The sequence below is a fragment of the Marisediminitalea lipolytica genome (genome assembly GCF_001758465.1).
In the GTDB taxonomy this organism is placed as follows: domain Bacteria; phylum Pseudomonadota; class Gammaproteobacteria; order Enterobacterales; family Alteromonadaceae; genus Alteromonas; species Alteromonas lipolytica.
Genome location: NZ_MJIC01000014.1, coordinates 461,544 through 678,024, shown reverse-complemented (window position 1 = coordinate 678,024; position 216,481 = coordinate 461,544). Strand labels below are relative to the sequence as shown.

The following is a 216,481-nucleotide window of genomic DNA, read 5'->3' as shown; positions in this document are numbered from 1 at the left end:
GCCGCGCCGAATCTGGGTGATAACGTCAGCTTTACCCTGACCGTGTCGAACACGGGGCCGGATGCCGCCACCAATGTGGTCGTCACTGATCAGTTACCCGCGGGCTTTACCTTTGTCAGCTCAGACGGTAGTTACGATGCCACCACCGGCTTATGGACGGTAGGTTCACTGGCCAATGGTGCCAGTGCCACGTTGACGATTATCGCCACCACCACCGACAGTAGCGCGGTGACCAACACTCCCAGCGTGACCGCGGATCAAACCGAATTGGACAGTTCGGATAATACCGATTCCGCGATGGTGGATGCGCAGGCGATTGACCTGGCCATCAGCAAAGCCGTGGATAACGCGTCACCGAATCTCGGTGACAACGTGACCTTCACCCTGACCGTGTCGAACACGGGGCCGGATGCCGCCACCAATGTGGTCGTCACTGACCAACTCCCGGCGGGCTTTACCTTTGTCAGCTCAAACGGCAGTTATAACGCCACTACCGGCTTATGGACCGTAGGCAGTTTAGCCAGCGGGGCCAGCACGACCTTAACCATTGTGGCCACCACGACCGATAGCAGTGCCGTGACGAACACCGCCTCAGTCACCGCGGATCAGACCGAGCTGGATAGCAGCGACAATATCGATTCAGTAAGCGTGGATGCCCAGGCGATTGATCTAGCCTTAAGCAAAACCGTGGATAACGCGTCACCGAATCTGGGCGATAACGTGACCTTCACCCTGACGGTATCCAATACCGGACCGGATACCGCCACCAATGTGGTCGTGACCGATCAACTGCCTGCGGGCTTTACCTTTGTTAGCTCAGACGGTAGCTACGATGCCTCAACAGGTTTATGGACGGTAGGGTCACTTGCCAGTGGTGAATCAGCTACATTACAAATCGTTGTCAGAACGACTGATACTTCAAAAGTGGTAAACAGCGCCAGCGTAACAGCGGACCAAACCGACACGGACCTGACCAACAATAATGGTTCAGTTTCAGTCGATGCCGATCCTGCTTATCATGCTGCGCCATCAGATACCGGCGGAGTTGCGCCGGCCAGCGCTGCAGCCGAGAGCAATGGTGATGCCGCTTCGGGTGACGGTGATGGTGCGGATTTCACCGAATCCAATGATCAGGCTGCAAACGCTGATGCCGGCTCCCAGGTCTCGATTGAATCAGCAACACCGGAACTGGTGTTACAGCGCGATATCCCTGAGCAATCCTTTTCATCCGGACAAAGCATTTCTGTGGTAATTCCAACAGACACTTTTGCCAGTACCGATCCCAATGTGGATATTGCGCTTACTGCCCTTATGGCAAACGGTGATGAAATTCCTGAATGGTTATCCTTCGATAGCAACAAGGGAGAATTTTATGGCATACCACCAGCAGAGTTTAATGGCAGTTTAATAATTCGCGTGATTGCACGGGATGCAATGGGCAATCAGGTAGAAACTGTCATCACGATAACGGTTTCTAACGGCATGGATGTAACGGCGATGACGGATCAGATACCTGGTCAACTGAAGTTTAGCGAGCAATTACAGGCACACAACCATTTTGCCTGGAAGGCAAAACGTGATGCGCTGGTGCAACTCGCCCGCTCAGCTAAAAGCTAACCGGGCAACTTAAGGACAAAGAAATAGCGCCGCGTCTACCAGGACGCGGTGCTTAAAACCCGGCTTCCCGCTGAAAAATTGCCGCCGCGTATCGCAGATGGTCACCCAACCACGATTGCGACTTACCATAAATAACTACCCGCCCACGAAGTTCATTGTCGACGGCATTGCTGTCTGGTACCTGTGGACGCAGAACAACCTGATAAAGGGCGTCCTCGGGTACCCGTTGCGATTCTTTTTCGGTTATCCCAACATCACCGCCATGCACCGAGGCCAGTATGCCATCGGTCAGGTTTCGCGTGGTGTCGCTGTCTATTCTGACAACCGTCAAGGCTAACGGCGCTATCACGCCGGATTCAGCATAAAACACCGCCGTATCACCCACACTTACCCGCTTAACGCTTGATTGCTCAAGATAAACATGGGCAGATAATGCGCTTTCATCCAATACTTTACCAATAATCGTTCGTTCTGCCAGCCAGTCGCCCTGCCGTAAATCCAGCTCAGACGCCACGAACTTGCCATCGGTTTGCGCAGTGATCTGAAGCTGCGCTAACTGTGCCTTAATCCTGGCGCTATCTACTTTCACGTTAGCTAACTGTGATTGCAAAACCGGTAATCGCTGACGTTCACGATTAAGCAACTGACTAAGCGATATCTGCTGCTCCAACTGCTGTTGACGTTTAGTCAGAGAAGCTAACTCAAACGCTAAATCCGGCGATTCAAGCTGCATCAGCTCCTGCCCGGCACTAACCTGTTGTCCGGACATCACCGATACCCGGGCAATCATGCCCGACGCCGGCACGGTTAAAGTTTGAGCAACCGGCAGCTTTAACACGCCTTGCGCTGAAACTCTGGGATCCCAGGGCAAGATGGCAATACCAATCAACACAGCGAGCACCAATACCGTTTTCAGAGAACGCGAGCGGCTCATAATTTCCTTTCTCATTTCAAACCAGGCGTAAATTTCGGTCCATAGCGGCTTGCCAATAAACCAGTAAATCTCTACCGCTCCCAGAATCGGCCCCAATGGCTTTGGAAAATACCAGTACACCATCAGTGCAATCCCTAAAAACGTGACGAAGCGGTACAGCCAGATGACGTAAGAGAATGTAAGTAAAAACTGATACCGGGACCGGGAAAAATGTTCCGGTACCGGGTGCTTAAGGCCAAACAGCCACTCTCTTAACCGCCAGCGGCCCAGTGCAAACGCACGCTGGTGCAGGTTAGGCATTTCCAGCCAGTCCATCAGCAAAAAATAGCCGTCAAATCGCATAAAAGGAGAAACATTTATCAGTACCGTGCTTATCCAGGTGGTCGTTGCGAGCAAAAAAGCACTGTCTTTTAATACGCCAGCCGGAAGCAGCGCCCATACCAGTGTCGACCAGGCGGCAATGGTCAGTTCAGTACGGATCCCGGCCGCTCCCACCAATAACCGCTGGCGTTTATCCGCTAACTTCCACACGTCATTCACATCGGTATACGCCATGGGGAACATCACCAGAAAGGCCACGCCCATACGGGGCACGGTGCAGCCAAAATGTCTGGCTGTAAACGCATGTCCTAACTCATGCAGTACTTTAACCATCACCAGGGTAACGCCGTAGGAAAACAGCCCCGTTAAACTGAACATATCAATAAAACTGTGGGTAAAACTGTCCCACTGCCGGCTAAGCTCTATCAGCCCGACAAACAACACCAGCCATGTCAGCAGGGTAAACTGACGACTCCCCAGCCATCGCACTTTATCAAGATGCCGGTTTAGCCATTGGTCGGGATTCCACAACGGGATGCGGAAAAACAGATAGCCATGCAATAAGCGCTGCGCGAGACCTTGTTGTTGAGCCCGGTATCGCTGACACTTCTGTATTGTTTGCGCCTGATGTGTATGTAACACCAGATCATGCTTTACCAGAAATTCAGACACTTCCTGAATCTGTGCAGCAGAGACCTCTAACGTCGTCTCATCGGCAATTTGCTGCACTATCTGATTTACTTGTCTGAGTTGCCAGCGACACAGAATTTCAAAACTGACCCAACCAATCTGAAAATACAAATTACGCGCCGGATCGTAAATCGTCCAGGTAGGCGTACCCGCCCGGTTATAAGGGCCAGAATAAAGTTTGAGGTCGTCACGCATCAGCGGTAACAAAGGCCCTGTATCGGCAGCGGCTGACATGTTCATATCATAATCCCAGCCAACCACGCAGTGCCGCCCAGGGCCTGCGCAGGATCCAATAAATCAACAGGCTTCGTTCACCGTCTATTCTGGCCGTGCCCTTCTGACCGATTCGCACCGGCTCTTGCTGCCGGGAGTCCAGCGTCGCACGCATCCGGTAAGCAAATATGCCATCCGGTTGTAACTCTGCTTCGTGAGAGAGATAGGTTAAGGTCGCATCCACCGACTGCGTGGGATCAGCACTCAGAAAAACCGTTACCGGCGCACCACTTGAAAACGCAATAAGATCAGCCGGGGCAATCCAGGCTTCTACCTGCACCTTGTTTTCATCTGCCAGCTTAAAGATCTTTTCACCGGTCACCACCGGCCGGCCAATCCACTCTGATACGTCATCTATCAATACCAGACCATTCTGGCCAGCGGTTATCACACTGCGTTGGCGCAGCGCGTCGAGAAACTGAACATTGATTTCCTTTTCTTCTATCTGGCTTTTCAGCACCGCGAGCCGTGCTTTACTCTCCCGATCGAACAAGGCATTTTGTGCTTGCTGACCATACTCAGCCCGGGACGTTTCCAGCGCTTGCCTGGCCGATTCCAGCCGGCTAAGCAACTGGACCTGGTCAAAAGCAACCAACTCATCGCCGGCCTTCACATGCTGATTAGGTTGCACCAGTAATTTATCAATGATGCCGTCCATCGGCGCCCGGATTATACTGGGTGATAACGGAATAATTTCGGCGGGGGCTAACACTGATAAACGTACGGGTAAACAACACACGGCCACAGCCAGGCCAACCGCAATCAGCTTATGCTTTCTGTTGAGCAGATACTTGCGCCAGAAAGACAACTTATCGTTACCAGACAGGGCGTTTTTGTCCCGATACACAAAACGCCAGCAGTCTATCCATTCCTCCAGTAAGGTGATGTCATCGGCAGTTAGTGGTCTGTCGCGGGCGATCAACAACGTACTGCCCGAGGCCTGCTCACGAGACTCAATGGTGAACACGGTTAAAAAAGGCGGTAACCATTCCTGCCACTGCGTGTCGTGTTTAAGCTGACGTAAATCTACCGAAAAACAGGACGCTTTTTGCTGCCGTGGCAAACTGTTAAACCAGTTGTCCAGCCACTGTACAAACGGCGCCTGTTGGTCAAAATTGGTTAACGATGAAATACACTCAATGCCTCTCGCCGCAGAATAAAATGCTGCATGCCGGTAGGGTACTAACTGCTGGGTTTCATTTACCAGAATAAAGCGTAACTCCGTGGCATCATTTGCTTCACGGGCACGTTTGGACAGGGCAATTAGCGTTGCAAGCGACACTGCGGTATTGGCTTGATCAGCACTCATAAAAATGACAGAACTATTTGAAATACAAAAAGTATAGTCCATGACATCAACCAGGAAAGAAAGAATTCAGGGTTTATGTGACCGACAAAATGCCGAAGGATTTATCGTATTAGCCTGCGCCTGGTCGAATTGGCCTTTTAAATTATTGGCATGACCCAATACTACCCGGTATGCAAAATAACAGGTATTTTCATGGCTGAATCCATTCCACTTTCGATTCTTGACCTTGCCCACGTTGCCGAAGGCAGCACGGTGCGTGATGCCCTGCTGCGCAGTCAGGCCATCGCTAGAACCGCAGAACAGGCCGGCTTTACCCGTTACTGGCTGGCTGAACACCATGGTATGCGCGCTGTAGCCAGTGCGGCAACGTCTGTACTACTGGCAAGTGTTGGTGCCGTTACCGAGCGTATTCGTATTGGCTCCGGTGGTATTATGCTGCCAAATCATGCGCCGTTGGTCATTGCTGAGCAGTTTGGCACGCTGGCTGAGCTATACCCGGACCGCATCGATTTAGGATTAGGCCGGGCACCGGGTACGGATATGATGACAGCACGCGCATTGCGCCGGGATATCCACGGTGATGCTGAGCGATATCCAGAAGATGTCATAGAACTCCAGCGGCTATTAGGCGAACCGGCAGAAGGCCAAAAACCTATTGCAGTGCCGGGCGCTGGCTCCAACATCCCTATCTGGTTGCTCGGCTCAAGTTTATACTCAGCCCAGTTGGCGGCGCATCTGGGACTGCCCTTCTCTTTTGCCTCGCACTTTGCACCGGATATGCTCAGCGATGCCATTAGTATTTACCGAGCTAATTTTAAACCCTCGGCGCAATTAGCTATGCCCTATGTATCCGCTGGTGTGATGGCAGTAATTGGCGATACGGATGACCACGCAAAGCATCTGTTTACTTCCGTTCAGCAACAGTTTGCTAATCTGCGGCGTAACACCAATAAACCTATGCCACCGCCGGTTGAGGATATTCGCCTTGAATTAAACGAGATGGAAATTCGTGGTATCAACAGTACATTGCGCTACGCTATTGTTGGCGATAAGCAAAGTGCCGAGCAGCAGCTTCACCGGTTTGTCGCGGCCACTGGTGTTGACGAAGTGATATTGTCGTTTCCGATGTTCGATAAGTCACGGGTACTGTCGGCCATAGCCAGTGTTGGAGAGATGCAGGTAGCCAGGCCTATTGCTTGAGTCCGATGATGGTGTAATCCCCTTTTATCATCAGCTTTACGGTGACGTTATTGGCGCCGTTGTTTTTAAAATACCAGCCATGGGAGCCTGTAAAAGGTGTTGTGAAGCTACCTTTCATTTCATAGGTGGTGGCTTCGGCATAACTCTCGAAGTAGCCTGAGGTATCGCCCACCGGTTCACCGTGTAAATCAAAATATAACTCGCCGCCGTAACTTACCCATTCATAGGTGAGTTTGGCATACTGTTGCATGGCTAGTTTGTATTCGACGCCTTTACCCGCTGGTACCGTAAACTCAACCAGTTCGAATGCACTTTCCCTTGCTGGCTCTGGCGAGACCGGGTTAGCTGGTTGCTCCCCTGCCAGCGCAGTTAAACCTAATGATTTACCAATACCCGTTGGATCGACGTTATATTCTGCCGGTAAAATAAACAAAATCAGGGTAATAACGGCAATACAGAACGCAGAGAAAAACGCGATGATTAATTGCTTACGGCTTAACGAATGGGGAACCTGGGACATATTACCTGCCTTAACCAATAAAATAGCCGGTGAGTTGATAGCCGATTAACATCATGCCCGCACTCATCAAAAACGAATTGGTAATAGTTGAAAATTTAACGAATGAGGCCGAGTTTCGCCAGGCATTAATAATTATCAGCATCAGTAATAACGCCATGATCTGACCGATTTCCACGCCCAGATTAAATGCCAGTAAATTAAGCCAGAGGCTGTCACCGGAGAGTTCAAATACCTGTAATTTGGTCGCTAATCCAAAACCATGAAATAAACCAAAAATCAACACCGCTGCCCGCGTGTCTGGTTGCCGGCCAAAAAACCGTTTAAAACCGCCGAGGTTATCAAACCCTTTATACAACACGGAAAAGCCAATGATGGCGTCAATTATATAAGCATTCACCTGTATATCGGCCAGCACACCAGTGAGCAGCGTTATACTGTGACCCAGGGTAAACATGGAGATATACAGCAGCACTTCTCGCCCACGGTTTAAAAAGAACAGCACGCCGAACAAAAATAACAGGTGATCATAGCCGGTAAACATATGCTTAGCCCCGATATACATAAAGGGGAAAAACTGCAGGCCTTCATTTTGTTGTAAAAACGACTGGGTGCTTTCATCCACACCGTGGCCAAATGCAACGGATGGCAATAATAAAAGCGCGGCTAACAACAATTTCGACAGAATGACCATATCAGCTCTAAATGTAAATTAAGCAAATGCTATCACAGTGGCGGTAGCACTGCTAAAGCCCATAAGTACAACAACTTTGGTACTACTTAACACCCTCCCCACAAAGCACTTGGCGATTTATTGAGCAATGCGCTATATTCACTGAGTGAACTGCTGGTATTTTAACCGGCGTGTATTTTACCGACGGATTCGGAACCAGAAACAATGGATATGTTTGATACCTTTATCATCGCAGTGGGTGTGGCACTTGTGCTGGTTGGGCTTTACCTGTTTGTGTCAGGCAAACAAGGCGATGGCTCACGCAACAGTAATGTAGAAGGCTTTGGCATTAAGATTAATGTCAGTAATCCCTCAATTATTCTTATTGTGATAGGCGTGGGCCTAATCCTTTTGCCTAAATTTTTACCCAATCCTCCACCGCCAGGACCTGATCACATACCTCGTCCTGATCCAATTCCAAAACCAAATCCGGAGCCTGAGCCTGAGCAAGAACCTGACCCTAAGCAAGAACCTGACCCTGAGCCGAAAAAGCCGACCATCTACTTTCCTGAAGGCGAATGGTATTTAACGGGCTACAGCCAAAATGGCGTCGATTTTACTGCCGCGATGTCGGCAACTATCAGATTTGCCCCCGATTCTAAAGAGGCAGTGCACTGGCGAACGGACTATGTCGTCGCTGATATGTGGGGCAACATGTCACAGGTTTATTATACAGGCCGTATTAGTTACCAACATGATCAATATACTATTTCAATCACTCAGACTAACGACCCCTCCCTCAGTGGCGGAACAAGTTCTCAGTTAATCATGAATGTAGAAGATAACAATCAACTCCACCTTGAGTACACGATTGGGTTTAACACGTATATTACTCACTGGAAACAGTAACCTAACCTAATGTTTTATTTATCAAAAACAAACTGATACTGTGTAGCATTACTCTATTGTCAATAATGGTAACAACGGTGTTCAGAGTTTTTAGCTTAGTAGTGTGTTGCACTGCACTGTTGGCCTGTGCGCATCAGCCAACGGTTTACCTTTACGCAAAATACCTTACCCCGCAAGAACGGGAATCGCTGGAAGAAGCGTTAGGCAACAAAGAATTTGCCGTGCAATCCAACAACTTTGAATTCCCGACCACCATAGAGCAGAACACCATACTCTATTCATTAGTGCTGTCCAAACCAGCGCTCCTAACTCACATAGAGCAGGTCACTGAGGCCAATGGCTTTACGATTTCACGCCAGCAGGCCATGACGGAAGGCAATCACTGGTACACCAAAGATTCGGCCGCACTGTTTTTATATTCCCTTGAAGGCGCGAAAAAAGGTCTACGAAAAGCGGACGTGGCCCGCTCCTATATTGCTTCGGGTTGTGACACCGATATCACGCTGACGCTGCAAAACGACGGTTCTTACCAGTTTCTGGGGACCATTGCCGATGCCTTCCAAAAGCAGCACGCCACCGGCACCTGGTTGTTCCGCCAGCGTCCCTATGTTGAGCTACGCGCAACTGGGGCAGATTACAGCTCTCAGTACTTTGAAGTAAGCAGAGAATATACCCGGGATCAGATTAGTGCCCTGACCTTCATTAGGCTAACGCCATTGCAATCTTACCTGCTCGACTCGGACTGCGTACTGGAATTTGCTCTGCGAGAATGACGCTAGTCGTAAAAAGATACAGGACTGACGGAATTGCGTTTGCGCGGCTTCCTGCATTTCTGCTTTACTGTGCTGTACAGCAAAATAAATAGACTGCCGGACCTGGAACCGCGCAGGATCAGGAACTGCAATGACGGATAAGTCTGTTCAAAAATACACTGCTGCAGCTGGCGGCTGGGGTGCCTTAAAAAGTGTTACCAAAAGCTGGATTGCCAGTGAAAAGCCACTTAAAAACCTGCGCGCGCTGTTAAAAACCAACCAGGACCACGGCTTTGATTGCCCGGGCTGTGCCTGGGGCGAATCGCCTGAAAATGGCCTGGTCAAGTTCTGTGAGAACGGCGCGAAAGCGGTAAACTGGGAATCATCAGGCCGTCAGGTTGGGCCGGACTTTTTTGCTCGATACACGGTAACTAAGTTACTTGAACACAGCGATTACTGGCTGGAGGATCAAGGCAGGCTTTCCCATCCGATGCGCTATGATGCGCAAACCGACAAATACGTTGAAACCAGCTGGGAAGCCGCTTTTGCTCTGATAGCCAAACACCTTAATCAGCTGGACTCGCCCCATCAGGCCGAGTTTTATACTTCCGGCCGTACCAGCAACGAAGCGGCTTATTTATATCAGTTATTTGTGCGTGCATTCGGTACCAATAATTTCCCCGACTGCTCCAACATGTGCCATGAAGCCAGTGGCCACGCGATGAAGCAATCCGTGGGCGTGGGTAAAGGCACTGTGGTATTTCATGACTTTGAAAAAGCTGACGCTATTTTTGTCATTGGTCAGAACCCCGGTACCAATCATCCCCGAATGCTGGAACCGCTGCGCGAGGCAGTGGAACGCGGCGCTCAGGTAGTGTGTTTTAACCCGCTTAAAGAACGCGGCCTTGAGCGTTTCCAACACCCACAGCACCCCTTAGAAATGCTGACCAATGGCGATGCGCCTACGACTACGGCTTATTTCCGCCCGGCACTCGGTGGTGATATGGCGGTAATGCGCGGTATTGCCAAATACCTGCTGCAGTGGGAACGGGAAGCTCAGCAAAATAATACCCCAGCCGTATTTGATCATGAATTTATCACCACCCACACCAGTGGTGTGGATGATTACCTGGCCCAGGTTGATGCCACCAGTTGGGACGAAATTGTTGAACAGTCAGGGCTCAGTCAGGACGATATTCAACTGGCGGCCACCATGTACCGCAAAGCAGAACGGGTTATTATGTGCTGGGCCATGGGCGTTACCCAGCACAAGCACTCTGTAGCGATCATTCAGGAAATTATCAATGTACAGCTGCTGCGCGGCAACGTTGGTAAACCCGGCGCAGGGCTATCACCTGTGCGTGGCCACAGCAATGTGCAGGGCGACCGCACTATGGGCATTGATGAGAAGCCCCCCGAGTGGTTGCTGGATGCGCTGGATAAACGCTTTAATTTTAACGTGCCAAGAGAACCGGGGCACAATGTGGTACAAGCCATTCAGGCTATGGAACAGGGTCAGGCCAAAGTGTTTATCGGCATGGGCGGTAATTTTGCTCAGGCTACACCGGATACGCCCAGAACACATGAAGCGCTGAAACAATGTGAACTCACCGTTCATGTGAGCACTAAACTAAACCGTTCACACCTTATCACCGGCAAAGACGCGCTAATTTTGCCTTGTCTGGGCCGCACCGAAGCTGATATCCAGAATGGAAAACCCCAGGGCGTTACGGTAGAAGATACGTTTTCTATGGTTCATATTTCCTATGGCCAGCTCCCTCCTGGTTCTAAGTTGCTGCGCTCAGAGCCAGCAATTGTGGCCGGTATTGCCAAGACAACTCTGGGCGAAAATTCGCCGGTAGACTGGGATGAACTGATCAGCGATTACGGCAACATACGCGATTTAATTGCCGATACCATCCCAGGTTTTAGTGATTTTAATGTCAGGCTCAACCACCCCGGCGGTTTCCACCTGTCGAATCCGGCCACCCACAGGAACTGGAATACGGCAACACAAAAAGCCGGATTTGCGGCTAATGCCCTGCCCGGCCAGTTATTACCCGAGCAGTTGCCGGCAGGTGTAACCCCTGATCTTATCCTGCAAACCCTGCGTTCCCACGATCAGTACAACACCACTGTTTATGGCCTTGATGATCGTTACCGCGGTGTATTTGGTCAGCGCTACGTGGTGTTTGTAAATCAGACGGATATTTCGCGACTGGGCTTTAGTGATGGCGATAAGGTAGATATGATTTCACTGTGGAATGATGGCCGCGAGCGCCGCGCCAAGGGCTTCACCCTGGTGGCCTATGATATTCCAGAAGGCCAGGCAGCCGCGTATTTCCCCGAGGCCAATGGTTTGGTGCCGCTGGAAAGTTATGGCGAGCATTCCTACACACCAACCTCTAAATATATCGCAATCAGAATTGAGGCAGCTAAGGCCGACAACCGGATCCCGGTGCAGCAAAGCTGATGATTAACCCGGGATGTCACTTCGGTGATAAATCCGGGGCGCATTGTGATGCGGAACATGGATCAGGTTGAGCTGATAGCGCCTGGCCCACTCCACTGCGAGCGTGGTGGGTGCTGACAAGGTCACCAGGGTAGATATCCCCGCCCGAATCGCTTTTTGCACCAATTCCAGTCCACAGCGACTGGTGAGTACCATAAAGCCACTTTGCAGATCTGCTTTTTTACGCACCAGAGCGCCAATCAGTTTATCCATGGCGTTATGGCGACCAATGTCTTCCCGGCAATGGGTGATGGTGCCATCGTTCAGAATAAAAAACGCCGCATGCTGAGCCCCGCTTGAGTGCAGAGCATGCTGAAAATCCCGAATACGATCGCGTAACTGATTAAATGCAGTATAAGCCGGTATTGCCGTTGGTGGCAGAACGGCAAGTTCAGGCAGAGCACTTTCGAGTGCATCTACCCCACAAATACCACAGCCGGAGCTGCCTGCCATTTGGCGCTGCTGTTTGGTTAACTGAAACTGCGCACGGGCGCTTAATTCAATCTCCGCGGTTCCCTGCTGTTGTTCGAGGGTAATGGTAATACTGCGAAATTGCTCAGGTGCATCGATAATACCCTGAGTCAGGCTGAATCCGGTCACGAAGTCCTGTAAATCGTTTGGACTTACCATCATGACGGCATAGTTTATTTGGTTGTAACTGATGGCCAGCGCACACTCGGTAGGAATGGCAGCGTTGTCCTCATGCGCATCAGATTCCAGTGTCTGAAAACCATATACTGACGCCGTATCATGCCTGTCTGCCATACTATTTGTGCCCTTTTAACTGCTGAACAACCATCATAGTATAACGACAACAGCTTAAACACCGCTTAGCCATAGCCGACACAGTGCCTGCGTTTTAACGCCGAAAACCAACGGGGCTGGTGTTTTTCGGGCATAAAAAAACGATGGCATCAGCCATCGTTTTCTCTGAATTTTGAAAGTCCTTCTCAGCGTTCCATTGCAACATTAATCTTCCAGATTAAGCTCCCTTTCGCCTTTTCCGTGTTCTCACACTGTCCTGTGTGAGCTGTTCATCCTGAACAGATCCCTTTCCGTAAATCCATCATTCGCTGTACATCCTGCTACAGCAATCTCCATCCTGGAGTTGTCCTGCGGTCTCCCAGACCTGTCCTGCTTCCCTAGACTAAGCTCCTGCTCCGTCTTACTCATCCTGAGCAATCCCAAGTTCATCCGTGTGTCTTCCTGACTCGTCGTGTTTCCTTGTGACAGGTTCATAATACGCCGATAGCAGATTTATACTAATGTACAAAAACGAATTTTCTTTGATAACCTGTCATAAAACTGCAACAAACAATAACAAAAAGCTATAAATATCAAGGTTTTATAAAAACAATTGAGAAGTTAAGGGTATACACATGACTACAATTTCTCACAGATTTGTAAGATATTTCGTACAGAGGTGTGGGAGATATGTCTTATTCTTTTGGTTAAGAAGCATTCAACGGTTCTGTAAGCTAACCATCTGTCACTGTTTTACAAAATCTGGCAGAAAGCAGGCACAAGTTATTAACGGTTTTGGGGCAACCCAACTTTATGTCGCTGCACACATTTGCTTACCATTACAGCATAGACTATTTACCTTCAGTTAAGTATCGTCTGCCCCCACATTAATCGATTAAACCAGTTCAGGGATTGAATGAATGCTGAAAACCTTGTTTTTATTCGCGCTCTTGTTGCCTGTGCGGCTGGTTGCCGAACAAAAGGTCGATACAGAGTACAACCCAACGCCTTTCAGATGCGCTTATTGCCAGGCGGCAGACGCCCCGGTAGTGTCTATAGACAACGCGCATTTTAATTTCCACACCCTTGAAAATCGCTATGCCCCCTTTGCAAAAGTTTTAGCGGCCGATGGATTTAACGTTAAAAGTCACTCCGCCTTGTTTTCTGAGGAATCTCTTGAAAAGACTGGCATTCTGGTTATTGCCAATGCATTAAACGAGAAAAATGAAACAAATTGGGATCTACCCATTTATTCAGCCTTTACCCGGCAAGAAATTAACGTCCTGTACCGATGGGTAAAACAAGGCGGGGCTTTATTTCTTATCGCTGATCATATGCCCTGGCCAGCAGCCTCAGCAGACTTAGCTGAAGTGTTCGGTTTTGGCTTTTTTAACGGCTACGTTGAAGTTGAGGGACAAAGCGAACAATTTTTTACGCAATCAGCTGGCAGTATTGCAGAAAGTCCTGTTACGCCATTAAAGGGGCCGAATGCGATCAGTTCTGTTCAGGGTTTTCTTGGACAAGGATTTTCAATTCCCAACAAGGCGATTCCGGTACTGCAGTTTACTACCCCTGCGATTAGCTGGATGCCAGATAAATCCTGGCAAATTGACGACGACACACCCTTTTTCGATGCAACCCATTTATATCAGGGTGCCCTGTTAACGGTAGGCAAAGGTAAATTAGCCATATTTGGCGAGGCTGGCATGTTTACCGCACAGGTGAGCGAAGACGGTGAGGACAGTTGGAAAATGGGTATGAATGCAACATCAGCAAAGCAAAACCAACAACTACTGCTAAACATAGTCCGTTGGTTAGGAGAGTAATCGCCATGTCAAAATCTTATTTAACAGACAGAGCACTGCACTGGATATCTGCCCTGCTGTTGATACTGATGTTAATGAACCTATCAACTCAGCTGCATAACGTCGACTGGGATATTAAAGGACAACTGGAACATCGTCAGTACGCCGTCGAAATGCATGCCGTAACGGGGATTGCTCTGTTGCTCTTTACTTTGGCGCGATTGCTTTTTCCGCGTTTTTTAAGCAAACCTCTCAAGCGTATAAAACCCACATCACCGGTTCATGCCTTATTTATCAAAGCGACGCATTTTGCCTTGTTCGCAACGATTTTTCTGCTGGCTGCAACCGGGATGTTACTTGTGAGTAATTATGAAATACCGCTAACCATTCTTGGTGTTGATTTACCGCCGGACAAACAGGCTTTTTATGGCTTTTTCCCTACCATCTACGACATTCATATGCTGCTCCAACAAACAATGTGGTGGCTAATCGCTATTCACTTTGCCGGTATCCTATACGCAAAGCGCTAAGGCGTTATTTACGGGCAAAGTGACTTACTTTTATTTTCTGTACGCGGAATAAATTCATATTAGTATGCTATAGAAGGATACCGTACTGGTGATTGCACTCTGCATAACAACTGGCAAGCAAGTTACCAGTATTTTTAATCGTTACACCTATCAGCAAAAAACAAAAAGACTTTGTTTTTCTGCGACTTAAAGCACAATAAGGTTGAATTACAACTTTGGCACTGCGTTTGCTTACAGGTATATGACAAGTTCGTATTGCATACGCAGATAACGACAACAAAAATGATATACGCTGTGGCATTTAATCGGCGTAAATACAATAAAACTGTTCGACTATTCGCAGTAAGGTAATAAACACATGACACGTAAAATAAAATTAGCCAGCGGCCTGTTACTCTCATTTGCTACTGCTGCTCCAGCATTAGCTCATACTGGTCACGATACTGTTCATAATTCTTTGATGGCAGGCCTTACCCACCCGCTAATGGGCGCGGATCATCTTATTGCGATGATCGCTATGGGTTTTTGGGCTTCTACCTTTGCTGCTAAGCAATCACGTTCAATGCTTACTGCTTTCTTTGCTTTATTGCTTGGTGGTTTTACTCTGGGATTAGCCGGCATCAGCTTCTCGTTTATGGAAACGGGCATTGTGCTGACATCGGTTATGACTGGTCTGTTAATCGCTACTCGTAAAAACGTAACTCAGGGTCTGGCGGTTAGCCTGGCTGCCTGTTTTGCGATGTTTCACGGTTTTGCCCATGGTCTCGAGACCGCCGGCTCCGTCCCTTTTCTGTTTGCAACAGGTTTCCTCATGACCAGCGCCACACTGGTTATGGCGGGCTTTGCTGTGTCGAAACTGGTCTCGCACAGCATCCCTTCTGCAAGCAGATTAATTGGGCTGGTTATTGCAATGATGGGAGTATCGTTGTTTTCAATTTAGGTGACCCACACCAATTATTGAATACCATGGGCAAGAGCCGATCTTAGGATCGGCTCTTTTTTTGCGTTCGATTCATTTATTTTAAGAACATATAGCAGTGATACGCTCGGCCCGCTTACTGATTAATCCCACCATAGTAGCAACTTATTGTTTATAACATCACTTTCTGGATTAAAGGCCATGCCTTGGTTAGTAGCTTCTTGATTTACAATATTGAATATTGCCTCCCTTTCGCTTTGCGTACCAGGTAAAGATATTTCCAAAGCGTCTGCGTAAGGCCCTCCTTCTTGTTGGATTCGGTTGTTACTGTCATAGATTGCACTCTTGGGAATAGTCACTTTAACTGCTCCAATGCTATACAGGTTTTCTACGAAACTAATAGCGTCCTGAGTACTAGCAAATCTATTTCCAGCAAGAGCGTGCTTGTTGTTATTTGATATGAGCCATTCCCGGGCCTCGGGTGACTTTGGATAGATGAAATAAGCTATCGCTGCCAGAACGAAAACGAGTAAAAAAATTTTCAACACTTCAACATTCCTTTGAGAGCTAACTTCCAAATAAAGGGCAAAAACGCAGTGCTAAGCTTTCAGCGGCACAGTGTTTTTGTCCCAGCTCGCGATTTAATTTGCTTGTTAGAGTTATTTATCTTTAGCCTCAATTTCATCAACTAGTAAATTGATTTCCTTAGAAAGCTCCATCAAATCAGACTCTGAGAGAAACATTGTTGGATGGTATTTTTGATCTGTCCACTTAGCAGTAAGATCATATTGAAACTCATTAGTTTCGGGGTTATAAATTTGACAAATATCGACCACTCGATTTTTATGCTTGCTCGAAGAAAGATCGATTCTTATAAACTTTCGGCTTTCCCCACCATCATCGTAAAAACCTGATTTAATCATAAAATAATCCCTAAATTTTTTTCTCTATACAATTGAATTACACGCACAGCTTTCCAATAACGCTAAGAGCAGGTGCGAATTGGCGCACCTCGTTAGGCTATTCTGCTGGCTCAACGCGGTCTTTGTTAACAGCTTTACTAAGCATTGTATCTATATCATTACAAATATTTGTAGCTTCAATAGAAATAGGATCTAGCACCTGCTTTGTCCGATCCACTAGTGCTGAAACTTGCATCTCATCCTGATCGTCAAGGAAATCAATATTTTCTATTAAATTTTTGAATTGCCTATCTGAACTAGAAATGTCTTCTGTGATTATATCATGAAGCTCTTTGATTCTGCTCAGCTCCCATATATTTTCAAATTGAGATATAGGTATAAGAGCTTCTGCCCTACGTAAAGTCGACTCTAGTCTATCTTTAACCCCAATTAATTTACTCATATGTAAATTATAAATATTCAAAGTTTCTCTTCGCCGATGTAACTTTGCCCTCTTTGCGTCTTCCTGGTCTCTGAGCACTTGATGTAGATGTGCTCTTCGAGCTAAGTTGAAAGAAGCGAGACTTAATATTAAGGCGATTATAGAAACTAGTAACGCAGCATTGCTAGAAGTGAAATTTTGAATTATTTCCATATCTTATACCTAACGCTAAGCTAAGGGGCATAAACACGTGGGGCATAATAGCGTAGCGCCCCGCGTGTTTGTGTCCCAGCAGGCCGCCCTGCGGATTGCGTCTTAAGCGTTTTGTTATGTGCGTTCACTCATTAGCCTGCTGTGGTATGTCGTTTTTTAAGACGAGGATAGCCAAGAAAATGATGGCCAACGGTGGAACAAAAGCTGTTAAAAATCCAACGAATGCAGTGAGAGAGGGTGTTTGAGTTTTGCGTTTGCCAAGTTGGTACCCTACAACCACCATAAACAAAGCTATAAAGGCAATAACTTGGCCTGCAAGTGTTGCATTGATATTCACAAATAATTCCTTTTAGTTTTTGCTTTACGATAGCACAAAACAATTTAATATATATTTAAACGGTGTAAAAACTTACACCGTTTTGGTGAATATAATTCACTCATCATAATACTAAAACTCCTTTCATTACAAACCATTATCATTTTTCAATTGGTGCCATTTATCGCTATCGATGAGAACTACAACATAATGGGTAATTAATTACAGATGGCCTGTTTGAACAGGCGCATACTTTTTTGCTGTTCAAAAATAATTCTAAAAAGCACTTGCGCAAGTTGACTACACATGTAATCTTAACATTAAGACTACAAACGTAATCCTTTTTAATTCTATGGATTATCCAGCAAACTGATACAGGTGAACCATGAGCCAAGCGCCCAAAGCAGATATCTCTAACGCTGAGTTTGATGTACTCGATGTAATTTGGGACGACTATCCCGCTACGTCCGGTGAGATTGTCGACCGGTTGAATACCAAAAAAGACTGGCATGAGAAAACCGTTAAAACGTTATTAAGTCGGCTCGTAAAAAAAGGCGTACTGGATTTTGAAAAGCAGCAGCGTCAGTACCTGTACCGCCCGCTGATCGCCCGCGATGAGTACACAAAAAAAGAAACCACCACTTTTGTGAGCCGCTTGTTTAAAGGCAAAGTCGCTCCCCTGGTTGCCGGGTTTGCTAACCAAAATGCGTTATCCAGGCAGGATGTCGATGAGCTAAAAGCGCTGATTAAAAAATGGGAGCAAAACAATGACTGACTGGCTACTCCAACAGCAAGGGCCTTTATCTGTAGCACTGTTACTGCTGATTGCCCTTGAGCACTTTGCAACAGCCAGAATAGGCATAAAGCTAATGTACCGGTTGTGGCTCATCGTTCCCGTTACACTATTGGTGAACAATTTACCCAGCGAGGTTTTGTCTGTTTCGAGTGACAGTTTTACTCGTTATGTGGTGGGTATGTCGCCAGCCTTTGAAGTGTCGCAAAACGATCTCCTGTTCACGCTTTGGGCCACAGGTACCAGCATTATTGCCAGTTTAATTGTTTTTCAGTACTGGCAGTTGGCGCGGTCTGTCACCAGGCCCGAGCCTGGTGATGGCAATGTCTGGATTTCACAATTGGCAAGCACGCCCATGTTGTTTGGTTTTGTTGCACCTAAAATTCTGCTTCCCAGGTACTTTACCGAGCGTTTAAGCCAAGCTCAACAACAGCTGGTTATTGAGCATGAGCACACGCACATGCAGCGCTTCGACCATGTATGGAATTTAGTGGCATTAGTTATCGCCACACTTTTTTGGTTTAACCCACTGGTGTGGTTAGCCACCCGTTCTTACCGTATTAACCAGGAGTTAGCCTGCGACAGCCTGGTTTTACGAAACAAATCCGAAACCGAAAAACTGCTCTACGCAAAAGCACTGGTGACGTGCGCAGAGCACACTTCATTTCAACTCACAACCTACCCTACTTTTGGAGAGAAAAGTACCATGATAAAACGACTCAATCTTATCAGTGAGCCCCTGAAGGCGAGCAAAGTGGTTGGCGTTGCAGCCATTGCTACCTTTACGTTATTAATTGCTAACACCGCTCTTGCCAACCTGCCCGGCAACAGCGTTAAAGCAGACAAAGTTAATTTGGCGGTTCCGGTAAAACGCGTTGCCCCCTTATACCCGCCTCAGGCAGCTGAGCAAAATATTGAAGGCTCGGTAGTGTTACAGTTTGATATTACCGAAACCGGCGCTACCGACAACATCACCATTGTTGAAGCAAAACCTGAAGGTGTGTTTGGCCAAAACGCCATTAAAGCGCTGAAGCAGTGGCAATACAAACCACGCATTCAGGGTGGTAAGGCGCAAAGACAAACCGGTATTTTAGTGCAGCTGGACTTTAAACTGGATAACGATACAGCAGCAAACGACGCCGGCTACCACGACGCTGAAAAAATCAATGTAGCCAAGAGCAAATAGCTAAAACGCTTCAACCGTTGTTTAACGCTATCTGTCACCAGCAGATAGCTTTTTGCTATGTGGTGATAACACGTTTTACGCAACATTTTGTTGCATTTTCTCTCCAAATCTACCGCATAGCCTCATGCTGGCACAGACGTAACATGGTATCGTCTGTGCCAGCATTTATCACCTTATGAAGAAATTATGCTCACTCTGCGCCCGTTCTGCGAAAGTGACATTCAGCCGCTTACTACCATACTCAACCAGCCAGATGTGGTGCGCTACCTGTCGACTAAAATTCCTTATCCGTATACCACCGAAGACGCCAAATGGTGGGTAGCCGAGGGCAGTCAAAGTGGCGTTGTTCGTGCCATTGAGGTTGATGAGCAGCTAGTTGGCTGCATTGGGGTTATGCCTGGCGAATTTGAATATGAGCGCAGCGGCGAAATAGGTTATTGGCTGGCTCAATCGCACTGGCGCCGCGGTATTACTTCTCAGGCAATAAAGCTCATTGTTGAAGAAGTGTTTACCACCACGCAACTTGAGCGCATTTTTGCCACTGTGTTTAGCAGCAACCATCCATCTAAACAGCTGTTGCTACGCTGTGGGTTTACGCAGGAAGCCACGCTTAAAAAAGCAATATTTAAAAACGGGCAATTTTACGATAGCTGTGTGTTCGCCATAATCAAAGATTAAGCCTCTGCTTCGTTTCCCACAACTAACAATTACCCATCATAAGCTGACGCCTTTTTAGCGGCATTACCGGGCTAACGTAACGCTAACAAATCCGCGGAAGTTGTTCACCCACCAGCATATCCAGAATACGCTCGCCGCCGAAGTGAGTTTTCACTAATACGCGGTTGTATTTGGATTCAATCACTTCCCCGATAATTGCCGCGTCTTTACCCGCAGGATGGGCGCGCATTGCGTCCAGTACGGCATCTGCAGAATCGGCGGGTACCGACGCCACTAACTTACCTTCGTTGGCAAAATACAGCGCATCAAGGCCTAAAATCTCACAAACACCGCGTACGGTTTCGCGCACCGGGATTTGCTCTTCCTGCAACCGAATACTCACACCCGATGATTCGGCAAACTCGCATAATACTGTCGCCACGCCGCCACGGGACGCATCGCGAATAGCGTGAACCTGCGGGCACACCTTCAACATGGTTTGCACCAGTTCGTTCAGTGCCTGACAGTCGGTTTCAAGTTCAACGTCCAGCGCCAAATCACCACGGGCATTCAAAATAGCGGCACCGTGATCACCAATCAGGCCATTAACAATAATTTTGTCGCCAACCCGGCAGTTAGACGCCGAAATATCAACACCTTCGGGGATCACACCAATACCACTGGTATTAATAAATATTTTATCGCCCTTGCCCTTCGGCACGACTTTGGTATCACCGGTTACTATGGTTACACCCGCTTTATCAGCCGCTTCTTTCATAGAAGTGACAACACGGCGCAGAAGCGCTACATCCAGCCCTTCTTCTAAGATCATGCCACAGGACAGATACTTAGGAATAGCGCCAGACACGGCGATGTCGTTTACGGTTCCGTTAACGGCGAGAGAGCCAATATCACCGCCAGGAAATTCTACCGGGTCGACCACATAAGAATCGGTGGTAAAGGCCAGCCTAGCCCCGCTTTGCATCAGTTCAGCCAGGTCAAAACGCGCCTGATCCTCGAGTTGGGCCAAATCCGGGTTAGCAAAGGTGCCCACAAAGACATCTTCTATTAAGTCGCGCATGGCTTTGCCGCCAGCACCGTGTGCCATGGTAATGGTTGTGGCCCGTAAGGTCCGTTGAGGTTTGTTCATACTGCTATCTCTTAAGGTTATACGGCCTGGCGAATATCGATTTTGCCATAGCTATAATAGGCCGAGCAGGCCCCTTCGGTAGACACCATCAATGCGCCAATAGGCGTTTCAGGGTTGCATTGCTCGCCAAATAATTTGCATTCCCAGGGTTTTAAAACGCCCTTAAGCACTTCGCCACACTGGCAGGCTTTGGGATCGGCAACATGGGCAGGCTCCACGGCAAACAGTTTTTCAGCGTCAAAGCGTGCGTATTTTTCACGAATGCGAACGCCGGAGTGATCAATAGATCCCAGTCCGCGCCATTCAAAAAACTCGCGCAGTTCAAAAACTTCGCCCACCGCCTGCAAAGCGTTGCCATTGCCCCGCTCGGGCACAATACGCTTGTACTGATTTTCTACCAGCGCCTTGCCTTGTTTAATTTGTTCTACCACCATCAGCATGGATTGCAGAATATCCAGGGGCTCAAAACCGGCAATCACCAGCGGGCGTTTATACTGACTGGCGATAAATTCATAAGGTGCTTTGCCAATCACCATAGACACATGGCCCGGGCCTAAGAAGCCGTCTATCACCATATCCGGCGAGTCCAGGATGGCTTTAATAGTAGGGATAATGGTGATGTGATTACAAAACAGAGAGAAGTTACTGATACCTTCCCGGTCGGCCTGCAATAACGTCAGTGCCGTACTTGGCATAGTAGTTTCAAAACCCAAACCAAAAAACACCACGTTTTTATCCGGATTCTTTCTGGCAATATCCAGGGCATCCATTGGCGAATACACCATACGCACATCACAGCCATCAGAGTTGGCCTGTTGCAAACTCTTTTTGGACCCCGGCACACGCATGGCGTCGCCAAAAGTAGTGAAGATAACATCAGGTTGTTCGGCAATAGCCACGCAGTCATCTACGCGCCCCATGGGTAGTACACACACCGGACAACCAGGGCCGTGCACCATTTCGATTTTTTCTGGCAGTAACTCTTCCAGTCCATAACGGAAGATAGAATGAGTGTGACCGCCGCATACTTCCATAATTTGCAGCGGGCGCTCTTTCGTGGTGGGAATTTCATCTACCACGGCGTGAATTCTTTCCAGTACACGTTTCGCCATTTCCGGATCGCGAAACTCATCAACAAACTTCATTAACTATTCTCCTGGGCAGGCTTATCTGGCGCAGTTTCGGCCAGTATGCTGTGCACCAAATCCCATAAAATATGGTAGCAGGCTAAATGGCATTCCTGAATACGGTGGATACTTTCACTGGGTACCGTCAGGCAGGTATCGGCCAGTTGTCTGGCTTTAATCTCACCACCGGTTTTGCCGGTAAAGGCAATCACATTAACCCCCAGCGATCGGGCTTTTTTGCAGGCTTCAACCAAATTTGCAGAATTACCGCTGGTAGAGAACACAACCAGCGTGTCGTTTTTACCGGCTAAAGCAGAAAGTTGCCGCGTTAAAACATGCTCTACGCCCACATCGTTACTGACCGCCGTAATCATGGCAGTATCCTGGGATAAATTAACTGCAGGTAGTGCCCGACGGCCGGTCGTCACCGGATGCATAAACTCCACGGCCAGATGCGCTGCATCACAAGACGAACCGCCATTCCCCGCCGTCAGCAGTTTGCCCTGCTGGCGATAGGTTTTAGCGATGCTGTTGGCGGCGCTGAGCAGGTCTTCGCTGTGCTCGGCAAAAAACCGCTCTTTTACACTCAGACTATCTCTCGCCTTGGCTTTTATGGAATTTAATAAAGCCATCTGTAAGTTGTCCTGGCTGGCTTTTTCCGCTTTGTCGGTATTGCAGGCAAAGGGGTAAAAGGCTGCCAGTACTGACTGATTACCTGTTTCATCACTCATGGGATTACGCCCTGGCACCTTGTTGCATGGCGTCGAGTTCTTCCTGTAACTCACCAATTTCAGCCAGTATTTCCAGCGTTCGCTGAGCCTCTTCTTCGTCGATGATGCTCATGGCAAACCCAACATGAACCAGCGCCCAACAGCCTACCAGCGATTGTAAATTGCCATCGGCCGGTACCACGCAGCTTAGGTTAGCCTCGCGTTTAACGCCCGACACCTGCACGATGCCGGTTTGCAAACTTTCATCAGTGATCGCGACAATTTGTCCGGGGATCCCTAAACACATACTTATTCTCCCCGGCGTTTAATGTTGTTTACTGGTTTCAGAATCACCGGTTTTCTCCAGCTCGTAACGTTCTAATTTAGAGCGTAAACCTACTCGGGATAACCCCAATTCCAGTGATGCACTGCTTTTATTCCAGCGGTGACGGATGAGGGTTTCCCGCAAAATGCGTTTTTCCAGCAGCTCGACTTTTTCTTTCAGCGTACCTTCAAGGCCCGCCAGCATATCGATTTCTTCATCCTCAGCACCCGGCGCGGCGCGTAGCACGCGAGGATTAAGTAAATCCGCTGTTAACCAGTCGCCTTCGCACATTACTAACATGCGGCGCACTTCGTTTTGCAGCTCCCGTACATTACCCGGCCAGCTGTAGCGTTTCATGCAGGTCAGCGCTTCTTCGCTAAAGCCTTTTACCGGTTTATCAAACTGGTGCATGGCGGTTTGTAAAAAACTATTAGCCAGCACAGGAATGTCGATAGTACGGCGTGATAAAGCGGGTAATTCCAATGTGACTTCGGCCAGACGGAAGTACAAGTCCTGCCGAAAACGGCCGGCGCGTACTTCTTCTTCCAGATCGCGGTTAGTCGATGCCACTACGCGCACATTAACCTTACGGCGCTGTTGCTCGCCTAAGCGACGAATTTCCCGTTCCTGGAGTACACGTAATAACTTAACCTGAAATGCCGGGCTGATTTCACCAATCTCATCAAGGAAAATAGTCCCGCCGTCGGCTTGTTCAAATAAGCCAACGTGGTCGGTAATCGCACCGGTAAAAGAACCTTTCTTGTGACCAAACAGTTCCGAAGCTAACAGCTCATCGGGCATGGCCCCGCAGTTTTCCACTACAAAATGGCGATCAGCACGCAGGCTGTTGTAATGCAACGCGCGGGCAAACAGTTCTTTACCTGCCCCGGAAGGGCCGGTAATCAGCACAGACACATCATAAGGGGCAATTTTGCTCACCTGATCGCAGATTTTATTCAGCGGACTTTGCCCATGACGCTTAATTTCATCCAGCTGAAAACTGTTACGCAAATGCGCTTTTTTCTCACTAACCTGCTTTTCGGCCTGCTCTTCGGTCAGGCGCATTTCCATATTCAGCAGCGCATTTTCGCTTTGCAGGGCACACATTCTGCACGCACTGCGGATAATCATCAGCAGACTTTCCGGATGCCATGGCTTAGTGATGTATTGTAAAATGCCTGCTTCGTTAAGGCCTTTTATAATGTCTTCAGAATCGGTGTAGCCCGACAAAATCAGGCGGGCTACCTGGGGCCAGCGATCACGCACTTCGGTGAGCAATTCCACACCGGTACGGTCAGGCATGCGCTGATCACACAGCACGACCTGGACATCATGGTTTTCCAACAATTGCAGTGCCTCATCGGCACTGTTGGCGGTTAATACGTCAAACTCTTCATCAAGCGTACGCTCAAGGGTTTCAAGCGAACGGACTTCATCATCAACGCATAACACAATCGGACGTTGAGAGATTGTCATTATAAAATCGCCTTGAACTGCTCTATCTGTTGTTGAAGCATATTAATACGGGATTCAATAATCGCTGCCCGTTTGGTGTTGATCCAATCAATCCATTGCTGCATGCCTTCACCGCTCTTCGCTGAAAGCTGGATAATCTGAATATCCGGATTAACCCGTTTTGCGTATTCAATACAGCGTTCCACATCAAAATCCAGATACGGCAGCAAATCGGTTTTATTCAGGATCATCAGCTCTGAAGCGTGGAACATATCAGGATATTTAAGCGGCTTATCTTCCCCTTCGGTTACCGATAAGATTGATACTTTAGCGGCTTCCCCCAGGTCAAACGAGGCCGGACAAACCAAATTACCAACGTTTTCGATAAACAGCACGCCACCGGTTAAACCACTGAAGTTTTCCAGCGCATGGCCAACCATGTGGGCATCAAGATGGCACCCCTTACCGGTATTAATCTGAATTGCCTGTACACCGGTTTCACGAATACGATCAGCATCGTTCGCCGTTTGCTGGTCGCCTTCGATTACACCTACGGTGTACTGGTCCTTTATTTGATTAATCGTTTCGGTCAGCAGCGTAGTTTTGCCTGAACCCGGACTGGAAACCAGGTTGAGCACAAACATCGACTGCTGTTCAAAGCGCACCCGGTTCTGCGCAGCATACTGGTTATTTTTACCCAGAATATCCTGCTCTATTTGCACCATCCGGCTTTGGCTTAAACCGGCCACATGTGCATGGGCTGGACCTTTGCCAAAATGAATATTGTCGCCATCGCTCTCAATACCACTATGGTCATGCTGGTCGTCATGACTGTGGGCGTGAGCGTGAGAATGAGCATGGCTGTGATCACCGTGGTGATGGTGGCCATGATCATGATGATGGTGTCCGTGGGCATGGTCATGGGAGTGGTCATGGGAATGCCCATGACTATGACCGTTTTCAATGCTCACTTCACCTTCTGAACAACCGCAAACCGTACACATGTTTATGCTACCTCTAGTTCTTTTATTCTCATTTCTTCGCCCTGCGTTACCTGTAACTGGTAACTGCCACAAACAGGGCAACTATCGTAACGTTGCGTGACCGGGACGGTATCCAGACACTGCAAACAGAAGGCCTTTCCTGCTAATTTTATAATATGCAGGCTGGCGCCCTCGGCCAGGCTTCCTCTTATTACTGCATCAAAGCAAAAGGTTAATGCGTCCGCTTCGATGGTTGCCAGTGGGCCAATCTCTACCCACACGGCTTTAACTTTTTCGAACTGCTGAGTAACAGCCTGTTCTTCTAACACCTGCAGGATCCCTTCCGCAATAGACATCTCATGCATGATTTAACTCCAACTGCCAGGGTACGCAGGGGTCGAGCAGACTGATCAGCATTTCTGCCATAGGCGTAACCTCGTCCCAGGGTAATTTTGCCCCTTCTAACATCATTTTCAGACTGCCTTCAGGATGAAAATTCCACTCTGTTGGCGCAATAATCTGATAGCTCTTAACGCTGTTATCCGCGTTTAGTTCGACTTTGTGTAACAGACTGCCCCGGGCGGTTTCCACTATAGCGCAGCCCTTTGGCATAACTGGCTCTACCTTTGCGGTATTTGCCGCGCCGACGATGTCAGCAAATCCTGTTGTGGCCTGCTCCAGCTCCCGGTAAAGCGCACAAATTCGCCCTTGCAACCCGGTCAAGGTAACACTGCCCTGTTGCCTTGCCCAGCTACCTGTTTCGCGCGGTGTATGACGCACCACTGGATACTGGCAAAACAGCGGTGTCGTATCACTGGTCAACTCAGCCAGCACCGCATTTAACTCATCTGTACTTGCCAGTGCCAGTTGTGCAGCACCTGCGGCTAACTCGTAAGTACTCAAACGCTCCAGCTGTTGGTTTATCTGCTCATCGAGCAATTCGCCGGCAACACCACCAGGGGTAGTTACAAACGACTGCATTACGGCGTGTAATTGCGTTAGTAATGCCTGCATTGTGGCCTGGTTATCTTCGTTTGATGGCGCAGTCGCCCCTACAACTAAACACCAGCCAAGTTGCTTACGGCATTGCTTAAACCAGTCCACCACCGGGCTTAATTTCGCTTTATGCTGCGGCGCCCAGTGGCTGACCCAGCTAAACACCTGTTCCCGCAAGGATTCAGCATAAATTAAGGCATCTCTGGCCTGCCGGGTATGCAGTTGCTCCGTTATCCCTGCTGCACTTTCAATGGCTCTTAATGCGGCAATTAACTGCCCCATACCACAAATGTAAAACAGCGCTGGTATCATTCCTAACACTCGCTGCGTGGGTTTACCGACAAACAATCGGGTCAGTGCAAAGGGGCGTGAGTTCTGTACATCTACCTTTGTAATGTGATCACGCTGATACGTCAGCGTGACCTGAATACCACCGGTTAACGACGGTGTTTTAGCCTCGTTTTTAGCAGGCTGACTGGCAGCTAACTCAGCGGCGATATTCATATCCGGGTATCCTCATTGCCACGAAAGCTGCCGGTCAGAAAAGCGCGTCGACTTAACGCGGGCTTTTCTTCTCCCACCTCTTGTTGTACTTCAGTGGCGGCTTGTTCGGCCTGCTGTCTGGCAAAGATTTCCCGCTGTTCCCGATAGGTTTGCTCAGCCGCCTGACGCTCAGATGGAGCAATATGCTCCTCATTAAACAAGGCCTCAAGTACCTCCTGAGCGGTCTGCATAGCGCTGACCTGTTCGGTAAAATCAAACATGGGCGAAAATACCGAACAGATAGCGTAATCACCAAGCGTACTGGCGTAGGCACGAATAAATTCGTACTGGCCCGACGGTAGCGTTACAAAAAACTTTTCACCCACCTGAAATTCGTTGTGCTGACTTTCCACTTCCGGAACCAGCACAATATTCATGCACCAGGGGGTCACCACCACGCCGAGCCAGGAACCGTCTACTGGCAAAAACCCGGTAGTGCCAACTTCGAGTTTAGCGTTGTACACCGGTAGTTCAGCCATATTAGTGGCAACCGATTGGTAAAAGGCGGAAACTGCTGCACCTTTAGCCACGGTTAATCCTCAATCACCATAAACTGCTCGCGATCGCCGTCACACTCAGGACAACGCCAGTGGTCGGGCAAATCGGCAAAGGCGGTGCCGGGCGGAATTTGCCACACATCATCACCCTCTGCCGGATCGTATACATGCCAGCAAATCTTGCACTCAAGTTTGGCGTTTTTGTCGATACGACTGGCATCACCTAAATAACTACCTTCAAAACCCTGAAAACTCATCGTATGGTCCTACATCAACGCGTCGCGGATTTCTTCCAGACGCACCGCAGAATCCGCTAAATCTTCTGGCGCTGCACAGGCAACAGCCGGAATTGCGACGATTTCCAGGGTGTCCAGGATAAGTTGGTCGGTACTGTTGTAGTACTGAACACGCCACAGGCCATCAACCTGGGTAGAAGTAATCCGGCAGTTGCCATAACCGCGGGACAAAATGGTGACACTACCAGTACCGGTGGTTTCACTCAGCGCATAGTGGTCTTCCGGCGAAAATGGCAATAAGGATAAGTTAATCACGTGTGAGGCCATCGCCGTGTCTTGCTGATATTCAGCCGACGTGTCGGCAATTTCCACCAGTACCGATGGCGCGTTGAGCAATCCTTCAGGAAGCTGCTCAATACGCTCGGCTAAATTAACTTTAGTGGCAAAAGCGTTGTCTCTTACGCACTCCGGGATCTCTGCCACTTCAATAGCTTCTGATATGACATTGCCCTGCTTATCAAAAGTACGTAAGCGCCAGATACCGGCCATAACCGTTTCCTGAATGCGGGTCGGGTGCTCGCCGTCAATCAACACACTGACTTCCCCTTCACCCAGAATTTGATTCAGCAGACTCAGGTCGGCCTGAGGCAGCTCGGTGAGCGTCAGAATGCTGCCCTGACCATTTTGGTTAATCTGTGCCAGCATTTCCTGAATTTCAGCCAGAATAGCCATCGCCTGCGGGCATTGCTCAAGCTCGCTTTCTTCGGGAAACGACGGCATGTCGTAGGTATTCATTTCCGAAGGCATTTTCATGTAATCGAGAACCATGTCACCTTCTGACTGACTGCCCGGGCCAATAGGAACGTTTACGATATTGATACTGTTGTCGCGCATATGATTCCCCTATTGTCCGCAACTTTTGGATACTGGATTAAACACTACCGGAATACCAATGCCCGGATCAGGGCGTGGTGTTAAGGTTAAAATCCGGCTAATTTCATGAATATACTCATCCCAGTTACGCACCTTGGTAATAGCATCCAGATACTGGCCGTTTTTCAGAAACACCAGCGCCGGCCAGGCCATAAAGTTATAGCGGCCCCGGCAGGCAGTTTGAATATCAGCTGACACCACGGCCGGTGTCAGCTGCGGAAATTGCTTGATGAGTTCCGGCAGGATTACGGCTACATCAAGACTTTCCGGAAAACGCTTGGGATCTTCGCTTAAAAACAACACGCTGTAGGGTGTTTGTTCAATGAAGCTCTCAAAGTTATCGTCATCGAGTAAGGGATATCCCAGTTCGTCGATAAGACGATTAATTAGCGGTGAGTTCATAAAGTTCTCTTTTTATTTTCTGTTATTTTAAAAGCGGTTTTAAATGATCCGGCAGCTGTGGTTCACGCTCCACCAGATCCTTAAAGCAATCGTCCAGGTTAACGCTCTGTCCGGCCATCACCCTTTCGATGGCACCAACAGCTTCCTCGACCTGCTGCGCCCGTTCCGGGCTAAGTACTTCCCGGGCGGCGTCTAAAAAGACTAATAACCAGTCACCAGCTTCGATTTCGCCTACCAGTGAGGTGTCAATCCAGCGCTGTTCGTTACCACGCTGACACAAGGCTTTGTGCTGTTCGGTTTGCACTGCCTGAAAAGGCACACCAATGCACATTATTTGCTGCTTCCTGTGGCGCCGCCGATAACCCGGATATCTCCGGTTCGACACGCCGCGTCCTCATCCGGCCGTCCTTGTTCGTAATCACTGAGATTAAGCTGATCAGGCGACAGCGCTTGTTTTTGCCCATTAGCGGGCCTGGCCTCAACACCAAACTGCTTTAAATATTCCAGCGCAATATCGATGGCTGGCTGCACCTGGGCTTTAACTTCGGCGCGCAAACTGCCACCAAAGTCTTCCAGTTCTACAGGTTGACAGCCCACCAGCAACAAATCGGCGGGATAGTTACCGGTAAACTCAGCCATTGCGAGTACTTCCTGAAAGCCGGTCTGATGCAGACTCATCTGCTTGGCACCCATAAACTTAGGCACGTCGTCGTTGTAGATCTGCTTTAAGGTGCCTGGTTTGAGGCCGTAGTCGATGGCATCAAACACCACCAGAACATCGGCTTCCTGAACATGCTGCACCAGGTAAATGCCCTGGGTACCGCCATCCATTATTTTTACGTTGTCGCCAAACTCGTAGTTCTGGTTAAGCGCTTCTACACAGCGAACGCCAAACCCTTCGTCGGCCCACAAGACATTGCCAATGCCTAAAATTAAAATTTGTTTTTGATTCATTTGGATCTGCACTGCAAAAATCGTCTGTTCACCAGCCGCAACTGGTTACAATTAATTTACAAGATAAACTGTTAGTACAAGGACCATGCCAATATGTTCAGAATTTTGAAACCGCCGTATATCGGGGTGTAACGGGGGGCGTTACAATTAACCACAATAAAAAAGAGGAAATAGATATCGCAATACTTACCACCTAATGGAAAGTTACTTACCAGGCTCTTTACCAAATCGGCGACTGGCGTCGTAGAGTTCCCAAAGCTGTTGTTTTTCCAACCAAAACATGGGTGTTGTTTTAAAATATTGCGCCAGACGAATGGCGGTATCAGCGGAAATGGCACGTTGGCCTTTGATAATTTCGTGTACACGCCGACGGGATATGCCCAATACCCGGGCCAGTTCTGACTGGTTGATATTGAGCGGTTTGAGATAGCAACGCTCCAAAAAAATACCCGGATGTTCAGGCTTGCGACTGCTCAAACAAAAAGTATTAACCTTGAGGTTCACGATTTGGGGTTCCATCCGGATATCTTACTGAAGGTGGATGGGGGCGCAAGCGAGTGTACAGCACTGCCCGCACCCCACTGAGGAGCTTAGTCTGGCTTATCGTCTTTAAACATCCGCCAGCCGCTGATCATGGTAGAAATCAGACTTTGGCGTGACATGATGTCTTCGCGAATCGCCACGTAAACATGGACCATAATAAAGGTGATCAGGTACCACATACCCAGACGGTGCCAGGTATGTACATCCTGACTCTGACCAAACAAGGGGATCACCCAGCCGAATAACGTATCCTGCCAGCTACCCTGTCCGGCGCCTTCACTGTATAACGCGAAACCGGTAAAGATCATAAAGACCATACCCACGATAAACAGGAAAAACATACCAAGCTGAGCCAGCGGGTTGTGCCCGATGTACTTCTTCGGCGTTTTTTCCATAAACAGGTACCAGCGCACTTCGTGCCATACTTCTTTCCACCAGGCTTTAACAAAAAACTTAGGGAAAAACAGCTCGCGGGAATGGCTGTTACCAACCACAGCCCAGTACAAGCGGCCGATAAACCCGATGGTAACGATATAAGCCGCCGCAAAGTGTGCAAAGCGAATATAGCCCATCAGAAAGTTGTCACTGGCCTCACCCGGCTGCGTGGGCAGCGGCTGACCAATAAAATAACCGGTAACACACAGCGTTATGATAGAGAATACGGTTATCCAGTGCCATAAACGCACTGGCGCTTCGTATACATAAACCGCGGTTTGGCGACGGGTTATGATTTTCTCTTCACCGCTGTGATGATTATCCGTTAGCTGCTCTCTCTCAACAGCTTTGCTTTTCACTGACGTAGACATAGTTGAGTCTCCAGCGAGAGTGCCAGGCACTCTCTTAACGAATTTTCACTTTGGTCAGTTCCTGACCATCTTCACTCATAACGTGCGTGGAACAAGCCAGGCACGGGTCAAAGCTGTGTAACGTTCGTAGGATTTCAACCGGCTCGTCCGGACGCTCCATCGGCGTATTCAGCAACGAGGCTTCAAACGCACCGATATTACCGTTGCCATCACGAGGAGAACCATTCCAGGTGGTTGGTACCACCGCCTGATAGTTCTCAATCTTTCCGTCTTTAATCTTAATCCAGTGACCAAGTGCACCACGTGGCGCTTCGTTAGTACCCACACCTTTCGCCTCTTTCGGCCAGGTTTTCGGATCCCATTTTTCCACGTTAGCCGTAGAGGTATCACCGTTTTTGATGTTGTTAACCAGCTGATGCCAGTCGTCCAGCATTGAGTCAACACACAGTTCCGAATCTAATGCACGGGCCAGGGTACGACCTAATGTGGAAGGCAGGAACTGCTTAAGACCCAGGTCCATACCGGTTGCCTGATTAAAGGCAGACAATGAACGGTCAACCTGATCCTGCACATATTCTTTACCCGATGCATAGGCAATGATGTAGCGCGACAGCGGGCCCACTTCCATAGCGTGACCTTTCCAGCGTGGTGACTTGATCCAGCTGTATTTCGCACTTTCATCCAGCTCTTTGATGTTGGTTTTAGTGCCCTTAAAGTTTGGCCCCAGCTCAAATTTGGCTTCGGTTTCACCATCCCAGGGGTGCAGACCTTTGGCACCATTGGCATACTGATACCAGCTGTGATCAACAAATTCCTGAATTTCATCCGGGTTGCGCACATCAACCGGGTGCACTTCGTCCCAGTTGCCATTAATAATGGCACCTGCCGGGATAAGGTCAGTAGATTTATCGCCTGGCACCACGGTGTGGGTACCATAGCTCAGTACGTTTGAGGCTGACAGACCGCCACCGTACATCCAGTCTTTGTACAGCGTAGCAATGGCAATCACATCCGGAATGTAGACGTTTTTGATAAACGCTTCGGCTTCACGGATACGCTCGAGCACGAAGTTCAGGCTGGTCATATTAACCGGTGCACCCGACGACCCGGTACCATCTAAGTTAATCGCGCAAGGCACACCGCCTACCATAAAGTTAGGATGCGGGTTTTTACCGCCGAAGATCGTGTGGATCTTGACGATTTCTTTTTGCATATCCAGCGCTTCAAGATAGTGAGCAACGGCCATCAGATCGGCTTCAGGCGGTAATTTATACGCCGGGTTGCTCCAGTAACCGTTAGCGAATAAACCTAACTGACCGCTTTCGATAAACTTCTTGATGCGGGTTTGCACATCACGGAAATACCCCGGGCTCGACAGCGGATGTGAAGATGAAATCTTTTGCTGTAGAGCAGAAGTCGCTTTCGGATCGGCTTTTAACGCATTAACCGGGTTAACCCAGTCCAGCGCGTGCAAGTGGTAAAAATGCACAACGTGGTCGTGAATGTTCAGCGTTTTATCCATCAGGTGACGGATAAGGTGAGCATTCAACGGGATCTCGATACCCAAGGCATCTTCTACCGCGCGTACGCTGGTAAGGGCGTGACAACCGGTACAAACACCACAGATGCGCTCTACAAACGCCCAGGCATCACGCGGGTCACGACCTTTAAGGATAACTTCCAGACCGCGCCACATGGTGCCGGTTGATACCGCGTTACGAATAATATTGTTTTCATCTACGTTAACTTCGCAACGCATATGACCTTCAATCCGGGTAACCGGATCCACCACGATGCGGCGTCCGGAGCTATCCAGTAATTTTGAATTTAACGGCGTATTCATTCTTGTTATTCTCCCTTATGCTGCGCGCGTTTGATGGCGCTCACCGCAGCATGTGCAGCAATGGCTGCACCCACACCACCTGCAACGGTAGTGCCTATTTCATCAGCGTTCGATTCGATACCGAACTGGTTAATATCGGTCAGACGGTCGTAGAACGAGCCTTTATCCCAGAAGCCGTCTTCTGAACAGCCAATACAGCCGTGACCGGCCTGAATCGGGAATGAAGTGCCTTCGTTCCAGCGTACGGTAGAACAAGCGTTGTAGGTGGTTGGGCCTTTACAGCCAACTTTGTACAGGCAGTACCCTTTACGCGCGCCTTCATCATCCCACTGTTCAACAAACTGGCCGGCATCAAAGTGAGGTCGGCGATAGCACTTATCGTGAATACGCTGGCTGTAGAACATTTTTGGACGACCCTGACGGTCAAGTTCAGGCACCTTGCCAAAGGTCAGCATGTAGGTGATAACACCGGTCATAACTTCAGCGATAGGCGGACAACCCGGTACTTTAATAATCGGCTTGTCTTTTATCACTTTGTGAATAGGTACCGCCTGGGTTGGATTTGGACGTGCAGCCTGTACACAGCCCCATGAAGCACATGAGCCCCAGGCAATAATGGCTGCCGCATCTTTAGCCGCATGCTTTAACTGATCCAGGAATGGCTTACCGCCGACGATACAAAACATACCGTCTTCGTTTAATGGTGGGTTACCTTCAACGGCAAGAATGTACTTACCTTTGTACTTCTGCATGGTTTCTTCAAGAATTGCTTCCGCCTGGTGTCCCGCAGATGCCATCAGCGTATCGTCGTAGTCGAGTGAGATCATCGACAAAACAACGTCTTTCACTAACGGGTGTGCAGAACGAATAAAGGATTCTGAACAACAGGTACATTCCAGGCCGTGCAGCCACAGCACGGGTGTTCTTTCCTTGGTTTCCATTGCATGCGCGATGCGCGGTGCAAACGTTGGCCCCAGGCCAAGTGCGGCTGCAGTCAGACTGCAGTACTTTAAGAAACTGCGACGGGTAATACCCTGTCGCCGCATGACTTCGTAAAAGGTCTCTAATTGGGACATTCGGTCCTCCGGCAGTGATACCGCTGAAGTGATACTTACCTCAAATTTGCACAGCCAATCGGTCTTGGTTTAAGTTCTGATGTAAGTCGCGTTCAGCTATTATTTTTTTAGTTACGCTGCGTTTTGTTTTCTGGTACGCAGTGTTGCCAATGCAAACAATAGACCAACTATTAATATCCATTAAAATCATAAAGTTAAGCAATAGCAACGATATGGATAACGAACTTTACTTACCAGTGCAGAAGGAAAGCGGAAAGTCCGTTTACAGCTGGTTAACGAGCTTTCCGGAGTAATACCTGAAGTGTTAAAAAGGATTGAAAAAGTAATTTAAGAACATGGCGTGCCGATGGTTCGGGCCAGCGTAACCAGAGCCTGCCCGTAAGAGATACCGCCATCGTTAGCCGGAAGCTGCTGATGGGTCAGCACCTTAAAGCCCGCACCGTTTAGCGCCTGAGTAAGTTGTGCATTAAGCAGTTGATTTTGCATAACACCACCGGATAAAACCACCGTTGCAAAAGCATAACGTTCAGCGAGCCGGTGAGTCATCTCTACCAGCGCAGCCGCGAAGCCCAAATGAAACGCCAGTGCCATTTCTGCCCTGCTCCGCCCACGGCGCAGATCGGCAATAATCTGCGGCCAGAACGATGCCGGTTCGATGTGATTTTGCGTAAGAGTAAACCGATAGGGCGTGACCTCGCTGTGACATTCAGCAGCCAGGGTTTCCAGTTTTATTGCCGCCTGGCCCTCATAACTGATGTGCTCGGGAGCACAACCAAGAGCGGCTGCTACAGCATCAAATAACCGCCCTGCTGAACTGCTTAGTGGCGAATTTAGCTGCATCGAGAGCATCTTCTCAAAACTCTTGCACATGGGACTCGCCAACTGCGGGCAAATGTCTGCCAACGACGCCATCTCTGCGGCAGAGACCACGCGACGTAACTGCGCATACAGAGACCGCCAGGGCGATCTTATGGCTTGTGCGCCACCAATCAGCGCAACAGGCATCAGGGAGGCGACTCGTTGCATACCTGCATAGCCACCGATTAAAAACTCACCGCCCCACAAAGTTTCATCTTCACCATAGCCGGTACCGTCCAGACAGATCCCCAACACCGCCGGACCATCCAGCGGATAACGATTATCCCCCAGGCAAGCTGCGATATGGGCGTGATGATGCTGCACCCTCACCACCTTGTGGCCCTGCTCTTCAAGGCTGACAGCATGTTTGGTAGCGATATACTCAGGATGCGTATCACAACTGTACCGGGTCGGCGTAATAGCATAAAGCTGTTGATACAAACTCAGCGTATGCAAATATTGCTCAAAGGTACTGGCATCGTGTAGATCTCCTAAATGCTGCGTCACAATTGCCCGGTTATTGTTGATCAGACACAGCGTACTTTTTAGCTGTCCTCCCAGCGCAATCAGCGGCTCACTATCCGTAAACCCTGGCGGCAAGGGTAAGCTGGTCGGCGCGTAACCCCGTGCCCGGCGCAGCACCTGTGGCGAGTCTGGACCTGACATCACCACCGAATCATCAAGGCGGTTGTGGATTGGTCTGTCATGTAACAACATCAGATCAGCGATATCCGCTAACTGCTCACGGGCATCGTCATTGGTAATGGCCTGAGGCATGCCGGAACGGTTTCCGCTGGTCATCACCAGGGGAACATCCAGATGGTCCATTAACAAATAATGCACGGGAGAATAAGGCAACATAAAGCCCAGTAATGCAGTATCCGGAGCAATACCAGATGCGATGACGCTTTTAGCAGTTTGATGTGGGTAAAGTAAAACGACTGGCGCAGCAGGGCTGGTCAGAAGCGCTTCATCCTGCGGTGATACACTGGCGTAGCGCGCTATCATCGACATATCCTTTGCCATCAGAGCTAACGCCTTATCTGGTCGCTGCTTACGCTCACGCAATTGCGTAACCGCCTGCTCATTGGTGGCATCGCACGCTAAGTGCACTCCACCAATGCCTTTCACGGCGATAATCCCGCCGCTTTTTACAACCCTGGCCAGCTCCGCGAACGGACTATCGCTGGCGACTTTTTCTCTGCCGGGTAACTCCAACCAGCAGTGTGGCCCGCATTCAGCGCAGGCATTTGGCTGCGCATGAAAACGACGATCCGCCGGGTTAGTATATTCCGCCTGACATGCCGCACACAGGGCAAAGTCTGCCATGGTGGTACTTGCCCGGTCATAAGGGATCTGACGGATAATACTGAGACGAGGGCCGCAATTGGTGCAGTTAATAAAAGGATACTGGTAGCGTCGACCCTGCGGGTCGAGCAGCTCGGCGAGACACTCAGCGCAGGTGGCAGCATCTGGCGCACAACCGGTTGTTACGTTACCGGACCGGGAAGTGACAATGTGAAAGCCATTTACTTTGCTTACGGCAACTTTTTCTAGTGTAATTTCATCTATCCGGGCCAGCGCCGGTAAACTCTCGCTGATTTGCCGGGCAAACTGGCGCGCGGTTTCTTCACTGCACAGCAGATCAATTTTTACTCCCGCAGCATCGTTAAATACCTGGCCATTCAGGCCGCTTTCGGTAGCGATGCGCCAGATAAAAGGGCGAAAACCCACGCCCTGAACAATCCCGCTTACGCTTAATCTTACGCCGTTTTGTGGGTGGCCCATTAATGCACCGTACAGGCCATGCAGGGATCGAAAGAACGCACAATATGCTGCACCGACACCGGCGTTTTTTCACCTTCAGCCACCGGCGCCCCAACTACCGCCTGCTCCAGTGCTCCGGGTTGTTCCTGGTTATCCCGTGGCGAAAAATTCCAGCTGGTAGGGGCGATTATCTGATAGTTACTGATTTTACCGTTTTTAACTTCCAGCCAGTGCCCTAATGAACCGCGGGCGGCTTCCACCAGCCCCACGCCACGGGCCTCACCAGGCATCTCGCCGTGATGACAAAACGGCGCTTTGGGATCGATTTGTTTGATCCAGAGCTCCATCTGCTGAACCACCAGCGCCATTTCCAGCAATCGGGCGACTATCCGGGATAACACATTACCACCGCTGCGGGCTACCAGATCGCGGATGAGAGGATGACCATCAACGACCTGTCTGGCTAAGGGCCCCACTTCTACCACCTGATTAGCTAACCGCGGAGCCTTGCACCAGCTATAGCCTGCTTCGTTGTCCAGCGAAGGCTGGGTGATCCCCTGCGCGGGCGGATGCGGGCTGCCTGTATTTGTCATCCAACTGTGTGAGTGATCCTCTGCAATCTGGCTTATGGCTAATGGCTTATTGTCACCCTGGCAATAACTGCCTGACGCCCATAGCGTCTGCCCTTGCAAACCATAAGCACCAAAACTTAAAAAGTGATCGGTCCCCCGGCCAAGTGTCGATAATTCCTGCACCCGGGCAACCTGTAAAAAACGTCGAAAGTCGCTCTGCTGCCAGTCTTTTTCGTCACACCACTGCCATAACTCAGCTTCACTTTGTAACTGACTGATAGTGGCCAGGCTGTCACCAAAAAGCGTGTTTTCCAGAAAACGTTTAAACCCCGCCACTATGGCCAGCAGGCGCATACGTTCTTTAGGTTCTATTGCTTTGGCCACACCGCCGGGTTGCAGGCTGAGCGTATGAGGCCACTTGCCTGCCATGATCCCCATTAAATGCAGAAAATCGGCCCGGGCCGGCAGCATTTGCGCTGCCGCCGAACCACTGGTGGCTTTAAAGCGGCTGTGAATGTCATTAAACCAGGGCTTGTCTGCGTAGGTGTCCCGGGCAAAGTCGGGCATGAAAAACAAATAAAAGTGGGTGAGTAAATCGGTGATATTCTCGTTAGCCAGCACCAGATTTGTACACAACTCGCCGTTCACCGGCATGCTCAGGTTCATTACATCAGCCAGCGCTCTGGCGCTGGCAACAGACTGGGTTACCGAACAAATACCACAGATGCGTGGCGTATATACCAGCGCATCCATGGGTTTATGCCCCAGCAGGATCCGCTCAAAGCCCCGGTATAACGGTGAATTAACCTCGGCGCTTTGTACTTTACCGGACGCCGTTTGCAGGGTGATTTCCAAATCCCCTTCCACTCGATTAAACGGGCCCGCAACAATTCGACTCATGGTAATGCTCTTCTAATACGCACCGGCCACCTAGCCTTTGCGCTTGTGAATGGTGGGAGGGTAAATCAACTGTTCGGAAATGGCATTTTTTTTAAGCCGCTCCGGCGTAGCCGCTTTAGAAAGTTGCGCTAAAGCCACAAACCAGGCCTTTGGCATATCCGTCGGCAGCCCAACCGGAATCCCGGCCACTTTGGGCGTCTGGCAAAAACTGTGACCGGGTTCTTCAAATTCTGGCGCCGTACAATTAATACAGGGATACCCTCCGTTAGTACAGGAGCCCTGCCCGTTCCATGGCCGGGTATTACAGTCGGCATGGGCCTGAGTGCCTTTACAGCCCATGTTTTCCATCATACAGCCACGATCGCCCATATCCACGGCACTGGCTTTGTATTCGTAAAATTCGTTGCGGGAACAGCCGTGATGCACCAGGTGATCGGCGTACATGCGTGGCCGGCCAAACTTATCCAGTTGTTCATCGTTGTGTTCACCCAAAGCAATACTCATCAGGGTTTCGGTTACCCAGTCCGGATGCACCGGACAACCAGCAATATTGACCACCTGATCGCCACTTTGTGAAGTAAATTCTTTACCGAGTAATCCCCCGGCCACTTCACCATCAAATTGCAGACCGGTAGCGTCCGTATCATTTGCTCCCGCCGCTGTGATACCGCCGTAGGCCGCACAACTTCCTACCGCTACGGTATAGCGGGCGATGTCTGCCAGTTCTTTTACCCAGGTAGTCATCGGTTTACCGGTGCCGCCCATAATGTGAAACTTGCCCGTACCCATTGGTCCGGTCATCATAGAACCTTCAATACACAGGATGTCCAGTCTGAGCTGACCGTTTAAGATGTCTTCAAGCATAGTGATGCATTCGTCACCAGTGGCTTCGCTTAATGAGGGGTGCCATAACAAATTAATGCCAGCGTTTTCAAACAGCGTCAGTACATCCGGTGATTCGGCGTTGAGTAACGACATGGAACAGCCACCGCAACCGCCGGATTGCAGCCACAAGAGATTAAGCATCAGTGGACTCCCGATTGGGTAAGAACAGACTGGCGATAGCCCCACCGCCGGTATGATTATCGATGGACAACTCGCCATCGTGCTGCGACACAATACCATAACTGATTGATAAACCTAAACCTGTGCCCATGCCCACCGGTTTGGTAGTGTAGAAAGGTTCAAAGATTTGTGGCGCATCCTTAGCGGCAATTCCCGGCCCTGAATCTTTAATGGTCAGAAGTACTCCGTCTTTGTCTGATTTAGCGTTAATGATTAACGAACGTTGCTCAGAGGTTTCCATGGCATCCACCGCGTTTTCAATTAAATTGACCACCACCTGATGAATCTGACCGGCATGACCATAGGCTTTAAATGGCCGTGGAATGTTATCGATAACCTCTACCGGGTATTTACTTTCCTTCATAATCCAGTGTAACGCGGTATGCACCGTATGGCCCAAATCAAAGGGGGCTTTTTCAGACTCCTGGGATGTCGAAAACTGACGTAGATCGTTAACAATTTCTTTTACCCGATCAGCGCCTTCCATAGTGCCGTCCACCAGAGAATTGAGGTCTTTTATGGCTTTTTCCAGGCGCATTTTTTCACGCATTTCGCGCAATGCATCGCGACTTTCGCCACTGGCTACCGCGTCAAAATAGCTGCTGAGCTTGTCGGTGTAACGGCGTAGCACGTGCATATTGCCATACACAAAGCTGATAGGATTATTGAGTTCATGGGCAACACCGGCAACCAGGCGGCCAAGTGAAGCCATTTTTTCTGACTGGATAAGGCGCTGTTGGGCGAGCTGTAACTCGGCGTGAGCGATGTTCAGTTCTTTATAGGCACGCTGTAATTCTCCCAGTGGACGTCCCACCAGCACCATGCCAACGGATTTCCCCCGGTGATTCAGTCGAGCGGTACAGTTAACCGAAAGCGGTACTTTACCCGATTTCCCCTGGAGTTCTATTTCAAAATCACGCACTGGCTGGGCTTGCAGGCGCTCACGAAAGGCCTGCACCTTGCCATGTAAGGAGGGGTCAATCAGCGTGGTAATTGAGCGGCCAATAAGCGCTGATTCTGATTCGCCGGCAACCTCGGTGAGGGCACGGTTGACGCCTTCGATAATGCCATCGTTATCGCACACTATCAGCACGTCATTCATAGCGCTCTGAATACTGTCAGAGAAACTTTTTGCTTCTTCTAACTCGACATTCTTACGCTCTACCTCTACCTGTGATTGCACTAAATCGGTATAAGCTTCATCCATTTTCTGGATAACACTTACCCAGGCGTCTTCACTTTGGATGGATTGCACCGGTTCTATGTCTAACGAATCAGTCATATCTGCAGCAGATGGTTATTAATAGTAGCACTATACCTCAGGTTGTTTCAGCGGCAAAACACCGCGGGAAATTTTGCCTGAAACTAAAAGGGAGAGCCTTAACTCTCCCTAAGTCGTTCAGCCAGTAAAATTTATGGCCGGGGCCGAAACATTACCAAACCGGCTTTGTTGGCAATATCCACCTGTGCCACCTTCTGGTAAAAACCATCGGAAAAAAACGCTTCGTATTTCGGCACGGTAACAAACACTCCAACGCCTTCTGAATCGCGGTGTTCCAGCAATACACTGTCGATTGCCCGCATTAATAAATGACCCAGCCCATGGGACTGATAATCAGGATGAACCGCAATAAACGATAGCAAGTGGTACTTTTGCGCTGGCATTGCAGAGCGAATTTTTTCTTCTTTCTCCAGCATCTGGCGAGTGCCGTAGTAGCCGGTAGTGAGCAGCATTTTTAAGCGCCAGTGCCAGTATCGTCCGGCGCCAGCGGCACTGTCCGGCCCCATCAGACAAGCTACCGACAGCAGTCGCCCTTCATCAAATAATCCGATAATAGGTTGTTCTGCTTCCCAGAATGCAGTGAGTTCTTCGCGAATAGCCGACCGCAACCGGGACTCATAACCCTCTTTTTCGCTCTGAAAAATCTGCAAAAATATCGGATCGTCATGATATGCGTTGTAAATGATAGAGGCCGCAACTTTTAGATCCTCCGCTGATAGATAAGCTGCTCTGATGTTATCCAGATTTTGTTGCATTTCTGCCTGAACCATTAGCTGTCTCCCCATGTGTTGTATGGCGACTGCGCAAAAAAGCGCATTATGAGTCGCACGCTCTCACAATCCTTCAGCCAGTCTCGACCAAACCGACCAACTGAAAACAACAAGATTGCTAAAATAACTACGAAACAGACGCGTAAAAAGCGCATCCACTCCTCACTGTATCTTAAAAAAATGCAGGATGTAAATATTTTGTTAATAACAATTAGTATTAAAAACGCGCAGAAAGGCGGCAGAAAATATTGGTCATTCCGAAATGATGAGGGATAAAGCAGACAAGCCTGACATGTATCATGTCAGGCTTGTTCATGTCGTTAGATTTTACGCAAAGCCTCTTCGCCCCAACCAATCAAACGATTGTCCTTAAATACCAGCGGCGTGCATTCATCTTTGGTAGTGATGCCATCGTCTTCTGTCCGTTGGGTGCGGTAAAACAGGATCCGATAGACGTGGTCGCCTTCGCCAAGCATCTCATTAAAATCCGCTACGCCCATTTTGCGGGTAACGTCTTCGAAATGCGCATTAACTTCCAGGTTGCTGATGTGCTTGCGGTTGTTGTACTCACGCTGCTCCCAGCTGGCCTGATAGTGCTCGCCGTCGTCACCACCTACCGAAATAACACAGCCCGAGAGTAATAATGGTGCTGCCAAGGCAGTAATAAGCATAAGTTTTTTCATGATTGTTCCCTGTTACAAAGTGATAAGTTACTTATGCCGATATCACAATCAAGAATAAGGCCAATCGTAACTTACTGATTTTAATAGAAGTTAAATATTAACCACTTGGCATTCAAACTAACAATCAGTATTATCAGCGAAATTTTAGTTTATTTGACTACCCCCCTGGGGTACGTGCCAATACCAGCACTGCACCAGATCACAGAGATAATCATAATGAGCTCCAAAGAAAATCAAAAAGCCCTGGTAGAAATTTGCCACCAGCTGGCGGCTGAAGGACTGACACCCGGCGTTGGTCTGTTGCGTGGTAAAGCGCCTTTTAAAGTCAGCGTACTGGACGCCATTGACGCGATTAAAGTATTTAATCAACAATTTGAAGCGGCCAAAGCAGCGCCCGCGGCGCTGTCGGATAAGGCCCGTATTGATCAATTGGAGAAGCGGGTTGCTCAGTTAGAACAGGCTCTCGCGGTGATGGAGAGCCGTCTGGAAAAACTGCTTTAAACTGAAGGTGTTAAACCATCGAGAAACGTTGCCAGATCCGGTGCAAGACAACGACTGGGCAATTTGCCCACTTGTTCAAGTACTACTTCGCCGGAAGCGTTGTCGACCGACAGAATAAAGTCGTCCTCGTCGGTCAGGCCAAAAAACAGGGTTGGGGGTTGCTTTAACCGTTGCTTCATTAGCAAATGACCAATCAGGTTTTCCTGCAGTCGTTCAAGATCTGACTCGCTACATACTTGCAGTAGCTCGCACTTTCCCTGGGCGGCTTCCACCGTCAGGTTAAAACTCCAGAAGGTGGTAAAGTACTTACAAAATTGTTCGTTGAGCGTGATTTCCAGGGCACTCTCGATATTAGCGAAGCCTTGCTCTGTACTCATAGGCACTGGCCGCCAGCCACACATCTGCCCTTCCTCCGTGACCCCGGTGTAACAGGGGGAGTCCAGTTCACTGATAAATTCGGTTTGCAGCAGCTGAGGATGACGCTCTGCTGCCTGCTCCATCGTTGCGATTAATTTTTGCAATGATTGTTGAACTATATTGTCCATTGCTTTTCCATATCGGGTATACTTGCCGCACATAGTAAATAATTATTCAGGCATTAAACAGCCACTCGCTTATTAATTGCTTATCGCATTTTTTTATTTGTTACAGGAAAGCATGACAACAAAGCAAACAGCGACCCCGTCGCTACCCGCCAACCTCACGCTTGGTCAGAAAGTTGACTACATTGAGCAGTACAGCCCTTCTTTGCTACAGGGTGTGCCCCGCACACTCAGCCGAGACCAGATTGGTGTAAGCCATCCACTCCCCTTTGACGGTATAGACATCTGGAATGGCTACGAATTGTCCTGGCTGAACCCGAAAGGCAAACCCCAGGTTGCCATTTTGCAATGCCGGGTGCCTATTAACTCTGCCAATCTTATCGAGTCAAAATCGTTCAAGTTGTACCTTAACAGTTTTAACCAGTCTGTGTTCAGCGGCAAAGATGAAATCACAGAAGTGATTACCCGGGATTTATCTGCTTGCGCCGAAGCACCGGTTGAGGTGCAGTTATTCCCTGCAAGTGCCTTTTCGCAGTTAAACCTTGGCGAGTTGTCTGGCACGGTTATAGACGATCTGGATATCGAGATTCACGATTACCAGCCTAACCCGCAGTTGCTTAAAACCACAGGCGGTGCGGCCACCAGTGAAACACTGGTCAGCCACTTACTGAAATCAAACTGTTTGATCACCAGTCAACCCGACTGGGCCAGTGTTCAGATCCACTATGAAGGTGAGCCAATCGATCATGCCGGGTTACTCGCTTACCTGATTTCTTTTCGCCGCCATAATGAGTTTCACGAACAGTGTATCGAACGGATTTTTTGTGATGTAATGGCGCAATGTCACCCGGTAAAACTGGCTGTGTACGCTCGCTACACCAGACGCGGCGGATTGGATATCAACCCGATGCGAAGTAATTGCGACTTTAGCGTTACCAATGACAGACTGGCGAGACAATAATAAATGCTGGCAGGTTACATTATGAATAAGGAGCTTGCATAATTTATGGAAGCCAAACAATTACAATCACTGCGCGCTCACAGTGAACAAATGGCTGGCTTTGTCGTCCGCCTGTCCAATTATTACGAAGGCCTGTCTACAGAGATAGACAAAGAATTACAGGGCCTGCGCAACCATTTAAGCGGCAAGATTGACTTTACGCTGGCCACCATCAGCATGAATAAAGTTAGTCAGCTAATCATGCTCGAGCCGCACTCAGTAAAAAGTTTAACCCAGGCCTGGTTGCGCCAGTTGGATGAAGACATACAGACTTTTCAGCGTCTGGTTCACGAACCCACCGCTAAAACACAAGCGGCAAAGGTTAGTGCAGCCATTAAAAAGCCAGTTTCCGGCATCGGTGCCATTCTGCCGCTCTACCAGCAGGTATTAACTTGCTACAAAATGGACATGGGGACGGCAGAAGATGCTCAGCCGGAAAGCCCGGCTGCCGACGCCAGCGCGAGTAAAAGGACTGTTCAGCTAAAACAAAATCTGATTGATGAATTGGGTCAGCTGGTGCAAACCTATATCCGGGTTAACCCCGAAGACGAATACATTGCCTCGCTTGAGCAACGTCTGGGCGATGGCTTAACCGAGGAAGAATTACTCAACAGTTGTTTAATTCTGATCCGTGTCATGGTGCAGGAAACCCTGACCGAAGCTAACACCGCCGGCAAAATTATTCAGCGATTAAATAATGCGCTGGGCAATATGAACGGCGATGTGCAGTCCAGTATATCTAAAAGTGCCGAAAGCTTTGAAGCACGCCAGTCCCGTCAGCAAGAGCTGCGCAGCGTGCTGGAAGACATGGAAGATGCACTGGAAGGCGATCACACCGTTGATGAGCTAAAAAAACAGGCACAGCATTATCTCGGACAAATGGCTAACTCACTTACTGCTGGCGAAGAAGCTGAGCGTATGGAACAGGAAGGCCTGATGTCGCTGTTGGTGTCGATGCAGCAACAGCTATCGTCATTACAGAAACAAACTGATTCTTATCGTAAAAAGCTGGTTGAGCAGCGTATCAACATGTACACCGACCCCCTCACCCGCGTACCAAACCGCATGGCCTACAATGAACGGGCGAACAAGGAGTGGGAACGCTGTCAAGCGCAGGATACGCCGCTAAGCATTGCGGTGGTGGATGTTGACCATTTCAAACGTATCAACGATAAGTATGGCCATGCCGCCGGCGACAAAACCCTGCAGGCTATTGCTCGCCACTTAAAGAGTAACCTCAACAGCTCCGAATTTGTCGCCCGCTGGGGTGGTGAGGAATTTATTATTCTGTTGCCGGATCATTCCTCTGACAAACTACAGAAACGCCTCAATGAGTTGCGTGAGGGCCTGGCTAAGCTACCCTTTAAGTTTAAACAAGAGCGCCTGACAGTGACAGCGTCTATTGGTGGCACCCAGTGTCGCCACGGTGAGAAACTCGACTCAGCCTTTGAACGGGCCGATAAGTGTTTATATAAAGCAAAATCCTGCGGTCGAAATCAGGTGGTCATTCAGGATACCGAATGAAAAAAATTCAGCTAAACCCTGTAGGTTGGATGAGCCAGCTCTCCCAACTTGAAGTCAGCAAGCTTGAAGACACCACAAACAGTCATCTTTACCAATTGTTTCGCAATTGCTGTCTGGCGGTGCTAAACAGCGGCGTTGATGAAGACAATTACGAAATGTTGTTTGCGCCCTACGAGTCGTTTGATATTCGTTTAATCAAACGGGAACGGGGCGTCAAACTCGAACTCATCAATCCGCCTGAGGTTGGCTTTGTTGACGATCGCCTGGTGAAAGGCGTACACGAACACCTGTTTTCCGTGTTGCGTGACATGCTTTACATGGGCAACAAGTACGCTTTTGTGCATGAACACGCCCCCCGGGACAGCGGTAGCATTACCGATATGGTTTTTGACATGCTGCGTCACGCTAAGCTGGTAGAACGCAATAACGAGCTCAACACCATTGTTTGCTGGGGCGGCCACTCCATTGGTCTGAAAGAATACAAATATACCAAGGAAGTAGGATATCAGCTGGGCTTGCGGGAAATGAACATCTGTACCGGCTGCGGTCCCGGTGCTATGAAAGGCCCGATGAAAGGCGCCGCTATTGGCCACGCCAAGCAGCGTTACCGTGACGGCCGCTATATCGGAATTTCAGAGCCAAGCATTATTGCCGCCGAGCCGCCTAATGCTATCGTTAACGAATTAGTGATCATGCCAGACATTGAAAAACGTCTGGAAGCTTTTGTGCGGATTGCCCATGGCATTATTATTTTTCCGGGCGGGGTAGGAACAGCAGAAGAGCTCCTGTATCTACTGGGAATATTGATTCACGAACGTAACGCCCAACAGCCCTTCCCGCTGGTTTTAACCGGTCCGGCAGGCAGCGAATCCTACTTTGAAGCCATTCACGAGTTTGTTGGTGCCACCCTTGGCCCGCAAGCCCAGAACCGCTATCAGATTATTATTGATGATCCGGTTGAAGTAGCCAGGGTGCTGGGTCAGGGCGTTAAAAAAGTCGAGCAATTCAGACTCGCCATGGGCGATGCCTTTAGCTTTAACTGGTCTTTAAAAATCGACGATGATTTTCAGCAACCTTTTGTGCCCACGCACAAATCCATGGCCGCACTGAATTTGCATCGTAAGCAACCTTTGTCTGATTTAGCCAATAATTTGCGTAAGGCGTTTTCTGGTATCGTCACCGGCAATGTTAAGGCTGAGGGTATCCGGCAGATCCGTGACTTTGGTCCGTTTAATCTGTCGGGTGAGGCCGACCTGATGGCTCGTATCGATGCGCTGTTGAAATCTTTCGTAGCTCAGCAACGTATGAAGCTGCCAGGCACAGAATACCGTCCCTGCTATAGCATCAACCGGGATTCATAATCCGTAACATTATCAAGGCTGACAGTGTGACGGTAATTGGATAAACTAAGCTCAGATATGGCCCGGGGCGGGCCTGATAGTTAAAAAAAATAGCAGACACGAAGAAGATAAATGAACAGTAAAGCAATCCGTCTTATTTTGATCGGCGTAGCCTCATACGCGGTTCTTGCTTTTTCGCTGATCGCCTTTTATCCGGATAAGCCGGAAAACATGGATTGGCAGGATCGGGAAGAATACAACAAGGTTCAGATATCGAAGCTGGAACTGGGCATTACCCGGGCAGAGGTGATGGCACTACTGGGCACCCCGGATATTACGGAAGCAAAAATGCAGGACAGCCGCGAGATACAGGTGATGTTTTACCGAACCCAGCATGTGCGTGCTGATGGCATGACCACACAGGACGAATGTACGCCCTTGTTATTTGAAAACGAAGCCCTGATAGCCTGGGGCGATGGTGCATACCAGACTTACCTGAGCAGTTAGTCACCTTGACAGATATGCTGGCAACCTATCACTCGTTGTTGCGGGACAGTGAAGCACTCCCGGTGTTGCCAGCGAAGGATACCGCGCAACTTTCTCTTTATCTGGATATCAGTGCCCGTTGGCTGTCTTTTAGTAAAGACCATCTGCCACTGCTTACCGTACTCACCTGTCGTCCTTACCACGCCTCTGAACCAGGCTCAAATTTGTGGCTCCGTCATATTGGCGCGTATCTGTTGCTTGGCATCCGGAACCGGGTAAACCAGCATACCCTGCAACAGGGTACCGCTGCGTTGCTGGCCTATCACCGGTTAAAACAACAGTCTGTCATTACCAAACCGCGTGTTATGCGGATCATCAAACAACTCAATCACTTTGGCCAGCACTATTGGGCAGCTCACCTGTTACCCTCTGGAAAAAGCAAACAATACCAGGATTGCTTTGACGTCGCGTGGTTATGGCATCGCTATCTTAGCCGTGCCCCACTGTGCAACTTTAATGATATTCTGCAAAAGCTGGTCGCCAGCATACCGGGTTCCGGGCAGCATCTGCTGGCTGAGCTGATTGAGTATCCGGGGGTTATTCACGAGGGCATGGCTGTACAGCTTGCCGGACAACAAAGTACGGTTGTCAGTCAGTTAAAAGATAAAGTGCTGGTATACACTGCCGCCATGCAGCAATTTAGCTGGCATGAGAAAACCCATTTACAGTGCAGGCAGCGCCAGACTATTACGGTTATCGACTGGCTTAATATTAACAGTGAGTTACAAAAGCAGCCGGAAGAAGGCGAAGTTATCAGCCTTGGCGACCACCGCTGGGCGCTACCCCAAAGCTACCCTACTGCTCGCCCGCCGGCAAGTTTACAGGCATTGCTCAGAGCCCTTAATGACCCTGACATTGCAATTCAGAAAATTGTCAGTCTGGTTACTGCCGAACCCGCTTTTAGTCGCTTTTTAAATGATGCGGCGTCGAAAGATAACCGTATGCAACTTTCGGTCTCCAACGTAAAGCAAAGTATACTGACCTATGGGCTGGAAAGAGTCGGTCATATGCTGGTTCAGTACGCCCTTTATCAGCGCCTCACACAACACTGGTTTCCGCTACTTGAATGGTATTCACAACTGGCGCAGATTACTATTTTGCTGAGCAGTGAGATGGCGGTAGCGTCGGGGAAAATTACCCCACAGTACGCGAGTCTGGTGACCACGGTAGCGTTGTCTCCGTTATTTACCACTGCCAGTGAAAAAGGCAAAACCACACCAGCCCGGATTGATCAGCGCCTGTTCGATATCGACAGCCTGTTAGGCACTGCCGGCGAGCGTGATAAAAACACTACACGCCAGCGGTTAATTTCGCTGGCAACTGCCTGGGAACAGGATAAAGGCCAGGCGCGGTTAATCGCCTGCTGCGGCAAGCTGCCAGAGGAAGTGCCGGGGCTACTACGACTACCCCATTGTATAAGTGGCTTAAGTTTGATTTGGGCCCGCGAGTGGCTATTCGGCCACACCGCCTGTCAGCACACCCAGCAGTTTATTCAGCAAACCAACAAAGCCTTTCCGGCACTGGCAGGATTAAAGCCAACACTGTTGCCCAAAGTGGCGCATTTACTCAGTTGTCCCCTCCCATAAACGTTTTTTTACCCCCCGGAATAAATACCATTTATAAGCACTATGGACTAATTTACTACTCATTTAGTCTGGGTTCATATAAACTTACGAGTAAAAATAAACACCTTACAAATGACGAAAAATCAGTCAGAAACACGTTCGCTGACCGATTTTTACGCTACACTTATCACAAGCAAACGACCTAACGAACCAGTAAAAGTTATTAAGGATCTCTGATGACTCAACAACGCATTACTGTCATCCGCGGAGATGGTATCGGCCCGGATATTATTGATGCAGCGACTCAAATTCTAGATAAAGCAGGCTGTAATTTTGCCTACGACTATGCCGACGCTGGCCTGATGGCGCTGGAAAATCACGGAGAACTGCTTCCGCAGGAAACCCTTGACCTGATCGCCAAAAACAAAGTAACACTGAAAGGCCCGTTAACCACTCCGGTAGGTGAAGGTTTCACCTCGATTAATGTTAGCCTGCGTAAGCAATTCCAGCTTTACGCTAACGTCCGCCCTGTATTGTCGTTTAAAGGCACCAAAGCCCGCTACGAAGATATCGATATTATTACCGTTCGGGAAAACACCCAGGGTATGTACTCTGGCCTGGGTCAGGTTGTTTCTGAAGACGGCACAGAAGCTGAAGCGCGTAGTAAAATTACCCGCGAAGGCGCAGAAAAAATTGTTACCTTCGCCTACGAGCTGGCTCGCCGCGAAGGCCGTAAAAAAGTCACCGCAGTGCACAAGGCTAACATCCTCAAATCCACCTCAGGTTTGTTCCTTAAAGTAGCCCGCGAAATCGCCGAGAAATACCCGGATATTGAATCCACCGAAATGATTGTTGATAACGCCTGTATGCAGTTGGTAATGAACCCTCATCAGTTTGATGTGATTGTTACCACCAACCTGTTTGGCGATATCTTATCCGACCTTTGCGCAGGTCTGGTAGGCGGTTTAGGTATGGCTCCAGGCGCTAACATTGGTGGCGAATGTGCTATTTTTGAAGCTGTACACGGTTCTGCACCGGACATCGCCGGTAAAAACCTGGCAAACCCAACCAGCGTTATTCTGGCATCAGTACAAATGCTGGAATACCTGGGAATGGCGGATAAAGCCGAAGCGATTCGCACCGCGCTGAAAGACGTGATTGAAAGTGGCGACCGTACGACCCGCGATCTGGGTGGACAGCACGGCACAACTGAGTTTACTCAGGCAATGCTGGAAAGGTTGTAAGCCTCCTTTCATTACTTAGCCAATGCTAAAAGCAAGTCAGCCGACTTGCTTTTTTTTGCCGTTAAAAAAGTGAACCTTTTCTCCTGCCGATCCGAATTAATCTATGTAACCAAGGAGAAATACCATGTCTTATGACAACAGCAAAAATACCATAGGCAATATGGCAGCAATTCAAACCGCCATTGCCGATCAAAACAGCGAAGAGCTTAAGGCGCTGCTTGCTGATATACAGCTGGATACACTGCAAAAAGATTATTTACTGGAGCTGGCCGCTTTGGGTAGCGACAGTGAAATAGAAACGCTTATTCAAAAAACGCCGGAAAAAGACCTGAGCAATTCATAGCTTCACCGTGCATGTTTGTGTAATGATACGGCATTTCCGTTGTTAGGAGTGTGCCCAGTGAAAAACACCACCAACCATGAGCGCCGCAACTTCTTAGTCAAAACTGGCGCCGTCGCCAGCACGGTCGCAGTTGCCCCGGCAGCGTTAGCGACTGCCGGTTCGGCGGTTTTACCGGTCATTCGTCACAGTGTGTTTTTCTGGCTGAAGAATCCAGGCAATCAGGCCGATCGTGACGCACTTATAGCCGGGCTAAAAACCCTTGGCGCTATCGAAACCGTAAAGGGCATACAGATTGGCGTGCCAGCTTCAACCGAAAAACGAGACGTGGTGGACAACAGTTTTGATGTTTCTGAAATGCTATTGTTTGACAGTGTAGAAGGTCAGAACAGCTATCAGAGTCATCCGGTGCATCTGGCCTTTGTGAAGAACTGTGAACACCTCTGGCGCAAGGTGGTGGTCTACGATTCTATCGCTGTATAGCCTTTTTAAAGGCCGGTTCGCAGGTTCGTTACGGTTTTAGGCTCTACACCAAAATAGTGAATTTTATGCGTTGCCGCTTGCTTTAAGGGGCTTTGGGCTTCTACCCCCACTTTCACAATGGCCTGGCTTTTCATTCTGGTGAGTCGGGCCATATAAAACTGTTCTCCATTGACCGACCAGAACATCGAATACAAATCGCCTTTTCTGATCACCCGTAACCAGACTTTATCGGTGTCGGGCAATCTTACGCCATTGGCGTCATCAGACAACGATTTAGTCACCACCGACACAATACTCTTTCCTGTCGCATCTGAATATTCAAAGGCAAACTTAATCCAGTTAACCGCATCAAGCATCACCATTACCGACACCGCATTCCAGGTGGATGAAAAATCAGGTTCTACTACCGCAGTGGCAACAAAGTCTCCGTTTGCTTCGTAAAATAAAAACGGGGCGGAAGCGCTGCTACTGCCGTTTTCCGGGTCGATAAAAAAGTCGGTGCCGGGCGCAGTATTAACGCTGAGTATGCCCTTCTCGAAGGAAACCACGTCTGGCATGTTCATCCAGCGTAACCGTTCACCTTCGCTGGCGGATAATGTTGACAGGAGATTTGCTGGTATCGTATGAGTGCTTGCAGACTGAGCAGTGAGCGGCGTATGGCTGCAAGAAACCAGACTGAGAACTAAAAATGGAATAATCCAGATCAGGCGGTTCGCTAACTTCATATTAGTGTCCTTGCTGGTTATACATTACCGAGCGGATGAGACATTACAAACCGGCTCACATAAAACTCGCCAGCGCCTTTTCAACCACTAGCCTGGGCGGCGCTGCCAACAACATCAACGGGAAACGTAAATAAAAACTCTACACCTTTGCCTGATTCGGAGTGAAAATCCAGACTTCCTTTTAGCTTTTGTGTGGCAAGGGCCTGTACAATGGATAAACCTAACCCACTGCCGCCACTTCCCCGGCGTGTAGTAAAATACGGCTCAAAAACCGCCTTCTGGTTTTCAGGCGGAATACCATTGCCATTATCCTTGTAGACTAAACACAGGGTCTGTTTATCCGAGTCGAGTGAACACGACAAGCTAATGTGTTTTTCATCCACATTTTCAAAAGCATGATTAATGGAATTGAACACCAGATTGGTAATGATCTGAGATAAAGCACCGGGGAAGGAATTCATAATACATTGCGGAATTTCACCTGTCTCAAGACGGATCCCGAACCGCTTCACCTCAGGAATAAGACTGTTGGTTGTGCTTCGTAACACTTTTTGCAATTCGAACCGACTGGCACAATCAGCATTCTGATTTACCGCGCTGTCTTTAAAATCACTAATTAACTTTACTGCCCGGCCAAGGTTAAATGTCAGCAGGTCAGTAACATCGGTGGACTCTTCAACAAAGTTACTAAACAACGACTCAGTCAGAGTGCCCTGTGAAAAATGTTGGTTCAGCTCCCGCAGCGCTTCTTTAAAATGTGTTACCCCTGTTATGGCCACACCAAGCGGGTTGTTAATCTCGTGCGTTACGCTGGCAACCAGCTTGCCAAGGGTCATAAAACGTTCTTCTTCCGCCAGGTCGTCATATGATTTGGCTTGAGGCAATGGCGAAGTGGTGAACTTTCGAATAGAAAATACCGGGGCTTCAATCAGGCTTTGCAACACGCTCAAACAGCTATTAACCAGATTATTAATGTTAAGTACCTGGGTCGGCTCTGGCTCATCGCCGCCTACTTCCAGCACACCAAGGAAACCTTCGCTGTCGCCACAAATATAGTGCTGGATCCAGCTTACTGCGGGCAGTTCTCTTTGTTCCAGAGCCGGCAGGCTAAAGCCGGCATTCTCGTTAAATGCAGTTAGTATTCTGCTATCACGTAAAGAATCTGCGTAAGTTTCAGCTACACCAGGCGGGATCTGCCAGGGCTGCTCGCGAACCGGATTATTCCGGCCTAACACGATAGGCACACACTGGCCGTCCTGAGTAGGTAAGACCCACAGCGTAACGGTAAATTCTTCCGGTAAGTTTAATTGTAACGCGTCTACTGCGAATTGTAACAGGGTGACACTATCGCTATGACTACGGCTAAGCCCGGCCCATTCCTGAGCCCAGTTAACGTTTTGTGCATCCATCGGCTCAGCCTTAACTTAATCCGGGTAGCGGTTTCTGATTTCCCAAAATTCGTCAAAGTGATCGATTATCAGATCGACTAACTTTGGCTCAAAGTGTTCACCACGTTCCTTAAGCAACTCTTCCCTGACATTTTCTTTGCCCCAGGGTTCTTTGTAGCAACGTTTTGAGCCTAAAGCGTCAAACACATCAGCCAGTGCGGAAATGCGTCCGGCAATCGGTATCTCTTCGCCCTGCAATCCTAGTGGATAACCATTACCGTTCCATTTCTCATGGTGCGTCATACAAATCATCGACGCCACTTTCAGTATAGGCTTGGTTGATTTGCGCAAAATATCATGACCAACGGAGGCGTGGGTTTTCATGGTTTCCCACTCTTCTTTATCCAGCTTACCCGGCTTGTGCAGAATGCGATCCGGGATCGCCACCTTACCAAAATCATGTAACGGCGACGCCCGTTTAATCACCAGACACTCTTCTTCTGCCAGACCATAAAGCTGTGCCAGCCGGTAACTAACCAATGACACCCGTTTTACGTGCGCGCCGGTTTCCTTACTGCGCATCTCTACCGCATCGCCCAGCAAATAAACCAGCTCACGCTGCGTTTCCAGGATCTCTTCACCTTTCAACAGACTGGCGTAAGTCAGCGCTACGTTAAAACAATAAATGTCGAGCAATTCCTGTTGGGCGTTGGTGAGTTTACCGTTGGTATCAATGTACAGCAGACTCTGATAACCACTCTCAGTTTCGGTATAAAACACATAACCTTCTTCACTGTACAGTGAGCGTCGCTCATCCAGCGCTTTATCAAATAATTGTTCCACCGGAGCGGGGAGTCCGGGTGAATCATCTTCGGCAATCACGTCGGCCATAGAACCGGTCGCGGCCAGGATTCGTCGCTCGCCATGAGCGCCCTGCTCAGAAAAGGTGGTGCAATACACTGCGCTGGAGTCAATTTGCAGCAGGTTCATTATTTCCTTTAACACCGCAGTGGCAAACTCACTCATTGAGTTTGGTTTCAGCATTTTGCTGGTACTTTCTATTACCTGGCGCAGACCCTTACGATGCATATCAATGGTTTGAATATCCCGGTAAGAACGCAGTCCACTGTACATCAGGGTTTTGAGCTTCTGACTGGTGAGCTCCGTTTTCTCTTTGTAATCGTTTATATCGTAACGTTCGATAACTTCGTGCTCCGGGGCCTGACCGGGCTGCCCGGTGCGCAACACTAAACGAACCAAATGATTACCTAACTCGTTTCTGACCTTGTGTACCAAATCCAGTCCGGCATGATCGGTTTCCATCACCACATCAACCAGCGCCAGCGCTATGTCAGTGTGCTCGGTGAAAATTTGAAGCGCTTCCCTGGCAGAATATGCATGTAAGAAACGGATCCGTTTACCGTCGAAGCGAAAACGTTTAAGGGTTAAGTCAGTGACTTTGTGTACCTCAACTTCATCGTCGATAATCAAAACCGTGTAACCATAATCAGCATCATTTTCCTTTGGACTGGTCGTGTCCGCAGAAGCTGATTTCGATTGCGATGCAAAAAGTGGATTGGATATCACTGCTGACCTCACTTATTTAAGTCATGTAATTCAAAGGCCACAGCCAGGCCTTCATCGACATATAAATTCAAATCGCTGTTTAACTTACCTTTTACCAGGTTATACACCACACTTAACCCCAGCCCGGTACTGCCTGCACCCCGACGAGTTGTGAAAAACGGGTCGACAAGGCGTTTGAGGAGCGCTTTTTCCACGCCAACCCCATTATCTTTAAACAACAATACATTTTCTTTTTTCCCTGCGGTTTGAGCCGGGAAGGTAATACTGATTTCACAGTGCTGCTGGTTAGGTAAAAAAGCATGCACGATTGAGTTACTGGCAAGGTAATGAAAAATGTCCAACAACACCGAAGGATAAGTTATCACCGTTGCACTTTGATCGATTTCGGCTTTAATAGTAAAAGCCAAATTCGGGTTTTCGTTATAGAAACGCTGTATAAACACATCCACAAGCTCCGCAATCACTACAGGCTCTGGCGCTGAGGAAGACTCACAACTTTCGATATCTACCTTTTTAAAACGGGCGACCAACGACGACGCTTTGTACAAATTGTTCAGTGTCAGGCTCACCATTTCATCGCCCGTATCCAAAAACTCAACAAAGGCGTTGGGATCCAGATGCCCCTGTTCATAATCCTGGCGCAGCCCTGTCATACTCTCCTGCAAGTGAGACGCGCTGGTAATGCCAATCCCCAGTGGCGTATTAACCTCATGAGCAACCCCGGCGACGACCCCTCGCATTGCTGAGAGTTTTTCAGTTTCAATCAACTTCTGCTGAGCAAACTGCAGATCTTTAAAGGCCGCCTTTCTTTCTCTGTGCGCCACTTTTAACCTTTGCGCCTGCACGACCAGATAGACAACTAACGAACTCAAAGCCAGTGTGCCGAACGGGATAGCCTTATACGCAACCGTTCGATGCCACTGTTCATTTTGAAAAGCGGAGATCGTCCACTGACGATTAAAAAACGCTACGGTGCGAGCAAAGTCACCATCGTTCACCGTTTCGTCGCCCGACTTTGCTTTGTCATGCCGACTAAATACTCGGCGAGCCGTTGAATTTTCATACTCAAATAAAGTATAGCCCTGATTTAGCTGATTATTTAAATTTCGTTCCAACGTGACACCAACGTCTACTAAAATCCCCACAAATCCGGCTTTCGGCGCCACTTCCATTAGCACAAAAGCGAAGTAGCGAGGGTCTTTGCTAAGTTTAAATATTGGCGAGGCGACTGCCTGTTGACGTTGACTTGCCTGCGCCAGCAACACATTTATATCTGCATTAACCAATACCTCCGAGGAATTCACCGGTACGCCTTTGCTAACATCCTGCCAATAGGTTTGTGTTACGCCCGGCTCTTCGACAGATGTCTGTTCACTCAGGTAAGCCATTGCCGTAATACTGTAAAACTGCGCCATTACCAGGCTGGCGTAGCTCGCAAATTCATGAGCTTCTACATGAGTAGACGACCGAAAAAGTTGTGCGAGGGAATTAAGCGCAAAAGCGTTGTAATCGACCTCCCGACTCAGCGTATCGATAAATTCATGTATTGGGGCTTCAAAGCTGACTACCTCTTCCTGATCAAGCAAGGTCTGGCTGACTGATGCACCCACAATGGTAATCACTACTACGAAAATCCCCCCCAGAAAGTATGTGGTAAACTGATTGGGCATTGATGATTTCCTGGATTTTTAATAACTATAGTTTAGGATTTGCAAGACAGGTAACCAGCGTTGCAGTCCGCCGTACATTTATGGCCCTTCAATTGCAGTTTAATCCCCCTCGACATTTTAATATGAGTGTTCAATCACCGCAGTCGGTTGCATGCAGAGAAGCAGAAAGGCAAATTTACCTATTGATTTAAAAAGATATTCAGTATTTTCCAAGTTCAATAAAGCGCGTTTTGCCCGTTAGGGTTCTATCACGGGTCACTGGCAACATGAGTGATATTTATCTTTAGTATAAATTTTAGTTTCGCGCACTTTTTATTTACTTCTGAGCAAGATTTCAGCCCGCCTCGCTACAAAACTGGCCATTATCAGTACTCCCGCAAACCGGCATTGCTCTTTACAGTTAAGGGGATGATTTTCATCACTGACAACTTTTTTGGAGAGACAAATGAAACTGACAACTTGCAAAGTAATTATTATGACCCTGGCCATGCTGGGTGGTTTTAGTCAGGCCTCGGCCGATTCTCTAACCATGACCGATGAAGTGAAACAAGTGGCCAGCACCGAAGCCTTGCTGAATATTAATACCGCATCGTTGGAGCAACTGATGGCTTTACCTGGCATCGGGAAAAGTAAAGCAGCAGCGATTATTCAGTATCGCGAGGCTCAGGGTCCTTTTACGTCGATTGACGACCTGATTAATGTGAAAGGTATCGGGCACAAGATGCTGGCTAAGCTCACCGGCGCCATTGAAGCACGGTAAACAACAAGTATGACTTACTTGCGGTACCTTTTTTATCATCAAAAAAAAAGCCGCTGATGAATCAGCGGCTAGTTTTATTACAGACCTGTTTAAGGTAGTGCGTCGAGGTCTTCACCCTCTTTCTCAACCTGAGGCGGCATTAAATCTTCTTTGCTGATACCCAGAGCAAGCGCTACTGAGCTGGCAATGTAGATAGAAGAGTAAGTTCCGACTACCACACCAAAGAGCAATGCCGTAGCAAAACCATGAATTAACGCCCCGCCTTTGAAGAACAGCGCCAGTAATACCAGTACCGTTGTTAAGGAGGTGATGATGGTTCTGTTTAAGGTTTGCGTCAGGGAAATATTGATAATTTCCTCCGGCTCACCTTTACGGATTTTACGGAAGTTTTCACGAATACGGTCAGATACAACGATAGTATCGTTAAGTGAATAACCGATCACGGCTAACACCGCTGCCAGTACGGTTAGATCGAACTCCAACTGTAAGAATGAGAACAGACCAAGTGTTAAAAAGACATCATGCACCAGGGCCGACACCGAGCCCAGCGCAAAACGCCACTCAAAACGCGCTGCAACATAAATGAGGATACAGATAAGCGCCACCAGCATAGCCAGACCGCCCTGCTCCGTTAACTCTTCACCTACGTTAGGCCCAACAAACTCAATACGACGCTTCTCAACACTGCTATCAGCCTGCTGCAGAATGTCGATGACCTGATCACCAATGGTAACGGCTTTAACGCCTTCACGCGGGGCGATACGAATAAGCACGTCGGTACTGCTACCGAAGTTTTGCACCACCGCATCAGGAAAGTCATTGGCCGCCAGGGCTGAGCGAATCTCACTCAAATCTGCGGCTTGTTCATACCCCACTTCAATCAGTGTACCACCGGTAAAATCGAGGCCCCAGTTCAGGCTGTTAGTCGCCAGCGAGAAAATAGAGGCCAAGATCAGTGTGGTTGATAACACCATTGCCGGCATTCGCAACTTCATGAAATTGAGGGTTTCTTTTAATTTTAATAATTGCATGTCAAACGCTCCTATATCGCCAGCTTGTTAACACGGCGACCACCCCAGACGGCGTTCACGATGACACGGGTCACTAAAATCGCAGTAAACATAGAGGTAGCAATACCTATCATCAGCGTAATAGAGAAACCTTTAATCGGGCCTGTGCCTACAGCAAACAGGATCAGGCCGGCAATAAAGGTAGTGATGTTGGCATCAAGGATAGTGGAAAATGCACTGTCATAGCCCTGGTGAATCGCTTGCTGAGGACTGCGACCATCGCGGATTTCTTCACGAATACGCTCAAAAATTAACACGTTAGCATCTACCGCCATACCGACCGTTAAAACGATACCCGCCATACCAGGCAAAGTCAGCGTTGCGCCGGGGATCATCGACATGATACCCACGATCATTATCAGGTTTACCGCCAGAGCGATATCAGCCACCAGACCAAAAGCTTTGTAATATACCAGCATAAAGACCATGACCAGGGCCAGACCCCAGACAATAGCCTGCATACCTAAATCAATGTTTTCCTGACCCAGGCTTGGACCAACGGTGCGCTCTTCAACAATTTGAATCGGCGCAATCAGTGCACCTGCACGCAGCAGTAAGCTCAGGTCGCGGGCTTCTTTAGGGGAGTCCAGACCGGTGATTTGGAAATTGCTGGCAAACTGACCACGGATGGTTGCCACGTTGATGACTTCTTCGTGACGCTCAAAAATCAGCTTATCGTTGGCATCGCGCTCACCTGTGGCTTTGTATTCAATGAATACCGTTGCCATGGGTTTACCCACATTTTCACGGGTATTGCGAGACATTTTCGTGCCGCCTTCACTGTCCAGTGAAATACTGACCTGGGGCAATCCATACTCATCTACACCGCTGTTGGCATCAATAATATGGTTTCCGGTTACCACTACACGTTTGTCTAATAATACCGGACGCTCGCCTTCAAACAGCAACTGCGAACCAGGAGGTACGCGACCATCCAGTGCATCACGTACATCATTGTCCTGATCCACCATTCTGAATTCCAGGGTCGCGGTGGCGTTAAGGATTTCTTTGGCCTGGGCTGTATCCTGAATACCCGGCAGTTGCACTACGATTCGCTCTGCGCCCTGCTTCTGAACGACAGGCTCCGCAACACCCAGTTGGTTAACCCGGTTACGGATAATGGTGATGTTTTGCTTAACCGCATAATCACGAATTTCTGCCAGTTTTTGCTCAGAAAAACGGGCGCGTAATACTAAATCATCCATTTGCTGGTAAGTGAGGTCACGGTTGCGGTTTTTCAGGAAAAACTCCGCTTTGTCGAGGGTTTCCTCGTCGCGGAACTGAATATCAACAAAGCCGTCACGCACATTTACAGAACGATAACGCAGTTTTTCTTCACGTAGCGCGGTACGGAAATCGCTTTCTGCATCTTCCAGCGATTTGCCTATGGCTTCGTTCATATCGACTTCCATCAGGAAGTGCACACCACCGCGTAAGTCCAGACCGAGCTTCATAGGCGTGCCGCCCAGGCTTTCCAGCCACTCAGGGGTATCCGGAGCCAGGTTCATGGCGACCACGTAATCACTGCCCAGCTCACGATCCAGAAAATCACGCCCTTTTAACTGACTGTCCGAATCAGGTAAACGGATCAGCAACTGATCGTTGGCAAACTCGACGGCCTTGATTGGGATATTCTGTTCAGCTAATGCAGCGGTAATGCGGGTTTCAAGTGCTGCGGTTACAGTGGCATTGCGTGAACCGGAAATCTGCACGGCATTGTCTTCGCCGTACAAATTGGGCAACGCATAAAGGCCACTCATCAGTACCATAAACAGTACGATCAGCACCTTAAAAAATGAGTTTTGATTTAACACAGGAATTTCCTACGACGGGCATAAGCAGACTGCTTAGCCCGTTAAGCTGGTTACTTAGATAGACTTCATGGTGCCTTTAGGCAGCACTGCACTAACGGCAGACTTTTGCACAACGATGTTAGTTTGGTCGTTTAATGCAACTTCAATAAAGTCTTTTTCTTCCGTGACTTTGGTAACCTTACCAACCAGACCACCCTGGGTAAGGACTTCGTCGCCTTTAGTTAAAGACGAAACCAGAGCTTTATGCTCTTTTACGCGCTTTGCTTGCGGACGATAGAGTAAGAAGTAAAAGATAAGGCCAAATACGCCGAGCATAATCAGCATTTCTAAACCGCCACCCTGAGCGCCACCGCCAGCCGTTTGTGCATGTGCTTCAGAAATAAATAAACTCATAATGTTCCCCGTTTTAAATTGTTATAAAGCCGGTACCGGCATGTTTTTCTGTGCGTAAAATTCGCTGACAAATTCGTCCAGTGAGTTACTTTCAATAGCGTCACGTAACCCCTGCATAACCCGTTGATAATATCTCAGGTTATGAATAGTGTTGAGTCTGGCACCCAGTATCTCGTTACATTTATCAAGATGATGTAAATATGACCGAGAATAGTTTTTGCAAGTGTAGCAATCACATTTTTCGTCCAAAGGGCCCGTGTCATTCTTGTGTTTGGCGTTGCGGATTTTTATCACACCTTCCGTGACAAACAGATGACCATTGCGGGCATTGCGGGTTGGCATCACGCAATCAAACATATCAATGCCACGACGAACCGCTTCAACAATATCCTCTGGCTTACCCACGCCCATCAGGTAACGCGGTTTATGTTCCGGGATTTTAGGCGCGGTGTGCTCGATAATGCGGATCATGTCTTCTTTGGGTTCACCAACCGACAAACCGCCAATGGCATAGCCGTCAAAACCAATGTCTTCCAGACCCGCGAGCGAGACGTCACGCAGGTCTTCGTACATACCGCCCTGAATAATACCAAACAAGGCTGATGGATTATCGCCATGAGCGTCTTTGCTGCGCTTTGCCCAGCGTAATGAGAGCTCCATTGATATACGCGCTTCCTGCTCCGTCGCCGGATACGGCGTACATTCGTCAAAAATCATCACGATGTCAGAACCCAGATCGCGCTGGACTTCCATGGATTTTTCCGGCGTCAGCAGAATTTTTTCACCATTGATAGGTGAACGGAACGTCACACCTTCTTCAGTGATCTTACGCAGGTCACCCAGGCTAAATACCTGAAAACCACCGGAATCGGTGAGGATTGGCTTTTCCCAGTGCATGAAATCATGCAGATCACCATGTTGTTTTATGATGCCGGTTCCCGGACGCAACATAAGGTGAAAGGTATTGCCTAGGCAGATATGTGCGCCGCTGTCCTCCAGCTCTTCTGGCGTCATTCCCTTTACGGTACCGTAAGTACCTACCGGCATAAACGCCGGGGTTTCCACTACGCCGCGTTCAAACACCAGTTTTCCTCGTCTGGCGCGACCGTCGGTATGGAGCAGTTCAAATTGCATGAGAGTTAATATCCTGTCTGATCAAGAGGAAAAACAGTCCTCTGTCTGAGCTCAATTGAGGGCGGATTATACCAGCTATTAACCAGAGATCATGTGTTAATAGCCTTTTCAATAAACATGCTGTCGCCATAGCTGTAAAAGCGGTATTGCTCTTTAATTGCTTCAGCATAGGCATGCAGCACATTATCGCGGCCGGCAAAGGCACTAATCAGCATAATGAGAGTTGATTCTGGCAAGTGAAAATTGGTGAACATGGCATCCACCACTTTAAATTCAAAGCCAGGGTAAATGAAGATATCGGTATCCGCCTGAAACGGCTCGATGATAGCGTCTTTACTGGCATGTAACGCTGCAGATTCCAGCGAACGAACAGATGTAGTGCCAACCGCAATGACCCGCTTGCCTGCCGCCTTGGTGGCTCTTACCGCATCCACAACGCTATCAGGCACAATCGCAAATTCAGAGTGCATCTTATGCTCCAGCACGTTGTCCACGCGGACCGGCTGGAAAGTGCCTGCTCCCACGTGCAGTGTGACATAGGCCAGATTAACCTGCTTTTCCTGTAACGCCTGCAGTATTGCATCATCGAAGTGAAGACCCGCGGTTGGCGCTGCAACGGCGCCTGGCGCCTGGTTATACACGGTTTGATAACGTTCTTTGTCGCTGTCTTCATCGGCTCTGTCGATATACGGCGGCAGCGGCATATGGCCATAGCTCTCGAGTTGTTCAAGGACAGACTTGTCGCCCTCAAAGTGCAGCTCAAACAGCGCATCCTGACGCCCCGTTACCGTGACATTAACAGCCCCTTCCAGTAACAAAGCTGTGCCGGGTTTTGGCGCTTTGCTTGCCCGCACATGAGCCAGCGCGTTTTTATCATCAACGATACGCTCTATTAATACTTCGACCTTGCCTCCGGACGCTTTTTGTCCCAGCAAACGTGCCGGAATAACCCGGGTATTATTAAACACCAGCAGATCGCCCGGTTCGACTAACACCAGCATATCGCGAAACTGCTGGTGCGCAACCGTTCCTGTTTTACCATCGAGATGCAACAAACGACTGGCAGTACGTTCGGCGGTAGGATGTTTGGCAATTAAATGCTCGGGTAAGGTAAACGTAAAATCTGATAATTTCATGCAGCTAAAATATTTGGCAAAGTGAGTTTTGTTTCCACAGAGTACCTTTTGAAAGCGCGGTAACCTGTCATGTATATTCAGGCCTGAAGCCATATTGTTGCGGATTGTACCACAACTGATTAGCAATGCGCCGGGCACTTAACGTCGCGCGTCAAAGGTTGGTGGCATCTGTCCTGGCAACAGCTGAATCGTCCTATTCTATCGGGCCCTAATAACCCCACACTTCTTATGGCTAAAACGATTAAGCAATTCCCTTACCAACTTTAGGTATTTTTTTTTATACCAATGGATGCGACCCTATACATAGTATTTCTTTTATATTTCCGTGATAAGGCTATTATTTAATCACAAGCGATGATGTTCTCCCATCTTCCTTATTCGACCCAGTCACTTTGACTGGGTTTTGTTTATCCGGGCCTTGCTAAACGGGCTATCCAACTTAGTCAGCATCACTGGCGGCAATAATCTCAGCCATCATTTCTACCGATAAAGGCCGGGCCTTTAATACATATAAAATTTGCAGTAGCAAATCCGCACCTAAAATCCCTTTGTTAACTTTATTGCGCAGGTTATCCGCCGTCTGCGTTACCCCTATTTCTGCCAGCTTGTCACTCAGTCCCTGATATTTAACACCCCGTAGCGACATTTCTGAACGAACGATTCGCTGGACAATCATTCGCCATTGATTCTGACCTTTCAAAAAGCCCCCTTTTGTGAATTATTTTTTACATTGACACACTTTTTTACACATATAGACATAATTATTATTGACTAGGATAAGTATAATTGTCTACACTTTTCCTCGTTCAGGCCATTGGTGATGGTGACCAGTTGACCTGAACGGGTAATGAGAAAGTAACAGATATCGATTTAGTCACACTTTGTTGCACAACTTAACGCAAATACATTGCAACAGTGTAGTAAATCTGACTAGAGTTAACGGCATTAAGCTGATTCGGTAAGGAGATAATTATGGAATGGGATCTTGAACAACTTGAGGCCCTGTTTAAAGACATGGATGACCTGGTTGTCACCCGCGAGAAAGAATGTTTACTGATTGCAAATCAGGATGGGCTGGATGCCTGGCTGGCAATCAGCGGTGAACAAATCATTGTTGAGAGTTTGCTGTTTAACGCATCGCAGGTTGCCGACAAAGCTGCTCTTGACCACGATATTCTGTCAACTCACATGCTTTTCCCACTCACTACGGTGGCCATATCCAACGTCAATGGTGAAGAGTACTACACTGCTTTTGGGGCGTTAAGCGCGCAATCCAAAGCAGAAAGTATTCAAATTGAAGTGACCACGTTATTCCAAAACGTTGCCGCTTTCCTTGACGCCTATGAGTCGCACTTGAAGTAATTTAAGGAGAAATTTATGTCTGTTTGGAAAAAACTGATCACAGCAGTAAAAGGTGGCGCTACAGAGGCGGCCCAGTCAGTCGTGGATAGTCAGGCAATCAGAATTCTTGAACAGGAAATTCGGGAAGCAAAGGAAGAGTTGCGTAAATCTGATCATGCCCGCACGCAAATTCTGGCTAAGTGCAAGCTATCGCAACAAAAGGTTGATGGTTTTAACCAGTCCATTGCTGAATATGAAGCCCATGCCCGTAAAGCTATCGACACCGATCGCGAACTGGCGCTGGACTGTGCTCAGAAAGTCAGCGACCTGAAAGCAGAGCGTGATCAGGAGCAACAGTACCTTGACCAGTTTAATGCATCAGAACTTCAGCTGGCTAAGAACATTCAGCAAGCCAAAGCCAACCTGCGTCGCCTGGAACAGCAGGTCGATATGGTAAAGGCCACTGAAAGCGTGCAAAAAGCCCAGGTTGCCGTCTCGTCGCGTCACATGGGCGCAAACAGCAAAATGAAAACGGCTACCGAGTCACTTTCACGCATTCAGGAAAAGCAAAAATTACGCAATGCTGAACTGGAAGCAGCCGAAGAACTGGCGTCTTCTGAATCATCTGATGATTTAGAAAAACGTCTGGCAGCGGCTGGTATAAAAGGCGGCCAAAGCTCTGCCGATGACGAACTGGCCCGTATTCTGGGCAAGTAAGCAATACAGGACGGTTAACTTAAGTCATGACACTTGAGTTGACCGTCATTTTTTTGCGAAGATAAAACGGAAATAATCAACAAGGATGCCTGCTACGACATTATGTGGATAAAAATACGACGCGTAATGCTCAACTATTTTGCCGAATCCAGATGGTACACCATTGTCATAGCAACGCTGTTCTATGCCCTGAGTTCCTGGTTGTTACTTTATGCATTTGATGAACAGGCGCTCATTTCTGGTGCTGACTTTGTGTACTGGCTGGCGGTAACTGGCTCAACGGTGGGCTATGGCGACTTGTCGCCCCAAACAACCGCCGGGAAACTTGTTGTTGCGCTATATGTCATTCCTCTGGGACTAAGTATTTTTGCTATGGTAGTCGGCCGGGTCGCCGGTTTTGTAGGAAATCAGTGGAGGAAAAGTCTGATGGGTTTATCGACGCTGGATGTCAGCAATCATATTCTGGTAATAGGTTGGAACGAACAACGTACCCTGCTGTTGCTTAAATTGCTTTTACAGGAACAAAAGTCGCTGGCCGACAAACCTGATATTGTGCTGTGCGTACGGGCTGATATTACCAACCCGATGCCGGGGCAAATCGAATTTGTCAAAGTGGAATCGTTTAATAAAGATGACGACATGGATAAAGCCTGCATCGGCACTGCAGCGACCATTCTGATTGATAATCCCGAAGATGATCTGACCATGACCACAGCGCTTTACAGCGCGCAAAAGAATCCGTCGGCGCACCAAGTAGCGTACTTTAATGACGAAAGCCTGGTCAGATTACTGCAAATGCATTGTCCGCAAATCGAATGTACCCCCAGTGTCGCGGTGGAAATGCTGGCAAAAGCGGCCTTTGATCCCGGTTCCAGCACCCTTCATCATGACTTGCTGAGTGTGGATGATGATGGACAGGCACAATTTTCACTGACTATTCCCCATTCGGTCAACCCGGTAAGTTTTCAACAGCTCTTTATTGCTTTTAAACGTCAGTATGATGCGACCTTAATTGGCTATGCCGGCCCGCAAAGAGGACAGCCAGTGACTTTAAATCCAGGCCTGGACACCGTCATATCTCCCCAGGACAAGCTTTATTACATCGCCAAATCCCGCATTACTGATATTAGTTGGACAGCGCTTACGGAGTCGTAACATGTTTAAAAAATGGTTTAAATCTGACGAACCCAAAAAACCTTCGGCGCCGGAAGTTATGGGACTGTATTTGGGCGGCTCCTTTGAACTGGATGACTTAAAACTCAAATTGCTAACGCCGCAACTTTGTATTGAGGGCGCGGCCAGCAAGCATCTTATTCAGGCCGTTGGTCAGGCCGAGCTGGACAGCGGCGGCACACTTCTGCGATTTTACACCGACGATGACGCCTTTCTGCAAGTCGTTCTCGATGGCGGTATGACCGAAAACCACATTACCGATGTTAAACTCTGGTATTTTTATTCCACCACCACGATTGGCAATGAGTCACAGTGGCAACAATGCCTGAGCGACACTATTTCTACGCCTACGTACCAGTTGGAAGGACATACTTTTAAGCGGGTGTGGGATGCCGTTGGCACAGAATCGCCTCCGGTAGCCGTTACCGAAAAAACCTGGGAAGAAGACGGCGACGTTAGCGAAACCGATCAATTTATGATGTTATACGAGCGAGAAATCGATAACGACAGAACCGAATCGCTGCTTGTGGCTGGTGAAGAAAAAATTGTTGGGAACAACGCTGACCGCTGTCTGGTTATAAGCACCGGACTTGATATACAACCTGCCGACATTCGCATTAACGGCTAATTATAAGGAAAACCCATGGAACTCATCACGCAATCAATGGCCGGCCTGTTAAACTTTGCTCTGTATTTTGCGGTTTCAATTGTCTACCTGTTTGTCTTTAAAGTGGTGTATGCCATGGTAACGCCGCACGATGAATGGCGGTTGGTCAAACAGGAAAAAAATGTCGCGGCGGCGATTGGTTTTGGTGGCGCTATGGTGGGATTTAGCCTGGCGCTGGCCAGTGCCGCCTCTAACTCACTGGGGTTAATCGATTTCACATTATGGGGAATTGTGGCAGTGATTGCCCAGAGCCTGGCCTTCGCCCTGCTTCGTTTTAGTTTTATGCCCAAAATCGCAGAGCGCATTAATAACAACGAGGTATCTGCCGGCGTGATGCTGGCGGCCATGTCTGTTGCTGTGGGTATTTTAAATGCCGCTTGCATGACTTATTAGGAGTTTTGCAATGGGACATTCTCAAAAACGTTCAAAAACGATCCATTTACATCAACTGCGAAAAGCATTTGCTATTAAGCCCCTCGCTGTAGGTATTGCCAGCATTATGCTGACCGCCTGTGGCAGCGATCGTGATCAGTCAAAAATTTACGTCTCGCCGGAAGATTGCCAACAGGATAATCCAGAAGCGACCGGGCAGTGCCTGGCGGCATACGAATCAGCCATTGAAGAGCACAATCGCACTGCCCCCCGGTTTGACAGACAAAGCGACTGCGAGTATGAATTTGGCTCCGATCGCTGCCAGTATGTTCAATCCTCATCGGGCAGCTTTTTTATGCCCTTCATGGCAGGGTATATGGTGAGTCAGCTGCTTCAGCCACGACCTTACTATTCTCAGCCGCTGTATACGTCTTTTTCGCCCTATTCCCCGTTTCGCTCCCGTTGGGTAACGTCAAATGGTTATGTCTTTGACGGCGATATCAGAAGACGTTCCTATAATGCCCCCTCATCGGTATTTGAGAAAAAACCAACCGTAAGCCGGACCATAAAACGTGGCGGCTTTGGCAGTTCAGTACGAGCAAAATCCAGTTGGGGCAGTTCAAGCTCAAAATCTAAGGGCTGGGGCAGCTAGAATGCTAAGAATAACCAGTCAGCCGCGGCACAACTGGCAGCAACTGGCGGCTGAATATGGTTTTCATTTTCACACCATGTACGGCGAACCCTACTGGGATGAAAGTGCATACTACCAGTTTTCGCTGGCGCAAATAGAACAGGATATCGAAGATCCCAGCGCGGAATTACATCAGATGTGCCTGCATGTAGTGGATAAAGTGGTTAAATCCGAGGCGCTGCTGAAGCAGTGCCAAATTCCCGAACAGCACTGGGATTTCATTGCCCACAGCTGGCAGCAACGCATGCCCTCGCTTTACTCCCGGCTAGACCTTGTTTATGACGGTCGCTCGCCGGCTAAGTTACTGGAAAATAACGCTGATACGCCCACTTCGTTGTACGAGACGGGATTCTGGCAGTGGTTGTGGCTGGAAAACATGGTAGACAGTGGCCGGATAGCCCGCAGCGCTGACCAGTTTAACTCGCTGCAGGAAAAACTGATTTATCGCTTTGCCCGGTTAAAGCAGCAATATCAGTATCAGCGCATTCATTTCAGCTGCTGCGAAGACTCCACGGAAGACCGGGGGACGGTACAGTATCTGCAGGATTGCGCCAGCGCAGCCGGTATTGACGCCCCTTTTTTATATGTTGAAGAAATCGGTTTAAGTGAAACCGGCTACTTTACCGATCTTGAGGATAAGGTCATCACCCACTGTTTTAAACTTTATCCCTGGGAATTTATGCTCCGCGAAGAATTTGGTGACGCCTTAAATACCGCGGATGTAGGATGGCTGGAGCCAGCCTGGAAAGCCATTTTATCGAACAAAGCACTTCTTCCCTTGTTGTGGCAGGAATTTTCTGGTCACCCAAATTTATTACCTGCGTATTTTGAAAAAGATAAAGCGCTGGCCAGCTACGGAAAGTGGATTAAAAAACCCTTGTTCTCCCGGGAAGGCGCCAATATCTCTTTGTTAGAAGGCGGTAACGCCGCAACCACACTCTCAGAAGGCCCCTATGGTGAAGAAGGCTATATTTTACAGCAGTTTAATCCCCTTCCCCGTTACGGAGAAAACTACGTACTTATCGGCAGCTGGTTGGTAGATGATATGCCTGCTGGCATTTCAATCCGTGAGGATAGTTCTTTGATCACCCAGGATCTGTCACGTTATTTACCGCATATTATTTTATGAAACAGTTTACCTTGCCCCAACAACTTCGGCTCCTCGGCATTTTGGCATTAACCCTACTGGGCAGCGAATTTATTAACCTGATGCTGACCAACGGATTAAATCAGTTTGGCATTCGCCCGCGGGTACCAGAGAGTCTGCCCGGAATTTTGCTGGCGCCCTTTCTTCACGCCAACCTGACTCACTTTGCCAGTAATTTTTTACCTCTGCTGTTATTTGTCTGGTTAAGTATGCAGTGGGGAAAAACCACCTTTGTAAAATCCACATTACTCATTTGGCTGGGAGCAGGCCTTTGTGTGTGGCTTTTTGGCCGCAACGCCATGCATATAGGCGCCAGCGGAATCGTTTATGGCTACCTCGGATTTATCATCCTTGGCGGCTTTTATAGCAAAAAGTTACATTTATTGATTATTTCGGTAGTGATAGCGGTATTATATGGCGGTATGATATTCGGCGTGTTACCACTACAGCGCTTTGTATCATTCGAATACCACCTGTTTGGTTTTTTGATGGGCTTGCTTAGTGCACATTTGTGGGCTAAGTCAGCATAAACCGGCGGATTATTGCCTCTTTTAATTGTTAGTAAAGAAATTTCAGTATGTCAGATACCCCCCAAGCCACTGCAAAACCTCAGAATCAAGGTTTCCTGCCAAATCTGGCATTTAACATTATTATTCCCGTTGTTCTGATGAGCTATGCCAGCTCTGAGGAATACCTCGGCCCGGCCTGGAGCATAGTGGCAGCACTTATTTTTCCGTTCGGTTACGGATTATGGGATTTAAAACAAAGCGGAAAAATCAACGGTTTTTCGATACTGGGCATTGTTAGCGTACTGCTCACAGGCGGTATCAGCCTGCTGAAATTGCCAGCTGAATATATTGCTATTAAAGAAGCCACTATTCCGGCCATCATTGGCCTTGCCGTACTGGTAACGCAGGCGACGGAAAAACCCCTGGTAAAAATGCTTATTCTGAACGACCAAATCATTAACTGGCCAAAACTAAACGAAGTGCTGGATGCCCAGAACAAACAACCCATTTTTAAAGAAAAGATTAAACACTGTTCGTATATAGTGGCTGGTTCGTTTTTCCTGTCATCAGCCCTTAACTATATTCTGGCCAAAGTGATTCTGGTGAGCGAACCAGGCACCACTGCCTACACAGAAGAGTTAGGCCGCATGACAGCACTGAGCTATCCGGTAATCGTTATCCCATCCATGGTGCTGCTAATTGCGGCGCTGTGGTACTTGTTTAGCCAGATAGGCAAGATTACCGGGGAAGATATAGAGATGTTTATTAATCAGTAACAACTAAAAAAGAGAGCTATTAAGCTCTCTTTTTTGATCTACAAAAACCACTTTGCTTACGCCTTATTCACAGCGCCAGTCAGTTTCAAAATCACACTGACTTTTCGACGCATCAGCTACTGGTTTTTCAACTGCTTTAGCTGGGGCTGCAGTTTTAGCCGGTAACAGACCAAACAGCTTTTTGGCGATATCGGTATTATCGTATTGGCCTTCAAAAACTTTACTGCTGTTACCAAAGGCAAATACTTCAACGTCAACACCGGTATGGCCGCTTGTAGTCCAGCCGGTATTCGAGCGCACATCCAGTAAGGTTTTTATACCTTGTTCAATGGCTTTTTCATCATCCAGTTTGGCTAGCGCTACAATTTGTTGTGCTTCTGCGGTTGAAAGCTCAAATCCCAGGGTGTTGCTTACGTAAGCAACCGGTGAGTCTGCCTTGCCCAGGTTCGCAGCAATAGTAGCAGGCGATTGTGTCAGGTTTTGCAGCCATTCCGGTGCCCAGCGATATTCGCCGCGCGCACCAATGGTAAGGCCGCCAGTACTGTGATCCGCAGTTAACACCACCAGCGTATCCGGATTGGCCTTAACATAGTCGCTAAGATATTCCAGCGCCAGATTAAGATCGTGCATTTCTGCCATCGCGCCAGCAATATCATTGGCATGCCCTGCCCAGTCAACCTGACTGGCCTCAACTAACAGGAAGAACCCTTTGTCATTTTCCAGGTGTTTAATCGCATGCTCGGTTAAATAAGCTAACCGATTTTTACGTTTATCATCCAGAGCCGAGGGTAATCCTACCGGCGCAAATAAGCCCAGTATGTTGGAACCAGCAGGCAAGGTAGCCAACTTATTATAGGTATCCACATAGGCGTAACCAGCGTCGATAAACTGCGCCGTAACATCGCGATCTTCACGCTCAAAATATTTGGTTCCGCCCCCTAGCATAACATCAGCAACAAACTCATCGTTTATACGGTCATCAAAGTAACTGTCTGCTAACGCATCATAGTTTTGGCGGCTTTCATTATGCGCGATATAAGCAGCGGGGGTCGCATGATTGATCTGCGAGGTCACGGCAACACCAGTGCGCATACCTAATTGCTTAGCACGCTGCAAAATGGAGGTAACCGGCTTTTTATCCTTATCTACACCGATGGCGCCGTTGTAGCTTTTAACTCCAGAAGCCAAAGCCGTAGCAGACGCTGCAGAATCCGTTACAAAACCGGACACCTGAGCGGGGTAAGTACTGGCATTACCGACAAAAAAGCTATCCATAATAACCGGTTCCACTTTAGCTGTAGTGGGGTCGTCCCGAAAGTTACGGTAGGCGGTGGTATAAGCCGGCCCCATGCCATCAGCGACAATCATAATGATATTTTTAGGTTTGGCCGGGGTTTGGGATGGCTGGGTTGCAGCCGTATCGGCTGTATTAACGCAGGCGGATAATGCAAAAGTTGCGGCTATTGCCACAAGCAGTTTCTGTCGCACGATAATTTCCTTTTTGTAATATTAATCTATCGCAGTGTATTGCTGTTATCTTACATCCTCATTAAAAACAGATAAGATGTTAAAACAACAGGTTAAAAATAATTATACCGTTATCACTGCTCATTTCCCATACAACGGCATTTTAACGGCTAGAGCAACTCACGCATTCGCTGTTGAACAACGTCAACCAGCATATCCGGCTGAAATTTAGAGATAAACCGGTTGCAGCCAACCTTCTCTACCATGGCCTGATTAAAGCTGCCGCTCAATGACGTATTCAGCGCAATAAACAAATCAGACATTCTTTGATCGGCCCGCACTTCTGCCGTTAATCGGTAACCATCCATCTCCGGCATTTCGGCATCGGTAAACATCATCAGAATTTCGTCAGTAACGGTTTTACCTAAATCCGCCCATTCTTGTAACAAGGCCAGCGCCTCAGCACCGTTATGACACTCTAAAATCTGTAAACCCAGTTGCTCTAAGGTGTCCCGAATCTGCTTTCTTGCCGTCGATGAGTCATCTACGATAAGTACTTTACGCCCTGTAAAGTGGTTGACCACGTCATGATCAAGTACTTCTTCTGAGATTGACACGTCATATTCGATGATTTCTGCCAGTACTTTTTCCACATCGATAATCTCGACTAACTCTCGCTTACCCTGAATATCAATCTGAGTGATAGCGGTCAGAAAGTTTGCTTTACCGATAGATTTTGGCGGCGGCTGAATATCTTCCCAGGATGTGTTAACGATGCTAACCACATCACCAATCAGGAAGCCCTGTACCGAACGGTTATATTCGGTAATGATGACATTGCGCTCCATGGGCAAATTATCCTCAGAAACCGGACGCATTCTGATAGCCTGGCGCAAATCAATAACCGGGATAGTCAGGCCCCGGTAAATCGTTACACCACGCAGGTTTCCATGCGTTCCTGGCATCATATTCATGCGCGGAACGGTAATTACTTCTTTTACTTTAAACACATTTATTGCGTAAGTGTGGCGGGTGCCCAAACGGAACATCAAAAGCTCCAGTCGGTTCTCCCCAACCAGCTTAGTTCGCTGATCAACTGACGAAAGTATTTCACTCATTAGTACTGGCCTTCCAAGTATCCTTTCTTAATAATAGAATTTTTTTCCGCATTTTGCGCGGAAAATCCTTACTAATCACCAAGTTCAGAAAACCACCAACAAACATTCATCAGAATTATTACGATAATGAAGATTATATATTTCTGTTATTGAGCTCATCGCTCTAGGATGAAATGGAAGTCGATGACAACCCAAGGGTGTTATCAGCAAACGATTCATTCTATTTTCGGGAAGGAGAGACAGTCATGTCAGAATACCAAAATGCAATCGACCAGGTTGCCACACTAAAAAGTCAATACAACGGTACTTGGAATGCCATCAGCCCAGAATTTGCTGCTCGCATGGTAGTTCAGAACCGTTTTAAAACTGGTTTGGACGTTGCTAAGTATACAGCAAAAATTATGCGTCAGGACATGGCCGAGTACGATGCAGACTGCACTCAGTACACCCAATCTTTAGGTTGCTGGCACGGTTTCGTTGGTCAGCAAAAAATGCTGTCGGTTAAAAAACACCAGGGTACTACCAGCAAGAGCTATCTGTACCTGTCTGGCTGGATGGTTGCTGCATTACGTTCTGAGTTTGGCCCTCTGCCTGACCAGTCTATGCACGAAAAAACCTCAGTTGCTGCCTTAATCGAAGAACTGTACACCTTCCTGCGTCAGGCTGACGCTCGTGAACTGGGTGATTTGTTCAAGCAGTTAGACGCTGCTAAAGCAAGCGGTGGCGATGTTGCTGCTATCCAGGCACAAATCGACAACTACGAAACTCACGTAGTGCCAATCATCGCCGACATCGACGCGGGTTTCGGTAACGAAGAAGCCACTTACCTGTTAGCTAAGAAAATGATCGAAGCGGGTGCGTGCTGTATCCAAATCGAAAACCAGGTATCAGATGCTAAGCAATGTGGTCACCAGGACGGTAAAGTAACTGTTCCTCATGAAGACTTCCTGGCGAAAATCAACGCTGTTCGTTACGCCTTCTTAGAGCTTGGCGTTGACGATGGTGTAATCGTTGCCCGTACTGACTCATTAGGTGCTGGCCTGACTCAGAAGATCCCGGTATCTACCAGCGAAGGTGACCTGGCTTCTCAATATAATGCATTCCTGCAAACTACCCCGGTTAATTCAGTAGCCGACCTGAACGAAGGTGACCTGGTACTGAAGCAAAACGGTGAACTGGTTAAGCCTGAGCGTCTGCCTAACGGCCTGTTCCGCTTCAAGCCTGATACGGGTGTAGCGCGTTGTGTACTTGACTGTATCACCAGCCTGCAAAACGGTGCTGACCTGCTGTGGATCGAAACTGAAAAACCACACGTACGTCAAATCGGTGACATGGTTGACCAAATCCGTGAAGTTATCCCGAATGCGAAACTGGTATATAACAACTCTCCATCATTCAACTGGACCCTGAACTTCCGTCAGCAAGTATTTGACGCATGGTCAGAAGAAGGTAAAGACGTGTCTGCCTACGACCGCGCTAACCTTATGTCAGTTGAGTACGATGAGACTGAACTGGCAGCGGCTGCTGACGAGAAGATCCAAAGCTTCCAGGCGGATGCGGCTCGCGAAGCGGGTATCTTCCACCACCTGATCACGCTGCCTACTTACCACACTGCTGCGCTGTCAACTGACAACCTGGCAAAAGGTTACTTCGGTGACGAAGGTATGCTGGCATACGTTAAAGGCGTACAGCGTCAGGAAATCCGTCAGGGTCTGGCGTGCGTTAAGCACCAGGCAATGGCTGGTTCTGACTTAGGTGATGTTCACAAAGAATACTTCTCTGGTGAGCAGGCACTTAAAGCCAGCGGTGAAGACAACACCATGAACCAATTCGACTAATTCGACTAGTTCCCACCAACTATTAAGTCGATTCTTGTGAAGCCTCCTTCGGGAGGCTTTTTTTTGGTCTGCTAAACACATAAATCATACCTCTCGTCGGTTTTATTCACGAAAATTATTTGATTTTAATCATTCACAAAACCCATCAGGGCATCATTTATTTAAAATAACCAATAAATTTCATCAAGTTAGATTTATTTAAACAATAAAGAACTACGACCAAAGGCCTATCTGACAAGCGCTGAGACTATGAGTATAATAGTTGCGTTTAATAATACTAATACAGGCTATTATAGATATGAATATTGCGAAGGTTGATTTGAATTTATTGGTGTATCTGGATGTCCTTTTACGTGAAGGCAGTGTAACCCGCGCAGCAAATCAACTGAGCATTACCCAGCCAGCCATGAGTAATGGTTTAAAACGGCTACGGGATTTATTTAAAGACCCTTTGCTGGTGCGTACCAGCGATGGCATGACACCAACCAAGCGTGCACTTGAGTTACAACCGGTTATTCGCGATGTCCTCAGTAAACTCGAAAGCTCTATCCAACCCGAAACTGACTTTAACCCCGCCACCAGCGCTCGTACCTTTCGCATCATGACCAGTGACTACGCCGAGTCAACATTATTACTGGAACTCTTAGGAAAGCTGGCAGACTGTGCGCCTAATATTACGCTGGATTTGATTACCCCGAGTGATGTGACCTTCCACGATGTGGAACAGGGCAAAGTAGATATGGCAATAAACCGCTTTGACGAGTTGCCGCTGTCCTTCCACCAAAAGGTCATCTGGTACGATAATTTTGCCTGCGTAATGAATAAGAGTCATCCGCTGGCTAGTCATTACGACCTGGAAACCTATCTTAAGGCCCAACATATCTGGGTGAGTAAAACGGGTTTTGGTGTAGGTGTGGGTATCGATCCCAATGAAGTACAAAAGTTGGGTTGGGTGGATGCAGAACTCACCAAGCTGGGCAAACAGCGGGACATTCGCGTGTTTACCCGTCACTACCACGCCGCCCTGCAAATCGCTAAGCGCCAGAGTCTGATTGCCACTCTACCGAGTAAGGCAGCGAAGATATTTACCGACGATCCGGATATCGTACTGCGCGAACCGCCTTTTGATATTCCACCGATTGCGCTGAAGATGGCATGGAGTGCCCTGCTCCATCATGATGCCGGCCATATCTGGCTGCGCCGCTTAATTGGTGATGTTGCCGCAGAAATGCAATAAACCCATTCTATTTGAAGCTTGCTCACTGCTATTGAGCAAGCTTTCGCCAATCCGATAACAAAACAACCAGCCATACATTCACGTTAATTATGGCAACAATAAAAACCATAAACTAAAAATTTAAGCCCCCACCCTCTAGACTGTCGGTACTAACCGTAGACAGGGGACTTCTATGCAAAATTATATTCAGCGCGGCCGCATGCAGGTTGCTGCGATTTTAGACACATTTATCAATGAGCAAGCATTACCTGGCTCCGGTGTCGAACAAGACAGTTTTTGGCAGGGATTTGAATCTGTACTGGCGGAGTTTGTTGGTCAGAACAAAGCGCTGTTAGCGACGCGCGATAAGTTACAGGCTCAGATCGATGAATACCATCAGGCCGGTAACTCACCGACTGGTGAACAGTACAAGCTGTTCTTACAGGAAATTGGTTACTTACAGCCAGAACCGGCTGACTTTGCTATTGAAACGGCCAATGTAGATGCCGAGATGGCGACCATGGCAGGCCCGCAGTTGGTTGTGCCTATCAACAACGCACGTTATGCGCTGAATGCTGCCAACGCTCGCTGGGGCAGCCTGTACGATGCTTTATATGGTACCGATGTAATCAGCACTGACGAAGGGGCTGAAATCACCAAAGCATTTAACCCTGTTCGTGGTGCCAGGGTGATTCAAACTGCACGCGGATGGCTAAACACCATGTTGCCGCTATCATCCGGACAGCACCAGGACGCGGTAGCCTATACTATTGACGGCGATAGCATCAGTGTAAAATTATCTGACGGTTCGGTTACAACACTGGCCGACAACAGCCAGTGGCAAGGTTATCAGGGTAGCGCCGAAGCGCCTACCGCCTTGTTATTCGTGCACAATGGCCTGCATTTCGAAATCCAGATTGATGCGACGAATCCGATTGGTAAAACGGATCCGGCCGGCGTTAAAGACATTCTGGTTGAAGCCGCCCTTACTACCATCATGGACTGTGAGGACTCGGTAGCAGCCGTTGATGCCGAAGATAAAACCCTGGTGTATTCAAACTGGCTGGGCCTGATGAAAGGCACCCTGAGCATTGAGATGCAAAAAGGCGATAAAACCTTTGAGCGTAAGATGAATCCGGATCGCGAATACACCGCACCAAATGGCGAAAACCTGACATTGTCAGGCCGCAGCCTGATGTTTGTGCGCAATGTTGGCCACCTGATGACCAACGACGCTATCTTATTTGATGGTGAAGAAGTACCAGAAGGCATTATGGATGGTGTTATCACCTCACTGATCGCCAAACACGATCTTTTAGGTAATGGCGCTTTCAAAAATACTCGTACCGGCAGCATTTACATTGTAAAACCCAAAATGCACGGCCCTGAAGAAGTGGCCTTCAGCAACGCGCTATTCGGCAAGATAGAAGAAGTGGTTGGTCTTGAGCCCTTCACTCTGAAAATGGGTATTATGGACGAAGAACGCCGCACCAGTGTTAACTTAAAGGCCTGTATCGCAGCGGCCAAACAGCGCACGGTATTTATTAATACCGGCTTCCTGGACCGCACTGGTGATGAAATTCATACTTCAATGCTGGCCGGCCCCTTTGCAGATAAAGCCAGCCTGAAAACCATGAAGTGGATCCAGGCTTATGAGAAAGCTAACGTAAGCACTGGCCTTGCCTGCGGTCTTTCTGGCAAAGCTCAAATCGGTAAAGGCATGTGGCCTATCCCGGATCAAATGGCGCAGATGATGACGGCTAAGATTGGCCATCCGAAATCTGGTGCGAATACGGCGTGGGTTCCCTCGCCTACGGCGGCTACGCTACACGCATTGCATTACCATCAGGTTGATGTCTTCGGGTTACAAAAAGAACTGGCTACGGAGCATTTTGACGGTATTGATGACATCATTACCCTGCCCTTGCTGGAAGATCCTTCATCACTATCAGATGAGCAGATTCAGCGCGAGGTGGACAACAACGTTCAGGGCATTCTGGGTTACGTTGTTCGCTGGGTACATCAGGGCGTTGGTTGTTCCAAAGTGCCGGATATTAATAACGTCGGTCTGATGGAAGACCGCGCTACCCTGCGTATTTCCAGTCAGCACCTGGCAAACTGGCTTGCTCACGGCATCATTTCTGAAGATATGGTTAAAGAGTCGCTTGAGCGCATGGCGAAGCTGGTTGATGAGCAAAACACCAGTGATCCGGAGTACATCCCGATGACGCCGGATACTGCAGGCTCAATTGGTTTTCAGGCAGCCAGCGAACTGATCTTTAAAGGTAAGGAACAGCCAAGCGGCTACACCGAGCCGTTACTGCATCAAAAGCGCAAAGAAATGAAAGCAGCATTGTTAAGCAAGTAAACTTTCCTCTTTAATAAGCGGGCTAACAAGCCCGCTTTTTTATTTGTTCTGACCTGTTGTCCAGCTGCTGCCTCCGTTATTTCCCGCTTTCCTGCACTTAAAAAATTTGCCGAAAAACCAGCGTACTGGAGATATTGGTATATGCTAATAACATCAGTAATCAATTCTTTAAGCTATGTCAGCCAATCAAATCGTTCCAATATTTTCTGGTGGTGGTACCCGCCTTCTAGCGCATATTGGTATTTTAAAAGCGTTACAGGATTTAGACGTCAATTTTAAATCTATCGTAGGGATATCAGGCGGCTCAATTGTTGCCTCATTACACAGTTTTGGCATGACTAATCAGTCACTGTACAACCTGGCGGTAAACACTGATTTCAGACAATTCAGAGACTTTTCCATTCTGCGCTTATTACGCTATGGTGGACTTTCATCCGGCGTTAAGTTTGAACAATGGATGGACGAACAGCTCGACGGCATGACATTTAAAGAAGCGCCCATTCCCTTGCATATCCTGGCCACCGATGTGAATGGCGGCGGTCCGGTGATTTTTAGCAAAGAAACCAGTCCTAATATGAAAGTGTCACATGCGGTCAGGTGTTCCATGTCTATACCGCTACTTTTTAGTTATCAGGTGTATGAGCAACACTTGCTGGTTGATGGTGCTATTTTATCGGAGGATGCCTTGTTCAGAGACTGGCAACAGGATGGCACACCCAACATTTGCTTTCGCTTGCGCAGCGAAGCAAGGGAGCAGCCTTTTAACCCTAAGCGCAGATTTATGCTGCCGCAATATATTGGCATGCTCATTCGTACTTTTATGACCGCGCTATCCCGCGAATATGTGCATGCAGAACACTGGCATAATACTCTGGTCATCAACACCGGTGCGGCGTCGTCGGTAGATTTTGATATGTCTTGCGAAGATAAATTGGCGCTATTTAATCAGGGCTATGAAACGGCTATGAATTTCCTGCCCGGCAAACTAAGTAAATTAAATACCGCTAAAGCCAGCTAGCGCCAAACTGCTTTAGCGTTCACATCAGACGTTATAAAACGCCCGGTACCATTTTACAAATTCATTGATACCCTGCTCAATATTAACCGCCGGACGATAACCCGTGTCTTCTACCAGGCTCGCTACGTCGGCATAGGTATCGGGAACATCACCAGGCTGCATAGGTAATAATTCTTTTTTCGCAGTAACACCTAAGGCTGCTTCGAGGGTTTCGATGAACTTCAGCAGGTTTACCGGGTTTTGTGCGCCTATGTTATAGATTTTCCAGGGCGCTTTACTGCTTGCTGGATTAGGTGAAATCCCATTCCAGTTTTTATCCGATTCTGCCGGGCGATCCAGTGTGCGAATGACACCTTCGACGATATCGTCAATGTAGGTGAAATCGCGGCGATGGTTACCATAGTTATAAACCTGAATGGTTTTGCCTTCTAAAATCGCTTTGGTAAATTTAAATAACGCCATATCCGGACGACCCCAGGGGCCATAAACGGTGAAAAAGCGTAAACCGGTGGTAGACAAGCCATACAAGTGGCTGTAAGTATGCGCCATTAACTCATTGGCTTTCTTACTGGCTGCATACAGGCTAACCGGGTGATCAACGTTATGTTGCTCAGAAAACGGCATGGTTTCATTGGCGCCATAAACGGAACTTGAAGACGCATAAACCAAATGTGCGACCTTGTTGTGACGACAGCCTTCCAGGATATTCATAAAGCCAACCAGGTTGGCATCCACATAGGCATTGGGATTCTCAATGGAATAACGAACCCCCGCTTGTGCCGCAAGGTGCACAACACGGTCAAACTTTTCTGTCGCGAACAGTTCAGCCATTGCCTCGCGGTCTTCTACCCCCATTTTAATGAATTGAAAAGAGCCACTAAAGTCTGCCGATTCAAGTTCTTTCAGACGACCATACTTTAAATTTACGTCATAATAGTCGTTAATGTTGTCGACACCGACCACGTCATCGCCGCGAGATGCAAGATAACGGCTAACAGCCGCACCAATAAAGCCGGCGGCGCCGGTGACCAGAACTTTCATGTAGCATTTTTCCTAAAATAAAAATCGCCCAAAATAGCCTTAACTATATTCCTGCCACCTTTAAACAACAAGTGTTTGGCTAACAAGCTCATAGGCATTTTTTGCGAATAACCAATCACATAATTAATAAATCGGGCTAATCTAAAGTTTGTGTTGGCCACAAAGTCACTCTCAGGACACACCGCACGTCGGATAGCCCATAACCTTAATTGATATTGGAATGAACCAGACTGTAAGTGCCCACTTGCTTCAAGCGGAAGATTGTAATCGAAATAATCCCATAATAATTGTTTCAACAATGAGAGTTCAGTTTTAAAGCCGCTATTCTCAAATAGAAACACCAGGGCAGATATATCGATTTTATTTTCACCTTGGGTCAACAATAAATAAATATCAATTAAATCACGCAAGCCGTTTTCGACGTCTTCATTAGCGATTAAGTGGATTGCTGAGTGAAATACCAGCCACTCTGGGGATGGGCTCTTAACGCCAAAATTTGTCACTATTGATTCTTTAAACAACTTTTGAATGTCAATATGCTTTGCAGAGACTGGTGGGTACAGAGTGTGGTGAACATCAAGGCTCACGCCATCAAAAGGATGATAATACGGGGGTAACTCATGGGACCATTCACGGTAGTATTTCTCATCGTGATTATCGAGTTCTTTAACTTGCCATGACACTTGCTTTAAGGCTTTTTCAGTTCGAGATAAGTCACTTCTGTGCACACAAATATCGATATCTGACATCAATCTCCCCGAACTATTGGGGGTATCAGATGCTATATATGCGGCCCCTTTTAACATTACAAATTCTATGCCACTGACTGCAAACAGTTCGCACAGTTTTTGTAGCTGTACATCAACCTGTCTTTTTTGTGCATCAGAAAATGTAACTGCGGATAAAAATGCAGAATGAAGTTCCAGAGGTATTTCATGCTGTTTATTCTTATTAACGAGCCTTGTGTAAAACGAGGCGGTAAGAGACTTATGCCTTAACACCCGAAACAACCTAAACCATTGATTTTTTGAAAGTCCTTCGACTTCTAATAAACAAATTTGCTTTTTGATTAGCTCGGGAATTAACACTGCCCCTCCAGAATTTCATCTAACAAAGCTGCCATATCTGCAAGATCAGAATACTCAACATAATAAAAGCGACTATTCTGAGTGATTAACGATAAAGTTTTGAATCCGTCGACTCCGAGCACATCGTAATTAAAATTGTGCCGAAGTATTGCAGCGAAGCCTTCAGCTTTGGAGAGAATAGAAATATTTGTATCGCTACCTCGTTTAAACTTAGGAAATACAACCGCTTCGATAGGCGTTTTTACAAAGGATTTAAATTTCTCGAAGCAATAGAGTTTAGCATGACCTATATCTCCTTTATGGGTGTTCTTTGTTATCTTAGAAAAATGACAATCAGAACACGTTTCCTTGATCACATCTATGGACTCGTTCTTCAGAGATGAGGGGCGGAATAGTGGATTTACTGAATTCGTATTCAAATCAACAATGGCAAGCTCATCTGAAAACATGTGCCAACCATTTGCGCCAAGGTAGGTAGCCAGCGTAGTTTTGCCTGAACCAGATACCGCAGGAAAGATAAAGGCCCGGCCATTTTTGACAACGACCGACGAATGAAAAACCAACTTTTGATGTTCAAATGCGGCAAGACACCAATTCATTGCCCATTCAACAGAGGGGAGTACTTTTGCAGGTGGGACAGGATTAAACGGCCTTTGCCCCTCTATTTTAACTACCTTTTGCGGCCGCAGAAACTTTCTTATGAACGACGTATCGTCGATTCGGATAAAATAGTCCGCAAATTCAGGCGATTCGTCTTTAGCGCCATTATCATAAAGGAGTGAGAGTTCACGGTGAGCGTCCTGGGTGATTCCTTCAATATGATAGCGGCAAAGCCCGCTATCGATATTTATGGTTAACATCAACCAATCCCATCTTGTTCAGCAACGTCTTAGTACCACTTTTGTCACGTTTTTCAATAAACGCCATTAACATTTCACTGTAATCGGGATATTGCTTTTTGACAGATTCTAAATGAAGAACGGTAGTGATATTTCCCTCAGATAAAAAGGATAATCCGCTTCCATCGTCAAATATCACCAATTCTAAAATACCGCTCACCGAAACTGCCTGTCCTTTTATCTTTGAAGTCTGTCTATTGGCATTAGGTATTGTATGATGAGATGTAAGAAGACGTGCCTGTACCTAATTGTTCCCAACGACTATCTATTGTGGTTTCCAACGAAACATTACCTTTGTGGTGAACACCCCAAAGATGCTCCATATACTGCTGGTTAGTTAGAAAGCTCGTAGGACGCTGGATAAATCCAAAATGTAAGTTCATGTATACACAAGCCAATTGTTTTGCTATTCCGCCGCCTTGCAAAGCTTCGCTTAAATCTAGAGTGGCAGCGGGGATTTCTCCTCCCTCCGATCCACCCAAATCAATATCTGGGGTGTTAACTATGACGTCGTTAATATCATCATACAAACGCTTAATGTCCTGAATTTTGCGTCTTTTCTCATCTATAACCCAAGGCTCATCATTATCTTTAGGCTCCAACTCATTCCATTTATGATTGGAATAGTTGCTGAACATTCCGTGAATTTTTTTCAAGCCCTGATCATCACGTTCATCAAGGCTATAGTTCGAGTTGATTGTATTGGGGTTTGCTTCCTCAAGGAATTTATCCCACGATCCACCAGAACGACCACCAAACTCGGTAAACCCAACACTGCAGGTTTCAGAAGTATCTTTTGAACCACCAGACACCCCGGAGGAATTACATGCACCCCATACGGATTTTGAAGGAATGATCGAAACACCCGCTACAGCGCCTGTTCTTTTGATAAACTTACGACGAGAAGAATTATTTAAATTCACTTGATTCACCTATACACGTCATTTCTGACATCTTCCATAATGTATTAACCTGCAAGAACAAGGCCATTAACATAACAAATTGAATATCAATATCTTTATTATCAAACAAATTTCTACAGTTTGATTTTTGTAAAAAAAACGGACACTGAACTTGAGCACATATTTAGCAGACTTTCAGACAACTTACCGCTAATTTTGCTGCGGAATTTTTGCTCGTTTAATTAATTCGTGTACATACTTTACCGGTACAGCATAGGATATACCAGATGGTGATGAAAGTGCACTTTCTTTGGTATCTTTAACGATAACCTTGTTTATTACGCCCACGACCTGACCACTCCTTTGATCATAGACTGCGCTGCCAGAATTGCCAGGATATGCTGTAGCATCTAACTGATAAATTAATTGGGTGGTTCCCAGTCGTTGCAACATCTTTAGCGACAATTGGTCAGCGCCTTTAGCCGGTATCGCATCGGGAGTAATTGCTGCAACAATGCCTCTGTGCGTTGCAGGGAATAAACCAAGTACCGCACCTATAGGAAAGCCGGTAAAGGCAATATCAGTTCCAATAGGTAATAACTCATCATTGGCCAGTGTTAGTGGGGGCAACTTTTCCGAAAGTTTCAACAGCGCCAGGTCATGCAATGGATCAAATGCAACCACTTCTGCTTTTATCGTTTTAAATTTCTGACCAACGCCACTTAAAAACACATAATACTGCACGATGGTTGGATCAAGGTCCTTATCGACTACATGGTAATTGGTAATCGCATAGCTACCATCGCCAACCACAAACCCGGAGCCCATGATAGACGGCGCTTTCGCCTCCAAAGGTGTGAAAATGCCGATGGCACCGACACCTTTTGTCACAACTTTTACCGTTTCTACGAGTTTCTGATCGGCAAAAGCATGGCTGAACAAAGAAAAAGCAATACAGAGCAAATAAGTAAAATGGGTTAATTTGCCACTCATTATTAATTTCATATTTCCACCACTAGTGTTAATTTTGGATTCTTGATAACTTATCTCCAATTTACCTTGTCACTACTAAAAACATTTGTAATCTGGCTAACAGAACCTCTGCATCTCATTGCAATATTCCTTGGTTTGGTTTTTGTCTCAAAAAAGTTGCGCTGGAGCAAACTCTACGACAAATTTTCTCTCATCGCGATTATCCTGGCGATATTAAGCTCCCAACCATATTTTTCAGACCTGCTTCTTTATCCACTTGAATACGGTACTGAACAAACAGATTCTCCGCTAACGATTAATTCATCACCGGATTACATTTTAGCCCTGGCTTGTAATTATGATTCTGAGTCTGACAGACTTCCTGAAGTATCTAAGTTCCCGGAATGTTCAATGCAAAGACTAACTCAGGCTGTCATCACTCATATGGAAACTAACGCACCGATCATTGTTACTGGAGGAAACTTTTTAAGCGATCCCGAAATTGTATACGCACATAAAGCAAAACAGTTTCTGGTAAGCTTAGGAGTGGAAGAAACATCAATAATTACAATTAGTAAAGGATATGATACATTAACGGAAATGCGTGCCGTTAAGCATTTAGTACCAAATAAGGATATCAGTATTATTTCCAGCGCATCTCACAGGTTACGTGTAAAGGCTATTGCAAACTCACTAGATTTAACGATTAATTTCATACCTGTAGATTATCTCAGTGGAGGGGAACTGACTCCCTACCTGTCTTGGCCAAATGCCAACGCATTTTTAGCATTTCAAAGAGCAATCTACGAATATTTGGCTATTGTTAAATATGCAGTGTCTAAAAATCACAGTCTTGCATTATCCTGAATTATTGGTCAGTATGGGTACAATATAAATGATGAAGTTAACTCCTTTATTCCGAGCGGTAGAAAAAGTACCGAAAATAGGCCGTTTTTTTGCAGGTGTTCGGAAACTTCGGGAGGCTAATCAGATTTGTAGCCACTTTTCAACATACTTAGGTCCCATGATTGCAGTTACTCAAGAACAAAAAGAACAAGTTTTTCGCATTAGGCATAATGTCTATTGCGAAGAGCTTAGCTTTGAGGATATCCGGGAAAATGGAATGGAAACGGATGAGTTTGATGAATTTTCTCAATATTGTCTCATCCATCACAGTGCTTCCGATCGTTTTGCGGGCACAGTAAGATTAGTCACGCCTACCAACGAAGGTGAATTACTTCCAATCGAAAAATACTGTCTCGACTCGATTACTAACCAAGAATTGAATCCCAGTAATTTTGATCGTAACGAAGTTTGCGAAATATCAAGATTAGCAGTTCCGCATGAATTCAGACGCCGTCAGATGGACCAATTTGCTGGAGCAGCAACTGGTGCTATTAACACAAAGACCTACTCGGAAAATGAACTTCGTTGCTTTCCTTTTATTGCAGTAGGGTTATACTTTTCAGCAGCGGCACTAGCTATGCAGCAAGGCATCAAGCATGCCTACGTGATGATGGAACCCCGTTTGGCCAGAAGCATGCGTTTTATTGGCATTAAGTTCGAACAAATAGGACCGGTAGTTGATTATCATGGCAGAAGGGCGCCATATTATATAAATCAGAAACTGTTGTTAAAAAATCTGACACCAGGCTTTGCGATAATGCTGAAACATATCCAGAAGTCAATCGATGAAATGGATATTCATGCCGATAATGACGAGAACACTTATGGACGAGAAGCAAATTGAACAAGTTACAAATGAGCTTCTGAACAGTGGTTTTGCCGGTGAGCAAATTGTCGCTGGTAAACCACTCGAAAGCCTTTCTATTAGCTATTACCCGCCAACTTACAAAAACTATCTTCGTGTTTCGCCAATTCCCCAAAGCGCTGAGATTAGTTCTCGTCGATACAGCCAAATCCTAACCGTGGTTGAAGTGGCTAAAAGGAATCATATCGGTCTGCAAATTATAAGTAGCGGCCTCAATATAGGCTATGGCAGTGATGCCCCTTACGCTGAAAACACGATATTAATTGATCTGTCCTCATTTGATAAAATATATCAATACAATAAGATCTTGGGGCAAATTAGTCTGGAGCCAGGTGTCACGCAACAAGCCTTGTATGATTACTTGGTTAACGCTGGCGAAGAGCATTGGCCGGACTCCACTGGCTCGCCAATCCATAGCAGCATCATTGGCAATTACCTGGAACGAGGGTTTGGGCATAGCCCTATAGCAGAGCATGCGGAACAAATTGTTACGATGACTTGCATAGTGCCTCGAGGTTCAGAATCAACTCCGACCATAGTATCAACCGCAGTAAATGGCAGTTTCTCGAGCATTGCGAAAAGACCACACGTTGTGAGTATTGGACCGAATTTCAACGGCATATTCCTGCAAAGCAACATAGGAATAGTTACCAATATGACCATTAACGTTCTACCTAAGCCAGAATCATTTGTTGCTTATTTCGTTGAAGTTAATAACCAGACATTTTCCAAATTCATTGAAACCTGCCGCTATCTCAAGCAACACAATGTTATTCAAAGTGCCGCACATGTTGGAAATTATATCAAAACGCTTCAGCTACTGGCTGCTGAATATCCCAAAATAATCGGCTCTTACGATGCCGACACGCTTAAAAATACAGCAAAACAATATGGTTTATCTGATTGGATGATGTCAGGTGCACTTTATGGCACTAAATATCAGGTTAAGGCTAACATTAAAGAGCTCAAGCGATATTTAAAACCGCTGGGGTTAAAGCCTGTATTTATGAATGAACAAAAACAAGCACTGCTAAGTAAGCTAAACAACTTTGCTCAGAAGCCATCAGTACGAAAATTTGTTAACAGCGCAATTACCTCACCTGTTGCGCCACTGAGATTTCTTGCAAGTAGACTGGCCATGTTAAAAGGTTTTGTTAGTTTGTGTGAGCTAAAAAAGGGAAAACCCTCAAACTACTTCCTTAACACCATTTATTGGCGAAATTTAGACAAACTTAAGCATGACCAGGCAAATGACCCAGGCCAAGATAATGTTGGTTGTATTTGGGGGGCACCTTGCAGTCCTATTGAAGGTGAAGATGTCGAAGCAATAATCAACCTAATCAACAATAAATGCGACGAACACAAATTCGAGCCTGCCATATCCTGTACACTTCTCAATAAACGTAATATAGAGTGCGTACTTTCGATTTCTTTCGACAGAAACAAGCCAACAGAAGAAGCCAATGCTCTTCAATGTTACAAAGAGACCATGTTGAACTGTGCTTCAGCTGGATATTTAAAGTATCGTTTATCAACACATTCAAACGAGTATTTCGATTCCCAGCTTCTAGGGACTGACTTGCCTATACTTTCTTTGAAAAACGAGCTGGATCCGCTGAATATTATACAGCCTGGAAAATATAAAATTGTGTCTGATTTTTTTACACCACTCGGAACCGAAAATAAAAAAAACCAACAAAAACAATAAATTAAAAGTTGGCACGAGGAATGCTTTATATTTTACGTCGAATCATCTTCTACACAAAACTAGTAGGGTATTAACATGAAAAAACATCTTATCGCTTTAGCTACCGTTGCACTGGGAGCTAGTTGCACAGCGAACGCAGGCGTTTATGGCACTGCATATTTATCGTTATCTCAATTTTCAATCGAAGTTCAGGATCCGAATTCTGGCAACGTTATCTCTGACGTTTCAAACTTCGTAGAAATCGATAGTGGTTCCAGAGGGACTGCAGTTAATGCTGGTTGGAATGGTTTTGCATTAACCGACCAGGATCAGTCTGGTTCAGACCCAGAGTACCCAGCGGACGCAGAACTACGTTGTATGGGTCCTGAGTGTGGCTTAGTAGGACTAACTGAAAACACTTCTACTGGTTTGACTTCTCACGCTTTCAATTTTTCTGCGGCTGATGCACAGGTGTCAGGCTCTCTGTTAGGCGGTGATGCAGCTGGTTTTACATATGCCGATGCTGGTATTGATACTGACATGTTTTCTGAAGCCAATGCCACCTCTACCATAGGTAACCAGGCTATTGCTTCAACCATCAACATTGCAGGTCCAATCAGCATTCGCTTCTCAGCGTTAGTTGATGTACTTGTCGATGCATTTATTTCTGACGACATCAAGAACGACAATACTATCGACGCATATGCGTTTGCATCTGCATCATTCTCTGCTACGTTAACTCCTGTAGGTGGCTTCTTACCAGTAGCTGGTGCTGGCGGCAGCTGGGCAGATTTAGCTTCAGATACTCCGGGACCAGATGCTTTGTCTTTTGACCAAACCTTTCCTTATCAGTCTGATTGGTTTCTTATTAACCCTGGTCAGTATTCATTAAACATTGAGCAGACTTCTGACGTAATCATCGATCAGGTTAAAGTTATACCTGAGCCAAGTGGTTTAGCGTTAATGGGCCTTAGCATTCTGGGTCTGGGTTTCGCAGGAAGAAGAAAATTTAAGTAGGACTTTCTTTATCCCTACTAATTTTAAAGAGTCAGCAGTTGCTGACTCTTTTGCTTTTAATCTACAAGAATATACGTGAGTAAAATTTACATTTCTTTTGATAATACCAAGCGCTAGTGTTTTAATAAGAGTGTTGTTAATAAATGTAGATATTCACGGATGCGCCTTAAATATTGTCTTATTTTTTCTTCATTATCTCTTCTCCTTGCATGTAGTGAGGTTCCCACTTCCGAGATTGTCAAGGACGCTGAAAAGCTCATTGAAAATCAACAGTATGCTCAAGCTGAAATCAAATTAAAAAATGGTCTTGATATACACCCTGATGATCAATCATTGCAAATTATATTGGCAACGAATTACTTTAATCAGGGAGACTTAGATAACTTCCAACGCGCAGCGGTAAGGCTTTTTGACCACACGGTATCGGCTTCAACATTAAATATCAGCCCTGAGTACTTAGAGCAGTTCATCTCATTCGTTACTATCTTTTCAGTAATGGAAAAAGACACAACTTTATTGTCTCAAACTATTTCTGCATTTAATTGTACTAATTGCCAATCTATTAAGGGATGGATTCAGGAGGGCAATACTGACTCACTGGCTGAGTTACCCAACATGCCAACAGCAATTAGACAAATAAGAGATAACGAAAAGAGTTCCGAGTTTTATAACTCTCAGGACAAAGTCATTACTACAGTACTTGCTTACCTAAGCTTGTCGGTCCGCAATCCACAGGCAATCGCATTTTATTTTGCTAAATTACACACTGATTTTCCGAATATCCTTCATTTCAATCTTCCCCTTGCTCAGGCGCTTATAGCAAGTGGACAAATAAACAAAGCCGTCCCTCTTGCTAAAAGTGTATTACAAGCTTACGGCAACAACCCTTTTGCCAATTATCTTATGGCTAAAGCTGAATTGCTTAACAGTAATGTAGAGAATTCTTTAAAATACTCCCTTAAAGCGCAAGCGTTAGGCTTCGCAAATGCTGATGCATCACTGACCAGAGGAATAGCTCAATATAAACTAGGGCAGTTAGAGTCCGCTATCAATAGTGTTTTGGATGCTTACCGACTTGATAAATCAAATCAGTTTAGCCGAACACTACTAATCTCGCTTTATGCTCAAACAGGAGATATTGAATCTGCGCTTGGTATTATTAATCAAAATACCGCATTAACCGAAATGGAGATTAATGCATTTGTCGCATCCCTTTTACAAAATACATCGCTAAGAAGCTCTTCCAATACGTTGGAAGATTTTGCGCAAAGCACACAAAATGAGGAGTTAAATAAAGCGCTTCTTAATGCGGCACAAAACTTTAAAACCTTTTCGACCTCACCAATAGACGTTAAAGGTGAAATTCAATCTGGCTTACAAGTATCGCTGTCGCTCTACTCATTGATTGCAAACGCAAAAACCGATTCAGCAATAAACTTAATAGACAGAGCGTTGAAGTCGGACAATCTTTCCGATGAGAGTAAACTTAATTTTGCGAATATTAAAGGTGCTCTACTTTTAAACGAGAAAAAGTATACGGAAGCCGATACTCTTTATAAAGGGCTGCTGGAAAAATACCCACACAATCGTGCTTCACAAATGTATCTGTTTCGAGAAGCGTTACGAAATCTCGACTTTACTAGTGGACAAAGCATCCTGGAGACAATTCTCTCCCATCAGGCAGAGGATATCATTGCCCTTCAGCTATATTATCTAATTTTGGAAAAGAACAACGAGTCACAGATAAAGCTTATAAATATTCTTGAAAAAATACAGGAAAACCCAGAACACGCGGCCGAGTTCGATTTATTGTTGGCAGGTCTTCATCTAAAGCAAGGTGAATTCACCAAAGCAGAAAGCATCGTTAAACATATAGACGTTAATAAAGTAAAAGATAACAATCAGTACTGGTCTATTCTGTTTAAATTAACAGAATATCCCATTGATTTACAGGCATTACAGTCAGTCTTTCTCAACTGGAAAAGCAATCTGCCTGACTCTCCCTACCCTTATTTAACCTACGCAAAAAGGTTAATCGAACTAGGGAATGTTAATGCATCAATTACTGTGCTTGAGCAAGGCAACCGCAACTTAGGTTACGAGCCTAAAATCACCGTTATGCTCACTTCATTCTATCTTTTAGTAAACAACTATGATGAAGCTAGCAAACTCCTTGCATCGGCGTTAAAAGACAAAGCAATTAGTGATTCACAGTTCGAATATTTCAAAGCAGAAATTGAATTTAAGCAGGGAAAGCTTGTTAACGCAAAACGTCATTTAGAAACATCATACAAGGAACTTCAGGCAGAAAACACAGCCGCTTTTATGGCTGCAGTGCTGGCTGCTAACGGGGAGCTGCCTGAGGCTCTAGCCTTTATCGATAAGCATATGTCACTTCATCCGGAGCATGCTCGGGTATTAGTGGCCAAAGGAAATATGCTACTTAATTCATCACCAATAAAAGCAGCGGAAGTCTTTCAGGAAATTATAGATACCGGCCACAAAACAGCTGAAGTTTATAACAACCTCGCCTGGGCACAATATTTGGAGAAGAACTATTCTAGTGCGCGAAGTAATATCGAATCGGCGCTTAACATTGCGCCAAAATCGAAAGCCATATTGAACACATATAGCCATATTCTTTTTTCTCAGGAAGATTATGGTCGGTTACAGACCCTTTCATTAACCAATCTTGATGACCAGGCTAAACTATTGGTAGCCAAAAGTTTAAGGAAGCAAAGTAAATTCCAGGAAGCCAAAAGGATAGCGGCAACGATTAAAGACGAAAAGCTGACCCAATCGGAAAAGGCCGAGCTGGCAACTATTAAATCGTTATAAACACTTTGCAGGTGTTCACAGAGGGAACGGAGTGACTACAATTCAGGTTAGCGTTGAAACGCTTGACGATATCGACAGTTTGAAAAGCGACTGGAGCGCCTTGTTTGCTCGCTCAAACAAAGCGCCCTTTTTGAACTGGAATTGGATAAACAGTTACTTCCACAACCTTAAGGATCATCGCTGTCTTTTTTTAGCTGCACGACAAGGCTCAGAGTTAGTTGGGGCGGGAATTCTGGTATTTGTTAGCGTGGGCCTCAAAAAGTTTGCCTATCTGAATCGTTTTGGCGATGAGCTTCTTGACCAACCCTGGATTGAATACAATGACTTTTTAATCCAAAAAGAGGATGAAAGAAGGATACGTTTGGCTTTAATCGATTACTGCGTCGAACATTTGAATTGGCATGAGTTTGTTGTCGGTGCTTCTATAAAAGAAGCCTTAGCCCCATATCAGCTATTTGAACTGGAACAGAAAACGAATTGGTATAGCCATACCTATCAAACGAGACTAAACGAGTTTTTAAGTGGCAAGGATTATCTCGCCTCTTTGTCACGTAATACTCGCTATCAAATTAATCGAAGTATTCGGGAATATGAAAAATATGGTCCAATTCGGTTTAACATTGCAGCATCAGTCTTGGAAGCATTGGCATGGTTCGAAGAAGCTGCGCCTCATCATATAGCTCGCTGGAAAAACACGGATGTCGGCAGTGGATTTACCAACCCAGTATTTGTTTCTTTTCATCGCCGATTCATCCAACAAGCTTTCGAGGTCAATGAACTCGATTTCATTAAAGTCACTGCCGGCTCTAAAGTCATTTCTTATCTTTATAATTTTAAAGAAAAAGACACTGTTTATTTTTACCTTTCGGCAAACGTCTACGATCAGTCATTAGCCCATACTAAGCCGGGCCTTGTGAGCCATTACCTGGCTATTAGTCATTACATAGACGAAGGAAAAGCCTGTTACGACTTTATGGGAGGGGAGTCTCAGTATAAACGCTCTCTCGCTAATCAATGTTCGCCCATATTAATTAATAATTTTAAACGACGAACGCTGAAAGCTAAATTCGAAGAAAAATTGCGTTTTATTAAACATCAAATTAAATACAAGAAACGTGAAACAGAAACCTATTTAGCTGAACGACAACTCATCATTACTGGTGGAGTACTAAATCCTGCTTCAAAACCGCAATATAATAATGCCTTGGCAGTAAAGTTAGATGTTGATTCTTCGGGACCTTTACGGGAACTCAATCGCTTAACGTATCAACCTGGAACTGCAACTCAAGCCCCTGATACGAACATTACTTTCAAGTCCGGGCATATTTCTGGAAACACTCTATGGTTAACCACAGAAACAGAAATACTGGAAGTCGGCGTTGATTCAATGACAGTAAAAAATTGTTATTCAGATAAATGCTTTAACGACCTCCATCATGTTATAGAACATAATAATAGCTTGTTTATTGCGGACACCGGATTAGACTGCGTTATGCAAATGAGTCTAAAAAGCAAACAGTTAACGCCACTTCCGGTGGTGGTCAATGCGTGTACCCGACAAAATCTGCCTGAAGATTTACGCGCAGTCCCTTCGACCAAGCCTCACCTGGCGCATCCGAACTATTGCTTTACTTTAGGCGATGAAGTATGGGTAACACGTTGTGATTATATGGACGCGGTGTGTGTGAACAACCCGCAACGGCGTATCTTTATTGGCGATGGGCTGGTTCATGATGGCGTAGTCAAGGGCAAGTATATTTATTTCACAACGGTCAATGGAAGAATAAAGGTGTTTGATAAAAAAACCCTGCAACTTTGTACCGATATTGACTTGGCTATTGTGGCTCCACATTGGAAGGGGTGGTTTCGGGGCATTACCCCCATTACTTCAGAGCAAGTTCTTATTGCAATGAGTAAGCCAAGAGCTTCGAAACGACAATTATCAGGCTCACAGGAATCCACCTTACTGTTAGTTGATATTTTTTCAAATGAAGTACTGCAACACTGGAATCTTGGTGATTTGGGTTTTGACGCGGTATTCAGTGTACTTGAGGTGCCTAAAGCATGATTTCAGCTTTGGTTTTGGGCGAAGACACCCGCAGTTTTCTTAGTGTAATCCGCTCCCTTGGCGAGATGGGAATTAAAGTTGATGTGGTGTGTTACGACAAAACATCACCCGCCCTAAAATCGAAATGGATAAACCATGCCTGGCATTTTAACTACCAGGCCTATCGCATAGAGGAATGGATTGAGTGTGTTATCGAGAGCATCAATAGTAACCATTATGATTTAGTCATTCCCTGTGATGAACGTGCTATTTATCCACTTATAAGCCATCGGGAAAAAATCAACTCTCAGACAAAGCTGGCGCTGCCAAACAAGGAAGTTCGTGACAACTTATTCGATAAACATTTAACCAAAAAACTGGCAACCGAATGCAACGTAAGAGTGGCCCGTGGTGAGTTAATTTATTTAGCCGACAACTCCTACGAAGATCTATCTCGGGATTTTACTGATAAGTTTGTTATTAAGCCTACAGAGTCTTTTAACGAAGACAAACTCTCAAGCAGGAATAAAGTGGCTATCATTAGCAATAGAAATGAATATGACCACTATATCAAACACGCAGACGTCAAAGGGCAACAGTTTTTAGTTGAAGAATATTTTAGCGGAACCGGCGAAGGGGTGTCGTTGTTCGCTTGCAAAGGTAAAGTTCAGTTCCTATTTGCTCATACCCGGGTCAATGAGCCAAGATCTGGCGGTGGCAGCTCATACAGAAAGGCGATACCAGTTGATCCCGGTATGGCGCAGGCTTGTATAGCAATATGCGAAAAAACACGCTATGACGGCGTGGGTATGTTTGAATTTAAAAAGAACTACGTAACAGATGAGTGGATTCTAATCGAGGTTAATGCCCGTTTTTGGGGCTCTTTGCCATTGGCCATTCATGCTGGTATCGATTTTCCCCGTTACTATGCACAATATCTACTAGGTGATTACACACTGCGAGATACGCCATCAGCAAACTATAATTTAAATGCTTATGCCAGAAGTTTTACCAGTGACATCTATGACACTAGGGCCGAAATGCAGTTTTTGGCAAAAAATGACGGCCAACTGAGTAGTATTACTAATACCCTGAAACGCCTTGCCAGCTTTGCTCGTGTAATCACGAATGAGAAAATAGATAGTTACAGCAAGCAAGACCCTGCACCGTTCAGGGAAGAATTCAAACAACTTCTTAACGCCACGGTACTTGATAAACTGCATGGAAAGTTTGTCAAAGAAAATCAAGAACACCATATGCTGGCACTGCAAAGAGTACTGTATACTCTTGAAGGAACGGGCAGGCTTGTGTTTGTTTGCTATGGCAATATTATGCGAAGCCCCCTGGCTGCGGCCTTTGCAAAGATTTTTATTAGCAATACACATTTAGACTTTACCGTTGATTCATATGGCTTCCATCAGAACGAGAAACGCCCAAGTCCAGTAGAATGTATCACTATGGCCGCCCAGCTGGGTATCGACCTTGAGCTCCATAGATCAAAACTTTTACTCCAACAAGACCTTTCCGATAACGATATCGTATTTATTTTTGATCAGAAAAACCAAAGCAATATTGATAAATACTATGATATTGAGCACGTTTTTAACTTAGCCCATTTTATTCCACCCGGTTTAGGGTATCACGAACAGATTGATGACCCCTATGGTGGTGGTGAAGCCGCTGTAAAACACTGTTATCATCTGATAATTGAAGCGCTTAAGAATATATTTGAGCGTTATTTGATGTTAAAAGAATAATATAATTACGCTTGGATGTTCAAAAGTGTTGGCCTAATGAATACTAAAGAAACGAAATTGTCTGTAGTTATCCATACCGAAGAAGAGTTCAACTGGGATAGTGGCTTCTTTGCTTCAAATAACCGGGTCAGCCATGGCAAGGAGCTTGTTCAGTTTTGCGAACAATTGCTCGCGATAGGCGCAAATATTGTGTTTGCTATGGACTATGCATTTGTCAGCTCTGATGAAGGTCAGAATGTAATTCGTCACTTTAAGAAGAATCATACTGACAACATCGAATTCGCGGCTCATCTACACCCCTGGGTGAACCCTCCTTTCGCCAATGAAGACCAAATTCAAGAGCGTGACTCTTACCCCGGCAATTTGCCTGAGGATATCGAAAAGACAAAGCTCTCTGCGCTTACTGACCTAATCGAATTACATACCGGCTACCGCCCTACTACTTACTTAGCGGGCCGCTACGGTATTGGCAAGAACAGTCATAAAATTCTCAAAGAGTTAGGCTACAAAGTAGATTTAAGTATTACGCCATTCACTGATTACGGCTATCAGGAAGGGCCTGATTTCTCAAAGTACAATAACGATGAAGTGATGATTGAAGGTATTCGTTGCATTCCTCACAGCACCGGTTTTATAAGTTATCTACCTTTTTTTACCGACTATCTGAATAAAACACCAGGTAACCTGGACAGACTCAATAACAGCTTCCTGGGCAAAGTATTATTGAGGTTACTTGGTGTAAGTAAAGTGAGATTGTCACCCGAAGGCTTTAATGCTAAAGAAATGGGGTTATTAACTGAATCTTTGATCAGAATTGGCGTAGGCCACCTGATCTTCTCTTTTCATTCTTCAACAGTAAAGGCTGGAATAACGCCCTACACTCAGGACGAGGTTTCATTAAAAACATTTGAGCAGGATGCTTTTAACTATCTAAATAATGTCAAAAATCTCCGACACAAAACGCTGAGTTCTGCAAAACAATGACTGTAACTGAAGCTGAAAGCAAAATTTCGGTTATTATCCCGACCCGCGATCGTGTACATTTACTCGAGCGTGCGATCAATTCCGTTAGAGAACAAACCTTAACTCATTGGGAAATCGTGTTAGTTGATACCGGGAAGACGAATTCGACGAAAATTTGGTATCAACAATTAACCGCCATAGAACAGTCGAAGATTAAATATTTCGCATTAAGGGCTCCTGAGGGTACTTCTGCATTTGGCCCAAGTGCTGCAAGAAACTATGGTGTATATCAGACTACAAGCGAAATCATCGCCTTTTTAGATGACGATGATGAGTGGATAGATAACACACATTTAAATACGGCTTTCACTTATCTAAATAACTGCCTCGATAGCAAAGTCTACCTTTCCCAGCAAGAAGCTATCCGCGACAATGACTTAGACAAACCAATTAGAAACAACAGCATTTGGATCGAGAACATTAATTTTAGTGAGATTTCGATCAATACACTGTCCAACGATACCTACCTTGTTGACTCTTACAAGCTTCTACAAAAAGGGCAGTTTTGCCATTTGAACTGTACTATTGTGATGAAAGGCTTATTTAACCAAGTAGCTGGCTTTGACGAAACGATTCATTACGAAGAAGACAAAGAATTTTACTTCCGTCTCTTAAATAAATCGAAGGCGACACTTGTAACAACAAAAGTTGTATCCCGTCATTTCATCCCAACTAAGAACACGGCATCCACTTCGATAGATTTAAACAAAAAACTGTTCTATCAATTAACTCTTTACCAGAAATCCCTATTTAACGGGGTCGAACCGCGAGAAAGAATGCTTAAAGAAACCAGTGACGTAATGAAAAAAATCACCGAAGCCAGATTAAGCGAGAATGATATCGATTCAGCTGCATATTACGCATTAAAAGCACTCGTTTGTAGGTTTTCCTTAAAGTGGTTCGCTAAATGTACGCTAATATTGTTCAAGAAAGCCTTCAAAATCTAAAATCAATGACTATTACCAATACAGTAAATTAGGAATCCAAGTGAAAATACACCACCATATTTGTGAGAAAAAAAATATTGGAGATGAAATAAACAAATGGTTCTGGAAAGAAACCCTTGGTAATGAAGCATTAGAAAAATACCCAAATTCTTTACTGGTAGGGATCGGTACTGTCCTCAACGAAAACCTGCCAAAGGCAGATGAGTATCATGTGTTAGGTAGTGGCTTTGGCTATGATACCGGTTCCTTTAAGCTTAGAGAAAAGATGAACATAGAGTTCTTACGAGGCCCACTGACAGCAAAGTATTTATCTCAGCCAATGGGTAAGGCAATTACGGACCCTGCTATTCTTATCCCGAAGTTGAGACCCGTTGAAAAATCAGAGAGTAGCGCCCCAGTATCATTTATGCCCCATATCACCATGGATTCACCAGCCCTTAAAAGGATAGTGCTTGGCATTGGAATGGACTATATCTCTCCTAGTGACCATGAACAGGATATATTTACTAAAATAGCCAACAGTCAACTTTTAATAACATCAGCAATGCATGGCGCAATCTTTGCGGATTCTTATAGAACGCCTTGGATTCCCGTCGTTACCTCGCATCAAATTCTTAGCTTTAAGTGGCAGGATTGGACCCAATCCATGGGCTTAGACTACGACGCGATAGAACTCCCGCCTATATGGGAAACTCAAAAGTCAGGCATGTTGGATAAAATAAAAACAATAATAAAGACTAATAAAATTGAAAATATATTGCGAAAAGTAGCCACTAAGACTCCAACATTAAGTAATGATAGCGTATTTGAATCCAAGACTTCAGATGTTTTAGCGGCAATTGAATCATTCAAAAATAAGGCGCTATCTTAATGCCAATTAATAGAATTAGAAATTTATTTCGTGACCGACAATGCCATGTATATTGTGTTGGTGCAGCCAAGACTGGCACAACATCAATCTCTCATGTGTATTCTCAATGTATAAGAGCCGCCCATGAACCTGAAGTTACACAAACTACGAATCTCGTTATAGAATTTCTGCAAAACAGCATTAGCGAAAATGTGGTCAGAAAAGAACTACAAAAACGAGACAAGCGTCTGTTTCTAGAGCTAGAGTCGTCACATCCCCTTGGCTACCTCGCCCCTTTTCTTACTGATCTCTACCCAGAAGCGAGGTTTGTGGTTACCGTGCGAGAGCCTAAATCCTGGCTAAAAAGTCGATTGAATTACCATCACTATAAATCACCTCCAGAGTGGAAAAAATACAGAGATTACATTTGGAGCCGTCATTTTAATGGGTTTGCTAAAGAAGAGAAAATTTTAGAGGAACATGGCCTTTTCTCACTTGAAGCTTATCTAAAACAATATGCGGAACAATATGAAATTCTGTTCAGTAAAATTCCATCAGATAAGTGTATTATTGTTAAAACAAGTGAAATAGACGAAAAAATACCTGCTATTACAGAATTTATTGGAATTGGAGATAAAAATTTATCTCCTGTCTGGACAAATAAACTCGAAAAAGAAAAGGATATTCTTTCATTAATAGAGAGCGATTTTGTTAGTGAAAAGATTTCTCACCACTGCGCTTTTTATAAAAAATTATTTGAATGAAGTTAACTGAGAAAACTTTTGTATTCGCCTTTTCAATTACTTCAACAGTACACGATATAAAGCACGCGTTAGTGGTAGTTCAAGAAGTTTGTGTATTAATAATGAGCCTAGAATACAAATGATTAAAAACACTACTGCAGTGACCGCCAGACCCAGAGTTTCATATAAATTCATCAAGTTAAAAACTTCAGCAGTAACAGGCAGGATTATTGCTGTATGGAATAAATAAAGGGAATAAGAGGAGTCACCAAGTAAAACAAGCCAACTACTTCTTGGCGTTAGGGCTTCTAGAGATAGAGCGCCGTACAATAATATTGCAGCCGGGATTCCCCATTTAATAAAACGCACTTCACCTAAATGGCTACTATGATAGTCTTCAGGGAGAAATCCTGACAGAATTAAGAATAGCGCACCTATAGAAGTAATTACGATACCTGTACTGATAGTACACGTACCATTTTTATTAACTATAAAAGCAATTAAACAACCGAGCAAAAATTCACCTACGATAGTACTTCCATAATAGCTAAGCAATACTAATGAATATTCTTGCAAGCTTATTTGTAAAAGCACTAATGAAAAGATTATTACTGATAAAAAAACCAAACGAGAGAAGTAACTTTTTGTAAAAAACAAACTCACGAAGAACAAAATATAGAAAAATATCTCAAATATTAAAGTCCAACCTACTTGTAAAATTGGAAAATAATTACCCGCCGGATCGACCACAGGGATTAAAAGGAAAGACTTGAGTAAAAACTGCCAGTTACCTATTCTTTCAAGGACAGAACTGTCTTGATTTAATTGAAACTGCACTAATAATAAAAAAACGAGTCCGGCAGTAGCTATCCAATAAATTGGGTAAATCCGAATAAAACGCTTTTTAATAAACGAAAGGGCTTCTTTATTAGAATATTGTTTGTCTTTTGAGATCATTATCATGATAAAACCACTGATAACAAAAAACAGATCAACTCCGCAACTGTAGATCGAATCAAAAAATAACATGAAGCTATTGTTACCGTAGATATGACCAAGTCTTGAAAGGATGTGACCAACAACTACTAAGGTTGCTGCTATTGCTCGTAATACCTGAATAGACAATATCTGACTGCGTACTTCAGACAAATTTAGTTTCCTTGAAATTAACTTAACCGGCTAAATTCTTCCCGCCTTAAAGTCTTATTTTAATCACATAAAGCTAAGTAGAAACATATTTAATTTCGTGTTTCATATAATTCGAAATCAGAGTGGTATATTTTCTCTATAATGGCTTTATCTTTAGAGCATAGAGGTTCTTTGTTAACGTCATCGCTTACATTTTCACGAATATTTGTTATATCCTTACCAATAAGAGCGCTTAATTTGATTAAATCATCATTAAAAGACTCTTGTCTGCCTAAAAAGTCAACAGGGCCATTTAGAAAATAACTCTGACGACGAAAATGATCAATTGCTAAGTTGTCTACATTATCTAAATCATTAAAAATGGCTAAAAGTTCACTTATTGACTTATCTCCAATATTACTGTTAGTCCAGATCTTGTCGAAGAACAGTTGCGAGCGCTTTAAATAATTATAACTTGAAATAAATCTTGAATAAGGATTTCGAACGAAAGAAAACTTAAAAAAACTATTGAAAATTAAACCATCAAATATTTTTTCATAATCTTGATAGGTGAGATGACACCAGTCTTGTCTTTTATAAATTGATTTTACAAGACTAGTTCCTGCTGCTTTTGGTACATGAATAAATAATATATTGCTATCATCTACGTAAGGCTTGAGTTTGGATTTAAAATAAGCAATATCGCTTATTTTTTTATTCTCGAAGTTGCTTCTGAATAGTGAAGAAAAACCCAATTCCTTAAAAAAATAAATTTTTTCCGCTAACACCTCATCCCCCCTCTCTACAGATATAATTTAGATAAACGGCCGATTATACTACTTTCTGGAAATGAAGCATTTTTATCCACTTTATTTCTTCTCCAAGTCTCATTGTAACAGTGAAGAAAGAGGGTTGATTCTGCTATTTTTGTATTAGGCGTAATTAATATCGATGGGCATTTGGTATGCTCAAATGGATTACAAAATGAAGGAGACATAATTCGCGGGGTCAAATGCGGATAATTTATTGCTAAAGAATGCAAAAGCTTCGGGCCACAATCACCCCAATATTGTTTATCCGGCAGGAACGCATCAGAAAATGAATAAGCTAAATCAATAAAGTCACCTTTAATAGGGTTAGGCCAAAAAATAAAATTGTTGTTCACTTTAATAATTCCGTTCAGCTTTTCTGATACGAGAATAGGCTGCTTATTTTGCGAAAACTGCTTTTTTGAAGTTAGACAAATAACATCTGTATCAGCCCAGATACCACCATATACACTCAGAACTTTATAACGGAATAAATCTGCAAATCCAGCCAAACTTCCATTTGAATAAGTGAAAATGCGATCTTCATTTATCAACTCTCTTCCGTCCTTTAAACTGACATTTTCGGGCGGATTAGTGATGTCACCATAGTGCCAAAGAATTACGTCAAAGCCATTTTTAGCAAAACTGTTAATACATAATAATTCGAGTGTTGATAACGTACCTTCCACCCAAAGAAAATGAACCTGATAATTATCCGTTTTAGTGTCTTCCTGAAGAGTATCTGCCACACTCAACAAATCATCAAAATCTGTTGTTTTTAAAGGTTTTAACGCTTTAAATATCGTTTTTGCAAGCTCTTTTAAAAGCATATTATTGTTCTCGTTATAATTAGGCTACTAGTGGCTAACTCACTTACATTTGACACTATTTTTTACTCGTTAATTTCTCTGCTTCTTCATCGTATAGTTTATAGATTAATTTTTCATTACCTCGATGATAAATTTCATTAGCATAACTCCTTACAAGAAAGCTATACAGCCCCATGCATAAAGATATATGTAATCCATGAATACCGTCCTTGTAACCTTTAAGCTTAATGAAGGTTTTTACGAAACTCCTTACAAATGCAATTATACCTTTACTAACCGTTAGCGTGTATTGCCCTTTTTCTTCAACTACGTCTTGTGCCTCAACATAAGCATAGTGATTAATCTTACTCAAAAAATGCCTAAAACTAGCACAGTTAAAGTGAACTAAACCAACTTGCTCTTTAGACAAAGTAATTATTTTTACATCACCAATAGCTTGTCTTCGACTGTGGATCATATCAGAGAATTTAAACTTTGATTTTCTAAACAGCCTCATATGTCGCTGATTACCAAAATCGGAATACTCAATTTTTTTTCCTGACATGTATTGGATCCATGGTAATTCAACACCATCAAAATCCAGCTCATCCGGTGCCTGAAAAGTGCTCTTAATCCACTCTCTAAGCCGACTATCAACAACTTCATCAGCATCTAGTAAAAGTATCCACTCATTCGTAGCAGCTTCAATAGCAAATTTCCTGGCCGGCTCAACATAGCCAATATCGTCATAATACGTTATTACACAATTGTAACTTTTTGCAATCTCAATAGTTTTATCTGTGCTGTGCATATCACAAATGATAATTTCATCGATCCATTGAGACACGCTTTTAAGCACCCGTTCAATATTGTTTTCTTCGTTCTTGGTGTTAATCACGACGGATATGGGCAGTGAGTTCATTGTAGTTTTCCAATATAATTTTCTAAACAATGGATTTTAAGAGGATTTAATAATGTGGGTATCACGAGCCTGATTTTAGAAGTATCTTTAACCATGTGTACGAACTAACAATTAGAAAATACATGTTATATTCACTTGGAACCTGATGGGTTGCAAAAAGCATAGTAATAATAAAAAAAAGGCAATACCAGCCAGCTTAGTTAGCAATTCGCCCTACAATTTCTCCAGCTACAAGTTCAGACATCACAATTGCCCCCCGTTTATTTAAATGGCCTAAGTCGTTAAACACATCGTCACGCTGATAAAACGACATCGGAGCCTTAATTAGCGGTATATCCCTCTGAATCAGCGGGTGTCGCAATGGGATAGAAGTAGTTCCATATTCTGGCAAAAATAAAAGAGCTAATCGAACGTTTTTTGAGTCTGTTAGTGCTTTAATTTTCTTCAGATACTCAATATTTGCATTATAAAATAAGTATGACTTCCATTCAGGTAATGGCTGATACTTATATGGCGCTGCTTTTTGCTCAGCCGCACGTTGCTTTTCTAATTCCTCTCGGCTGATAAAAATATCTCTGCTTCGCCCATCATAAAAAGACAATGCCATATTGTTGTGATCAGCTACATCATCATTCCGTAAAACTTTGTCAGTAAAAGGATAAGCAAGTTCATGTAGTAAAGATTTTAAATTTCTAGACGGCACTCTTATTATATTCCCTGGATACCGAAGGTTAAGTATTAAGGGAGCATTTAGCAAATCTAGTGAATCAGCGAGGTAATGCGTACCAGGATGCAAATCTCTCGCTTCTGACTCTCGGAGTTCTAACACGATAAGCTCTGGTTTGTGCTTTTCTAATAAAAGCTTAATAAGTGTGTAGTGCATATCCCGGCCAAAATGTGGAATTGAAAAATTTACTACGTGTCGAGGAGTGTCAAGTTGAGCATTCACACTTTTCTCAACAAGCTCACTATCTATGCCGTTCAATGTATGTGATGTACCAAAAAAAGCAACATCGATGGGGGTTTTACTGAAGTGTACACGTTCATATATCCACTTTGATTTTTTATAGGTTCCCACATCAAGCAACTGATATCTTAAGTAACCATCATGAGGTATCAAACTTACTATGCTAATAACCAGTATCGCTGTTACCAAGCTTAAGATCCAAAACCTGAGATTCTTATATGACTTCATCTTCTGCCCGTTAATTGCTTGATATTCATATTAAAAATTAAAATAAATAAACACTGTTGGTTCTGGCATGAACATAATTGTTAATCCAACTAAGCCGCCAAGAGCGAATGCTATCCCAGGTTTTATTGACAGGCATTTCCATTTCTCAGTTAATTGCGCTGTTGGTGTGTCAACCCCTTCATAATTAAGCGTCTGATTGACATTAGGCAACCCGAACACAATACCAAGCCCACAAAAAATAAAAAATAACTGATAAGGGATAAAAAACTGATTAGGTGTATCGGTAAGAGCAACCATTGCAATTATCATATTGATAGCTCCATCCAAAGATTCAGCCCTGAAAAATACCCATGCAAACACGACTGCAATAAAGGTTATGATGATGCTAAATGTCTTCGGCAAGTATTGACTTAGACCACAATATCTCGAAAAGTGATTAATAATTAGATAAGTACCATGCAAAGCTCCCCAGAAAATAAACCCCCAACCTGCACCATGCCACAAGCCGCCCAACAACATGGTCAAAAATAGATTGATATATTTTCTGAATTTACCTTTTTGATTTCCACCAAGAGGAATATAAAGATAATCCCTTAGAAAGGCAGATAAAGTCATATGCCAGCGTCGCCAAAACTCTACGATAGAAGCCGCTTTATAGGGCGAAAAAAAGTTTAACGGGAGCTTTACACCAAACATCAGACCTAGCCCAATTGCCATCTCTGAGTATGCCGAAAAGTCAAAATATAACTGTAATGTATAAGCGATAGCGCCCAGCCAACTATCGGTCATTGACAAAGTTGCACCATTATCCACGCTGGCAAATACTGGGTTTGCAATTCGGGCAAAAGTGTCTGCTAAAATGATTTTTTTAAAAACACCGACACAAAGAAATAACAAGCCTATATTAAACATATCCCAATTGAACAGTTTCTTATTAAGAGATGCAATTTGTGGCATCAACTGAGAATGATGAACAATTGGCCCAGCAATTAGCTGAGGAAAAAACAAAACAAATAATGAGTAATGAGAAAGCTTATACTGCGTATTACCATATTTATAAGTATCGACTAAAAAAGCGATTTGTTGAAAGGTGTAGAAAGAAATGCCAACAGGTAACAGTTTCTCCGCCACAAACCAATTACTATCAAATACTGAGTTGAATATATCTGAAGCAAAAAAAGCGTATTTATAATAACCAATAACGCTTAAGTTAAAAATTGTTCCTATTACTAGTATTTTTTTACCAGTCTGCTTATTTCTCAGCAATATTTGCCTGGACAATAGAAAATTTACGAATATTGAGCTTAAAATTACGTGGGCATGACTGTAATTGGGTAATAAATAAAATATAAAAGAAGCTGTGAGAAGAATAGTTACAACAGAAAACTTTTTAAACTTTAATGAAAAAACGTAAAAGATTAGGAACGTAATGGGCAGAAAAAGAAACAAAAAACTAAATGTTGGGAACAGCATATGGTGGTGAATTCTTAGTAAACATTCTCTAAACGCTACGATAACTGATAAGTCGACTAACTTCTACTCAACCACTGTTATAACTGACTACTATTGTTACTATCCCGGCAAACTGTGGCTTCAACTCCGTAAAGTCAGAGTGACAACCCCAGTTTTAACTTTAAATCCTCCCATTGGCTTGCCGTTTCAGCAAGACCAATATTGTCTTGTTCTAAAAGTATATCAATTGACTCTACGCTCAAAGTTCTGGCCAACGCAACTTGAGAGTTATTATTTAATAATTCTCGCAACAGTAAATCGCCTAGTTCCTTTCTGTAATGTGACGGTTCCCAAAACCATTCCATCTCTACTTTGGGTTGACTTAAATTAACCGGCTCCTTGGTATACTGATTAAAACCGCTGAAATCAAACAATCTTTGTTGCTTAAACTGCTGATTCACAAATCCTGCTAGCTGCCTCTTCCAAGCGAGGTAGTCAGGCCAATAACCCAAGTCTTTTAGTAATTGCAGATAACTGTAATGATAAGGATTGATGAATAATGTCAGCTCGATTTCGTTCGCAACTGCTCTGTCAATGAGCTCAGCAAGCATTTCAAAGCCTGGCCCCATCCCCTTCCACTGCGCCGGACGATAGCTTAAGTGCTTATTTTCCAGTCTTGTTTTTAAACTCGATAGCTTCTGCTTGAAGAGCGGCTTCTTCCCTTCGGTACTGATAGTTGTTTCAAAACTCTTAGCATCGTTAAACCCTAAAGAAGTTATGCGACTGGTGCGGGATTGTTGAGTAAGGATAGTTAAAATACTGCTATGAAGAGCATCAAGAGATAAAATAAGTGGTGTACGTTCAGAAAATAATTCAACTAAGTCTTTTTTAGCTTCTAATTCATCAATAGGTGTAATAATTTCTGATGCTGACTCTTTGTATAAAAAATCAAGATAATCCAAGCTTACAATAAGATGCTGTAAGTTTTTGTTAGATTCTATCTGCTGTAAGGCATTTGTAATCTGGTACTTTAAGCTTGCTCCGGGTATTCCGAAATTATAAACCGTCCAGTGGTTAAACATAGGGCTTTTGGGGTCCAAGCCGATCTCAACGCGTGAATTACCAATAATAACAACTTCTGGTCGAAGAGAATCGACAACATACTGTTTGGTCAACCTAACACGATTACCTGCTTCAGTTTTATTTTTATTGATGCCTGTAATTTTAGGCGACCAATGCATACCATAGGGATCAATAAACCAATTAATTCCTCCAATTCCTAATATAGTAAGAATGAATGCAGAGACAAAATGCCGGATATATTTCATTTTCTTACTCATGCCTTAATTAGAATTGAAAGTACAAAAATTCGCTTACCTGAGAAAGCGTTAAGAGACCAAAAGCAAATAAAATTCCGCAGATATATGCAGAGGTGACATTCATTTTCCAAGTAAAGTTAAATGAAGGTAACGCAAGTAATGTGAATGCGCTTCCAAATTGTCCCCCTTTTTCGGCCAGGGCTGCGTTGTACTTTGAGAATAGTTCATACACATTAGGAAAACTTAACGTCAAGATGAAACAAACTACTATCCATGACCAGGTTTTGACAAAAGCTGCGCCTCCCTCTTGACCTGGTGATATGCCTATCTCTGTTAACACGCTGGTTAAACTACCTAATCTGACAAAAATGGCATTAGGTATTGCAACTCCATTTAACCCGGCCATTCCACTTAACATGTTCAACGCTCCATCCAGTGTAGTGGCACGAAAGAAAACCCAACCTACAACCACAGCAAGGAAGGTTAAAAGCCAACTTAGCCAAGTGAGTCGTAATCTGTAAGCAAATGAATACTTCGTTGCGATAACCTGCCAATAACTGTTAATTGCCAGGTATAAACCATGAAGGCCCCCCCAAATTACAAAGTTCCAACCGGCTCCGTGCCATAGGCCTCCCAATAACATCGTGATCATTAAATTATTGTATCGCCTGAATTGCCCTACTCGATTGCCCCCCAATGGGATGTAAATGTAATCCCGTAAGAATGTCGATAGTGTAATATGCCAACGCCGCCAAAACTCAGAGATACTGGTAGCCTTATATGGTGAATAAAAATTGAGAGGCAACACAATGCCAAACATTCTTGCAAGACCTATCGCCATGTCAGAATAGCCGGAGAAATCAAAATATAATTGAAAGCTATAAGCTAAAGCGCCACCCCATGCAGAAAAAAAATCAACGCTTACACCATTGTCTACGTTATGAAAAACCGGATTCGCATAAATCGCGACACCATCTGCAAGAACTGCCTTTTTAAACAAACCGACAGCAAAGATACTAATGCCAATCGCAAAATTTTCGGCATCAAATGCATAAGATTTTTGACTTTCGAATTGCGGCATCATCTGCTTGTGATGAACAATCGGCCCTGCGATGAGTTGCGGAAAAAAAGACACAAATAGTGCATAGTGTCCAAACTTGTATTCCCTAGTGATTCCCCTGTAGGAGTCGACGAGATACGCGATTTGTTGAAACGTAAAAAATGAGATAGCAAGCGGTAATACAATTTTGTCGAATTCAAATTGAGTCCCAACCAGTACACCAACATTATCGACTAAAAAGTTAGCATACTTAAAATATCCAATCAGAAAAAGGTTAGCTCCAATCCCAAAAATCAGAACGGACTTGTTCTTTGAATGGTTAAGATATGAGCCTAAAGAATAGTTAAATGCCATAGAAAATAGCAATAACAGAAGATGAACTGGACTCCACCATGCGTAGAAGAAAAGTGAACAAAAAATCAAACTGCTGAGTGCTTTCTCATTACCAAAACGTTTCGCAATAGAGAAATAGAGAAATAAACATGTTGGGAGGAAAAAGAAAATAAACTCTACAGAATTAAAAAGCAAAATCTTTCCTTAGCTTGAAAAAAACATCTGAACTTTTAGTAGTTGCAGATTACGCTGCGCAATTATTGTGGAGCTAGTCAAATTTATCATTTTAGTCTGCCCATCTTTTACACATTATGCCCTTTCCTATTTGTTAAGCACAACTACAAGAGAACAAATTAAATAGTAAGGTGAATTAGTTCCGACCAGATCTGACACATCTACTTGAAAAGATGAGAGTTACCCAGTTTGATAAAGGTGTCGAATCTTTATTAAACAAACCTAAGGTAACTCTCATGTTGCATACTAACAATCCAATCATTAAACACAAAGCTGGTTTACTCAATCTGGCTGTAGAACTCGGTAATGTATCGAAGGCTTGTAAAGTCATGGGCGTATCGCGAGATACGTTTTACCGCTATCAGGAACTGGTTGAAGAAGGCGGTGTTGATTCGCTAATTAGTCAGTCCAGACGCACTCCTAACCTTAAGAATCGCGTGGATGAACAAACGGAACAATCCGTTATTAATACGCAGTAGAGTTCCCTGCACACGGCCAAGCCAGAACCAGCAATGAACTTCGTAAGCAAGGTGTATTCGTCTCTGGTAGTGGTGTTCGATCCATCTGGCTCCGGCATAACCTGGAGAACTTCAAAAAGCGTTTAGCTGCCTTGGAAGACAAGGTTGAAAAGGAAGGCATCATTCTTAGCGAAGACCAAGTTGCTGCGCTGGAAAAGAAAAAGCAGGACGATGAAGCCTGTGGTGAAATTGAAACGCATCACCCTGGCTATTTAGGCTCTCAGGACACGTTCTATGTAGGCAACTTAAAGGGCGTAGGTCGAATTTATCAGCAGACCTTCGTTGATACCTACAGCAAAGTAGCGTTCGCTAAGCTCTACACAACGAAAACACCAATCACATCGGCAGATGTATTGAATGACCGTGTATTGCCGTTCTTCGAGGCTCAGGAGCTGCCAATGCTGAGGATTTTAACTGACCGAGGCACTGAGTATTGCGGCAAGGTTGAACAGCACGATTATCAGTTATATCTGGCAATCAATGATATTGACCACACCAAAACCAAAGCGAGACATCCGCAAACTAACGGTATCTGTGAACGCTTCCACAAGACGATCCTGAATGAGTTTTATCAGGTGACGTTCCGCAAAAAGCTCTATGATTCACTGGAAATGTTGCAGAAAGATCTGGACGACTGGCTGGATTATTACAACAATGAACGGACTCATCAGGGCAAAATGTGCTGCGGCCGAACGCCAATAGAAACATTAACTGATGGAAAACGGGTTTGGGCTGAAAAGAATTTAGCTCAAATCTAATCTTACGCTGACACCAGAAAAACTGGGTAACTGTCAGATCAGGTCTGAGCTAGTACAAGTAAGGCCATGTATTATATAAAGTAAACCTATAAAACCACCCCTATTGGGTTAGTCCAGAATTGATATCGCCGTGTTCCCTTTGTTTTACTCTTACCCTGCAATCTAAAATAATGATACCCCTCTGAAAGGTTAATATTTATCAATATGGTCTTTAACCCCTCTTGATTAGTGGTGGAGATGTCCCGAATATTATACCCATTTGATGAAACCTCGATGAGTTGAAGTGTATCAAGATAGGGTTGATCCCCTTGCCAGTCAGAGGCGGCGAGATCAATCGATATGGTTATAGTGATTTGTCTGGTGGAAACTGGCAACACCTCACCTATTGTGGCCGTTAAATCTCCATCTGAACTGATTTTAAAATCCAACTCACGGATAAATTTACCATGTTGAGCCCACATATTCCCTGAATGCAAAGCATTAAGGATATCGTTAGTTTTATTACTCTTAGAATAAATATGGGTTGTAGAAAATTGACATGGCCAATAATCATTTCCAAAGTCATGAAAATCCGAGCCAGCTCGCGCGGCAAGTACTCTTCTCCCCGTAGCTAATAATTGATCCCAGGTTCCCCCGGGTATCGCTGCTACCGGGTCAAGGCCATCGATTGTTTTAAAGATTGTATTATACGCACCATTCCTGTCAGTACGAATTCCCTGATGTCCAGGAGCGCCGGAAAAACCTAAAAATACCGGAGATTCCCAACTAATGAAGTCATCAAAGTTCTCGTATGAATATTCATCTTTACGGCTAGGATGATTATAAAAAACAACGGGAAGTGTTCCTTCAACAGTGCGCTGGGCTTCTAGCCAGCTCAATGCTGGTCTTGCTGAAACCATATCCTTGGTCAAACGGTGATGGTGATCAAAACGGTTTCTGAAATATTGAAATTTAGACCTTATATTTTCACTCTCTGGTAACAATACGGTTACATGCTCTCTGCCACCGTAAGGCGGTATATTCCACTCCATACCTTCCATAATAGTAAGACCGGGATAGCCCTTTCTAGCAGCGTCGACATCGGCATAATAAGCCTCAGAAAACAAAGACTTCAGTGAATGGTCGCCGTGATCAGTGATCGCAATAGCATCGCAACCATAGTTGCTAGCTTGTCGAGCGAGTTCATCGATACTGTTATGACCATCTGAATATGTTGTGTGCATATGAGTATCGACGACATACCATTTACCATTGTTACCAATCGGGTTTCGATACTCTATAGGTAAGATATTAAGTCCGTTTTTGTTATACAAGGGCACCTTACGTACTCTATCCTCTACGCGGGCTATGGCTTTGTTATATTCTTTACTGCCCTTTTCCCCAATAACCTCAACAAGCTTGTCGTAACTCAGCCCCTCTAACAAATCGTTAATGGCTGGAAAAAATAAGCGCTCATTAGCTTTACCGCTCAATAATGTTTGCGCTCGCACTGCATTTTCAGCAGTCCCGGTAATGTATTTTGCAAATTCAAGACCGGCAATATCAGCTGCCATGTCAGCAAAACTAAACCCTGAGCCGCCTGAGCCACTATCCAAAAATTCTTTGAATTCACCGATTCCTAAACCAAGACTTTCCAGACTAACTTGCTCAAGTGTTGCCGAATATAAAAAGTGCAAAGACAAATCTTCACGTCCTTTTATTCGCAGGATTTCTTGCTTAACGTTGCTTTTCTCTATATTAAGAAAATCAGCAAAACCGGGATTGCCGTATTTAACCGACAAAGCCCATAGAGCAGCCTGATTATATAACGCCGGCTGGCCATCATCACTGATCGTATCAACTGAAGCCAACGTCATTACAAATCCGACACGTTCTGCAAGTTCGTTGGAGTTAAATTCAGCTTTGTCCAGTTTGTACAGATATTCCTGAACTTTTTCCCTTAGCACATCGTTACTAACTAGTCCTTTAGTTGCCGATACTATATCTGAAGCGGAATCAACTGATTCCTTTACTTGTGCGTAAAAATCATCCGGCTTTGTGGCTCGGAAACTAATGTGATCTTCTGACAGCGTTATGGTAGTTAATATTTGATGGGTAGTTTCTGCTACCTCGTCTGAAAAGACAATTCGGGTAACTTGCTTGATGATGAAAAGACTAACAAAAGAAGGCACAGGTATCCGGCCTACTTCACAATCGCCAAATTCAGCGCCGGAATAACCCGGTTCTACCATGCAAACTATATTTAAATAAGCATGTTCGCTCAGAGGCAATTTTACACTGCCTGCCATAATCATTCCAAAACGATTAACTGCGAGTCTAGCTTTTAATCTTGGTGTAAAACCGGAAATGAGCCCGCTTATCGCAGAAAGTTCCTGATTACTAAGAGATGTTTCAAACGCTGTGTCATCTGCAGCAAGGCTATGAAAAATGGAAGACACTTTCTGGCGAGCTAGCGTAATTTCGTTTGGTGAGAGAGTGTCAACTGCAACAACTACGGGGGAAAACTCGACAAACAGTAATACAAAGATCAAAGGGACTATTAGCAGTTTAAGTAACCGTCGGAATAGCGCTAATCCAAACTTTTTCATAACAAATAAATATCATTCGATTTTACTCAGTGTAATGTATATGAAAGCGACTTAATATCCAAACATTACGAAGCGATTGGCTCTTCAGCGGTAACAGATTGAGAGTTGAAGCATAAATCAGTACACTTCGATTTTATCTTTGAACGACTTACGATTAAAGCTACAAAAAGCTGCGTTCTAATAGATTAAAGTTCTGATTATAGATACTTTGGATGACCTGGTTTATTAAAGATAACAATACATGAAAAAATTAATCAATGTCCTTATCATTCATGGGAACTCTCAAGGACTATTAAATGACGCCAATATTCTGGAACAAGCATTAAACCAATCAAATGATATTAATTGCGTAGTACGGTTATCCAAATTTAATTCATTGTTTAAGAATGCCTATGACCTTTCGTCAATTTTAATTAAATCAGCAATACCAGCCCGAAGACTAATTGTTATACATCTTGAAGAATTACAGTCTGGATTTATACCATTCTCCAAAACCCATTTATTTTTCCCAAATCAGGAATGGTTTCGAAGTGATACCGCCAAAGCGTTACAGCAACATATAGCTAAGATAATTGTTTGCTGTAAAACCCGCTATGCAGAGGAACAATTCAAACGGCTGGTACCGCATGTGAGATTCACAGGTTTTAGTTCGATAGATAAATTTGAGCCACAAATCCCTAAAGAACCTTTATCTTTTCTTCATATTGCGGGGAAAAGTGAACAGAAAGGGACAAATAACCTACTGGAAGCCTGGTTGACACATCCGGAATGGCCTTTGTTAACGGTTGTATCCAGACGAAAAGAACATCTAAATTTTGGCGGCCCTAATATAAACATTATTTCTAAATTCATTAGTGATAAAGAACTTTTAGAGCAAATAAACAAACACCCTGTGCACCTGTGCCCTTCAGAATCAGAAGGGTTTGGCCATACCATTTGGGAAGGTTACTCTACAAATGCAATGGTAGTAACAACTAACGCCCCGCCTATGAATGAGTTTATCGTCAAAGGGCAGCCCTATTCATTCGCTTGCACAAAATTCGGAAAGCGATATCTAAGTGATTTGTTTAAAGTATCACCAGAGAATGTCACAGATACGATTACAGATATTTTAACGTCTTTCGATCCTGCCTCGTTAATACACAGTGATGTGTATAGACAGCACTACATCTCAAACAAAAAATTATTTGAAGAGCGCCTTGAAAAGCTTATTTCTGAACTACTTTAACAAAACTTCTCCCATTTTTTTACAATAAAATCTGGGTAAAGGTTATAAATAAAAGAATGTTTTGCGAGTTTATCGATAAGTATAAATTGCAGAGCCGCTATCACCAAATATGCGCCCCCACCGGAAATAATCATCCCAACCATTCGAGCGATGGGCGATAAAACCTCAAATAAAGGCCCCACAAATATTAAAGTAGTTAGTAACGCTAATATGGGAGGAAAAATCCATAACGTAATTAACAAAATAATTCGGCAGGATATATTTAGATTTATCCGAGCGATAGCGATTATGGACGCTAACACAATAAAACCTATCTCAATTCTAAGATGAGAGAACTCTATTTCATTGACTGGTTGAAAATAATAGAAACAGGTAAGCAACAAAGTTAAGGCAACTAAGTCATTGAAAACAGAGAGCTTGGTCTTATTTTCAAGGTCATAGAGATTATATAACAAAGGCTGAGTAATAAACGGGAGCATCAAAAAACCTAAGTTAGCTAATAAAGGCGCAGCCGTAAGCCACTTAGAACCAAGCACAACAGCAGCAAAATCATCGGCAATAAAGTACAATCCAATAGCGCTTGCTAATACGAATGACCAAAAGAAAAAAATCAATTGGTAAAACTTTGTATAAACAAGTCTCATTTGTGATTTCACCTGAGCTAGCCCGGCAATCAGAGGTCCCATAACAGGCGATAAAATTTCAGTTTGCGGCATAATTGCAAATTGTTGTGCAACCTTATAATTACCCAATGCATCGGTACCAAAAAACCGGCCAACCAACAAAATGTCAGCTTGTGATCGCGAGTATCCTAAGATATTTCTAACCATAATAAATTTAGAAAAACTAAACATTTCATGGCTACCTTTAAGCATAAATTTTGGCAAATATGGCGCAACGATGTGACTAATAACTACATCGGCCAACGCATGTATAAAGAGACCAATAATTAATGCGTAATAATTTTTAAAAATAAACGCACAGATAATAGTGGCTACTGTTGATGTTATTTTTGCAAAAATTTTAATCGCATTTAATTTTTTAAAATCTAAAGCCTTGTGAAACGCTACGGTTCTTATACTATAAAAAAGACCTACAGAATAAACCACTGCAGTTAGACGTATTGCCTGAACCGCTTCCGGCTCATTCAAAAAACCAGCAATGTAAGGTGACATTAAAAAAACTAAAAGCATTGCGCCGCCTTTGAATATAAAGTTGACGCTCCAAGCCCGGTGTAAGTCATCATCAGTAATATTCTCTTTAATTACCAAATAACGAAAAACACCAAAATTGGTTAACACCTCAAACAAGCCAGCAACAACACCTGCAATTGCGACTAGCCCATAGTCATCAGGAGACAATAGCCTGACTAAAATTAAGGTACTGAATATCCCCATCCCTCTAATGAAGAACTTAGCAAGCATATTCCAAAAATAGGCTATATATATTTTATTGGTTACTGACATTCATACCTACAGCGAACTCAATTGTCGATCCAAGAAAAATCACTTGCTATCCTAACGGCTCGTGCTTGTTAATGATGCTCTCTTACGATCCTTATTCGATATGAAATTATTATCATTAACATAAAGACGCTTTAGCACAATTGTAAGACCAACGATTAATAAAAATATACTGTTATAAGCAGCACTTAGCGCCGCTCCTGCAACAGCAAATGCGACAAAGCTTAGCTGCAAATAAATCACTAAGGTTTTCGCCCACTCGTCCTGAGTATTTTTTCTTACCTTATTCAAACCTATGAAAGTCAAAAGAAGGATTAACCCATACCAGGTAAATCCAACAAAACCAGTATCGCCTAACACTTGAAAATAAATACTGTGAGCAACATACAATGTGCTGGGATTAGGCGAAGGTATAAAGCTCAGCGTGTTAAAATCTGCGACTAAAACAACCCAAGTAGGAAAATAAGCTACTGCGTTAAACCCACCGCCAAGGATAGGATGCTTTAGAGCTAGAAGCAGGGATAATTTCCAGACGATCAATCGACTCATAAAGGAACCATCTTCGCCAGCATTTTCTATTGTCTGCATGCGTTCCATCCAGTTCTGATCTGCTACTTGTAAGACAACCAACCCAAAAAAGATTAGCAGAACCAGTACAATCCCCTTCCGTTGGCTTTTCCAAAAGAAATAGGCACCCAATACCAATAATCCTAAAAAGCCACCTCTGGAATCAGAACCAATAATGAACATTACGTTAAGAAAAATAAATGACCCCAGGCCAAATTTAATTAATTTGTGCTGGTACCTGGTGTACAAGTAAATCATCATCGGAATGACCATTAATGAGGCTAGTGCCCCAAGGTTATTATCACTGAACATGGTTGAAATTGACCGTACAACGTGACCACCGCCAGAGTGTACGAACTTCATTCCCTCGATACATGCTCTTGCCCCTATAGACATAACACAAGCCCAAAGGAGTGCTTCGATATGTAAAGGTTTATTTACTATTAAGCAAATAAACACAAAGAATATTATCGATTTAATAAAGAACTCATACTCCCGCCAAACCTCAATCTCACTGCCCATATGAGTAAATGAAGAAAGGCTAACATGTAGAGTAAAAACGAGCATAAGCGTAAATAACGCTTCGCTTTTAAACCTGAATTCTTTTTTCGAAAAAAAATAACTGACAATAGTTGTTAGGGCAAATATCAAATTCCAACGAAATGAGGTCGAAAACCCATATGCCCATAAATTCAATGGAACTAATGAAGACCATAGCCAAAGCGCTAATCCAATGTATGGCCTTTTAATAGCGTAATAAATTAAAACTGGAAAAATCAGAATTAACGCAATATCTCTCATGAGTTCTGCTCATTTTTCTCACGTTTCAGTGCTAACCAGCACAAAGCCGGAACACCAATGACAACGATTAAAAATATTAAATTATCTGCCATTAGGTAACTCTCGGTGTTTGTTTAAGTTAGCTTCTTTGAAAGCCCTGCTATCAAAATAACGAATGATAACGGAGTCTTTGCGTATAAACTTAGGTGACAAATAGTCGTATAGCTGAGTCGCTTCATTTGGTAACAGAGCAAACTCATCATACTTCTCTAAAAACTGGCGAATACAACACTGTTGCAAGTGCCTTAAGCTATACCTTTGTAGTCGCCTGATATAAAGACGGATATTACTGATAGAAGTCGGGGAAAGACGGTGATAGAAAAATTCCGCACTAGCCACCCCCACTAATAACCCCTCTAAGCGACCGTTAGATAACTTAAAATCATGGGTAGACACCCAGGCTAATAAGCTGTCGTCACCAATTAAGCCAACAGGCAGCTTAAAGTTTAATTCTCTTACTTTACGCACAAAGCGTGGCGACAACGCAAACAAATTCCCGGATAACGCATTGCCCTCTAACGTTTTACGAATAGTATCGTCGGTAGTCCTGCCTTTGGTTTTGGGTATACCAGCATAGATATAAGCATCAGGCTTTTCGTTACACGCCTGCACAAACCCATTTACCGTATCCGGTGTAACTTTGCAGTCGCCATCAATATAAATGGTCAACACATCTTTCAGAGCATATTCGTAAAGGCCCAAGTTCCATGCGTTAGCTTTATCACCTTTTAACACTTCATGGGCAAACCAATTTTCCTTTGACGCTACATACTGTTCAGCAATAGACTGCGTAGAGTCAGTACTTCCGTTATTGATAATATGGACTTCGGAGACAACATCCTGCGCCTTATCTAAGGCGGATTGTATGCCTTGCAAGCAACCAAGAATGTGCGCTTCCTCGTTGTGAGCAACAACGCAAATTTGAACCGGAACTGTCATTGCTACACACTACCTCTATCTAATATTTGCCAGACTTGCTGCCACTGTTGATAAATCGTACTGTCAGTAAATGCCGCAGACCGCTGAATAGCTGCCTCGCTCAATTGTTGATAGTCACACTGGCCAGTAACAAAATCAGCAATGCTTTTACTTAATGCTTCAACGTTCAGCGCCTCAATAACCTTGCCATATTTACCCTGACCAAGTATCTCCCCCGGCCCCATGGGACAATCAAAAGCGATACTGGGCACTCCGCGACTAATGGCTTCAATTAAGGTTAGGCCAAAGCCTTCATAGCGTGAGGACATAACGTAAACGCCAGCTTCATCAAACACGTCTGTCATGTTCTTTGTTTCACCCAGCAGTTCTACATTACCAAGCTTATGATAAGCAATGCGTTGTTTAACGTATTCTTTGGCACTGCCATTGGGGCCAACCAACCGTAAAGTCCACCCCTTGGTTAACCTCGCGGGAATTAGCGCCCACGCATCTACCAGTAAATCAAAGCCTTTTTGTTCGGTAAAGCGCCCTACCGAAACAACCGTCTTATTTTTAATACTCAGCCTTGGTTCCGTAATATCTACTGAACACGGATTAGCAATATTAAATACCGGCGCTTTTAACCAGTACTTAGTTTTCCAGCTTTCTTTGTCCTGTTCAGTAAGCACCACTATAGCATCACTCAGCAATGCAGCAGCTCGGCGTCCAAACCACCGGGAACCGAAGGTCGTCTCTATGGTTGAATTAAAATGTTCCCATACAAGCCATTTTGCGCTTCCCGCGTTGCGACAAAAAGGAAGCAATAGACCAAGCTGAGAATCAGACAGGATAATCAGGTCAAATTGCCTGGCTAAATTGCGTAACCGGCTCGAAATCGACAGTAATTGCTTAATCAGAGAAACCGGATGTGGCATCAAAGAGGTCAGTTGCACAGACTCATGCACAGGGAAAAATAGCTCTGGTTTACTCTGATACAAACTACAAATAGTCACCTGCTGACCATTCTCAGCACAAACGGAGGCAAAATGAGTCGTCACTCTCTCAGTACCACCAATATTACTGGCGTCATTGATAATAAACGCGATACGCATATCAGTGCCGCGAATTCCGATTAGCAAACCACGCCAGGATAGTATCAGCATTGTTCGACCAGGTAAGCCCTTTCTCTGCAATCGTTTCTATCGCACGCGCTTTTAACTGTGAACGTAATTCGTCATGACGAATCAGTGTTTCGATACAATCCACCATTTCCGCACTGTTATCCTCGGCAAATAATAGTGCGTTATCCTTATCGGACAGCAACTCCTTAATATTGGCACTGTCAGGGGCCACTATCGCTAATCCTTTAGCCAAATATTCAAGCATCTTGAGTGGTGAAGCCCAGGGCGTAACCGCTGGCTGTAGCGCGATATCAATTTGATCGAGCCAGAATGGCATCTCGTCACGACTGACTAGTCCGGTACTGGTAAATTTATCCTGAAAATTCAGCTCGATAGCCTGCTTTTTTAAACCAGCAATCACTGGGCCATCGCCAACTACCAGAAAATGTAAATTCTCATGGGGCATAGCCGCCAGACGGGCCAGTACCTGATCCAACTGATGCCATTCACGACAAAACCCCACAAAACCAATAACCAGTTTATCTTTAAATTCGGGCTGTCGATTTTGCAGTTGCTGGGGCATAAATACTTCGGTTTCCACGCCATTGGGGATCACGCAAATTTTATCTTTGGCAACACCGGCATTTTCGATATAACCAGCAAGAACATGAGTAACCGGAAGCACTCTGTCGGCATTACGCCAGGCGTAATATTCCGACCATTTGGCTAACCAGGGGAAACTTAATCCGCCATATTTGACTCGCTCATCGTACAGAGGAGAATTCACCTCTAGTTGCAATGGCAGTTTAAACAGCTTTTTGACCCAAATACCTGCTGGCAGATACAAGTTATATCGCTCGTAAATCACGTCGGGGCGATGTTGCCTAATCGCTTTAACCAGTTTAAAAAAAACCAGAAACGTATAGGCAAACTCCAGCAGTTCCGAAATAAAGCGTGGCATTTTTGCCCTGACAGCCGACACCCAGCCACCATCGCTGCCAAAATCGCCTTCTTCTGCTACCTGAGGCGCAACCATTATCACTTCATGGCCTTTAGCTTTCATCTGAGAAACAATGGCATCAATATGCACGTACTGACCGTCTTTGGAAGCCACTCTGTGATGATAGAGAATTTTCACGATATGGCCCCCCGCGCAGACTGCTTAACAATGGTGTCAACGATCTCCATCATCCCTTCGCAGGTCTCTTTCCAGCTAAATTGTTCCGCGTAACGCCTCACCGCTTCCCGGTCGACATCTTTGCTCAGCACATGTTGAATACCCCGGGCAATATCGGCAACATTTCGTTCTACCAATTCTCCTTGCGACTCAGGTTTAACCACTTCGGGCGTTCCCCATACTTTGGTTGCCACAACAGGCGTACCTGAGGCCATCGACTCAAGTAATACATTGGCCCATCCTTCCCGACTGGACGCTAAAACTAATGCATCGGCGGTCATCATCCATTGGTTCAGTGTTGGTTGATCCACTCCGCCTAAAAACTGAACGCGTTCAGACACCTTGCATTGCTCAGCCAATTGCTTGAGTTTAACTAAATCAGGTCCGTCTCCGGCAATCACTAAGCGAACATTATCCAAATTTTGCAGAGCTTCTATAATGAGGTGATGACCTTTTCGTTCAATTAACCACCCGACAGACAGCACCAACTTTTCGTTAATCTGACCCTGTGCTTTTAATTGCGCTTGTTTGGCATTATCCGAGGCAGAAAATAAATTAAGATCAACGCCATTTCGTAATACCGTTACCCGCTCATCAGGCACACCAAGCTTGACCATTTCGTCTTTTAACGCCTGACAAACCGTCATCATGTGAGCAGCTTTGTCAAATACCGTTCTCAACATGGCCAGTGCTTTGGGGTATTGCGGGATAAGATTAATGTCGGTTCCCCGAGCAGTGCAAGTAAAGGGAATATCCAGCGACTCTGCGGCCTGACAAATAGCGACGCCATCAGGATAGAAGTAATGCCCGTCAATTAAATCCACGCGGCGGGCCCGGTGGAGTTTAGTTAAGGTACGGGTAATGGCTTTCGCCATGAACTTAGGTGTCAGATACATACCAATTTTAGGCAGCACCAGATAACGTGGATGATATACCGTCATGCCATCGATAGTTTCCTGGTAAGGCACGCCGGCATACTTAGCGTATTCTCCAAATATCTTATGCTTAAACGGAAACCAGGGCACCGGCGCTATCACTTCCAAATCAATATTCTGATAAGTCGCTAAAAAGTGCCGCAACCGCGTTTTAACAAATATGCCAAGCTTGGGGTCATTTTTATTAGGGAACAGCGACGAAATAGTCACCATTCGAATGCGATTAGCCTGCACTAAATATCTCCGCATTCAACTTCACCAGCTCACCAGCGCCAAGCAAGTCGTCAGGGGTACCAATATCAAAAAACAGCCCCTTAACAGCAAAAACATAGGCGTCAATTTCAGATGAAGCGAGAATATTGTGCTCAAAACTAAACTTAACGGGTTGCTGGTCCAGCAAAGGCAAGTGTTTATTGATGTAATAAACCCCCGCATTGATAAAGCCGGCACCTGAACGGCCTTTTTCGTGGAAACCCACCAGTTTTTCGTGGCTAATTTCAGCGGCGCCAAAGCGCGTTAAATCATCAACATGAGTGCAAACAAGACCTAACTGAGCCTGGTGGTTTTCACAAAACTCGCTGAATGCCTTGAGATTTACTTCAATAAAAGAATCTGCATTAAACACCAACACTTTTTCTCTTTTGGTCAAAGCCAGCGCCTGCTTAATAGCGCCGCCAGTACCTAATGGCTCTTCTTCAATAGAAAAGTCACAATCAAGGTGAGAAAAGTGAGTGTTTACTTCTTCTTTTACCATCTGTGCATGGTGGGATATTGCAAAGATAAAGCGGGTCACGCCCTGCTGCAACAAATCCTCAATGATGAAGTGCAAAAAAGGTTTGTTGTTAACAGTTGCCAGGCACTTTGGATATTTGTCACCGGTCACTTTATGTAACCGGGTTCCGAGGCCACCTGCTAATAAAATTGCTTCCACCCTGCCCTTCCTTATTGTGGTTTAAATTCGGCAAACATTAGCTCTTCTACAATGCCACACAGAATATGGCCGAAAGAGATATGCGTTTCCTGAATATAAGGCGTGCAATCAGAGGGCGCGTTAAGCGTAATATCACACATGCTCGGTAACTTACCGCCGGTACCACAAAAAGCCACAGTGTGGATCCCCATAGACTGAGCTTGCTCTACCGCTTTGATTATATTTACCGAATTACCCGACGTGCTTATGCCTACAAATACGTCGCCGGCCACACCGTTAGCCTGAACCTGACGCGAAAATAACTTATCAAACCCGTAGTCATTACCAATAGCCGTTAACATAGAAGTATCTGTAGTTAACGCGATAGAAGGTAAACCCGGACGATCAAAATTAAAGCGGCTTACGAATTCGGCGGCCAGATGCTGAGAATCCGCGGCGCTGCCGCCGTTACCGGCAAACATGACTTTCTTACCGTTTTTAAGTGCTTCAACACACAGCGCGGCGGCATCTGCCAATCGTTGCAATAAAGCTTCATCAGCAAGCATCTTTTGTTTTGTTTCTATGGTTTTTTGCATGTGCTCACGGATGTATTTCAAACTGTCCATGCCGTTACTCCAAAGTTAGTAAATTGAAAAGAGTGGACCTGACCACTGGTTTGCTTAAGCGCCTTAATCAACGGCTGTTTGTGGATTGGATCAACAAACATCATCATAAAGCCGCCGCCCCCGGCACCAGAGAGTTTAAGCGACTTCGCGCCGTGATCAATGGCCAGTTGCGCAACCTCTTCAATATAGCTGTTACTAATCGAAGCAGATGTGGATTTTTTGGCCAGCCAGGCTGATTTCAGCACGTTTGACATCCCTTCAATATCGTTGCGTAGTAAACACTCTTTCATTTCAAATGCGCTTTGCTTTACTGCGTGTAACGCATACAGTGATTTATCTTTGCTTTCACTACTTGAAGATGCCTTAATTTGGTCATCAATGATTTTACCTGAGTCACGCGACACGCCGGTAAAGTACAGTACAATCTGACTTTCCAGCTCATTTTGAATGTCAGTACGGATCCTTAAAGGATTAACCAGCACGCGATCTTCATGAAATTCCATAAAATTGAAGCCACCAAAGGTAGCAGCATACTGGTCCTGTTTACCGCCGGATAATTTACAGTCTTCGCGCTCTATTTCGTAAGCCAGGTGAGCCAGATCGTACTCACCCAAAGGCAATTTAAGCAGTTCGCGGTACGCAGCTAGAATAGCAACCACCATGGTAGAAGATGAGCCCAGACCGCTTCCCGGTGGCGCATCAGAATGCGTAATTACGTCAATGGCCAGAGGTTCGCCCTGGTTATAATCTCTGACTACCCGGTTATAGATGGCTTTATGTAATATCAGCGTGTCGTCCAACGCTAGCTCGGGCAGCGCATCACTCTCAAAGGTTTGTTCGATATCCTGCGCATTAAAGTGTACTTTGCCATCATCCCGGGTTTGAATAGTGGCGTAGGCAAACATATCCAGCGTGACGTTAAGTATATAGCCACCGTATTTGTCGCTGTAAGGCGATACATCTGTACCACCACCAGCCAACCCAATCCGCAATGGTGCTTTGGATCTAACTATCATAAGGAGCGTCCTGTTCTAATAATTGGTCAAGCAAGGCCAGTGCGCCGTCCCAACCATAACGCTGTATAATCCACTCACGGTTTTCTTCACCAATTCCGGACAACTTCGCAGCGTCGTTTATTAAGTCATTAATTATTTTAGCCTGATGCGCGGCATCATCCTCAACCAAAGGAGTTTGCTGAGCAGGCAATGCTATACCTTCCTGACCCATTGAGGTCATCACAACCGGTTTGGCCATCGACATGGCCTCCAGCACTTTGTTTTGCACTCCGCGCGCTATTCGCAGCGGGGCAACACACAACTGAGACTGACTCACATAAGGCCTGACATCAACTACCCGGCCAGTTACAACAACCCCTGCGGTTGACGCTAAAGCCTTAACCTTCTCGCTGGGTTTTCCGCCAACGATGTAAAAATACAGCTCTGGGTGCTGGGCTCGCACCAAAGGCCAAACATGCTCTACAAACCAGACTACAGCATCCACATTTGCCCAGTAATCCATCGCACCGGTAAAACAGATCACCCGATGGTCTTTATCCGGGCTATCGGTAAAATCGAAGGTCGCGTTTGGATCAAAATAGTCGGTATCCACACCGTTGCCCAGCGTGACTATTTTATCTTTTAGTGAAGACGGACTGATTTTTCGGAAGTGATCCCGTTCTTCATCGGTTATCAGGGTCACCGCATTAAATTCTTGCAAAATCTTTTGCTCGTAGGCTTCTACGAGTCGCTGTTCACGGGCATATATCCAGGCAGAGTAAAAAGGCTTGTTCTCAGCATACTGACGCCATTTATCTGAATCCACATCAGCCATATCAAGAATACGTTTTTTGCCAGCGTATTTTTCGTGTTCGATAAACTGAGCAGTTCCACCAGAATAAGCAATCAAACGATCAATACTGCGTCTGGCAATGACATCATCTACCCACTGTTGCATGCTCTGATCTTTATAGTGATGGGTAGAAACCGGCTTACCCGCCAGCAGCGACGTAACGCCTGATTGTAAACTCGACCTGCCACAAATATCGACGGTGAACAGTTCTACACTCATGGCCTGTACATCTTTGATGTACTGACGATCATGCTCATCATCAATAAAACAACCAATCACCACGTGATAACGACTGGCTAAATATTTAACCAGATTATAAGTGGTGATCTTATCGCCTTTATTAGGAGGAAATGGGATCCGGTGGCATAAAAACAGCACGGTTTCCATTATTGCACTTCCTTACTTTCATTTTGTAAAAATAAACCCAGCATAAACAGTGTCCACAATGATGCAGAGTGATCATATTTACCCGATAAATGTTGCTGTATTTTTTTATTCAGCTCAGACGTGTTAAAAATACCACTGTTTTTTACCGCATCACTGCCCATAACGTCGACTAATTTGTCTTTCAGCGGGCCTCTCAACCATTCTGCTAAAGGTACACTAAAGCCCATCTTCTGACGATAAAGGTTTTCCTCGTTAACATAGGGCTCTAAGGCTTTTTTGAGTAATGCTTTGGTTTCGCCATTTTTGATATTTTGTTGTGAAGGTACGGTAAAGGCCCATTCAACAAACTTATGATCCATAAAGGGCGAACGAACCTCCAGCCCATTAGCCATACTTGCGCGATCCACCTTGGTATTGGCGTCTCCCACCAACCAGGTTTTATAATCCAGATATTGGATGAGTTTTAAAGGATCGGAAAACTGTTTGGCAGAAAGGTATCGCTGGTAAACCGCATTCGCATTGTAGCGTCCCAGCTTTTGCTTAAAGGCAGGAGAATACAGTGCGTTTCGCTCATCGATGCGAAGCTTGCTCATACTATTCATAAAAGCTTCGGCAGTAGTCATAGACAGCGACTGAAAGGTTGTTTTCGCTCTTAAAAACTGTGGGGCCCAATCGAGTTTAGGGTATAACTTACCCAGTGGTTTAAAGACCACTTTACGTAAAAATGCGGGTATTTTCTGGCGCACGCGCTCTTCTGCCAGATGCAGCTTATAGCGCCGGTAGCCAGCAAACAGCTCATCACCACCATCACCAGAAAGAGCAACGGTGACATGCTTTCGCGCCATTTGACATACTTTATAAGTCGGCAATGCCGACGAATCAGCATAAGGTTCATCAAACACATCAATCAGGCTGTCGATGAGGGATAAGTCATTATGATCGACAATTTCTACCGAATGATCGGTTTTATAACGGTCAGCAACAAGCTGCGCAAAGTCAGTTTCATCAAAATTCTTAACATCAAAGCCTATAGCGCAGGTTGTCACCGGCTTATCTGCCATGGCTTTGGCCATAAATGCAACGACCGCACTTGAATCCACGCCACCTGATAAAAAGGCGCCAAGGGGCACTTCAGCTTCCAGGCGAATTTCCACCGCTTGCTGAAATTCTTTAATCAAAGCTTCGCTAAGCGCTTGCTGGTCATCGCTGGCGGTGTCGGCATCCCAGGGTAAATCCCAATAACAAACCGGTTTTGCGGTGTCTGCAGGCTGGGTAGCATCAAATAAAAAGTAATGGCCCGCTTCAAGTTTGTAGGTTTGCTGATAAATGGAACGGGGATCAGGCACATAACCAAAGGCTAAATACTCTTCGATGGCCTCGTTGCTTAAATCACGACAAAACAGTGGATGTGCTCTGAGCCCTTTTAATTCAGATGCAAACCCGACTGAGCCGTCAGAAAATAAGCTGTAATAAAGCGGCTTAACTCCTAAGCGATCGCGAGCAACAAAAAGTTGTTTGGTGTTATCGTCCCACAGGATAAAAGCAAACATCCCACGAAAACGCGGTAAACAATCAACGCCCCACTCTTCCCAGGCGTGAACGATAGTCTCAGTGTCACTTTGCGTTTTAAACTGGTGGCCTAATGCGGTTAACTCAGCGGCAATTTGTTTGTAATTAAAGATTTCGCCATTAAATACCACCACCACGGAATTATCTTCGTTAAAGATTGGCTGATGACCGCCCGCCAAATCGATAATGGATAAACGTCGATGACCCAGCGCGATAAAATTATTAAAGAAATAGCCTTCGTCATCATTACCACGGTGAGCCTGTGCCCGGTTTATTTCGCGCAGCACGGATTGTTCGGGTGCTACGGTGTTATTTGGGTAAAACAGACCACTGATCCCACACATAATCAGACTCTCCCCTGATAAATTTGTCGGTAAGCTTCGACCATGGCCTCTTCGCTATATTCGGCAACGATTCTCTGTCTCGAGTTTTCACCCATAAGTCTGACTTTTTCGGGGTCAGAAAAACAGTCCAGCATCAGCTTTGTTAAAGCTTGCTCATCTTCGCTTTCATACAACCAGCCACAGTGTTCATCAATAACCTCAGGGATTCCACCAACACGCGTAACCAACGGTGGAATTTCACAAGCCATGGACTCTAATAACGTCATCGGGATCCCTTCGGCCAGCGAACTCATAACAAAAACGTCAAAGTCATCATACTCTGCTTTCATATCTAGCTTAGGTCCGGCAAGGTGGACTTGTGACGTCAACGCTAACTGCTTAACCAGTTCGTTCAATTCATCAAAACATTCACCACCACCAATCAGCTTTAACTGGCAGTGTGAGGCAAACTCCGCAGATTGCCGGGCGGCTTGTCCAAAAGCCCGAATCATCAGTGTTTGATTTTTAATTTTTGCCAGACGACCAACGTGGCCAAAAACGAACCGGTCTCTGTTGGGTTGATGTTGCTCTGTTGGCGAAAAATGCTGTGTATTAATGCCATTTACCACCAGTTTAAGCTTAGCCGGCGTTATTTTTACATCATTCAGCAGCCAGTTGAATAAGTCCTGAGAAACCGGCACGATAACCGTTATAAAACGAGACAGGAGCTTTCGAAGTAATCTGTATTTTTTATTGGCACCTGTAGGATCGAAGATATCCCGGCCATGTTCAGCATGAACCCGCAACTTTACCCCGGCCAGCCACGCCACGAACTGCAATTCGATAGTTGCCAGATTATAAGTGTGGATACAATCTGGCTTATAAGCTCTGATTTCATTATAAAACCGCTTAAAAATACGCCAGTCATTGCCCTGACGTTTTTCCAGATCAATCACGCTCACCGGTTGTTCTAATAAGTCGCTAAAAGCTTCAGAATGACCGGTCAGAGTAACAATTCGATGCTCAAACTCATCACCAGGCAGAGAATTAATGCAATTGAGTAACACTTTCTCTAAGCCACCAATATCGAGCCGGTGAACAACGTGCATTATCTTTTTCTTCACGCGCCTTATCCCTTACCGGCAATCACAGTCATAAACTGTTCAGCGACCTGAAAATCAGGGACTTCTGCTACTATAAAATAGCCATCACTGCTCTGGCCACTCAATTTATTGACAAGCTGTTGCCATTTAACAGCTAGCGTACTGGTGCTCTGGAACTGACCCACCTGATACCAGGCAACAAGAATTTTCTTATTCCCGACAATATTAACAACCTCTGCCACCTGCACCTGATGACCGCCCAGATTTCTTGTGGTTATGCTCGATTGTGTCCACCGCTCGTTGTCGAATACGCGATGACGGCTGCTTACCAACTCTTTGTTATGCAGTTGTTCGTTAACATAAACCACACGGAATGTAACCTCATGCCACTGACCAAACCAGGTCTGATCTTCGGTTGGAGCAGCCCAGGTTGCATTATCAACCGGTGTCACTCCCTCTGTGCTGATAAACCTGTTAAACGGTTCGTTGGAGAGGTTATCCTCATTAAAGTTTAACAACTGACTACCCAGCCAGCCTGGCAACAACATGGTTATAACAAGGGCAAAAAAGCCACTGTAAAGTTTTCCGGCACGATGAGAGCCAGGCGCTGTAGCAGCACTCTCAGGCGTCTCTGCTTTGTCGGTACCAATTGAGCCAATGTAAAACAACAGCACCAGAATAAATGCAAAGAAAAACCAGCCGTATACCAAATGGTCAGCGCCAGTGGCGTACTTCATATCTGAGTAATAGCCAATGACCATGATGCCAAAGGCTCTGAATCCGTTAGCGATAACAGGTAACACAGCACAGATAAGAATAAACAACAACCGCTTCCAATAGCGTGTGTAGCTTAAATATGAAAACAGAACACCGATGGTAAAGGTGCCTATTAAAAACCGAACACCGGCACAGGCCTCCGCAACGTGGAACGTACCGTTTGGTAAATAAAGATAGAGACCTTCACGATAGACAGGAATATCAACGATGTTTAAGAAAAACACACTCAAATCGGCAGTAATCTGCTGCAGATAAGGGACTAACTCTTCCCCAAATGGAATGGCAAACAGTAAATAAAACAAGGGAAAGGCCAGTATACGGCTGACTGAATTACCCAGTAAGGCCCACAATAATAAAATCAGACTACTGACAGCGGCAGCATGCATGAACAGGTTTATTTCGAGCTCAGCGACAACTAAATAAGCCAGCTGCAGCAATAAAAGAGGTATAAACAACCACAGGTTGGGATTGATTTGGGCAAAACTCAGCTGTTCACGTTTTTCGTAAGCCAGGTAAATCGATATCGCTGGTACAAAAAAACAGTGTTTATACGCTTCTGAAGCAGACCAGACACTTACCATATGCACAATGGCATCACTGAATGACCAGAACCATATCCCTAGTGACACCAGAGCCAATAGTAGCCAGGTTGATGTAAAGCTGTTAGAAGTGTCCTTTTCTACTGTCTGATTCATATTCATCTAGCCCAGATATTTGGAAAGGTAAGGCCCTACCAAACGACTGAGCCACAGAGGAAGTTTCTTCCAGGTATTAATAAATAAGGCATATTTAGGGTTATTCGGACTCAGATTTGGCTGCTCGGTTGCTTCAACCAACGCCCTTTTATAATGCAGTGGTTCGGCCGGCATGCCGTAAGACAGCTTATACTTCGCCGCGCCTGAATCGTCTTTACTGCGACCAAAATCATAACGTGTACAACCCAGTTCACGTGCATGGCACATCAACTGATAATACATAAAATCGTTGCTTTTAAGTGCTCTTGCATCGTGCAACCCGCCACCGTAGTAGGGCAATACTTCATCTTTGTAATAAAAGCTAAGTACTGATGAGACGGGCGTTCCCTCACTGGTTAACACCGTTAACACATCTAACTTATCGCCAAAAACCTCGGCCAGATTATGAAAGAACTGCTTATGAAAAACCGGCGTACCAAGGTTTCTGACACTCTCGGCATACACGTCATATGCGGTACCAACATCTTTATTAACCACCGATTGCAATTCGTTTTTTAAAGAATGACGAATAACCGCACGCTGCTTCTTTTTCACTCCAGCCAGAATTGCATCTGGTGTGTCAGCCAGTTCGCAGCCATAAGTTGAATGGTGGCAGAAGATTTCGTAATTAGGATTATCCAGCGGTTTTCTATCGCGTAGCTCGACGAAATCGACCTTTAGCTCTTTACCTAAATCCAACGCTTTGTTTTCAAGCTGAAGTCGAATGGCATCGGTATCCGCAAGCGCCCCACCATATACACAAAAGGGTGTTGAAACGAGGGAATTACCAAATAACAGGCTTTTTACCTGCACCAGTGGCAACACGCCTACGAGCTGTTGCTCACACCACGCAGCCAGGTAAAAGCACGGATGACCAAAGGTTTTCTCAATAACCGTCTTCCAGCCGGTTAAATGAAAAAAAGCACCGTCTTCATGCTTTTCGACATAGGTATCCCAATTTTCGCACTGGTCACTTTGTAATTGAGTGATTGTTAAAGCATTCTCATGACTTAACGCCATTGTGTCTTCCCTACTGCTTAATCGAATGTACTTATTACTGACTCTTATTCTTTTTTAACAGGAATGTTGTAGGCTGATGACATCGTCCCCCAACTATACTGATCCAGTAATTTGATCAGTTTTTTCTCCATTACAGACAAGTTTATATAGTGTCTGACTTTTGACTTCAATGGTGCGCCGCTAATTCTTGGCTGTTCGCTATCGATTTCCCATGGATGAAAGTAAAAACTGTAAGGCTGTTCAGTCGTCTGCATATACTTTTCAATCCGCTTTCTGGAAAGCCAGTAGGGAAGCAAACGAAAATACCCACCGCCGCCAATGCCCAGGTTACGGTTATTCTTCTGAATAGTCGGGATTGGAATTTCAATAATTCCCTCAGGACGTTGGAATTTAAATCGCGGCCAGTCAGGAACGCCATATAAATCGTGGGTTATTGGATACGTACTTGAAGAAAAGGTGAATCCCAATTCCACCAGCACTTCATAAATCCACTCGTTTGTTTCATCAATCGAAAAGCTTGGCGCACGATAGCCAAATATTGGCTTACCACTGGTCTGCTCCAGAATATCCTTACTAATCCGGATATCTTCGGTGACTTCTGCGCGGGTCATCGTTGTTGCCCGGCGATGTGAAAGGCCATGGCTGGCAAGCTCATGTCCTTCATCCACAATACGTTTAATAACATCAGGGCACCGTTTGGCCACCCAACCTAAGGTAAAAAAGGTAGACTTGACGTTTTTCTCAGCAAACAAATCCAGCAATCTGTGGGTGTTATCCCCTACCCTTAAGGGTATATCGTCCCACTTCTCTACAGCTATCGTCGATTCAAACGCGGAAACCTGAAAGTAATCTTCCACGTCTACTGTCATTGCGTTTAAACGCTTGTCACTTTGACCAGACATCTGCTAGCGCCCTTTACCAAACAGAACGACTTCTACCGTTCTAATCAATATCAGAATGTCCAGCAGCAGACTCTGGTGCTTAACGTAATACAGATCAAACTTCAATTTCTCCATTGAGTCTTCTACCGATGCCCCATAAGGATAATTAAGCTGCGCCCAACCAGCCAGGCCGGGTTTAACGTTATGACGCTGGTTGTAATAAGGTACTTCTTTAACCAGTTGCTCCACGAACTCGGGCCGCTCCGGACGCGGGCCTATAAATGACATTTCGCCTTTGAATACGTTAATCAATTGCGGTAATTCATCAATGCGGTACTTTCTTATAAAATTCCCTATTCGGGTAACGCGACTATCGTTTTTCGACGCCCATTTGGCGCCATCTTTCTCAGCGTCGGGTCGCATACTTCTGAATTTTATTATTTTAAATAACTTACCGTTATGGCCTACACGTTCCTGCTTATAAAACACTGAGGTTTTCGTTCTGCGACCATCATCAAGATAGATAAGCAGTGCCGTGATCAACATAAATGGCCAGGTAAAAAACAGTACGAATAACGCCAGGATCGAATTAACCGTGTAATCAAGAGCGTCACGCAGATAGTTTTGCGAATGAAAACCGTTAGAATAGATAACCCAGCTTGGATACATCAGATTTACCGCAATCTGACCGGTTTCCCGCTCCATAAAATCGAGTAAATCAGTAACTTCAATACCACGCAAACGGCAATCAAACAAAATCTCGATAGGCAGAGTACCTCGGCGTTGGTCACAGGCAATAACAATTTCTTCGATATCATTTTCGACCAGGAAATTTCGCAGGCTATCGTCCACTTTTACATGGATAATTTTTTCGTTTTTAATGCCGTCTTCGCGGTTATCGCCGGGTACAGGAACAAATCCCAATAGTTCAAAGCCCAGTCGGTCCACATCCCTGCGCATTCTTTTTTCTATAATAGAAGCCCTTTCTCCGGCACCTAACACAACCAGACGAACCCGGCCCAGACCTAACAACCCCAATCGGTTAGTAAAATAACGGAAAAAGACCAGCGCGATGATATTAAGACTGATTGCGGTAGGCAGAAAATAGGAATGCATATCCAGACTGGAGAATACCGTACCGGTCAGGATCTCTACGATAAAATAACTGAGGCCAAGGCTTACAAAAATCCGCCGGATAATACCGCGAAAGGTCTCCCGCAGTTTGGCTTCATATAACCCTACTGACAAAGAGCACAAAAGTACTGCTAACGTAATAAGGAAGATGTTTATGGTTAAGTTTTCAACATTTGGCTCAGTGATAAGCCCTAACTGAACCAGAATAAAGCTTGTAATATAACCGATGTATGAGACCAGCAACGCTTCCGTGATCACTAACGCATTTGAGCGTTTATTTTGTCTGTTTTTTGCAACTGCCATATTGTTTTACTTGCTGAATACCGTGCTATGGGTGATTATGATAGGACATTTTAAATGGATGAGATAGACTAGATTAAGTTTATCTTGATAAATTTATAAAACCGAAACAAACATTGTTAAAGATGATGTTTTAGCTGCTAACGATATTGTAACCTGCTTTGTAATCGTTAAGGGAAATACAAAAATGAGCAAAATTACTACCATTGGTCTAGCCGGTCTGTTATTGATGCTGGTTTCAGGATGTCAAACCAACCAAACCCTGCCAGAGGCAACTACCAGAACGTCATTAACCTCCGACGTGAATAACTATCAATATCTTATTGGTCCTGGTGATAATCTGACAATATTTGTATGGCGTAACCCTGAAATTTCAGGCACTTTTCTGGTGAGACCAGACGGTAAGGTTACTACGGCACTGGTAGAAGATATCGACGTATCAGGAAAAACCCCGACAGCGTTAGCCCGTCAAATAGAAGAAGAACTTTCCAAATTTATCAACTCTCCTCGCGTGACAGTCAGCGTTACCGGCTTCCAGGGGCCACTTAGTGAGCAAGTACGCGTCATTGGTGAAGCGACAAGCCCTCGCGCAGTCAACTATATAGAAGATATGACGCTGCTTGATCTGATGATTTCGGTAGGCGGCCTGACCGAATTTGCAGATGGTGACAACGCCAAACTGATTCGCGTTATCGACGGTAAAAAGCGCTCTTTTGACATTCAAATTGATGATTTAATTAAAGAAGGTGACATCAGCAAAAACGTTGATATGTTACCTGGTGATATCGTAATCATTCCGGAAGCCTGGTATTAAAAACCACATTTAAATAATTAAATACAAACGGAAAGAAGTACGTTATGCAGGATTTACAACAAGTTCTTAACCAGATACTCGATTACCTGAAGGGTATCTGGATTAAGAAGCGCTTCGTCATCATTAGCTCCTGGTTGCTATGCCCTATCGGTTTTTTTTACGTTGCCACTTTGCCAGACACTTATCAGTCTAAATCGATTGTTTTTGTAGATACCCGCTCGGTACTACAACCATTGCTTAGAGGTATTGCCATTCAGTCTGATCCTGAACAAGAGATACAAATGATGGCCAAAACATTACTGAGTAGAAGTAATGTTGAGCAAATAGCCCGGGAAAGTGATTTGGACTTAGGCACGCAAACGAAAGAAGATTTCGATGACCTGGTAACCTCCCTTACTAAAAATATCAGCCTCAATTCCACTGGCCGGGATAACATTTACACTATTTCTTACCGCAATGAGTCTGCGGCTGTAGCGCAAAAAGTAGTGCAGGAGACTCTGAATTTATTTGTAGAAGGTGCGCTAGGAAACAATCGCAGGGATACCGACACTGCAGGTCGCTTCCTGGATGAGCAAATTGCCGAGTATGAAAGTCGCCTGACAGAAGCCGAGCAACGAGTGGCAGACTTTAAACGCCAATATAACGAAATCCTGCCATTGCAGGGCTCTTTTTATTCAACTTTACAGTCCTTAAATTCAGAATTGGATTCTACGAAGTTACAAATAAAGCAGGTCGACAGACAAATTGAGTCAATGAGCAAACAGCTTAATTCTGTTCGTTCTGCTGACAGTTTTGGTGTAACTAATAATGACCAGTCCATTTTAAAAACTCGCTACGATGATAGAATTAAAGCGCTTGAAGAAGAACTGGATAGGCTGTTGCTTCGTTTTACTGATCTCCACCCCGATGTTCAGGAAGCTAAGACCCTACTCGCCTCTTTAGAAGAAGCCAGAAAAAAAGAAATCGATGCATTTATCAGCCAGAGCGATGAAGACGACGCTACGCCTTCCAACGGCCTCAATATGGAAATTAAGCTGGAAATTAGTCGACTCGAGAGCAATAAAGCATCGCTTCTCGTTAAAGAACAGGATATTACAGATAAAATAGCCGATCTTGAATCTAAAATAGATCTGATACCACAGATTGAAGCTGAATCTACAGCACTTAACCGTGATTACGGTATAACCAAATCTCAATACGAAGAATTACTCGCCCGCAAAGAAGCGGCTAATTTGTCCCGTAGAGCCGATGTATCTGCCGAAGACCTACAGTTTAGAATTATTGAACCGCCGCTTCGACCTACAGCGCCGTCCGGGCCGAATCGCATCATTTTTTATACTGGTGTTCTAGTTATTGGATTCGGTGCAGGTATTGCCATCGCGTTCTTACTAAGCCAGCTCAATCCTGTACTTGTAAGGCCTAAGCAGCTGATGTCATTATCAGATTACCCAATATGGGGGACGGTCAGCCATTTTGATAAAGCTATGATTAAGAAGCGTAACAGACAACGATTAGCTATATTTATTTTATCAACCGGAGCAATCCTTGCCATGTATGGTGGATTAGTTACCGCGGAAGTTTTGGGAATAAAAGTTTTCGGAGGGTTTTCACTATGAGTAATACGATAGAAAAAGCTCTTCAGAGAAAACAAGAGGAATTACGAAAGCAGGCTGAAGCAGAGCAAGCAGCAAATCCTGCTGCCGAACAGCCAACCTCTCCACCGGAAGTGGACGTTGCAGCACAGACTGAAGCTCAAGCTCCGCAGGAGGTCTATCAGCGTAAACCTGCAGCGGAAACCATGTCAGGCAAAGGTGAAATCGATCCCGGTGAAAAAGAACTATTTGAATTAGACCTCAATGCGCTAGAGTCAAAAGGTCATGTCTCGTTAACTGGCTCTCGTTCGCTGGTTAACGAAGAATTTCGTGAGATTAAGCGTAAGTTACTGGGGAATGCCTTTGGACCACTTGCCGGAACCTTAAAAAACAGCAACATCATTATGGTTACCAGCGGCCGGCCTTCAGAAGGTAAAACCTTTACAGCTACCAACCTTGCGCTAAGTATCGCTTCAGAGCAGGATAAAACCGTCCTTTTGGTAGACGCTGACGTGCTTCGCCCAAATATTCTTAACACACTTGGCTTAGAAGGCAGGAAAGGGTTAATGGAATATCTTACCGGCGATGTTTATGACATTGCAGATGTTCTTTACCCAACCAACATTGAAAAGTTAAAAATTATTCCGGCAGGTAAATCTCACCACCTCAGCACCGAGTTTTTAGCCAGTCAGAAAATGCACGAGACCATCAATGAATTTGCTAACCGCTACCCTGACCGGGTAGTGATAATTGATACGCCGCCACTAATCGGTATTACAGAAACGGCTGTACTCGCAAATTTTGCCGGTCAAGCCGTTGTGGTAGTGGAAGAAGGAAAAGCAAAACTTAATGATGTGAGAAATTGTATAGACCGTCTCAATCCGGAAATGGCAATTGGATTTGTAGTTAATAAATCAGTTCACACGGACGACGATGGAACCGGATACTATGGTTATTACAGTTATGCGAAAGACTAAAATAAGGTTTAAAGTTTCATCCCTGCACTGCGCACTGGCGCTAACCACTGTAATGTCAGCGCCTAACGTTGTCATGGCGGCAGATATTGAACTGTATGGCTCATTGAGAACAGAGTTTAGCTCGCAGAACGTAGATCGGGAAAATGACTCCGATTTAACACTGAATACGACTACAGTTACACCGCAAATTGGTGCGACTGCGCAGACAAAAAAAGTTGGGGCAAGTTTTATTGCGACCCATACTTACCTTAACCGGGATAATGAAACTGTCTCACAGGAAAATAATTACTCTAGTTATCAAGGAAAAGTTACCTATAGCCCGATTGAGCGTTTATTATCACTCACAGCATCTAGTAACCTTAGTTACCGACCAGCAAATTCAAATAACTTTATTGTCTCTGATTTCTTATCTAACCCAGATGACCTTGCCAGAACGCAAAACAACTCACTAGGCCTTAATGTTAATACAACACAAGGCGATTTTATTCGTTCGGATCTAAGTGCGACTTATTCAGAACTTAAAGCTGAACCTACAGGAAATAATAACACCAATACATTTAACAACCTGGACACCACTAATCTGAATGCTCGTCTACGTTTAGGCAATGGCGATGAAGCTGATCTTTTGGTTTGGCGCGCTCAGGGACGTTATACAGAAACTCGTAGAGAGGGTGCTGGATACGATAAATTCATAACAATACAAGGAAACGCAGACGTTGACATCATGCTTTCCTCATGGATTGGTGTAAGGGTTTCTGCGGCTACCGAAAGAAATGAAACAGATGCGGAAGGTTCAGTTTTTTCTAACTCTCGCGAATTCTCAAGCTACGGTGCAGGTCTGACACTAAAGCAAAATGAGTCGCGTCGTATCTCTGTTACTTATAACAAAACCAGTTCAAATATCGACGATTCAGATGGTAAAAATTTCGTCGGCGTAGATCTGTTATGGGCATTTAGTGCGAGAACCAGAATCAGCGCACAGTTAGGCAGACGTTTTTATGGGTCCAGTGCGAGAGCTGATATATCTTATAACAGCAAAAATCTTCGTAGCGCAGTTCGATACACAGAGTCAGCAACCAACACTTCTCGCTTACTCGCAAATGTCGAGGGTTTGGGCCTTTTTGTTTGCCCTACAGATAATCAGGAATTAGCAAATTGTCGTCAACCCGACTCGTTGGATTACACTCCACAACCGGGCGAAACATTAGTGCAATTCAACCAGAATCTGTTTGACCTGGATGATGACATTATTGTGAGAAAGGCGTGGAACGGTATCATAGGCTATAGCTTTTCCAGAATAAGTTACAACTTATCAGTGCAAAGCTCCGAAGATTTGTACCAAAGCACTAATAGAGTAAGGGATACCGATGCTATTTTCCTGAATCTAAACTACAAGTTGAGTAGAAAAACCAACCTGGATGCTGGGATTCAATATGCGGAAACAACAGAACAATTTAGCGAAATCGATACAGAAAACAACGAGTCAACAACACAATCTTATATACTTAGAGCCAATCACTCATTTAGTAAGTATCTTAGTGGATTTGCCAGTGCCAGGTTAATGGACCGTTCAGGGAGCTTAACTGGTGGTAATGTCTTTGGTTCTGATTATTCTGAAAATCGATTTACACTGGGCCTTAAGTACAAATTTCTTTAAATACCTTTCTGGTTACCGGCTTTTGCAGCCGGTAACCAGCTGCCTATCCGACGTTAATTATCATCCGTCTTCAATCGCACATAAGTGCGGTATTTTTTCTTAAGCAGTTTGTCGATATATTGAGTTAGCTTGATTTTATGGCTAATAGCGTCGTCCAACGCATCGACTAATTCCCCTAGCATGGCTTTGTAGTATTCTGCATCCCTTACTTCGTTTCCATTCGGGGTTATAAGTCGGGTAGTTGGTTGGGCTGTTGCGCCATTGTCTTCCGCTTCTGGCTCTGCAATAACTTGTGGCTCTTCCGCTTTAGGCGTTTCCGGTACAAACATTTCTTCCCGGACCTCGTCGATTACCGAGTCTACCGCTTTTTCGTCAAGCACTTCGAGCTCTTCCAGAAAACCAAAAAGCAGAATACGATCCATCAGCGTATTAATTTTTCTTGGTACGCCACGGGTAAACTTGTAGATGTGTTCGTAGGCGTCCTCAGAAAAGAGCTGAGTGCCCTTCCAGCCAGCATGCTGCAAACGATACTCAATATAAGAACGCACTTCCTCCAGCGTCAGAGGCGCAAGATGACAGGATGCGACTATTCGCTGACGGAACTGCTCCATATTGGGCGCGCGCAAAATGGGTTGTAATTCTTCCTGCCCCAGTAAAAAACTCTGCAACAAGGGTTTACCGGCTTGCTGAAAGTTAGACAGCATACGCAGCTCTTCGATAGTTTCCAGTGGCAGGTTTTGGGCTTCGTCCACCAGCAACAAAGCACGTCGGCCCTGAGAGCTCAGGGCAAACAGGTAATTTTCCAGATCTTTAAGAATGTCGGCTTTGGTTTTACCTGCCACGTCGATTTCGAATTTGGCGGCCACCATTTTAACTAACTCGTCCGGCGACAGCTTTGGCGTTACTATTTGCGCTGCAACGATGTCATCTTCAATATCGGCTAACAGACTGTTGGCAATGGTAGTTTTCCCGGTACCAATATCACCGGTGATGACGATAAATCCTTCGGCCTGAGACAAGCCATACTGCAGATAAGACATCGCTCGTTTATGCCATTTACTGGCAAAGAAAAACGCAGGATCCGGAGTGAGCTGAAAAGGTTTGGAGTTAAGTCCGTAATAACTTTCGTACATGTAATGCTTCTACCGCTGTTCTTGCGTTATGCGCCTTGTGCGCGTAAACGCGATTTCCTTAAGCTTATCCTAAAGCGTGAATATGTGCATTAAATCAGCACGTATATTCGCTACGATTGGCCATAACTTTGATGCTTCACAATAGTCTCTATAATACCGGTGGTTGAAACCCCTTCTTCAAAATGCAGTACCTTCACCACACCGCCATTATCAAGGACTTCCTGTCCCCCTGCGATATCTTCAACTTTATAGTCGCCGCCTTTTACCAGTACGTCAGGCAGAATACCGGCTATCAGGCGTTGCGGGGTTTCTTCACTGAAAGGGACCACCCAATCCACAGCACTAAGCCCGGCCAGCACCGCCATTCGTCTTTGCACCGGATTGACAGGCCTGCCCGGCCCTTTTAAGGCCTGTACGGATGCGTCAGTATTCACCGCCACAATTAACCGATCTCCAAGCTTCGACGCTGCATCAAGATAAGACACATGGCCGGCATGCAGGATGTCGAAGCATCCGTTGGTCATAACCACTTTTTCACCGCGCTGTTTGGCTGCTGAGACGGCCAGCATGAGTTGTTCTTCGCTCATGACCCCACCGTCCGGATGACTATGCTGCCCGGCAGCTACAGCCAGTTCGGTTGTCGTCACCGTAGAGGTGCCCAGTTTACCTACCACAATACTGGCTGCCAGATTGGCCATAACGCAAGCTTGCTGCATAGATTCACCCGCTGCCATACAGGCTGCCAGAGTGGAAATCACGGTATCACCAGCACCGGTAACGTCATAAACTTCCTTCGCTTTCGCCGGTAAATGAAATTCAGGCTCGCCCGGTGTAAAAAGTGTCATGCCCTGCTCTGAGCGGGTAACTAATAATGCCGCCAGCTCCAAATCGGCACAGAGCTTATTCGCTTGCTCTACCAACTGCTGTTCACTGTTAACCTCGCCCATTACCGTAGAAAATTCGGCCATGTTTGGCGTAATCAGTGTAGCGCCGCGATACTTAGTAAAATCAGCACCTTTAGGATCCACTACCACAGGTGTACCAGCACACCTTGCTTGCGCTATCAACTGCTGCGGGTTACTTAATGCTCCCTTCGCGTAGTCAGAAAGGATCACCAGATCATGACTTGCCAGCGCCTCGGTAAACTGTGTTTCAAGCGGGGTTTTATCTACCGCGCTGAATGAGCGCTCAAAATCCATTCTTAACAGTTGCTGGTTGCGGCTCATTACCCGTAATTTGGTAATGGTGTCATAGCCTTCACAACGGCAAAAATGGCACTCAATGCCATATCCCAGGAGTCGCTTCTCTAACGCATCGGCGTTGGCATCATTCCCGACCATCCCCAGCAGGGTCACTCTAGCCCCCAGCGATGACAAATTGATGGCAACGTTGGCCGCGCCGCCGGGGCGGTCTTCAGCGTTGTTTATATTAACCACCGGAACCGGCGCTTCGGGTGAAACCCTTGCCGTAGCGCCACTCCAGTAGCGATCCAGCATAACATCACCAACAACTAATACTTTGATTTGATTAAAATTCGGGAGTGCCATTTTTGTCTTTTTCGATACACTAATGGCGTGATTATAACAGTGATTAGCCAGTAAGAGCCAACCGATGAGTCAGTGGTACGTATATTTAATAAGAACAGGTAACAATACTTTGTACACCGGCATTACCACTGACCCCAAACGACGAATCAGGCAACACCGGGGAGAGATTAAAGGAGGCGCTAAAGCACTGCGCGGTAAAACCCCGCTTAAGTATCACTGTATCTTTGCGGTAACTGACAAGAGTCAGGCTCTGAAGCTGGAGATATGGATTAAAAAAAGAACCCGTAAAGAAAAAGAAGCCGTTAACAAGGTAGCCGAGTTGCCGTTACCAGCAACCCTGCTTGATAAAGACGCTACCCGGCAGATGAACTCAGAACACCACTGATGATCATCGCCAGGCCAATACTTAAGGTAAACTCCACAGCGGCAACGCCAACGTTGTGCTGTTCGTCCACCTCAACCTGATAATTCACCCCGTTTAAAATGGCCCATTTGCTGAAGGCAACAAGTACCCAAAGGAACAAGGACAAAGCCACACTGGTAATCAGCCAGCCGGTAACGTTAGATACATAACCGTTTGGAATATAATTTAACAAGGCGCCCGCCGATGAAACAACCAGCGCTGTGCCTAGCAGATTACCCGCATGTTGCACGGCTAAAGCCAACTGCCCTGTATCCAGGGCACTCTGAAAAGAATGATTCTGGTTTTGCAGGGCGTAACGCATTTCATAAACGCGGGTCATAATAAGCAAGATGGTAAGCACGACCAAAAAGCCCGTCACTATGGCGATAATGGCATTTAAGTCACTACCGTTAACCCATACCATAATACTCCGCAAAATAATGGCACTGGAGACCAGGCTGGCAGCATCAACTAATGCCACGCTCACGTTGCGCTGGGCGACCTTGTTTTCGGTATCTACGGCGTCGAGAACGATTTTGTCATGGGCAAAACGCCCGACTTTAACCAGACAAATCCCGATAACACCAAAAATGAGCATCCCTAACGCAGCTTGCTCATAGCCCTGCCCAACGTGGCGACCGACCACCGAACTTAACACCAGACAAAGAGACAACATGCCGCCGGCCACACTGATGCCAAAGGCAAAGTTGTCTTTTACGCCCAGCTCATCGCTAACGGATACCTTGGCCCGGGAACGGGATAACCATTTCATTACCAGCAACAGCAATAACGCCAGCGCAACATCAATAGCAACATAGACCCACAAATCATGAGCCAACGGCACCAGCTTTACCAAAGTATCCATTTCCACCTCAAATTGATTGATAAATGAGTCCGGAACTGGAGGCTTTTGCCCCTTTGTGCCAGACTCTCACACATCACTCACTATCCTAAGTTAATATGTCTACGGAAAAAACAAAAAACGGGATTATTCAGCAACATGCTGATGAGAATTGGCAGAAAATCAGCGCCGCTGGCTATCCGCCTGAACTACTTGCTAAACACCAGGACAGCATTAAAGCCATTGCCGGCCTGAGTCCTTTCGTTACCGAAGTTGCTTTAACAAGACCCGTCGTTTTTTCGCGTATTTTAGCCAATAACTGGCATCTCGAGATTGATATTGATTCGGTGTGTGAGCAGTTCAACCAACGCCTTAGTGATATTTCCTCAGAAGAAGAGTTACTGGTCGAGCTGCGATTATTTCGCGCGGAACAAATGGCCGCGCTGGCGTGGCGCGACCTCACCAACCAACAGTCAATCGAGGTGTCATTAAGCCAGACCAGTTTGCTGGCCGACACTTTAATAATGGCGGCTTATAACTGGCTGTATGCCTCCCAGATTAAACGCTACGGCGAACCGCAAGGACCAGAGGGCCCCCAGCCAATGTTAATACTGGGCATGGGTAAGCTGGGAGGAAAAGAGCTTAATTTCTCCAGTGATATCGATCTTATTTTCGCTTACCCCTACAAGGGTGAAACCGATCATCCCCGTAAGCCAATAGAAAACCAGCAATTTTTTACCAAATTAGCGCAACGTCTCATCGCAGCACTAAATAAAACCACGCCTTACGGACAGGTTTTCAGAGTCGACATGCGCCTGCGCCCTTTTGGCGACAGTGGTCCGCTGGTCGCCCACTTTGCGGCGCTGGAAGACTATTATCAGGAACAGGGGCGTCAGTGGGAACGGTATGCCATGATAAAAGCCCGGGTACTAAATCCCGACTCCGCCTACAGTGCTCAGCTACAGGCAATCCTGGCCCCCTTTGTCTACCGGCGCTATCTCGACTTTACCACCATCGACGCTATTCGTGAGATGAAGCAGTTGATCAACAAAGAGCTACGAAGACGCAGGCTAACCAACAACATTAAGTTGGGTGCCGGCGGGATCCGAGAGGTGGAGTTTTTTGCCCAGAGCTTTCAGCTAATCCATGGCGGACGGGAAACCACTTTACAATCAAAACAGTTATTACCGGTGTTACACCGTCTTGCCGAATTACAGATAGTAGAAACCCAGGCCATTGAGCAGCTTATCGCAGATTACTATTTTCTGCGTAAAGCCGAACATACGTTGCAGCAATTTAACGACGAGCAAACCCAGTTGCTGCCCGATAATGTCTGGACTCAGCAGGTTCTCGCAAACACGCTGGATTTTCCGGACTATGAGGCATTTTTAGCGGTACTGGAACAGGTTATGGCTCGTGTTCACAGTCAGTTCAATGCGTTGGTGGCCGAACCAGGCGATGAACAACAACAGCAGGACTCTTTGTTTAGCCGCTGTAAAGATGCCTGGCAAATTGGCATGCACGAATCAGAGTTTACGGAATTGCTGGACGATGCACTTGACGCTACTTCAGCCAGCGCACTGTATACGCAACTAACCTCGTTTAAACAACAGCTAAGCAAGCATCGTATTGGTCAACGGGGCGAAGACACGCTCAACAAACTGATGCCCGAAGTGGTGTATTACATGTTAAGACAGTGCCCGGCGGACAGCGTGATATTACTGCCGCGGCTGTTTAGTGTTATCAGCGCCATTACCGGCAGAACAACCTATCTGGATTTACTCCATGAAAACCCGGATGTGCTGAAGCAACTCATTAAACTTTGTGCCCGCAGTGAATGGATCACTGAGCAAATTCGCACCTTTCCGCTGTTATTGGACGAACTGTTAACGCCACTCTACTTACAGCAACAACAAACCGATATCGCCGTGGTTTACGAGCAATATAGTGATGAATTACGTCAGAGTGCGTTGCGCGTAGAGCCCGAAGACACCGAACAGCTTATGGAGCAATGGCGTCAGTTTAAGCTGTGTCAGCAGTTACGCATTGCGGCCAGTGATATTTCGGGTTCACTGCCCATTGCCAGAGTCAGCGACAAGCTTACCATCCTTGCTGAAGTGCTGCTGAAAGCGGTATTTACTTCAGCCTGGCAACAGGTAACCGAGAAGTTTGGCGCGCCGAATCACCTGCAAGACGACGACACCGGTTTCTTAATTGTTGGCTACGGCAAACTGGGGGGCTATGAACTGGGTTACGGCTCTGATTTAGATTTGGTGTTTATTCACAACGCGCCACAAGGTGCAGAAACGACCGGCCCTAAACAGGTCTCTGCTCAGCAATTTTATATAAAACTGGCGCAGCGGATCATGCATTTATTAAATACCCGCACTCTTTCCGGCCAGTTATACGAGGCAGATTTACGTTTACGCCCCTCGGGAAACTCAGGTCTGCTGTGTTGCCACCTTTCTGGTTTTACCCACTACCAGCTTAATGAGGCCTGGACCTGGGAACATCAGGCACTGGTCAGAGCGCGCAGTATTATGGGCGATAAGCAATTACAAACGGCATTTACCGAAATACGAAATAGCATATTAACCCGGCAGCGCAACCTTACTGAGCTGGCCGACGAAGTGGTGAAAATGCGTTTAAAAATGCGTGACCATCTGCTGGATTCTCAGGCGCAAGGACTCGATTTAAAACAATGTGAAGGCGGCATCACGGATATCGAATTTATGGTGCAATACTGGGTACTGGGTTACGCTCACCAATATCCGGCATTAACTCAGTGGCCTGACAATCTGCGAATCCTGGAAAATGCCAGCCAGGCAGGACTTCTCTCGCCGCTACAAAGCGAGCAACTGCAAAACGCCTATTTAACCCTGCGCGACCATTATCACCAGTTAACCCTGGCGGGTGAGAAATTTGCTCACAGTAATGAGGAACTCGAAACAGTAAGGACGGTAGTTACCACGCAGTGGCAACAGGTATTTGGCAGCATTCTGCCTGAAGAATAAAACAGGTTGTGGGCTGGTAATATTAACCGCCCACTCTGCTGCATTGTTTTGCAAGGTAATCACTGACTTTTTCGGTAACCACCAGCGAACGTTGTTTGGGGCACACAAAGGTGGCGACCTTACCCTCAAAGTTACTGTCGATAGCACTGGCAATCTTTGCCAGCGAGCCTGCTACGGTATTATCCATCTGAAACTGATGCTTGATCACAAAATCCTGATCGAGGTCCCAGATCACCTGCATCCCCTCCTGCTCTGCATAGGAAGAAATCGCTTCACGTAAGGTATTTCCGGCTTTAAAGGTGCGATATTTGTATTCGCCTTCCCAACGACTGTCCACCGGTTTTAAATCGCTGGACATGGACTGCAGGCGATCATCCAGGCTTTGTTCGGATGGGGTGAGATCAAGCACCATATCCGCTCCCTCAGAGCGAATGGGTTCGTTGGATTTCATCCTGAATTCGCGATAAAAATCTGACAAACCTTTCGCGACAGAACGCTCTTTAGGTGCATCCACGGGGGTCGGCGTTGATGACAGATTCATTTGCAAATAGATCACAATGCCCGCGACGATGATTACCGCTAACGCTAACCCCAGATGTTTCACCCAAAACAGGGCGGACGCAGGCTTTTTGTTCATTCAGGTTCTCTTTGTCCCTATTAACATTGCCACGAGCACAATTACTACCCGGCTCACTCAATCCACTGTCCTGGTAAGAAGCACAGTGAATAATTAGTTTAACCGCCTGAACCCCACTTATGCATTATTTGTAAAGTGAGGGCGCTTCAGGATCCGGACGGGTTTTAAACCGTTTATGCATCCATAAGTAACTTTCTGGCTGCACATTTATAATATCGGCAATGTTTGCGTTGAGTAAAGTCAGCGCGGTCACATCGTCGAGATCTTTTAATTCAGGCATCGGCGGATAAAACTTAACCTTATAGCCATTATCCGTATAACGGGAAGTAACGATAAGGGGCTGGCTGTTTGTGCGCTTAATAAACATCATGGTTGCTGTGGTAGTAGCGGTTTCCTTAACACCACCAAAAGGCACAAAAACACTCTGACTGCGACCGTAATCCTGATCGGGTAAATAAAGACAAAGCTCCTGACTATCCAGAGCTGAAATAAGCGCCCGTGCATTACGCTTGTGGATCATATATTTATTTGAGCGGGCCCGCCCGTGATACTGAAGGTAATCAATTAACGGGTTATTGTGCTTGCGGTAAAACGCAATACTGGGGTACTTAAGCCCTACGATACGACAGGCAAACTCCAGATTCATGTTGTGCAGCGCCAGACCAAACACACCTTTGCCTTCTGCCAGTATCGCTTCAACGTGTTCAAAACCTTCAATTTCACCGTGTTTACGAATACGCCAGTCGGGCCACCACCAGCCCATCGCCGTTTCAAACACAGCCATACCCGCACGATGAACGTTGCGCTTTACCAGTTTTTCCCGCTCCGCGGCAGACATATCCGGATAACAAAGTTCAAAATTACGTCTGGCCACCTGCACCCGGGATTTGGCAATCTTGCCCAGCAACCAACCGGTTCCACGCCCGAGCAGTTTAATAACAGGGAAAGGCAACCAGGTCAGGGTATAAAGAAACGCCACACCGACCCACACTAACCAATAGCGGGGGCCAAGAAAAGCCATTGAAAATTTGGGCGGCTTAATTGCTACAGCCAAGATAGGAATCCTCTGTTACATCCGTTTGCGGGTGCCAACACCTATTATGATGACTCCCCAGACCTGATAAATGCCGGCATTGTAGCTTAAACCAGGCCGGATGAATACCTAGAGCATAGCCATTGCTCCGAGGGTTAATACTGTTTGTCGATGTTTTTCAGCTTTTTCTCAAAGGCCTCAAAATCTTCGCTTTTTTGATAGTCAAAATGATACTGATTATGAAAACCAAACTGCATGGCAACCTTAGCATCATTAATAAAGAGGGTGTAACCGTCGAAGTCGGTGTAGGCAACCACACCGTCCAGACGATATTTGCCGTCGGTTTCTTCACCTTCCTGACGAATTTTATCGAACACCCGTAGTACGAATTTAGAATCGATTTCGTTTTTCATTGCTGACACCTCCTGTGGTTTATACCTCAGTAAAGGTTTTTTGGTTTAGGAGTTATACCAATCGGGGTATTCATGCTGAGGCCCAACATCGCAGGTTCCAACGATGTCGGGAGCATTATTGTGATTAGTTAAAGTTATAGCGCAAACCCAGGGAAATCATGCCGGTATCCAGACCATTTCCTCCGCGAATGTAGTCGGCATCCAGGCGGACAAACAATTTTTCAGCAACGGCTAAATCAAAACCCAGCCCAAGTATGCCGGCAAAAACCCCTTTATCATAACGACAATAAGTATCACCGGATTGAGTAACCGTTGAATTACCCAGGTTACACCCACCTTCAGCGGTCAGAGGCTCATAACCAACCACATCTATTCGAGCAACGCCAAGCCGGTAGAACAGTTCACCCATGGGGGATGAGGCTTTACCCAGCGCGCCCAGATAAAGTCCATCAGCTTTAAAAAAATCATTTTCCATGCTTTGTTCATTGCCGACATCCGCTATCTTGTAGTAGCCGGTTTCGACATACCACTGACGATGAAACTGATGCCCCAACAGAATCTTATAACCAAAGCTTTCTTCCTCGCGTTGGTTAAACTCGACATCACTGTAACCGGTGCTCACCACGCCATACATTCTTTCGATGCCATAGCTGAATGTCGACACCAACAACAAACCGACCAGTACAAAAATCCTCACATGCCACTCCTTTTATTATTTCCGCCTGCTAGAAAAAGAATTCTACGTTAAATTCGACATGATCATCACGTCGGATAAAGTAGTAGGGATTCTCAATGTCTTCGGTGGCAAAGAAATATCCATTCATAGTCCATTTCCAGTTTTCGGTCATGCGGGTGGACGCTTCCAAATAAGCATTATAGGAATTGGTGTTATCCAAATCCTGAATGAATCCGAACAAAATCTCTGTACTGTCGAAGTCATTCCAAACCCAACGAACTCCTAGCATCAGGTCGTTTTGCGAAGGAACGAAAAAGTTGCTGTCTCGTTCATCATACTGATACTCAATCAGCCACCCCAGATCATAATTTGAACCCAGCGCACCTACCCAGGTATATTCAAGCCCGGCCACCCCGGCAAAAAAGCTGACCGTTTCGCTTTCCCGGTGTATCCCTTCAAACTTGTATAGCCATGAATCATTCACCCACAGCAAATCGATGCCATATTGGTCTATCAGTTCATAGTAAGGAAATAATTCCAGATCGCCTGCCTCAATACTCCCGGTATTGATCAGCAGCGGCTCGCGGTTGGTACCGGTAAAATAAGACAGACCGATTTCCCAGTCACCGATAGACTGCTGCCATCTTAACGCGTAATCAACGTGAGACTGTTCATCATCTGATTCATAAAAAGCCACATCATTACTGATAGGTACCATGGGTCTTAACCGACCCTGCACGCCAGAAAAGGTGCGTTCGCGAAAGTAAGGCAACACAAAGGCGCTTAATGTACCCGCATCAAAGTAATAGCTGAAACTTACCATTGGCTGGCCCAGCTTAGCCTCAAAGTCGATTGCATCAACCAGGTCAGTCTGGTTGATGATATCTACCAGATGAAGCGACTCCGTTTGCCCCCAAAAAACCTTACCCACCCCGGCTCTGAATTCGTAACTCTGGCCCAGATGAGTCCAGATAAGTTCACGAATATCATAATGCGTGCGCTCTGAATCTTCCTGATCAAATCGGTAAAATGGTTTAAACACAAGTGTGTTATCGCCATCACTCCACTCAGTAAACCACTCTGGTGAGAGCGCCACTGAAGATTGCGCCCTTGGCTGTGCCGTGTAGATCGCGTCCTGCAGGAAGTATCGTTGCTCGACACTGACAGAGCCAGAAAACTCTGCTCGCGCTTCATTTATTCCCCCCTGCAATGCAATAGACACAGCTAACAGTGAGGGTTTGAGTGCACTTCTTCCCATAATTATCTCACTCGTTTCAAGCGATTCTCATCAAAGTTACGCTCGTCGACTTCCCCGGTCTTCAGAGAAATTTCGTTAATGATTAGAGTGGTGCTTTTGCCCGTTTGTACATTAGTCATCACAGACGCCGTTGGACGCCAGTATTTGTCACTGTATAATTTGTAGTCTTCTAAAACCAAGGTCTTCAGCAAGCTGCCTTTTTTGTCGTAATAGTCAGTTTTTAAGGGCCTGTACTCTTGAGTATCAATATAGACCACCTGCTTTGAATATCCCGAAAATTGGTCAGTCGGCACTTGCTCAACCACATATACTTGTTGACCTTCAAAGGTATCTGTTTTTACAAAATCAAATTTAAACTTATCAATTTCAAATGACGACATATCTTCATAAGCAAATTCACTGCTCATAAAAGGGCCTGATTTATTTTGGGTCGAAATTCGTTTAACCCGTTTTAATTTGGGCAAATACATCCACTGATCGTCGGGTTCACTGATGTAAGAGAAACTCAGAAATGCAGTACCTTTAATATCGGCCGGCGAGTCAAAAACGGTCAGGGACTTATCCCCTTGCTCAGGCACTTCCAATGTGTATACCCGTAATTCCCGCTCAGATTCCTGACCGTTGGCATTACGAAGTATCATTGTTGTATTGGCTGACGAATCCTCCCATCCTTCGTCCCGTGCTTTTCGTTCTTTGGCAATACGTAAGCCCTCGGCTTCGTCTGCAAATGTCGTTGAGGAAAATGCGACGGCAACGCCAAGGATCGCGCCCATTACCAATTGATTACATTTGAACATCTACTCATTCCTTACGCTGTTCTTTGGTACTCAGTAGCCACTATACTTGTATCAGCTAAAAATTACATTACGTCAGTGTAGTCTAGGCAAACAATCCGCTTTGCAACAAGCCAATGAACGATTAAGCAAGGAAGGAAAACACCGGTTGTGCAGCCTTTCAAACTGACTCACCAGCACATTTTTTCACCAAAAATCAGACTTATACATTTACCCAGAAAACCTAATTGTTTGAAATAAATAACAATTACAGAATTTAACACAAAATTTGCATTTGCCATTTTTTTCTGTATTATGGCGAAAAACAACTGGTCAGATGAGCGGATGAGTTATGAGTATCAGAACTAGCCTGAAAAAAGTATTACCTCCAATTTCAATTACAGAACAAGAAGCCCTGGATGCTGGTGACATTTGGTTAGAGTCCTCCATTTATCGTGGAGCACCTGACATGGAGGCATTGCGTGCTGTACGTCAAGCCAAACTCAGTGCTGATGAGCAGGCGTTTATGGATGGCCCGGTAAAAGAATTACTGGCTATGGTGGACGATTTTGAATTAGGTAATTCAAAACACATTCCACAGCACATCCTGGACTTTTTGGGCAAAAATCGCTTTTTCTCGATGATCATCCCCAAAAAATTTGGCGGTCTGGAATTTAGCCCGTTTGCCAACTCAACCATCGTATCTACCATCGCCGCCAAAAGTGGCGCGCTGGCAGTTACCGTTATGGTGCCAAACTCTTTAGGTCCGGGTGAGCTACTTATGCATTACGGCACCAAAGCCCAGCAGGATTACTGGTTACCACGCCTGGCCGTGGGACAAGACATTCCGTGCTTTGCCTTAACCAGCCCGGAAGCCGGCTCTGATGCAGGCGGTATACCCGACGCAGCCATCGTTACCAAAGGCCAGTACAATGGCGAAGAAGTTTTAGGCCTCAAAGTCAGCTGGGATAAACGCTACATTACCCTGGCCCCCATAGCCACGGTGCTCGGTCTGGCATTTAAAGTTTTCGATCCGGACCAATTGCTGGGCGATAAACTGGAGCTGGGTATTACCTGTGCTTTGTTACCTAAAACCCATCCTGGCGTTGAACTGGGTAACCGTCACGATCCCATGGGCGTAAAATTCTACAATGGTACGACCCGCGGTCAGGACGTATTTATTCCGATGGACTTTATTATCGGCGGTCAGAAAAACATCGGTCGCGGCTGGCAGATGCTCGTTGCCTGTTTGGGGGCCGGTCGCGGTATTTCGTTACCAGCCATGGGCACCGCTACGGCGCAAAGTGCGCTTAAATCCACCGCCGAATATGCTTTTGTTCGTGAGCAATTTGGTTTGCCAATCGGTCGCTTTGAAGGTATTCAGGAAAAACTGGCTGAAATTGCCGGGAAAACCTTTTTGTGTGAAGCCATGCGTATACTGACAACAGAAGGTCTGGGCGAAGGCTTAAAGCCGTCGGTAGTTACCGCAATCGCTAAATACCACATGACAGAAATTGGCCGCCAGGTAATGAATGCCGCTATGGATGTTCAGGCCGGTAAAGCGATTCAACGGGGCCCGCAAAACACACTGGCGGCGGGTTATTCAGCCCTGCCCATTGCGATTACCGTGGAAGGCGCCAATATCCTGACCCGTAACCTGATGATTTTTGGGCAGGGTGCCATGCGCTGTCACCCTTACCTAAAACAAATGGTCGACCTGATTTACAGTGAAGAAAAATCTGCTGACGCCAAATTTAACAAGGTGTTACGCAAAACCGTTGGCTTTAGCGTAAAAAATGCCTTCCGCAGTCTGTTTAACAGTTACCTGCCATTTGTCCGCAGCGCCGAATCAAGCCTGCCGGAAGTACGCGGTTATGAGAAGCGCCTCAATGCCCTGTCAGCCAAGCTGGCCCCCATGGCCGACCTGTCACTGGCAGTGCTGGGGGGTGATCTGAAGAAAGCGGAATTGCTTTCTGCCCGGTTAGGTGATGTCATGAGCTATCTGTACGGTGCAATGGCAGCCATTCGTTACTATGAGCAGCGAATCGAAGACCGTCAGCTTGCTAAGCCATACTTTGATTATGCAATGCAATGGTCATTACAACAGGCCGAACAAGCCTTGGTGAATTTTGTCCGCAATTTCCCGAACACGCCAACACGCGGTTTAATGCGCTTACTCACTAATACCTACAGTGGTAGCGTAAGCTCTATCAGTGACGATCTGATCCGCGAACTGTCGCTGGCAGCGTTACAGGATAACAGCGTTAAAGCTCAGCTAACGCATCTGGTGCAGCCAGTTGCTGGCGACGGTAATGACATTAACGAGCAGGCTTTTAAAGCCAAGCACAAAGTGTTGCCATTGTTAGGCAAAGTGCAAAAAGCACTGCGTAAAGAACCGGTCATTCCTTTTCTGTCCTTTGAGAATGCGCTGAATAAACTGCAGGAAAGAGGGGTGATTAACGCCGAAGAAGCCCATGACCTGCACGATTACAACGAGAAGCGTAAACTGGCGGTGCGGGTGGATGAGTTCAGTTTTGATTTGGAACTGATTTCTCCTGACAAACCGGTTGAGGCAGCAAAGGACGCTGCTTAATCTGACTCTGATAAGGCCGGACATCCGGCCTTACTTTTTTGTCTTTGCTGATTTAGCCACTCAGAGCTGGCTGTACTAGTGTCATTAACCGTTCTGATTCGATAACGCCGGAATCAAAAAGTCCCGCTAAAACAACTTGCAAATCACCCTTTCGCAACTAACATAAAAGAAGACTTTTACCCAGGCAGTGTTCACGCTGATGCAGTACTCTCCTCAAATCACTCTAAAAACATTCGGCTGATAATATAACTGCAATGGCACTCTCCCAATCGCGCTATCTTCCTTCCCTACGTCACGAAATACTGGCATTACTTCAGGCAAATGCGGTGGGGGGATTACTGATAACGGTGTTCAGCTTCAGTGCCATGACCTTTGGTTTTAATAACCACAGTAATCAAACAACCAAAATCGTCCTGTGGGCCCTGATGCTCATAGTATGTTTGCTCCGGGCAATCGACGGTATTTACTGGCATAAAAAGTTAAAATATCACGAAGTATACAGCCAATGGCCTTTACTCCGGTTTGTGCTGGGCTCTGTGGTTACCGCCCTGCTTTGGGCAGCCTACTGTAGTCTGCTTTACCACCACATGGATCTGATTGAACTGGCAACCACCATGATTATTGTGGCGGCAATGGCCGGTGGTGCTGCCACGGTGCTTTCCCCTCACCTGCCGCTGGTGCTCATATACACTTCACTGCTGTTATTGCCACTGTCTTTACAGACCGTATTCGACATGGAAGCACAACTGCACTTGCTGGGTTCTCTCGGTATTCTGTTCTGGCTGGTGATGTGCGGTACCGCCATGAAATCCAATCAGTTTATTCACCGCGCCATACAGATGAAATCAGAAAACGAAAACCTGTTGGCACTCACCACCTCAGAACGGGCAAAAGTAGAGCGTGTTAACCAGGAGCTTAAAGCTGCCAACGTCAGCTTGGACAATGCCAATGCCTCCCTCGAAAATGAGGTGCGTAAACGCACAGCAGAGCTACACCAGCTGTCACATACCGATCCCCTCACCGGCCTGATGAACCGCATGGGGTTTATGCAAAAGCTGAGTGTGTTAATTAGCCGGGCCAGAAGCGACGGCAACGCCATAGCGGTGCTATTTATCGATTTAGATGGCTTTAAACAAATTAATGACAGTTTAGGCCACCAGGCAGGAGATAAAGTACTATCTGACATCGCCCTGAAACTGGCTGATTACAGCGAAGCTGACTGCATCGGCCGCTGGGGCGGAGACGAGTTTATCATTGTATTACCGCATGCAGAAAAAAACACAGCAATGGCGGTTGCTCTGGCCATAAAGAGTCGCCTGGCTAATCTGCAACCTCTGGAAGAAAGCACCCTGACTTTGGGCGCAACTATCGGTATTGCCATGTATCCGGAACACAGTGAGGATGGTGCTACCCTGATCCAGCTTGCCGACCTGACCATGTATCATCAAAAACACATTGCCTCTGGCCAGGTTGGCGTTTACTCACAGGCTCTCTATGCCAAGCTCCATCACGAACAAACCTTATTGGAAGGTTTGCGCCACGCAATTTCGCAAAAAGAGCTGTCGGTCGTGTATCAGCCAATCCTGGATGCCCAAACTGAGCAGCTTTGGGCTGTTGAAGCCTTGCTTCGCTGGCAATTTGCTGGCCGCTCCATCAGCCCGGCCGAGTTTATCCCGCTGGCCGAAAAAAATGGCTCAATCTACGAAATCGGTAACTGGGTGCTACATCGCGCCTGTATCGATGCGGCTCACTGGGACAATCAGGCATTACGGCTGTCAGTGAATGTATCGCTAATGCAACTGCTGAGGGACGATTTTATCGCTAGCGTCGATAAAGCCCTGGCCAGCTCAGGACTGGCACCACAGCGTCTGCATCTGGAAGTAACCGAATCGATTTTTTCCGACGACATGGACTTACTGGCCAGCAAAATCAGCGCCCTGAAGGCGCGCCACATAAAAGTGGCTATCGACGACTTTGGTACCGGCTTTTCTTCACTCAGTATGCTTCAATCGCTGGACTTTGATGTGCTTAAAATCGACCGCTCCTTTGTGCAGCAAATGACCGAAAATAACAATGCCATCGTCAGAGCCACATTATTAATGGCAAATGAGCTGGGCTGTAAGACCGTAGCCGAAGGCATAGAAACTAACGAACAAGCAAAGCTTCTCACAACCATGGGGGTTGATTGCCTGCAAGGTTACCTCTATGCACGACCAATGAATAACAAACGTCTCAGTCAGTGGTACACTAGCTGGCAACAAAAACACCAGACACAATAAAAAATGGCGCAACTCTATTTTTACTATTCCGCAATGAATGCGGGAAAATCCACGTCTTTACTGCAGTCGGCCTACAACTACCGCGAACGCGGTATGAATCCGTTGATTTTTACTTTTGCTCTGGACGATCGCTTCGGCAAAGGAAAAGTCGCTTCCCGCATCGGCCTGGAAGCCGACGCCCGGCTGTTCAGCGAAGATAATGATCTGCTAAAGACAATTACAGAACTTCACAAACAGCAGTTTATCGACTGCGTGTTTATTGATGAGGCTCAGTTTTTAACCAAGCAACAGGTATCCCAGCTCATTGAAGTGGTTGATGAACTGGATATCCCGGTACTGGCCTACGGTCTGCGTACCGACTTTTTGGGTGAAACCTTTACCGGCAGCCATTACCTGCTCGCCTGGGCTGATAAATTATTTGAGCTGAAAACCGTTTGTCACTGCGGCCGCAAGGCTAACTTTGTAGTGCGCATTGATGAAAATGGCAATGCTGTAACCAGCGGCGCTCAGGTCGAAATTGGTGGTAATGACCGCTATGAATCCATGTGCAGAAAACACTTTAAAGCCTTAGTTTGGGATGGCGCTAACATACAATAAAACCAGGATGGCATTGACTTTCCATTCATCAGACTGCAAATTGAATAATTTATTCCATTTACTTTACTTTGCAGGGAATCTCAATGTCAGCCTCTCGTGCCAGATTTTTGTTAGCCGGCGTGGTGTTATGCTGCGCCACGGCCTGCTCCGCCTCTTCAGCACCTTCTTATCAAAACACGCAAAATATTACTCAGGTAGCTAAACAAGCCCTCGCGGAATTTCATACACCGGGCATGGGCATTGGCGTTATTAAAGACGGTAAAATAGTCGCTCTGGAAGGTGTGGGTAAGCGCAACCTGGCACTTAAACAAGCGGTAGATGAAAACACCTATTTCCGTCTGGCCTCAACCTCGAAAGCCTTTACTGCCAGTGCTCTGGCTATTGCGATTGACGAATTTGACCTCAGTTGGCAGACCAAAGTGACCGATATTCTGCCTGAATTTCAGATGCAGGATCCCTGGGTCACCCGCGAATTTACTTTGTTGGACCTGTTGGCTCACCGTTCAGGACTAAGCAGTGGCGCTGGCGACAGCATGTTATGGCCGGAACCCAGCGGTTTCAGCCGCCAGGAAATTATGCATAATTTGCGTTACCTCACGCCGGTAAGTAGTTTTCGCAGTGAATATGCCTACAGCAATCTGATGTTCATTACGGCCGGTGAGGTCGTCGCCAGGTTGTACAACAAACCCTATGCCACGGTAATTGAGGAGAAGATATTTACCCCGTTGGGTATGGAATGCTTTGCTGGCGATCTTACCGACCAGGCCCTGCAAAATGTGGCTATGAGCTATGGCCATAATGACTCACGTGGTATTTACGCCATCCCCCGTAATGCCATTACCGGCAGTGAACTGGTCTCTGCCGCCGCTGGAGGCATCGTCTGTAATGCCAGCAATATGCTTAAATGGCTAAAAATGTGGCTTAACGACGGTAAAACTGAGCAGGGTGAATCACTGCTTAGTGCAGAGCAAATTGCGTTTATGCAGCGAGCGCATACCGTATTACCGGTGTCTCAGTCGGACCAAGACTGGGATAATACTGTCCTGAAATCCTATGGTCTGGGCTGGCGGTTGTCAGATGTGTATGGCCATAAAGTCATTTCCCATACCGGTACACTTTCGGGATATCAGGCCTATGTGGCCATGGTGCCCGACCTTGACTTAGGCGTGGTGCTGCTTAATAACGGCTCAAATTATGGTGCGCGCAGTGCAGTCATGCAGCACATTCTTAAAGCTTATATTGCGCCTCAGGAAAACACCGACTGGGTGCAGACATTAAAAACCTATCAGGCTGAGCGAGAGCAACGCTATCTGGCGTCAAGCCAAGCCCCGCAAGGCACCGGCGAAGTCATCCTTGATCCTATCGCCTATGCCGGAGACTTCGCTGATCAGTGGTTTGGCGCCATGTATATTGTTAGTGAAGAAGATACATTGCGGATCCGCTCAGCAAAAATGCCGACCCTGACTGGTACCCTTGAACCGTTCGCGGATCATTCCTTTGTGATCCGCTGGGACAATCAAAATGCCGCCAGTGATGCTTTCATTCATTTTGATGTAAATACTCAGCGCCTAGTGACCGGATTCAGTCTGTACCCTTTTACGGATAAGGAAAAGGGATCTCATGAATACTCAGATATGTATTTCAACAAGGCTGATTAACTAAAACTATTACAGCAATCAAATTTAATTAATTTTTTAAAAAACCATTTGCGCCTATAGTGGCTTAAACCACACAGGAGATAAGCCAATGAGTAAGTTAATTGCACAAATCAAACAGCGTATTGCAGTAGAAAAGCAACAGGACAAAATGACCTGTAATTACCCTGATAACTATTACGGTGATCAGCTATGTCAGTCTGGCAATAATAATCGCCGCTGAGTTACCTTCTTTTCTTACCATCCTCTTTTAAAAGCGCCTTCTCTGGCGCTTTTAATTTTACTCTCTGAAAAAGTCATCGGGGGCAGACCTCAAACCAAAGACACACATGGGCATACATTCCAGTCCCGCATTTATACAAACGCAAAAAGTGTTCAACCTTTAAAGCTAATATTGTTAAGCATCTGCGGTTTCGCTGCATAATTATAAATGTAAAAAAATAATCAACATTCTGCGCCTGAAAAACAAAAACTTAATCGAAAAAAAGTAAATAGATAAACGAGATAGAGAAAAAGCACCTAAACCATAGTAATACATGTTAATTTATTTTTCTTAATTGATTAAGAAAAATGCTTGACGACTCAAGATAGCTTAACTATTGTTAACATCGATGTAACAAAATTACACCGTTATAAATTGAGTTAGGGCACAAAAACATGAAGACTAAGCACATATTTAAACCCGCATTGTTGTCACTGGCCGTGACATCAGCAATGTATTCTGGTCACGCGTTATCACAACAAAACAATACCAACGCGGATCCAGAAGTCGAAGTAATTGCCGTTAAAGGTATTCGCGGCTCATTAATGCGCGCACAAGCCATAAAAATGGATAACACTTCCATCGTTGAAGCAATTTCCGCTGAAGATATTGGTAAATTACCCGATTCATCCATTGCAGAATCTCTCGCACGTTTACCAGGCCTGGCTGGCGAAAGGGTTGGCGGTCGTACTTCTGGCATCTCGGTTCGTGGTTTTAAAGAAGACTTCACCGGCACCTCACTGAATGGCCGCGAATTAATCGGTATTGGTGACAACCGTGGTGTTGAATACGACCTTTACCCTTCTGAAATTATGACCGGTGCCACTATTTTTAAAACCACCGAAGCCGATCTGATGGTTCAGGGTATTGGTGGTACGGTTGATTTACAAACGGTTCGTCCACTGGCTGCACAGGAAACGCTAACCTTTACCGGTGTATACGAAATGGGTGGCAACGACTCAGATAACCCTGAGTTTGACAACAAAGGCAAACGCCTTGCGTTGTCGTTTGTAGAAAAATTTGCCGACGATACCATTGGTCTTGCCGTAGCTTTAGCAACCACTGAGTCGCCTCGTAACGAACGTAAATACGGCGTCTGGGGCTACAGCGCTAACGACGACGGTCAGTTTACGCCGTCAGGACTGGATACCCAGGCGATAAGCCGTGAGTTAGACCGGGATACTGTTTCTGCGGTATTACAATGGCGTCCAACAGATAACCTGGATATTGCCGTTGATGTACTAAACATTGATTACTCTGACTCTGGCGTTATCCGCGGATTTATTGAACCCTTCAATGCCGAACCAACCTCACTATCCGGTGCCGGAACCAGCGTGTCTGGTACTCAGGTGGGTGTAAATCCGGTGCTTCGTACTGACCCGGCGCAAAAAGATGGCGAACTACAAACATTCGGCCTCAACGTTAAATATAACATTGATGATAACTGGTCGGTGATGCTCGATGTTGCTGACAGCCAGTCGAAAAAACGTGATTTACGTGGCGAATCCTACGCTGGCTTGGCACGTAATGGTGCTACCGATGCTTTTGGCACCCGTGACTTCCAGATGAGTCCGGACGGTGTGTTCTTTACTGGCAGCACAGGCCTTGATGCCTTTGCAGATCCTACCCTGCTGCAACTCACCGGTCCCCAGCAATGGGGTGGTGGTATGGCTAACATTGCCGACCAGTTTGCCAGCTCAGTTAACACTATCTTTATTGATGAAGATGGCAACCCGGTTCCTTTCAGCTACTTAAATGCGCAGGACGGCTTCTTAAACTATGCTGACTTTGAAGAAGAGCTGACCACCGCTCGTCTTGAGACAGAAGGCTTTGTTGAATGGGGCATCATTAACAAAGTGAAGTTCGGCGTTAATTATAGCGACCGCTACAAAATGAAGGATAACAAAGGGTTCTTTGCAACCGCTTCATCTTACCCTTATTCCGAAGCGATTCCTTCACAGTACCTGTATAACGGTCTGGCAGATCTGACCTGGGCAGGGCTGGGACAAGTTGTGGCGTACAATGGCTTTGCCCCTTATAACGATGGAGAGTACACATTAAATGACGCAGGTTTACTTGAGCCGGATCGTTTAGGTGATACCTATACCGTTGATGAAGAGGTCATCACGCTTTATGCAAAATTTAACTTTGAAACCGAGCTGGGTGATTTCCCGGTAGTCGGTAACTTCGGTGCGCAGTACGTGCAAACCGATCAGTCATCAACGGGTTACCTGGGTATAGTTGGTTCAAACTACGCTGTTTGTGATGATGATAGCAATGGTGTGGTGGATGCCGACTGTATTCAAAACGGTGGTGACTCTTACAGCCACTTCCTGCCAAGCATAAACGTGAGTATTGAAGTTGGTGACAATCGTTTTGTTCGCCTGGCTGCCAACAAAACTATCAGCCGCGCACGGGTTGACCAAATGAAAGCCTCGGGTTTTGTTAAGTTTGACCAAAACATAGACCTGATTGCTATTCCTAACAGTGAGGCAGACGTCGACCGCTATGGTTCACCATGGTCCAAGTTCCAGGGCAACCCATCATTGAGCCCACTGGAAGCCAACAACTTTGATATCTCTTTTGAGAACTACTTCGAAGACGAAGGTTACGTTTCCTTAGCGTTGTTCTACAAAGATTTGGTTAACTGGACAGATGAAGGACGTGAATTAATTGATTTCACCAACGACACCACTAATGAAGGCGCTAACTACTTCATTCCTGGCTTCCATGACCGTATTATTCAGGCTACCGACTTATATGGCCCGGCTAATATCGCTTATAACGCGGGGGATTTAGTTACGCCGCCTGATTTTGGCTATTATTCCTACTTCCAGGATGGCCTGAAAGGCACGGTAAAAGGTGCTGAAATTACTGCGAATATTCCGTTAGGTGCGTTCGTTAGTGCTCTGGAAGGTTTTGGTATCGCTGGTTCTGCCACCTTTATCGATGCCGAACTGGACAATGGCAATCCTATTCCGGGTCAGTCTGATGAGGTTTTCTCACTCACCGCCTATTATGAAATGAATGGTTTTGAAATTCGTGTGGCGGCCACCGACCGCTCTGAATTCTCAACCTACCAACGTGGCGGTTCAAACAAAATTGATCCAGCCACCCGTGATGCCGTTACTCAGGTTGATGCACAAATCAGCTATGACTTTGAAGGCAGCGGCATTGAGTACCTTGAAGGTCTGCGTATTTCATTACAGGGGACTAACCTGACTGATGAATCAGAAGAAACCATTGACGGCAACGGTATTGTTACCCTGCGCCGTGAGTTTGGTCCTTCTTACATGCTGAACTTCAACTACTCTTTCTATTAATAGAAGACAGTCCAAAAGCCCCGCACCTGTGGGGCTTTTTTGTGCTGTACGATTTGCTTTTCACTTTAAATTCACTAGAGTCAAAAGCAAAGCGAGAATCGACGCGTAAAGGATGTAACATGCCAACACCAATAAAAAAAGTCGTCATTGCCGGGGGCGGAACAGCCGGCTGGATGACCGCAGCATTACTAAAAAAAGTACTGGGCAGTAGTGTCAGTATCGAACTGGTAGAGTCTGAGCAAATCGGCATTGTTGGTGTTGGTGAGGCAACCATTCCGCCCATCCAGACGTTTAACCGCTTTTTAGGCATCGATGAAAAAGCCTTTCTACGTGAAACCCACGGTACCATTAAACTCGCGATTAAGTTTGAGAACTGGCGTATCCCTGGCGAAAGCTATTTCCATACTTTCGGCGCCCCGGGTACCACCATGGGCTTTTGCAGTTTTCACCATTACTGGTTAAAAGCCAGAGCGGCCGGATTAGCTCAGTCGTTCTGGGATTTCGATTTGAATTACCTCGCCTGTGAGCAAGGCCGCTTCAATAAAATTAATACCCAGAATCCCCTTTATGACATGCCCTACGCTTATCATTTTGATTCGGCACTGTACGGGCAGTTTTTACGACGCTTTGCCGAACAACTGGGCGTTACCCGCACTGAGGGAATGATTGAACATGTTCAGCAGGACAATCAAAGCGGCTTTATTACCGGACTGCAATTCACCGATGGCCGCCAGATTAACGGCGATTTGTTTATCGATTGTACCGGACTGCGTGGCCTGCTGATCCGTCAGGCTCTGGGCGTGGATTATGAAGACTGGAGCCACTGGCTGCCTGCCGACTCCGCCCAGGCCGTCCCCAGTGAGCGCTTCGAGCAGACCTTGCCGTACACGCGCAGCATAGCCCATGACTGTGGCTGGCAATGGCGTATTCCACTGACTCACCGTAACGGCAATGGCATTGTTTACAGCTCACGGTTCACCGCCGATGAACACGCAACACAAACCTTAATGGGTAACCTCGACAGCAAAGCGCTGGATACGCCGCGGACTATTCGCTTTAATACCGGGCGTACAGAACAGCAGTGGTGTAAAAACGTGGTTGCTATTGGCTTATCCAGCGGCTTTTTGGAACCTTTGGAGTCCACCAGCATTCATCTGATTCAATCAGGGATTATTCGCCTGATGAAAATGTTCCCCAATCATGGGATCTCGCCCACTATGGTTGATATGTATAATGCGGAGTCTAAAGATGAATTTGAGACCATTCGCGACTTTATTATTCTGCATTACCGCGTTAATGAACGAGACGACAGTGACTTCTGGCGGGCAATGCGAGAAATGGCTATTCCTGACCGACTGGCGCAAAAAATTGAAGCATTCAAGGAAACCGCCGCTATTTTCAATGAACAAAATGATATCTTCCGGGATGCCTCCTGGGTTCAGGTGATGATGGGTCAGGGCCTGTTCCCTGCCGATCATCACGCAGCGGTCAATGCCATGGATACGTCCACCCTGCTCAGCGCCATGCAACAAATTCATCAGGCGAAACAGCAGCCGCTGAGTTCGCTGTTAGACCACGATGAATTTATCCAGCGGTATACCAGCGCATGACATCAGCGCCACTTCGCATTGTCATTGCCGGCGGCGGCACGGCCGGCTGGATGACGGCAAACCTGCTGGCAAAACAGGGGCTCAACCGGCCCCTGCAAATTACCCTGGTGGAGTCGCCAGATATCGGCATAATTGGTGTAGGCGAAGGCTCAACCCCTACCCTCAAACGTTTCTTTGCCGAGATGGACATCGCCGAAGAGGACTGGATGCCCGCGTGCAATGCTACCTATAAAGTCAGCATTCGCTTTGATGGCTGGAGCCCGGCCGCACAAGTAAACAGTTACGCCCATCCGTTTATCAGTCAGTTAGACACCTTCAGTGAGCGTTTTTTCTATGTGAACTGTTTTCATCGCCGGATGGGCCATGCAGTTAATACTACCCCGGGCGATTTTCTGTTTAATGCCTGGCTGGCCAAACATAACCTAAGCCCTAAAACACCGCCTAACTTTCCGTTTCGCATTGAGTATGGCTACCATTTCGACTCCGGCCTTGTTGGCGAGTATGTAAAGCGTCATGCCGCGACATTAGGCGTGGTCCACAAAGCGCTGAATATTACCGGTGTGGATTGCCACCCCAATGGTGATATTGCCGGATTGAAAACGGCAGAGGGTGATGTCATCGAAGGCGACTTTTTTATCGATTGTACCGGGTTTAAGTCACTGCTGTTACAACAAACGTTAAAAGTGCCTTTTCACTCTTTCAAATCTAATCTGTTTAACGATTCGGCGGTAGTCTGCCCCACACCGGCGCTTACTGAACTGCCGGTAGAAACCCGTTCCACAGCACTGTCAGCTGGCTGGGCCTGGCAAATCCCCCTGACTAACCGAACGGGTAACGGCTATGTGTACAGCAGTGATTTTATCAGCGATGATCAGGCCGCCAGCGAATTATGTCATCACCTGGGCCTGAATGAAAACGAAGCGGATTTACGCAAGTTAACCATGCAAGTAGGCCAGGTCGCCGAGCACTGGGCCAAAAACTGTCTGGCCGTTGGTTTGTCACAGGGCTTTATAGAACCGCTGGAGGCGACAGCGCTGCATCTGGTTCAAACCGGCGTTGAAATCTTTATTGACCATATCAGGGCGGGCGGCTTTACCGAGACCCAGCGCACAGCCTACAACCGCATTATCTCGGAACGCTTTGAGCGAGTCAGGGATTACATTGTGGCCCATTATCGATTAAATACCCGCAGCGACAGCGAATACTGGCTGGCCAATCAACACAATGAGCAACTGTCGGACGCCTTATTTCACCTGCTAAACGTGTGGTATCGACGGGGCGATCTGGGACAGGAAATAGCGCGCCAGCAGCTCGATTCGCATTTTGGCAACACATCCTGGCACTGCCTGTTAGCCGGTTATGGTGCCTTTCCGCCACTGGAACAAAGCTCCAATGTAACTGAGGATCTTTACCAGCAAAATAAGTTAGACGCTTTCTTTCGCGGCTGTCTGCTAAACTTTTCCCCTCCTGCCCCAGTTATTGCTAAGTAAAACAATCGTTTTCGGCATTTTTCCCGTACCAGTTTTATTATTTCCATAGCAAACCGATGCAAGGACATTTATGTCAGGAGACAATCCACAGCGCCCACACAACTCACCTTTAACGGCAGAAGAAGAACAGGAAGTCCGCGAACACCAGAGCTTAAATTCGATTTCGCTGTATGCACTGATTCATCGGGAAGGACTGGAAGAACTCAAACGCCCGTTAATGTCATTATGGTGGTCCGGGGTGGCCGCCGGTATGGGGATTTCAACATCGGTACTGGCCGAGGGCATATTGCACACCATGTTTGCTGGCTGGAACAGTCAGTTTGCGCTGGAGAATCTGGGTTACACCGTCGGGTTTGTGCTGGTGATCATGGGCCGCTTACAGCTATTTACCGAAAACACCCTCACGGTTATTTTGCCCTTGCTGACACACCGTTCATGGACCATGCTTGGCTGCCTGGGGCGACTGTGGGGTATTGTTTTTATCGCTAACATGGCGGGTACCTTACTGGCTGCTTTTCTGATGTATAGCCTGCAAACTGTCCCGCCTGAATACCTTGAGGGAATGAGCGAGATTTCCAGGCACTATGCCGAACTGACTCACGCGCAGGTATTCTCTTACGGGGTAATTTCTGGCTTTTTAATTGCCGGTATTGTGTGGATGAAACCAACCGTGCAGGACGCCGCGTTTTTTGTGGTAGTGATGTTTACCTATCTGATTGCCGTGGGCAACTTCACTCACGTTATAGCAGGTTCCACGGAATTGTTTTTACTTGTATTGCAAGGCGAAGTGGCCGTAACGCACGCAATAACTATGATCCTGGCTACGTTACTGGGCAACATAGCCGGTGGCACCGGCCTTTTTGCCTTGCTGGCCCACGCTCAGGTTGCCCACGAAATAGAACCGGACTAGATAGTCTCACCGAGCTTTAGCTCGTAAGGCAGCGTCACCGACGCAGTTTCGCCGGATAGTAATAATCTGGCGGACTCCATGCCTTTTTGCACACTGGACTGACAAACCGTGGCAAGATTCGGGCGCGTACGTGCCGCTTCTTCGATGCCGTCAAAGCCGGTTATACGCAGTTCGCCTGGTACATCTATGCCCATGCTCAGTGCGCATTGCAATAATTCCAGCGCAATAATATCACTCATGCACAGGATAACGTCTGGTCGCGGTGAGCTTTGTAATACTTCTTTTGCGGCCTGCACGGCATACACACCGGCGTTTTCCGGCAGGTTCCATATCCAGTCAGGCGCTACCTGAATACCGGCTTCCTTCAGTGCCCGGCAGTAGCCGTCCAGTCGACGGTGAGTGATGGATAATTCAGCATTGAGCAAAGGACTGTCATAAATACGGCAAGTGCTGGGCGAATCAATTAAACGTAAGCCCAGAATCGCAACCCGATCGCCGGGCTTAATCGCGGCTTTGGCCACTTCATAACTGGCTTGTTCGTTATCGATATTAATTGCTGGCCGGCCTTCCAGATTAAAGTCCACTGTTACTACAGGTTTGCCCTGCTGATTTAACTGAGTAGAAAGTGCGTCATTTCGTGGCGCACCGTAACAGATAAAACCATCAACAAAATCCACTACATCGGTGATGGAATCGGAATCGCCGGCGTAGAGTAGTAAGTGTTTCTGGTTTTCCCGCAGAACCCGTGAAACGCCCTGAATAAACGTACTGGCCACCGGATCCGTTACCATGTAATCAAGGCTGTCGGCTAATACCAGGGCAACAATATTCGACTGACCTTTACGCAGGATCTGCGCCGCCCGGTTTGGGCCGGTATAACCAATCTCTTTACAGGCATCCAGAATTTCGGTGCGCTTGGCAGCTGAAAGCTGATCAGGGCGGTTAAACGCGTTGGAAATGGTAGCGGTGGATACACCAAGCTGCTTAGCAACATCTTTTAAAGTAAGCTTTTTCATAGAAGTATCAACGATTCCCAACAATAAATACAAAGAGCACCAACTTAATGTAACTTAAGACCGACTTAATTTCATTAAGTTTAAAAAATTATTAATAATAATATTAGCATAAAACAAAAGGTTAAACGTTCTAAATCGTTTAACCTTTTGATTAAGATGAGGTGTTTTTTAACCGCGAGGGAATAGGTGGAGAGTACTGCTAGCGGGTACCAAAAATCTTATCGCCGGCGTCACCCAGTCCGGGCAGAATATAGCCCTTATCATTGAGCCGGTCATCAATAGACGCGGTGTATATATCCACATCCGGATGGGCCGCTTCAACCGCAGCGATGCCTTCTGGCGCAGCGACTAAAAACAAGCCCATGATTTTCTGACAGCCTTTTTGCTTGAGTAAATCAATGGTGGCAATCAGCGTACCGCCGGTCGCCAGCATAGGGTCAACAATCAGCGCAGTACGCTTGTCGATATTCTTCACCACCTTGTCAAAGTAAGCCACCGGCTGCAGAGTATCTTCATCTCGATACAAGCCCACCACACTAATCTTGGCATTGGGGATCAGCTTGAGGACGCCATCCAGCATGCCAAGCCCGGCACGTAAAATGGGCACTACCGTAATCTTTTTCCCTTTGATACTTTTCACTTTAAGGGTTTCTCCGGTCCAGCCCTTAATATCCACCAGCTCAACCGGCAGATGTCGGGTTGCCTCGTAGGTCAGTAAATTCCCTACTTCACCGGCAAGCTCGCGAAAATCCTTACTGCTGATAGAGGCCTCTCGCATCAGGCCAATTTTGTGCTGAACCAGAGGATGGGTAATTTCATAAATTGCCATACAGATGATGCCTTATAGATACGTGGTGTCACCATGGTACGACAAAACGCTCAGCAAAGGTGAGCGTTTTGTCTTGTCGCTGGTTGGCGTAACGCATCGCACTCCCGCGGCGATGCATTACTGGATGGATTCAACCACCTTATTGCTATGGTGGCCAAAAAGGTCGCGTATTTTGGCCACTGACTGGCCTTCGCGCAAATTCACCACAACAGCATAATGCTGAGCCTTTAAGGCCTGGCGAACTACTTCAATAATTTGCGTTCGGTCCGGACGCAAGCTCAGTAATCCAGCAACAAACAAGCCAATAAAGATGCCTGGTGAGATTAACGCAATGTAGGTAAAGGTTGGATTCTGTTGCGTCAGTGCCGGACCAATACTAACCAGCAGGTAAGCCGTGATCAGCCCAACGGCCAGACCAGCAGCACCTAACAGCAGATGCGAAAACCACATCATTTTACCCAGAGCTTTACTGTCCCCTTCCAGCTTACGGTTAAATTCACTGTCACCGGGCTCAATCAACGTGACCTGTTCGGCATCAATGCTGGATGAATCCACCACATGCTTTATAGCTTGTCTGGCGCTTCGCTCTGTTTCGTAAACAGAAGCGATCTGTACATTTTCTGCCGGAATAAAGGTGGTTCGAAAATTTGGGGTTGAGTCAGACATATCGCACCTCGTCTTTCGCAAGTCTTAACAATTATTACCATTTCTTACCAAATTAAATTCAAGTTTCAGACCATTAATTAATTAGCTGAAATTGCTAGACAAATTGGGAAGCTTTTGGAGCAGCCCGTGCTTAAGCGAGCAATAACGCAACGCACTGTGAAATATTTGCAGACAAAAAAACAGGGCGAAAACGCCCTGTAGAAAAAGTGTTGATAATGTCCAAATTATCCGCACCTCGTGCTCTTTTTTGCAAAAAGTCTTACTCTGTGCTTTCGCTGGTCGCCAGCAAAAAGGATTCGGCTTTTACACATTTACGTTCAAACTGGCGCTGGCATTTGCCAATCACACTGAGCGTGATATCTGACTCAGGAAACACCTTGCATGCCAGCACGATGCCGGCATCCTGTTCTTCCTGGGTAATATGACAGCGACTCATTTTCCGGGCGCTGTAGTCTCCGGTTTCTATTTTTATTTTACAGATGCCACAGCCTCCGCCGCGACATCCTACCGGGATCCCTTTTCGGCCCAGCCGCGCCATGCCATCTAAAAGCGATTCTTCTGCACGGCAGGAGTACGACTCCTGCGTGTTAATTATATCGACCGTAAATGACATGGTGCTCTCCCCTATTCAATTTGCTGACGCTCACCGCTTATGATGCGGCGTTAGCGCGCGCCTCGATTTCAGCCTTGCGAATTTCGGAGGCTAAACTGCCGGCGATACTCCAGTTTTCCGGTTCTACTGTGTAGCAGTTGCCACGAATTTCGGCACGATCCACATTCAGCGTTGCCGCCAGCATGGCAGTAAATTGTTCAGCGATAGCCTGACGCTGAGCCAGCGTGCGGCCTTTCATCACAATAAACTCGAAGAACGGCGCGTTCTTTCCGCCCTTACTGACCAGCTTACCGCCTACGCCAATAAGGTTGGGGGCATGCAAATCCACAAAAACGCGAATACGTTCGACAGGACTGTCCAGCACCTCAGCATAAATTTGCGTGGCCTGTTCGATGACCGATTCAATCTGGTCATCGCTGATATCTTTATCAGCTAAATGAAACTTAACGATTGGCATAACACTACTCCCGATAGAAAAAGGCGGTCTAAGGCAACCCTTTACGCCGACCAGAGTCGAGCATAATGGTTGACCCGGTCATACCAATGGCACGATCGTCCAGCAAATTACACACTGCCCAGCCCACTTGTTCAGCCGTAGTAAACTGATGTACTGACGACTCATCAAGCAGTTCATCCAGTACGTCATCTACGCTGATACCACGTTGCTCAGCGCGAGCCGCTGCCACATTACGCAAGCGTTCACTGTCGGCTGGCCCCGGCGCAATAGTATGGGCACTAATGCCACGGCGACCATAGGCTAAGGATAGCTGACGCATTACATTTACCAGTGCAGCGTTAGCAACCCCGGCAGATGCGGCGTATTCCGTAGGTTCCAGACCATAGTGACCGCCAATCGCAACAATGCGTGCATTGTCGGTAAAGTGTTCATCGGCGGCGCGACTTAATCGTAAAATACCGCCGACTTTAATGTTCACGGCATCCACCATAGCTGCTGTAGGGGCTTTCAGAATGCCACCAGCAACCGCCACGCCGGGGCCGTGTACCAGCATTTTTACCGGCGCGGTAATCGCGGATTTAATGGCTTCAATCGCACTGTCCTGACTGATATCAGCCTGGACCACACTGACGTCATTAAAGCGTTCAGTGAGACTCGCCAGTGAATCGGCGCTGCGGCCAACGGCCAGCACATGCAGGCCGTTTTCAACTAACTGACGAACAATTTCCACACCAAAAGTGCCGGTAGCACCAACGACAATGGCGAGATTTTTATCAGGCATAGGGCACCTTTATACAGCTTCTTTTAACAGGCCTTTTTCTTTGGCCAGTGTCATGGCGGTATCCTGGATCATATCTTCCTGGCCACCGATCATTTTCTTACGGCCCAGCTCTACCAGAATGTCACGGGCAGATAAGCCATATTTTTCCGCGGCCTTCTTAGCGTGGAGTAAGAAGGTGGAGTAAACCCCGGCATAACCCAGCGTGAGAGAATCACGGTCGATTCTTACCATGTGATCCATCATCGGCGTGATAATGTCTTCAGCGATATCCATCAGCCTGAACAAATCAAGACCGGTGGGGATATTCATACGCTCCAGCACTGCCGCCAGTACTTCCAGTGGCGTGTTGCCTGCACCGGCACCAAGACCAGCGACAGAAGCGTCAATACGGGTCGCGCCAGCTTCAATTGCGGCAACGGAGTTCGCTACGCCCATACCCATGTTATGGTGGCCGTGGAAGCCAATTTCAGTTTCAGGTTTCAGTTCATTACGCAGCATGCCGATGATTTCGGTAACGTCTGCCGGCAACATGTAACCAGCAGAGTCGGTGATGTAGACGGTATTAGCACCGTAAGATTCCATCAGTAAGGCTTGCTCTGTCAGACCTTTTGGTGTGTTTAAGTGCGACATCATCAAAAAGCCTGAAGTATCCATGCCTAATTCACGCGCAAAAGCGATGTGCTGGGGTGAGGTGTCAGCTTCGGTACAGTGAGTCGCTACGTGCACACTACGTGCGCCACTTTCATAAGCTGACTTCAGCTCTTTCATGGTGCCAAGGCCTGGGATCAGCAGCACAGAAATAATGGTTTGCTTAACCGCATCTGCCACTGCACTGATGTACTCCTCATTACTGGCAAGGGCAAAGCCATGCTGTAATGAGTTTCCGCCAAGGCCGGCACCGTGAGTAACCTGAATGTAGGGTACGCCGGCATTATCCATCGCTTTTGCGACTTTAACCATTTGCTCTACGCTGATTTGCTCTTTCTTCGCATGCATACCATCGCGCAGGCACATGTCATGTAAAATAATATTCTTATCGCTCATTACGCTGCCTCCACTGGGGTTAACTTGATGGTGCCGTTAGCAATTTCTTCGGCAAACATTTCTGCCGTACGGGTGGCCGCGGCGGTCATGATGTCCAGGTTACCGGCATATTTCGGCAGGTAATCACCCAGGCCAGCCACTTCCATAAAGACCGCAACTTTGTTGCCATCAAAACTTGGCCCGTTAACCAGCTTGTAGCCCGGCACGTATTTCTGCACTTCTTCGATCATCTTCAGAATGGAATCACGAATCGCCACTTCATCCGGCTCGCCTTCGGTCAGGCAGTAAATGGTATTACGCATGATGATAGGTGGATCAGCCGGATTGATGACGCAGAGCGCTTTACCGCGTTTCGCGCCCCCCACTTTCTCGATAGCGTTAGAGGTAGTAAAGGTAAATTCATCGAGGTTAGCGCGGGTACCAGCGCCGATTGATTTACTGGATAAGCTGGCAATAATTTCGGCATATTCCACGCCCTGTACCTGAGCCACGGCATTTACAATCGGAATGGTCGCCTGGCCTGCACAGGAAATCATATTGACATTCATTTCCTGTTTATCGGCATGTTCTTTCAGGTTAACCGGCGGCACGCACAATGGGCCGATGGCCGCTGGCGTCAGGTCAATCATCATCACACCCAGAGCATTCAGTTTGCGGCTGTTTTCAGCATGTACATAGGCACTGGTCGCATCGAAAGCGATCTGAATACCATCTTCCTCAACGTGCGGCAGCAGACCATCAACACCTTCTGCTGTGGTTTTCAGTCCCATCTTGGCAGCGCGGGCCAGACCTTCAGATTCAGGGTCGATACCTACCATCCAAACCGGCTCGAGCCATTCGCTACGCATCACTTTGTACATAAGGTCGGTACCAATATTGCCCGAACCAATTAACGCACATTTAATCTTTTTCATTACTATTTTCCCTCTGCATTCAGTGGTTGTTGGGCTGACTGTTGCGCCGAAAGCTGAGCCTGGCTACGCTCTTTCATGGTCATTCCGGACACAAAAAAGTCGTGTTCACCGTGTTCGGTGATCAGGATACGAACGGATTCGCGTTTTACCCCCAGCGACGACACCAGTGCCTCGGTGACGGCTTTCGCGGCATTACATTTTTGCTCTTCCGTTCGCCCTTTCATCAGGTGCATTTCGAGTATTGGCATTTTTGTTCTCCTCCTACGGCCAGGCTTATTCGAAGCGCAGACTGACGCTGCCTAAATCCTGGTAACGGGCGATCACGTTGTCACCCGGCTTAACCGCCACTGCCGCAGTAATACCGCCACTCATGACAAAACTACCGGCGGGTAACACTTCGCCCATGTCATGTAAGATGTTAACCAGCATGGCAACCGCATCGGCAGGATGGCCCATTACCGCCGCAGAAGAGCCCATCTCAACAATTTCACCGTTCAGTTCCATGGCCACACCAATACCGTCGACCTCAATATCTTCAACGTAACGAGGGCGACCACCGGCCACAAAGCGGGCTGAAGAGCTGTTATCGGCGATAACACTGGGCAAATCGAACTTGAAGTTCTCATAACGGGAATCAATCACTTCTACCGCAGGCATGACAAAATCGGTCGCCGCGAGCACGTCAGCGCGGGTACATGCCGGGCCGCTCAGTTCTGCCTTAGTAATGAAGGCAACTTCACATTCCACCCGTGGATGTACCAGGTCATCAGTGCTGATAGCCGTATTTTCCGGGCGCGACATGGCATCAGTAAGGAATCCGATGGAAGGTTTATCCACCCCCATCTGCACCATTTTCGCTTTTGAGGTCAGGCCGGCTTTCCAGCCCACCAGTTTTTCACCCTGTTCAATAAAACGGGCACGCAGGGCATTTTGTACTGCATAACCATCTTCTACTGTCATTTCCGGGTATTCGTTTGTGAGTTTGGGAATGTCATAAGCACGGCGCTGAGCACCCTCCACTCGCTCACAAAAACGGATGATTTGTTCTGGGGTTAAGCTGGTTTTCATACTTTTGTGCTCCCGGCAAATTTCACTTTACAACCACCCACGCCGGCGATGTAACACTCGAGTTCGTCTCCGTCGGTCACCGGGACTAACGCAGATTGTGAGCCAGACAGAATCACTTCACCCGCTTTAAACGGAATGCCCAACTCACCTAAGGTATTGGCCAGCCAGGCCACTGCATTAAATGGCGAGCCCTGCACTGCAGCGCCAACACCGGTAGAAAATAACTCGCCATTTTTATACAGGGTCATGCCTGCCATGGTGATGTCGACCTTGCGCGGATCGGCTTTGATATTGCTCACCACGTATACACCGCAGGATGCGTTGTCCGCTACGGTATCCTGGATTTTGATTTTCCAGTCGTTGATACGCGAGTCGACGATCTCAAAACACGGGCTGACATAATCGGTGGCGCGAATAACGTCCACGGCGGTAATGCCCGGGCCAATCAGATCTTCTTTCAGTACGATGGCCAGCTCAGCTTCTGCTTTCGGCTGGATAAGTTCGTTCAGGTCGATAGTCTCACCTTCCTGATACACCATTTTGTCGGTCAGCTGACCAAAGTCAGGCTGGAACACACCAAGAAAATCCTGCACCGCTTTACTAGTAACACCGATTTTCTTACCGACTATTTTCTCGCCGGCGTCAATGCGACGCTTGATGTACTGAAGCTGAATTTCGTAAGCTTGCTCCAGCGTAATATCCGGGTATTGCTCGGTGAAAGGGACCAGCGTATTGCGCGACAGCATCGCCTCGTAAAGGTCGTCACCGAGTTTTTTAATTTGAGCGTTATCCATGGAATCAGCCTCCTACAACTTCACGCAAACGTTACGCAGCTCAGTGTAGAACTCCAGTGAATGCACGCCGCCTTCACGGCCTATACCAGACTGTTTAGTACCACCGAATGCGGTGCGCAGGTCGCGCAGGAACCAGCTGTTTACCCAGCAAATACCCACATCGATTTTGGCTGCCATACGGTGAGCGCGAGGCAGGTCTTTGGTCCAGATGGTGGTTGCCAGGCCGTAATCCGTGTTGTTAGCCAGGCCGATGACTTCCTCTTCCGTATCAAACGGACGAATGTGGCAGCACGGGCCGAAAATTTCTTCACGCACGACAGCGGCATCATCAGATAAACCGGTCCAGATAGTAGGCTGGATCCAGTTGCCGTCTTTTAATGCTTCCGGTACTTCAGGTACACCACCGCCGGTTACCACCGTTGCGCCATCTTCCACGGCTTTTTGATAGTAAGACAACACCTTGTTCTGATGTTCTTTACTGATCAGCGGGCCGTAATTAACGCCTTCATCAGTGGGCTTACCATAATTAACGGCTTCGGCTTTTTCTTTCAGCGCAGCAACGAACTTATCGAAAATCGGGCGCTCAACGTAAACCCGCTCGGTACCTAAACACACCTGACCCGAGTTTAAGAATGATGAGCGGGAAATGCCTTCGATGGCTTTATCAAAATCACAATCCGCAAATACGATGCCGGCATTTTTACCGCCCATTTCAAAGGATACATCGCGGGTACCTTCGGCTGCCGCTTTCATGATCGCGGTACCCGTGCGGGTTTCGCCGGTAAAGGTAATGGCATCCACATCTTTGTGTTCCGTCAGGAAGGCACCAGCCGAATCCGGACCAAACCCATTCACCACGTTATACACACCTTTTGGCACACCCACCTTGTTCATCACTTCGCCCAGCAGTACAGAGGTCAGCGGAGTTTCTTCAGATGGCTTGACTACCACGGTATTACCACAGGCCAGCGCCGGACCAACTTTCCAGGTCATCAGCATAAAAGGCGCATTCCACGGGCTGATAACACCGATAACGCCTTTTGGTGTGCGCACACCATAGTTCAGTGCACCGGCCCCGTCCGGCGTATCCAGCATAAAGCTCTCGGTAGGTACATTTTTGATGGTGTCAGCAAAGATTTTAAAGTTAGCCGCACCACGGGGAATGAACACATGACGCATAACATGCGAAGGCTGACCGGTATCAGCCATTTCCGCTTCAACAAAATCTTCAAAACGACGGGTAATTTCGTCAGCCACTTCGTACAGCATCTCAACACGCTGATTGGTGGTAAAGGTCGACCACTCCCCCTGCAGTGCGGCTTTAGCGGCTAAAACGGCTTCATTAACGTCGCTGCGTCCTGCTTCAGCAATGCTGGCGATAACCTCGCCGGTAACCGGAGATACTTTGTCAAAACGCTTGCCATCTCTGGCTGCAACAAACTCTCCGCGGATAAAATTTTCTACTTGGCGCATATCGGACTCTCGCTTAAGGCTTATGCAAGCCCTTAAATTAATATTTACAACTCAATAACACTTAAAGTCAGTGTAATTTCCCAACCCCATACCGTCTAATACCATTTATAAAACCAATCGATACTTTAAAGGTATGTTTAAAAGAGGCAGAAATCCCGGCACAACAAAGCGGTGGTTCCCCCTGGATAACTCACTTCTCCGGGACCAAAATAAAAAGCCACATTACCCGTTAGCGTGCTGCGTTCAGGCATTGTGGCTTGCACTTTGTAATAACAGGATGTCATCGCGACTCCATGCGTCTGTAGCCGAAACTACAGACGCTATTCTGTTTAATCAGATATTCTTAAATAACGGGCTTCGTACCTGTTGCGCGTCGGCCGCCGAGATAAATTTCTCAGTGTAGATATCACGCTCAAATAAACGCCCTTGCATTAAGGTGTTAATGCAAGCATCTATCATGAGCGGAGGACCACACAGATAAGCTTTATTACCACTGAAGTCACCGTTAAAGGCGCGTTGTGCAGCTTCATGCACAAACCCAACCTCGCCCTTCCACTCACCGTCATCGCCTGCGTCGGAAAGCGCAGGTATATAAGTAAAATTACTGTACTTTTCTGCCAGCGCTAAAAACTCGTCATGATAATAGAGTTCTTCGCGGGTACGCTGACCGTACACCAGCGTTATAGGTAACTCACAGCCTTCTTCAAGCAATTCCACGATCATCGAACGCGGGCTCGACAGCCCTGACCCACCGGCCATAAAGATCATGGGCATGTCGGCAGACTTTTTCACGAAGAAGCGGCCATAGGGACCACTAAAGGAGATCGCATCGCCTTCTTTCAGTTCGTCATGAATATAAGCCGTACCCACACCACCAGGCACTTTACGAATGTTCAGCTCAATCTCACCGGATTGCTCAGGAATACTGGCGATTGAAAACGCCCGGCTGCCAATATCGTCAGGTAAATTAAGGTTGATATACTGACCAGCCTGAAAATCGATACCCTCGGCATCTTCTATTTTCAGCCAGATACCCTTGATGGTGGGCGTCAGATCTTCAATGCGACTGACGGTGCACTGATAATCCTGTACCGGCAGATTGCGGGAGTCAGGGTCTTCCTCAATCTCCGCTTCGATCACCAGATCGCTTTCCGGAATGGCACAACAAGCCAGGCATTTATTCTCGTCACGCTCGAAATCCATAAGCGCGAAGCTGGATGCTTCGCCGTGGTCCACTTCGCCATCCAGCACATCAATCTTGCAGGTCGCACACAGACCATGACAGCAGGCGTGAGGGAGATAAATCCCGGCGCGTAATGCGGCATCAAGGATGGTCTGGTCCTCTTCCACCTCTATGGTTTGCCCCAATGGCTCAATGGTTACTTCAAAACTCATGGTTACTCTCCCTGGGGCGGAACCAAGGTCGATAGACCCGGCGTTTTAAAGCGAAACTGTTCTTTATGCACCAGCCCGTTTTCTTTTACCGTTTTATTAAAGTCCGGGGTCCATAGTTCGCCGCTCTTCGTCCACTCAATGGCATCCCAGTCAATTTTGTCAAAGTCCGGATCCGGCTGCATCAAGGGCTTTAACTGTTGCTCAATAATGTCACCGAGTTTTTGATCAGGCGCACCGAACAGCATAAAAGGTGCTGCCATCAACAAATGATGGTCCCAGCTTGCGAACAACAACTGATGGCCATAATAGTTTTCTACTCTGTCCCGCGATGGGAATTTGTATTCACCAATTGCAACAACTGCCATAATAATTCTCCTGATTTGGCCTGCTCAGGCAGGCTGTGGCCGCCAGCCTGAGCAGGCGGCGCTCTGTTTAGTCGTATGATTAGTCGGTAGAAACCTGTTTTCGCCACTTCTCGAAGTTCGCTTTATCTTCTGAGTTGGCATATTCACCGGCGGCGGTAGGCTCAAGGCTCACCCATTCCATCCAGGCAGCCAGATCGCCCTTTAGCGGCGCCTGCATAAGGGCCGGCATAGGTAACCAGGCCTGAATATACTTCTCTGGTTCCTGTTCAAATACGTGCTGACAACCGTCAGAGCAGAAGTGATATTTCTCGCCTTCATATTCTGTTTCCCGGTGGGCCAGTTGCGTCGGATCGTCTGGCTCAGTGAACAGACAAGGCAGCTGACAGGTCTGACACAGTTTAGGCAGACCAAAGTTGTTGTACTCGCCGCCGGCTTCTTTTTGCGCAATCGCATATTCCCAGCGCGGCAGGTAGTATTTTTCAAACGTGGTCGGGTACTTTTCTTTTAACCACTCAATGTCGCTGTCAGTCGGTGTCCATGAGTGGAACGCGGTACCAAATTTCCACTGATACAGACCCAGCATAATTTGATGCGAAGTGTGATCGATTGATTTTTCCACGTCATCCCAGTGCATTGGCGGACGGATCCCGTAGCGGGCCAGATCGCGGAACAGCGCGTTACCGTTTTCAACGCCATAGATATTCCACGCTTCACGCCAGGACATAACCCGTTTAGGCAACATATAATCCATCATCGCTGCAACCAGCGTCAGCAGGCGGCAACCACGCCAGAACCATTTATCAATCCATTTCTGCACAATCGGAATATTGTCCGGATCCTGCTCCAGCATAAACTTGATACATTCCAGACCCAGCGTCATGTGGCGGGCTTCGTCTGACTGCGCTGAGAAACCAAAGGTACAGGTGGCCATATCGCCGTTATAGGCGGCACCTGACATAAATGGCACGAACAGTAAGTTGGTCAGTACGTATTCGAATGAGAAACCAATGGCAATCAGGAACTCAAAAGGCCCGGCTGACATGGCATCATCGAAAAATGAACGGGGTACTGAGGTGTACCAGATACGGTCACGCTGGGTGGCAAAATCCTTAAAGCCGTTGTAGAACTTGTTGTAGTTCGACATGGCATGTACCTGGGTCTGAGCATGACGAATTTCATCGATGGACTGCATCTGACACGCTACCTGCGGGCCAACGCCTGCAAATTCACGGCCGACACGAGCAAAACCACGGTGCGCCGAATATTCACCCGGGCTGATACCTTGCAGGAACAACTTGATTGCCGTTAAGTAGCGGGCATCTGTCACATTCAGGTGGCCGTTGTTCTGAGCATGAGCGTCGATGATCGCATAGTACTTACGCTCTTTTTCAGCCTGATACTTCCAGTAGGCATCCATAGTCAGGCGGAACGGATCTTCCCACTTGGACCAGTCATGAACCTTAATGCCTTCGTAATCAACATAAGGATAGATTTCTTTCTCATCGCGATAGCTTGGCTCCCAGGCCAGATCGCGGGTCATTAAGCGATACTTCTCTTTAACGTTGAGTTTCTTGGGGGTCTTTTTAATATCCACGATGGTCTCCTAGCTGTTCCAGGTGAGTGTCAGCGCGTCTTCGTCTTCATCGACGTTGCCGCTTAGCGTGATTAAGTTAATGTTGAGTTCCTGCATATCGAACTCACGGCCAATTTCTTCTTCGATGGTTTCGCGGCGTACCACCAGGTGGCCCTCGGCCTGCACCTTGACCATGGCCGGTTCGTGCACCACTTCAGCGTCCGGATTGTCCTGCTCAATAGCATCCACAATTGAGCGGGTTTCTTCGTTGGCCTGTAAAATGATAAATACTTTAGACATGTTGATTCCTACTTAAACAGACCGGCTTTTTTGGCACGTTTCATTAATTCATCGTGCACGTCGCTTACCAGATCGTCGGCGGCGTTGCCCGCAACGGCCAGGCCAGCAACCGGCAGTAAGACAGACGTAAAATGGTTCGCAGCAGTGTCGATCCACTCTTCCAGCACGGCTTTATTTTCCGCTGATTCTGCCGCCATGGTTTTCACCACAGAGTCCATCCAACGAACAGATTCCAGGTACCAGTTAGTCATAAACTGAGTCAGAATTGAGATACCTGAACCGCCCTGTTCAACCAGGTTCTGGTCAACAATGCGCTGGAATACCAGTGGATAAAGCAGGCCATCAAGTACAAAGTTCTGTTTAATGAACACTTCAACCGGATCGCGCACACACAGCAGATCTTCCAGTGAACGACGTAGCGGCTGCCAGGCATCGCTGTCCATCCAATCTTGTTTTGCCGCTTCCAGCGCTTCCACATCACCAATCATCAGACCAAGGCGTGACAAGTACTGGGCAATCCCTAAGTTATCCATCGCGTGATAAACACAAGGCTGGGTAAATACCGTGCCATAGCCGTAACCACACACCAGGGTGTTGTTGAGATTGGCGGCATAATTAACGTGACGTAATGGGATCAGTACATCCTGAACAATGGCAAGCACCGGGTCCGGCATTCCTTCAATCAGGCCCAGGGTTTCCACTGTCTTAAAGTTTGACTCCATGGTTTCCTGCTGCTTCGCACGGTTCAGCGTGTAGGTGCTGTAATAAAACTGGCGCGGATCCTTTAAGTCGTACCAGTCGTTCATGCGGATCTTGCTTAAGTTAGGATCGTAAAGTTCCTGCTCTGGTGCCCAGGTAGGACGATAATGCAGATTCTCAACGGCCTGCAGGTCGTAACTGGCTTCCTGATAACGCGACGGGATTTTTTTATCACCAAAGCGCTTGATTAAATGCGAGAACGCCTTGTTCTTTTGCTCGATACTGACCGTTTGTACATCTATTTGCATAACTGTTTTCCTCTAAACTTGTCTGCCCTACTCACCACGAAAATGGTGAGTGGCATCATGCAGGCTCCACTGGAAAGCGTTTTTCTCTTCATCATCAGAAGCGATTGCTTCCTCATCGAGAAAAATCACATTTTGCTCTTTACAGAACTGTTCAAAATCCTGTTGTTTAAGCACCATCTCCAGCGCCACTTCGGGCAGACCCACACTGAAATCAAACTCAACAAAACCGTCGTCCCGTTTGCCTGTCACCCGCACGTAATGTAGCGAGGTGTCGAATTGCTCTTTAGGTGCTGCAATACTGTCGTTCATGATTTGTCCTCAGGTTAGTTCCGTTAGCTCACCACAGTCAGGAAGCTCTCGTGCAATTTACGCTGTGGATAATCCAGCCCCTGGGCAAAGTTATCCCAGGTCCAGGTGATAGTTTCGTAATCAGGATAAGGGTGATAACCGCCCATGAAGGTCTCGAAACGGTTACCGGATGGATCCCAGGCGTAGATGGTGCAGCCGCGGGTGATACCATGACGGGTCGGGCCAATATCAACGGCCACTTCGTTCATCGACATGATGTCGCCAGCACGCAGCACACGCTCCCAGCTTTCCATTAAAAATGAGGTGTGGTGTAACTTACCCGGCTCCGGATATTCAACAAAAGCAATGTCGTGAACTTTATGTGAGCAGGACAGCCATAATGCCGCTTCGGTTTCGTTGTCTTCGCCCAGCACGCGCTCAACCAGGAAGAAGCCAAGTACATCGCAGAAAATTTTCTTCACTTCGGCAATATTTGGTCCGTACAACAACATATGATCCAGACGTACCGGTGCGATACCATGCTCACTTTGGGTATACCACGGTGCCGGATTGGTCAGACCCATGCCATTACCCACTTTGGTTTTATCGGCGTACAGCTCAAATTCATGGCCCGATGGCAGGGTAAACCGAACGCGCTCACCGGTTTCGAGCATTTCACCGGCTTCGATGCGACGGGTTTCGATACCGAATTCGTTCAGGTCTTTTTCAAGCTTGTTGAGCGTTTCGTTGTCTAACACTTTAAAACCAACAAAATCGACACCCGCCTGATCCGCTTCGCGAATGATGTAGCTGTTGTGATCCTGCTCATCCCAGCATTTAAAATAGACCCGCCCCATGTCGTCACGGCCGGTCTCAACCAGTCCCATTACATCACTGTAAAATTTAACGGCTTCATCCAAATCTAAAACTCGAATCGCAACATGCCCTGGACGTAAAACACCTGTCATCGCCATAATTTATTCTCCACTTTGAACTTATAAGCGCCCTGAAGCGCAACAATTTATTAACGTGTTACAGGTATCATGCCAAAAATACAAATCACTGTTATATAAAGAATTTTGATTTTTAATGTAAATATTCAAAGATATTTTTTAACGTTTGCATAACGCATTTGTTAGTTTGATGTTGTAGCCTTACAAATTTGTAAGTTTGCTAGTGGAAAGGAAATAACTGTTCCAGTTTGTTCAATACATAACCGAAATAAAAGCTGTGAATAACCCATTAGTGGTTCATTGGGAAAACTCGGGGGACAAAAACAACAAAGCGGGCTGCTCCTGTAAGCAAACCCGCCCTGTTATGGTTTAAGTGTTATGACACTTTAACGTGACTTTTCGTTGACTCGATAAGCCAGCTGTCGACGTGTTACGCCCAGAAACTGGGCTGCATGAGTAAGGTTACCTTTCGCTTTTCGCACTGCGGCTTCAAACAGCTGTTGTTCATGACGGGCCAGATCAAACTGCTCTTGCTCAAGCAGTTTATCGTAGAAGAAATCATTCATTTCAGGCAACGAGTTGAGAGGCTGAACCAGTCCCTGCTCATTGACTTCACTGATCCTGTCTTCAGCGCTTGCGACATCCGGCGGATTGACAAACAGGTGATCAAGTTCAATCAATCCCCCATCATTCGCCAATAAAACCCCGCGCTCAATGACGTTTTCCAGCTCCCGCACATTACCCGGCCATTCGTAGCGGGTTAACACCTGCATGGCCTGCCCTGATAAGCCCTTCAGCTGTTTTTGATAACTGGCGCTGAAACGATCAATCATGGCATTACATAAAATAAGAATGTCACCACGACGTTCTCGTAGTGGTGGGATATTCACTGGATAAGTCGCAATTCGGTAGTACAGATCCGCGCGGAATTTACCCTCTTTTATGGCTTGTTGAAGATCGACGTTAGTTGCCGCGACCAGCCTTACATTGACCTTACGCACTTCATCATCGCCCAGGCGTTCAACCTCACCGGTCTGTAATACCCGGAGTAATTTAACTTGCGCAGATAAAGGCAAATCGCCTAATTCATCAAGGAATAATGTACCACCGTCAGCACGTTCAAAACGCCCGGGGCGGGATTCCTGGGCTCCGGTATAGGCGCCTTTTTTCACGCCGAACAGTTCAGCTTCAAGTAATTCATGGGGGATCGCGCCGCAGTTTACCGCAATAAAGGGCTTGTCACTGCGGCTACTGTGCTCGTGTAACCAGCGGGCAAAGACCTCTTTACCCACCCCGGTTTCACCCAGTAACAGTACATTGATAGGAGAATCAGCAGCGCGCTTAAGCAAATTCAGCGCACTGGTAAACTCGGGGGATGCACCCACCAGACCATCGGTGTCGTATTTCACCTGACGCTTACCACGCAGCTGGCTTAGCTCTTTTTCGATTTCCCGCAGCGAAGGACTTAGCGGATCATCGCGGAATAACTCAATATAGTTTTCATCATCCCAGCAATCAGCAGGCTTACCGATGATCTTGCAATGATGATCGCCCTTACACATGCATTCGGTTTCTTTGAACACAATAAAGCGCCGAAAGAATCGGCTGGTATAGCCTGAGGCATAACCGATAATCGTCCAGCAGGCGGCTTCATCAGACAAGCCCAGGGATTGCAACTGTGCTTCGGCTTCCCAGGAATTTTCGACTATCACCTCGCCAAAGAAACGGCCGGTTTCCCAGTCGATCTCCGCTTCGGTGATATGCGAGCGCACGTGGCCTTCAAAGGCATGAAGTTCCGGACCAATACGAAACACGTCGTAGCTGTTTTCATTATCGGCCAGCTTATGGGCTAAATCCGCATCCTGTTCGCCAGCAACAAAGCCTATCCGGATCAGCATACGCTTGGCCGTTTCCGCGTCCAGGTAATCAAATAACCGGGTGCGGATTTCCATCATGGCTTTGGCATGTAATAGCAACAAACGGCTTTCGCCCAGCCAGATCTTGCCAGTCTCCTGATTAAAACGCAGTTTTGAAAGGAGGTCGAACCGGTCGACAACGTCCTTCTCTTCCTGTGCTAATTGTTGATCTGCAATCATACTACTTTCCAACAACAGGGTTGTGGGGCTCTATCGCCCCATCATACCCGTTCAAAGGCATCTTTGTTAACTTTTCGATAACATAAGATTGTCATTATCTGCAAAATACTTACCATTTTTGCCAGTTATGACTGTGACTGCTGTTGCTCAGAGGCGGAAGGCATCAGGAATCTCGCCAAAGCCGGTAGCAGGATCAGCGCGCCTAACATGTTCCAGATAAACATGAAGGCCAACAGAATGCCCATATCTGCCTGGAATTTAATCGGCGAGAATACCCAGGTAGCCACTGCGATACCCAGCGTGATCCCGGTTAACACCACCACTTTTCCAGTAAATAGCAGCGCATCGTAGTAAGCTTCTGACAACGACAAGCCATCCTGTAAGCGGGATTTCATAACCGTGAGAATATACAACGCGTAATCCACGCCGATACCAACACCCAGGGCGATAACCGGTAAGGTCGCTACTTTCACACCGATGTTGAGCCACACCATGAGTGCCTGACACAAAATGGAGGTAAGCATCAGTGGCAGGATGGCGCAGACCACCGCCCGCCATGAACGGAAGGTGATAAAGGCAAGAATGATCACCGCGCTGTACACATACAGCAGCATTTGTGTATTGGCTTTTTCCACCACGATGTTGGTGGCAGCTTCAATACCTGAGTTACCCGCTGCATTTAAGAACTGGAACTTCCCGGTATTGTTTTGAGCAGCAAAGGCTTCCACCGTGTGTACCACTTCATTGAGGGTGTCAGACTTATGATCTTCCAGATAAGCAAAAATGGTCAGCAGGTCACAGTTCTGGTTGAACATCTCCCGCGGTGCGCGGGTAATAATGGCGTTAAGCATGCCCTGAGAACGGGGAATACCGTACCATTTGAGATTTCCTTCATTCATGCCGGCATTAGCAACCTTGGCTAAACCCGCCAGTGACGACGTGGTCACCACGCCGGATAATTGCCGTAATTCCTGCTCCAGCGCATCTACCGCCATGAGGGTGTCATAGTGCGCACAGGCGTACTGCTCTGTCTTAACCATAACCACATAGACATCCGAACTGGTAGCATAGTTTGCAGTCATGAAGGCATTATCAAGGTTATAGCGGGAGTCAGGACGAAGCTCTGGAGCGCCCTGATCAGTATCACCAATTTTTACATTCGCGCTGATCACACTGCCGCCAATCCCCAGCATAATGGCTGCAATCACCGTAACCGTGGCGTACTTTTTACGGGTAAATAAATCCAGGAAGGCCCACAGCGGGTGCTTGGTATGACTGACATCAGCTTCGTCCCGCAGCTCAGCTTTGATACTGCGCTTGGCGGCAGATTCAGCCACACCAGTGTAAGACAGTAATACCGGTAACAGGATCAGGTTACTGAAAATCAGCACGGCCACACCAATACTGGCGGTCACAGCCAGATCCTGGATAACAGGAATATCGATAACCATCAATACCGCAAAGCCCACCGCATCAGAAATCAGCGCAGTGATACCCGCGAGAAACAAGCGTCGGAAGGTATATCGGGCCGCCAGCAGTTTATGAATACCGCGACCAATATCCTGCATAATACCATTCATTTTCTGAGCGCCATGGCTCATTCCGATGGCGAAAACCAGAAACGGCACCAGAATCGAATAAGGGTCAAGCTCGTAGCCCAGAGTCGGTAACAAGCCCAGCAACCAAACCACTGCGATAAGTGAACAACACACCACCAGCAGGGTACTGCGAATGCAACGGGTGTAAATAAACAGCACCACAGTGGCAATCGCAATGGTGATGGCAAAAAACACCAGTACCTGTTTTAAGCCGTCAATGAGATCGCCCACGACTTTGGCAAAACCGGTAATATGAATTTCAATGCCATCTTTTTGGTATTTGGCCCGCAGCTCCTCAAGCTTGGCCGAGAAAGCATGGTAGTCCAGTTGATTACCGTCAGGATCGACTTCCCGCAGCGGCACCAGAATCACACTTGAGTTGTAATTTCCCGAGACCAGCTGACCCACTTCACCGGATCGCTCCACGTTAAGGCGCACCTGGTCTAAAGACGCCTGTGACCCATCATAGTCATCCGGGATCACCGGACCACCATCAAGGCCTTCTTCAGTTACGCCGGTCCAGCGCACCGAGGGGGTCCACAGGGATTTCATAAAGGGCCTTTCCACACCTGGCATCAGGAACAATTCGTCATTTAACTGGCGTAAGGTCTCTAAATAACCGGCATCAAAAATCGACCCTTTGGTATTATGCACCGCAATCCGCAGCGCATTACTGGTGTCAGAAAGTTGCTTACGGTTATCCAGAAAGTTAAGGATATACGGATGGTTGCTCGGGATCATTTTCTGGAATGCGGCGCTCAGCGTCAGATTCGTCGACTGATAGCCTAAAATCCCGGTTACCACCAGGCACAATAAAATAATGATCGGTCTGAAATTGAATATCGCCCGCTCCAGAATACGGCCGGAGCTGGTATCAAAGTCTTCAAGATGACGAATTAAGGTTTCACCCTGTGTTTTAGACGTTGTTGGTGTTGTCATTAGCGTGCTCCCCCACTCACCAGATTATTGTCACTGACAACATGAGCACCGCGAGCGGTGGAAACGGCATAACCGTTGTTTGCTTCAATGATGTCGGTGATACCACCAAAGGGAGCCTGTCCCATCAGGCTAAAGGTTTTTGCCGCATCGCTGCTGACAAATAACTGGCCGCTTTGATCCGCCAGCAGAATCTGGCCATCCTTGCTAACCAGTCCACTGGTCAGAGTCACTTCAGAACCGAGCTTTATGCGTTTCCAGCGTCCCTTGCCTTTCTTCTGACGCCAGACGTTGCCGCGCAAACCATAAAGTAATCGCGTGCCATCCTCTAATAACAAGCCGTCGAAAAAGCTGCCATAGTAAGGTGTATCAAGGGATTCAAATACCTGACCATTATCCGCTGAGGAAAATACAGCAGCCTGTTCACCCAGAATAATCAGCTCATTAGCAGAACGAACGACCTTGTATAAATGTTTACCCGCGGGATTGGGTAAACGCGCAATAATGGAGTACCAGTTTTCGCCGCCGTCATTGGTAGCAAACGCCAGGCCGTAAGCGCCGATTGCCCAGCCATCAGCCGGGTTTGCAAAGTATACATCCAGGATGGGCTTATCCGCGCCTTCCTTAATCAGGTAACCGGCATTGCGTTTGGCACGTTCGCCGCGCTCATCGCCCGCGGCAATCAGTGACTCGGCTTCAGCCATGGCCAGTTCTGCGGCCTTAAAGCCGTCCAGCTGAATCTGCCATGTGTTGCCGCCGTCAGTGGTGGCAAGGATCACTCCGCTGTGACCGGCGGCCCAGCCGTTAAGCGGATCGCTAAAGGTTACTGCAGTCAGGGTCACTGATACGGGCACGGATTTGGCCTGGGTCCAGCTATTCCCTTCATCTTCAGAAAACAGGATTACACCGCGCTCACCAACAGACACCAGTCGGTTACCGGCCCTGGCAAGGCCAAGTTGTAACGTATGTATACTGGTTTTGTTTTGTTTGGCGGGAGATTCCAGCACGTCCTGAAGTGTAGATTCGGCTCCGTTCTCTGTTGCGGCGTGAAGCGGTGCGCACAACACAAGAAAAGCGAGGAAAAATGAAGGCAATACAAAGCCGAACAAGCCATCTACTTTCTTTAATTTCATGATAACTATCTCTGTTACATCACGGGAAAGGCCCGCATTTGCGGGCCTTGGGGTGCACTTAGCGTACTGCGTCAGCAGCCACCGCGTCGCCGGTAAAGAATGTTTCAGGCTTCGTATCCACAACATGGAAACTCTCACCATTTAGCGATTGAATCACGCTCATGGTTTTCGCTTGCAGGTTAAATACGGTAGCCGTTTTGATCAGTACTGCCGGGACTGAAGGCACAACAAATGGCGTTAACTGAGAGGTTCTCCACAGATTGCCTTCGGCGTCATAACCATCCATCAGCAGGATTACCCATGAATCTTCGTCGATGTAGTACGTACGGGTAGGAACAGCGTGACGCTTGCCATCAGCCACCTGCGCTTCCACTTCCCATACACGGTGCTTTTCCCAGCGAACGTGTTGTGGGTTCAGGTGGAACTCACTGATTGCTTCGTCAGCCGTAGGGGCAATAAAACCGTTGTTGTTGTAAGGTACCAGCAGTTCTTTCTTGCCTTTCAGCGTCCAGCTGTAGCGGTCGATATGACCTAACAGGCCCTGTACTTCATCGAAGTAGTTAGCGCCTGATGCTACAAAGTCCGGGGTATCATAAGCAACCGTTGGCGCACGACGTACGCGACGTTGTCCTAACAGATACTGCCAGGCTTTACGTGGGCTATCAGCGTCGATACTATCGCGGATAACCAGCGATTCACCGGCTTTAAACGGTGGTTCCATGGTGTTAAAGCGGAACATGGAATATTCGCCATTCCAGTCATCCGGATCTGCATCTTCATAGTACGGCGGATACTGGAACGAAATCTCGTTACGGGTTGCCAGGGTGTGTGAACCATCAGCGTTACCCACGATATTCTTAAAAGTATATTCAATAGAAGGCGCTTCAACACGTAACAGGAAGTTCCACATTACCTCATTGCCGTTTTCCGGCATCGGGAACGGGATACCGCCTATACAACCTTCGAGACTGTAGCCCTCTTCAACCAGCTCACAGTTAGTCACATTAGCCTTGATGGCATCATAAACATACTGAGGAGCTGCAGCTGTGCGGTGGCTGGGATACACATCGATGTAAAAGGTATCAGGGTACTTTTTCAGTAGCTCAACAGTGCCGTCAGACAGCTGGTCGGCGTACTGCTGATAGTTGCTGGCATCCACGCGATACAGCGGCTTTTCGTCTTTAAACAGTTCCAGTGGAATGTCACCGGCGTGCTCACCGGCGACTTTTTCGGTAAGACCGCCTGTCCAGGCTGGGATAGAGCCATCAGCGTTGCCCGCCATGATACCGCCCAGCGGCGTTAGCTCTGTGCCCAGTTTGCTAACATCGGTACCAGCAGCAAAAGTTGCCGGTACCACAGCCAGCGTTAAAGCCAGCGTCATTGCGTTACGAATACGATTAAACATAATAATTCTCCTGTCTTCGATCGTTAGAATGTGCGTTGTACTGACAACGAGATGAAATCACGATCGCCATGGAAGTTTTTGTAAGAAAGCGTGGGGACCGGTGCGTCGTACTGAATCACCGAACCTGCTGCGCCCAGGTATTTGTTGTAATTTAAAGAGAAGCGCCAGGTGCGGTTGTAATCACCTTTCAGGCCAACGCTCACGTTACCGCCATGCTCAGACGGGAACAGCACACCATTTACCGATGAACGACCATCAATACCAAAGCCAAAACCGATAGGCACCTGCATATCAAGGCCAGGCATGACCTGGAAATAATCCGGCGTGAAGATGAACTGAATAGCACTGGCGTCTTTGGTAGCCAGCGGATCCAGCTGATCAGCATTCTCTGAAATGCTCATGCGACGGTTAAAGGCAAACTCACCAATAAAGGTTGCCGCATCCCATAAGCTGTTTTCATTGAGGATGGTGATCATTGAGGCATTAAAGTGGAAAGTATCACCACGCGGGAAAGCGGAATTGTCGCCACCATCCGCCGTGGTATTACCAGGCAGGATCACCGCATTACCGGTTGCCACCAGCGACATGTCATTACGTACTGACATTTCTGCCGCAACGTTAGTTTCGCCCACCAGGGTACTGACACTCAGGCCATATACTTTGATGTCTTCAGCAAAAACCTGGGTGTAATCACCAATGCCACCTTCCTGCACGTTTACGCCCGGACGGACATAAAACTGGGGCATTTTGTCGTGGAACTGAGCGGCGTAAAAACCCACTTCATAGTCGTTGATTTTGTAACGGGCCTGAAAACCAAACTGACCGGAATCATCGGCAACAATGTCTTCGCTGCGATGCACAATTGCCCCCGGACCAAGAATAACGGTTTCACCGCCTTTATCGACAAAGTCAGCAAAAGCGAAATAGCTGCCTGCCGCTGGTAAACGTGACTTACGCCATTCAAACTGATAGTAAGCTGCCAGGGTTAACTTAGAGTTTACCTGCAACTGGGCAGCAACCTGACCGGTAGGACGCGCCACTTCTTTAAATTCAGACTGAGGTACTGACAGTGCCCGCGCTAAATCCAGACTGGTCATGGCTCCGGCCACGGCGTTAGAACCGAAGAACAAACTTTCGCCATAAAGCTGGGCAAAACGACCCGCTTTCAGGTTAATCGCCTTTTTACCTACGTTAAATCCGCCATAAACAAAGGCATCCAGGATTTCGCCGTACTGACCATGTAAATCCTTGGTGTCTTCGGCAAACTCACCGGCTGGCACAGACTGCGTATTAACCAGTGCACCATCGTAATAACCCGGGTTATCGTTGCTGTCATGGTAAACCGAGTCGTACCATGTTGCCGCACTGATACGCATACCATAGCTACGCTTGTAGCGCAGGTCGAATTCTGAGAATAAATCCAGACGGCTGGAAACCAGCCCTTTATCAAAGTTTAAGTCACCATCGTTGGTATTAGCCTGAGGGCCAATTGAGGCGTCAGCGACTTCGCTTTCTGCAGGCGCCACACGAAACATGGCACTGTATTTCACCGTGTTGTCCCAGCGGATCCGCAGGTCACGGTTACCCGTGTCAATAGTTGCAGCCTGGGATTGCGCTGAGGCTAATAAGCCCATTGCAACAGCTGCGGCGAGTGCGTTGCGAGGCAACTTATTGTTTTTTTGTTTCACCCACACGTCATTCATAGCGTTCCTCCTCGAATGTTTCACTATGCTGAGTTGCGTGACCCGGATACCTCCTTCCCGGCCCGATAAAACAGTAAGTCACTGTTTCATCAATCTGGTTGGATATGTGTTAAATCACGCGTTGTGAACGAAATGTATATTTGCTGTTAATTACCTTCCAATACTATTGACGGCCCCAGTTGATACCTTTAAGGTATTACCAATTAGTTTAAACTGGTCTTTCGCCATGGATATCCGCCAGATCCGTTATTTTGTTGCCGTTGCCGAAGAAAAAAATATCGGCCGCGCGGCCAAGCGATTATTTATCTCCCAGCCCCCTCTCACCAGACAAATTCAACAGCTCGAAGACGAGCTTCAGGTAAAGCTGTTTGAACGCACCGCTAAAGGCGTAGAGCTCACATCGGCTGGTCAGTTGTTCCTTAACGAATCACGCAATATTCTGAGTTTGATCGAGCAGGCTCAGGAGCGCACTCAACGCGCAGGAAAGGGCCAGTTAGGCCGTTTGGACGTGGCAATTTTCGGGTCCGGTATTCTGAATACCATTCCCGATATTCTTAAGCGTTTTAAGACCGCTTACCCGGGCGTAAATATTGTTCTGCATCAAATGAGCAAGGCCGAACAAATTGAAGCTTTGCGGCAAAAACGCATTTCCGTAGGCTTTAACCGTCTGCTCGCGCCCCTGCCTGATATCGACTCCACCATGATTTTGCAGGATAAGCTCATGGTAGCAGTTAGAAGCGACCACCCGCTGGCGGCCAAAGCGGTTATTGATATCAAAGAGTTGGATAACGAACCCATTGTGGTTTTCCCCAAGGGGGCTCGTCCCAACTTTGTGGATTTGGTGTCCAGGGTGTTTCAGGAGTCCGGCGTGACCATGAATATCGCACAAACGGTAATCGATGCGGTCACCGGCGTGGCGCTGGTATCCGGCGGCTTTGGTTTTTGTTTAATTCCCAGTTCGGCCAGTGTTTTGCAGCTGCCGGGAGTCAAATATATCCCGCTGAATGGATTGCCCGACAACGCCACGGTGGATTTAAGCTGTATCTACCTCAAAGACGATCACTCCCCTTTGCTCAGCGCATTCTTAGCCATCGTTCACGAATACAAAAGCCAGCTTAGCGACTAATTCCGCAACTGGCTTTGGTAGCAAACGCTGTTTTTTATCTCATCGGATGAGCATTAAAACAGCGATTTTCTGTTCTTCCCTCACCCCATTATCCCGCCACTTTTATTCCGTAAATTAACGGCTTGAATAAGCTTAAAACGCCTGTTAACCAACCGGACTTTCACCAAATCAGCCAAATTTGAGCATTGACGAAAATTAAAACAAGTGTTTAAATTCGCAAAATTCAAACACCCGTTTAATTCAGTTGTTTAATTCGGGTTTCGCTATTATTGAGTCACTCTGGAGATTAATTATGCTCTTTTGGATTATTGTCGCGGTGCTGATATTTGCCTTGTTTCAGGTTAAATCCTTACGTCAGCAATGGATCACCGGCCCTGCTTTTAAACTCTTCAAAAAAGTGTTGCCACCGTTAACGCAAACCGAGCGGGAAGCCATGGAGGCTGGCTCGGTATGGGTTGAGGGTGACCTGTTTTCCGGTAAACCAGACTGGCAACGGCTTTACTCTATGGCACTGCCACAATTAACCGCCGAGGAGCAGTCGTTTCTGGATAACGAAGTCAACGAACTGATGACAATGATCGATGATTTTGACGTTATTCATCAGGACAAGGACTTCACTGATGAAGCCTGGCGTTATATGCGCGAAAAAGGCTTTTTTGCCATGATCATACCCAAAGAGTATGGCGGCAAAGCGTTCTCCGCGCTCGCAAACTCAACCATCGTATCTAAAATCGCCAGCCGCTCGGTAAGTGCCGGGGTAACGGTTATGGTGCCTAATTCACTGGGCCCGGGCGAACTGTTAAGCCATTATGGTACGCAGCAACAAAAAGATTACTGGTTACCGCGCCTGGCCAATGGTACCGATATTCCTTGCTTCGCCCTGACGGGGCCGGAAGCGGGTTCTGATGCCGGCGGTATCCCGGATACCGGCGTAGTAACCATGGGCGAGTATGAAGGCAAAGAAACCTTAGGTATTCGCCTTAACTGGGATAAGCGCTATATCACCCTGGCACCAGTTGCTACCGTTCTTGGTCTGGCGTTTAAACTCTACGACCCGGATAAGCTGCTGGGCGATAAAGAAAGCATCGGCATTACCTGTGCACTGATCCCCACCAGTCATCCTGGTGTTGAGGTTGGCCAGCGCCATTTACCACTGGAACAAGCGTTTATGAATGGTACGACTCGCGGTCAGGACGTATTTATTCCTGTGGACTGGATTATTGGTGGCCCCGATTACGCTGGCAAAGGCTGGCGCATGCTGATGGAATGTTTGTCAGCCGGACGCGGTATTTCCCTGCCAGCGCTATCTACCGGTAATGCTCAGCTTAGTGCCCAGACTACCGCAATTTATGCCAGCATCCGTCAGCAGTTTGGTTGCTCTTTGTACGAATTTGAAGGGGTTCAGGAAGGTCTGGCGCAACTGGCGGCTAACGCCTATCAGGCCGAAGCTGTTCGTCACCTCACCGCTGGCGCTATCGATTTAGGTCAGAAACCCGCGGTGGTTACTGCCATAGCCAAATTCCATATGACCGAAGTGGCGCGTCAGAGCATCAATATTGCGATGGACATTCATGGCGGTAAAGGCATTCAAATGGGGCCGAATAACTACCTTGCTTCGTTGTATATGGCCATGCCGGTGTCTATCACCGTAGAAGGCGCCAACATTTTAACCCGTAATCTGATGATATTTGGTCAGGGTGCCACCCGCTGTCATCCCTATGTGTTTGATGAGATGGTAGCAGCCGCAGAGCCGGATTTTCAAGCCGGTCTGCAACAGTTTGAACCACTGCTGTTTAAACACATTAAATTTGCCCTGGGCAATGCCTTTGCCGCCTTTGGCCATGGTTTAACCGGCGCTCGCTTTGCCTCTGCACCAAAAGACGATGCCAACAAACGCCATACCCAACAGATTTTACGCATGAGTAAAGCGCTGGCCATCTGTTCCGACATTGCCATGCTGATGCTGGGTGGCGAACTTAAGCGACGGGAAATGCTGTCAGCCCGCTTGGGCGATGTACTGAGTGAACTCTATCTGGCCTCGGCAGTATTAAAACATTTTTACAGCCGCGGTGCCGACAGCAAGGAACAGCCACTGGTGGATTACCTGATTCAACAATCCTTGTATAACTGCGAAGTGGCATTGAAGGGCTATTGCCGTCATATCTCTAACCCGGTTATCGGTACGCTGATCAAACGCCTGGTATTCCCGTGGGGCAGTGCTTACCAGCCACCTAAGGACACCTTAAAAACCCAACTGGCGTTAGCTTTGTGCCAGGATAAAGCATTGCGCGATACCATTACGCCAATGTGTTACGTAGGTCAGAATGCCGATGACGCCGTTGCGGTATTAAATCAGGCCATGGATGCCATTGATGCGCTGACACCGTTAATGAATAAATTTAAAGCGGCACAAAAAGCCAGAACCCTGCCGCGCAAAGGCAGTATCTTCCAGCTACGTGAACAAGCACTGGCTGCAGGTGTTATCAGTGCTGAGGAGTCCGTTCAAATCATTGCGGCAGATGAGTTACGCAAACGCGTAATTAATGTTGACGAATTTGACTTTGACCTTAGTCAGGCCAGCAATGCAGACACGAAAATAAGTCATGCTGCTTAGTTAATAAGCGCAAATTTAACCAGTAAAAACGGTGCCCGCAGGCACCGTTTTTAGTTAAATAATACCGATACTTCACTTGCCGGTGCCGGACGGGCAAATAAATAGCCTTGCAGGTAATCACAACCATACTGATGCAATAACTCGCGCTGAGAGTCGGTTTCTACTCCCTCGGCAATCACCTGCAAACCTAAGTTATGAGCTAACTGACAAATAGTCAGCACAATGGCCTGCTGCTTGGGCGCATCTACCATCTGGCTGACAAAAGAGCGGTCAATTTTTACCTTATCTACCGGGAACGCGCTTAAATAAGCCAGCGATGAATAGCCTGTACCAAAATCATCAATGGATAAACTGACACCAAGTTTACGCAATTCCACCAGCACTTCGCTGGCCAACTGGTGGTTGTCCATAATCGATGTCTCAGTGAGCTCCAGTTCGATAAGTGATGGCGGTACCTGATATTCCTTGAGGCGGCGCTCGATAGATTCGGTAAACCCCGGTTGTAAAAACTGGCGGGCGGAAATATTAATGGCAACCTGTACTTCCCGCCCCTCGCTATACCAGTGCTTTACCTGTTTAAAGGCGCTGTCGAGCACCCATTCACCCAGTAACAGGATCAATCCGCTGCGCTCCGCGATCGGGATAAACTCGCCGGGCGAAATAAATTCACCGTTATCAATCCAGCGTAACAAACACTCACAGCTGCGCACCTGACCATTTTGTAAATGCTGTTTGGGCTGGTAGTACAGGCTGAGCTGATTATCAATAAGCGCCTGCTCAAGACGCCGGGTAATGGTTAACCTGCGTTGGTGTGAAGCGCCGTCATCGGCGTTAAAGTAGTGCACGCTTTTACTGTTTTTCAGCGCCATTTCTACGGCAATATTGGTGTGTAACAGCAAGGTGGCATAATCGCCACTGTGCACCGGATAATCACTAACGCCAAAGGTCACATGGAAGCGCATTGCACCAAGGGGCGTATCAATTGCATCATTGAGCCTGGTACGTAACTCCGCCAGTAATGCGGCCAGACGATGCGCCGGGCCGTTGGTTTTAACCAGCACCATAAAGCAGGCATCGGCCACATGAAACAAACACAAATCAGCCTCGGGCTCGTTATTCATGCCATATTGCTCTACCGCGGAATTAAGGTAGTAGCCCACCGAGTAAATACAGCTCAGAGCATCCGCCAGACCATAGCTCTCGCTGAGCATTTTGAAATCGCTGATGTCGATCATAATGGCATTGAAGGGCTGCTGTTGCCCAATCCACTGGTTCGCCGTTTTCTCCAGAAAACTGCGGTTACCAATCCCCGTGACCGGATGATGATAAGCCTGATGTTCCAGTGCCTGCTCGGCCCGGTGACGTAAGGTAATATCCCTGACATGCAAATCGTAAGTCTGATGCTCAGAAATCCAGTGACTTTGAATAGCATAGTAGCGTTGGTCAATCTGCAGAATCGTTTGCGCGCAAAGTTCACCGCCACTGCTCACCAGCTTCAGGGCCTCGGTTAACGGCTCAGGAAAACTGGCCATGGAATTAATATCATTGGGATACAGGCTCGCCACAAGCTTGTCGGCGGCCGGGTTGGCATAAAGCAGTCGCCCCCTGGCATCGATGCGAATAACCGGATTCGGGTTACGCTTGGGAAACAGGGCCAGGGTTTCGTTTTCAGTACTTAACTGAATAAACTTCGCGGCATAGCGCCCCAGATAAATACTGATCCCTGCGATCACCAGAGCAAAAGCAGCTACTACCCAAACCGTCGCATCCAGAAACCAGTTTATAGCTACATACCCCGCATTAACGGAGCGATTAACTCCCATATCTATGTCATTAAGTAAGGGCAGCGCAGCACGGCGATACTGGCTGATTAATTCCAGTTGTTCGCGGGCCAGATCCCAGTCGGTCCAGCTATCCTTAAGATTAACATCCAGCTCTTTTGCCACCTGATACGACTCGTCCAGCATGGTATTTATGCGGGCAACCGTGGCGTGAAACTCACCGGTTTCGCCCAGCGCCTGTAACAATGCAGTTAACTGATTAAAATTCTGGATATATCCGTTTTCATACAAGGTGCTTTCTGAGGTTGCATAATATTCATAAAGCAGCCGTTCCTGCTCGCTCAGTAACATACCTATCTGCTGGGTCTGACTAAAGGTCGCCAGGTCGGTTTCCATGTACTTACCCGCTTTGCTTTGGACACTGGCCGCCAGGCCATAAACACCAATCGCGAGAATGCCTCCCAGAAAAACGATGAAGAGGTATACCTGCCTGGCTCGTCTGGCTAATTGCGAATTGTGCATAACGTTATTCCCGAACATCCTTTTTGGTACAGACCATTGAATATCAATAATTCTTTCAAATTATTTTATGCGTACTGGCGACTTTGGGTTAACCAGGGCTACCGTTACAAATGTAATCTATCCTTAGTCTGAATACGTAACAATTTAGTTATGGTCTGAAAGGTGATGTATGGAAAAAATCAACGAACTGTCTGAAGTGGTCGAAAATTTTCTGAAACGAGAGTCCTCAGCCGGAATATTGCTGATGTTTGCCACTGCCCTGGCCTTAATTGTTGCAAACACGCCTCTGAATGCTTATTACGATCAACTGATGACGATGCCGGTCATGATCGCCGCAGGCGACTTCAGAATTGATAAACCTCTGCTGTTATGGATTAACGACGGTCTGATGGCCATATTTTTCTTTCACGTAGGTCTGGAGTTGAAGCGGGAGGTCTGTGAAGGCGAACTGGCTAACCCTAAAAACATTATCCTGCCCGCCAGTGGTGCCCTTGGCGGTATGATGGTGCCGGCGCTGATCTACGTTGCTATAAACCTGGATAATCCCGCAGCCTTGTCCGGCTGGGCGATTCCGGCTGCTACTGACATTGCTTTTGCACTGGGCGTAATGGCATTGCTGGGAAATCGGGTGCCGGCCAGCCTGAAAGTGTTTTTGGTAACCCTGGCCATCATTGACGATATTGGTGCCATTGTGATCATTGCCTTGTTCTATACCGATAATATTACTGAAATCGCCTTGCTGACAGCCGCCGGATGTTTTGTTGTGCTTTGGCTAATGAACAAGCGCAACGTGGTGGATTTACCCGGCTATATTATTGTCGGGCTGGTGTTATGGGTCGCGCTGTTAAAGTCTGGTGTTCACGCAACGCTTGCCGGCGTTCTTCTGGCCGCCTTTATTCCTATGCGTGACAAAAAAGATCCGGACAACTCGCCAGTTATCCGCCTGGAGCACGAGCTTAATGGCGCTGTGAGTTTTGCTATTATTCCCATTTTTGCCTTTGCCAATGCAGGCATTAACTTTGGTAACATCTCGCCCGAGGGCATTTTCCACCCGGTAACCTGGGGGATTTTTCTTGGTCTGGTAGTGGGTAAACAGGTGGGGGTGTTTGCTTTTTGCTGGTTGATTGTAAAACTCAAAATGGCGTCCTTACCCTCAGACCTGACATTCCGTCACATTTATGGCTGCTCGCTCCTTTGCGGCGTAGGCTTTACCATGAGCCTGTTTATTGGCAGTCTGGCGTTTCAGCATACCGGCATCAATCAAATCTTTGATGAACGGGTAGGTATTCTGGCGGGCTCAGCCGTATCGGCGATACTTGGCTATGTGGTGTTATATCTGGTGGGAAAACCGATCCATCCCACCGAATCTGAATTGCCTGTTACAAAGCACCACTAGCGAAATGGCTACACGTGCTGCTGAACATAACGGTAAATATAGTCGCGCAGGCATTTCGCCCGTTGGCTTAGCAGCTTGCCCCCGGGCCAGATGATAAAGATGTCTCTGACTTCTCCGCCCCATTCAGGTAATACGCGGATCAGTTCGCCGCTGGCAAGCTCTTCTTTCACTTCGGTTAACGGTGCCAGGGCAATGCCCTGGGAATCCCGCACAAAATATTTCACCATCAGCGGATCATTTACCTGGGCGCGACAGCGCGGATAAAGCGTAAAACGCTGGCCGTTAGTTTCATGCTGGAGTTCCCATTTGGGGCGCATACTCAGTCCGATCAGCTCATGCTCGGCTAAACCCGCCGGGTGCTCTGGTAAACCGTTTTGCCGGGCGTAGGCTTCCGTGGTCACCAGCACATTTTCAATTTGGGCCAGACGACGCTGATAAAGTGAGGAGTCATTCTGACGGCCTATACGGATCGCCAGATCGGCCTGCATCTCAATCATATCCATTGGATGATTACTCAGGTGCAGCTCCAGCTCAATCCTGGGGTATTCACGGGTAAAGGCCACCCACATTGGCCCCAGTACGCCATGGGAAATATTAACCGGCGCCAGTACTTTGAGCTTACCTTCAAGCTTTTGAAATTCATCACTAAACTGTTGCTGAGCAGCTTCAAAACGGTCGACCAGTTCGGCGTAAGCGTCAAAATACGCCTCACCATCCTGGGTCAGCACACATTTGCGCGCTGAGCGGTGTAACAGTTTAACGCCCAGCGCATGTTCGAGTTTTTGCAACCGGCGAGTCACTGTCGCCGGGGGTAATCCCGCCTGTCTGGCTGCGCCCGCCAGATTACCGTGTTTCACCACTTGTACAAAAAGCGCGATATCGTCCAGAGATGATTTCATTTATGAAATTTAAGATTAGTAAATTAGATATTTATACCATTATTGTAACCTATTACACTATTATGGTCGTTAATGTTGTCATAGCCGATTTAAACAGGAATTTTTTAATTATGATCCATCCTCGCTTTGCACCTATTGTGTTTTCGCTCTTTATGGCGTTTTTTATGTCCGGGATCATGTCGTTGGTGGTCACCACCATTAATATTGGCTTTGTCGATGAGCTGGCTGTACGCTGGCTTAATTCATGGCCAATGACATTTGCCATCGCGTGGCCAACCATCATGCTGGTTGCCCCCATGGTAAAACGCATCGTCGGTCGCCTGATTATGCAGGAAATTCCCGTCGAAGAACGTTAAGTTCAACCCATAAAAAAACACCGCTTTTACAGCGGTGTTTTTGTGTCTGGAAACAGCTCCCCGAGGGAGGCTGTTTATTTATAAGCCTTGCAGAAACGCATCAAACTTACTTTGATAGGTGTCTTTCAGACGAATACACTGATTGGACTCATCCATCATAATGTCGTAGCTGCGGGCCATGCCCTCGTGCTTATCCTTGATTGGGCCATAAAAAGCAATCGCCAGCGCCAGGTTATCGGCATCACAGGTAGTGGCGATAAACTCCGGCATGCGTGATACATGGTAATCAGGCATCTTCTCGATTACTGCATCTGCATTTTTACTTAGCCAGTTATAAAACGGCGTTTCATTATCCAGATTGCGTACCACGCTGCCCAGCATGCTAATGGTATTAGCCGGAGTGACATTGTCAGTCAGCGCCAAATCCAACAGCTTGTTGATCATTTTGGGATCTTCATAGCTCATAGAATAAAGCAGCGCATTTTTTACATTTGGCAGCTTACTCTGGGCAAATGTTGCCATGATGCGATCAAACCAGGCCGGATCGGCGTCCGGACCCATGGTAGCCACACTTAAAGCGGTACGCGCGAGGCTGTTAGGCACACTCGACGTATCTGCCAGGTATTTTTCAGCTAACGCTTTACTCTTTGCAATCAGCGTCTTGTTATCACCATGACGGCCAAGCAGACGGTATAGCTGAGTGCGCAGGCGGATAACACTTTCCTCATCGTCATCAGACTGAGTGAGGGTCAGTTTATCCAGCAAAGGCAAGTATTTTTCATTAAGTAATTTGGCAAACTGCGCTTCATTCTCATCGTTAACCAGATAGAGGAAACCGGCCAGCGTACCTACGGCTGCGCGGATCACCTCAGGATCTTCATCCTGCGCCATGGCATTCAGCACTTTCATTACACTGTCGATACCGGCTTCACCACCGTTTAACAACGCCTGCATGTTATACAGCACGTTTTTCTTTTCACGATTGTTCAGCGCATCCAGGTCGCTCAGCAGGTTGTCCATTTGTGCATCAGGAATCGCCCAGCGGAAATAGCCAGTGGCGTTGTCATTAGGGAATACCCAGTCGGCTTCTGCCAGTTGTGGTAAGCGCGTGGTTTGTTTATCAACAAAAACAATCTCGCGGTGAATTTTACCATCTTTTTTGTAGCTAATATTTAAAGGTACTGCCCAGGTTTGTTCTTGCACCTGCGCACCGGCTAAATGAAAACGCTGCTGAGTAATGGTACCGTCATTACTGATGTCCAGTAAGGGATAACCCGGCTGTTCAAGATAGGCCTTCATCATGGCGCTTAAGTTAAAGTCGGACACTTTATCCAGCTCAGCCCACAAGTCATCAGCCTGGGTATTGCCCCATGCATGCTTGTTCATGTAGGCCTGTACACCTTTCTGGAAATTATCGGTGCCGATCAGGGCTTCAATCATCTGCAGGATAGACTCACCCTTTGAGTAGTTAAGACCCAGACCATCCATCACATCGGGCTGACTACGAACAACTTTCTTAACCGGTTTAACCGTCGGGCTGGCATCGGCGCCAAACGCCCCTTCCTGAATCACGCGTTCCTTAAAGTTAAGTTCCGGATACAGTTCCATCATCACATAGCTGGCCATCCACGAGGCAAAGGCTTCGTTTAACCACAGGTCGTCCCACCACGCCATGGTCACCAGGTTACCGTACCATTGGTGCGCCAGTTCGTGGGCAACAACGTTTAGTGGTGAAGAACGTTCAGCCAGACCCGGCTCATCTTCCAGCAGCAACAGGCTGTCGCGATAGGTAATCAAACCGGCATTTTCCATCGCACCATGGGTAAAGTTAGGAACGGCGACAAAATCGAGTTTGCGGTAGGGATAATCAATCCCAAAGAAATTCTCCAGTGACTTGAGGATTTCAGGTGTGTGTTTAACAATAAATTTTGTTTTATCGGCATAACCTTTCGGCACGTAAAGTTTACCTGGCACCGACAGGCCTTCCATTTCAACGCTGTCGAAGGGGCCTACTGTGTAAGCCACCAGATAGGTCGGCATGGGCTTGGTTTTCATAAAGGTAACCGTTTGCTTGCCGTTTTCTACCGTGCGTTTTTCTACTGGCGTATTAGACGCAACCACTTGTTTTTCCGGAGTGGTAATGGTCATTTGATAAGGAATTTTAAACGCCGGCTCGTCAAAGCTGGGAAAGGCTTTACGGGCATGCATATCTTCAAACTGGGTGAAAATATAGTTGCGGCCTTCAAAACTGGAGAGATACATACCGTCAGAAGAGGTGTTGACCTTGCCTTCAAAATCAATAGCCAGTTCATACTGACCTACTGGCACAGTTGCTGAGCTATGACCCCAGTTAATGCTGTATTCGCCTGCAGTGATACGAAGCGGATAAATGCGATTGCCCTGACGCAATTCGGCATTTGTCACCTGAATATCCATCTGGTAGAAACCCACTTTGGTCACCGGCTCAGTGACGTTAACTTCGATAACCGTGGTACCAGAATAATCCGGCTGATCCGGATCGATATTTAAATGAATTTTTTGAAAGGTAGGCTTTACGGCGCCCGGTAACCGGTATTCAACATCTTCAGCGGTGGCTGCGCCGGCCACCAGCATGAACATGCAGGAGACCCAGGATAAGAGTCTTTTCATGAACGAGTCCTCACTGTCGTTAGGGATTAGGATTTTTATTATTTAGTAGTGAAATAACCGAGGGATAATACCATTGATCATCGCTAAGATTGAGTCACTAAAGTGTAACCAACTGTAGAAATGAGTAAACTGGCCTTTGTAACTGGTCAACTCGTCGATTTGCACGCTTTTCAAACAAAAAACCAGGCAAAAAATCGTCAGCAGTACCTCCTGGCTGATAGCGGCAAACGCTTTCTGCAGGTGCAGTCTGGTCACTCAAATTAATCTTCATTCTGTACTTTTTTTAATCAGCAAAAGTACAAAAACAGTCCCTATCCTGCCGTTTTATCTCTCGCGCGAAATCATTTTCAGATAATTTTATGCCTGTTATTTCAGCGCATTAGTTAATTTAAATTAAATTTCTTAAAAGATTTATAAATTTCTATCATCCAGTGGGGCATCTCAATCGTTAAACAAATGTAAATACGACAAAGTCCCTTTGGAGAACATTATGAAATATCACTATTCTGCCCTGGTCATCGCCGGCTCATTATTCCTGAGTGCCTGCAGCGACGATGACGATGATAAAGCCATGCCCATGCCACCCACTTTCAGCGCAACGGCCAGTTTTGACGTGCCATTAACCGGCAAACAACAGGTACCGGCTAATATGTCCATGCAAATGGGCACTGCGACCGTGGAGCTGGATGAGACACTGGGGTTACTTCGTGCCACTGTTGATCTGAGCGATGTAGAAGGCGTGCAGGCTGTGCATATCCATGACGGTGATATCGGTCGAAATGGCGATGTCGCCTTTGGTTTTGAAGCAGCAAGTGCGGGTACTTATACTCTGGCTGAAACCAGTGTGACCAACGAACTTATCGCCGATTTAAAAGACGGTGACTGGTACATCAATGTGCACACCGACGCCTACGAAAACGGCGAACTGCGCGGCCAAATCGTGTCGGATGATATGGCGGTGGTAACCTTTATGCTGGATGGAAAACAGCAGGTTCCGGCAGCCAGCACACTGGCTGATGGTTATGGTTACGCACTGGTGTCAACGGCTACGTACGATCTCGATTTGGTTATCTACACCGACAATGTAGACGCTACTGCTGCGCACATTCATACCGGCCGCGTTGGTAATAACGGCGATGTCCTGGTGGCACTGGAGCAATCCATGGATGATATGTCCATGTGGATGACCCCAGAAGGCACCATGATTGATGCCGACATTTTTGCTGTACTGACCTCAGGCGGACATTACGTAAATGTGCATTCAGACAGCTACCCCGGCGGTGAGATCCGCGGCCAAATCCTTACCGATAACTTTGCCCTGGCAACCTTTGCCCTGAGCGGTGCCCAGGAAATCCCTGCGGTAGAAACCGATGCCTATGGCAGCGGCTATGCACTGATAGATACAACGACTTACGCGCTGGAACTGGCGATTGTGACCGAAGGGGCCGACGACGCCACTGCTGCTCACATTCACACCGGCCGCATCGGCATGAATGGCGATGTATTGGTGGCGCTGGAGCAATCTGCCGATGACATGGGTAAATGGGTAACGCCGGAAAATCTGACTATTGATGAAGCCACCTTTGATGTGCTGGCATCGGGTGGTCATTACGTTAATCTGCACACGCCGGCCAATGGCTCAGGAGAACTGCGCGGGCAAATATTAACCGGTGATTATGCCCTGGCCACGTTTGCCCTCAACGGTGATCAACAGGTTCCTGTGGCCGCCACATCAGCCATGGGCAATGGTTATGCGCTGGTTAATAGCATGACATTCGATTTAGAACTGGTGGTAGATACCACCGGCGTAGATAATGCCACCGCGGCGCACATTCACACCGGTTCAATTGGTATGAACGGCGATGTGCTGGTAGCGCTGGAACAGTCTATGACCGACCCGGGCATGTGGATGGCACCAGCCGATACCCGCATTGATGCCGATACCCTGGGCGTTTTGGCAAGCGGCGGTCATTATGTGAATGTACATACCCCGGCTTTTCCTGGCGGTGAAATTCGTGGCCAGATCCTGACGCCTGAATATGCATTAGCAACCTTTGGCCTGAGTGGTGCACAGGAAGTACCTGCGGTAGTTACATCAGCCTCTGGTAGTGGCTACGCCCTGGTCAACACCCTGACTTACGATCTCAGTCTGGTGGTGAATACCGATGGTGTAGACGACGCTACCGCGGCACATATCCATACTGGCCGTATTGGTACAAATGGTGACGTACTGGTGGCATTAGAGCAGTCAGCCAGTGCAGCAGGCACCTGGATGACATCGGCAAATACGCAAATCACAGCGGAGATTCTTGACATCCTCGCGTCAGGCGGCCACTACGTCAATATTCACACCCCGGCTAATCCTGGTGGTGAACTGCGTGGCCAGATCCTAACCGATAACTTTGTGCTGGTAGCCTTTGGTTTAAGTGGCGATCAGGAAACCCATGCGGTCACCACTTCGGCAACGGGCAGTGGCTACGCACTGGTCAACACCGATGACTACAGTCTTGAACTACAAGTGGTTACCAGTGGTGTGGCAGATGCCACAGCAGCCCATATTCACACTGGCATGGCCGGTATGGATGGTCCGGTGCTGCTGGCTCTTGAACAGGATAGCGCCGATATGAATCGTTGGATGGCGCCCACAGGTGCAATGCTTGATGCAGCAATTTTTAGCGTACTTACAGCAGGTGGACACTACGTAAACATTCATACCCCGGCTTATCCGGCCGGAGAGTTACGCGGTCAGATTCAGTAACCACCAGACCAATGCTAAAAAGGGCGCATCAAATGCGCCCTTTTGTCGTTGAGACTTCGCTGATTTTACTTCACAAAGTCTTCGTTGGCTTTAATGGTTAACGGGTGATAGCCCGGTTTCGCCTCAGCAAATGCTTTCTGTGCAAAGACCTTGCCCTCAGGTGTTTTTACCAGTTCGCGATACAGCGGTTTTACCAGCTTATTCCGCCCGATACTGACGAGGTATTCATATAATCTTGAGTAGGCTGGCTGGTATTGATTTTTCACGGCGATCAGCAACCAGCTATGGGCAATTTCGTTGTTGCTGCTAGCGGTTAAACCAAAGGCCTCATCCAGTGCCTGTAACTGCTCGTCACTTAGCTGCTCTGGCAGGTTGTTCAGGAAATACAGCCATTCGTGTACTGTCCAGTTGGCGGTGTCGATACTGTCGGCACTTTTTTCACCGGCTAACCAGTCCTGTCTGGCCTGGTCAATAATAGCGAAAGCATCTGAGGTTGGTACTGGCGCGCCAGCAGGAATACCGGGTTCAAATATCCACTGGTGGATACGCACGGCATCCAGTTTATCCGGATACTGCGTCAGCAGGGTATCGTTCAGGTACGCTATAAATTGGTCGGTGGTGATACTCTTAAATGCAAAATGCTTAAAATAACCCAGTAAAAACTGGTCGAAGTTTTCGCGACCGACTTTTTGTTCCAGTTCACGCAGGAATAGCGCACCTTTCTCATAAGGAATATCGCTGAACACGTCATCCGGGTTACGACCACGTAAATCGATAGCCAGGATTTGATCGTTGGCGGGTAACGCAGCAATGTCTTCCTGCAGATCCTGATAGCCTAGTACCGCTTCCATTCGGTAACGATCATGGCCATAAATCATTTCCATGATGCGATAAGTCAGATAAGTGGTAAATCCTTCGTTTAACCACAGATCACGCCAGGTCGCGTTAGTTACTGTGTTGCCTGACCAACTGTGCGCCAGTTCATGGGCAATTAACGACACCAGACTGCGGTCACCCGCTATCACGGTCGGCGTGATAAACGAAAGTCGCGGGTTTTCCATCCCCCCGAAAGGAAAGGAGGGTGGCAGGATCAGCAAATCGTACCGATCCCAGCCGTAAGGGCCATAGGTACTTTCGGTAGCTTCCAGCATGCTTTCGGTATCGGCAAATTCCTCTGCCGCCGCATCCAGTAAAGCCGGTTCAGCATACACGCCGGTGCGCTCGCCCATCGGCTTAAAGTGCAAATCACCGATAGCCAGCGCTATCAGGTAAGACGGCACGGGTTGTGGCATGGTAAATTCATATTCGCCGTCACGCTCAGTATCCGGATCGTTCGCTGCGCTCATAACGGCCAGCAATGCTTCGGGCGTGTGGATAGTGGCGTTGTAAGTCACTCTGACCTGAGGCGAATCCTGCAACGGGATAAAGCTTCTCGAATGAACAGCCTGTGACTGGGTAAACAGGAAAGGATACTCTTTTCCAGCGGTTTGCGACGGGGTTAACCATTGCACGCCCGAGGCCTGAGGCGAAGTCGCGTAGGCGATAGTCACCTGATTGCCAGCTTCCGGCAGAGTGATTTCCAGCGCCGAGCCAAGCTCAGGATCAGCGGCCTGAAGCTGGTAATCCAAACTAACGCCATTGGCGGTGACGCTTTGGATAGTTAAGTCCCGGGTATCAACAATCAGGGTGTCAGCTTCAGGCAGTTGTTTCTCATAGGTTAACGTTGCCGTTCCACTTAACACGCTGGCGTCAAAATCAGCTGTCAGATCCAAATCCAGGTGGGTAACCGTCACTTCCGACGGATTGGCAAAAGAGTGATAATCCACGCCCGCTTTTATATTGTCGGCAGAATTACTCACAGCTGCCGGAGCCGGGGCCGTTTCCGACACCTCGGGCGCGGGAGAACACGCGGTAAAAAGAGGAAGGGTGGTGACTAACCATGCGAGATTTTTCATTGTCGTCCTGTTGTTATTATGATGGATTGCTATCCCATCATAGTAACCAAAACGCTTCTCCCTTGCATCCGCAAAACAGGCCGAAGGCAGTTTACGGGGCTAAACCGCTTTACGACCGGTTAACCCGCCACTTAGAATGAGTTGATATTATTCACTGCCTGATCTGGCAATGTTGCTTGAGGTCATTTCACCTGACACCGAAATTCAACTTCACGCGGCTTTGTACAAACACCGCAAAAGCAAAAAAATACAGTGATGAGGTCCACCAAACCTATAAGAAATAAAAATAGAGGCAAGGGTTATCGTTGGCAGATGAGGTGAAATATTAAGACGCAGAAATTTTGCAGGCATTGCATTAAGAGAAATGCCTGCACATTACGCAGAACTAATGGCTCGCTGTGCTGCTATAGCGAAGCCGTGGGATCACTAACTCAGGGGCAACCGGCGCTGGAAAATCTGCACTGGAGTCCAGAATGATGCTACTGCCATCTTCAAATTCATATTGAGTCAGGTTTTTTGACAAGCTTTTACAGCTCTTACACGTTCTGAAACAATGAAGCCAGAGATGGCCTTTCTCTACCATTAACGCCTTATCGGCCTTGGATGGATGCTCCGATTTTATTGCATGCACTGTCATAGATATCTCCGTCGCTATGTCTTTCGCAATACGACAATCGAAAGAAAATATTTTTGAATAGTAAGGTGAGTTGAAATACAGACTCTCACTTTGAAATACATCGTCTGATTCGAGCGATTCAACTTAAGTATAGCAGCAAGAATCTTAAAAAATTTGATCTACATCTAATTTTGGCAGGGGCATTATTTGCCTGAGAAAAATGGATTGCACAACACTATTCATAACAAAAATGACGCTCTGAATGCGTCATTTTTATGGGTGGTAAGCAGCAAAAATCATTACCTTATTTCTCTCTGGTAGGCGGTCGCGCAGAAGACCCGGCCAGAATTCCGCCATCAATTGTCAGCTCTGCGCCGGTGACGTATTTTGACTCATCTGAAGCAAGATAAACCGCAGCAAAGGCGACATCTTCAGGCGTGCCCATGTGTTGTAATGGAATATCCGCGGCAATGGCTGCAATAGCCTGCTCCCTGGCATCACCTTCACCAAGCATCGACTCCCAGATTGGCGTTAAAATCGCACCAGGGTGAATTGAATTACAACGAATGGGGTAGCCTTTTTCGGCGCAGTACAGGGCCACGGATTTAGTATGATTTCGCACCGCAGCTTTACTGGAAGCGTAGGCCGCCGCCGCCGGAATGCCCACCATCCCTGAGCGCGAAGAAATATTAACGATACTTGCCGCTACACTCTTTTTCATGAGTCCGATGGCATGTTTACAACCCAGCGCAACACCATCAAGGTTAACCCGGTGAACCGCATGCCAGCTGGCCAAATCAAGATGCTCCGGGTCAAAGGGGCCCGGGTGGCTCATAAAACCGGTGATACCGGCATTGTTCACCAGAATATCCAGCCTGCCGTAAGTCTCTTGTATTTCAGCACAGAGTAATAGCCAGGCTTCTTCGCTACCAACATCCAGATGTCTGAACACCGCAGAATCGCCTATTGCTGTAGCCACTGCCTGCCCGGTTTTATCGTCAACATCGGTAACAATAACGGTCGCGCCCTGAGCGGCAAACTGTTCGGCGATTGCCTGACCAATGCCGCGAGCCGCGCCGGTTATCAGGGCTATTTTGTTAGTTAAACGCATCCTTGTCTCCTACTCCGTTCGGGGTTAAATGGTAGAGAATTATCCTTTATTCAGAGGGGCTTGTAGTGCTGTTGCACCCGCTCCATAAAATATTGCCAGGTCTCATTAGGTTGCCAGATGGCCTCGAGATCTTTACGCGCCTCAGCTTCATCGTGGTGAAGACGGATCACCCGGTATAAATAGGTAAACACGGCGCCACGCCAGTTTAATTTGCAATGCGTAAGAGTAATACCAGACATCGGCTACCGCTCCATGATGCTGATATAATCCGAAAAATTAGCCAGGGTCGGGTGTTCCCACTCAACCTGAATGTTGAAGTACTCCAGACCCATTTCATCCAGCAGGGCTTTTTCAGCACTGCGACCGCCCGGAATAAGGTCTATCACCCGACTGACGCCCAGAGTTTTAAGAGTGATAAAATGATGTTCGTCCGGTAATCCGGCACTCATCATGGTTTCCGTATTGGTCTGGAAGTTCTTCAGGTCATCCAACACCACCGGCTCTGACCAGGCGGGTGCAGAGCATAGTAACCCTGCCACCAACAGATAAATCCTGTACTGACTCTGCATTCGGCGCATTACAATTTCCCTGCGTTAATATTGGTGGCTATTCGCTCACCAGTATATAAACAACCGCAGGCAAACTGCAATGCATGCTGACAACGGCGCAGTTAGCCAGCGACGGGCTGAGCCTCGCGGGCTTTTGCGGCAAAAACGGTGGCAATTAGTGCCGTCACAGCAGCAACTATACCCAGCACCGCATAGCCACACCAAATAGTAAATACTGAGTACCAGGAAGCGGCGATACTCGCGCCCATAGCCGGAAAAACGGCACCCGCATAAGACACAATATAAACAGTAGACAGCAAACCCGCGCGATATAGCTGGGGCTCATCATGTAACAGCAGTTTAATACATGCCGTCGAGGCCAGTCCCTGGGCTATTCCAACCGACAAACTCGCCGCTATAAACATCATCAACCAGCCTTCCAGCAGTGCCAGCGTAATACAAACTGCGGCAAGGCAAAACAGCGCCATCCCCACTTGCACCGCATGGCGCGGCGAGAGTCGACCGGATAAATAACTGCCAAAAGGGGTTAGTCCCATAACCGAGGAAAAAGTTATCGCAGCTACGATGGCGCTGTCCATGGCTAACTGTTCTGCCACAATGGAAGGACCAAATGCCTGGTAAAAACCACCAGCTGCCCAGGTGGATACAACCACCCCGGTTGTGGCGATAAAGATAAGTGATTTACCGGTAGGGAAATGCAACCGCGGGATCAGCGACGAAATAGCACCCGGCTGTTTTACCACGGTTTCGTGACAACGCATTAGCAATACCAGGCATACCAACAGCATAGCCAGAATCACTGCAAAAATTAACACTTTAGGGTATGGCCCCCAGGTCACCAAAGCGCCACTGCTGATTGCCCCCAGCGGGATCCCAACCATTGGCGAAGTACTTACCACCGCAGCGACAAGCCATTTCGGCTGGTTTTCTCCGGCGTCTACAGCATAGGCACCAATGCTGCTGGTCGCTATCCCACAGGCGAAGCCCTGAAATAAACGTGCGGCAAATAAAAAGCTCACATCGGTCATAAACATCAATAACACACAGGATGCCGCACAACAGCCAATGGCCGTCAGCGCCATGGGTTTTCGACCAAGATGATTGGAAAGCCGACCACACATTAATAACGCGGTTGCCGCCGCCAGAAAATAGCCTAATGACACTACGCCCAGATCGGCGTTGGATAAACCGTCTTCGGCCTGGTAAAGGTTAAATAAAGAGATAGGTGTGCCGGCGGTCATAAACACCAGCACAAATGAACATGCCGCGATCCAGAATGTCGCGTTAGATTGGTATTTCAAAGTAGAGCTCCTGAGAAAACGCCGCTCAGCAGAGTGAGCTGTTTATTGTGCCGAGATAACCACCTCTGCTTCCGGCGTTTGGAAAAGTACGGAAAAATCATCGTCGAAGGCCCCAAGTTTAATTAATCCGCTGGCGTAGCCAAAGGATTTTCCAAAAATGGCCAGATTACCCCATGGCGCGTAATAGGTAATGTCACCCGCTTTGGCTTTGTGGCCTGCCGGCGCACCATCAATTATCAGCGGGCGATCAAAATAGGCAACACGTTCGATACCGGCATAGTCTTTCAGCGTCATGGTCAGTGGCAAACGTGACAGAAAATCCTGTGCAGCGGCCGAATCGTCCAGAGTAGCAGACAGTTTTTTATCGCCAACGGTGAATACAATGTTCATTTTTTCTCCTCACCAACTGTGCTCCAGTCAACGTACATTATTCAAAAAACAACAATGCTATTTTTTCTGACATATCACCAAAATAACAGTGGAAATATCCCGTTTTATTGCCCATTTGTCCGATTGAACGGACTTATATATATACAAGAGAAAAAAGTTGGATACACTTCATTTATCACATTGCACCGACTTAAAGAGGTTAATCAGTGAGTTCCGACAATCCGCTTTTAAACGAATCAAGAACCCGCCTTGCTGCCATGATCAGCAGTAAAACGGAAGGTAAAGCCATGCTCGACACTACTATTGAAGGGCTGTCTTTCTACCGGCAAACGGCGGCGGCGACTTCCTGCTCTCTTTGTGTAGTGGAACCCGGTATAGCTATGGTAGTGCAGGGTGTAAAAAGCATGACCTTAGGCGATGAGACTTTTCAATACGATCCACACCGGTTTTTGATCACTTCGCTGGATTTACCAGCGCGAATGCAGGTACTGGAAGCCAATAAGGAAAACCCGTATCTGGGACTGGTACTAAAATTCGATTTAGCGGTAATGAGTGAGTTAATCCTGCAAGCGCCGTTACTCAAAGGCAGCGATTCCAGTTCTGATAAGGGCATGGTCCTCGGCCAGACCACCCCGGAATTATATAACGCCTGCGAACGCCTGGTGAGTCTGCTTGATGAACCCGAATCAATCCCGGTACTGGCGCCGCTGATCAAACGAGAGATATTCTGGCGCGTACTAACCAGCGAACAAGGCGCCCGCCTGCGTCAGGTTGTTTCTGCCGGCAGTCAGGGCTTACGGGTTGCCAGATCCATAGAATGGCTTAAGGCTAACTACGACAAAACCCACAGCGTGGAATCCCTGGCTGATATGGCACAGATGAGCAAATCCACCTTTCACCATCACTTCCGTCAGCTTACCTCCATGAGCCCGTTGCAGTATCAAAAGCGCCTGCGCTTAATGGAAGCACGTCGCTTAATGCTGGGCGAGGATTTAGATGCATCTACCGCAGCATATCGGGTGGGTTACGAGAGTCCTTCGCAATTTTCCCGCGAATATTCCCGTCTGTTTGGCGCTTCGCCTAAGCGGGATATTGAAAATCAATGGCAAAAGATGGGCGGCAAAGACACCCACGCGGTACTGATGGGTTTTGAACACTAAGCCACAGCGTTAAAAAGTTGGAACAAGCTACAAAAAAGGCGCTCATTGGAGCGCCTTTTAGTCTTTCACTATACTTAAATAGTTGAAGAATCAATCACGTAACGATAACGCGCGGTTTTCTTGATAACGCTTTCCCAGGCTTTATTCACATCACTGGCTGGGATCACCTGAATTTCAGGGCGAATGTCATGCTTAACGCAGTAATCCACGATGTCCTGGGTTTCTTTCATGTCACCAATCAGTGACGCATTAAAGTTTACCTGCGAAGCAGATAATGCCAGCGCATTAACAGATACCGTAAAGCCATTAGGCATTCCTACCTGAGTGTAAGTACCAAAAGGCTTAACCACAGAGGCATAGGCCGCCACATCATAAGCTACCGGCAGCGTGTTAATCATATAGTCAAGCTGACCACGGTATGCATTTAAAGCAGCAGGCGAGTCCACAACAATGACTTCCTTAGCACCAAATGCCTTAATATCAGCAACTTTACCGGGTGACGTGGTAAAAGCGTAAACCTCTGCGCCTTTAGAAACCGCCAGTTTTACTGCCAGGTGGCCTAAACCGCCGATACCCGCTACGCCTACTTTGTCACCTTTTTTAAGATTAAATTTAAGCAGTGGTGAATAGGTAGTTACGCCAGCGCACAACAGAGGTGCGGCTTCTTCAAAGCTGATCGCTTCCGGAATATGCACCGCAAAGTGGTCACGAACCACAATATTAGTTGCATAACCGCCCTGGGTAATGCCTGTTGGTGAGCGATCATCAGGGTGGCCGTAAGTAAATTTAGTTTGCGGGCTGTATTGCTCACCACGACTGGTGCTGGTATCACAATCTGCGCAGCCATCTACCATGCAACCAACGCCGGCCCGATCGCCCACTTTAAATTTGGTGACGTTTTTACCCACTGCCGCCACTACACCGACAATCTCGTGACCCGGCACCTGCGGATATTGCTGCGGAGCCCAGTGACCTTTCATCTGGTGAATATCAGAATGGCAGATACTGGCAAATTTAATGTCGATTAAAATGTCATCGTCGCCAACCGGGCGACGCTCAAATTCCCAGGGCTTTAAAAAACCTGAATCATCAAAAGCAGCATAACCTTTAGATTTGATGTTCTCGCCTGGTTTAGGAGCCAGCGGCGCAGCAGTTGCCAGTGAAGGCACCAGTCCAGAGAGCATCACCCCTGCCCCAACGGCAGAAGTAGCGTGAATAAATTTACGACGAGAGGCATCGTGCCCCTCATGATTATCTGCAATTGCCGCAGACTGGTGTTGATGTTTTTCGCACATAGGAAACCCCTGCTAAATGAATAACAAAAAAACAGATTAAGAATAAAACAGACAGAGCCCGCTGAAGGGGCTCTGTTTAAGACAGGCGGCGACTTAGTCCTTAACGACTTCTTCTGCCAGATAAATCTCATCGGTAACCGGCTCCTGCCAGTCTACCGCGTTACCATCGAGCGCTTCCTGAACGGCTACGTGCTGCATAGCTTCAGTGCTGGTAGCACCATGCCAGTGACGACGACCGCAGTTGCACCAGATAATATCACCAGGGCGGATCTCGGTTTTCTTACCGCCTTCACACTGTGTCCAGCCAACCCCTTTGGTCACTACCAGGGTCTGACCCAGTGGATGAGTGTGCCAATTGGTGCGGGCACCCGGCTCAAAGTTAACAATGGCGGCACCCACACGGGCAGGCTCCGGCGCATTAAACAAATTGCTAATATACACATCGCCGGTGAAGCATTGTGCCGGACCTTTAATTGGCTCCTGCGCTTCAGCGCGTTGAATTTTCATATCGTCGTTAGCTTTTACATCTTCGCTCATACATTACTCCTTGGTAAATGTCTGGCTTCTTAAGCAATGTCGACAGTGTAGTGATAAGAGCGACAAAGACTTTGACCTGACTCGGTAAATTTATAATAAGGGCGGCAAGCAAGTGCTTAAATGCACAATGCTGCCAGTTACTTGCCTAAAAGTGTTTGCTTATGAAGTGAGTAATAATTGTAGCAAATTTGCAACATTTACCGACGCCACATCATAGATTAAGTGTAATAAAACATAGTAAGGCATTGATAAAAATACCCAATCATCATCTGGCACACACTTTGATTACTGATATTTGCACTATACTTTGAACTAATCATTACAGGGCGCGATTTACCGTGTCAGTATTAAGGAGTCGGCAATGCAACACCCTTTAAATGAGCGCATCAGTGCTACAAATACCGCTTTTAAAATTGCAGCGATCGCAGGATTGTCTGCCTCGCTTTTTGCCTGTGGCGGAGGCAGCAGCAGTAACAGCACACCCACACCAACCCCGAGTAGCTCGTCATTTAGTCTGGCCATTTCAGATGCCCCGGTAGACGAAGCGAATGCCGTAGTGGTGTATTTTAATACGGTAGAACTAATCGGCCCGGATGGCCCTATAACCTTTGATGTTCGCGATGAGAACAACGATCCCCAGGCAATCGATCTGCTCAACTATCAGGGCGAGGCGTTTGTTACTATTGTCGATGCCACCGACATCCCATCAGGCACGTACACCCAGTTACGGTTAGAGGTCACAGATGACTCATATATCGAGATGGATAGCGGCACTTTCGACCTAAAGGTACCCAGTAATGAATTAAAACTGGACGGTATTGAGGCTCTGCCTGGCGTAGAAGCCGCCTACACCGTAGAATTTGATCTGCGTAAGAGTCTGGTCGACCCGGTGGGCCAGCCCAATACAATATTCCTGAAACCTCGCGGCGTACGCCTGGTGGCCAACGATTCGGTGGGCACGTTGCTCGGCACCGTTTCACCCGAACTGATAACGGATACAGCATGCAGTGGTAAAATTGATATGGACTCAGGCAACGCTGTGTATATATACGAGGGGACTTCTCTGGACCCGGACCTGCTTGGTGATGATGCTGACAACCCGGCCAACACAGATGAAATTTCGCCCTACACCATCGCTAACGTTAACTACAATGATGATACCCAGTCATACGAATTTGTGGCCGGTTACCTTCCTGCTGGCGGTTACACCGTAGGCTTTAGCTGTCTGGCCCTGAATGATGAGCCGGAAAGTGATGAAAATGCAGACGTATTCAGCTTTCAGGCGGTAGTAGAAACTGACATCACAGCAACCGAGCAAACCACGCTCACTTTCGAGTAATCATAGTCATGTCGTTAGCACCCAAATAACGGTGTTGCTCAGAAACCGCCTCAGGCGGTTTCTGGCTTACTGTACTGAGCCAGCACATTGATTAATTCCTTAAGATCAACCGGCTTTGACAAATACGAATCAAAACCCACTTCCAGATAACGTGAAATGTCATGCCCCATGGCATTAGCCGTTACCGCAATAACGGGTAACGAGGCATCCATTGCCTTTATCTGCTGACATGCCTCAACACCATCCATTACCGGCATCTGGATATCCATCAGCACGATATCAGGACGCTTTTTCTCTACAAACTCCACGGCTTCCTGGCCATTAACAGCAAAATATACCGCGGCTTTGGTCTCGGCGAGCATTGCAGCAATGACAGCCCTGTTAATATCATTATCTTCGGCAACCAGTATGGTTTCGCCAGACAAGTCCAGCTCAGTTACCACCACCGTTGTTTCTTCTGGCATCTCGGTCTCTTCGGCTGGCTGCATAGGTAAGGTCACCACAAATTTGGTACCTTCACCGGTGGTACTCGCCACCCGGATTTCGCCCCCCATCAGGTGGATAAGCGATTGCGTAATGGACATACCAAGGCCGGTACCGCCGTGTTTACGGGTGGTGGATGAATCGGCCTGCTCAAAGCGGTCAAACAAACGCGTTAATGCATCCTCACTCATCCCTGCTCCGGTATCAGTAATACTAAAGATCAGCCGTTCTTGGCTGCTCTCGCGCACGGTGATACAGACTTTACCGCGCTCGGTAAACTTTATGGCATTGGCGCCAATATTAAGTAACACCTGGCGAATACGTACGGCATCGCCAATCCACTGGTCATGGGTAAGGCTATTTTCGATAATCAGCTCAACCGGTTTATCGCCTAGTAAGATCAACAAGTCACTGTTCACGCCATCCAGCATTGCCCCAAGACTAAAGGGATACTGTTCAATACTCACTTTACCGGCTTCTATTTTCGAAAAATCCAGTATGTCATTAATAATCCGGCTTAAGTTACGGGTAGAGCGAATGGCGTTGTCCAACAGGCTTTGGCGCTCGGCAAAATCATGCGGCTTTTGTAACAGCTGTAAAGCACCATAAATGCCGTTTAACGGCGTTCTGATTTCATGACTCATATTAGCCAGAAAACTCGATTTAGCTTCGTTGGCTTTTTCAGCTTGTAGCCTGGCCTCATGCAACTCTTTTTCCCGTTGTAGCTGGAGCGTCAGGTCGTATGCGATACCGAGAAAACCAAACACTTTGCCATTTTCATCAAACAAACTGGTGGCACTTAATCGCACCGGCACTTGCTGAGAGTCTTTACGCACATAGGTCCAGTTATGACTGGCGGTTTTGCCATCTTTCAGCTTTTCAATAAAAACATCAAATCCCGGCTTTATCTCGCGCCCGAGCTCTTCACTCAGGGCTTTAGCCCGTTCCACCATTTCTTCTCGAAGATGAAAAACCTCAGGGGTCTGTTTACCTACCATTTCTGCCGCGCTGTAACCAATCAGGCGCTCTGCCGCCGGGTTAAAAGCGGTAATGATGCCGGTTTCGTCAGTTGCTATCAGGGCATAACCGGCACTTTCGAGAATTCGCCGTTGTAAAATGTTGGCCTGGTTAATTTCATCGGTACGCGCCGCGACTTCCTGCTCCAGTTTTTCATTGTTTAATTCCAGTGCCCGTTGATTGGCAATGGCTAATTCACGTTCGTAATTCTTGGCGTCGGCGCGACGGCGAAACACAATCTGCAAACTAAAAATAACCAGCGCTAAACTGGTGGTTACCGACATAGCAGTATTAAACGCCTGATTTTTCGAAGGTAGCCGCAAGGCATCAATAAAAGGCTGATTGGGCGTTAATCTTAAACGCCAGATACGACCAAACAGAGTCAATTCAGTAGTGCTGTTAAAGTCATTCAACTCGGCTGGCGCTTCACCACCAAAAATCAGTTCTGGCTCACCATTGGTTACGTCCTCAATCGAGAGTTTCACGTCTTCACGCAAACCACTCACGGAGGTAAGCACTTCGTCAATTAATAACGGCGCATAACTCCAGCCAGCAACCGCCGCCATTCGCTGAACAGGGTCTGACGGAATAACCAGGCTGGGAAAAACCGGCTGCAATATTAAAAAACCCTGGGAGGCTTTTTGATTGGCCTGCACCAACGTAATGGGGGCAGTTAACTGAGTAGAATTCGTTCTGGCAGCTTGCTCTGCAGAGTTCCGTCGCATGGTTTCCGAGCCAATATCCAGCCCGATGGCCTGCAAGTTTGCCTGTTCAGGCATAATATACTGGATAATAAAATGGCTATTCTGGTGGGGCGTCAGAGTACGTAACTCAAACTGTTTATCCGGCCTGTCGTTGCGGACCATCGCCAGAAAGGCATCCAGATTTTGCGGCGGCACCTTGCGAATAAACCCGAATCCCCGGGCCCCGGGATATTGTTGGCTATAATTCTGGCTTTGCGCGTAATCGTTAACATAGCTGTAGCGCAGGTTTTCAACGCCCATCGCCGAGATTGATGCTTTCAAACTGCCCAGGCCATAAGCGTACAGTGATACCCTTTCGTTTACTGCCTCGGTAATTTGCTGTAAACGGCGACTCAGATTATCGTCTACCAATTGTTGCTGTTCAGCCAGGAAACGCTCATCGGTGTTAAGGGCATAAAAATACCCGGCAACTATCACCAACAGCGGCAGCCAAACAGACTTAATAATACTTTGGTGGACAGGTGTGCGTTTTACTGTGGTAGCCGACATCGCTCTAAACTCAACCAATTTATGGCTTCTAACCGTTGAAAATCAAAGGTATAAGACCTTATCGCATTACGACGAGTAACGGTAGCTCAAGACGGGCGAAAAAGCATATCCCTAATTTTCCCGGGGGATGTTCCGCCAAGGCAACCTCTTTTTTATAGTAGGTAATCCGTTAACGCGCCAACCTTTTAAGTTAAGCTGGCGCGTTGTTGCTATCACTGACTAAAGATGTCAGAAAGCGCCATAAAAATAGCAATTCCAACACGACTATTTATTCTCGACGCACGGCACATTATGATGCGTTTTTTGATGATTACAGGAAACAAAATGAGTCAGGCAACGGTAGCATTATTGCAGGATTACTACGCAGCATTTAACGCCCAGGATATGGATACTTTTTTGTCATTGTTAAGCGATGATGTTATCCACGATATTAATCAGGGTGCCCGCGAAACAGGTAAAGACGCCTTTGCCGCGTTTATGGTGCGCATGAACAACAATTATAAGGAAACCATTGTAGATATTCAGGTGATGTCCAATCCACGTGGTGACCGTGCAGCGGTAGAGTTTACTGTACTTGGCGAATACCTGAAAACCGATGACGGCTTACCAGAAGCAAAGGGGCAAACTTACAAGCTTCCTGCCGGTGCGTTTTTTGATATTAAAGACGGCAAGGTAGCCCGCGTGACCAATTATTACAATCTTGAAGACTGGATAGCCCAGGTTTCAGCTTAACTTCGGAACAGATAGCCTATGCTGACCTTTAAGCGATTGTCGTCCGGTGCGCTGCATCAGTACATTGACGAACTGGCCCAACTACGCATGACAGTTTTTCGTGCCTTTCCCTATCTGTACGATGGCGACAAAAGCTATGAAGCACGCTATCTGAAAACCTATATTGAAGCCCCCAACAGCGTTATCGTGCTGGCCTTTGACGGCAATAAGGTGGTTGGCGCGTCAACGGGTATTCCCTTGATCAGCGAAACACCGGAAGTGATCCAACCTTTTACAGATGCCGGTTTTGA

General features: G+C 46.6%; 193 protein-coding genes and 1 pseudogene (1 of these 194 running past the window's edge). 71 read left to right on the top strand and 123 right to left on the bottom strand.

The window, feature by feature from the left end:
- The coding region (locus BFC17_RS14035) for a putative Ig domain-containing protein (RefSeq protein ID WP_139142084.1) at nucleotides 1–1,617 on the top strand (1,617 nt) is incomplete at its 5' end.
- A gap of 52 nt (nucleotides 1,618–1,669) precedes the next feature.
- Here BFC17_RS14035 and BFC17_RS14030 read toward each other — a convergent pair.
- Nucleotides 1,670–3,802, bottom strand: coding sequence for a site-2 protease family protein (locus BFC17_RS14030; RefSeq protein ID WP_083271743.1), 2,133 nt, complete (start codon nucleotides 3,800–3,802; stop codon nucleotides 1,670–1,672).
- Between the two features lies 1 nt (nucleotide 3,803).
- Complete coding sequence (locus tag BFC17_RS14025; protein WP_070177214.1) at nucleotides 3,804–5,144, bottom strand: efflux RND transporter periplasmic adaptor subunit; 1,341 nt, start codon at nucleotides 5,142–5,144, stop codon at nucleotides 3,804–3,806.
- 192 nt (nucleotides 5,145–5,336) lie between these two features.
- Between BFC17_RS14025 and BFC17_RS14020 the strand changes: the two genes are divergently transcribed.
- Nucleotides 5,337–6,344 carry an LLM class flavin-dependent oxidoreductase gene (locus BFC17_RS14020; protein WP_070177088.1) on the top strand — a complete coding sequence of 336 codons (1,008 nt, stop codon included), beginning with the start codon at nucleotides 5,337–5,339 and terminating at the stop codon, nucleotides 6,342–6,344.
- Here the strand turns inward: BFC17_RS14020 and BFC17_RS14015 are convergent.
- Both BFC17_RS14015 and BFC17_RS14010 read right to left on the bottom strand, forming a co-directional pair.
- The gene (locus BFC17_RS14015) at nucleotides 6,334–6,864 is read right to left on the bottom strand and encodes a hypothetical protein (RefSeq protein WP_070177087.1); all 531 of its coding nucleotides are present in this window, start codon (nucleotides 6,862–6,864) and stop codon (nucleotides 6,334–6,336) included. The genes BFC17_RS14020 and BFC17_RS14015 overlap by 11 nt on opposite strands.
- Before the next feature lie 10 nt (nucleotides 6,865–6,874).
- The gene (locus BFC17_RS14010; RefSeq protein WP_070177086.1) at nucleotides 6,875–7,555 is read right to left on the bottom strand and encodes a HupE/UreJ family protein; all 681 of its coding nucleotides are present in this window, start codon (nucleotides 7,553–7,555) and stop codon (nucleotides 6,875–6,877) included.
- A gap of 204 nt (nucleotides 7,556–7,759) precedes the next feature.
- On the opposite strand from BFC17_RS14010, the gene BFC17_RS22575 reads away from it, so the two are divergent.
- The 3 genes from BFC17_RS22575 to BFC17_RS13995 all read left to right on the top strand — a co-directional run bounded on the left by BFC17_RS22575 (nucleotide 7,760) and on the right by BFC17_RS13995 (nucleotide 11,668).
- On the top strand, nucleotides 7,760–8,443 hold the full coding sequence (locus BFC17_RS22575) for a hypothetical protein (RefSeq protein WP_070177085.1): 684 nt from the start codon (nucleotides 7,760–7,762) through the stop codon (nucleotides 8,441–8,443).
- A gap of 77 nt (nucleotides 8,444–8,520) precedes the next feature.
- Entirely contained in the window at nucleotides 8,521–9,216 is a 696-nt protein-coding gene (locus BFC17_RS14000) for a hypothetical protein (RefSeq protein WP_139142083.1), read from the top strand.
- Nucleotides 9,217–9,346: 130 nt separating this feature from the next.
- Nucleotides 9,347–11,668 carry an FdhF/YdeP family oxidoreductase gene (locus tag BFC17_RS13995; protein WP_070177083.1) on the top strand — a complete coding sequence of 774 codons (2,322 nt, stop codon included), beginning with the start codon at nucleotides 9,347–9,349 and terminating at the stop codon, nucleotides 11,666–11,668.
- Nucleotides 11,669–11,671: 3 nt separating this feature from the next.
- On the opposite strand, the gene fdhD is transcribed toward BFC17_RS13995, so the two are convergent.
- On the bottom strand, nucleotides 11,672–12,472 hold the full coding sequence (fdhD, locus tag BFC17_RS13990) for a formate dehydrogenase accessory sulfurtransferase FdhD (RefSeq protein WP_070177082.1): 801 nt from the start codon (nucleotides 12,470–12,472) through the stop codon (nucleotides 11,672–11,674).
- 899 nt (nucleotides 12,473–13,371) lie between these two features.
- Here fdhD and BFC17_RS13980 point away from each other — a divergent pair.
- The 3 genes from BFC17_RS13980 to BFC17_RS13970 all read left to right on the top strand — a co-directional run bounded on the left by BFC17_RS13980 (nucleotide 13,372) and on the right by BFC17_RS13970 (nucleotide 15,726).
- Nucleotides 13,372–14,277 (top strand): DUF4350 domain-containing protein, encoded by a 906-nt coding sequence (locus BFC17_RS13980; protein WP_070177080.1) that lies wholly within the window; start codon nucleotides 13,372–13,374, stop codon nucleotides 14,275–14,277.
- 5 nt (nucleotides 14,278–14,282) lie between these two features.
- The gene (locus BFC17_RS13975; RefSeq protein WP_070177079.1) at nucleotides 14,283–14,786 is read left to right on the top strand and encodes a cytochrome b/b6 domain-containing protein; all 504 of its coding nucleotides are present in this window, start codon (nucleotides 14,283–14,285) and stop codon (nucleotides 14,784–14,786) included.
- A gap of 358 nt (nucleotides 14,787–15,144) precedes the next feature.
- On the top strand, nucleotides 15,145–15,726 hold the full coding sequence (locus tag BFC17_RS13970; protein ID WP_070177078.1) for a HupE/UreJ family protein: 582 nt from the start codon (nucleotides 15,145–15,147) through the stop codon (nucleotides 15,724–15,726).
- A gap of 122 nt (nucleotides 15,727–15,848) precedes the next feature.
- Here BFC17_RS13970 and BFC17_RS13965 read toward each other — a convergent pair whose 3' ends face one another.
- The 4 genes from BFC17_RS13965 to BFC17_RS13950 all read right to left on the bottom strand — a co-directional run bounded on the left by BFC17_RS13965 (nucleotide 15,849) and on the right by BFC17_RS13950 (nucleotide 17,599).
- Nucleotides 15,849–16,253, bottom strand: coding sequence for a hypothetical protein (locus tag BFC17_RS13965; protein ID WP_070177077.1), 405 nt, complete (start codon nucleotides 16,251–16,253; stop codon nucleotides 15,849–15,851).
- A gap of 111 nt (nucleotides 16,254–16,364) precedes the next feature.
- Nucleotides 16,365–16,628: a hypothetical protein gene (locus tag BFC17_RS13960; RefSeq protein ID WP_070177076.1), complete on the bottom strand. Its 264-nt coding sequence runs from the start codon at nucleotides 16,626–16,628 to the stop codon at nucleotides 16,365–16,367.
- 97 nt (nucleotides 16,629–16,725) lie between these two features.
- Nucleotides 16,726–17,262 (bottom strand): hypothetical protein, encoded by a 537-nt coding sequence (locus BFC17_RS13955; RefSeq protein ID WP_070177075.1) that lies wholly within the window; start codon nucleotides 17,260–17,262, stop codon nucleotides 16,726–16,728.
- Nucleotides 17,263–17,386: 124 nt separating this feature from the next.
- Nucleotides 17,387–17,599, bottom strand: a complete 213-nt coding sequence (locus tag BFC17_RS13950; protein ID WP_070177074.1) for a hypothetical protein — start codon at nucleotides 17,597–17,599, stop codon at nucleotides 17,387–17,389.
- A gap of 364 nt (nucleotides 17,600–17,963) precedes the next feature.
- Here BFC17_RS13950 and BFC17_RS13945 point away from each other — a divergent pair, with 364 nt between their 5' ends.
- The 3 genes from BFC17_RS13945 to BFC17_RS13935 all read left to right on the top strand — a co-directional run bounded on the left by BFC17_RS13945 (nucleotide 17,964) and on the right by BFC17_RS13935 (nucleotide 20,235).
- Nucleotides 17,964–18,353, top strand: a complete 390-nt coding sequence (locus BFC17_RS13945; RefSeq protein WP_070177073.1) for a BlaI/MecI/CopY family transcriptional regulator — start codon at nucleotides 17,964–17,966, stop codon at nucleotides 18,351–18,353.
- Nucleotides 18,346–19,557: a M56 family metallopeptidase gene (locus tag BFC17_RS13940; RefSeq protein ID WP_070177072.1), complete on the top strand. Its 1,212-nt coding sequence runs from the start codon at nucleotides 18,346–18,348 to the stop codon at nucleotides 19,555–19,557. The genes BFC17_RS13945 and BFC17_RS13940 overlap by 8 nt, the downstream gene beginning before the upstream one ends.
- A 186-nt stretch (nucleotides 19,558–19,743) precedes the next feature.
- Nucleotides 19,744–20,235 (top strand): GNAT family N-acetyltransferase, encoded by a 492-nt coding sequence (locus BFC17_RS13935; RefSeq protein ID WP_070177071.1) that lies wholly within the window; start codon nucleotides 19,744–19,746, stop codon nucleotides 20,233–20,235.
- Between the two features lie 82 nt (nucleotides 20,236–20,317).
- On the opposite strand, the gene hypE is transcribed toward BFC17_RS13935, so the two are convergent.
- The 24 genes from hypE to BFC17_RS13815 form a co-directional block, all read right to left on the bottom strand.
- Entirely contained in the window at nucleotides 20,318–21,364 is a 1,047-nt protein-coding gene (gene hypE / locus BFC17_RS13930; RefSeq protein ID WP_070177070.1) for a hydrogenase expression/formation protein HypE, read from the bottom strand.
- A 17-nt stretch (nucleotides 21,365–21,381) separates the two neighbouring features.
- Nucleotides 21,382–22,509, bottom strand: a complete 1,128-nt coding sequence (gene hypD / locus BFC17_RS13925) for a hydrogenase formation protein HypD (RefSeq protein WP_070177069.1) — start codon at nucleotides 22,507–22,509, stop codon at nucleotides 21,382–21,384.
- On the bottom strand, nucleotides 22,509–23,222 hold the full coding sequence (locus BFC17_RS13920; RefSeq protein WP_083271740.1) for a D-sedoheptulose-7-phosphate isomerase: 714 nt from the start codon (nucleotides 23,220–23,222) through the stop codon (nucleotides 22,509–22,511). The genes hypD and BFC17_RS13920 overlap by 1 nt, the downstream gene beginning before the upstream one ends.
- Nucleotides 23,223–23,226: 4 nt before the next feature.
- Nucleotides 23,227–23,508 carry a HypC/HybG/HupF family hydrogenase formation chaperone gene (locus BFC17_RS13915; protein ID WP_070177068.1) on the bottom strand — a complete coding sequence of 94 codons (282 nt, stop codon included), beginning with the start codon at nucleotides 23,506–23,508 and terminating at the stop codon, nucleotides 23,227–23,229.
- Between the two features lie 18 nt (nucleotides 23,509–23,526).
- A complete protein-coding gene (locus tag BFC17_RS13910; protein WP_070177067.1) occupies nucleotides 23,527–25,002 on the bottom strand; it encodes a sigma-54-dependent transcriptional regulator in 1,476 nt (491 codons plus the stop codon).
- Nucleotides 25,002–25,985 (bottom strand): hydrogenase nickel incorporation protein HypB, encoded by a 984-nt coding sequence (hypB, locus tag BFC17_RS13905; RefSeq protein ID WP_083271739.1) that lies wholly within the window; start codon nucleotides 25,983–25,985, stop codon nucleotides 25,002–25,004. Before hypB ends, BFC17_RS13910 begins: the two co-directional genes overlap by 1 nt.
- Nucleotides 25,986–25,987: 2 nt before the next feature.
- Entirely contained in the window at nucleotides 25,988–26,329 is a 342-nt protein-coding gene (hypA, locus tag BFC17_RS13900; RefSeq protein WP_175439573.1) for a hydrogenase maturation nickel metallochaperone HypA, read from the bottom strand.
- Entirely contained in the window at nucleotides 26,322–27,464 is a 1,143-nt protein-coding gene (locus BFC17_RS13895; protein WP_070177065.1) for a nickel-dependent hydrogenase large subunit, read from the bottom strand. The genes hypA and BFC17_RS13895 overlap by 8 nt, the downstream gene beginning before the upstream one ends.
- Nucleotides 27,461–28,033, bottom strand: coding sequence for a [NiFe]-hydrogenase assembly chaperone HybE (hybE, locus tag BFC17_RS13890; RefSeq protein ID WP_070177064.1), 573 nt, complete (start codon nucleotides 28,031–28,033; stop codon nucleotides 27,461–27,463). The genes BFC17_RS13895 and hybE overlap by 4 nt, the downstream gene beginning before the upstream one ends.
- Nucleotides 28,034–28,035: 2 nt before the next feature.
- Nucleotides 28,036–28,257 carry a rubredoxin gene (locus BFC17_RS13885; protein WP_070177063.1) on the bottom strand — a complete coding sequence of 74 codons (222 nt, stop codon included), beginning with the start codon at nucleotides 28,255–28,257 and terminating at the stop codon, nucleotides 28,036–28,038.
- A 9-nt stretch (nucleotides 28,258–28,266) separates the two neighbouring features.
- A complete protein-coding gene (locus tag BFC17_RS13880) occupies nucleotides 28,267–29,130 on the bottom strand; it encodes a hydrogenase expression/formation protein (protein WP_070177062.1) in 864 nt (287 codons plus the stop codon).
- Nucleotides 29,131–29,139: 9 nt separating this feature from the next.
- A complete protein-coding gene (locus tag BFC17_RS13875) occupies nucleotides 29,140–29,571 on the bottom strand; it encodes a thioredoxin domain-containing protein (protein ID WP_070177061.1) in 432 nt (143 codons plus the stop codon).
- Between the two features lie 22 nt (nucleotides 29,572–29,593).
- Nucleotides 29,594–29,902, bottom strand: a complete 309-nt coding sequence (locus BFC17_RS13870; RefSeq protein WP_070177060.1) for a HypC/HybG/HupF family hydrogenase formation chaperone — start codon at nucleotides 29,900–29,902, stop codon at nucleotides 29,594–29,596.
- On the bottom strand, nucleotides 29,902–30,525 hold the full coding sequence (locus BFC17_RS13865; RefSeq protein ID WP_070177059.1) for a HyaD/HybD family hydrogenase maturation endopeptidase: 624 nt from the start codon (nucleotides 30,523–30,525) through the stop codon (nucleotides 29,902–29,904). The genes BFC17_RS13870 and BFC17_RS13865 overlap by 1 nt, the downstream gene beginning before the upstream one ends.
- Nucleotides 30,526–30,729: 204 nt before the next feature.
- The gene (locus BFC17_RS13860) at nucleotides 30,730–31,044 is read right to left on the bottom strand and encodes a HigA family addiction module antitoxin (RefSeq protein WP_070177058.1); all 315 of its coding nucleotides are present in this window, start codon (nucleotides 31,042–31,044) and stop codon (nucleotides 30,730–30,732) included.
- A gap of 71 nt (nucleotides 31,045–31,115) precedes the next feature.
- Nucleotides 31,116–31,874 (bottom strand): Ni/Fe-hydrogenase, b-type cytochrome subunit, encoded by a 759-nt coding sequence (gene cybH, locus BFC17_RS13855; RefSeq protein WP_070177057.1) that lies wholly within the window; start codon nucleotides 31,872–31,874, stop codon nucleotides 31,116–31,118.
- 34 nt (nucleotides 31,875–31,908) lie between these two features.
- Entirely contained in the window at nucleotides 31,909–33,717 is a 1,809-nt protein-coding gene (locus BFC17_RS13850; protein WP_070177056.1) for a nickel-dependent hydrogenase large subunit, read from the bottom strand.
- 5 nt (nucleotides 33,718–33,722) lie between these two features.
- The gene (locus BFC17_RS13845; RefSeq protein WP_070177055.1) at nucleotides 33,723–34,793 is read right to left on the bottom strand and encodes a hydrogenase small subunit; all 1,071 of its coding nucleotides are present in this window, start codon (nucleotides 34,791–34,793) and stop codon (nucleotides 33,723–33,725) included.
- 327 nt (nucleotides 34,794–35,120) lie between these two features.
- The gene (gene hypF / locus BFC17_RS13840; RefSeq protein WP_070177054.1) at nucleotides 35,121–37,439 is read right to left on the bottom strand and encodes a carbamoyltransferase HypF; all 2,319 of its coding nucleotides are present in this window, start codon (nucleotides 37,437–37,439) and stop codon (nucleotides 35,121–35,123) included.
- Complete coding sequence (locus BFC17_RS13835) at nucleotides 37,439–38,890, bottom strand: nickel-dependent hydrogenase large subunit (RefSeq protein ID WP_070177053.1); 1,452 nt, start codon at nucleotides 38,888–38,890, stop codon at nucleotides 37,439–37,441. Before BFC17_RS13835 ends, hypF begins: the two co-directional genes overlap by 1 nt.
- A 30-nt stretch (nucleotides 38,891–38,920) precedes the next feature.
- On the bottom strand, nucleotides 38,921–39,916 hold the full coding sequence (locus tag BFC17_RS13830) for an NADH-quinone oxidoreductase subunit B family protein (RefSeq protein WP_070177052.1): 996 nt from the start codon (nucleotides 39,914–39,916) through the stop codon (nucleotides 38,921–38,923).
- Entirely contained in the window at nucleotides 39,909–41,237 is a 1,329-nt protein-coding gene (locus BFC17_RS13825; RefSeq protein ID WP_070177051.1) for a PAS domain-containing sensor histidine kinase, read from the bottom strand. The genes BFC17_RS13830 and BFC17_RS13825 overlap by 8 nt, the downstream gene beginning before the upstream one ends.
- A gap of 131 nt (nucleotides 41,238–41,368) precedes the next feature.
- Complete coding sequence (locus BFC17_RS13820; protein ID WP_070177050.1) at nucleotides 41,369–42,007, bottom strand: GNAT family N-acetyltransferase; 639 nt, start codon at nucleotides 42,005–42,007, stop codon at nucleotides 41,369–41,371.
- Nucleotides 42,008–42,327: 320 nt separating this feature from the next.
- A complete protein-coding gene (locus BFC17_RS13815; protein WP_070177049.1) occupies nucleotides 42,328–42,690 on the bottom strand; it encodes a DUF3192 domain-containing protein in 363 nt (120 codons plus the stop codon).
- Between the two features lie 216 nt (nucleotides 42,691–42,906).
- Here BFC17_RS13815 and BFC17_RS13810 point away from each other — a divergent pair, with 216 nt between their 5' ends.
- Nucleotides 42,907–43,191, top strand: a complete 285-nt coding sequence (locus tag BFC17_RS13810) for a hypothetical protein (RefSeq protein WP_070177048.1) — start codon at nucleotides 42,907–42,909, stop codon at nucleotides 43,189–43,191.
- On the opposite strand, the gene syd is transcribed toward BFC17_RS13810, so the two are convergent.
- Complete coding sequence (syd, locus tag BFC17_RS13805) at nucleotides 43,188–43,736, bottom strand: SecY-interacting protein (RefSeq protein ID WP_070177047.1); 549 nt, start codon at nucleotides 43,734–43,736, stop codon at nucleotides 43,188–43,190. The genes BFC17_RS13810 and syd overlap by 4 nt on opposite strands.
- A 112-nt stretch (nucleotides 43,737–43,848) precedes the next feature.
- Between syd and queF the strand changes: the two genes are divergently transcribed.
- The 8 genes from queF to BFC17_RS13765 all read left to right on the top strand — a co-directional run bounded on the left by queF (nucleotide 43,849) and on the right by BFC17_RS13765 (nucleotide 51,775).
- Nucleotides 43,849–44,694: an NADPH-dependent 7-cyano-7-deazaguanine reductase QueF gene (gene queF, locus BFC17_RS13800; protein ID WP_070177046.1), complete on the top strand. Its 846-nt coding sequence runs from the start codon at nucleotides 43,849–43,851 to the stop codon at nucleotides 44,692–44,694.
- 45 nt (nucleotides 44,695–44,739) lie between these two features.
- Nucleotides 44,740–46,257, top strand: a complete 1,518-nt coding sequence (locus tag BFC17_RS13795) for a GGDEF domain-containing protein (RefSeq protein ID WP_070177045.1) — start codon at nucleotides 44,740–44,742, stop codon at nucleotides 46,255–46,257.
- Nucleotides 46,254–47,618, top strand: coding sequence for a nucleotide 5'-monophosphate nucleosidase PpnN (ppnN, locus tag BFC17_RS13790; protein WP_070177044.1), 1,365 nt, complete (start codon nucleotides 46,254–46,256; stop codon nucleotides 47,616–47,618). Before BFC17_RS13795 ends, ppnN begins: the two co-directional genes overlap by 4 nt.
- Nucleotides 47,619–47,729: 111 nt before the next feature.
- Complete coding sequence (locus BFC17_RS13785; protein WP_070177043.1) at nucleotides 47,730–48,104, top strand: DUF3192 domain-containing protein; 375 nt, start codon at nucleotides 47,730–47,732, stop codon at nucleotides 48,102–48,104.
- 5 nt (nucleotides 48,105–48,109) lie between these two features.
- Complete coding sequence (locus BFC17_RS13780; RefSeq protein ID WP_139142082.1) at nucleotides 48,110–49,729, top strand: hypothetical protein; 1,620 nt, start codon at nucleotides 48,110–48,112, stop codon at nucleotides 49,727–49,729.
- 215 nt (nucleotides 49,730–49,944) lie between these two features.
- A complete protein-coding gene (locus tag BFC17_RS13775; RefSeq protein WP_070177041.1) occupies nucleotides 49,945–50,952 on the top strand; it encodes an isocitrate dehydrogenase in 1,008 nt (335 codons plus the stop codon).
- A gap of 124 nt (nucleotides 50,953–51,076) precedes the next feature.
- Nucleotides 51,077–51,295 (top strand): hypothetical protein, encoded by a 219-nt coding sequence (locus tag BFC17_RS13770; protein ID WP_070177040.1) that lies wholly within the window; start codon nucleotides 51,077–51,079, stop codon nucleotides 51,293–51,295.
- Nucleotides 51,296–51,352: 57 nt separating this feature from the next.
- Nucleotides 51,353–51,775: a Dabb family protein gene (locus BFC17_RS13765; protein ID WP_070177039.1), complete on the top strand. Its 423-nt coding sequence runs from the start codon at nucleotides 51,353–51,355 to the stop codon at nucleotides 51,773–51,775.
- Between the two features lie 5 nt (nucleotides 51,776–51,780).
- On the opposite strand, the gene BFC17_RS13760 is transcribed toward BFC17_RS13765, so the two are convergent.
- The 4 genes from BFC17_RS13760 to BFC17_RS13745 all read right to left on the bottom strand — a co-directional run bounded on the left by BFC17_RS13760 (nucleotide 51,781) and on the right by BFC17_RS13745 (nucleotide 57,145).
- On the bottom strand, nucleotides 51,781–52,500 hold the full coding sequence (locus BFC17_RS13760) for a DUF1349 domain-containing protein (RefSeq protein ID WP_070177038.1): 720 nt from the start codon (nucleotides 52,498–52,500) through the stop codon (nucleotides 51,781–51,783).
- Between the two features lie 80 nt (nucleotides 52,501–52,580).
- Nucleotides 52,581–53,909, bottom strand: a complete 1,329-nt coding sequence (locus tag BFC17_RS13755; RefSeq protein ID WP_070177037.1) for a sensor histidine kinase — start codon at nucleotides 53,907–53,909, stop codon at nucleotides 52,581–52,583.
- Between the two features lie 15 nt (nucleotides 53,910–53,924).
- Entirely contained in the window at nucleotides 53,925–55,475 is a 1,551-nt protein-coding gene (locus BFC17_RS13750) for a DUF3369 domain-containing protein (protein ID WP_217494024.1), read from the bottom strand.
- Between the two features lie 8 nt (nucleotides 55,476–55,483).
- Nucleotides 55,484–57,145 carry a sensor histidine kinase gene (locus BFC17_RS13745; protein WP_070177036.1) on the bottom strand — a complete coding sequence of 554 codons (1,662 nt, stop codon included), beginning with the start codon at nucleotides 57,143–57,145 and terminating at the stop codon, nucleotides 55,484–55,486.
- A gap of 445 nt (nucleotides 57,146–57,590) precedes the next feature.
- On the opposite strand from BFC17_RS13745, the gene BFC17_RS13740 reads away from it, so the two are divergent.
- Nucleotides 57,591–57,905, top strand: a complete 315-nt coding sequence (locus BFC17_RS13740) for a ComEA family DNA-binding protein (protein ID WP_083271737.1) — start codon at nucleotides 57,591–57,593, stop codon at nucleotides 57,903–57,905.
- A gap of 89 nt (nucleotides 57,906–57,994) precedes the next feature.
- Here BFC17_RS13740 and secF read toward each other — a convergent pair whose 3' ends face one another.
- The 6 genes from secF to BFC17_RS13710 form a co-directional block, all read right to left on the bottom strand.
- Nucleotides 57,995–58,936, bottom strand: coding sequence for a protein translocase subunit SecF (gene secF / locus BFC17_RS13735; protein ID WP_070177035.1), 942 nt, complete (start codon nucleotides 58,934–58,936; stop codon nucleotides 57,995–57,997).
- An 11-nt stretch (nucleotides 58,937–58,947) separates the two neighbouring features.
- Nucleotides 58,948–60,789 carry a protein translocase subunit SecD gene (gene secD / locus BFC17_RS13730; protein ID WP_070177034.1) on the bottom strand — a complete coding sequence of 614 codons (1,842 nt, stop codon included), beginning with the start codon at nucleotides 60,787–60,789 and terminating at the stop codon, nucleotides 58,948–58,950.
- A 54-nt stretch (nucleotides 60,790–60,843) separates the two neighbouring features.
- Nucleotides 60,844–61,182, bottom strand: a complete 339-nt coding sequence (gene yajC / locus BFC17_RS13725; RefSeq protein ID WP_070177033.1) for a preprotein translocase subunit YajC — start codon at nucleotides 61,180–61,182, stop codon at nucleotides 60,844–60,846.
- A gap of 21 nt (nucleotides 61,183–61,203) precedes the next feature.
- Nucleotides 61,204–62,316 carry a tRNA guanosine(34) transglycosylase Tgt gene (gene tgt, locus BFC17_RS13720; RefSeq protein WP_070177032.1) on the bottom strand — a complete coding sequence of 371 codons (1,113 nt, stop codon included), beginning with the start codon at nucleotides 62,314–62,316 and terminating at the stop codon, nucleotides 61,204–61,206.
- Nucleotides 62,317–62,405: 89 nt separating this feature from the next.
- Nucleotides 62,406–63,452 (bottom strand): tRNA preQ1(34) S-adenosylmethionine ribosyltransferase-isomerase QueA, encoded by a 1,047-nt coding sequence (queA, locus tag BFC17_RS13715; RefSeq protein ID WP_070177209.1) that lies wholly within the window; start codon nucleotides 63,450–63,452, stop codon nucleotides 62,406–62,408.
- 439 nt (nucleotides 63,453–63,891) lie between these two features.
- Entirely contained in the window at nucleotides 63,892–64,128 is a 237-nt protein-coding gene (locus BFC17_RS13710; protein ID WP_083271736.1) for a DUF6471 domain-containing protein, read from the bottom strand.
- Nucleotides 64,129–64,424: 296 nt separating this feature from the next.
- On the opposite strand from BFC17_RS13710, the gene BFC17_RS13705 reads away from it, so the two are divergent.
- From BFC17_RS13705 to BFC17_RS13665, 9 genes are all read left to right on the top strand, one after another.
- Entirely contained in the window at nucleotides 64,425–64,814 is a 390-nt protein-coding gene (locus BFC17_RS13705; protein WP_070177030.1) for a DUF2170 family protein, read from the top strand.
- A gap of 15 nt (nucleotides 64,815–64,829) precedes the next feature.
- Entirely contained in the window at nucleotides 64,830–65,510 is a 681-nt protein-coding gene (locus BFC17_RS13700; RefSeq protein ID WP_070177029.1) for a PspA/IM30 family protein, read from the top strand.
- A gap of 102 nt (nucleotides 65,511–65,612) precedes the next feature.
- A complete protein-coding gene (locus BFC17_RS13695; RefSeq protein WP_070177028.1) occupies nucleotides 65,613–66,665 on the top strand; it encodes a potassium channel family protein in 1,053 nt (350 codons plus the stop codon).
- 1 nt (nucleotide 66,666) lies between these two features.
- On the top strand, nucleotides 66,667–67,311 hold the full coding sequence (locus BFC17_RS13690) for a YjfK family protein (RefSeq protein WP_070177027.1): 645 nt from the start codon (nucleotides 66,667–66,669) through the stop codon (nucleotides 67,309–67,311).
- A 15-nt stretch (nucleotides 67,312–67,326) separates the two neighbouring features.
- Complete coding sequence (locus BFC17_RS13685; protein WP_070177026.1) at nucleotides 67,327–67,743, top strand: DUF350 domain-containing protein; 417 nt, start codon at nucleotides 67,327–67,329, stop codon at nucleotides 67,741–67,743.
- A gap of 10 nt (nucleotides 67,744–67,753) precedes the next feature.
- Nucleotides 67,754–68,374: a DUF1190 domain-containing protein gene (locus BFC17_RS13680; protein WP_070177025.1), complete on the top strand. Its 621-nt coding sequence runs from the start codon at nucleotides 67,754–67,756 to the stop codon at nucleotides 68,372–68,374.
- A 1-nt stretch (nucleotide 68,375) separates the two neighbouring features.
- Nucleotides 68,376–69,542 carry a glutathionylspermidine synthase family protein gene (locus tag BFC17_RS13675; protein WP_070177024.1) on the top strand — a complete coding sequence of 389 codons (1,167 nt, stop codon included), beginning with the start codon at nucleotides 68,376–68,378 and terminating at the stop codon, nucleotides 69,540–69,542.
- Entirely contained in the window at nucleotides 69,539–70,090 is a 552-nt protein-coding gene (locus BFC17_RS13670) for a rhomboid family intramembrane serine protease (RefSeq protein WP_070177023.1), read from the top strand. The genes BFC17_RS13675 and BFC17_RS13670 overlap by 4 nt, the downstream gene beginning before the upstream one ends.
- A gap of 47 nt (nucleotides 70,091–70,137) precedes the next feature.
- A complete protein-coding gene (locus tag BFC17_RS13665; RefSeq protein ID WP_070177022.1) occupies nucleotides 70,138–70,845 on the top strand; it encodes a VC0807 family protein in 708 nt (235 codons plus the stop codon).
- A gap of 63 nt (nucleotides 70,846–70,908) precedes the next feature.
- Here the strand turns inward: BFC17_RS13665 and BFC17_RS13660 are convergent, their stop codons facing one another.
- Both BFC17_RS13660 and BFC17_RS13655 read right to left on the bottom strand, forming a co-directional pair.
- Nucleotides 70,909–72,336, bottom strand: coding sequence for an alkaline phosphatase (locus BFC17_RS13660; protein WP_070177021.1), 1,428 nt, complete (start codon nucleotides 72,334–72,336; stop codon nucleotides 70,909–70,911).
- A 146-nt stretch (nucleotides 72,337–72,482) separates the two neighbouring features.
- Nucleotides 72,483–73,430 carry a chemotaxis protein CheV gene (locus BFC17_RS13655; protein ID WP_070177020.1) on the bottom strand — a complete coding sequence of 316 codons (948 nt, stop codon included), beginning with the start codon at nucleotides 73,428–73,430 and terminating at the stop codon, nucleotides 72,483–72,485.
- A 245-nt stretch (nucleotides 73,431–73,675) separates the two neighbouring features.
- Here BFC17_RS13655 and BFC17_RS13650 point away from each other — a divergent pair, with 245 nt between their 5' ends.
- The 4 genes from BFC17_RS13650 to BFC17_RS13635 all read left to right on the top strand — a co-directional run bounded on the left by BFC17_RS13650 (nucleotide 73,676) and on the right by BFC17_RS13635 (nucleotide 79,870).
- The gene (locus tag BFC17_RS13650; RefSeq protein ID WP_070177019.1) at nucleotides 73,676–75,268 is read left to right on the top strand and encodes an isocitrate lyase; all 1,593 of its coding nucleotides are present in this window, start codon (nucleotides 73,676–73,678) and stop codon (nucleotides 75,266–75,268) included.
- Nucleotides 75,269–75,566: 298 nt separating this feature from the next.
- Nucleotides 75,567–76,505 carry a LysR family transcriptional regulator gene (locus BFC17_RS13645; protein WP_070177018.1) on the top strand — a complete coding sequence of 313 codons (939 nt, stop codon included), beginning with the start codon at nucleotides 75,567–75,569 and terminating at the stop codon, nucleotides 76,503–76,505.
- Nucleotides 76,506–76,677: 172 nt separating this feature from the next.
- A complete protein-coding gene (locus BFC17_RS13640) occupies nucleotides 76,678–78,852 on the top strand; it encodes a malate synthase G (RefSeq protein WP_070177017.1) in 2,175 nt (724 codons plus the stop codon).
- Nucleotides 78,853–79,027: 175 nt separating this feature from the next.
- Nucleotides 79,028–79,870 carry a patatin-like phospholipase family protein gene (locus BFC17_RS13635; protein WP_070177016.1) on the top strand — a complete coding sequence of 281 codons (843 nt, stop codon included), beginning with the start codon at nucleotides 79,028–79,030 and terminating at the stop codon, nucleotides 79,868–79,870.
- A gap of 24 nt (nucleotides 79,871–79,894) precedes the next feature.
- Here BFC17_RS13635 and BFC17_RS13630 read toward each other — a convergent pair whose 3' ends face one another.
- The 6 genes from BFC17_RS13630 to BFC17_RS13605 form a co-directional block, all read right to left on the bottom strand.
- Nucleotides 79,895–80,911, bottom strand: a complete 1,017-nt coding sequence (locus BFC17_RS13630) for an NAD-dependent epimerase (RefSeq protein ID WP_070177015.1) — start codon at nucleotides 80,909–80,911, stop codon at nucleotides 79,895–79,897.
- Nucleotides 80,908–81,999: a nucleotidyltransferase domain-containing protein gene (locus tag BFC17_RS13625; protein WP_070177014.1), complete on the bottom strand. Its 1,092-nt coding sequence runs from the start codon at nucleotides 81,997–81,999 to the stop codon at nucleotides 80,908–80,910. Before BFC17_RS13625 ends, BFC17_RS13630 begins: the two co-directional genes overlap by 4 nt.
- Nucleotides 81,993–82,859, bottom strand: a complete 867-nt coding sequence (locus BFC17_RS13620) for an HprK-related kinase A (protein ID WP_070177013.1) — start codon at nucleotides 82,857–82,859, stop codon at nucleotides 81,993–81,995. Before BFC17_RS13620 ends, BFC17_RS13625 begins: the two co-directional genes overlap by 7 nt.
- Nucleotides 82,837–83,058, bottom strand: coding sequence for a hypothetical protein (locus BFC17_RS13615; protein ID WP_070177012.1), 222 nt, complete (start codon nucleotides 83,056–83,058; stop codon nucleotides 82,837–82,839). The genes BFC17_RS13620 and BFC17_RS13615 overlap by 23 nt, the downstream gene beginning before the upstream one ends.
- Nucleotides 83,059–83,101: 43 nt before the next feature.
- Nucleotides 83,102–83,821: a hypothetical protein gene (locus BFC17_RS13610; protein WP_139142081.1), complete on the bottom strand. Its 720-nt coding sequence runs from the start codon at nucleotides 83,819–83,821 to the stop codon at nucleotides 83,102–83,104.
- A gap of 189 nt (nucleotides 83,822–84,010) precedes the next feature.
- Complete coding sequence (locus BFC17_RS13605) at nucleotides 84,011–84,805, bottom strand: S1 family peptidase (RefSeq protein ID WP_083271735.1); 795 nt, start codon at nucleotides 84,803–84,805, stop codon at nucleotides 84,011–84,013.
- A 54-nt stretch (nucleotides 84,806–84,859) separates the two neighbouring features.
- On the opposite strand from BFC17_RS13605, the gene BFC17_RS22430 reads away from it, so the two are divergent.
- From BFC17_RS22430 to BFC17_RS13550, 11 genes are all read left to right on the top strand, one after another.
- A complete protein-coding gene (locus tag BFC17_RS22430) occupies nucleotides 84,860–85,639 on the top strand; it encodes a YdcF family protein (RefSeq protein WP_139142080.1) in 780 nt (259 codons plus the stop codon).
- A gap of 28 nt (nucleotides 85,640–85,667) precedes the next feature.
- The gene (locus tag BFC17_RS13595; protein WP_070177010.1) at nucleotides 85,668–86,522 is read left to right on the top strand and encodes a PEP-CTERM/exosortase system-associated acyltransferase; all 855 of its coding nucleotides are present in this window, start codon (nucleotides 85,668–85,670) and stop codon (nucleotides 86,520–86,522) included.
- Nucleotides 86,503–88,251, top strand: coding sequence for an FAD-binding protein (locus tag BFC17_RS13590; protein ID WP_070177009.1), 1,749 nt, complete (start codon nucleotides 86,503–86,505; stop codon nucleotides 88,249–88,251). The genes BFC17_RS13595 and BFC17_RS13590 overlap by 20 nt, the downstream gene beginning before the upstream one ends.
- A gap of 75 nt (nucleotides 88,252–88,326) precedes the next feature.
- Nucleotides 88,327–89,247, top strand: coding sequence for a PEP-CTERM sorting domain-containing protein (locus tag BFC17_RS13585; RefSeq protein ID WP_070177008.1), 921 nt, complete (start codon nucleotides 88,327–88,329; stop codon nucleotides 89,245–89,247).
- Between the two features lie 159 nt (nucleotides 89,248–89,406).
- Nucleotides 89,407–92,085 (top strand): tetratricopeptide repeat protein, encoded by a 2,679-nt coding sequence (locus BFC17_RS13580; protein ID WP_070177007.1) that lies wholly within the window; start codon nucleotides 89,407–89,409, stop codon nucleotides 92,083–92,085.
- 31 nt (nucleotides 92,086–92,116) lie between these two features.
- Nucleotides 92,117–94,153, top strand: a complete 2,037-nt coding sequence (locus BFC17_RS13575; RefSeq protein ID WP_070177006.1) for a GNAT family N-acetyltransferase — start codon at nucleotides 92,117–92,119, stop codon at nucleotides 94,151–94,153.
- Nucleotides 94,150–95,889 carry an arsenate reductase/protein-tyrosine-phosphatase family protein gene (locus BFC17_RS13570; RefSeq protein ID WP_070177005.1) on the top strand — a complete coding sequence of 580 codons (1,740 nt, stop codon included), beginning with the start codon at nucleotides 94,150–94,152 and terminating at the stop codon, nucleotides 95,887–95,889. Before BFC17_RS13575 ends, BFC17_RS13570 begins: the two co-directional genes overlap by 4 nt.
- 36 nt (nucleotides 95,890–95,925) lie before the next feature.
- A complete protein-coding gene (locus tag BFC17_RS13565; RefSeq protein ID WP_070177004.1) occupies nucleotides 95,926–96,873 on the top strand; it encodes a polysaccharide deacetylase family protein in 948 nt (315 codons plus the stop codon).
- A complete protein-coding gene (locus BFC17_RS13560; protein ID WP_070177003.1) occupies nucleotides 96,870–97,859 on the top strand; it encodes a glycosyltransferase family 2 protein in 990 nt (329 codons plus the stop codon). The genes BFC17_RS13565 and BFC17_RS13560 overlap by 4 nt, the downstream gene beginning before the upstream one ends.
- A 40-nt stretch (nucleotides 97,860–97,899) precedes the next feature.
- Complete coding sequence (locus BFC17_RS13555) at nucleotides 97,900–98,730, top strand: polysaccharide pyruvyl transferase family protein (RefSeq protein WP_070177002.1); 831 nt, start codon at nucleotides 97,900–97,902, stop codon at nucleotides 98,728–98,730.
- Nucleotides 98,730–99,473, top strand: coding sequence for a sulfotransferase (locus BFC17_RS13550; RefSeq protein WP_070177001.1), 744 nt, complete (start codon nucleotides 98,730–98,732; stop codon nucleotides 99,471–99,473). Before BFC17_RS13555 ends, BFC17_RS13550 begins: the two co-directional genes overlap by 1 nt.
- 36 nt (nucleotides 99,474–99,509) lie before the next feature.
- On the opposite strand, the gene BFC17_RS13545 is transcribed toward BFC17_RS13550, so the two are convergent.
- The 8 genes from BFC17_RS13545 to BFC17_RS13510 all read right to left on the bottom strand — a co-directional run bounded on the left by BFC17_RS13545 (nucleotide 99,510) and on the right by BFC17_RS13510 (nucleotide 108,674).
- Nucleotides 99,510–100,601 carry an acyltransferase family protein gene (locus tag BFC17_RS13545; RefSeq protein ID WP_070177000.1) on the bottom strand — a complete coding sequence of 364 codons (1,092 nt, stop codon included), beginning with the start codon at nucleotides 100,599–100,601 and terminating at the stop codon, nucleotides 99,510–99,512.
- Between the two features lie 89 nt (nucleotides 100,602–100,690).
- Nucleotides 100,691–101,368, bottom strand: coding sequence for a sulfotransferase family 2 domain-containing protein (locus tag BFC17_RS13540; RefSeq protein ID WP_070176999.1), 678 nt, complete (start codon nucleotides 101,366–101,368; stop codon nucleotides 100,691–100,693).
- Nucleotides 101,369–101,382: 14 nt separating this feature from the next.
- Nucleotides 101,383–102,219, bottom strand: coding sequence for a glycosyltransferase (locus BFC17_RS13535; RefSeq protein WP_070176998.1), 837 nt, complete (start codon nucleotides 102,217–102,219; stop codon nucleotides 101,383–101,385).
- A gap of 55 nt (nucleotides 102,220–102,274) precedes the next feature.
- Nucleotides 102,275–103,120 (bottom strand): glycosyltransferase family 2 protein, encoded by an 846-nt coding sequence (locus tag BFC17_RS13530; RefSeq protein WP_070176997.1) that lies wholly within the window; start codon nucleotides 103,118–103,120, stop codon nucleotides 102,275–102,277.
- Between the two features lie 196 nt (nucleotides 103,121–103,316).
- The gene (locus tag BFC17_RS13525; protein WP_070176996.1) at nucleotides 103,317–104,315 is read right to left on the bottom strand and encodes a hypothetical protein; all 999 of its coding nucleotides are present in this window, start codon (nucleotides 104,313–104,315) and stop codon (nucleotides 103,317–103,319) included.
- A gap of 30 nt (nucleotides 104,316–104,345) precedes the next feature.
- Complete coding sequence (locus BFC17_RS13520) at nucleotides 104,346–105,581, bottom strand: MBOAT family O-acyltransferase (protein WP_175439572.1); 1,236 nt, start codon at nucleotides 105,579–105,581, stop codon at nucleotides 104,346–104,348.
- 341 nt (nucleotides 105,582–105,922) lie between these two features.
- Nucleotides 105,923–107,095 carry a hypothetical protein gene (locus BFC17_RS13515; RefSeq protein ID WP_139142079.1) on the bottom strand — a complete coding sequence of 391 codons (1,173 nt, stop codon included), beginning with the start codon at nucleotides 107,093–107,095 and terminating at the stop codon, nucleotides 105,923–105,925.
- Nucleotides 107,096–107,114: 19 nt separating this feature from the next.
- Nucleotides 107,115–108,674 carry an MBOAT family O-acyltransferase gene (locus tag BFC17_RS13510; protein WP_070176993.1) on the bottom strand — a complete coding sequence of 520 codons (1,560 nt, stop codon included), beginning with the start codon at nucleotides 108,672–108,674 and terminating at the stop codon, nucleotides 107,115–107,117.
- A gap of 275 nt (nucleotides 108,675–108,949) precedes the next feature.
- Between BFC17_RS13510 and BFC17_RS13505 the strand changes: the two are divergent.
- A pseudogene (locus BFC17_RS13505) lies at nucleotides 108,950–109,989 on the top strand (IS481 family transposase).
- 86 nt (nucleotides 109,990–110,075) lie between these two features.
- Here the strand turns inward: BFC17_RS13505 and BFC17_RS13500 are convergent.
- Nucleotides 110,076–112,577 (bottom strand): CehA/McbA family metallohydrolase, encoded by a 2,502-nt coding sequence (locus tag BFC17_RS13500; protein WP_070176992.1) that lies wholly within the window; start codon nucleotides 112,575–112,577, stop codon nucleotides 110,076–110,078.
- Between the two features lie 241 nt (nucleotides 112,578–112,818).
- Here BFC17_RS13500 and BFC17_RS13495 point away from each other — a divergent pair, with 241 nt between their 5' ends.
- Nucleotides 112,819–113,805, top strand: coding sequence for a glycosyltransferase (locus BFC17_RS13495; protein ID WP_070176991.1), 987 nt, complete (start codon nucleotides 112,819–112,821; stop codon nucleotides 113,803–113,805).
- Here BFC17_RS13495 and BFC17_RS13490 read toward each other — a convergent pair.
- The 16 genes from BFC17_RS13490 to BFC17_RS13415 form a co-directional block, all read right to left on the bottom strand.
- Nucleotides 113,802–115,271 carry an oligosaccharide flippase family protein gene (locus BFC17_RS13490; protein WP_070176990.1) on the bottom strand — a complete coding sequence of 490 codons (1,470 nt, stop codon included), beginning with the start codon at nucleotides 115,269–115,271 and terminating at the stop codon, nucleotides 113,802–113,804. The genes BFC17_RS13495 and BFC17_RS13490 overlap by 4 nt on opposite strands.
- A 51-nt stretch (nucleotides 115,272–115,322) precedes the next feature.
- Nucleotides 115,323–116,636, bottom strand: coding sequence for a putative O-glycosylation ligase, exosortase A system-associated (locus BFC17_RS13485; protein WP_070176989.1), 1,314 nt, complete (start codon nucleotides 116,634–116,636; stop codon nucleotides 115,323–115,325).
- A gap of 81 nt (nucleotides 116,637–116,717) precedes the next feature.
- Nucleotides 116,718–117,614 (bottom strand): glycosyltransferase family 2 protein, encoded by an 897-nt coding sequence (locus tag BFC17_RS13480; RefSeq protein ID WP_070176988.1) that lies wholly within the window; start codon nucleotides 117,612–117,614, stop codon nucleotides 116,718–116,720.
- 2 nt (nucleotides 117,615–117,616) lie between these two features.
- A complete protein-coding gene (locus BFC17_RS13475) occupies nucleotides 117,617–118,756 on the bottom strand; it encodes a glycosyltransferase family 4 protein (RefSeq protein WP_083271730.1) in 1,140 nt (379 codons plus the stop codon).
- Nucleotides 118,707–119,852 carry a glycosyltransferase family 4 protein gene (locus BFC17_RS13470; protein WP_070176986.1) on the bottom strand — a complete coding sequence of 382 codons (1,146 nt, stop codon included), beginning with the start codon at nucleotides 119,850–119,852 and terminating at the stop codon, nucleotides 118,707–118,709. Before BFC17_RS13470 ends, BFC17_RS13475 begins: the two co-directional genes overlap by 50 nt.
- Nucleotides 119,849–121,075, bottom strand: a complete 1,227-nt coding sequence (locus tag BFC17_RS13465) for a glycosyltransferase family 4 protein (RefSeq protein ID WP_083271729.1) — start codon at nucleotides 121,073–121,075, stop codon at nucleotides 119,849–119,851. Before BFC17_RS13465 ends, BFC17_RS13470 begins: the two co-directional genes overlap by 4 nt.
- Nucleotides 121,050–121,757, bottom strand: coding sequence for a sugar phosphate nucleotidyltransferase (locus BFC17_RS13460; RefSeq protein WP_070176985.1), 708 nt, complete (start codon nucleotides 121,755–121,757; stop codon nucleotides 121,050–121,052). Before BFC17_RS13460 ends, BFC17_RS13465 begins: the two co-directional genes overlap by 26 nt.
- Before the next feature lie 11 nt (nucleotides 121,758–121,768).
- Entirely contained in the window at nucleotides 121,769–122,362 is a 594-nt protein-coding gene (locus BFC17_RS13455; protein ID WP_070176984.1) for a D-sedoheptulose-7-phosphate isomerase, read from the bottom strand.
- Nucleotides 122,350–123,378, bottom strand: a complete 1,029-nt coding sequence (locus BFC17_RS13450) for a GHMP family kinase ATP-binding protein (protein ID WP_070176983.1) — start codon at nucleotides 123,376–123,378, stop codon at nucleotides 122,350–122,352. Before BFC17_RS13450 ends, BFC17_RS13455 begins: the two co-directional genes overlap by 13 nt.
- On the bottom strand, nucleotides 123,368–124,597 hold the full coding sequence (locus BFC17_RS13445; RefSeq protein WP_070176982.1) for a TIGR03087 family PEP-CTERM/XrtA system glycosyltransferase: 1,230 nt from the start codon (nucleotides 124,595–124,597) through the stop codon (nucleotides 123,368–123,370). Before BFC17_RS13445 ends, BFC17_RS13450 begins: the two co-directional genes overlap by 11 nt.
- Complete coding sequence (locus BFC17_RS13440; protein ID WP_070176981.1) at nucleotides 124,597–126,510, bottom strand: XrtA/PEP-CTERM system amidotransferase; 1,914 nt, start codon at nucleotides 126,508–126,510, stop codon at nucleotides 124,597–124,599. The genes BFC17_RS13445 and BFC17_RS13440 overlap by 1 nt, the downstream gene beginning before the upstream one ends.
- A 2-nt stretch (nucleotides 126,511–126,512) precedes the next feature.
- Nucleotides 126,513–127,613, bottom strand: a complete 1,101-nt coding sequence (locus BFC17_RS13435; RefSeq protein WP_139142078.1) for a glycosyltransferase — start codon at nucleotides 127,611–127,613, stop codon at nucleotides 126,513–126,515.
- Between the two features lie 5 nt (nucleotides 127,614–127,618).
- Nucleotides 127,619–129,064: an exosortase A gene (xrtA, locus tag BFC17_RS13430; protein ID WP_175439571.1), complete on the bottom strand. Its 1,446-nt coding sequence runs from the start codon at nucleotides 129,062–129,064 to the stop codon at nucleotides 127,619–127,621.
- 6 nt (nucleotides 129,065–129,070) lie between these two features.
- Nucleotides 129,071–130,123 carry a FemAB family XrtA/PEP-CTERM system-associated protein gene (locus tag BFC17_RS13425; RefSeq protein ID WP_070176978.1) on the bottom strand — a complete coding sequence of 351 codons (1,053 nt, stop codon included), beginning with the start codon at nucleotides 130,121–130,123 and terminating at the stop codon, nucleotides 129,071–129,073.
- A gap of 44 nt (nucleotides 130,124–130,167) precedes the next feature.
- Nucleotides 130,168–131,025, bottom strand: coding sequence for an XrtA system polysaccharide deacetylase (locus BFC17_RS13420; RefSeq protein WP_070176977.1), 858 nt, complete (start codon nucleotides 131,023–131,025; stop codon nucleotides 130,168–130,170).
- Nucleotides 131,026–131,028: 3 nt separating this feature from the next.
- On the bottom strand, nucleotides 131,029–132,441 hold the full coding sequence (locus tag BFC17_RS13415; protein WP_070176976.1) for a TIGR03013 family XrtA/PEP-CTERM system glycosyltransferase: 1,413 nt from the start codon (nucleotides 132,439–132,441) through the stop codon (nucleotides 131,029–131,031).
- Between the two features lie 184 nt (nucleotides 132,442–132,625).
- Between BFC17_RS13415 and BFC17_RS13410 the strand changes: the two genes are divergently transcribed.
- Genes BFC17_RS13410 through BFC17_RS13395 form a run of 4 tightly spaced genes read left to right on the top strand, consistent with a single transcriptional unit; the run spans nucleotide 132,626 to nucleotide 137,478 of the window.
- Nucleotides 132,626–133,252, top strand: a complete 627-nt coding sequence (locus BFC17_RS13410; RefSeq protein WP_070176975.1) for an XrtA/PEP-CTERM system exopolysaccharide export protein — start codon at nucleotides 132,626–132,628, stop codon at nucleotides 133,250–133,252.
- Nucleotides 133,253–133,296: 44 nt separating this feature from the next.
- Nucleotides 133,297–134,868, top strand: coding sequence for an XrtA system polysaccharide chain length determinant (locus BFC17_RS13405; protein ID WP_070176974.1), 1,572 nt, complete (start codon nucleotides 133,297–133,299; stop codon nucleotides 134,866–134,868).
- Nucleotides 134,865–135,821 carry an XrtA-associated tyrosine autokinase gene (locus BFC17_RS13400; RefSeq protein ID WP_070176973.1) on the top strand — a complete coding sequence of 319 codons (957 nt, stop codon included), beginning with the start codon at nucleotides 134,865–134,867 and terminating at the stop codon, nucleotides 135,819–135,821. The genes BFC17_RS13405 and BFC17_RS13400 overlap by 4 nt, the downstream gene beginning before the upstream one ends.
- Complete coding sequence (locus BFC17_RS13395) at nucleotides 135,778–137,478, top strand: TIGR03016 family PEP-CTERM system-associated outer membrane protein (protein WP_139142077.1); 1,701 nt, start codon at nucleotides 135,778–135,780, stop codon at nucleotides 137,476–137,478. The genes BFC17_RS13400 and BFC17_RS13395 overlap by 44 nt, the downstream gene beginning before the upstream one ends.
- Before the next feature lie 53 nt (nucleotides 137,479–137,531).
- On the opposite strand, the gene BFC17_RS13390 is transcribed toward BFC17_RS13395, so the two are convergent.
- On the bottom strand, nucleotides 137,532–138,611 hold the full coding sequence (locus tag BFC17_RS13390; RefSeq protein ID WP_070176971.1) for an XrtA/PEP-CTERM system-associated ATPase: 1,080 nt from the start codon (nucleotides 138,609–138,611) through the stop codon (nucleotides 137,532–137,534).
- A gap of 110 nt (nucleotides 138,612–138,721) precedes the next feature.
- On the bottom strand, nucleotides 138,722–140,158 hold the full coding sequence (gene hldE, locus BFC17_RS13385) for a bifunctional D-glycero-beta-D-manno-heptose-7-phosphate kinase/D-glycero-beta-D-manno-heptose 1-phosphate adenylyltransferase HldE (protein ID WP_070176970.1): 1,437 nt from the start codon (nucleotides 140,156–140,158) through the stop codon (nucleotides 138,722–138,724).
- Between the two features lie 64 nt (nucleotides 140,159–140,222).
- On the opposite strand from hldE, the gene BFC17_RS13380 reads away from it, so the two are divergent.
- A complete protein-coding gene (locus tag BFC17_RS13380) occupies nucleotides 140,223–140,543 on the top strand; it encodes a GIY-YIG nuclease family protein (RefSeq protein ID WP_070176969.1) in 321 nt (106 codons plus the stop codon).
- On the opposite strand, the gene BFC17_RS13375 is transcribed toward BFC17_RS13380, so the two are convergent.
- The gene (locus tag BFC17_RS13375; protein WP_070176968.1) at nucleotides 140,512–141,426 is read right to left on the bottom strand and encodes a DUF350 domain-containing protein; all 915 of its coding nucleotides are present in this window, start codon (nucleotides 141,424–141,426) and stop codon (nucleotides 140,512–140,514) included. The genes BFC17_RS13380 and BFC17_RS13375 overlap by 32 nt on opposite strands.
- A gap of 95 nt (nucleotides 141,427–141,521) precedes the next feature.
- On the opposite strand from BFC17_RS13375, the gene glnE reads away from it, so the two are divergent.
- Nucleotides 141,522–144,416 carry a bifunctional [glutamate--ammonia ligase]-adenylyl-L-tyrosine phosphorylase/[glutamate--ammonia-ligase] adenylyltransferase gene (gene glnE / locus BFC17_RS13370; RefSeq protein WP_070176967.1) on the top strand — a complete coding sequence of 965 codons (2,895 nt, stop codon included), beginning with the start codon at nucleotides 141,522–141,524 and terminating at the stop codon, nucleotides 144,414–144,416.
- A gap of 22 nt (nucleotides 144,417–144,438) precedes the next feature.
- Here the strand turns inward: glnE and BFC17_RS13365 are convergent, their stop codons facing one another.
- The 6 genes from BFC17_RS13365 to BFC17_RS13340 form a co-directional block, all read right to left on the bottom strand.
- A complete protein-coding gene (locus BFC17_RS13365; protein ID WP_070176966.1) occupies nucleotides 144,439–145,053 on the bottom strand; it encodes a TcpQ domain-containing protein in 615 nt (204 codons plus the stop codon).
- A 124-nt stretch (nucleotides 145,054–145,177) separates the two neighbouring features.
- Complete coding sequence (lpxL, locus tag BFC17_RS13360) at nucleotides 145,178–146,107, bottom strand: LpxL/LpxP family Kdo(2)-lipid IV(A) lauroyl/palmitoleoyl acyltransferase (RefSeq protein WP_070176965.1); 930 nt, start codon at nucleotides 146,105–146,107, stop codon at nucleotides 145,178–145,180.
- Between the two features lie 134 nt (nucleotides 146,108–146,241).
- Complete coding sequence (locus BFC17_RS13355; protein WP_070176964.1) at nucleotides 146,242–146,499, bottom strand: DUF3081 family protein; 258 nt, start codon at nucleotides 146,497–146,499, stop codon at nucleotides 146,242–146,244.
- A 124-nt stretch (nucleotides 146,500–146,623) separates the two neighbouring features.
- Nucleotides 146,624–147,196: an outer membrane beta-barrel protein gene (locus BFC17_RS13350; RefSeq protein ID WP_083271727.1), complete on the bottom strand. Its 573-nt coding sequence runs from the start codon at nucleotides 147,194–147,196 to the stop codon at nucleotides 146,624–146,626.
- Nucleotides 147,197–147,224: 28 nt separating this feature from the next.
- On the bottom strand, nucleotides 147,225–148,433 hold the full coding sequence (locus BFC17_RS13345) for a hypothetical protein (protein ID WP_229680935.1): 1,209 nt from the start codon (nucleotides 148,431–148,433) through the stop codon (nucleotides 147,225–147,227).
- A gap of 2 nt (nucleotides 148,434–148,435) precedes the next feature.
- Nucleotides 148,436–149,230, bottom strand: coding sequence for an outer membrane lipoprotein-sorting protein (locus BFC17_RS13340; protein ID WP_070176963.1), 795 nt, complete (start codon nucleotides 149,228–149,230; stop codon nucleotides 148,436–148,438).
- A 328-nt stretch (nucleotides 149,231–149,558) separates the two neighbouring features.
- On the opposite strand from BFC17_RS13340, the gene BFC17_RS13335 reads away from it, so the two are divergent.
- The 9 genes from BFC17_RS13335 (at nucleotide 149,559) to BFC17_RS13300 (ending at nucleotide 163,925) form a co-directional block, all read left to right on the top strand.
- Nucleotides 149,559–151,799 carry an acyl-CoA dehydrogenase gene (locus BFC17_RS13335; protein WP_070176962.1) on the top strand — a complete coding sequence of 747 codons (2,241 nt, stop codon included), beginning with the start codon at nucleotides 149,559–149,561 and terminating at the stop codon, nucleotides 151,797–151,799.
- 254 nt (nucleotides 151,800–152,053) lie between these two features.
- On the top strand, nucleotides 152,054–154,078 hold the full coding sequence (locus BFC17_RS13330; RefSeq protein WP_070176961.1) for a putative bifunctional diguanylate cyclase/phosphodiesterase: 2,025 nt from the start codon (nucleotides 152,054–152,056) through the stop codon (nucleotides 154,076–154,078).
- Between the two features lie 3 nt (nucleotides 154,079–154,081).
- Nucleotides 154,082–154,675 carry a thymidine kinase gene (locus tag BFC17_RS13325; RefSeq protein ID WP_070176960.1) on the top strand — a complete coding sequence of 198 codons (594 nt, stop codon included), beginning with the start codon at nucleotides 154,082–154,084 and terminating at the stop codon, nucleotides 154,673–154,675.
- Between the two features lie 83 nt (nucleotides 154,676–154,758).
- Nucleotides 154,759–156,333, top strand: coding sequence for a serine hydrolase (locus BFC17_RS13320; protein WP_083271726.1), 1,575 nt, complete (start codon nucleotides 154,759–154,761; stop codon nucleotides 156,331–156,333).
- An 88-nt stretch (nucleotides 156,334–156,421) separates the two neighbouring features.
- Nucleotides 156,422–156,553, top strand: coding sequence for a hypothetical protein (locus BFC17_RS22930; protein WP_268235989.1), 132 nt, complete (start codon nucleotides 156,422–156,424; stop codon nucleotides 156,551–156,553).
- A gap of 434 nt (nucleotides 156,554–156,987) precedes the next feature.
- Nucleotides 156,988–159,915 (top strand): TonB-dependent receptor, encoded by a 2,928-nt coding sequence (locus BFC17_RS13315; protein WP_070176959.1) that lies wholly within the window; start codon nucleotides 156,988–156,990, stop codon nucleotides 159,913–159,915.
- A gap of 119 nt (nucleotides 159,916–160,034) precedes the next feature.
- Nucleotides 160,035–161,525 (top strand): tryptophan halogenase family protein, encoded by a 1,491-nt coding sequence (locus BFC17_RS13310; RefSeq protein WP_070176958.1) that lies wholly within the window; start codon nucleotides 160,035–160,037, stop codon nucleotides 161,523–161,525.
- Complete coding sequence (locus tag BFC17_RS13305; protein WP_070176957.1) at nucleotides 161,522–163,015, top strand: tryptophan halogenase family protein; 1,494 nt, start codon at nucleotides 161,522–161,524, stop codon at nucleotides 163,013–163,015. The genes BFC17_RS13310 and BFC17_RS13305 overlap by 4 nt, the downstream gene beginning before the upstream one ends.
- Before the next feature lie 70 nt (nucleotides 163,016–163,085).
- The gene (locus BFC17_RS13300) at nucleotides 163,086–163,925 is read left to right on the top strand and encodes a formate/nitrite transporter family protein (protein WP_070176956.1); all 840 of its coding nucleotides are present in this window, start codon (nucleotides 163,086–163,088) and stop codon (nucleotides 163,923–163,925) included.
- Here the strand turns inward: BFC17_RS13300 and BFC17_RS13295 are convergent.
- The 24 genes from BFC17_RS13295 to BFC17_RS13180 form a co-directional block, all read right to left on the bottom strand.
- The gene (locus BFC17_RS13295; protein ID WP_070176955.1) at nucleotides 163,922–164,941 is read right to left on the bottom strand and encodes a LacI family DNA-binding transcriptional regulator; all 1,020 of its coding nucleotides are present in this window, start codon (nucleotides 164,939–164,941) and stop codon (nucleotides 163,922–163,924) included. The genes BFC17_RS13300 and BFC17_RS13295 overlap by 4 nt on opposite strands.
- A 199-nt stretch (nucleotides 164,942–165,140) precedes the next feature.
- Entirely contained in the window at nucleotides 165,141–165,770 is a 630-nt protein-coding gene (gene upp / locus BFC17_RS13290; RefSeq protein ID WP_070176954.1) for a uracil phosphoribosyltransferase, read from the bottom strand.
- A gap of 117 nt (nucleotides 165,771–165,887) precedes the next feature.
- On the bottom strand, nucleotides 165,888–166,436 hold the full coding sequence (locus BFC17_RS13285; RefSeq protein ID WP_070176953.1) for a hypothetical protein: 549 nt from the start codon (nucleotides 166,434–166,436) through the stop codon (nucleotides 165,888–165,890).
- Between the two features lie 259 nt (nucleotides 166,437–166,695).
- Nucleotides 166,696–167,049, bottom strand: coding sequence for a 2Fe-2S iron-sulfur cluster-binding protein (locus BFC17_RS13280; protein WP_070176952.1), 354 nt, complete (start codon nucleotides 167,047–167,049; stop codon nucleotides 166,696–166,698).
- A gap of 37 nt (nucleotides 167,050–167,086) precedes the next feature.
- Nucleotides 167,087–167,506 (bottom strand): tautomerase family protein, encoded by a 420-nt coding sequence (locus BFC17_RS13275; protein WP_070176951.1) that lies wholly within the window; start codon nucleotides 167,504–167,506, stop codon nucleotides 167,087–167,089.
- A 28-nt stretch (nucleotides 167,507–167,534) separates the two neighbouring features.
- Complete coding sequence (locus tag BFC17_RS13270) at nucleotides 167,535–168,287, bottom strand: SDR family NAD(P)-dependent oxidoreductase (protein ID WP_070176950.1); 753 nt, start codon at nucleotides 168,285–168,287, stop codon at nucleotides 167,535–167,537.
- A gap of 9 nt (nucleotides 168,288–168,296) precedes the next feature.
- A complete protein-coding gene (dmpG, locus tag BFC17_RS13265) occupies nucleotides 168,297–169,331 on the bottom strand; it encodes a 4-hydroxy-2-oxovalerate aldolase (RefSeq protein ID WP_070176949.1) in 1,035 nt (344 codons plus the stop codon).
- The gene (locus tag BFC17_RS13260; protein ID WP_070176948.1) at nucleotides 169,331–170,245 is read right to left on the bottom strand and encodes an acetaldehyde dehydrogenase (acetylating); all 915 of its coding nucleotides are present in this window, start codon (nucleotides 170,243–170,245) and stop codon (nucleotides 169,331–169,333) included. Before BFC17_RS13260 ends, dmpG begins: the two co-directional genes overlap by 1 nt.
- Nucleotides 170,246–170,247: 2 nt before the next feature.
- Nucleotides 170,248–170,493 (bottom strand): tautomerase family protein, encoded by a 246-nt coding sequence (locus BFC17_RS13255; protein WP_070176947.1) that lies wholly within the window; start codon nucleotides 170,491–170,493, stop codon nucleotides 170,248–170,250.
- 25 nt (nucleotides 170,494–170,518) lie between these two features.
- Entirely contained in the window at nucleotides 170,519–171,313 is a 795-nt protein-coding gene (gene dmpH / locus BFC17_RS13250; protein ID WP_070176946.1) for a 2-oxo-3-hexenedioate decarboxylase, read from the bottom strand.
- Nucleotides 171,310–172,107, bottom strand: coding sequence for a 2-oxopent-4-enoate hydratase (dmpE, locus tag BFC17_RS13245; RefSeq protein WP_070176945.1), 798 nt, complete (start codon nucleotides 172,105–172,107; stop codon nucleotides 171,310–171,312). Before dmpE ends, dmpH begins: the two co-directional genes overlap by 4 nt.
- A 12-nt stretch (nucleotides 172,108–172,119) precedes the next feature.
- Nucleotides 172,120–173,580: a 2-hydroxymuconic semialdehyde dehydrogenase gene (locus tag BFC17_RS13240; protein WP_070176944.1), complete on the bottom strand. Its 1,461-nt coding sequence runs from the start codon at nucleotides 173,578–173,580 to the stop codon at nucleotides 172,120–172,122.
- A 333-nt stretch (nucleotides 173,581–173,913) separates the two neighbouring features.
- The gene (locus tag BFC17_RS13235; protein ID WP_070176943.1) at nucleotides 173,914–174,975 is read right to left on the bottom strand and encodes an NADH:ubiquinone reductase (Na(+)-transporting) subunit F; all 1,062 of its coding nucleotides are present in this window, start codon (nucleotides 174,973–174,975) and stop codon (nucleotides 173,914–173,916) included.
- Between the two features lie 2 nt (nucleotides 174,976–174,977).
- Entirely contained in the window at nucleotides 174,978–175,340 is a 363-nt protein-coding gene (locus tag BFC17_RS13230) for a phenol hydroxylase subunit P4 (RefSeq protein ID WP_070176942.1), read from the bottom strand.
- A gap of 79 nt (nucleotides 175,341–175,419) precedes the next feature.
- A complete protein-coding gene (locus BFC17_RS13225; protein ID WP_070176941.1) occupies nucleotides 175,420–176,934 on the bottom strand; it encodes a YHS domain-containing protein in 1,515 nt (504 codons plus the stop codon).
- Between the two features lie 9 nt (nucleotides 176,935–176,943).
- Nucleotides 176,944–177,213, bottom strand: a complete 270-nt coding sequence (locus BFC17_RS13220; RefSeq protein WP_070176940.1) for an MmoB/DmpM family protein — start codon at nucleotides 177,211–177,213, stop codon at nucleotides 176,944–176,946.
- 8 nt (nucleotides 177,214–177,221) lie between these two features.
- On the bottom strand, nucleotides 177,222–178,220 hold the full coding sequence (locus BFC17_RS13215) for a ferritin family protein (protein WP_070176939.1): 999 nt from the start codon (nucleotides 178,218–178,220) through the stop codon (nucleotides 177,222–177,224).
- Between the two features lie 27 nt (nucleotides 178,221–178,247).
- Nucleotides 178,248–178,529 (bottom strand): phenol hydroxylase subunit, encoded by a 282-nt coding sequence (locus tag BFC17_RS13210; protein WP_070176938.1) that lies wholly within the window; start codon nucleotides 178,527–178,529, stop codon nucleotides 178,248–178,250.
- A 23-nt stretch (nucleotides 178,530–178,552) separates the two neighbouring features.
- On the bottom strand, nucleotides 178,553–179,482 hold the full coding sequence (locus BFC17_RS13205) for a catechol 2,3-dioxygenase (protein WP_070176937.1): 930 nt from the start codon (nucleotides 179,480–179,482) through the stop codon (nucleotides 178,553–178,555).
- Between the two features lie 365 nt (nucleotides 179,483–179,847).
- Entirely contained in the window at nucleotides 179,848–181,557 is a 1,710-nt protein-coding gene (locus tag BFC17_RS13200; RefSeq protein WP_070176936.1) for a sigma-54-dependent Fis family transcriptional regulator, read from the bottom strand.
- Between the two features lie 125 nt (nucleotides 181,558–181,682).
- The gene (locus BFC17_RS13195) at nucleotides 181,683–184,094 is read right to left on the bottom strand and encodes an efflux RND transporter permease subunit (protein ID WP_070176935.1); all 2,412 of its coding nucleotides are present in this window, start codon (nucleotides 184,092–184,094) and stop codon (nucleotides 181,683–181,685) included.
- Nucleotides 184,094–185,224, bottom strand: a complete 1,131-nt coding sequence (locus BFC17_RS13190; protein WP_070176934.1) for a WD40/YVTN/BNR-like repeat-containing protein — start codon at nucleotides 185,222–185,224, stop codon at nucleotides 184,094–184,096. Before BFC17_RS13190 ends, BFC17_RS13195 begins: the two co-directional genes overlap by 1 nt.
- Nucleotides 185,225–185,282: 58 nt before the next feature.
- The gene (locus tag BFC17_RS13185) at nucleotides 185,283–186,629 is read right to left on the bottom strand and encodes a DUF1329 domain-containing protein (protein WP_070176933.1); all 1,347 of its coding nucleotides are present in this window, start codon (nucleotides 186,627–186,629) and stop codon (nucleotides 185,283–185,285) included.
- 23 nt (nucleotides 186,630–186,652) lie between these two features.
- On the bottom strand, nucleotides 186,653–188,332 hold the full coding sequence (locus BFC17_RS13180; protein ID WP_083271724.1) for a DUF1302 domain-containing protein: 1,680 nt from the start codon (nucleotides 188,330–188,332) through the stop codon (nucleotides 186,653–186,655).
- A 226-nt stretch (nucleotides 188,333–188,558) separates the two neighbouring features.
- Here BFC17_RS13180 and BFC17_RS13175 point away from each other — a divergent pair, with 226 nt between their 5' ends.
- Together BFC17_RS13175 and BFC17_RS13170 are read left to right on the top strand one after the other, a co-directional pair.
- Entirely contained in the window at nucleotides 188,559–189,458 is a 900-nt protein-coding gene (locus BFC17_RS13175; protein ID WP_070176932.1) for a LysR family transcriptional regulator, read from the top strand.
- 292 nt (nucleotides 189,459–189,750) lie between these two features.
- Nucleotides 189,751–192,072: an acyl-CoA dehydrogenase gene (locus tag BFC17_RS13170; RefSeq protein ID WP_070176931.1), complete on the top strand. Its 2,322-nt coding sequence runs from the start codon at nucleotides 189,751–189,753 to the stop codon at nucleotides 192,070–192,072.
- A 50-nt stretch (nucleotides 192,073–192,122) separates the two neighbouring features.
- On the opposite strand, the gene BFC17_RS13165 is transcribed toward BFC17_RS13170, so the two are convergent.
- Nucleotides 192,123–194,375: a putative bifunctional diguanylate cyclase/phosphodiesterase gene (locus tag BFC17_RS13165; RefSeq protein WP_070176930.1), complete on the bottom strand. Its 2,253-nt coding sequence runs from the start codon at nucleotides 194,373–194,375 to the stop codon at nucleotides 192,123–192,125.
- Between the two features lie 169 nt (nucleotides 194,376–194,544).
- On the opposite strand from BFC17_RS13165, the gene nhaA reads away from it, so the two are divergent.
- Nucleotides 194,545–195,771 carry a Na+/H+ antiporter NhaA gene (gene nhaA, locus BFC17_RS13160; protein WP_070176929.1) on the top strand — a complete coding sequence of 409 codons (1,227 nt, stop codon included), beginning with the start codon at nucleotides 194,545–194,547 and terminating at the stop codon, nucleotides 195,769–195,771.
- 8 nt (nucleotides 195,772–195,779) lie between these two features.
- Here nhaA and BFC17_RS13155 read toward each other — a convergent pair whose 3' ends face one another.
- Entirely contained in the window at nucleotides 195,780–196,670 is an 891-nt protein-coding gene (locus BFC17_RS13155) for a LysR family transcriptional regulator (protein WP_070176928.1), read from the bottom strand.
- Nucleotides 196,671–196,780: 110 nt separating this feature from the next.
- Between BFC17_RS13155 and BFC17_RS13150 the strand changes: the two genes are divergently transcribed.
- Nucleotides 196,781–197,026, top strand: a complete 246-nt coding sequence (locus tag BFC17_RS13150) for a DUF2798 domain-containing protein (RefSeq protein WP_070177201.1) — start codon at nucleotides 196,781–196,783, stop codon at nucleotides 197,024–197,026.
- A gap of 78 nt (nucleotides 197,027–197,104) precedes the next feature.
- Here the strand turns inward: BFC17_RS13150 and BFC17_RS13145 are convergent, their stop codons facing one another.
- The gene (locus tag BFC17_RS13145) at nucleotides 197,105–199,675 is read right to left on the bottom strand and encodes a M1 family metallopeptidase (protein ID WP_070176927.1); all 2,571 of its coding nucleotides are present in this window, start codon (nucleotides 199,673–199,675) and stop codon (nucleotides 197,105–197,107) included.
- Between the two features lie 490 nt (nucleotides 199,676–200,165).
- On the opposite strand from BFC17_RS13145, the gene BFC17_RS13135 reads away from it, so the two are divergent.
- Nucleotides 200,166–202,433 (top strand): CHRD domain-containing protein, encoded by a 2,268-nt coding sequence (locus BFC17_RS13135; RefSeq protein ID WP_070176925.1) that lies wholly within the window; start codon nucleotides 200,166–200,168, stop codon nucleotides 202,431–202,433.
- A 65-nt stretch (nucleotides 202,434–202,498) separates the two neighbouring features.
- Here BFC17_RS13135 and BFC17_RS13130 read toward each other — a convergent pair whose 3' ends face one another.
- From BFC17_RS13130 to BFC17_RS13110, 7 genes are all read right to left on the bottom strand, one after another.
- Complete coding sequence (locus tag BFC17_RS13130; RefSeq protein WP_070176924.1) at nucleotides 202,499–204,388, bottom strand: M1 family metallopeptidase; 1,890 nt, start codon at nucleotides 204,386–204,388, stop codon at nucleotides 202,499–202,501.
- A gap of 385 nt (nucleotides 204,389–204,773) precedes the next feature.
- Nucleotides 204,774–205,025: a hypothetical protein gene (locus tag BFC17_RS22425; RefSeq protein WP_139142076.1), complete on the bottom strand. Its 252-nt coding sequence runs from the start codon at nucleotides 205,023–205,025 to the stop codon at nucleotides 204,774–204,776.
- A 283-nt stretch (nucleotides 205,026–205,308) separates the two neighbouring features.
- Nucleotides 205,309–206,115 carry a glucose 1-dehydrogenase gene (locus tag BFC17_RS13125; RefSeq protein WP_070176923.1) on the bottom strand — a complete coding sequence of 269 codons (807 nt, stop codon included), beginning with the start codon at nucleotides 206,113–206,115 and terminating at the stop codon, nucleotides 205,309–205,311.
- A gap of 50 nt (nucleotides 206,116–206,165) precedes the next feature.
- A complete protein-coding gene (locus BFC17_RS22265) occupies nucleotides 206,166–206,354 on the bottom strand; it encodes a protein-tyrosine phosphatase family protein (protein ID WP_083271722.1) in 189 nt (62 codons plus the stop codon).
- A 3-nt stretch (nucleotides 206,355–206,357) separates the two neighbouring features.
- Nucleotides 206,358–206,693: a protein-tyrosine phosphatase family protein gene (locus BFC17_RS22260; protein WP_083271721.1), complete on the bottom strand. Its 336-nt coding sequence runs from the start codon at nucleotides 206,691–206,693 to the stop codon at nucleotides 206,358–206,360.
- A gap of 92 nt (nucleotides 206,694–206,785) precedes the next feature.
- On the bottom strand, nucleotides 206,786–207,985 hold the full coding sequence (locus tag BFC17_RS13115) for an MFS transporter (RefSeq protein WP_070176922.1): 1,200 nt from the start codon (nucleotides 207,983–207,985) through the stop codon (nucleotides 206,786–206,788).
- Between the two features lie 42 nt (nucleotides 207,986–208,027).
- Nucleotides 208,028–208,375: a cyclophilin-like fold protein gene (locus BFC17_RS13110; protein ID WP_070176921.1), complete on the bottom strand. Its 348-nt coding sequence runs from the start codon at nucleotides 208,373–208,375 to the stop codon at nucleotides 208,028–208,030.
- Between the two features lie 206 nt (nucleotides 208,376–208,581).
- Here BFC17_RS13110 and BFC17_RS13105 point away from each other — a divergent pair, with 206 nt between their 5' ends.
- Nucleotides 208,582–209,535: an AraC family transcriptional regulator gene (locus BFC17_RS13105; RefSeq protein ID WP_229680936.1), complete on the top strand. Its 954-nt coding sequence runs from the start codon at nucleotides 208,582–208,584 to the stop codon at nucleotides 209,533–209,535.
- A 74-nt stretch (nucleotides 209,536–209,609) separates the two neighbouring features.
- Here BFC17_RS13105 and BFC17_RS13100 read toward each other — a convergent pair whose 3' ends face one another.
- Nucleotides 209,610–210,830, bottom strand: coding sequence for an NAD(P)-dependent alcohol dehydrogenase (locus tag BFC17_RS13100; RefSeq protein WP_070176920.1), 1,221 nt, complete (start codon nucleotides 210,828–210,830; stop codon nucleotides 209,610–209,612).
- Nucleotides 210,831–210,923: 93 nt separating this feature from the next.
- Complete coding sequence (locus BFC17_RS13095; RefSeq protein WP_070176919.1) at nucleotides 210,924–211,367, bottom strand: (R)-mandelonitrile lyase; 444 nt, start codon at nucleotides 211,365–211,367, stop codon at nucleotides 210,924–210,926.
- A gap of 361 nt (nucleotides 211,368–211,728) precedes the next feature.
- Between BFC17_RS13095 and BFC17_RS13090 the strand changes: the two genes are divergently transcribed.
- Nucleotides 211,729–212,706 carry a DUF4382 domain-containing protein gene (locus BFC17_RS13090; RefSeq protein WP_070176918.1) on the top strand — a complete coding sequence of 326 codons (978 nt, stop codon included), beginning with the start codon at nucleotides 211,729–211,731 and terminating at the stop codon, nucleotides 212,704–212,706.
- Between the two features lie 50 nt (nucleotides 212,707–212,756).
- Here the strand turns inward: BFC17_RS13090 and BFC17_RS13085 are convergent, their stop codons facing one another.
- Nucleotides 212,757–215,477 carry a CHASE domain-containing protein gene (locus tag BFC17_RS13085; RefSeq protein WP_139142075.1) on the bottom strand — a complete coding sequence of 907 codons (2,721 nt, stop codon included), beginning with the start codon at nucleotides 215,475–215,477 and terminating at the stop codon, nucleotides 212,757–212,759.
- A gap of 306 nt (nucleotides 215,478–215,783) precedes the next feature.
- Between BFC17_RS13085 and BFC17_RS13080 the strand changes: the two genes are divergently transcribed.
- Entirely contained in the window at nucleotides 215,784–216,191 is a 408-nt protein-coding gene (locus tag BFC17_RS13080) for a ketosteroid isomerase-related protein (protein ID WP_070176916.1), read from the top strand.
- 18 nt (nucleotides 216,192–216,209) lie between these two features.
- On the top strand, nucleotides 216,210–216,481 hold the 5' portion of the coding sequence (locus tag BFC17_RS13075) for a GNAT family N-acetyltransferase (RefSeq protein WP_070176915.1). Its footprint extends 325 nt past the window's final position; the window shows 272 of its 597 coding nt (coding positions 1–272); it begins with the start codon at nucleotides 216,210–216,212; its stop codon lies off the right edge, out of view.

Excerpts from the sequence above, each read along its gene's own strand:
- BFC17_RS14030 (WP_083271743.1), bottom strand. The coding sequence starts at position 3,802 with ATGAACATGTCAGCCGCTGCCGATACAGGGCCTTTGTTACCGCTGATG.
- BFC17_RS14025 (WP_070177214.1), bottom strand. The coding sequence starts at position 5,144 with ATGAGTGCTGATCAAGCCAATACCGCAGTGTCGCTTGCAACGCTAATT.
- BFC17_RS14020 (WP_070177088.1), top strand. The coding sequence starts at position 5,337 with ATGGCTGAATCCATTCCACTTTCGATTCTTGACCTTGCCCACGTTGCC.
- BFC17_RS14015 (WP_070177087.1), bottom strand. The coding sequence starts at position 6,864 with ATGTCCCAGGTTCCCCATTCGTTAAGCCGTAAGCAATTAATCATCGCG.
- BFC17_RS14010 (WP_070177086.1), bottom strand. The coding sequence starts at position 7,555 with ATGGTCATTCTGTCGAAATTGTTGTTAGCCGCGCTTTTATTATTGCCA.
- BFC17_RS22575 (WP_070177085.1), top strand. The coding sequence starts at position 7,760 with ATGGATATGTTTGATACCTTTATCATCGCAGTGGGTGTGGCACTTGTG.
- BFC17_RS13995 (WP_070177083.1), top strand. The coding sequence starts at position 9,347 with ATGACGGATAAGTCTGTTCAAAAATACACTGCTGCAGCTGGCGGCTGG.
- fdhD (WP_070177082.1), bottom strand. The coding sequence starts at position 12,472 with ATGGCAGACAGGCATGATACGGCGTCAGTATATGGTTTTCAGACACTG.
- BFC17_RS13980 (WP_070177080.1), top strand. The coding sequence starts at position 13,372 with ATGCTGAAAACCTTGTTTTTATTCGCGCTCTTGTTGCCTGTGCGGCTG.
- BFC17_RS13975 (WP_070177079.1), top strand. The coding sequence starts at position 14,283 with ATGTCAAAATCTTATTTAACAGACAGAGCACTGCACTGGATATCTGCC.
- BFC17_RS13970 (WP_070177078.1), top strand. The coding sequence starts at position 15,145 with ATGACACGTAAAATAAAATTAGCCAGCGGCCTGTTACTCTCATTTGCT.
- BFC17_RS13960 (WP_070177076.1), bottom strand. The coding sequence starts at position 16,628 with ATGATTAAATCAGGTTTTTACGATGATGGTGGGGAAAGCCGAAAGTTT.
- BFC17_RS13955 (WP_070177075.1), bottom strand. The coding sequence starts at position 17,262 with ATGGAAATAATTCAAAATTTCACTTCTAGCAATGCTGCGTTACTAGTT.
- BFC17_RS13945 (WP_070177073.1), top strand. The coding sequence starts at position 17,964 with ATGAGCCAAGCGCCCAAAGCAGATATCTCTAACGCTGAGTTTGATGTA.
- BFC17_RS13940 (WP_070177072.1), top strand. The coding sequence starts at position 18,346 with ATGACTGACTGGCTACTCCAACAGCAAGGGCCTTTATCTGTAGCACTG.
- BFC17_RS13935 (WP_070177071.1), top strand. The coding sequence starts at position 19,744 with ATGCTCACTCTGCGCCCGTTCTGCGAAAGTGACATTCAGCCGCTTACT.
- hypE (WP_070177070.1), bottom strand. The coding sequence starts at position 21,364 with ATGAACAAACCTCAACGGACCTTACGGGCCACAACCATTACCATGGCA.
- hypD (WP_070177069.1), bottom strand. The coding sequence starts at position 22,509 with ATGAAGTTTGTTGATGAGTTTCGCGATCCGGAAATGGCGAAACGTGTA.
- BFC17_RS13920 (WP_083271740.1), bottom strand. The coding sequence starts at position 23,222 with ATGAGTGATGAAACAGGTAATCAGTCAGTACTGGCAGCCTTTTACCCC.
- BFC17_RS13915 (WP_070177068.1), bottom strand. The coding sequence starts at position 23,508 with ATGTGTTTAGGGATCCCCGGACAAATTGTCGCGATCACTGATGAAAGT.
- BFC17_RS13910 (WP_070177067.1), bottom strand. The coding sequence starts at position 25,002 with ATGACAATCTCTCAACGTCCGATTGTGTTATGCGTTGATGATGAAGTC.
- hypB (WP_083271739.1), bottom strand. The coding sequence starts at position 25,985 with ATGTGTACGGTTTGCGGTTGTTCAGAAGGTGAAGTGAGCATTGAAAAC.
- hypA (WP_175439573.1), bottom strand. The coding sequence starts at position 26,329 with ATGCATGAGATGTCTATTGCGGAAGGGATCCTGCAGGTGTTAGAAGAA.
- BFC17_RS13895 (WP_070177065.1), bottom strand. The coding sequence starts at position 27,464 with ATGAATATCGCCGCTGAGTTAGCTGCCAGTCAGCCTGCTAAAAACGAG.
- BFC17_RS13885 (WP_070177063.1), bottom strand. The coding sequence starts at position 28,257 with ATGAGTTTTCAGGGTTTTGAAGGTAGTTATTTAGGTGATGCCAGTCGT.
- BFC17_RS13880 (WP_070177062.1), bottom strand. The coding sequence starts at position 29,130 with ATGCGCGACAACAGTATCAATATCGTAAACGTTCCTATTGGCCCGGGC.
- BFC17_RS13875 (WP_070177061.1), bottom strand. The coding sequence starts at position 29,571 with ATGAACTCACCGCTAATTAATCGTCTTATCGACGAACTGGGATATCCC.
- BFC17_RS13870 (WP_070177060.1), bottom strand. The coding sequence starts at position 29,902 with ATGTGCATTGGTGTGCCTTTTCAGGCAGTGCAAACCGAACAGCACAAA.
- BFC17_RS13865 (WP_070177059.1), bottom strand. The coding sequence starts at position 30,525 with ATGAATCAAAAACAAATTTTAATTTTAGGCATTGGCAATGTCTTGTGG.
- BFC17_RS13860 (WP_070177058.1), bottom strand. The coding sequence starts at position 31,044 with ATGGAACCCCAAATCGTGAACCTCAAGGTTAATACTTTTTGTTTGAGC.
- cybH (WP_070177057.1), bottom strand. The coding sequence starts at position 31,874 with ATGTCTACGTCAGTGAAAAGCAAAGCTGTTGAGAGAGAGCAGCTAACG.
- BFC17_RS13850 (WP_070177056.1), bottom strand. The coding sequence starts at position 33,717 with ATGAATACGCCGTTAAATTCAAAATTACTGGATAGCTCCGGACGCCGC.
- BFC17_RS13845 (WP_070177055.1), bottom strand. The coding sequence starts at position 34,793 with ATGTCCCAATTAGAGACCTTTTACGAAGTCATGCGGCGACAGGGTATT.
- hypF (WP_070177054.1), bottom strand. The coding sequence starts at position 37,439 with ATGGGCCACCCACAAAACGGCGTAAGATTAAGCGTAAGCGGGATTGTT.
- BFC17_RS13835 (WP_070177053.1), bottom strand. The coding sequence starts at position 38,890 with ATGAGTCGAATTGTTGCGGGCCCGTTTAATCGAGTGGAAGGGGATTTG.
- BFC17_RS13830 (WP_070177052.1), bottom strand. The coding sequence starts at position 39,916 with ATGCTTAATCTCTTGTGGCTGCAATCCGGCGGTTGCGGTGGCTGTTCC.
- BFC17_RS13825 (WP_070177051.1), bottom strand. The coding sequence starts at position 41,237 with ATGACTGATTCGTTAGACATAGAACCGGTGCAATCCATCCAAAGTGAA.
- BFC17_RS13820 (WP_070177050.1), bottom strand. The coding sequence starts at position 42,007 with ATGGTTCAGGCAGAAATGCAACAAAATCTGGATAACATCAGAGCAGCT.
- BFC17_RS13815 (WP_070177049.1), bottom strand. The coding sequence starts at position 42,690 with ATGAAAAAACTTATGCTTATTACTGCCTTGGCAGCACCATTATTACTC.
- BFC17_RS13810 (WP_070177048.1), top strand. The coding sequence starts at position 42,907 with ATGAGCTCCAAAGAAAATCAAAAAGCCCTGGTAGAAATTTGCCACCAG.
- syd (WP_070177047.1), bottom strand. The coding sequence starts at position 43,736 with ATGGACAATATAGTTCAACAATCATTGCAAAAATTAATCGCAACGATG.
- queF (WP_070177046.1), top strand. The coding sequence starts at position 43,849 with ATGACAACAAAGCAAACAGCGACCCCGTCGCTACCCGCCAACCTCACG.
- BFC17_RS13795 (WP_070177045.1), top strand. The coding sequence starts at position 44,740 with ATGGAAGCCAAACAATTACAATCACTGCGCGCTCACAGTGAACAAATG.
- ppnN (WP_070177044.1), top strand. The coding sequence starts at position 46,254 with ATGAAAAAAATTCAGCTAAACCCTGTAGGTTGGATGAGCCAGCTCTCC.
- BFC17_RS13785 (WP_070177043.1), top strand. The coding sequence starts at position 47,730 with ATGAACAGTAAAGCAATCCGTCTTATTTTGATCGGCGTAGCCTCATAC.
- BFC17_RS13775 (WP_070177041.1), top strand. The coding sequence starts at position 49,945 with ATGACTCAACAACGCATTACTGTCATCCGCGGAGATGGTATCGGCCCG.
- BFC17_RS13770 (WP_070177040.1), top strand. The coding sequence starts at position 51,077 with ATGTCTTATGACAACAGCAAAAATACCATAGGCAATATGGCAGCAATT.
- BFC17_RS13760 (WP_070177038.1), bottom strand. The coding sequence starts at position 52,500 with ATGAAGTTAGCGAACCGCCTGATCTGGATTATTCCATTTTTAGTTCTC.
- BFC17_RS13755 (WP_070177037.1), bottom strand. The coding sequence starts at position 53,909 with ATGGATGCACAAAACGTTAACTGGGCTCAGGAATGGGCCGGGCTTAGC.
- BFC17_RS13745 (WP_070177036.1), bottom strand. The coding sequence starts at position 57,145 with ATGCCCAATCAGTTTACCACATACTTTCTGGGGGGGATTTTCGTAGTA.
- BFC17_RS13740 (WP_083271737.1), top strand. The coding sequence starts at position 57,591 with ATGAAACTGACAACTTGCAAAGTAATTATTATGACCCTGGCCATGCTG.
- secF (WP_070177035.1), bottom strand. The coding sequence starts at position 58,936 with ATGCAATTATTAAAATTAAAAGAAACCCTCAATTTCATGAAGTTGCGA.
- yajC (WP_070177033.1), bottom strand. The coding sequence starts at position 61,182 with ATGAGTTTATTTATTTCTGAAGCACATGCACAAACGGCTGGCGGTGGC.
- tgt (WP_070177032.1), bottom strand. The coding sequence starts at position 62,316 with ATGCAATTTGAACTGCTCCATACCGACGGTCGCGCCAGACGAGGAAAA.
- queA (WP_070177209.1), bottom strand. The coding sequence starts at position 63,452 with ATGAAATTATCAGATTTTACGTTTACCTTACCCGAGCATTTAATTGCC.
- BFC17_RS13710 (WP_083271736.1), bottom strand. The coding sequence starts at position 64,128 with ATGATTGTCCAGCGAATCGTTCGTTCAGAAATGTCGCTACGGGGTGTT.
- BFC17_RS13705 (WP_070177030.1), top strand. The coding sequence starts at position 64,425 with ATGGAATGGGATCTTGAACAACTTGAGGCCCTGTTTAAAGACATGGAT.
- BFC17_RS13700 (WP_070177029.1), top strand. The coding sequence starts at position 64,830 with ATGTCTGTTTGGAAAAAACTGATCACAGCAGTAAAAGGTGGCGCTACA.
- BFC17_RS13695 (WP_070177028.1), top strand. The coding sequence starts at position 65,613 with ATGTGGATAAAAATACGACGCGTAATGCTCAACTATTTTGCCGAATCC.
- BFC17_RS13690 (WP_070177027.1), top strand. The coding sequence starts at position 66,667 with ATGTTTAAAAAATGGTTTAAATCTGACGAACCCAAAAAACCTTCGGCG.
- BFC17_RS13685 (WP_070177026.1), top strand. The coding sequence starts at position 67,327 with ATGGAACTCATCACGCAATCAATGGCCGGCCTGTTAAACTTTGCTCTG.
- BFC17_RS13680 (WP_070177025.1), top strand. The coding sequence starts at position 67,754 with ATGGGACATTCTCAAAAACGTTCAAAAACGATCCATTTACATCAACTG.
- BFC17_RS13675 (WP_070177024.1), top strand. The coding sequence starts at position 68,376 with ATGCTAAGAATAACCAGTCAGCCGCGGCACAACTGGCAGCAACTGGCG.
- BFC17_RS13670 (WP_070177023.1), top strand. The coding sequence starts at position 69,539 with ATGAAACAGTTTACCTTGCCCCAACAACTTCGGCTCCTCGGCATTTTG.
- BFC17_RS13665 (WP_070177022.1), top strand. The coding sequence starts at position 70,138 with ATGTCAGATACCCCCCAAGCCACTGCAAAACCTCAGAATCAAGGTTTC.
- BFC17_RS13655 (WP_070177020.1), bottom strand. The coding sequence starts at position 73,430 with ATGAGTGAAATACTTTCGTCAGTTGATCAGCGAACTAAGCTGGTTGGG.
- BFC17_RS13650 (WP_070177019.1), top strand. The coding sequence starts at position 73,676 with ATGTCAGAATACCAAAATGCAATCGACCAGGTTGCCACACTAAAAAGT.
- BFC17_RS13645 (WP_070177018.1), top strand. The coding sequence starts at position 75,567 with ATGAATATTGCGAAGGTTGATTTGAATTTATTGGTGTATCTGGATGTC.
- BFC17_RS13640 (WP_070177017.1), top strand. The coding sequence starts at position 76,678 with ATGCAAAATTATATTCAGCGCGGCCGCATGCAGGTTGCTGCGATTTTA.
- BFC17_RS13635 (WP_070177016.1), top strand. The coding sequence starts at position 79,028 with ATGTCAGCCAATCAAATCGTTCCAATATTTTCTGGTGGTGGTACCCGC.
- BFC17_RS13630 (WP_070177015.1), bottom strand. The coding sequence starts at position 80,911 with ATGAAAGTTCTGGTCACCGGCGCCGCCGGCTTTATTGGTGCGGCTGTT.
- BFC17_RS13620 (WP_070177013.1), bottom strand. The coding sequence starts at position 82,859 with ATGTTAACCATAAATATCGATAGCGGGCTTTGCCGCTATCATATTGAA.
- BFC17_RS13605 (WP_083271735.1), bottom strand. The coding sequence starts at position 84,805 with ATGAAATTAATAATGAGTGGCAAATTAACCCATTTTACTTATTTGCTC.
- BFC17_RS13595 (WP_070177010.1), top strand. The coding sequence starts at position 85,668 with ATGATGAAGTTAACTCCTTTATTCCGAGCGGTAGAAAAAGTACCGAAA.
- BFC17_RS13590 (WP_070177009.1), top strand. The coding sequence starts at position 86,503 with ATGGACGAGAAGCAAATTGAACAAGTTACAAATGAGCTTCTGAACAGT.
- BFC17_RS13585 (WP_070177008.1), top strand. The coding sequence starts at position 88,327 with ATGAAAAAACATCTTATCGCTTTAGCTACCGTTGCACTGGGAGCTAGT.
- BFC17_RS13580 (WP_070177007.1), top strand. The coding sequence starts at position 89,407 with ATGCGCCTTAAATATTGTCTTATTTTTTCTTCATTATCTCTTCTCCTT.
- BFC17_RS13570 (WP_070177005.1), top strand. The coding sequence starts at position 94,150 with ATGATTTCAGCTTTGGTTTTGGGCGAAGACACCCGCAGTTTTCTTAGT.
- BFC17_RS13565 (WP_070177004.1), top strand. The coding sequence starts at position 95,926 with ATGAATACTAAAGAAACGAAATTGTCTGTAGTTATCCATACCGAAGAA.
- BFC17_RS13560 (WP_070177003.1), top strand. The coding sequence starts at position 96,870 with ATGACTGTAACTGAAGCTGAAAGCAAAATTTCGGTTATTATCCCGACC.
- BFC17_RS13550 (WP_070177001.1), top strand. The coding sequence starts at position 98,730 with ATGCCAATTAATAGAATTAGAAATTTATTTCGTGACCGACAATGCCAT.
- BFC17_RS13535 (WP_070176998.1), bottom strand. The coding sequence starts at position 102,219 with ATGCTTTTAAAAGAGCTTGCAAAAACGATATTTAAAGCGTTAAAACCT.
- BFC17_RS13530 (WP_070176997.1), bottom strand. The coding sequence starts at position 103,120 with ATGAACTCACTGCCCATATCCGTCGTGATTAACACCAAGAACGAAGAA.
- BFC17_RS13525 (WP_070176996.1), bottom strand. The coding sequence starts at position 104,315 with ATGAAGTCATATAAGAATCTCAGGTTTTGGATCTTAAGCTTGGTAACA.
- BFC17_RS13515 (WP_139142079.1), bottom strand. The coding sequence starts at position 107,095 with ATGAAATATATCCGGCATTTTGTCTCTGCATTCATTCTTACTATATTA.
- BFC17_RS13500 (WP_070176992.1), bottom strand. The coding sequence starts at position 112,577 with ATGAAAAAGTTTGGATTAGCGCTATTCCGACGGTTACTTAAACTGCTA.
- BFC17_RS13495 (WP_070176991.1), top strand. The coding sequence starts at position 112,819 with ATGAAAAAATTAATCAATGTCCTTATCATTCATGGGAACTCTCAAGGA.
- BFC17_RS13490 (WP_070176990.1), bottom strand. The coding sequence starts at position 115,271 with ATGTCAGTAACCAATAAAATATATATAGCCTATTTTTGGAATATGCTT.
- BFC17_RS13485 (WP_070176989.1), bottom strand. The coding sequence starts at position 116,636 with ATGAGAGATATTGCGTTAATTCTGATTTTTCCAGTTTTAATTTATTAC.
- BFC17_RS13480 (WP_070176988.1), bottom strand. The coding sequence starts at position 117,614 with ATGACAGTTCCGGTTCAAATTTGCGTTGTTGCTCACAACGAGGAAGCG.
- BFC17_RS13475 (WP_083271730.1), bottom strand. The coding sequence starts at position 118,756 with ATGCTGATACTATCCTGGCGTGGTTTGCTAATCGGAATTCGCGGCACT.
- BFC17_RS13465 (WP_083271729.1), bottom strand. The coding sequence starts at position 121,075 with ATGCGGAGATATTTAGTGCAGGCTAATCGCATTCGAATGGTGACTATT.
- BFC17_RS13455 (WP_070176984.1), bottom strand. The coding sequence starts at position 122,362 with ATGGACAGTTTGAAATACATCCGTGAGCACATGCAAAAAACCATAGAA.
- BFC17_RS13450 (WP_070176983.1), bottom strand. The coding sequence starts at position 123,378 with ATGATAGTTAGATCCAAAGCACCATTGCGGATTGGGTTGGCTGGTGGT.
- BFC17_RS13445 (WP_070176982.1), bottom strand. The coding sequence starts at position 124,597 with ATGGAAACCGTGCTGTTTTTATGCCACCGGATCCCATTTCCTCCTAAT.
- BFC17_RS13440 (WP_070176981.1), bottom strand. The coding sequence starts at position 126,510 with ATGTGTGGGATCAGTGGTCTGTTTTACCCAAATAACACCGTAGCACCC.
- xrtA (WP_175439571.1), bottom strand. The coding sequence starts at position 129,064 with ATGAATCAGACAGTAGAAAAGGACACTTCTAACAGCTTTACATCAACC.
- BFC17_RS13425 (WP_070176978.1), bottom strand. The coding sequence starts at position 130,123 with ATGGCGTTAAGTCATGAGAATGCTTTAACAATCACTCAATTACAAAGT.
- BFC17_RS13420 (WP_070176977.1), bottom strand. The coding sequence starts at position 131,025 with ATGTCTGGTCAAAGTGACAAGCGTTTAAACGCAATGACAGTAGACGTG.
- BFC17_RS13415 (WP_070176976.1), bottom strand. The coding sequence starts at position 132,441 with ATGGCAGTTGCAAAAAACAGACAAAATAAACGCTCAAATGCGTTAGTG.
- BFC17_RS13410 (WP_070176975.1), top strand. The coding sequence starts at position 132,626 with ATGAGCAAAATTACTACCATTGGTCTAGCCGGTCTGTTATTGATGCTG.
- BFC17_RS13405 (WP_070176974.1), top strand. The coding sequence starts at position 133,297 with ATGCAGGATTTACAACAAGTTCTTAACCAGATACTCGATTACCTGAAG.
- BFC17_RS13400 (WP_070176973.1), top strand. The coding sequence starts at position 134,865 with ATGAGTAATACGATAGAAAAAGCTCTTCAGAGAAAACAAGAGGAATTA.
- BFC17_RS13395 (WP_139142077.1), top strand. The coding sequence starts at position 135,778 with ATGGAACCGGATACTATGGTTATTACAGTTATGCGAAAGACTAAAATA.
- BFC17_RS13390 (WP_070176971.1), bottom strand. The coding sequence starts at position 138,611 with ATGTACGAAAGTTATTACGGACTTAACTCCAAACCTTTTCAGCTCACT.
- hldE (WP_070176970.1), bottom strand. The coding sequence starts at position 140,158 with ATGGCACTCCCGAATTTTAATCAAATCAAAGTATTAGTTGTTGGTGAT.
- BFC17_RS13380 (WP_070176969.1), top strand. The coding sequence starts at position 140,223 with ATGAGTCAGTGGTACGTATATTTAATAAGAACAGGTAACAATACTTTG.
- BFC17_RS13375 (WP_070176968.1), bottom strand. The coding sequence starts at position 141,426 with ATGGATACTTTGGTAAAGCTGGTGCCGTTGGCTCATGATTTGTGGGTC.
- glnE (WP_070176967.1), top strand. The coding sequence starts at position 141,522 with ATGTCTACGGAAAAAACAAAAAACGGGATTATTCAGCAACATGCTGAT.
- BFC17_RS13365 (WP_070176966.1), bottom strand. The coding sequence starts at position 145,053 with ATGAACAAAAAGCCTGCGTCCGCCCTGTTTTGGGTGAAACATCTGGGG.
- BFC17_RS13355 (WP_070176964.1), bottom strand. The coding sequence starts at position 146,499 with ATGAAAAACGAAATCGATTCTAAATTCGTACTACGGGTGTTCGATAAA.
- BFC17_RS13345 (WP_229680935.1), bottom strand. The coding sequence starts at position 148,433 with ATGGGAAGAAGTGCACTCAAACCCTCACTGTTAGCTGTGTCTATTGCA.
- BFC17_RS13340 (WP_070176963.1), bottom strand. The coding sequence starts at position 149,230 with ATGTTCAAATGTAATCAATTGGTAATGGGCGCGATCCTTGGCGTTGCC.
- BFC17_RS13335 (WP_070176962.1), top strand. The coding sequence starts at position 149,559 with ATGAGTATCAGAACTAGCCTGAAAAAAGTATTACCTCCAATTTCAATT.
- BFC17_RS13330 (WP_070176961.1), top strand. The coding sequence starts at position 152,054 with ATGGCACTCTCCCAATCGCGCTATCTTCCTTCCCTACGTCACGAAATA.
- BFC17_RS13325 (WP_070176960.1), top strand. The coding sequence starts at position 154,082 with ATGGCGCAACTCTATTTTTACTATTCCGCAATGAATGCGGGAAAATCC.
- BFC17_RS13320 (WP_083271726.1), top strand. The coding sequence starts at position 154,759 with ATGTCAGCCTCTCGTGCCAGATTTTTGTTAGCCGGCGTGGTGTTATGC.
- BFC17_RS22930 (WP_268235989.1), top strand. The coding sequence starts at position 156,422 with ATGAGTAAGTTAATTGCACAAATCAAACAGCGTATTGCAGTAGAAAAG.
- BFC17_RS13315 (WP_070176959.1), top strand. The coding sequence starts at position 156,988 with ATGAAGACTAAGCACATATTTAAACCCGCATTGTTGTCACTGGCCGTG.
- BFC17_RS13310 (WP_070176958.1), top strand. The coding sequence starts at position 160,035 with ATGCCAACACCAATAAAAAAAGTCGTCATTGCCGGGGGCGGAACAGCC.
- BFC17_RS13305 (WP_070176957.1), top strand. The coding sequence starts at position 161,522 with ATGACATCAGCGCCACTTCGCATTGTCATTGCCGGCGGCGGCACGGCC.
- BFC17_RS13300 (WP_070176956.1), top strand. The coding sequence starts at position 163,086 with ATGTCAGGAGACAATCCACAGCGCCCACACAACTCACCTTTAACGGCA.
- BFC17_RS13295 (WP_070176955.1), bottom strand. The coding sequence starts at position 164,941 with ATGAAAAAGCTTACTTTAAAAGATGTTGCTAAGCAGCTTGGTGTATCC.
- upp (WP_070176954.1), bottom strand. The coding sequence starts at position 165,770 with ATGGCAATTTATGAAATTACCCATCCTCTGGTTCAGCACAAAATTGGC.
- BFC17_RS13285 (WP_070176953.1), bottom strand. The coding sequence starts at position 166,436 with ATGTCTGACTCAACCCCAAATTTTCGAACCACCTTTATTCCGGCAGAA.
- BFC17_RS13280 (WP_070176952.1), bottom strand. The coding sequence starts at position 167,049 with ATGTCATTTACGGTCGATATAATTAACACGCAGGAGTCGTACTCCTGC.
- BFC17_RS13275 (WP_070176951.1), bottom strand. The coding sequence starts at position 167,506 with ATGCCAATCGTTAAGTTTCATTTAGCTGATAAAGATATCAGCGATGAC.
- BFC17_RS13270 (WP_070176950.1), bottom strand. The coding sequence starts at position 168,287 with ATGCCTGATAAAAATCTCGCCATTGTCGTTGGTGCTACCGGCACTTTT.
- dmpG (WP_070176949.1), bottom strand. The coding sequence starts at position 169,331 with ATGAGCGATAAGAATATTATTTTACATGACATGTGCCTGCGCGATGGT.
- BFC17_RS13260 (WP_070176948.1), bottom strand. The coding sequence starts at position 170,245 with ATGAAAAAGATTAAATGTGCGTTAATTGGTTCGGGCAATATTGGTACC.
- BFC17_RS13255 (WP_070176947.1), bottom strand. The coding sequence starts at position 170,493 with ATGCCAATACTCGAAATGCACCTGATGAAAGGGCGAACGGAAGAGCAA.
- dmpH (WP_070176946.1), bottom strand. The coding sequence starts at position 171,313 with ATGAAAACCAGCTTAACCCCAGAACAAATCATCCGTTTTTGTGAGCGA.
- dmpE (WP_070176945.1), bottom strand. The coding sequence starts at position 172,107 with ATGGATAACGCTCAAATTAAAAAACTCGGTGACGACCTTTACGAGGCG.
- BFC17_RS13240 (WP_070176944.1), bottom strand. The coding sequence starts at position 173,580 with ATGCGCCAAGTAGAAAATTTTATCCGCGGAGAGTTTGTTGCAGCCAGA.
- BFC17_RS13235 (WP_070176943.1), bottom strand. The coding sequence starts at position 174,975 with ATGAGTTTTGAAGTAACCATTGAGCCATTGGGGCAAACCATAGAGGTG.
- BFC17_RS13230 (WP_070176942.1), bottom strand. The coding sequence starts at position 175,340 with ATGGCAGTTGTTGCAATTGGTGAATACAAATTCCCATCGCGGGACAGA.
- BFC17_RS13220 (WP_070176940.1), bottom strand. The coding sequence starts at position 177,213 with ATGTCTAAAGTATTTATCATTTTACAGGCCAACGAAGAAACCCGCTCA.
- BFC17_RS13215 (WP_070176939.1), bottom strand. The coding sequence starts at position 178,220 with ATGCAAATAGATGTACAAACGGTCAGTATCGAGCAAAAGAACAAGGCG.
- BFC17_RS13210 (WP_070176938.1), bottom strand. The coding sequence starts at position 178,529 with ATGAACGACAGTATTGCAGCACCTAAAGAGCAATTCGACACCTCGCTA.
- BFC17_RS13205 (WP_070176937.1), bottom strand. The coding sequence starts at position 179,482 with ATGGCGATGACAGGTGTTTTACGTCCAGGGCATGTTGCGATTCGAGTT.
- BFC17_RS13200 (WP_070176936.1), bottom strand. The coding sequence starts at position 181,557 with ATGATTGCAGATCAACAATTAGCACAGGAAGAGAAGGACGTTGTCGAC.
- BFC17_RS13195 (WP_070176935.1), bottom strand. The coding sequence starts at position 184,094 with ATGACAACACCAACAACGTCTAAAACACAGGGTGAAACCTTAATTCGT.
- BFC17_RS13190 (WP_070176934.1), bottom strand. The coding sequence starts at position 185,224 with ATGAAATTAAAGAAAGTAGATGGCTTGTTCGGCTTTGTATTGCCTTCA.
- BFC17_RS13185 (WP_070176933.1), bottom strand. The coding sequence starts at position 186,629 with ATGTTTAATCGTATTCGTAACGCAATGACGCTGGCTTTAACGCTGGCT.
- BFC17_RS13180 (WP_083271724.1), bottom strand. The coding sequence starts at position 188,332 with ATGAATGACGTGTGGGTGAAACAAAAAAACAATAAGTTGCCTCGCAAC.
- BFC17_RS13175 (WP_070176932.1), top strand. The coding sequence starts at position 188,559 with ATGGATATCCGCCAGATCCGTTATTTTGTTGCCGTTGCCGAAGAAAAA.
- BFC17_RS13170 (WP_070176931.1), top strand. The coding sequence starts at position 189,751 with ATGCTCTTTTGGATTATTGTCGCGGTGCTGATATTTGCCTTGTTTCAG.
- BFC17_RS13165 (WP_070176930.1), bottom strand. The coding sequence starts at position 194,375 with ATGCACAATTCGCAATTAGCCAGACGAGCCAGGCAGGTATACCTCTTC.
- nhaA (WP_070176929.1), top strand. The coding sequence starts at position 194,545 with ATGGAAAAAATCAACGAACTGTCTGAAGTGGTCGAAAATTTTCTGAAA.
- BFC17_RS13155 (WP_070176928.1), bottom strand. The coding sequence starts at position 196,670 with ATGAAATCATCTCTGGACGATATCGCGCTTTTTGTACAAGTGGTGAAA.
- BFC17_RS13150 (WP_070177201.1), top strand. The coding sequence starts at position 196,781 with ATGATCCATCCTCGCTTTGCACCTATTGTGTTTTCGCTCTTTATGGCG.
- BFC17_RS13145 (WP_070176927.1), bottom strand. The coding sequence starts at position 199,675 with ATGAAAAGACTCTTATCCTGGGTCTCCTGCATGTTCATGCTGGTGGCC.
- BFC17_RS13135 (WP_070176925.1), top strand. The coding sequence starts at position 200,166 with ATGAAATATCACTATTCTGCCCTGGTCATCGCCGGCTCATTATTCCTG.
- BFC17_RS13130 (WP_070176924.1), bottom strand. The coding sequence starts at position 204,388 with ATGAAAAATCTCGCATGGTTAGTCACCACCCTTCCTCTTTTTACCGCG.
- BFC17_RS22425 (WP_139142076.1), bottom strand. The coding sequence starts at position 205,025 with ATGACAGTGCATGCAATAAAATCGGAGCATCCATCCAAGGCCGATAAG.
- BFC17_RS13125 (WP_070176923.1), bottom strand. The coding sequence starts at position 206,115 with ATGCGTTTAACTAACAAAATAGCCCTGATAACCGGCGCGGCTCGCGGC.
- BFC17_RS22265 (WP_083271722.1), bottom strand. The coding sequence starts at position 206,354 with ATGTCTGGTATTACTCTTACGCATTGCAAATTAAACTGGCGTGGCGCC.
- BFC17_RS22260 (WP_083271721.1), bottom strand. The coding sequence starts at position 206,693 with ATGCGCCGAATGCAGAGTCAGTACAGGATTTATCTGTTGGTGGCAGGG.
- BFC17_RS13110 (WP_070176921.1), bottom strand. The coding sequence starts at position 208,375 with ATGAACATTGTATTCACCGTTGGCGATAAAAAACTGTCTGCTACTCTG.
- BFC17_RS13100 (WP_070176920.1), bottom strand. The coding sequence starts at position 210,830 with ATGTGCGAAAAACATCAACACCAGTCTGCGGCAATTGCAGATAATCAT.
- BFC17_RS13095 (WP_070176919.1), bottom strand. The coding sequence starts at position 211,367 with ATGAGCGAAGATGTAAAAGCTAACGACGATATGAAAATTCAACGCGCT.
- BFC17_RS13090 (WP_070176918.1), top strand. The coding sequence starts at position 211,729 with ATGCAACACCCTTTAAATGAGCGCATCAGTGCTACAAATACCGCTTTT.
- BFC17_RS13080 (WP_070176916.1), top strand. The coding sequence starts at position 215,784 with ATGAGTCAGGCAACGGTAGCATTATTGCAGGATTACTACGCAGCATTT.